Here is a 221,086-nt window from a genome sequence, read left to right on the forward strand (position 1 = left end):
CGCGACGAGCCGCCCATCGACCGCGTGGCGGATGTCGAACTACCGCTGTACTCCGTTGCAAACCAGAACGCCGAGAACGGGGGCGTCGAGACCTACACCGTCGCAGAGGCGGTCGACTCCGGCATCATCGAAAGCGAGTGGGTCGCCTACTACTTGGGGCGGTCGATGGACTTCTACGAACGCATCGGCATCGACATGGACCGGTTCCGCTACCGGCAGCACCTGCCGGGCGAGCGGGCCCACTACGCGGCCGACTGTTGGGACGCCGAGACGGAACTGGGCGGGAGTTGGGTCGAGGTAACCGGCTTCGCATACCGGTCGGACTACGACCTCTCGAAGCACGGCGACTACTCCAAAGAAGAGTTCACGCTCTTCCGACAGTACGACGAGCCGAAGACTGTAGAGCGGGCGACCGTCGACCCGGACATGAGCTACCTCGGTCCGGAGTTCGGCGGCGCTGCCGGCGACATCGCCGCGGCGCTGGAGTCGCTTGCCGGCCGCGACCGGTCGGCATTCGACGGCGACGAGGTCACCGTCGAGGTCGACGGCGACGAATACACGGTGCCCGTCGAAAGGACCGGCTTCGCCGTCGAAGAACAGACCGAGGCCGGCGAGCACATCACGCCCCACGTCGTCGAACCGTCATTCGGCGTCGGCCGGCTGGTATACAGTGTTTTGGTCCACTCGCATGGAACCGATACGGTCGACGACGAGGAACGTACCTACCTCGACCTGCCGGCGGAGCTGGCGCCGACGACCGTGGCGGTCTTCCCGCTGATGACCAAGGACGGCCTCGACGACCGCGCTCGGGAGGTGTCCGAGACGCTCCGTGAAGCCGGATTCGAAGTGGCCTACGACGATACGGGTAACATCGGCCGCCGGTACCGCCGTCAGGATGAGGTCGGCACGCCGTACTGCGTGACCGTCGACTACGAAACCCAGGAAGACGGGACAGTGACGATTCGGGAACGGGACTCGACAGACCAGACCCGCGTCCCGGTCGAGGGCCTTCCGGCGGCGATTGCAGAACTCGTCGACGGCGCAACGCTTGCGGAGTTGTAGCGGGACCGGTCGAAGCAGCATTCGCGGTCAGAGGCTCCGTTGAAACGGCTTGTACCGACAGCGTTAATTAGCAGCCACGGCTCGAAACGAGTACTTGAATGGTCGTCGAGACGACGCTCACCGTCGACCTAGCGATTATACTTCTCAGCGCCACGCTTCTCGGGTTCGTCGCCCGGCAGACGGGGCAGCCGACGATTATCGCTTACATCGTTGCTGGGGTACTCATCGGTCCGGTCGTGTTCGGCATCGTTGAGGTTACAGAACTCACCGATACGCTGTCCGACCTTGGACTGGCGTTTCTGCTGTTCCTGCTCGGCATCAAAATGCGCCTCGACGACGTGCGACACGTTCTCTCACCGATTGTCAAGATATCCATCCCGCAGATGGTGGCTGTTGCCGCCGTTGGTGGAGGAGCGGCCTACGCGCTCAATTTCGTTCCCATCGGGGCGCTCTCCGGGTTTACCGTGCTCGAGTCGGTCATCATCGGGCTGGCGGTGATGTACAGTTCAACGGCTGTCGTCATCAAGATGCTGACAGACAGAGACGAGGCGACATCCCTCCACGGGAAGATTGATGTCGGCGTCCTGCTGGTACAGGACATCGTCGTGGTCATTCTGCTGGCGGTGCTGGCCGCCGGCCGTCCCGAAAGCGCCGGTGAGGTCGCGAGAACGCTCGCGGTCGTTTTGGTGCTCGTTGCGGTCGTGACCGTCGCCGCGCTCGCGGCATCGAAGTATGCACTCCCGCGGGTGTTCCGCCGTATCGCGGACAACAAGGAGATATTCTTCCTCGTCGCCATCTCGTGGGCATTTCTCTTTGTCTTCGTGTCCGACAACGTCAACCTCTTTTTAGAGCCGCTTGGGCTGACGGCGTACCTCTCCATCGAGATGGGGGCCTTCCTCGCCGGACTTGCCATCGCGCAGTTGCCCTACAGCAAAGAGCTGCAAAACCGGGTGAACCCGCTTACTGACCTGTTTGTGATGATATTCTTTGCTTCCGTCGCGCTCGATATCCAGGCGCGAGAGCTACTGTTCTACTGGCGGGAAGCCATCGTCGTGGCGGTCGTGTTGATGGTGGCGAAGTTCCTCATCTTCTTCGTCCTCATCAACTGGCAGCGGTTCGACATCGAGACAAATTTCCTCGGAAGCCTCTACATGATTCAGGTCAGTGAATTCGGTATCGTCGTCGGCGTCGCGGCGCTGGCTGGTGATTTCATCGGTGTCGAAGTGCTCGGGTTCCTGACGCTTGTCGCGCTGATTACGATGGCCGTCTCGGTGTACTTCATTGAGTTCGGCGACCGACTCTTCGAGCGGTTCGAGCCGTGGCTGTCGCAGTTCGAACCGAAGGAGACGTTCAGCGAGGGAGGCAAGGCATACAACGGCCACGCCGTCGCAATCGGCTACGACGACGTGACGCGGAACGTGCTGCCGCTCCTCGACGAGTATTACGACGACGTCGTTGTTATCGACCGCCGCGTCGACCACATCGAGGCGCTACAGGCAGAGGGCTTCGACGCCATATATGGCGATGTCGCAAGTTCGACGATACGAAAGGACGCGGCGCTGAAGAAGGCCGACTTCGTGTTCTCGTCGTCGGACCAGCCCGCAGTGAATAAAACTATCATCGACGAGGTCGGCGAGGGGACGACCGTTTTCGTTGAAGCACGAAGCGATGCCGGGGCCGAAATCCTGTACGAGTACGGGGCCGATTATGTTGTAAACAGCTTCAACCTCGCCGCAGACCGACTCACGGCCTACTTAGAGGCATACCTCGACGGCCGCCCGACGTTCGACCGTGCCATCGAAACCGACACCGAGCTACTCCGGAACCCGGACCCGTTCCCGAAAACCCACGAGCAGATGGTAGGTGAACTCGATGACTGACAGCGACAGCCGACAGCTGGCCGAGGCTGCGGGCATACCGTCGACCAGCCTGAGAGGAGGCGTGGCCAATGAGTGACCTGTTGACCATCGTCTCGGTGATGTTCATCGTCGCCGGGCCGTTCCTGCTCCTTGCTAACCGGTATGATATCCCGGCGGTGCCGCTGCTCATCCTTGCTGGCATCGTCGCCGGCCGATTCTTCGAAGAGCAGGGACTCGTTCTCGAGCTGGCCCGCTACGGCGTTGCCCTCCTCGTGTTCTCGTTTGGTGTCGGCATCCAGTTGGATTCCCTCAGAACGGTCTTGGCCGACAGCGAACTCGCCGCGCTGGGTCAAATCGGGGTCGTCGGGGCGCTCGGTACGGGCTTCGGTGTGGTCGTCGGGCTGCCGCCCGTCGAGGCGGCCCTGTTCGGTATCGCTGCTGCGCTTTCGTCGACGATTGTCGCAACGGCGTTGCTACAGCGGGAGATATGGATGGACCTCGTCCACGGCCGGCTGGCGGAGTCTATCAACTTCGTGCAGGACCTGTTTGCGGTCGGCGTGCTTCTCATCATCAGCGCCGAGGCGTTTGCCGCTGACCCGATAGCGACGCAGTTGGGGTACGGACTGGTGTTGTTCGCGGCCGCGGTGGCTATCAATCGGTATCTCTTTGACGCGCTCGGACGGCTGGCCGGCGGCTCCGACGAACTGATGATAATCGGGGCCGTCTCGCTGCTCGTCGTCTTCATCGGCGCGGCCGAGGTCTTCGGCGTCTCGATTGCCGTCGGGGCCTTCGCTGCGGGGCTGGCTATCCGCCACGAACCGGGGACGCATCTCGGCCTGTTCAACGGTGTCGAGTCGCTGAAGGACTTCTTTGTCGCCATCTTCTTCGTCACCGTCGGGGCGCTCGTCGTCGTCCCGTTCGTCGATGCCGGAACCGCCGAATCGATAAACAAGCTGTTGCTGGCCGGGGGACTCGTCGTACTGGCCGGGCTCGTAAAGCCGGCCGTCACGATTGCCATACTCATGTACAAGGGGTACGAGGCGCGGACGGCGACGCTGACGGGGGCTACCTCGGACCAAGTGAGCGAGTTCGCGCTCATCATCGCCATCGAGGCGTTCCTGCTCGGGCTCTTGACGCAGATAACGCTCGACGCTGTCGTCCTCGCGGCTGTCGTGACGATGGTCACCTCGAGTCTCACCCAGCGACACGACGAAGCCATCTACCGCTGGCTCTCCAAGCGAGGGCTGTTGCCGAGCCGTCACGGGAAGGTCGATTCGATGAGTGATGTTCCGGACGACATCAGCGACCACATCGTTGTGGTTGGCTACGGCCACACCGGAAAGCCGGTGGTGGCCGCTTGTGAGGAACTCGACGTGCCGTACGTAGTCATCGAAAACGACCCGGCGAGACACGATGCGGTGCAAAGAGAGTGTGACGCGTATATCTTCGGCGACGCGATGGACCAGTACACGTGGGAGAAAGCAAACGTCACCGACGCAGCGCTTGTCATGTCGATGGTCGACTTCGAGCCCGTCTCGCAACGACTGCTGTCGTTCGACCTCGAGGCGGACCTCGTCCTCCGGGCCGGCGACGAGCAAACCGCGCTGCGGCTGCTTGATGCGGGGGCGACCTACGTCAGCGTCCCGGACCTGCTGGCCAGCGAGGAACTCATCGGCCGCGTTCGCGCGGTGCTCGAAGGCGAGACGACACCGGCGGAGCTACGGGCGGAGCAACGAGAACGGCTCAAGTAACGGGCCTGAACGCGGCGTATTACAAGACGTAACTACTTGATGTGGCCTTCGCGGCGCAGCTGGTTCGCGTCGGCTTCCTCGTACCGCCACTCGATGTCGGCCTTCTCGTCTTGCCAGTCCCACGGTTCGATGAGAACGACATCGTCCTTGTTGATCCACGTTCGGAAGCGCATCCGACCGGGAATCCGGCCCATGCGCTCTTTACCATCGTTACACTGGAGGCGAACGCGCTGGCCGCCGAGCATTTCGGTCACCGTCGCAAACATCTCGCTGTCGTCCGGCATGCGGAGATCCTTCCGCTGTGTTTCCTCTGTCACAAGATATATAGACAGCGTAGACGGTTAAGTGGTCGCTTTTTTCTCACCACTGGCCCGAGTCCAGACGGATATCACGTCCACCGTGCTGGCCGAACGCTTATCCCGAAACACGCCAAAAAGGCCATAGATGGCGACAGCCGCCGAGGATACGGAGTATATCGAGGGGCCACTGTTGGCGGAGGGGCTGCTCGAAAAACGACGCTACCAGCTCAAACTCGCCGAGACCGCCGCCGAAGACCACACGCTTGTCTGTCTGCCGACCGGACTCGGTAAGACCGCGGTGAGCCTGCTGGTAACCGCCGAACGGCTGGCCGACCGAGGCGGCAAGGCGCTCCTGTTAGCGCCGACAAAGCCGCTGGTCCAACAGCACGCCGCCTTTTATCGCGAGGCATTGACGCTTGCCGACGACGAGGTCGTTGTGTTCACCGGTGCTGTCCGCCCGGACGACCGTGCCGCGCTGTGGGAGGACGCCAGCGTCGTCTGTGCGACCCCGCAGGTCGTCGAAAACGACCTCGTCGGCAACCGGGTCTCGTTGCGACCGGTGACCCACCTCACCGTCGACGAATGTCACCGGGCGACCGGCGATTACGCATACAACTACATCGCCGAGCGGTACCACGAGGATGCCGCGAAGCCGCTGGTGACGGCGATGAGCGCCTCGCCCGGCGGCGACAAAGAAGAGATACTCACCGTCTGTGACAACCTCGGGCTCCGTGAGGTGGCGGTGATGACGGAGGCTGATGCCGATGTCGACGAGTACACCCACCACACCGATGTCGAGTGGGAGCGGGTCGAGCTTCCCGAGGCAGTCATCGACATCCGCGACAACCTCAACGAGGTCATCACGGAGCGCCTGACGAAGCTGAAAGAGCTGGGCGTCACCACATCGACGGACCCGAACATGTCCCAATCGCAGCTCAACGCCATCCGGGCGAAGCTGCAGGAACTCATCAATAACGACGACAGTAGCGGCTACAAGGGAATGAGCGCTCACGCCGAGATTATGAAACTCCGGCGGGCCGTCGAACTCGTCGAGACACAGAGCGTCGAGTCGGTTCGGCGGTATTTCGAGCGCCAGCGCGAGGACGCGAAATCCTCGGGCGCATCGAAGGCCAGCCAGCGGTTCGTCAGCGAGCCGCGGGTACAGGCTGCGATGCGAAAAGCCACGGCGTTCGATGACCTCCACCCGAAGTTCCGTCGAACGCGGATTCTGCTCGCCCAGACGCTCGGCATCGAGGGCGGCGAGCGAGTCATCGTCTTCACCGAATCGCGCGACACCGCCGAGAGTCTGACGGCGTTTCTCGGCGAACACTTCGAGACGCGGCGGTTCGTCGGCCAAGGCGACAAGGACGGCTCCGATGGGATGACACAGACCGAACAAAAAGAGACGCTCGATGCCTTCCGGAGCGGGGAGTTCGAGGTGCTCGTCTCGACATCGGTCGCCGAAGAGGGACTGGACGTTCCGGATGTCGACCTCGTGTTGTTCTACGAGCCGGTGCCGAAGGGCATCCGCTCCATCCAGCGGAAGGGCCGCACCGGGCGGGCCAGCGACGGTCGGGTGGTCGTTCTGCTGGCCGAAGACACCCGCGACGAGGCGTTCTTCTGGATGTCGCGAAACGAAGAAAAGCGGATGGAAGAAGAGCTCCGGAAGCTGAAATCCATCGAGGGTGAAATCGAAGCCGAAATCGCACAGGCCGACCTCGGGTCGTTCGCCGAAGCTCCACCGGAAGGAAGCGAGGAAAGCGAACACACAGCAGAGGACGAAGCCGAGTCCGGTGAGGCGGAGCCGCCTGACAGCGGGGGCGGAGAATCCAACGACGGAAACCAGGCGGAAACATCGGGCGATACGGCCGAAGTAGCTCCCGATACGGACAGCAACGGTGGCGACGCGGCAGAGCCCGCGGAAGACGCCGACAGACAGGTTGGGCTAACCGACTTCGCCGCCGAAGCGGACGGGACAGACACGGACGAAGCGGGCACGGTGGCAACGGCGGCCCCGGAGGGCGAAACGGTCGAAATCGTCGCCGACCAGCGGGAGCTTGACTCACACATCGCCCGGGACCTCTCGATGCGTGACGGAGTCGAGACGCGGCTGGAGACGCTCGCGGTCGGCGACTACGTCCTCTCCGATAGGGTCGTCGTCGAACGGAAGGCCGTCGAAGACTTTCTGGAGACGCTCGTCGGCGGTGACCGCTCGATGTTCGAGCAGGTGGGGGCAGCGGCCCGCCACTACGGCCGCCCCGTTGTCATCATCGAAGGCGAGGGACTCTACGAGCGACGAAACGTCCATCCCAACGCCATCCGGGGCGCGGTCGCCTCGCTTGCGGTCGACTTCGGTGCGAGCGTGCTGCGAACGACCGACACCGACGAGACGGCCGACCTGCTGGAGGTAATCGCAACCCGCGAACAGGAGACCGACGACCGAAGCGTCTCCGTCCACGGCGAGAAAGGCGGCAAGACGCTGGCCGAAAAACAGGAGTACGTCGTCAGCGCCGTCGCCGAGGTCGGTCCCGTGACGGCTCGGGCACTGCTCGAACACTTCGGCAGCGTTGAGGCGGTGATGAGCGCCGACGAGGAAGCATTACAAGCAGTCGACGGCGTCGGCGACGTGACCGCCGAGCGGATACGCGACGTGACCGGAACCACCTACGCCGACAGCAGCTAGAGTCGGCGAATCGTCTGTAGCGTCTCGGCGGCCTCGCGGGCGGCCGCAAGCAGGTCGCGTTTGCGGCCGATATCGCTGGTCTCTGCGGCCTGTTGGGTGAGCGCTGCGATTTCGTCGGCGAGCGTCGCCTCCGTGGAATCGAAGCCGCTACCGGTCGGCCGGCGGTCGCGGGGGGCTTTGCGTCGTCCGGTCGACTCGTGGGCATCAGGTGTCGACGGCTCCGAGGGCTCGCTCCGTGCCGGGGGGTCGACGCGGGCGGGCCGCCGTTCGTCGGTGGTTGCAGGGCGGCGGTCGACATCAGGTTCCGGCTCGGCTTCGGCCGGGGCGTCCGCGCCGGGGTCGCGGCCGCGCTCGGGAGCAGCCTCCGACGCCGATGGCTCGTGGGCGTCAGCCGATGGCGCAGGCTCGGCATCCGTGTCGGTTTGCGCGTCGGTGTCGGGTGAGGCGTTCGAGCCCGCCTCGCTGTCGGCCCCAGTGTCCGCGCCAGCACCGGCGTCTGCCGGGTCCACGAGGTCGCCGTCCTCGGTGACGACCTGCTGGCAGGTCGGGCAGAACTCCTGTCCCTCGTGGCGGAAAACCGGCGAGTGACACTCGGGGCAGTGTCGGTTCGTCATGGTCGCACCCTGCAAGAGCAGCTCGCTCATCCGCTCTGAGGCCTCCCGTTTTTGCTTGTCCTGCTCGTATTTCTCGCGGAGCTTTTCGCGTTCTTTCTCCCGGTCGAAGTCGCTCATATACGCACAAAGGCGGCTTTGCCGCAAAAGGACTGCGCTCGGCACCGCCACGGCGACCGGCGGTTTTTAACCGGTGAGGGACCCACACACCGGTATGCAGGTGAAATCACGTCACCACCTCCGGTCGGACGAAATCGACGCCCTCGAAGAGCGGCTCGCCGACCGGCTCGGTGTCACCCCGGACGGCGACAGCTACGAGCGCGTCGAGTTCGACGACGTTGACCGCGAGGTCGTCCTCGTCGACGGCGAACCGCTCGTTGCCTCTTTCGACGACGACCTCTTTTTGACCGTCCGCGGGGCCAACGAGTACGCCCCCGACAGCCACGTCGTGACAGTCGACTCGGGGGCAGTCTCGTTCGTCTCCGACGGCGCGAACGTGATGCGCCCCGGTATCACGGAAGCGACAGCCGACATCGAGCCCGGCGACCTCGTTGTCATCGTCGAAGAAGCCCACGGCAAGGCACTGGGTGTCGGCCGCGCCGAGGCCGACGGCGACGACATGGTCGGCGACTCCGGAAAGGTCGTCGAGACGCTCCACCACGTCGGCGACGACCTGTATGAATTCCACGTGTAGACATACCACAGGAATCGGGCCGGCCGTCGACTGCGTTGGGGATGCATTCCGGCCACAAAGTATACCAGACGGCTGGAAGCGGCTGTCACGTCTGACGTAAGACCTATGCCGCCCGCAGTCGGTTGCTCGTATATGGGACTCATGAGCAAGCTTCTCGGCGGAAACTCCCACAGCGCCGAGGACTACGTTGAGCTGGATGTCGACGACTTCGACGCCAGCGAGGCGGGCGCGGCCTCCGTACAGGTCCGCTTCACCGACATCAGCGAGAAAAACGACGTCATCGACATCAAAGACGCCGTCTACGACGGCGACATCGTCATCGCGGACATCATCCGGCATACGACGAGCGACCGGACGATGGAACACATTCTCGACGAACTCAAGCAGGTCGCAAACGAGGTCGGCGGCGATATCGTCCAAAAGGAAGACGACCAGCTCATTATTACGCCGGCAGGCGTCGGTATCTCGCGGTCGAAAATCGGCCGATAGCGTCAGTCGTCGGCGGGGCCATCGTCGCCATCGCTTCGGAACCGGTCCCACAGCCAAATCAGGATGAGAAACGGCGCCAGCGGCACCAATAGCAGCATCGCGCCGATGCCGATGACGGAGTCGAGTATCTTGTTGCCGAGCGAGGTCTTCTTCGGCGTCACCGGGGTTACGGTGTCGGGCATACGCGGCGGTAGCACCCGATGGGGCAAAACAGTATCGCGGCGTCGTCGACCCGTTCTTTTCAAGTGTCTCAACCGTCTACCGCAGACAACGAATGAGCGAGGACTTCTACTCGGTTTTGGGCGTCTCGCGGGACGCCGACGAGGACGAGATCAAACAGGCGTATCGGAAAAAGGCCTCCGAGTATCATCCGGACGTTTCGGACGACCCGAACGCCGAGGAGAAGTTCAAGCAGGTAAAGAAGGCAAAGGAGGTGCTCCTCGACGACGAGAAGCGGCGGATGTACGACCAGATGGGCCACGAGCGCTTCCAGGAGGCCGAAAAGCGCGGCGCGACCGACACCGACCGCGGCCGCGGCGGCATGGGCGGCATGGGCGGTGGCGGAATGGGAGGCATGAACGACATCTTCGAGCAGTTCTTCGGCGGTGGCGGGCGCTCCCAATCCCGCTCGGGCCCGAGGCAGGGGTCGGACCTCAAAACGCGGCTGAAAGTCGACCTCGAAGACGCCTACCACGGCGTCACAAAGCAATTGACCGTCACCCGGCCGGAGGAGTGCCCCGACTGTGACGGGGCGGGCCATCCGCCGGACGCCGACTCGCGGACCTGTTCGGCCTGCGACGGTCGCGGCCAGCAGACGACGGTTCGGCAGACCGCGCTCGGACGCGTCCAGCAGACCCGCGAGTGCCCACAGTGTGACGGTAAGGGGACCATCTACTCCGAGACGTGTTCGACCTGCCGCGGCGACGGGCAGGTCCGAAACGAGACCACCCTGCAGGTTGAGGTACCGGCCGGTATCCGCGACGGACAGACGCTCCGGATGGACGGCGAGGGCGCGCCCGGCGAGAACGGCGGCCGGAAGGGCGACCTGCTCGTCGAAATCCGCATCGACGACCACGAGACCTTCGAGCGGGACGGCGACGACCTCCGGTGTCGCCATCCGATTTCGTTCCCACAGGCGGTTTTCGGCGACACCGTCGAGGTGCCGACGCTCGACGGCGCTGTCGAGATGGACGTTCCGGCCGGCACCCAAAGCGGCGAGACGTTCCGGCTGCGGGGCAAGGGGATGCCGCGGCTCAAACGGCGCGGCCACGGCGACCTCTACGTACAGGTCCGAGTGGTCACTCCGGAGAGTCTCAACGAGGAACAGCGGGAAGCGCTTGAGGCCTTCGCCGAAGCCGGCGGCGAGGAAATCGACGTCGAGCAGGGCTTCTTCGAGAAGCTCAAAAGCAGTTTCTAGCGGGTTTCAGACCCGAAACCGGAACTCGCCTTCGGCGTCGACAAAGCGTCCGGCGAGGCCGGCACCGAAGGCGTAGGCGACGCGTTCTGCGCCACCCTGTAGTCTAGCGGCGAGGCCCTGCTGTGGTTCGAGTTCGGTCGTTTCGACCTCGGTGCCGAGCACCTCTTCGAGCCGCTCGCAGACCTCGTCTTTCGTTCCGAGGTCGTCGACCAGCCCGCGTTCGAAGGCCTCCTCTCCGAGGAAGACCTTCGCCTCCGTCTCCCGGACGGCTGACGGCTCCATCTCTCTGCCCTCGGCGACGGTTTCGACGAACTGGTCGTAGTAGTCGTCGACGATGCCCTGCAGGTACTGCCGCTCGTCGTCGCCGAGGTCGTCGAAGGGAACGCCAGCCTCCTTGTACTCGCCGGCGGTGAGCTGTTCGTACTCGACGCCGGCCCGGTCGAGCAGCTCGGCGGCCGTCATGCGGGAGCCACGGACGCCGATAGAGCCGACGACGCTGCCGCGGCGGGCCCACAGTTCGTCGCAGCCGCTGGCTATCCAGTAGCCGCCGCTAGCACAGGCGTCGGTCGTGTAGGCGACCGTTGGGCCGTCGAAGGCCTCCGCAGCCAGCCGGATGTCGTCGCTGGGGACGACCGCGCCGCCGGGCGTGTTGAGACGCAAAAGGAGCGCCTCGACGTTGTCATCAGCGTCGGCGTCCTCGATTTGCTCGACGATATCGTCGGCACCGGGTGACCCGGGGGGCGAAAGCGGCATTCCACCGCCGCCGTCGCGGGTTATCGGTCCCTCAACGGCGACCTCGGCGACGTTGTACCCCGGCGCGAGGCTGGTGGCGATGTTGCCACCGATGCGGAGTCCAACGGTGGCGGCGACGATGACGAAGACGACGCCAACGAGGTCGGCCATCGTCGTGGGCACCTCGATAAAGATGACCCAGCCGGCGACGGCGACGACGGCGGCAACAAAAACACCAAGTACGACTCGGCTTGCGGTTGCGATACGGCTCATCGTCTGCATGCAAGGACGGCCACCTGTTAAAACTGGGCGACCGCGGCTAGACGCCAGCGCCTTTCTCGGAGAGGCCGACAAGCAGCGAGCCGACGGCCATGAGCATCGCCGCGACCCCCGCCGCAGCACCCGGGACGGGCGTGTTGACGAAGCTCGTCGAGAGAATCAGCACGCTGCCGACGACGAGCGCGGCGAGCCCGGCTCCGAGCTTCTGTGTATCCGTTGCCATATGCGCTTTTCAGTGAGTCTCCAGCATAAAGCCAGCGGAACCGACCGGTTGGAACCGGCAACCGCTCGACTTCCGAAACGTGTATGCTCGGGACCGCCGAAGGCCGGGCGTGAGCGACGAACGCGACGTAGACGCCCTGCGGACCGTCGCCGACTACCAGTTCGGACGCGGGGCCGGCGAGGCGCTGTTCGACGGCGAGGTCGAAATCCAGCGGACGGGGTCGGGACGCCCACAGCAGGTGCTGGTCGATGGCGAGCGGGTCGTCTCCTACGGGACTGACGGACGGGTTACACTGAGTGCCGTCGGCGGAAAACGACTGCAGACAGCGCTGTCGCCGCCTGCCTACCGCGTCATCGTCGGCGACGACAGCGAGCCGTTCGTCCGCGATGAAAAGAACGTTTTCGCGAAGTTCGTCCGCGAGGTCGACCCCGCGATTCGCCCCGGCGACGAGGTACTCGTCGAACACTACGACGGCGACCTTCTGGCGGTCGGGCGAGCGGAGCTTTCCGCCGCCGCGATGGCCGACTTCGAAACCGGGATGGCGGTCGCGGTCCGCGACGGGAATCCGGAGTAAACAGCCGACCACGACGTGGCGGAACATCAGGCTTTTTGCACCGCCGTACCGTCTGTACACGTATGTTCGGAGGAGGCGGCGGACTGAACCCGCGCAAGATGAAGCAGATGATGAACCAGATGGGTATCGACCTCGAAGAAATCGACGCCGAGGAGGTCGTCATCCGTACAGCCGACGAGGAACTCGTCTTCGACGACGCTGAGGTCCAACTAATGGACGCTCAGGGCCAGCAGACCTATCAGGTCGTCGGCGAGCCCGAGAGTCGCGAGCGAGGCGACAGCGGCTCCGAAGACGACAGCGAGACCGAAAGCGGCGGCGAGTTCTCCGAGGACGATGTCGAAATCGTCGCCCAGCGGGCCGGCGTCAGCGAATCGACAGCCCGGGAGACGCTCGAGGAGACCGGCGACCTCGCGGCGGCCGTCCAGAAGCTGGAGTGACACGCGCCGACCGCCGCGTGCTCGTCGTACGCGGCAACCGCGAGTTCCTGCTTGAGCCGGGCGCGACACAGGAAACAGACCTCGGGGTGCTCGAACTCCCGGAGGACATCGAGCCCGGCACGACCGTCGAGACGCATCTGGACGAATCCTTCGAGGTCCGCCGGCTCCGCGGCCCGGACCTCTTCGACCATCTCGAACGAACCGGCGCGCCGATGATGCCCCGCGACATCGGCCTCGTCGTCGGTCACACCGGCGTCGCTGCGGGCGACCGAGCACTCGACGCCGGCACTGGAACGGGCGTGCTCGCGGCGTATCTCGGCCGGCTCGGCGTCGAGGTGACGACCTACGAGCGCGACCCCGAGTTCGCCGAGGTCGCACGCGAGAACATGGAGACGGCGGGCGTCGCCGACAATGTCACCGTCGAGACCGGCGATATCGCAGCCACCATCGACGACCTCAAGGGACCGTTCGACCTGATAACGCTTGATACCGGCGACGCCCCCGAGGTCGTCGCACAGGCCGACGACCTGCTCGCGTCCGGCGGCTTCATCGCCACGTACTCGCCGTTTGTCGAGACAGCGCGGGCGTGCGCCGAGGCGGCACGTGAGGCTGGCCTCGACGATGTCGAGACGCTGGAGACCATTCAGCGGGAGATGGACTTCGACGACCGCGGCTCTCGCCCCTCGACGGCCGGGGTCGGACACACCGGCTATCTCACGTTTGCGCGGTTTCTGCCGTCGCTCGAATGAGCGACAGGAGCTCCGTTTCGAAGGCGTCGGGCGCAACATCGACCCACCGTTCGACGCCGTCGCTTGGGTACGCACCACCTGCGACGAGGAACCCATCCTCGTACCACAGCGCCAACGCGCCGACAACATCGACTGTGGCTCCGTCAGCATCGACGGTCCCATAGAACGGTGTCAGCGCCGCCTCGGCGTCCGCAACGCGGACCGACCGGGTGTCGCCGGCGGAGACACCCTCGATGCCGCGGGCGCGGAGTTCGGCTGCGAAATCCTGTTTTGATTCTCTGACCGCGTGCGGTCTGCCAACCGTCTCGAGAAGCGGCGGCGACGGAGAGACGGCGAGCCGTGAACTGAAAAAGAACCGCCAGACACGGTCTGGGCCACCGGCAGCGGCGATGCGCTCCCGGAGGTCGGCGTCCTCGTAGATGACGGTCTCAGCACGGACTGAAACGCCGAACCCCTCGAAGACGGTCCGGCTGCGGTTCTTCGCGTGGGTCCAGCCGCCGTCCAGCGCCGACTCGGGAACGGGCACCGACATGCAGCCGTATTGGGCTGAGCCGGTCAAAAATGTGAGCAGAGAGGTCGCCAGAGTCAGTCGCCGCGCTGCTCGACGTACTGGCGGGTCCCGCCCAGAAGTACGTAGTCAGTCTCTTGGAGGTCGGCGACTGTCGGCGAACCGGTGACGAACATCGCCGTCCGGAGTTCAGTTTTCAAATCCTCGATGCGCTCGACGACGGCTTCGGTGCCCGATGCGGCCGGTTCGAGGAACGGCTTGGCGAGACCGCCGGCGCGGGCTCCCAAGGCGATGGCCTTCGCGACATCGAGGCCCGTTCGGACGCCGCCGCTGGCGACGACGCAGTCGTGTTCGGCGGCGCATTCGAGCGTGCTGACCGCGGTCGGGACGCCCCACTCGCGGAACAGTTCGCCGACGCGCTCCTGTCTGGAGGCCCCGACGGCGGCCGCGCGGTAGGCTTCGACGCCGGACCACGTCGTACCGCCCTTGCCGGCGACGTCGATTGCGTCAACGCCGGCATCGGCGAGCCGGCGTGCCGTTTCAGCGGCGAACCCGTTGCCGGTCTCCTTGACGACGACCGGCACTGAGAGACCGTCGACGACCCGTTCGATGGCCGGCAAGCATCCCCGAGCGTCGACATCGCCCTCCGGCTGGACCGCTTCCTGCAGGAAGTTCAAGTGGACGGCGAGCGCGTCGGCGTCTATCATCTCGACGGCGCGTTCGACGGTTTCGAGGTCGTACTCTTTGAGCTGTGCGGCCCCGAGGTTCCCGTAGAGAAACGCGTCCGGGGCGGCCTCGCGGACGACGGTGTAGGATTCGAGGACGCCCTCGTCGTCGAGTTCAAGCCCGGCCCGTTGGCTGCCGACGCCCATCGCGATACCTGTCTCGGCGGCGGCGGCCGCAAGCGCCCGGTTGATATCGGTCGTGTTGGCGTGGCCGCCGGTCATGCTCTCGATGACTATCGGCGCGTCGAGTTCAGCACCGAGGAAGGGGATGCTGGTGTCGATATCATCGTAGTGGACGTCGGGCAACGCCTCGTGAACCAGACGGACATCGCCGAGCCCGGTGCCGCCGGATTCGACATCTTCTTCGCGGATGATTCGCACGTGGTCGTCCTTGCGGTCCTCCGTCTCAGACGGCTCCGAGTCCGGCATTGTCGCCGGCTACAGGGTCAGGAACGAAAAGGTTTGCCGATGTAGTCGAAACCGGTGGTCAGAGCCCGGCGAAGACGGCGACTCGGCTAGCGAGACTGAACGTGACTAGCCCGCCGGCAGCTACCATTCCGAGGAAGCCAGTCAGCTGTCCGAAGCTGGTGACGAGGCTGCCACCGTAGTCCTGCTGTGTCTCCTCGGCTGCACCGGTCTCCTCGGATTCGTCGCCGGCATCACCGCTTTCCGACCCGTCTGCATCGAACTCGACGTCCAGTTCTAGTTCGAACCAGTTGGTTCCTGATTCGGTGACCGGAAGCTCAAGCTGGGAGTCGATAATCGTGTCACCGGTTGTATCATCGACGAGGAACTCATTGTCCACGAGCGTCGCGGAGCCAGAGTCGTCGCTGAAGGAGCCGTCACCGCTAAGAGCACCGCTGTCGCCAGTTGTCGTATCGATTTCGAAGCTGAACGTCGTGTCCGGGTCCCCACCGACGGCGACTTCGAGTTCACCGGTTGCCGTCATCTCACCGGTTTCTTCGTTGATTTCACCCGAAAGACCGTCGGGTGCGCTGACTTCGGCTTCAACGCCTGAATCAGTCACGAGCGTCGGGAACACCGTCTGCTCTGATTCCCACGTACCGTCGTCGATTGTGCCGACGATTCGGATGTGACTGTCGTCGTCACCCTGTACTGGGAAGGCAAGTCCCTCCTCAATGGCTTGGTCTTCGCCGTCCTCGGCAAAGGAGATGAACCCGCCTTGGCTGTGAGCGACAAAGGACTCACCGTCGACTTCGACCTCAGCGGGTTCCGCTGCCGACTCACCGCTGGTGGATTCGTCATCGTCAGACGCTTCGGCGGCCGACTGTTCCGGGTCGTCCTCTTTGTCGGCCTCGTCTTCGTCTTCCGCAGCCGCTGTGTCCGGTGTTTCACCTTCTTCGATATCGACGCTGAGTTCGAGTTCGAGCCAGTTTTCACCCGGAGAGGTCGCCGGAAGGTCAAGCACTGTATCGATCGTATCGTCGCCGCTCTCGTCGGAAACGAGGTACTCATTATCGACCACGGTAACGGACCCGCCGTCGGCATCGAGGTCTCCGCTTCCGTCGAGCGCACCGCTTCCGTCAGTGGTAAGTTCGACATCGAAACTGAAGCTCCCGGCGTCAGGGATAGTCACAGTCAGGGTTCCTTCCACGGTCATGTAATCGCTTTCGGGGTCGAGTTCACCCTCCAGACCGTCCGGAACAGACACCTCGGCTGTGATGCCGTCTGCATCGAGGTCCGGGAAGTCGACCGATGTCGAACGCCACGTGTCGCCGTTGTAGGTTCCTTCGACTTCGATTGCGCCGTCGTCATCGCCTTCCGCAGGGAGCTCAAGGCCCTCCTCGCGGGCAGTCTCGACGTCGTCGGGCTCAGAGAAGGAGATGAAACCGCCTTGGCTCGTTACGGAAACCGTATCGGCTCCCTCTGCATCTTCAGCCTCGTCGTCATCCGCCTCGACGACGACCTCGGCGCTTGCAGTATCGTCTTCCGTTTCTATTTCAGCGGTGTGTTCTCCAACGTCGTCTGTGCTGGTCTCCCAATCGAAGAAGACGGAAGCCTCTTCCTCAACGTCGAGGGTGACCGATTCTGTCATCGAGTCGTCGCCGACTGACAACACAACATCCTGTGTGCCCGCGCCGTCACCGACGTTTTCGATTGTGGCGACGATTTCGGCCGTTTCACCGGCGGTAACCTCATCCCCGACGAGGATGGCTTCTAACGCGGGGTCGCCAGCTTCGAGCGCGATATCGCGTTCGGTGGTCTCGTCTTCCTCAATTTCGACTTCAACTGTCGTCTCGTAGTAGCCATCCGCGTCGACCGCAAGGTCGTACGTACCAACAGGGAGGTCGAACGCATACGAGCCGTCCTCATCGGTTTGGGTTGCATCCAGCTCGTCGACAACGTTCACATCCGCGTTAGCTATCGGGTCGCCGGCTTCTGATTCGACAGTGCCTTCGACGGAGCCGGTCGGAACGTCAGTGTCGGTTATTTCGATATCAAGCGGCAGCTCAATCCAGTTTTCACCTTCCTCCGTCGAAGGGAGCCCCAGTCCGCTGTCGACGGTACTGTCGCCGGTCGTGTCCTCAACGAGGAACTCGTTGTCGACGACGGTCACTGCACCGCCGTCGTCGGCGATATCACCACTACCGGACAACGCATTGCTGTCGTCTGTCAGCGAGGCTATCTCAAACTCGAAGGACGTATCCTCGTCGTTGTCGATGACGACCCGGAACTCACCCTCGGCGGTCATGTGGTCAGCGTCCTCATCAATGTCGCCGTACAGTTTCTCGTCGACGTACACGTCAACATCCATGCCGCTGGCCTCAAGCGTGGGGAACGAAACTTCTGTCGACTGCCACGAGCCGTCGTCGAATATCTCGCCACGTATCTGGATCGGGGTTTCGTCGTCACTCCGAGCCGGGAACTCAACGCCCTCCTCGCGGGCGTCAGCCTCAGTCTCTTCGTTGAAGGCGACGAATCCACCCTGACTCACCGCAGTGAATTCACCGACCTGCGGTCCGTCCGGCCCGCTTGGCCCGTCGTCTTCGAGTTCGTCAACGATGTCGACTTTCCCGTGGCCCCACCAGACATCGTCGCCATCATACGACTCCAGTTCGGTCGTGCCGTGCCACATCTGTGAGTCGTCCGTGACATCTATTTCAGCAGTCTCGCCCGCGTAATCGCTGAGGGACGCAAACTCAAGCGTGACGAGCGTGACGTTCATATCGGGCGAGGCTTCGCCGTCCGCGACCTCAGCAATCATCTCGTCGTACGCGTTTTCGAAAGCGTTGGGATTCCATTCAACCGACACGGTACCATTGTCCTGCTCTACGTCGAGGTCTTCATCCTCCGCGAGGAACGACTCGGCGCTGTCGAAGACGAGTATTTCATCGTCGTAGTCAACTGTCAAGTCGTAGGCAGTCACATCGCCGTCGCCGTCTTCGGTGAAGTCGATAGCCTCGATGTCGACTGCAACCCGGTCGCCCGCCTCGCCTTCGGCATCCTCGGGAACAACAGCGTAGTCGACGACCTCCGACGCCGGGACATCGGTGCTTGCGTGTGTGTCCGCCGGCCCTGCATTCGTTTGTGGCGCCCCAGCCGCGGTTGCTGGGACCGCCGTAAGACAGAGCAAAGCGACGGCAAGAGCCACGACTCCCACCCCCGCCAGCGTCCTGCGATGTGTTCTCCGAAGAGCTCCGGCTTCGGTATCGGTGCTGTATCCCCCGTCGTCATTCGCCGATTCGGCCGGCGATAGATCGCTACGTGCTTGCATTAGTACTGCAAACCCCCCATCTACAACCGCATGTTAAAAACACACATATATAACAGGAATGGAATTATGAGTGAGTTTGTTTCCGTTTCCCAGAAGCGACCAAATAAAAGGAGACACCCGGAGTTGCTACGTCGCCGTTAAAACAGCTAGTGGTCGTCCTCGCGCCACTTGTGTTCGCACTCGGTACAGGTGAAAAAGCGCGTCTCCGATTCGTCGGCGGCACGAATCTGCTTCATCTCGTAGCGGGCGCGGTCGTTACCACACTCGGGGCAGTTGACCCGCGTCGTCGGACCGATTTCGGAGTCGTCGACCTCAGACATGTCGACCGGGCCGCTGTCGGTGTCTTGGCCCTCAGTCGTCGTCATCCGGTCGGCGTCGTCGTCTCCCTGCTGTTTCTCGAAGCCACAGGAGCGACAGACCCACAGCCCGTCCTCGCTGTGCATCATCGAACCGCATTCGTCGCAGAATTCCATACCGGCATATCGGTTGGGCCGTGTATTTAAACAGCCGGGTTCGGCGACTCCGGAGAAAACAACTGACCGAGTGTGCGCTTTCGGAAACATCTTAGGCGAACCGACCGTCCGTTCGATAGATGTTCGGGACGGACCGCCGAGTCGTCGTGCTGGCGCTTGCCCGCATGGCGGACGCGGTCGCGAACTCGTTTCTCATTATCGTGCTGCCGCTGTATATCGCCAGCGGCGAGCTCGCGTTGCCCGCCTTCGAGGGGGCAAGCGTCCTCGGTATCCCGCTGACTGTCGAGCTACTCATCGGCGTCGCGCTGTCGCTTTTCGGGTTCGTAAACAGCTTCGCACAGCCGTTCACGGGACGGCTCTCGGACCGCACCGCCAGGCGGAAAATATACATCCTCTTCGGGCTGGTCGTTTTGGCGGTTACAAGTGTCGCCTACGCGCTCGTCGAGAGCTATGAGGCGCTGCTTGTCGTTCGGGCGCTGCAGGGGCTTGGCGGCGCGTTCGTCATCCCAACGACGATTGCGCTTGTCAACGACCTCGCACGTTCGGATGCGGAACGCGGCGGCAACTTCGGCGTTTTCAACACGTTCCGGCTCATCGGCTTCGGTTTCGGTCCCATCGTTGCGGGCGTCGTCGTACAGGCCGGGCCGTACGCGTTGCCGCTCGGAACGGAGCTCTCGGGATTCAACGCCGCCTTCGGCGTCGCTGTCCTCGGAGCGCTCGTGAGCTTTACGCTCGTGACGGTGCTTATCGAGGAGCCGCCGATGGCGGCCGCCGACGCGACCGACGACCTCTCTATCGCCGTCTTCGGCGATAGTCGGCTGCTTGACCCCGTGTTCGTGCTCGGCGTGGCAACCTTCTTTATGGCAGTCAGCATCGCGCTGTTTGCCACGCTACAGGAACCGATTAACGACCGGCTCAGCCAAGGGCCGCTCTGGTTCGGGATCCAGTTTGCGGCCGTGGTTGTGGCGAACGTCATCCTCCAGATGCCCATCGGCCGGGCCGCCGACCGCATCGGCCGGCGGCCGTTTCTGGTCTGGGGTCTCGTGTTGCTGGTGCCGGCGGTGCTGGCACAGGGGCTCGTAACGTCATCGTGGACGATGCTCGTCGTCAGGCTCTTGCACGGTGTCTCGGTGGCGATGGTCTTTGCGCCGGCGCTCGCCGTCGCCGGTGACCTCGCCGAGGAGGGTGAGTCGGGGACGACTCTTTCGGTGCTGACGATGGCGTTCGGGCTTGGCACCGCCGTTGGGCCGCTTTCCTCCGGCGTCCTCTTCGGATACGCCTTCGTCGTGCCGTTTGCCGCCGGGGCTGTGCTTGCGTTCCTCGCGCTGGTGTTGGTCGCCACACAGGTCGAAGAAACGCTGGAGACGGCGACAGGCGGCCCGATCTTGGGCGGCCGCTAGCGGTTCCGTCCGAGCGACTCGTGGCTCGTCACCCAGTCGGACGCTGAAATAGCCGCCCCGAGCGATAGCTCGCCGGCGAGAACGACTGTGGCAGCGATTTCAGCGAGTTTGTTGACGTTGCCGGTGCCGTTGCAGTCGAGCATCGCAAGACACTCCTGCTGGGTTGCCATCCCTGTGCCGCCGCCGTACGTCGCGACGATGAGCGACGGAATGGTAACCGAGATGTGCAAGGAGTTGTCGGCAAGCAGCGTCGTGTTGAGAATCGCCGCCGACGACTCGGCGACGTTGGCCTCGTCTTGGCCGGTCGCGATAAACAGCGCCGCCAGCCCGTTTGCCGGATGGGCACCGTTGGTGTTGGCCCCCGACATAAATGAGCCGAGCGTGCCGATCTTGCTGTGGTGGTCGAGGCTCTCCGGTTCGGCCCCGAGGTGGTGGATGCAGGTTTCCTCGTCAAGCGTGACCTCCGCGGTGACACGCTTGCCGCGGGTCATCATGTCGTTTACTTTTGAGGCCTTCTTGTCGGTCGCGAAGTTCCCCTCGAGATAGAAGTTCTCGACGTAACCGGGATACTCCTGGAGCGCCCAGTTACAGGCCGCAAAGGTCGCCTTCCCAACCATATTCTGCCCGGCGGCATCGCCCGTCCGGAAACTAAACCGGAGGTGGGCGAGGTTGTTCGTCATGTAATCCTCGATTTCGACGAGTTCGGCGACGCTGGAGGTCTCCTCGGCCTTTTCTTTCATCGTGTCGTAGTGGTCGAAGACCCAGTCGCGGAAATCGCGCGCGTTGCGTGCGTCCTCGAAGACAAACACCGGAGCCCGATTCATCCGGTCGTCGACGACCGTCGCCGTCGCGCCGCCGGCCATATTGATGGCCTTCATACCGCGGCTGTAGGAAGCGACAAGCGTTCCCTCGGTCGTCGCCAGTGGAATCGGATAGTAGCCGTCGGCGTGCTCGCCGTTCACCTTGACCGGGCCGGCGAGACCGAGCGGCATCTGGGCGACGCCGATGAAGTTCTCAATGTTGCCTTCGCCACGCTGGGAGTCAAACGAGTACTCGGGGACGTGTTCGAGGTCGACGCCCGTTTCTTCTTCGAGGTATTCGTGGCGCATCTGTATGGCCTCTTGACTGTAGTTGTCCTCCTCGTCGCGGGGAATCGACGGGAGTTCACCCTCGTCGCGAATGGTGTCGCTGATGTCCAGCGACAGCTCGCCGAATGGCTCGGCCAGAAACTCCACGTGGATATCGTGGTCGCCCGTCGGAATCGACAGTTCCTCGACGACGACAACGACGGTCCGTCCGACCGGGAAGGATATTGGGTCGGATTCGGTGACCTCATCGAGGCGGAACGTCTCGCCGTCGGCGGTTTCGAGCCGCACCCTGTCGGGGTCAATTTCGTTGCCGTTTATAACTACCCGGGAGACGCCCGCGAACTTGGCGTCCTGGAGCCGGTTTTTTATCTCGAATTCGACACCCCTGTCCGTGTCCTGCAGGCTGCCATAGGTGTAGAGCCGCTTGAGTACCTTGTCGGGTATATCGAGAGAAACGAAGCCCCCCGACCCCACGAGGTTGGCGTACACCCGCTTCAGAATCCCGCTGTCTGGTGTTGGAATCACCATCGGTGTCATTCACACCTTCGCCGTATTCTAAAAAGCTTGGGTAGGGAGGATACTATTACCTAAATGACGTATATGGTACAAACTATAACGGATGTTTGTGGAACCTATAGAAACGTTACGATAGTTTATGGAGCGGCGTAGCGGATGGGTTCCATGCCGACCCTTTTTGTACCGGAGCAGCCGTAACCACCGGCAATGACACTCTCCGAGGAAGCCGAATCGCGGCTCGCCGACATCGTTTCGCTTCAGCCGACAAAAAACAGTGAGTTGCAGGAGCGGTGGGGGCTCGACGGCGGTAGCGAGGTACACCAGTATCTCGAATCCGAACTCAAGGAGTACTACTACCGCGACGAAAACAGCCTCATCCGAGCGACACCCGAAGCGGCCGAGCTCGTCGGCATCGATACCGACGAGGATATCGTTCGCGTACCCCCGCTGCAGTCGGATATCATCGACGTTCTCGCCGGTCCCGATGGGGAACCACAGAGTGTGGTTTCAGTGCTCCACGACCTCGAAGACGCCGGCATTGAGACGGATGTCGACGCCGTCCGGTCCGGGCTTCGAAGCCTCGAAGACAAGGGCATCGTTGCCGTTATAAAAAAGACCGTACCGACATTCAGGCTCGCCGTCGAGCGGGACGACATCGAGGTCGAAACCCTCGAAGAGCCGGCGCACGCTTAGCGCCGTCGCTGGCGCTTCCGGTCGAGCAACTGCGAAACGGCACGCCCCGGGCCGCCGGACAGCGGCCACTCCTTCGAGCGCCACGCGGGCGGTTCGGGTTCGAAGTCGACACAGCGGCCGGAACACTCCGTAGCGGTAGGTTCCCGTTCCTTTGCGGCACACCACGGAAACGGACCGGCGGGGTCGCGTAGCTCGAAGTGGCGGCAGTCGGGCCGCATTGTCTCGGCGTAGGAACGCCAGCCGCGTTCGTAGGCTCGTTCGGCGATTTCCAGCCGCTTCCGCTGCTTCCAGTCGGCGTCGGCGTATTCGAAGTCGATACGGCCGTCACACCGGTCGGTGGGACGGACACCGGGAGAAGACGCATCGAGCGTACGGGGGTTCCAGACACGCTCGGCGTGGATGCCGTCAGCATCGACGGCGAGGATACCGACATCGACCGGCATCGCTTCGAGCAACGCGGGTTCGATATCATCGCCCGTCGTGTTCGTTGCTAGCCACACCTCGTCGGCCAACCCAAGGGCGACATCGTGTTCGAGCTGTTCGGCCAGTCGTCGTGCCGCCGACGCATCAAGGTCGGGCTTGTTCTCGATGGCAACGATGCGGTCGACCCAGTCGGGATACCGATACCGTCGGCGGATTTCGATGCGGTTGCCGTCGCGACGAGTCTCGATGAACCCGCGGTCGGCCGCTCGGTGTATCGACTCACGGACATACCGCCACGGGTAGCCGGGGTCAGGAAGGCAGTCTCGGTAATAGTCCCACCCGGTCGGAGCGTGTTGGGCGACAAACAGCAGGTCCGAATCAAGGCGTTCGGGGCCGAAGGCTGCTCGCTGCGTCAGCGCCGTCTCGGTCGTCTCAATGATGACGGTGTCCCAGCGACGGCTTCTGGTTCCGAGCTGCCGGGCGACGAGGACGCGTCCGTCACCGGACGGCTGCCAGTGGCGCTCGGCCCACGCACAAACGCGTAGCTCGAAACCGAACTCTTTCACGAACGGCTGTGGGGGATACAATGAGGTAAGCGGTTCGGCATCGGCATCAAACGAAGTGGCGAGGAGGCGACCGGGAACGTCGGGCACCGGGCGGACCCGACGTACTGGCGGACGGGCGTGGTGCGGGCGTCGTTGTGTGTGCCGTCACGACGAGAAAAGCGTCGTTCTGGCATTCATTTGTTGGACTGGATAGCTTATAAACCCTCGCCTGGTGACGAAAAGCTCCTCGACCCGGTCACCGCAGGCCATCGCGGCGGTCATCAAGCGCCGGGAACTCCGACCGAACATCGGCGACACGGTCAGGCGGACAGTCGGCGACGACGAGCGTCGGCCCATCGTCGGCAGCGGCGACCGGGGTTCCCCACGGGTCGTAGATAGTCGACCGCCCGACGAGCGATGCGTCGTCGAACGTCGCAGAGCCATTGACGGCCCCGACATACAGCAGGTTCTCGACGGCGCGGGCGCGCGGCAGGAGCTTCCAGTGTTCGATGCGCGGGTACGGCCACGCGCTCGGGACAAGCACCATCGTAACGTCCTTTTCGGCGAGCTGGCGGTAGAGTTCCGGGAACCGGAGGTCATAACACGTCGTTACGGCGACGGTGTGTCCGCAGATGTTGGCCGTTGGGAGCCGTTCTCCGGGGACGAGCAGCTCTGCTTCGGCGGATTCGTACCCGAAGAGATGGTGCTTCCGATAGACGAGTTGTCGCTCGCCGTCGCTGTCGAACAGGACAGCGGTGTTGGCGAGCCCCTCCTCGGCCGGCACAGGCTGTGCCGCGTCGGCCGACGCCGCGAGGTCCTCAACGACTGTCCCCGCCAGCACGGCCACATCGAACTCGACGGCTGCCTCACGGAGCCGCTGGTGAGTCGCGCCGTCGAGCGGCTGTGCGTAGCGCTCGTAGCTATCGAAGGCGAAGTACCCGACGTCGAATATCTCCGGCAGCACAACACAGTCGGCCCCGGCGGCAGCGGCGTCCGCAATCGCGTCGACGGCTCTCGTAACGTTTTCTTCGACGTCTCGCGGCGTTATCTCCAGTTGGGCAAGCGCGAGTCTCATCCGTCGTCCGTCCCCTCGGTGTTGACCGACTCCAAGACGACGGCTTCGAGGTTCGCCAGTTCATCGTCGAGCTTTCGCTTGAAGTAGGTCTCGACGCCCGGGAGGCGGCCGTCAACGACGAAACGGTTCGTGAGGCGAGTCCCCTCGTCGGTCGGTTCGAGTTCGTGTTCACCCTGTACGTACATGGCTTTGGAGCGACCGGTGAACTTCACGTACTCCGGTTCGTCCCGCTCGATGTCCTCTGTCTCGATTCGTATCGTCCGGTCAACGCGTGGAATCGGCAGCGAGACGTGCCAGACAGCGGTTCTGTCGCCGGTCGTCTCGTACTCCTCGACGACGCTTATCGACTCGGCTCGCGTCTTCGGGTCGGCGATGACCGACCAAACCCCCTCCGGTGGCACCGGAATGTCGAAGACGCGCTCGACGCGTACAGTCATACAGCTACATTGGAGAGCGCGAGTAAAAGGCCGGCCTTTTCGGCGTCACTCAGGGGTAACTCGCCACGTCGTCGAGCGAGCGCGTGACCACTTCTCGATGTCGACGTCCTCAGACTGTTCTGCGAGCCGTGGCAGCCGGGCACCGACCTGCTTGGCAGTGAGGTCGATGGCGTCGGCGATATGCTTGGCACGGAAGTAGCGGTCACCACCTTTGGCGCGCTCTCTGAGGTGGGCGAGGATGCGCTCGTCTTCCTCGCTCAGTTCGCTCATACTGCCGTATTGGGCCGCGAGCGGCTTAAGGGCGTCCCTTCTAGCTGTACAGGTGGTACGCGGCGACGGAGAGGCCGCCAGCGGCGACCGCGACCGCGAAGGACCAGCCGGCGGCCAACTGGTCGCCCGTAACTCCGAAGACGGCGAGCCCGACCGCGCCGAGGACGGCGATGACGCCGAATAGCATCGAGAAGCCGACACCCTTGTCCGTCGAGTTAGCGGTTTCCATACCCGTACCTACGGGAGCGGTCTCATAAATCCCGCCGGTTGCGGTTCGACGACGGACGGGAGGCTGAACCTTTTTCTCTACCGGAGCGGAACGACGACACGTGAGTACGCTGGTCGTCTGTGTCGACCGGGACGGCGGCATCGACCACGAGACCCCGGTCGTTGGCTGGGAGACCATTCGGGGGCTGGTCACCGAAATCGGAATCGACGACCCGGAGGACAGCCGTGTTAACTGCCTGCTGGAGGCACTCCGGGTCGGACGGGACCTCCGCGATTCGGGAGAGACCGCTATCGTCGCCGTCGTTTCCGGGGGCGGTGAGGGGGTAAACAGCGACCGCGCCGTCGCCGAGCAGGTCGACGAGCTCGTCGATGCACACGACCCCTCGTCAGCAATCGTCGTCACCGACTCGGCGAACGACGAACGGCTGGTCCCCATCATTGAAAGCCGAGTGCAGGTCGACGCCGTCGACCGCGTCATTGTCCGGCAGTCCCACGACATTCAGTCGACCTACTACCTCCTAAAACAGTTCCTCGGTGACGAGGAGCTCCGCGGAACGGTGCTCGTACCTATCGGCGCAGGGATGCTCGCGTTTCCGCTCCTGCTGTTGCTCGCCGACAGCGTCGCGGTGGCGATGGCGTCGATTGCTGCCGTCATCGGGCTATTTCTTCTCTATAAGGGCCTCGGTATCGACGACCTCGTCTCGACGCTGCCGTCGCGGGCGCGGACGGCGTTCTACTCGGGACAGGTATCGCTCGTCACCTACGTTGTCGGAGCCGGGTTGGCACTCATCGGCGTCTTCGCTGGCGGCATCAACGCTGCAGGCATGAGCGCCGAAAGCGAGCTGCTTGTCGCGGTTCGGTTTCTCTTCGACAGCGTGCCATGGCTGGCCGCGGCAGCGCTGGCGGCGGCGACTGGCCGGCTCATCGACGAATTGCTGGCCGAGCAGCCGGTTTCGACGGCGCTGATGAATCTCCCGTTCGGCGTCGTCGCCATCGGACTTGTCGTCCGTGGGTTCAGCGGCTATCTGCTGGAGCGAGCCGGGGTCTTCGAGCCGTTCGTCGTTCCGTCGTTCGAAGCCGGACCCGTTGCAGTCGAGGGGTTCGCCGTCTCTATCTGGGGACGGCTCGCCATATACATCGTCGCCGGCGTGGTTGTCAGCCTGCTCGGCGTTGTGTTCACGTCACAAATGAACGACGCGGGCGAGCGCGGCTGAACGAACCGACGGCCATTTGCCCGTTGGGGAGAACGTCCGTGTATGAAGCCGTGGGTGAGCCTCTTTTCAGGAGGAAAGGACTCGTCGTGGGCGCTCTACCGCGCGCTCGAGGACGGCAAGCCGGTAGAGCGGCTGGTAACGGTCCACCCTGAGGGGGATTCGTTCATGTACCACGTCCCTGCGACGGAGCTTGCCTCGCTGGCAGCCGAAAGCATTGGGATACCGCTTGTGAATGTCCGCCCCGACGATTTCGACGATGGGGCGACAGCGGCGGAGGACTCCAGCCAGCGGGGCGACCGGGAGCTCGAGCCACTCGAAGCCGAACTTTCGGCACTCGCCGACGAACTGGGCGGCATCGACGGCGTGACAGCCGGGGCCGTCGAAAGCAGCTATCAGACCGACCGGCTCGAAGGGCTCTGTGACCGACTCGACGCGGAGCTTTTCGCGCCGCTGTGGCAGCAGAACCCCCGAGAACTGGCCGAAGCGATGTTTGCCGCCGGCTTCGAAATAACCATCGTCAGCGTGTCGGCCCGCGGACTCGACGAGTCGTGGCTTGGCCGGACACTCGACGCAGAGGCGCTCGCGGAGCTGGAGCGGCTCAACGACGAGTATGGCGTCCACGTGCTCGGCGAGGGGGGCGAGTTCGAAACGCTCGTGACGGACGCCCCACACATGGACCGACGCATCGAATTGGAGTACGAGACGACGTTTGACGGGCTTCGCGGGTCACTACAGATTACCGACGCGTGGCTGGCAGCGTAGCGAGCAGACGGCACGCGATACCGGCGGCCCGGACGCCGTACTCCCGCCTCGGCGGACCGCCGCAGTCTATCAGAGCACACCGTCGGTGGTTCCGTCATCGAATATAAATCCGCGGGCAGGGAGAGGAAAAAGCACTTACCCGCGGCTCGGGTCGAATACTGTATGAAGGCAGTCGTCCTCGCCGGCGGGTACGCGACGCGTCTGTGGCCGATAACGAAACATCGGCCGAAGATGCTGCTCCCGGTCGGCGAGACGACCGTCATCGACCGGATTTTCAGCGCGCTGGAGGCAGACGAGCGAATCGAGGAGGTGTACGTCTCGACGAACGAACGCTTTGCGGACGCCTTCGAGCAGCATCTGGCCGACCAGTCCTTCGAGAAGCCGGTGGTGTCGGTCGAAGAAACCACCGAGGAAGCCGAGAAGTTCGGCGTTGTCGGGGCACTCGGGCAGTTGGTCGAACGCGAGGGTATCGACGACGACCTCTTGGTCGTTGCGGGCGACAACCTCATCGGATTCGACCTCTCGGAGTTTATCGACTACTTCCAACAGAAGGAGACAGCGGTGCTGGCCGCATACGACGTCGGCGACCGTGAGAAAGCCAAATCATACGGGCTCGTCGAACTCGACGGCGACCGGGTTGTCGATTTTCAGGAAAAGCCAGCGGAGCCGAACAGCACGCTCGTCTCCATCGCATGTTATGCATTCCCCCAAGAGTCGATTCGCTTCGAGGAGTATCTCTCCGGCGGGAACAACCCCGACGAACCGGGATGGTTCATCCAGTGGCTCCAGAACCAAGAACCGGTGTCGGCGTTCGTCTTCGACGAGCCGTGGTTCGACATCGGGACGCCGGAGTCGTATCTCGAAGCAGTAGCGTGGACGCTTGGCGGCGACAGCGTTATCGCGGAGTCGGCCACCGTCGAGCGCTCGACAATCGGGGAAAACGTGCAGGTGATGGCCGGTGCGGAAATCGCCGATGCGACGCTTGACCGCTCGGTCGTCTTCGAGGACGCCGTCGTCGAAGGGTGTGAGATACACGAGACGATAATCGATGAGGGGACGCATCTGGAGGGTATCGACCTCGCCGGGGCGCTCATCGGTGCACACACACAGTTGACAAACGGAGTGGAGTGAGTATGAGCACGGACGACCGAACAACGAGAGAAAAGATTCGGGCACACCTTCGGAAAGAAGAGGCCGAGGCTGGAGCGCTGGCCGCGGAGTTCGGCGTGACAGTCGAGGAGGCGCTCTCGCACGTCGAGCATATTGCGCGTTCGCTGGAGTCCGCCGACGAAGAGCTACTCGTGGCACCACCGGCCTGCCGCAGTTGTGGCTTCGAGGACTTCGACGACCTCATCAATCGCCCGTCGCGGTGTCCGGAATGTAAAAGCGAGAACCTCTCCGAGCCAGTCTTTACCGTCCGATGAAGCTCTGTCGGAGCCGCAGCCGGCGACCGCCGAACGCGGTGTGGGCACCCGATAGTGTTTAATATGGCCGTTGTGTAACCCCGAACTGTAATGTCGGAAGTCTGCTCGACGTGCGGGCTCCCTGAGGAACTCTGCGTCTGTGAGGACGTCGCAAAGGAGTCTCAGGAGATTAACATCCGCATCGACGAGCGCCGATACGGTAAGGAGGTAACGGTCATCGAAGGGTTCGACCCACAGGATGTCGATTTGGACTCGCTGTCGTCGGACCTGAAATCGAAATTCGCCTGCGGTGGTACCGTCGAAGACGGCTCCATCGAGCTACAGGGCAACCACCTCGGGCGGGTCGAGGACTTCCTTCGGGAGAAGGGGTTCAACGTCGCATGACCGCACTCTAATACCGCGCGTCGAGCGCCACGGTTTTTTCAGACCTACTGGCGAGCCGCTGGCTTCTCAGAACGGCGCGTCGGACGCCTCCGTTTCTGAACCCTCGTCGGTTTCGAGGTCATAGGGCCACCCCTCAATACCGGGTTCCAGCGAATCAACGCGGCCGTCGAACCCCTCGAAGGAGGCGATGAGCCGTGCGGCCTGCTGGCTCGCTTGGCCGTGTGGGCAGACGGTCACCACCCGGTCGGCGTCGGCGACCTGCTCGATGTGCGTCGTTAGCTCTTGGAACGGGATGTTATCGCTGCCGGGAATATGGCCCCGGCCGAACTGGGCGGGCGAGCGGATGTCGACGATTCTGAGGTCGGTGTCCGAATCAAGCAGCTCCTGAAGCGTTTCGGCGCTGATTTCGCCGTCCATACCGTCCTGTAGGGCACCGAGGGCTTAAAATCACAGCAGGTCGGCCTCGTCGGCGAGCAACAGCCCCTCAATCGTCGCATCGTTCGCCGGCGGCCCGCGGGCGACATCGAGAGCCGCTTCGACGGGAACGGTCATGACATCGAGGAACTCGTTGCCGTCGAGCCGTCGCTCACCGACAGAGAGGTCGTCAGCATAGACAATGCCGCGAGAATGGCGGAGCACGCCGGTCGAACACCAAAACGACGACAGGAGGTCGACCGAATCGGCCACGAGTCCGGCCTCCTCTTCGAGTTCCCTGCGGCCGGCCTCGGCGAAATCCTCGCCCGACTCGACGATTCCGGCGGGGAGTTCCCGACAGAGCTTGCGGATAGTCGGTCGGAACTGTTCGACCATCACCACAGACCGCTCCTCGGAGTCGAACCCGAGGGCAGCGGGGTCATCAAGCACGGCAACGATGACCGTTGCTGGCGGGAGTTCCGCCCAATAGTAGCGTTTCGTGCGGCCGTCGGGCAGTTCGACGAGGTCGTAACCGCCGGTGTACCAGCCGGTCTCGTACTCGGTCTCGGATTCGATGACGGTCCAGTCGTGGTCGGCGGGGCTGTAGTCGTCTGTCACTGTTCGTCCCCCGTGAGACGGTCACGGTAGAGACGGTTAAAGGCCATCCGCCGGACGGTGCCGACCGCCGCATCCGGCTCATTCTGGAACGTGGCCGCCGTGGCGGCCTCGGCGGCCGGCGAGACGTGCCACGCGACGCGGTCGACGTTGTCGCTGCCGGCACGGCGGACATCGTAGGTCGATTCCTCGCGCCACACATTGAACGTCTCTCTGTCGGCAACGCGGACCGTGAGCTGTTCGGCAAAGAGCGTCTGTCGGGCGGTTTCGACGACCGCGGGTGTCACACGTTCGTCGTACTCCTCGCGGTCGAAGGACATCGCCCGAGCGACCTCGCGGACCATCGTCTGTGCCGTCGGTCCCAGCGCCTCATAACGGGCCTCGGCGTCGGCCCACGTCTCCGGCTGCAGAAAGCCCCGCGTCTGTTGTTCGTCCATACCCACAGATAGGGTGGCCGGGCTGTTACGCGTTTTCGTCGTCGTCGAGTAGTTCCTTGGTCATCTCGCGTGCCTCCTCAAGAATCTCGGCGGCTTCCGCATCGAGTTGGCCGCTGGTGTCGACAGTCGGCGTCGGAGAAGCGCTGTCGTGGTCGTGGTCGTGGTCGTGTCCGTGGCTGTGGCCGTGGTCGTGCTCGTCGTCGAAGAGCGCTCCGGACCGCTCCTCGGCGGGCTCTTCGTTTTCACCGAGCGCGCCGGCGGTATCCTCAAACACCTGTGGGAACGCCGCGCTTTCGGCGCCGTCTTCTATCACCGATGCGAGTTCGCTTTCGCCCATCGACGACCAGTTGGGGACGTTGTCATCGAGCCACGCCTCGTGGTCGTCGTCGCCGAGCATGGCGGTGAACGCGAGGTGGTTGGCGAGGTGGCTGGCGTCGGCCTGCGGGTCAGAACAAACCGGACAGACGTATCCCATGCCGACAACTGGGGTTCCAGCGCCAAAACGACTGCGTCCGCGACCCCCCGTGTTGTCACTCTCCTCATTTTGCTTCATTCCCGACAGTTCCGACACGCTTCGGTCATCCGTCGGTCCGCCATCATATGGTGATAAGAGCTAACTCACGGTATATCGTACGTTATTATACAGCATGGCTTGGATAAACCCACAGGACAGTAAACGCTCGGCGTGGGCAGGAAAAAGCGACGCTGGCAGTGATGCCGACCCGGCAACCCGGAGCGTATACCAGCGGGCCGTCGAAGCGAACACACCGTACCGGCGGCGCGAGCGGGTGCGGCTGTCGGGCGAGTCAGTCGCAGAGCAGTACCGGTCACGGGAGTACACCGACGCGGCCATCTCCTACGACACCGTCGTTAGCGCCGCGGGCGAGCGTCGGGTTGTAGCGCGCGGGCACCTCTGGGGCGGCGACGACGACGACCAGCGGTACCGGATACAGTATCGGCGAAAGGGACCTCCAACCGAAACCGTGCCGTTCGACGAATACGAGGTTTGGGTCCGATATCAGTTCGGAACGGTGACACACATTCAGAAAGGCGAGCCTGTCTTCAAGCCGTCCGCCAACCCCGAAGAGGAAAAGCGAACGCTCGCATGGGACAAACTGTACGCTTCCGACCGATTTCGGCTGATTGAAGCCGAGCTGGTCGGGAATCCTGAACTGGCCAGATATCGGCTCAAGGAACAGGAGGTATGGGAGGCGATTCGTGACGTGTTCCGGTATGACCCGAAAGCTTTCGGCGTTACGCCGTAGCGATAGCGGTTAGTGGACGCGAATCGAACGGGGGAGGCATGGACGCAATCCGGCCGCCGGAGCTTCAACGTCGGCTCGAAAGCAGCGACCCCCCAGTGATACTCGACATCCGCCCACGGGAAGCGTATCAGCAGAGCGCCATCGAGGGAAGCCACAACGTACCGGTCTACGACGACCTCCGGAGCGGGAACGAGGGATCGCTCCGGGACCGGCTCGACGAGGTTCCCGACGGGGAGGTAGTCGTCGTCTGCAAGCAGGGTATCGTCGCCAAGCGAGCCACCGAACTGCTCCGTGACGCCGGCCGTGAGGCCGAAACGCTCGCGGGCGGAATGGGCGGCTGGCGCGGCTACCGGAACGGGACATTCGGATACAAGCTTCGGTCGTTGCTCTGGCGGCTCCGCTAGGGGAGCGAAAGGACCATGACCTCGGCGTCCTCGCCGTCGGCGTAGTAGCCCGGTATCGTATGGTGACGCTCGAACCCGACCGAGCGATAGAGTGATTTTGCCGCGTTGTTTCCAGCACGCACTTCCAGTTTGACGCGGGCAGCACCAGCGACAGACAGCGTCGAAATCGCCCGTGAGAGCAGTCGGCGACCGATGCCGCGGCCACGGTGGGACGGCGCGACCGCGAGGTCCTTGATGTGACCAACGGTTGCGCCGTGGCGGTCAACGGTGTCAGCAACCACGTAACCGACGACCTCGCCGTCGCCGGCGACGAGAAACCCCGGTGTGCCGAGAAACCGCTCGAAGGCACCGTAGGGCCACGGCTGCTCGAAGGAGGCTTCCTCGATGCAGAGCACGTCAAGGAGGTCGGCACGGCTCGCCTGCCGGATGTGGACCTCGGAGGGACTGTCGACCGGACGCACACCCGACGTTGTGCCGAGGGGGGCATATGTTTACCGCCCGGGGGACGGCAACCCCCGTACCGAAGGCCGGTCCCGGAAGATTGATGTGCCGCGGGCTATGAGTTTTAGGTGCACCCATTTGGGTGCATCCCCACCCCCACCCCGCTTTCACACGCCCGGAGCGACCGCCCACTCTCTGCTCGCTGTCTCCCCCACAGGGCGGTCGTCCGGTCGTCTCCCGCTTTCGCTCATCGTTAGTCAGATACTGGGTAGACGCTGGTGTGGCTACGTATCGGATAGAGCGGCGGCTACCGGCTGTACCGCAAGAAAAAACAGAAGGTGTCGTCGGTGCCGTTAGTCGTCAGCGGGCGCGGCGCCGCTGCCGTCTTCGGCTTTCTTCTTCGTGTGCGAGAGCTTGCCGCCGTCGGCGAGGATTTGGCGCTCGCGCTCGGAGGCGTTCAGCTCGGCGGTGAGTTCCCAGTCGTCGTTGACACGAACCGTGAACTCTTCTTGACCGGAGCGGACGGCCTCGGCGACGTCGTCGACGATTTCGATGTCGTCGCCCTGCTCGATGTTCTCGTAGTCCTCCTCGTCGATTTCGAGCGGAATCAGCCCGAAGTTGAAGAGGTTCGCGCGGTGGATACGGGCGAAGCTCTGTGCCAGCACACCTTCGACGCCGAGATACATCGGACACAGCGCCGCGTGCTCGCGCGAGGAGCCCTGCCCGTAGTTCTCGCCGGCGACGAGGAAGCCGCCGTCGCTGTCGAGAGCGCGCTGGGCGAAGTCCTCATCGACACGCGAGAGCGTGAACTCGGAGAGCTTCGGGATGTTCGACCGGTACATCAGGATGTCCTGCGTGGCAGGGATGATGTGGTCGGTCGTGATGTTGTCCTCCATCTTCAGGAGGGCCGGGCCTTCGAGTTCCGCGTCGAGTTCGTCCTTCAGCGGCACGTCGCCGATGTTGGGGCCTTTGACGAGGCCGTCGTCGACGGCTTCGTCGGGAGCGATGATGTCCGGGTCGTCTTTGCCCATGCCTTCGCCGTACTTGTCGCCCATCTCGAGGCCGGGGGCCTCGACATCGTCGAGGTCGCGGGGGTCGACGATTTCGCCTTCGATGGCGGCGGCGGTGGCGACCTCCGGCGAACAGAGGTAGACGTTGTCGTCTTCGATGCCGGAGCGGCCCTCGAAGTTGCGGTTGAACGTCCGCAGCGAGACCGAATCGGAGGCCGGGACGTGACCGATGCCGATACAGGCACCACACGTCGCCTCGGAGAAGTTGACACCGGCGGCCATCATCTCGGCCGTCCAGCCCTCACGGGCGAGCATCTCGGAAGCCTGCTTGGAGCCGGGTGCGACAATCATCTCCGTCTTCTTGTCGACAGTCTGGCCTTTGACCATCTTCGCGGCCGGCAGGATGTCCTCGTAGGCACCGTTCGTACAGGAGCCGATCATAACCTGCTCGACGTCGGTGCCGGCGACCTCGCGGACGGGCACGACGTTGTCGGGCATCGACGGCTCGGCGATGAGCGGCTCGAGTTCCGAGAGGTCGACCGTGATCTGGTCGTCGTACTCGGCGTCCTCGTCGGGCGAGAGTTCGACGTATTCGTCCTCTCGGCTGACACGGGAGAGCCAGTCCTTGGTCTTTTCGTCGGTCGGGAAGATGGAGGAGGTCGCACCGAGCTCCGTACCCATGTTCGTGATGGTCGTCCGCTCGGGGACGGTCAGGCTCTCGACACCGGGGCCGGTGTATTCGAGGACCTTGCCGACGCCGCCCTTGACGGAGAGTCGGCGGAGCAGCTCAAGGATGACGTCCTTGGCTGTCGCCCACTCGGGGAGCTCGCCTTCGAGTCGAACGTTGACGACCTCGGGCATCTCGATGTAGTAGGCGCCGCCACCCATCGCGACGGCGACGTCGAGGCCACCGGACCCGATAGCCAGCTGACCGAGCCCGCCGGGGGTCGGCGTGTGGCTGTCGGAGCCGAGGAGCGTCTTGCCGGGCGCGGCGAAGTTCTCCTTGTGGACGTTGTGACAAATGCCGTTGCCGGGACGGCTGTAGTAGGCACCGAACGTCCCCGCTGCGCTGCGGAGGAAGCGGTGGTCGTCCGTGTTCTTAAAGTCGAACTGGTAGGTCTGGTGGTCACAGTACTGTGCGGCGAGTTCCGTCTGGACCTCGTCCAGACCGAGCGCCTCGAACTGCAGCCACACGAGCGTTCCCGTCGTGTCCTGTGTCAGTACCTGGTCGATTTCGATACCGATCTCTTCCCCCGTCTCGAGTTCCCCTTCGACGAGGTGGTCATCGAGAATCTTCTCGGTGAGCGTCTGTCCCATATCGTGTCTGAATGGATTGTCCATGATTATAAATCCGGCGTGTTATGACCCGACGCACCACCATCGGAGGTGTTTTCGAGAAACGTTCGTGCTATTGGTTCCGTACTATCCGCTTATCGGTGGACAAGCGTCAAGTAAAGAGATGTGAACAACAGCCAAGGATAGCCCGTGAAGTTCAGGCGATCCGCGAGAACGCCAGTGTCCCGCTGGTGTTCTCGATGTAGACATCAACGACATCGCCTTCGCTCGCGCCCGGAACGAAAATCGTGTAGTCACCACGGTGGGCGACACCGTCGCCTTTCCGGCCGGTGTCTGTCACCTTGACCGTGTAGGTGTTGCCAGCCTCCACGTCGTCGTCCTGTGTCTGCGTCGACGACGACCCGGTGTTTTTCGACACCGGTCGGAAGGCACCGCACGCGTCACAGCGGAGCATCAGCGTCTGGTCTTCCTGGACGAGTCGCGTATCCGGCAGCCCACACTCGCTGCAGCGGACGTACTCGTCGGCGTAGTCATCGACAGCCGCTTCGAAGTCTCGGTCGTCGAAGTCACCGTTGTATCGGCCGACACCTTCGGAGAGTTTCCCCGAGGTCGCAAGCGTCTGCTGGACGAACCGGTGGATGTGGTCGGCGTCGCGGTTGAGCGCGTCGGCGACGGCTGAAAGGTTGGTAAACCGCGTGAACGCACCGTCGGTCTGGGCGGCAGCGTCGGGGACGGACAGCCGCTCGCCCGACGAGGCGATGTCGGGAACGTCGGCGAGTGCCCGGTCGAGGCTAGCTTCGTACTCCATACTTGATTGAGGTCCGTCGCGCGTATACGTGTTCCGAGACCGAACCACTTTGGCCGCGGCCGCCGACGGGTGAGTATGAAGCCGACGACGCCACAGGAGGCGTGTTTCGAAGCCGGCATCAAGTTTGGGACGCTCTATCACCAGTTCGCCGGCACGCCTGTCGCGCCCGAAAGCAGCGACAGCCTCGCGGCGGCGATGGAAGACGCCATCGAGAATCAGCCGTTCTGTACCGCCGTCACCGTCGACATTCTCGATGAGAAGCTTCGGAAAACGCTCGCCGAGCAATCCGCCGACTACACGGAGCTAACGGGCGAATACATGGAAGTAGAACTCATAATCGAGTACGACGGCTGTACGGTTGCCGCTTCGATGGCGATGGACGGCGACTATCCGCGAATGCAGGTCGACGACGTCGACGGCTAACGGTCGCTGAATCCATACCGTTTTGTCCGGGCCGGGCACACGCGACGGTATGGCCCTCCACGCGCTCGAGGCGATCGACGACGCCCTCACGGCGACGTTGCGTTACAGACCGCAGGGACTCCGCGAGTGGGTCTGGGTTGGCATCGTCGCCACCGCTGTCGCCAGCCCCGGAATCGGGCTTTCAGTTGGCAGCAATCCAGACATTCCCGAAGAGAGCTCCGACCAACTCAACGAGTTGCTGGCCGTCGCCACCGGCGAAGCGGCTATCGCCGCAGTCGCCGCCCTAGCCGCGGTGTGGGCGCTGTTTGTCATCGCGGGCGCGTTCCTCGAGTTTCCCTTCATCCGGTGGCTCCGCGACGGCGAGGCTGCCATCGCCGAGGAGACGCGGCAGCGATGGCGCCAGGCGCTCGGGCTGGCGGTGTTTCGGCTGGTGCTGCAGGCTGTTCCCGTCGCCACCATTGGATGGCTCGTCGTCAGTGCTGTCGGCGACGGCGCCCAGCCGATTGCGTACGTGCTGGCTGTCAGCGACTACTGGCTGTGGCTGCTGGCCACCGGGACGCTCGTGGGCGTCGTCGGCGCGCTCACGACGGCCTTCGTTGTCCCGACGATGGCGCTTTCCGACCGTGGCGTCCTCGGCGCATGGCGTCGGTTCTGGCCGACGCTTACGGGGTCGCTGACCGAGTTTCTCGCCTACGCCGTCGCCGCAACGGTGTTTGCGTACATTGGCGGACTGATGGTCGTCGTCGCCGCCATCGTCACGTTCGTTGTTGTGGCAATTCCGGGGCTACTGCTCGCGATGGTCGCACCGATGCTCTCGGTTACTGTCCTCGCGGTCGGCGGCGGGGCACTAATGACTGTTGCCGTCATCGCGGTGTATGCAATCGTGCAGATGTACCTCCGGTATTACGCGCTGTTCGTGCTCGGGTACGTCGACGGGGACCTCGACTATGCAGCCGAGCGTCGGCAGGCCGTCCGAAACGGGGAGTCGTCGGCCGACGAGGCGTAGGCGTTTCACTTCCGATTTGTGCCGTGTTTTTAACCCCGGTGGGGTCGAAAGAGAGGGTATGAGCCAGGCAACACTCGACGACGACGACCTGTTCGACGAGGCGGCCACCGAGATGCGCGAGGATGTCGAAGCGAGCCTCGACGCCGCTCGCGAGGAGCTGCCGGCCGCAGCGGACATCTGGACGACGGACGCGGGCAACACCCTCGGCGTGCTCAATGGCCTCAAAGAGAGCCTCGACACGGGCGAGGCCGAAACCCACCTCCGGGACGCCAAGAAATGGTTCACCATGGGCCGAAAGGCCGACGCCTTCGAGGACGCCGACGACCTCGAAACGGACATCGCTGCCCTCGAAGCGCTGCTCGAAGACATCGAGACAGCCCACGAACAGGTCAGCGACCTCACTGCAACGATACCCGAACTGCGGAGCGCACTCGACGACAGCGACGACTAAGCGAGCGAGCGCCGCTCGACAGCGTCCAGCAGTTCTACGAGCGCCGCCGCCGCTTTTTCAAACAGTTCCTCGCCGAGGTCGGCGTCGCCCTCGCGAGGGTCGCCGACGGCCCCGCTTTCGGTGAACGACGACGAGTCGACCGCGAGGTTCGTTCCGCTTACCCACTCGCCCCACGAGTCGGCGGCCCCCTCGGCGGCGGTATCGGTCCGGTCTTCGCGGACCAGCTCGGGATGGAGATGCCGCATCACCGCCGTCTCTGCCGGCCCGCCGTGGCCGAGCGACGCAAAATCAACAGCGTCGAACCACGTGTATTGGACCGCGTAGGCGTCGCCGTCGCGTGTGAGTCGCGCACACACTTCATTGAGAGCATCAACGTTTCCGCCGTGGCCGTTGACGATGACGACCCGCTCGAAGCCGTGGCTGGCGAGGCTGGCGACCGTTTCGCCGACGTAGGACCGGAACGTATCGGGGCTGACCCACAGGGTGCCGTCGAAATCGCGGTGCTCTTCGGCGACCCCAACCGGTATCGTCGGCCCGACAAGCGGCTTCTCGCCGTGGGTGTCGGCATAGCGGTCAACGCCCGCCTCGGCGATGGCCTCGGCTGTCAACCAGTCGACGCCCAGCGGCGCGTGCGGGCCGTGTTGTTCAGTGCTACCGACCGGCAGCACCGCGAGGTCCGTCGTCGCATCACGAATATCGGTCCACGTCGCCTCGGAGAGGTGCATACCCGCAGATGACACTGGGCGTGCTTGTAAGAGTCGGTCCCAAAAGCGAACGCCCGAGAAGAACCGCGAAAAGCCCGCCTACGCGATGAGCAGTTCTTCGCCGCGCTCGACTTTGATGGTACACGGCGGCGAAATCTTGTTGTACGCACGACGGAAGGCGTCCTTGGCCGCGTCGGCGTCTTCGGGGTGACACCAGATGGTGAAGACGCGTTCGCCCTTGTTGATGCGGGCAGCCGTTCCGACGATCTTCCCGAATGCCTGTCGCATCCCGTCGGAGACACGGTCGGCACCCGCACCGGTCGCCTGCTTGTTCTCTCGGATGACCTGGTGGGGGAACTTCCGAAGAATCATCTTGTAGTCGCCGTCCTCGCCGAGCTCTTTCAGCATGCGGCGGTTGGCCGACAGGCGAGATGCCTCAAGCGAGCCGTGTCGGATCTGGACTTCCTCGTCGACGATGAGGCTGATCTGTACCTCGTAGTCCTCGGGGTCGGCCTCGAAGTTGCCCATCTTGTACTGGGCGACCTTCGAGCCCGGGATGCCCGTGATGTATTCGCGTCGCGTGTACGCGGGCTTGTCGATATCCCGGTACATCGAGGCGGGCTTGTCACTCATAGTACGTCAGATGTGGGTAAGTTCGAGTATAAAGGCTTCGAAGCACGGCGTTCGTGTGAACCAGTCACAGCGCCGAGTTGTCGTCCGCCCCGGACCGAATCGCGGGGACAGCCACTGTCTCATCGAGTCCTCCAGACACGGCGCGGCCGTAGGCGACAACAGCCAGACAGCCCACCGCCGCCGCGATGAATCCGAAGACGCCACCCTCGGGGCCGACACTCCCGCCGTGGAGAAGCGCCGAACCGACGCGCTCGGTCTCGACGACGCGGATACCAAGCTCAAGCCCGCTCACTGGAAGCCCATAGACGAAGTGGGCGGCGTTCCACGTGATATGGAACCCGACCGGCAGCGCTATGCGACCGGTGTAGCCGTAGCCCAGCCCGAGCAACAGCCCGGCGACTGCTATTGTAGCGACGCCGAGCGGTGTCATATTCGGGTTGCCCCCGTGGACGACGCCGAAGCCGGCACCAGAAAGGAGGATTGCAGCGATGACAGCCCGGCGGGGCGACAGGACAGCTGTCAGTCCCTCCGCGAGGTTGGTCAGCACATAGCCGCGGAAGAGCAGCTCCTCGTAGACACCGACCACGATGACAAACACCGCACACAGCCCGAACCACACCGCGAGAGAATAGCCGTCGGGACCAGCAGGCGCGAACGTGGGGCGATAGACACCTGCAACGACGCCCGCAGCGTACGCCCCTGTCATGAGTGCCGCACCGAGCACCCCGCCGATTGCGAGCTCTCGGAGCCAGCGCTGGCGGCCGAGCCCGAGGTCGGCCATCGTCCGCCGGTCGACATGGCGGGCGGCGATGACGACGGCCGCAGCGATGGCGACGCCGACGACGGCCTGGTAGCCGAGCACGAGCGCAAGCGCCTCGCCAGTCGCGGCGCGTGGGTCAAGCGGGACATCGACGATAGCGACCGGCAACGACGCGACAACCGTGGCGAATACGACGAGCAAGCCAGTCGCGAGGAACCGCCACGGGGTACGCAGTCGCCCGCGAACGAACCACACCGATGCCATCGGCTATCCGTTCCGGCGGCAGTACAATCAACGTGGCGCTCGCTGCGTTGTCATCGGATGCTGGCCCTTCGACACCTGTTTCTTCATCACCAACCCCCGGGGTTTCGTCGACAGCAGCGGCAGACGTACGTCATTTTCTCGTGGGGGCATCCCCTCGTCCGGGGTCGGCGTCCAGCGCTGTCAGCGCGGCCGCTTCGGCCGCGCGAGTCGAATGCGTCTACTGGCCCGGGGTTGTGCCCACATCGGTATAGGCCGGGGGGTGCGTTACGTTCTGCCTGTTCCGTACGCCGCCGGTGGGGCTCGTCGAGTGATGCCTCTCACAGCAGCGCTTGTGAACGTACGTTGAATTCGGTGTGATTACACGCGTCGTCGCTGCCGCTGGCGTCGACTCCAGTCGCGACGGGTATCACAGATACACCGTGGTGGTCTCCGCACAGCTGTCGGGCCGCTATGCCCCATCCGGGGGCGGGCCAACGGCTGCCTGTCGGATGTGTAAAACTGAAAAGCCAAGGGCCGGATTTGAACCGGCGTATAGTTGCTCTGCAGGCAACCGCGTAAGGCCAGACTCTGCCACCTTGGCGCAGATGTGACTAACGGAGACGATGATTTAAGCGTAGCGGTCCGGACGGCCGCCGTCCGGCGCTACAGCAATGAAAACAGCCCCACCCAGCGGGTGCTGAGTGGGGCTGAAATCGGAATGAATGGTAGGCGGCGAACCAGATTTCCCAGAGGCTCGCGCACTCAAGTACTCGCTGGAACGCTGGCGGGCTTATCTTCCGTGTTCGGGATGGGTACGGGAGTCGCCCCGCCGCTGTGGCCGCCTTAATGCCGGCTCGTGGAATCGAACCACGACATGGTCCAACGCCGGTGGTAGACACCGTATGTACGTGCGATCCAGTTTACGCCCGGACCCGTTTCATCAGGCAGAGCAATGATTGGTGGCTTCGGTCTGTTAGTACTCGCGGGCTGAACGTCTCGTTGCCTCGACGCGTACACCCCAAGTCTATCGAACTCGTCTTCTACGAGAGACCTCGGCGACGCTTCTTTTCCAGGTAGGTTTCCGGCTTAGATGCATTCAGCCGTTACCCTGTGGTGCGTAGCTGCCCGGCAGTGCCCTCTCGGACAACCGGTAAACCAGTGGCACCCAACCGTAGTTCCTCTCGTACTATACGGTTGTTCCTGTCAAGCGTCAGACACACCCAGTAGATAGCAGCCGACCTGTCTCACGACGGTCTAAACCCAGCTCACGACCTCCTTTAATAGGCGAACAACCTCACCCTTGCCCGCTTCTGCACGGGCAGGATGGAGGGAACCGACATCGAGGTAGCAAGCCACTCGGTCGATATGTGCTCTTGCGAGTGACGACTCTGTTATCCCTAGGGTAGCTTTTCTGTCATCAATGGCCCGCATCGGGCAGGCTCATCGGTTCGCTAGACCACGCTTTCGCGTCAGCGTTCCTCGTTGGGAAGAACACTGTCAATCCATCTTTTGCTCTTGCACTCTTCGTCGGGTCTCCGACCCGACTGAGATGGACTTAGGGCGCGCTCGATATTGTTTCGAGCGCGTACCGCCCCAGTCAAACTGCCCGGCTATCGGTGTCCTCCTCCCGGAGTGAGGGTCACAGTCACTGACGGGTAGTATTTCAGTGTTGACTCGGCGACGTGCTGGCGCACGCACCTGTGTAACGTCTCCTACCTATCCTGCACATCAGCGACCATGTCCCAGCGACAGCCTGCAGTAAAGCTCCATAGGGTCTTCGCTTCCCCCTGGGTGTCTCCAGACTCCGCACTGGAACGTATGGTTCACCGGGCCCAACGTTGGGACAGCGACGCTCTCGTTAATCCATTCATGCAAGCCGCTACTGAAGCGGCAAGGTACTACGCTACCTTAAGAGGGTCATAGTTACCCCCGCCGTTGACGGGTCCTTCGTCCTCTTGTACGAGGTGTTCAGATACCCGCACTGGGCAGGATTCAGTGACCGTACGAGTCCTTGCGGATTTGCGGTCACCTATGTTGTTACTAGACAGTCGGAGCGTCCGAGTCACTGCGACCTGCCTCTTTCCGAGGCAGGCACCCCTTATCGCGAACTTACGGGGCCAGATTGCCGAATTCCCTAACGTCGGTTGATCCCGACAGGCCTTGCCTTTCGCCGGCATGAGCACCTGTGTCGGATCTCGGTACGGACACTATGCTTGCCTTTTCACGGGCCCCAGGTTGAACCGACTTGCGCTATCCTGCCGTTCGTCCGCTTCGTGCCATTACGGCTTCCACGGATTTGGACAGTTCGACCGGGCGAAGGCCCGGTTCGGTCGACCCCAAGGCGTCGGCGTTCAATGCATAGTGGCACTGGAATATTAACCAGTTTCCCACTTCGACTCGCTCGAATTACGACGAGTCTTAGGACCGGCTAACCCTCGGCTGACAAACATTGCCGAGGAACCCTTGCTCATTAGGCCGTCAGGATTCACACCCGACTATCGCTGCTACTGCAACCAGGATTATCTTCACCAGTCGGTCCACACGAACTCTCGTCCGTGCTTCCACCCAACCGGAGTGCCGACCTACGGAACCACGCTGTAAGGCGTGCCGCTAGGTCTCGGTGGTGGACTTGAGCCCCGATCATTTTGGGCGCCCCGAACCTCGGCCGGTAAGCTGTTACGCTTTTCTTAGAGGGTAGCTGCTTCTAAGCTCACCTCCCGGCTGTCTAGGGCTCGGGACTACCTTCAATCGCACTTAGTCCACACTTGGGGACCTTAACCCAGCTCTGGGTTGTCTCCCTCATGCTGCACAGGCTTACCCCGCACAGCGGACTCCCTGCGTCCACGGCGTCCGTGAGTTCGGAGTTTGACAGGAGGTCCGACCCCTCTCGGGGGCGGGGCCTCCAATCAGTCTCTCTACCCCACGGACTACCTCGGCAGAGGTCATGCTTCGACATGTTTCGGTCGGAACCAGCTGTTTCCGGGTTCGATGGGCCTTTCACCCCTATACGTAGATCACGAGAGGGTATTGTAGGACACCAACTCTAACGGACCTCCACGTAGCTTTCGCCACGCTTCGTCCTGTCCACGCATAGATCACCCGGTTTCGGGTCGTATCCGTTTGACTCCCCGCGCTTGAACACGGCGGCCCTGGCAATGCTGCGGCCATGTCGGTTTCCCTACGCCTTCCCCGATGAACGGGTTAGACTCGCCAAACAAATACACTCCCTGGTTCGTTTTTCAAAACGTACGACGGAACACCGGCTTCACTTGGGTCCTACTGGAGGCTCGCGCCTCGGTCGTTTTCCAAGTGACCTTTTGTGCCCCGTCGCTCGATCGCCATCTGATTTCAAGCCCTATTGCACCTCCCTTCTCGGGGTGCTTTTCAGCGTTCGCTCACGCTACTTGTTCGCTATCGGTCTCAGGACGTATTTAGTCTTGGCAGACGATGTCTGCCGAATTCACGAGGAATTTCCAATCCCCGCTACTCTGGAGCTGACGCACAGCATACTTGCTTCCGATACGGGGCTGTCACCCTGTATCGCGCTCCGTTCCAGGAGACTTCTCGGAAACGTTCTGCTGATGGGAGTCAGTCCGAACACCACATTGCCCGAAGGCTTCGGTTTGGACTGTGTCGCGTTCACTCGCGGTTACTAACGACATCGCATTCGCTTTCTCTTCCTGCCCCTACTAAGATGTTTCAATCCGGGGCGTTCCCCATTGCGCGAAGCAATTGCGGTGGGGATTCCCATTAGGAGATCCTCAGTTCTTTGCCTTCGTGCGGCTCCCTGAGGCTTATCGCAGCTTGACACGTCCTTCGTCGGCGCCTGAGCCGAGCTATTCACCAGATGGCACAGTAGCCACGGTAATGATAGATCGCTCATAAACCCGATGAAACGGGTCCAGTGAGCGTCTGGATCGCACGTACACACGGTCTCATTCACACATCCGTCGACTGCGCATGTGTGTCCACCCTTCCCACTCGCGCTTGCACGGAGTGGTGCATCGGTTCTTCGTACCCGGATTGTACCACGTCTCCCACTTAAGGGACACGATTCGAATCGGGCACGTGAGATGGACCCACTGGGATTCGAACCCAGGGCATCCTCCTTGCAAAGGAGGCACTCTACCACTGAGCTATGGGCCCTACCAGCCTTGGCAGTTCAAAGGTGCTCGGTCGGTCACGCATCGAGGCCGATAGGCCAAAGGTGGGCTGAGGACAATGCCTCAGTCCCGGACGTTAGGAGGTGATCCAGCCGCAGATTCCCCTACGGCTACCTTGTTACGACTTAAGCCCCCTTGCGGAGCCCAGATTCGACCTGGTAGCCAGGCCTCATCCGGACCCCACTCGGGTGCTTTGACGGGCGGTGTGTGCAAGGAGCAGGGACGTATTCACCGCGCGCTTCTGACACGCGATTACTACCGAATCCAGCTTCATGCGGACGGGTTTCAGTCCGCAATCCGAACTACGACCAAGTTTAGGAGATTAGCTTCACCTCTCGGTGTCGCATCCCACTGTCTTGGCCATTGTAGCCCGCGTGTAGCCCAGCTCATTCGGGGCATACTGACCTACCGTTGCCCGTTCCTTCCTCCGTCTTAGCGACGGCAGTCCCCCTAGTGTACCCAGCCATCGCAAGATGCTGCTGGCAACTAGAGGTGCGGGTCTCGCTCGTTGCCTGACTTAACAGGACGCCTCACGGTACGAGCTGACGGCGGCCATGCACCTCCTCTCAGCAGCGTCGGGTAAGGTCATCAACCTGACCGTCATTACTGCTGTCGGAGCTGGTGAGATGTCCGGCGTTGAGTCCAATTAAACCGCAGGCTCCTCCGGTTGTAGTGCTCCCCCGCCAATTCCTTTAAGTTTCATCCTTGCAGACGTACTTCCCAGGCGGCTCGCTTCACGGCTTCCCTACGGCACAGCGCAGGCTCGTAGCCTGCGCCACACCTAGCGAGCATCGTTTACGGCTAGGACTACCCGGGTATCTAATCCGGTTCGAGACCCTAGCTTTCGTCCCTCACTGTCGGATCCGTCCTTCCAAGGTGCTTTCGCCATCGGTGGTCCGTCCAGGATTACGGGATTTCACTCCTACCCCGGACGTACCCCTTGGATCTTCCGGTCCCAAGCCGAGCAGTTTTCGCCGGACGCCCACTCGTTAAGCGAGTGGATTTCCCGACGAACTTGCACGGCCAGCTACGGACGCTTTAGGCCCAATAATATCGGCCATCACTTGGGCTGCCGGTGTTACCGCGGCGGCTGGCACCGGTCTTGCCCAGCCCTTGTTCCTGAACCTCCTTACGGTTCAGAAAAGCGAGGGCTCTATGCCCTCGCACTCGGTGTCCCCCTATCGCACTGTCGTGCAGTGTAAAGGTTTCGCGCCTGCTGCGCCCCGTAGGGCCCGGACTCGTGTCTCAGAGTCCGTCTCCGGGCTCTCACTCTCATGACCCGTACCGATTATCGGCACGGTGGGCCGTTACCCCACCGTCTACCTAATCGGCCGCAGCCACATCCTATGGCGCCGGAGCATTTCGCACATTCTCCAATTCCAGGATGAATGTGGTATCCGGAATTAGCCTCAGTTTCCCGAGGTTATTCCGGTCCATAGGGCAGTTTGGCCACGTGTTACTGAGCAGTTTGCTACGGTAAACGTACAACTCGCATGGCTAAATCGGACACCGATAGCAATGGCCTCCGGCAGGATCAACCGGAATGTATTCCCCGAGCTTGAATTCCCAGCTCGGGGAGGGTTGGCGGGACACACCTGAAACAGGTGTGTACCATACTATCGGCGTTCGATGACAATCGGACCGACCGAGTGTCACCGAACTGCCAAGGCTAACATCAGATCCCATCTATACGGCGGACCGCAGGTGTGGAATCCTCATCTTCTTCGGATTCGAACTTATTCCGCGGATGGGTATAAACCCATCGGATTCGGTTCGAATCCGCGAGAGAGGACAGGGTTGAACTGCCCCCAATCACTTCGTATCTTTCTCCAATCGCCCGTTACGTATAAGGGCGTCGGAGTCGGCCGAGCCGAACGGAGTTCGGCTCGCCCTTCGTACTTCAACCCAAGTGCCCTATTACACTTAAGGGCATCGGATTGAGGACGGCGCCGGAATGCGATTCCGCGCCGCCCTTCGTACTTCAACACCAACACCCTATCACACTTAAGGGCATCGGAGTCGAGTTCCGAGCGGACCGGGAAAACCCGGCCCGACCGTGTACTCGATTCCGAATGCCCTGACGTGTATAAGGGCGTCGGAACGAGACGGCCCGAAGGGCCATCCCGCCGGGGCATCGCGCCCCGCGTCGTTCGCATCTGATTCGATGGGAGTGAACGTATTAAGCCCGTCGAAGTAACCCGGCTTCGTCACGCGATTTCATGCCGCTTAGTGGGTGTGGACGACCCACACGGGAGCGAAGAACCAGTCGTCGACGAGAACCTACGACAGTATCGCGCGCGGAGCCCCCGATCTCCCCGAGGAACGAATGTCAATGAATGTCAATAGTCGTACATTTAACGCCGGGGCGAAAGGAAGATTGGAATATCGCGCGGCTGGAAGTCGGCTACGTCATCCCACGCGCGTGTACGCACGGTCAAGCCGCGTGAGGGCCGCGCACCTGCTGCTAACGGCGGCGGCGGCATATCGGTTCCGGTGAAGAATTCGGACGACAGCGTGTCTATATCTCTTCGAGGTGCTGGATACCTTCCTTCGAGACGTTTGCCTCGGTGATTTCTTCGGGCATCCAGTCGGGGCTGTCATTGGGGGCCGTTTCCTCCCACGCCCAGCCCTGATAGATGTGGACTTTCTTCGTCCCTTTCTCTCTGAGCCGGAGCTCCGTTTCGTCGGCGTTGTCTTCGCTTCCGGCAGGGTCGAGTCGACGTGCGGCTTTCAGCGCCGCCTGTCTCGGCGTTCGTCCCGAGAAGACGCTCGGTTCATCGCCGTTCTGCTCCCGCAACGCGAAGTTCCGCTTGTCGTCGTCGTCGTCAGGTGCCATGGTTTCTGCTCCTCCGTGTGAGTTCTGCACACACACCGACATAAATATATCCCCGAAAACGGCCGACGGAGCGGGTTTCGGCCATATATTTCATACCGTTGTGTGGAAATATACTTCCGGAGGGAGAGATAGCGGCTGTGGTCGGCGGTTATAGCGGTGCTCGCGCGTCCGACAGCGTGACTCGCACGGTACACTTATGTATCTCGTGTGGTGAACGGGCGTACATAGCGCGATGGTGCGAAAGAAGAAGCTCAGCCCGAGTGGCGCAAAAGACGAAGACGGCGAATACCACAACGTTCACGTAAATATCCACGAAGACGAACTCGCCGTCGCCGGCATGGAGATCGGGGACGAGGTGTTCGTCCGCGTGCGTGACGGGAAGATTATCATCCAGAAAGCAGACCCCGAAGACGTCGAACACGAGTTCTGATACCGGCACTCACACCGGTTGAACCCCACTGAAGCGTCAAGGAGTGTCTGGGTCTCCCGCCCCCCACAGAAGCATCCGATACCGCGACCGACTCGACCGACTGACCGTGGCACGGGGCCGCAGGCGTCCGGGTGTGCCAGCGGTAGAAGTGGCTCCGGCGACGAAAGCCGAGACCGCGTCGCTTATGCGGTTCGGCGGGGCCTACCCACGTATGGGCCTCTATCAGCTCCTCAAGCCGGCGCTGTTCCAGCTCGACGCCGAGACGGCGCACGGCCTCGGCCACCGCGTTCTCGACGGTATCCAAGGGACACCGCTGGAGCGGATTGTCGCCGACTACTGCACCGTCGTCGACCCCCGGCTACGGGTCGACGCCTTCGGCCAGACGTTCCCGAACCCGGTCGGCGTCGCTGCCGGCTTCGACAAGAACGCTGAGATACCGGACGCCTTGGGTGCGCTCGGGTTCGGCCACGTTGAGGTCGGCGGTGTCACGGCCGAGCCGCAGGCCGGCAACCCTCGTCCGCGGATGTTCCGGCTTGCCGAGGACCGGGCGCTGATAAACCGGATGGGCTTCAACAACGACGGTGCCGATATCGTCGGCGAACGGCTCGCGGCGACCGACTGCCGCGTTCCTGTCGGCGTCAACATTGGCAAGTCGAAATCGGCAGCCAACGACGACGCCGAGGCCGACTACCAGTACACCTACGAGCGCGTCGCCGATGGCGGCGACTACTTCGTCGTCAACGTCTCCTCGCCCAATACGCCCGGACTACGCGAACTGCAGTCTCGCGACCGACTGGAATCGATTCTCGGGACGCTTCAGGACGACGGCGCAAGCCCGCTTCTCGTCAAGCTCTCGCCGGACCTCACGGACGCCGCAATCGAAGACGCAATCGAGGTCGTCGAGGACCTCGGGCTGGACGGTATTATCGCGACCAACACCACGACCAAGCGTCCGGCATCCCTCCACAGTGATGCTGCCGACGAGGAGGGCGGGCTCTCCGGAGCGCCGATAACCGATGAATCGACCGACATCGTCCGGTTCATCGCCAAGCGGACCGACAAGCCGATCGTCGGGGTTGGCGGCATCGACGACGCCGAAAGCGCCTACGAGAAGATACGCAACGGCGCAAGCGTCGTCCAATTATACACGGGATTGGTCTACGAGGGGCCGACTATCGCCCGCGATATCAACCGCGGGTTGCTCAAGCTGCTCGAACGGGACGGGTTTGCGTCGGTAGAAGACGCAGTCGGCGTCGATATCTAGACGTTGTCCGGCGTCTCGGCGTCGTCTTCGACAGCGCGTTTCATCGATTCACGGCGGGCCTTGGCGTCCCGGCCCGTACACTCAAGCAGGAAGTCGTTCTTGGCGTTGTTGGCGTCGGCCGCCGCGTCAACATCGCCCGTCTCCATGAGTTCTTCGAGCTCCCGCTCGTCGAAGTCGACAGCGAGCTTGTCCTTCTTGCTCGAATAGCTCATTGTCCCCGCTACGACACGGTTGAATACAGGGTTGTCCGGGTCCGCAACCACGTGCAGGTCGTTGCCCTTGTACTCTTCAGTGCCAGTAATCGGCCCGAAGTACTCCTCAATCGTCGCCTCCATGTCGGGGACGCGCTCTTCGAGGTACTCCCCACGTCGCATCTTGTACTCTTCCATGGGCGGAGTATCGTAACGCGGAGGTTTACCGATTTCGCTCGCTCTCCAGCCACGCGCTGCAGTCGGGACAGGGGTCACCTTCGCGGTAGCCGGAATGTGCCTGAACGGAGAAATCGCAGTCGGGGCAGACGATACGGCCGTCGGGAACGGTGATACCGGACAACGACTGCTCGTCGACCGGCTCGGTATCCTCATCCGGGGCAGCCGCGATAGGTTCGGAGTCAGCGGTGTCGGTGCTTTCGTCGGCATCATCCGGCCACTGGCCCGGAGCGCGCTCTAGCTCGTCTGCGGCCTCGCCGTCAGTGTCGTCCGAGAGGATAACGGCGTCCTCACCATCCGGGTCCGGTTCAGGCGCGCCGTCGTCGGTCGGTGCCTCGGCGACGACATCGCGAGCCGTCTCCTCGTCGTCTTCGGCGGGGTCGACGGTTTCGTCGATAATCTCCGCACCGCCGTCGTCCGGGAGGTCTTCGTCGGCGTCAGACGCGACATCGATGTCGTCTGTCTCGGTGGTGGCGTCAACCGACGTCCCGCCGCTGGCAGACCCCTCGCCGCCTGTTCCCCCGGTGTTGGCGTCCTCCCCAGCAGGTTGCGGGCCGATCTGCCCCTCGGCGTCCCCGGTCGCTGCCTCGGCGCTCTCCTCGCCCGGCGCGTCAACGGATGCATCATCGTCAAGGTCAACCTCCTCAGCATCGACGACGGCGGTGACCTCCGTGCTTTCGGAGACGACCCGCTCCTTGCCGCAACGGGTACATCGCTCTATCTCCCGTTCGGTGGTGACGACTTCGCTGCCCTGCGTCTCGCGTTCCCGTTCGACCCCGTCAGGCTCGAAGGAGTGGCCGAGTATCGAACACTGTAGTCCCATTACCGACACGTGGCCGGGTGACAGGCATAAAACTTGACTCCCGAAGCCGCCGAACGGTTAAGATGCCACCGTGAGAAGGCACAGTCATGCAGGCGAAGCGAGAGTACCGCGACCGGGCGGAGACGGAAGTCGCGGTGCTCGATGCCCTCGTCGACCGGGCGGAGGAGGGGATGACCGTCTTCGAGCTCCGGTCCGGCACCGAGACCGACATCGATGACCTGGAGGCGGCGCTTTCGACCCTCAAAGAGGAGGGGCTCATCACCGTCGAGAACAGCGACGACGAGCCGATGCGTATCTACCCCGAACCGAAGGTAGTCCCCGAGCCGAGCGAGAACGGCGAGGAGCCGTCGCTGCTGTCGAGCCTCCGTGACCGCCTCGGCTTGTAGCCGTCTCGGACGGCCGCACAGTGGGCGACGGCAGGCGTATCGGAACGCCGAAATGTGGGATGCGCGGCTGTTTTACGCGTTCGGCACGTCTTACTGACAATGACAGTCGTCGCGGAACTACAGGAATCCTACGGGGCGACGTTCACCGAACGCGGCGGCCGGCAGGTTGTCGACCACTACGGGCGGCCGGAGCGAGTCCACAGAGCGGTTCGGAACGTCGTTGGGACCGTCGAGATGGGGTATGGAATCATCGACGTCGGCGGCGACGACCGCCTTGAGTTCGTCGACAACGCCGTCACCAACCGAGTTCCGGAGACGGACGGCGCAGGAAGCTATGCACTACTGTTGGACCCACAGGGCGGCATCGAAACTGAACTCTACATCTACAACGCCGGCGAGCGGCTGCTGTGCTTCGTTCCGCCGGGGCGGGCCGAGCCGGTCGCCGAGGAGTGGGCCGACAAGACGTTCATCCAGGATGTCGACATCAATGTCGCGACCGACGACTACGGGGTCTTCGGCGTCCACGGCCCGAAGGCGACCGAGAAGGTCGCCTCGGTGCTGACCGGCCCGACGACACCCGAGGAGCCGCTTGAGTTCGTCCGCGGGCGCGTCGGCGACTGGGGGACGACCGTCATCCGTACCGACGGCCTCACCGGCGAGGAGGGGTACGAAATCGTCTGTGCGGCCGACGACGCCGCGAACGTCTTCGATGCGCTCGTCAACCACGGGCTCAACGCGGCCCCGTTCGGCTACCGGACGCTGGAGTATCTGTGGCTCGAAGCGGGGACGCCGCTCTTCGAGACGGAACTGGAGGGGACGGTCCCCAACGTCCTCGGATTGCGGAACGCGCTCGACTTCGAGAAGGGCTGTTATGTCGGCCAAGAGGTCGTCTCCAAGATCGAAAACCAAGGGCGGCCGTCCAGAGAGCTCGTCGGCATCAAACTCGACGCGGAGCCGACGGCCGGGGCAGCAGTCTTCGACGGCGACAGCCACGTCGGCGAGGTGACCCGCGGCGACTACAGCCCGGCGCTTGACGGCGCAATCGCGCTCGCGCTCGTTGAGTACGGGCTCGAAAGCGACGACCTGACGGTCCGCATCGACAGTGACGATGTCGCCGCAGAGCGTGTCCAGCTCCCGTTCGTCGACGGGTCGGCACGGTCGGCACGACTCCCGAGCTACTGACGGCTGCAGGCGGGTGGGGGTTTTTAACCCAGCGCCGAGATACCCCGGCAAGGAATGTCCGGCGACGTACTCGTAGTGACAAGTGGCAAGGGCGGCGTCGGGAAGACGACGACAGTTGTCAATCTCGCCATCGCACTCCGCCAGCACGGCCACTCGGTGGCGGTCCTCGACGCCGACCTCGGCATGCCGGATGTCGGGGAGTTCCTCAGTATCGACGCGAAGCCGACGCTACACGACGTTCTGGCCGGCCGAGCGGATATTACTGAAGCAACCGTCGAAATCGGCGACGGGCTGGCGTTCGTCTTCGGCGATACCTCGCTTGAGGGATTCGCACAGGCGGACCCCGCAAAGCTGGAAGCCGTTATCAGCGACCTCACTGACGAGTACCAGTGTGTCCTCGTCGACACCGGTGGCGGCCTGACCTACGAGACAGTGTTCCCGATGGACCTTGGCGATGCCGTCCTGCTGGTGACATCGCCGGTGCCGGCCGCCATCGCAGACACAAAAAAGAGCAAGCAGGTCGCCGAACGGCTCGGTGTGCCAGTCTGCGGCGTCGTCGTGACACACGCTGATGGCGACGCACACCCCGAATCCGTCGCCAGTGAACTGGATGTCGACTTTCTCGGCAGTGTTCCGGACGACGAGGCCATCGTCGAAAGCGCCGCCAAGCGGCAGCCCGTCGTTGCGTACGCGCCCGAAAGCGCAGCCACAGTCGCCTACTACCGGCTGGCCGAGCGCATCGCCGACGAGGAGACTGCCGCGCTCGAACCGCTCGACACGGCCGCGAAGGCTCCCGAAGAGGTCTTCGAGTCCGCAACGGATATCACGGATGTCGACGACAGCGACGACGCCACGGAATCGGAAGCAGACGGCGAGTCGGACGCGGAACCGGACACCGAAGCGGAGAGAGACGAAAGCGGAGACGAAGCGGAACCCAGAGGCGCCGAGGACGATGATGCCAGCGAAGCCGATAGTGAAGCGGCGGTGGGCGAAAGCGAAAATGAAGTAGAAGACACAGGCGGCGACGGCCGGACGGAAGCGGACGACGGGAAGCGCCACGGTGTCGACGACACATCGGACGCGGACGACGAGAAGCCGGCCGCCGATGAACCGACGACAGAGGCAAAAACGCCGGCTGAAATGGCTGGCGGAATCGATGAACCGGAGCCGGGCCTACACACCGGAGGTACCGACGACGCGGATGCTAGCGAGGAAGGGGCCCGTGGTGGCCGTGATGATACAGAAACAGAAGACGGCTCAAAAGACGACGAGGGGTTCTTCGACCGGCTGTTCTCGCGGTTCCGGTAGCGCCGGTCAGGTGTCGCCGCCCTGGAACGCCCCCGACAGCTGTTCTTTGAACGATTCGAGTTCGTCGAGCCGGTCGTGTATCTCTTCGAGTTCGCCTTCGAGTCGGTCGAACTTCGACTCGAGGTCAGTCTGCGTGTCGGCAACAGCGTCGATGTTGGCCTCAAGGTCCGACTGGACGGCGCGTATCTCTTCGAGGTCCGTGCCGATAGTCGATTCGAGGTCCATGTAGCTGTCCCTGACCGATTCGATTTCCGACGCCAGTTCCGATTGGCCGTCCTTGACGGAGGTTAGTTCGGCCGTCAGTTCCGACTGCTCGTCGCTGACCGCGTTCACCTCCGATGCCAGCGCCGATTGCTCTTCGTCTATCGATTCAACGGTCGCATCAAGTGCGGACTGTCCGGCTTCGAGGGATTCGACTGTCGCCGACAACTCCGATTGCTCCGTAGCTACTGACTCTACCGTCTCCGACAACTCCGATTGCTCCGTAGCTACTGACTCTACCGTCTCTGACAGCTCTGATTGCTCCGAAGCTACTGATTCTACCGTCTCCGACAACTCCGATTGCTCCGAAGCTACTGAATCAACTGTCTCCGACAGCTCTGACTGCTCCGAAGCCACCGACTCGACTGTCTCCGACAACTCCGATTGTGCCGTCTCAACGGCGTCGACATCGTCAACGACGGCCTCGTGGTCCGCTTGGAGGTCATCGACGGTCGCTTCGATGGCGTTCTGGTTCGATGTGAGTGATTCGATGTCCTCTTCAACATCGGTAAGCGGCGCAACGGTCTCGGAGAGTTCGTCGACAGCCGAATCGAGCGCTTGGGTGCGGTCATCAAGCGACGACAGCTCCGAGTTGAGGTCTTCGACGACTGAATCGAGTGTGCCGTGCTGGTCGATGAACGCTTCGAGAGTGTCAGCATAGGCGGCAAAGTCGCTGACTTCGCTTTGGAGGTGGTCGATACGGACCTCCTGGCTGCGGCTCCCGCGTGCACCGAGCTTTGTCCGGAGCGCCGACAGCGTCTCGTCGGTGACGTATCCTTCCTGTAGCTCCTTCAACAGGACCCGGGCAATGCCACCGGAGGGGGCCGCAAGGCCGCCCGGCGCGCCAGCGGGGCTGCCAGCGGCGTCCGTCGCCGAGTCGTCGCTTCCCGCCGCTTCTGTGTCTGGCGAGTCGCCACCGCTGGCTGCCTCGCCAGCCTCGGGTGTATCCTGTCGGCCTGTATCGTCAGCTACGGCCGCTTCATCCAGTGCATCATCCAGTTCCGCCTCCGGCGTCGTGTCGGCAACTGGCGGGCTGGTATCGCTGGCTTCGTCGTCGACTTCGTCAGCCGGGGCGGCCGCGCTGTCGGCTGTCGACGACGACGTATCCGCCTCGTCAGCCGGCGAGTCGATGTCCGCAGCGGCCGCAGTCGGCTCGTCGGCGCCCGTGTCGGCATCAGCAGCCTCGTCGCCTGCCGTTTCGGCAGCCGGCTCAGTCGCTTCGGGGGCCGACGCTACATCCGCCGCAGCCGGCTCGTCGCCACCGGCTGTAGGCTCACTGGCGGCTTCGTCATCGCTTTCGGCGGCGTCGACCGCATCCGCGTCGGCCGACGGTGTCTCCGCTTCGAGTGTGGACGGCTCGTCGGCTGCTTCCTCGGCGGGTACGTCGTCCGTCGTCTCAAGCAGGTCCCGTTCAGCGGCTGCAAGACCGCTTGCCTCGTCGTCGACCGCATCCGCGTCGGTCGGCGGCTCCGGGCCGGCGTCGGCTTCCGCCCCGGCCGTTGGTGCTGGGTCGGCGGCCGTCGACTCCGTGTCAGAGGTGTCCTCTGAGGCAGGCTGTGCCGCTCCCATCTCATCGGGCGAGCCAGCGGTCGAGCCGTCGGCCGTGTCGTCAGCCGCTTCGGCCTCGTCGGCGGCCGGCAGCGAGTCGCGCTCACCACCGACGAACTCCCGGAGCGCATCGGAGCGGGCGCGGTCAACGAGGCTGTCGAGGTCCGGACCGTCCGCAACTGATAGCTCCGGCTCCGTCGTCAGCGACTCGGGGTCCGCGTCGGGGACCCGATAGAGGACCGTATACTGTTCGCCGGGCTCGAACTCCCGTTCGAACACCGGGGCGTCGCCGACGACCCAGTGTTCGGCCCCGTAGTCGGTGTGGAACTGGATGTCCGACTCGGGGCGTGAATCGAGCGCGGGGTCCGTCAGCCGGAGTGTTACGAGCGCGTCGCGCTCCGACGCGATTTCGAGCCGTACTCGGCCGTCGGCGGCGACCGCCTTCCGGACGGTGACGCCGTCTTCATCGACGTTCAGTGTGGCTTCTGTCCCCTCGTCCATACCGGGTTCTCGGCGCGACGATATTTATGCCCCGGGGTCGTTGAGCGGAAAAAGTCGGGCGGGCAGGTCAGCGGCGGCTGCTCTCCAGTTCGATATCGAGGTCCGCCAGCAGTTCCCGTGCCTCCTCGCGTTTCTCTTGGTGGTCGTCGAGGAACTCGGCCATCAGTTCGGCGGCCTGCTCCTTGCAGCCACCACAGAGGCGGTCGCCGCCGATGCACTCGTCGTAGACCTCGGTCGCGAGGCCGTCGTCGTCGCCGGCGAGCAGATAGGCGTATAGCTCATAGACGGGGCAGCCGTCGGGCTCGCCGCCCAGTTCACGCTGCTTTTCGGCGGTTTCGCGGCCGCCGGTCGCCGCGGCCTTGACCTTGTCGTAGCCGTCTTCCGGGTCGTCGAGCAGGCTGATGTGGCTGGCGGGGTCCGACGACGACATCTTGCCACCGGTAAGCCCGGTCATAAACCGGTGGTATATCGACGACGGCGGCCGGAAGCCGTAGCCACCGTGGTCGAGTTCGACCTCGCGGGCCAGCTCCGCCGCGGCTTCGCGGTCGAGCTCGAAGCTGTCGATGTGGCCTTCGTAGACCCGTTTTTCGCCGTCGATGGCTTCGATGAGCGCTTCAAAGGCGTCCGCGGTCGCGTTTCGGTCGAAGAAGCGAACACGTGGGCGTAGCGGCTCTTTGCCGCCGGCGTCGAGCTTTGCGACCGCACTCTCCAGCGCCGGGTCGTCCGGGGCTTCCGACTCCAACCATGCGGCGGCGTCCGAACACCGTACGTCGTCTTCGTTGTCGGCCAGCGCCTCGTAGGCGCGGGCGACGAGGTCGCGTTCGGCGTCTTCCAGCTCGAAGCTCGCGTAGGCCTTGGTCACCTTGAAATACCGCATCCGCGAGGCGAGGTCCCGCGCAAGTCGGACGTGGGGGTCTTGGTCGGGGCCAACGGGGATGACCGTCGGCTTCGGCTCGTCGAGTTGCGGATAGAGGATATCCGCCATCTGGGTGACGACCGACTGCATGTGCGAGACCGACGTTTCGCCGTCGAAGCCGTAGATGCCCTGAAACTCCGAGAAGTTGGCCTTTGCGCCGAGCTCAAAGGCCAGCTCCTGCAGTTCGTCGTTTTCGCTTTGCCGGTAGAGTTCGCCCTCATCGGGGTCGAAGCCGAGCGCCAAAAGCGAAAGCAGGTAGCTCTCGGCGTGCTCGTCGATTTCCGTCCACGACATCCCGCGTGCGGAGTTGGCTTCGAGGTCGGCAATGAGGGCGTAAACGTCGCCGCCCTGCTGTTGGTGCCAGATGAGTTCGTCGAAAACGAGCTTGTGGCCGATGTGTGGGTCGCCGGTCGGCATGAAGCCCGAAAGCGCCGCGAACGGCTCGTCGTTGGCCATCGCCTCGGCGACCGGCTCGTAGTCGCGGTGGCCAAAGATGACGCCGCGGCGCATCAGGTAGTGGGGGTTCGGTACGTCCGCAAGAAGCGCATCGAACGTCTCGATGCCGAACTCCTCGAAGAGCTTCCGGTAGTCGGCGACCGTCGACGAGCCCCACGGGTCGAGGGTAACGTCGTCGGCTCCCTTCGTCCCGCCGTCGGTCCGGGCGGGCGCGACCGGCTCCGTGTGGGGGTCGTCGTCCGTCATGGGAAACCGTCGGAGTGGTCGGCCCAAAAACCGTTCGTTTGCGTCGGCATCGACGCCACCTATGGGGTCAGCCGGGAGACCGACACCCACCGAATCTCGTCCCCGTCGTCGACGAGCGCGAACACCATCCGCTTGCGGACGCCGTGGGCCAGCCGCACATCGAGCGCCACGTCCCGCGGCGACAGGGTGGCGTCGGCCGGGAGCACCCGAACCAGCAGCTCGGAGTGGCCCAGCTCCGAGACGCTGTCGACATCGGCGTACGTCCGGAAGTCGGCCCCGAATTTGAACCCCGTCTTGGGGACGACGCCGCGCTCCCGGAGCGTCCGATAGACGGTTAGCCGTCGGTCGAACCGTTCGCCCTCGGCGTCGCGTCCGCGGGCCTCGACAGCCGCAGCGCCGCCCGCAACGGAGAGGACGCCCGTCGCCGCGAGATGGGCGGCTTCGAGCAGCGACAGTTGGAGCGGGCCGTCCTCGCGGTCCATTCGCTGGCCATAGAAGCCCTGCTCGTAGAGCGCCGGTGGCGCATCCCAGCAGAGCACCCGGTCTTCGAGCAACACGCCGTCTGCGGTCAGGTCCGCCTCAAGGCCGCTCGTGCCGTCGACCGCCGGGCGGTCGGTTTCGAGATACGTCAGTTCGCTTTCTTCGTCGACAACGGCGAGGACCACATCGCCGAGCGAGTCGAGCCGGACGGAGCCACGCTCGTCGACGACCCGGACCCGGTAGGCGACCGTTCCGTCCCACGGGCCATCACCGCGCGGGTGGACGACGAAGTCGATGCCCGCGTGGTCCGCAACCCAGCCCTCCAGCGCCGGTGAGACGTAGAAGCCACGCTCTCGGAGGTCCCGGTAAACCAGAAACGGGACCACAAGGTCGGGGGTGTCGGCCAGAAACGCCTCCAGCCCCATCCCGTCGACCGCATCGAGGTCGCCGCGGGCGAGCAGGTAGGCGGCCTCGACGGGCGCGAGTCGGACGCCCGCCCCGTCGGGGCGGCCGTAGCCGCTGGAGTCATAGTAACGTTCGCGGCCGTTCGGACCGACCTCGACGAGCCCGTCGGACAGGTGGCCTTCCATAGCAGTCAGTGGCGGACGCTCGGGTAAATCGCCTGCGGTCGGCGGGCGACGGGCTGTTGGCTGCGGCCAGCGTCGGTGTCAGCGGTCGCGCCCCACCGAACAGTCGGTGTCGAGACAGCGACGCCCGGTTGCCGTCTCGAAGACCGGCAGCCCGCAACCACAGCGGCCGTCGACGACACCGTCGGGTATCGAGAAGGCCGTCTCACAGTCCGGATACTGCTCACAGCCGGCGAGCAGTCCGCCGCGGCGGATGATGTCGAGGTCGCTGCCACACTCCGGACAGGCCCACTCGCCTTCGAAGGCCGCCCGCACCGCCTCCAATAGTGAGCCACAGTCGGGGTCGAGACACAACTCGAACGGCTCGCCGCGGTCGACGCGGACGGTCGGCAGCCCACACGAACAGTCGTCGCCGGTCGTTGTCGCACCGCTCGGCAGGCCGAACCGCTCGCCACAGTCGAGACAGGAGACTCCGCCGCCGGAGCGGACGAGGTCGCCGCCACAGCGGCAGTTCCCGACGGGCGTGCCGGCAACGGTCGCCTCGTGTTCGGTGACGGTCACGTCGCCGACGGCCTCGATACGGAGCGTTTCGTCGCCATCGACAGCGACGAGCCACAGCGGGTCACGGGTCAGCGATAGCTCCGATGCGCGGGTGAGCCACGCGGCCGGCTGATAGCCATCAATATCGTGGACGAGAACGGTGTTGTCGGGCTTGACGACCGCGAGTACGGTGCCACGGACAGTGCGGTCCCGCGGTCCCTCGAAGCGGACGAGACAATCCCCGGTGATGGTGCGTATCGGCATGGGGCTGTTGGCCCCCTCACGGTATTTGAATCTACGGCCCACAGTGGCGGTCGAGCAACCGCAGTCCGGACCGTTAAGTAGGCCTCGCGCAAGTGTTGCCGTATGGAGACGCTACTGCTGGACCCCGACGATGTCGACGCGGCCGCCGATATGGCCGAAGTCATCGTCGCCGTCGAGGAGGCCTTCGCGGCCTACGAACGCGGTGACGTACAGATGCCGGCCAAGTCCTACATCGACCTACCGGAGTACAACGGTGATTTCCGGTCGATGCCGGCGTACATGGAAGCCGACGACTGGGACGCCGCCGGCATCAAGTGGGTCAACGTCCACACCGACAACCCCGATGAGTACGACCTGCCGACAGTGATGGGGACGATGGTGTATTCGGACCCGAGAAACGCTTTCCCGCTGTCGATTATGGACGGGACGACGCTGACCCGGAAGCGGACGGGCGCGGCAGCAGCTGTCGCAACGGACCATCTCGCCATCGAGGACGCCAACTCGCTTGGCATCGTCGGGGCGGGCGTCCAGTCGTACACGCAACTGGAGGCCATCAGTGTTGTCCGAGACATCGACGAGGTCGTCGTCGCCGACAAGCGGGACGAGGCCGTCGAGGCGTTCATCGACCACTTCGGAGACGAGTTCGATGTCCGTCGTGGCTCCATCGCCGAGGCTGCGTCGTGTGACGTGCTCTCTACCGTTACGCCGGTTCGGTCACCAATCGTAAGCGCCGACGACCTCGCCGACCACACCCACATCAACGCCATGGGTGCCGACGCACCCGACAAGAACGAACTGGAGCAGGACGTCGTGACCGACGCCCGAATCGTCATCGACGACCACGAGCAGTGTACGCACTCCGGGGAAATCAACGTCCCATGGAGCGAGGGCGTTCTCGACGACGCGGATATCAGTGCTGAACTCGGCGAAATCGTCGTCGGCGACGAGCCGAGGCGGCGCGACAGCGATGGCGTTACCGTCTTCGACTCGACCGGGCTCGCCATTCAGGACGTCGCTGCCGCACGCGCGGTCTACGAGCGGGCTACTGCTGATGGTGCCGGCACGAGCTTCGGGCTAGTTGATACGAAGCTCCGATAGAAACGGGAACGGAACCGCCTACTCCCAGGAGACGCGCTTTCTGACGCCCCGGAGCGTTTTGGAAATCCGCCAGACGACGACGAAGAACGGAATCAGCGGCAGGAGTACGAGCAACAGCACTGCCGCTGCCGCGATTTTCGGGTTCCGAAGCTCGCCGTTCGACGCCGGCCGTCGAAGCGCCCCCAGTACGCCCTCGTTTTGCTGTGTTTCGTCGGCCATACCGATAATACGGCGTCTACACGTATGAGCGTTGGCCCCAGTTCCCGCAGTGTAGGACCGCCGGGCGGATGGAAAGCTTAAGGCCGAACCGCCGGAACGTTCCCGATAACTTCCTCTCTATGACCGACGACGGCTACGACCACGGCGCGGTCGAAGAACGCTGGCAGGAGGCGTGGAACGACGCCTCCGTGTATCGCACGCCCGACGACGTCGAGGACCCGACCTACGTTCTCGGGATGTATCCGTACCCGTCCGGACAGCTCCACATGGGCCACGTCCGGAACTACACGATTACGGACGCCTACGCACGCTACCGCCGGATGGACGGCGATGACGTGCTGCATCCGATGGGATGGGACGCGTTCGGGCTTCCGGCTGAAAACGCCGCCAAGGAGCGGGATACCAACCCCCGCGACTGGACGGTCGACTGCATCGACACGATGCGCGACCAGATGGAGTCGATGGGGTTCGGCTACGACTGGGAGCGAGAGGTGACGACCTGCGAGTCCGACTACTACCAGTGGAACCAGTGGCTTTTCCGCCGGTTCGTCGAAGAGGACCTCGCCGAGCGGCGCGACGCCGAGGTCAACTGGTGTCCGGACTGTGAGACGGTACTGGCCGACGAGCAGGTCGAGGGCGACGACGAGCTCTGTTGGCGCTGTGATACGCCGGTCGTGACCCGCGAACTCGAACAGTGGTTCCTGAAGATTACCGACTACGCCGACGAACTGGTCGACGACATCGACGAGCTGGAAGGGTGGCCCGACTCGGTCCGGCAGATGCAGCGCAACTGGATCGGCCGCCAGCACGGCACGGAACTTGAGTTCGAAATCGAAGACCACGGCCCCGTCGAGGCGTTTACCACCCGCGTCGACACCATTTACGGCGCGACGTTCTTCGCGCTGGCCCCGGACCACCCCATCAGCGAGACGCTGGCCGACGAAGACGAGGCGGTGCGGCGGTTCATCGAATCGGAGGCCGACCCCGACGGCGACGAGCCGAACGGCGTCGAAACCGGCCTGACGGCGACCAACCCGGCGACCGGCGAGGAGATTCCCGTCTTCGTGGCCGACTTCGTCCTCTCGGATGTCGGCACTGGCGCGCTGATGGGCGTCCCCGCCCACGACGACCGCGACCACGTCTTCGCCGAGAAGATGGGCGTCGACATCGTCCCGGTTGTCGCGCCCAGCGAAGACGAGATTCCGGACGTCGACGACAGCGCATACACCGAAGACGGCGTTCTCGTCGACTCCGGCGACTACAGCGGTCTCGACAGCGAGACCGCACGCGAGCGGCTCACCGAGGATATCGACAGCGCAAGCCCCCACACCCAGTACCGGCTCCGCGACTGGGGTATCTCGCGGCAGCGCTACTGGGGAACGCCGATTCCGGTCGTCCACTGTGAGGACTGCGGCCCCGAGCTGGTGCCCGAGGAGGACCTGCCGGTCGAGTTGCCGGAGTTTGTCAACACGACTGGCAACCCGCTCGATGCGGCCGACGACTGGAAAGAGACGACCTGTCCGGCGTGTGGCGACCCGGCCGTGCGGGAGACGGACACGATGGACACCTTCGTCGATTCCTCGTGGTATTTCCTCCGGTACGTCTCGCCGGGTCTCGAAACAGCAGCCTTCGACCGCGAGCGGGCCAACGACTGGATGCCCGTCGACCAGTACGTCGGCGGCATCGAACACGCCGTAATGCACCTGCTGTACAGCCGGTTCGTGACGAAGGTGCTGGCCGACCACGAGGACCTCGACCACCGCGAGCCCTTCGAGAACCTGCTCGCACAGGGGATGGTCCAACTGGAGGGCGAGAAGATGTCGAAATCGAAGGGCAACGTCGTCTCCCCGCAGGCCATCGTCGATGAGTACGGGGCCGACACGGCGCGGCTGTTCATGATGCAGGCCGCCCAGCCCGAGCGCGATTTCGACTGGACCGAAGAGGGCGTCCGTTCGGCGTATACCTTCCTGACACAGCTAAAGGAACTCGTTGCGGCCTACGCCGGCGGAGACATCGAAACCGCCGCCGAGGCTGACGCAGTCGCGGGCTACATCGAAAGCGAACGGGAGGCGACCGTGGCCGTCGCCACCGAGGAGTACGAGGAACTGGTGTTCAACACCGCCGTCCGACAGGCACAGTCGTTCGTCGGGACGCTCCGACAGTACCGCTCCCACACGGCGGTCCACGGGCCGACCTTCGAGCGCGGGCTCGAAACCGCGCTCAAACTGCTCGCGCCGGTCGCCCCGCACATCTGTGAGGAGTTGTGGGCGGAACTCGACGGCGACGGCTTCATCGCAGAGGCGGCGTGGCCGAGCGCCGATGTCGACCGCGAGACCGTCGAAAAGCGACGACGACTCGTCGAGAACACCCGCGAGGATGTTCGCCAAATCATCGATGTCGCGGGCATCGACGACCCCGAGCGAGTCGACATCGTCGTCACTCCCGAGTGGAAGCACCGGGCGCTGAACATTGCCATCGACAGCGACGCGCCGAACGTCATCTCCGAGTTGATGCAGGACGACGACATCAAGCGACACGGGGACGACGCGGCCGCCTACGGCCAAGACCTCCAAGAAGAGCGGGAGGCGCTCCAGCGGACGCTTGACCCCGAGACCGAGCGGGAAGCGCTGGAGTCGGCCGCGTGGCTCGTCGAACGGGAGTTCGACACCGAGGTCCGCGTGCTGACCGCCGCCGAAGCCGACGACGGCGTCGCCGGCGACGCCGAGCCGTCCCGACCCGCCATCGACATCCACGAAGGGTAGGTCGGCGACGACAGCGCAGCCAGCTTTTTTGTTGACGCCGCCGACGGCGAGCTCGTGGGCAGCCACGCCGACCGCGTCGCCGACGCGCTCCGGGAAGCACTCCGCGAGTGGCGACCGGACCGCGAGTGGACGACCGAACGGTACGTCGGCCGCACGCCGGTCGATGTCGCCGGTGAGGGCGAGCCGCTGGCGCTTGTCGAACTGGAATGGCGGCGCGCCGACCCGGCCAACAACACCGTCAAGCTGTTCCGGCGGCTGGATGCCGACGCCACTGAACGACCGGCCGTCGTCGTCCAGCTTTTCACCGGCTACTACGCGCTCGCCGACGGCGGCGTCTCCTCGAAACAACGGAACGCCGTCTTCGCGGGCGAGCGGCTGGCACAGACGGTCGATGCCGTCGACTACGAGCCGCTGCGGTTGGGTATCGACCCGCCGAAGCGCGGCGGGACGCTGCCGGACGGCTGGCGAGACGCCGTCGAGGAGGCTGCCGCCGAAGTAGACGACCGGCTGTAGCGGCTGCTACCGGCGCTTGCCCTCGCGCATCCCTTCGCTAAGGCTCAAAAGCGTCCGTCTGATGAAGAGATAGATGCCAAAGACGATGAGCAAAAGCACCGTGATAATGCCGACTAACACGGGGTCGACATCGACGAACAGCGCCGTCGACGGCGGGCGCGAGAGGCTCATATTCGGTCGTTGCGGCGGCGTCGCAAAGATGTTTCGGGCACGGTCGACGGAGGGCATAAAAGTTCATGCCGACGGGGATGAAACGCCCTGCCGATGAGCCTCCTGCCCTCCAGCCCCGACGTCTCGCCGGACGGCGACCCGCGGGTCGTCGGACTCGACAGCGAGGAGGCCGACGAGCTGATGGCCGCCCTCTCGTCGGAGACTGCCCGTCGCCTCCTCGCGGAGCTCCACGAGGACCCCGCTCCCCCCGGCGAGCTTGCCGAACGGGTCGACACCTCGCTGCAGAACACCCAGTACCACCTCGAAAAACTCGAAGACGCCGGCGCAATCGAAGTCGTCGGCACCGCCTACTCCGAAAAGGGCCGGGAGATGTCCGTCTACGGCCCGGCCGACAGTCCACTCGTCATCTTCGCCGGCGAGGAGGAGCGGGCCTCCGGCCTCAGAGCAGCCGTATCGCGGCTGTTCGGCGGCGTGCTGGCGCTTGCGGCCGGCGGCGCGGTCGTCCAGCAGCTCTTCGGCGAGCAGCTACTCGCCGGGACGGATGAGGCGGCGGAGCCGCCGGAGCCAACCCCGACGCCCGAACCGGAAGAACCGGAGGAAGACGACCCCGGTGCGTTCGATGTCGAGCCGGAGCCAACACCGGAAGCGACACCGGAACCAACACCCGAAGAAGTCGCGGACACGCCAGCGCCGGCCCCCGAGGAGGCACCTGATGCGGCCGATGGGCTTTCGGCCGCGATAGAAGGCCTCTTTGCCGCCGGACTACCGCCCGGACTGGCCTTCTTTCTCGGCGGGTTCGTTGTCCTGCTTGCGGTCGTCGGAACGACGTACCTCAGACAGCGGCGCACGCATAGGTGAACTACCCCTGCCTACTCACTCGCGGCGTAGCCGCTCGTTCCTTGAGGCAGGGGCTTCCTGCTTCCAAGACGCGCTTTGCAGGAACAACCGCAGTTCCCGCAGGGAGCGCAGTCTCCACAGGCGTTCCTTCGGAGTGACCCACTCCTAGGTCGGTAAGTCCGCGAGAAAGAATGTTCCACGCTGCGTTTGCGTCTCTGTCCGCTTCAAAGCCACAGGCAGGACAAGAATGTTCTCGTACCCACAGCGGTTTGTCGGTTTCGACGCCACACTGGGCGCACTCTTTTGTGGTGCCTTCCGGTTCAACTTCCACGAAGTGCGTGCCATCACGCTCACACTTCGTTTCGAGCATACCGGTGAAGGTATTCCATGCTGACGAGGCCGTGTTGCGGCTGTTACGCGGCGATTCCAGCATCCCTTTCACGTCGAGGTCTTCGACGGCCACCAGCTCGTACTCCTGAGCGTAGTAGTTCGAGAGTTTATGCAGGAAATCACGCCGCTTGCGCGGACTGCGATGCTCCTTGAGGGAGGGGCTTAGCGCCTGCATTTAGCTAAAATATCGGTTTGACTCTACGGTGTGTTCTTTACAAATGGGGGAGATTGTCTATCTGCGCTGAACGCTTCGGCCCTCCCCACCCACCTGCGACTGCCCCCCGCCGGCGTTCGGCGCGTCTTTCCTATGGCCGCCGTGGCTCGACAGTGAACCGTTCGAAAACCTCACCGGCGGGTTCGACAAGTTGCCCGCGAGCGACCTGCTCGTCGTCATCCCACTCTAGTTCGGCGTGGGCCGGGCGGTGCCAGCGCGGGTCGGCGTGGCTGCCGGGGTTGAGCATCGGCACGGTGCCGTCCTCGAAGGTCGGCTCGTGGGAGTGGCCGAAGACAACGAGGTCGGCGCTGGATTGTCGACCAAACATCGCAAGCGCCGTTTCGGTGTGTTCGTGGCCGTGGACAACGGCGATGCGCAGTCCCTCCCACACGACGATGCGCTCGGCCGGCAGCCGCTCGCGGACGGCTGCGGTGGCGTTGTTGCCGTAGACGGCCGCCAACGGTCCCCGTTCCTCGAACGCATCAAGCACCGCCTCAGTCATAAAGTCACCAGCGTGGACGACACGCGACGCCTCCGCGACGGCGTCGGCAGTCCGACCCGAGAGCCGTGGCGAGTCGCGGCCGTGGGTGTCCGAGAGTACAGCGAGCATGCGTCCGCGTAGTCCGTCACCCACCAAGACAGCGTCGGCTGCGAATCGCCGATTGAGCACGTCCAGTGGTTGACAGTTGGGTCCCAAACCGGCCGAATCGAGCCCTTTTTGATGCGAGCGGCAAAGGTACGGTATGCTCAAAGCCGGCGTCATCGCGGTACAGGGCGACGTGGCCGAACACGCCGATGCGATTCGACGGGCAGCCGACCGCCACGGCGAGGACTGTACGGTCGAGAGTATCCGGTCGGCCGGCGTCGTTCCGGAGTGTGACCTGCTGTTGTTGCCCGGCGGCGAATCGACGACCATCTCTCGGTTGCTCGCCGAGGAAGGCATCGACGAGGAAATCGAAGCCTTCGCCGCCGCCGGCAAACCGCTGTTGGCGACGTGTGCCGGGCTCATCGTTGCCAGCCGTGACGCAAAGGACGACCGCGTCTCGACGCTGGATATTCTCGATGTCTCCGTCGACCGGAACGCCTTCGGCCGGCAGAAGGACTCGTTTGAAGCCGCAATCGATGTCGAGGGACTGGATGAGCCGTTCCCGGCAGTCTTCATCCGCGCGCCGCTGATAGACGAGGTCGATGCGGCTGTCGAGACGCTGGCCGCTGTCGACGACCGCCCGGTCGCTGTCAGACAGGACAACGTCGTCGGAACCTCGTTTCATCCCGAGCTAACCGACGACAGCCGCATCCACGGGCTGGCGTTTTTCAGCTAGCGACGGCGGTTCGCCGCTGGGGCGAAAGCAGGTGGCCGGCGACCGCAAGCAGGGCAGCGACCGGCATTGCAGCGAGATACAGAATCGCGTATTCGAACTGCCCAGCGAAGGCGACCTCGGTGAGATAGAAGACGGCGAGGAAGCCGAAAGCGATGACGGCCGGGACGGGATTCCGGTCGACGAGATACGAGTAGGCGGCGGCAAAGCCCAACACGAAGACGGCGATTGGAATCACGAACGCAAGCAGCCACTCGCCGCCGGTGAAGAAGGCCACGACCCCTTCGAGGCCGCGGCCGAATGCCTCGGCGAGGCCGAGCGGCCATAGCCACAGCGCCTCGGTGGTGAACGGCATCACCAGAAACGCCACCTGGAACGCGAGCAGGTACACAACGCCGACGAGGGTGGCCCGGGCAGCGGCCGTCCTGTCGCGTAGGCTGATACTGGAGGGCATCGGCTATGGGTGTCGGCGCGGGCATAAAATAACGTTTCCCCGGAGCCGGCGGGTTTTTGCGTCGGCGTCGCCCACGACAGGTATGAACGCACACATCGAGGGCGTTCGCGTCGCCGAGACGCCGACGGGGCCGGTCGCCATCGTCACGCTCGGGGTCGACGACGCCGACGACGTGTTACCTATTTTTGTCGGCTTCGAGGAGGCCGCCAGCATCGCTCGGGGGCTCGATGCCGCCGACATCGGCCGACCGCTCACCCACGACCTCCTGTTGGACACCATCGAAGCGCTCGGCGCACGCGTCACCGGGGTCGTCGTCTCGGGGCTCGATGAGGGAACCTATCTCGCCGACATCCACATCGAAACGCCGCGCGGCGAGGAGGTCGTCGACGCCCGGCCGAGCGACGGGTTGGCGCTTGCGGCCCGGACGAACGCCGACATCGACCTCAACGGCAAGGTCTTCGAAGCGGGCCGAGAGCCGAAAGACGAATACGAGGATTTAGACGACATCCGAGAGATGATGGAGGTATGAGCGGCGACGGACACGACGGAGACGAGGTACTCGACGAGCTGTTCGAGGTCATCGAATCACGGAAAGAAGAACTGCCGGACGGCTCCTATACGGCGTCGCTTTTTACCCACGAGAAAGGCGAAAACGCAGTGTTGGAGAAGCTCGGCGAGGAGACGACGGAGCTACTGTTGGCGGCCAAAGATGACGACGACGAGGAGCTGGCACACGAGGCCGCTGATATCGTCTACCACCTGCTCGTGTTGCTCTCGATGAAGGACATGGAGCTTGCGGACCTGCGGGCGGAACTCAGAAAGCGGCGGTAAGGCGGACTCGGTTTGCTGGCACGCGGCGCGGCTGTCGAGACGCGACGACGGGCTCAGGCTGGCTCGAACCGGTAGGTGAGAATGTCACTTTCGTCGTCCCACTCGAAGCCACCGGGGTGGGCGCGTTGCATTCGCTCCCGGTAGGCCTCCAGCGAGGGCGAGCCCTCACGGCGGGCGTCGTCGTCGGTCAGGTCGCCGAGAGTCCGCTCTTCGACGGCGGTGACTTCGAAGGTCGTGCCCTCAAGCTCGAACGTATCGCCGGCCTCGGCGTAACGGTTCGACGCACCGCGGCTGAGTTGCGTGATGTCGCCGTCGAGAACAGCCGTTTTGACGTGGTCGTTCGGCAACAGCGCGTCCGCATCGATTTCGGCCATGGCCGCTCTACGGCTGCGGGGCGGTTAGAACTGGCGGCACCGGCACGCTCAAACCGCTGTTTGAGCCATCAGGGGGTTGATAGTCGCCCCGGCCGGAAACTGGGTATGGCCCTCCCGAACGCCGCCAACACATCGCCGACGACCACCCGACGCCGACTGCTTATTGGCACCGGCGCGGCCGCAGCGACGGCGACGGCCGGCTGTACGACCGTCGTCAACTGGCTCGCCGACATGGCGCTGGCCGATGTCAACCTGTTCAACGAAACGGACGGCGAACTCGCCGGGACGATAACCGTCACCGGCCCGGACGGTGGGACGCTACTGGACGAATCGTTCGAGCTGTTGCCGGGCGACGACGATGACAACAACGGTGACGGAGACGAAAACGGGGGCGAGGACGACGGCAGCAATCTCGCCGCCTACAGCGATGTCTGGACCGACCCAGGCGAGTACGAAGCGACCGTCACCGTCACCGACGGGCCGCTGGAGGGGAGTGAAGCAACGGAGACGGTCACTATCGACGATACGGAGGAGGAGATGCTGGCAGTGCCGCTCGGGGCTGAAGAGGAGACAGGTGACATCGTCTTCCGGGTCGGCACTGACCTGACGGACTTCGCCGATGAATAGCCGACAGCGCGTCTAGGCGGAAAGACACTCCGAAGCAAGCCCGAGGCAGCCTCACATGAAGTCCGCGATGCCGCTCTGTTTGTTCGTGTCGTCTTCGAATATCGACTCGACGGCGCGGTCGAGAATCCGCAGCCGCTGTTTGGTGTACTCCCGGCAGCCGTACTCCTCGGCGACCTGAATCGCGGTGTCGATGTACTTGTTGACAGACCCTTGATGGACGGTGAGGTTGACGCGGCCGCCGCATTCGCGGCAGTCGCCGGTCAGCGGGACACGGCGATACTTTTCGCCGCAGTCGAGACAGCGCGTTTCCTGTCTGGAGAAGGCCCGGAGATTGCCGATAATATCCGGCAGGAAGTGGTACTCGATGACCCGCTCGGCGACATCAGTCTCATCGACCGACCGGAGCTTCCGGGAAAGCTCGAGCTGGGCGTCCATCTTTTCCATCATGTCGCCGAGCGTCTTGTATGCCGACAGGTCCGGCCCGGCAGCGAGGTCGACGGTGTCGTGAGTGTGCTCAAAGCCGCGGTACTCGTCGGCGGTGCCGAGGGTGTCTTCGCCGAGTTGGATGAGCGATTCGACCTCGCCGGGGTCGGCCATCTCGCGGGTGGCCTCGAAGAACGCACGGGGATACGAGGAGACGATGTCCATGTTGTGGGCCTCGTCGTCGATTTCGGCGGGGTCGATGCGCGACGACATCACAAGCGGCGCGTCCATCCGGCCGCCGCGCTGGTCGGGGAGAAACGTCTTCGAGAAGTTGAGCAGGCCATCGAGGAGGAGCATGACACAGTCCTCGTCGCCGTCGCAGTTCCGCCGCTTTGCGGCGTGGAAATACGGATGTGCGTAGCCGACTGCGGCCGACGTAAAGCCGATGACCCGGCCGACAACGGCCGCCGAGGTGTGGGGAGCCATCCCGAAGACGAGTTCGCCGACGATGTCGTCGCGGTCCTCGGCGTCGTAGAACGGCTCCAAGCCGTAATACTGTTCGAGGAGGTCATCGACGAAGTCGGCGGTCCGCAGCATGTGCTCGGCTGCGCCGTTGGATAACACCACGTCCTGAACCCGGAGTTCGACGAGCTGGTCTTCGTGGGTCAGCGGCTCGCCGTGGATATCCGTCTCGTAGCCGAGCGACCGGAGCTGGTCGGCGGTCACGTCGAGTTCGGCCGCCCGGACCGACGTGACCGGCAGGTCGGTCATGTCGTAGCGAACAGTGCCGTCTTTGAACGCCGAGACGCCGTGTTTCGCTCTGAGAACGCCTTTTTCAATCGGCTCGGGGACCTTGTGCTCCGAGGACAGTCCTTTGACGCCTTTGAGCACGTCAAAGGCGTTTTCGCGTTCGCCGACGTTCGACAGCGCCGAGCGGTACTCCTCGTGGACGTTGACGGTCCGATTCTGGACGGCGTCGGCCTCCCGTTCGCAGTTCGGACAGATTGCCCGCCCCGACTCGTCCGGGTCGACATCGATGTTACAGTCGTAGCAGACGTACCGGGGGTCGGTCACCGATTCGCAGTCGGGACACCGCGCCCGGAACGTCTCGGTGTCACAGGCGGGGCACTGTCGGCGGCCGACCTGTACCTCGACCTCGCCCGGTGTGTCCTGCATCGACTCGGCGTGGGTGGCCGCTTCGGCGATATCCCGCTGGGAGCCGCCCGCCTCGCCGATGGGAAACAGCGTGTGGACGGCCGGCGAGAGGTCGCGCTTTTCGGATTTTTCGGGGCGGCCCATCCGACAGCCGATGCGGGTTGGCGCGCGCTCGCGGACCTCGAAGGGGGCGACCTCGTTGACCGCGCGGACGGCGTTGTCGCCATCGTCGTAGCTGCGGGCGGCCGTCGATAGCTCGTCCCAGGTCCGTTCGAGGCCCTCGGTGAGCCCGAGCGACCGGACCAGCGGCTCGGCGTCGGGGACCGTCAGTGTCTCCTCGCCCTGCGTGTGCTCGACGAGCAGCACCTCCAGCGCCTCCCGAACCGGTTCCGACCGTGGGACGACAAGCGTCGATTCGGCCGCACCGTCCGGCGGGCGGGTCTGCTGTGCCCCGTCGGTCTCCGCCCAGTGGCCCTCGCTTGCGGCGGCCGCAAGCGCCTCGAACCGCTCGACGTCGAGGTCGTGCCACAGGTAGGTGTACTCCGGATGTAACGGCGCGTCGTAACGCTCGGCCCATTCGAGCGCCTGTTCGGCGCTTGGGTGTTCGAGGTCGACCCGCGGCGAGTCGGCCAGCGCTTGTACATCCGCACCGGCCGCCGCGAGGTCCTGTGTCCACCACTCCGGGGCGTAGGCGGCCGGCGACAGCGGATGGTTGTTCTCGACGAACTCGCCGTAGTTGACCAGGTACTCGCCCAAATCGAGAATCGCCTCGACGCCGTTTCTGATTTCGAGCGCCTCTTCGGGGTCGTCGACCCGACGGACATCACCGTTTGCGAGTTTGACCGTCGGCCCCTCGATGGTGTCGACGGGGACGACGCCAGCGGCCTTGCCGGGGCGTTCGGTCTTGATTTGGGTGCCGGTCGCGAGGAAGTCGTCGATGAGATGCATCGCCGCTGGGTGGACGCCGGCCGTCGCGAAACCGTGGTTTCGCGCCCGGCCATACCGCAGGCGGAAGCCGCCGGGCTCTGAAGGGTGGCCGAAGACCGGGCGACCGGCAATGAGGTCACGGAGGAATTTCTTCTGCGGGTCGGGACGCGGCGGGCCGGACGGCGCGTCGGCCTCTTCGTCGCCAGCAGAACTGTCGTCGATATCACTGTCGTCGGCAGCGTCCTCGTCGGTCCCGTCGTCGCTGTCAGCGTCGGCCTCGTCAGTATCCTCGCCGGTCTTGTAGGTACCGTCGATGAGGTCCTGCAGCCACGGCCAGTCGACTTCGTCGAGCTGTGAGGTGTACCGCTGAATCTTTGGGGCCTTCTGTGCGATGCCCTCCCCGAGCACGAGGCACATGCCGCCGCGGGCGCTGTTGGTGTCGACGCGTTCGAGGTCCCGGAAGCCCGAAACCTCCTCGTCACCGGTGGCCTCCCCATCGAGCATGATGGGCATGTGCTCGGCGATGAATTTCGTCTCCTCGTCTTTCGGGGCGTACTGCAGCCCCGTCTCGTCGTCGTATAGGGACAGTTCCTCGGCGTACCGCTCGGTTTCGTCGTTTCTGGCTTTGTACTCGTCGATGCCGATGAGCGTCCGGGTGTAGTCGGCAACGAGCACCGAAAGCGCCTGTGCGGTCCCGCCGGCCGACCGGATGGGGCCGGCGTAGTAGATGTTGATGAACTCCGTGCCATCGTCGTTCTCCAGCAACTCGACCCGGTCGATGCCTTCGATGGGGGCCGCGACGACGCCCTCTGTCAGCAGCGCAACGGCGGTCCGGACCGCTCCCTCGACCTTGCCAGCGCGAGTCTCGTAGTCGCCGACCTCGTCGTTAGCGAAGTCGGCAGCCAGTTCGAGGGCCGCCTCCTCTCTGGAGAGGTCGGGGTCGGCCTCCATCTCCCGAACTCGCTCGGCGACCCCGTCGATGCCGAGGATGTTCTCGACCCGGTCGGCCATGTCCTTGGCGATGGGGATTTCGATGTCCTCTGTCGGGTCGCCGCCGCGTTTGCGGGCCTCGCGAGCGACAGACAGGGCCGTATCGAGGTCGGATTCGAGCCGCCGGAAGTACTGCTCGTCGTCCTCGCGCATCTAGCGCTCCCGCATCTACAGCGGCCAGAGGTCGAGGTCGGTTGTCTCGTCGTGTTCGCGTTCGAGGTGGGCGTCGAACGTTCGCACGTAGAGTTCGCCGGCGAAGGTCGTCGCCGAATCGAGATGGCCGCCGACCATCGAGCCGTCCTCGCGGGACAGCGTCACGTGCGTGTGGGCGAACCGTTCGCCGTCGAGGTGGGAGATGTTCCCAAGCGCCGTCGTCACCTCGAAGGGTTCGTCGAACTCGACGGGGTAGTACTCCTGTTCGACCTGGTCGTAGAAGTAGACCGTCGCATCCTGGACGGCACCCAAACCGAGGAAGAACGCGGCGTCAATGTCTTCCTCGGCCGCGAACGCCTCTATCTGCTCGCGCCAGTCACGTCCGTGTTCGAGCCGGGCGACGTACTCGCGGTCGCCCTCGACGCGCTGATAATCCATGTTGGAGCAATCGACGGCACCGCCCAAAAAGCGTTCGGGGATACCGTGCCGCCGCGGGCGTCCCGACCGAAACGCCGGCTACCGCCACTCGTCGACGGCGACCGTCGACGAGGTCGGCATCGTGAGATAGGCTCCGTCCCGGCAAAGCTCCGCGATGACGAGCTGCTCGCCGTCATCGCCGTCGTCGACCGAAGCCATAACCTCACAGTCCGAAACCGTCACCGGCGTGGCCGGGTTCTGTGACATACATGCTAATAGTTGACAGTGGGTATATAACGGTGACGATGTGACGCCGTGTCATACCGTCGTCTGACGGCAGCTACATATAAATCTTATAAACAAAAATGAGGATTCTGAACAAAAAGGCGAAAGAAAGCCGAAATCCGGCCTATGAGAACTTGTGGACCGTCATATCGAGGGAGCCGAGGTCGACGACCGGCGCGAAGCCGGCGTCGGGGTCGATGTTGACGCTCTTTTGGAAATCGGTCTGGGCCTGCCAGCAGCCGGAGTTGACCGCCAGCACGTTCCGGTACTGTCCCCAGCCGAGCTTGTGGACGTGGCCGGTATGGAAGATATCCGGCACCTCGTCCATAACGAGGTAGTCCTGCTGTTCGGGGGCGAGCCGTGTGTGGCCGCCGAACTGTGGGGCGACGTGGCGCTTTTTCAATAGCTGAAACATCGCCAGATGTGGGTCGTCGTAGCTGGCCTTCGCGTCGGGCATCTCGGCGATGACCTCATCGAGCGAGACGCCGTGGTACATCAGCACCGAAACGCCCTCCAGCGTGACGACAGCGGGGTTGGACGCAATCTGTGCGTCATGGGCGGTCATTATCGACCGGAGCTCCTCGTCGAAGCCAGGTTGGGGTTCGGCGAGCCTGACGGCGTCGTGGTTGCCGGGAATCATCACGATCTCGATGTCGCCCGGAACCGATTTCAGCCGCTCCGAGAACTGCTCGTACTGGTCGAAGATGTCGACGATGTCAAGTTCCTCGTCTTGGTCCGGGTAGACGCCGACTCCTTCGACCATGTCGCCGGCGATGAGCAGATACTCGATGTTCGCCGCTTCGTCGGTATGGAGCCACGCGGCGAACCGTTCCCATGCGTCGGCCATGAACTCCTGGCTACCGACGTGTACGTCGCTTATCAACGCTGCCTCGACATGGCGGTCGGCCGTCGACGGCTCGTGGGTCCGCGGCACGTCCGGGAAGTAGAGGTCGTCGACGAACATGATGGAACCGTCATCGGAGAGTGTCCCCTCAACCGCGACGACCTCATCGTAGAGGAGTTCATCGACGAGCCCGGCGATGTCCCGGTCTTTCAGTATCATGCAGGGGAAGACGCCGGTGGTGTCTTCGAGTTCGATAAGCCAGTGTCCGGACGCGGTAGAGCGGATATCCGAGACCATCCCGACCATCTCGGCTTCGCCGCCGCCCGGACTCGCCTCCAACGCAGAGGCGTTGCGGTGGTTGACCCGTCCTTTCAGCGTCTTCGAGAGGCGCTCGTAGCGGTCCCGGAAGGTCGCCACGAAGTCGTCGTACTCCCCGGTTCCGGTCGACCGACCGGTCATGTCGTTGCCGATGTCGAGGTCGCGGAGCGACTGGTCCGTGTTCCGTTCCCGTGTGGACGCCTCACTTGACCCCTCTGTTTCAACTGGAGGTTCTCCCCCAGATTCAGCGGCGGTGGCGGGTTCTGCAGCCGAAGAAGAGGGGTGTTCATTTCTACCAGACTGCCCGACTCCGCCACTACCATCCTCAGTTTCAACTGGAGACGGGTCGTCATCGGCAGCGTCGGGGACCGGCTCCGGCTGCGAGGCTTCCTGTGCCTGCTCGCCGGCATCGGAGCCGTCCGAAACAGCTCCGGATGAGGCACTCGAGGTGGTCGTTTCGGGGTCGTCCGGGCTGGCGCCGTCGTCCCCCTCCGAAATGGGGTCCCGGCGAGCGGTTGGCCCACCCTCGTCAAGGGCGGCGCGGACATCGTCGGCAGTGAGTTTCAGCGCGTCGTCCGGCGTTGCCTCGACAGCGACAAGCAGCGCCGTGGCAGTGTCGTCAGCACGGGCAAGCAGCGTTATCGCCTCGCGGTCGGCCGTGTAGCCGTGGCTGGCGAGTTCGCGGGCGATGCGGGCCGGCGCTTCCTGCGGCACAGTCGTTGGTTCGCTGCCGTGGGCAAAAGGTTGCCGTCACGGGGCGGCAACCACAACAAAAACATCGCGGACCCAGAACGTTCAAATTTCCTGGGGCGTTACGCAGCGCCAATGAGCGACAGGACGGACGGCGGTCGCGAGGGCGACCCGTCCGAGACGGAGCCGGAACCGGAGGGCGACCCCTTCGAGTACCCGGCTGCCGAAGACCGCGACGATGGGGATGGGGAAACGGGCGACAGCCCGGAGGGGCTGGTAGAGTGGGTCAGGTGGTTCCGAACGACCGACGACGGCGCTGTCGTCTACCTCCGTGACATCGTCACGAGCGTCGCCGCCGTCCTGCTGGTTGGGGCGGTGCTTTTCGGCATCAGCGGTATCTGGCCGCCGATGGTGGCCGTCGAGTCCGGCAGTATGGAGCCGAACATGGAGCGGGGAGACCTCATCTTCATCGTCGACAACGAGCGGTTCACGCCGGACGAGGCCATCAGCAACGACGGGTCCACGACCGGCGTTGTGCCAGCCGATGTCGCCGCCGAGCACGACCGGACGAAGTTCAGCGACCACGGCGATGTCATAATCTTCCTCCCGAACGGAGAACATCCGATTCAGGTCATCCACCGCGCGATGCTGTGGGTCGAAGACGGTGAAAACTGGTACGATAGAGCCGACCCCGACGCTATTGGCGGGGCCGAAAACTGCGATGAGCTCGAAGCCTGTCCCGCACCGAACGGCGGGTTCATCACCAAAGGCGACGACAACGGCGACTACGACCAAGTCAATCAACTCAGCGACCCGGTCAAACCGGAGTGGATTACCGGCACCGCGGAGGTCCGAATCCCGTATCTCGGCCACATCCGCCTGACGTTCGCCGGCCAGCCGGCCCCACCAGTGACTGAACCCGTCGGCGCAACGAACGCTACGAGCGCGGGACCGCAGGCAGTCTAGAACAGTTCTGTCGTCCGTTCGCTACGTGTCAGTCGTCGTCGCGCTTCCGCTTTACCGGCACGACGACGGCTTGGACGATATCGCCTTCCTCGATGTCCAGCGCCTCCCGCTCTGCGTCAGGTATCGACACCCGGCCGCCGCTTTGGACGCGGGTTTTGAACGTCGCCATCTGGCTCATCGTACCGATCTGGTCGGAGAGGTCGCCGAGGTCCGGCGTTGCCGTCCCGCCGCCGAGGAGGAGTTGTTGAAGCGCCTCCTGCTGCTTCTTTGTCGCCTGTTCGGAGGTTTCCTGTACCGTTTTCAGCAGATTCGGCGGCCACATGATGCCGTCTTGGCCGCTGTCGTCGTCGGACATCGTAGCCGTGCCTACCGCCGCCGCGCGAATAAGTGTTGTAGTACCCCGCGGGCCGGCACCGGGATTTAGGGACGCCCACCCCGATACGGGACGCATGACCGAAGAAGAGACCGGACCGGACGTACCGATTGCCGCCGGCGAGGACCGACCGGACTGGGAAACGGAAAGCGACATCGACGGCGAGCCGTCGGTTGGCGATACGCTCCGGTTCAGCAAACCGGTCTCGGAAGCCGATGTCGAGCGGTTCGCGCTCGCGTCGGGCGATACGAACCCCCTACATCTCGATGAGGCAAGCGCGGCCGGGACGCGCTTCGGGGGGCGAATCGTCCACGGCGGACTCATTGCTGGCATCATCAGCGCCGCGCTTGCCCGGCTCCCGGGGACCGTCGTATATCTTGAACAGGACCTGACGTTCCGTTCGCCGGTCCGTATTGGCGAAACGGTGACCGCTGAACTCGAAGTCGTCGACGACCTCAGCGAGGCGAAATACCGGCTCCGAACGGTCGCCCGGACGGACGGCGACGCCGCCGTCGAAGGGACCGCGACGGTTCTCATCGAGGACGCCTGAGCACACGAGGGCGGTGGGCCGAAAACGTATGGTGTCCGTTACCGCTCGACGACAAGCAGCGCGACCCGTTCGAGAACGAGCGCCTCCAGCGAAGCGGTGGTCGCTTCCAGCTCAGCCACACCGATGTCGTAAAACGAGCGGACGCGGTCGCGGTCGTAGTTCCCGAGCGTCTCGGCAGGCAGAAGCGAGTCGGCGACGGCGTCGGCGGCAGCCGCCTCGTCTCCGTCACCGGAGACAACGACAACCGTGGAGGTTTCACCCTCCGAGACGCCTATTTCGAGCGCGCGGTCGATCTGTCGCCGGCCGGCCGCATAGAGCATGATTTCAACGCCGCGGTCGCGGGCGATGGCTGCACCACGGCTCCGTTCGCGGTCAGCCAGTTCGACGGCGCGTTCGAGGTGGCGCCGGGAGACGATACATCGGGCGTCGAACGCCTGCACGGTCACGCCGTGGTCGGTACCGACCTCGTCGAGGAATTGGACGAACGAACCCACGTCGGGGGCCGTCTCGCCGCCGATGTCCGCGATGCCTTCGACCACCCGCATGGTTAGCGTCCCTCCATCAGAAATCACCGAGGTTGGCCTGTCCGTCGTCGGTACCGGCAGCCGCCGCGGACTCCTTGACATCCGCATCAGGCGTAACACCGTCCATCTCCGGCTGCTGGTGGCCCGCGGCTTCGAGGACGTTCTCGGCAGTTTGTTCGCGCCCCCGCAACGCCGCCAGCACAACCGATTTGTCGGCGTTTCTGAGGTCGGCCCGGGTCTCGATGCCGGCGTCGTAGAGCCGCCGGGCGCGCTTCCGACCGACGCCGCGGACGCCGGCGAGGTCGATGAGCTCCTCGCCGACGCCGTGTTCGACCCGTTTTCGGGCCTCCCGTATCGCCGAAACATCGGCGAGGTCCTGTTCGCTAGCGAGGGATTCGGCGGCTCCCAGCAACCATTCGGCGGTATCGACCTTGCCACGGATGTCGCCGGGGCCGACGCCATATCGTTCGGCAATGTCGTCCTCGTCGAGTTCGCTCGCCCAGTCTTCGAGCATCCGGGCAGTCTTCAGCGCCGACAGCCAGTCCTCGAAGCGGCCCTCCTCGAACTCACTCGGAAGCTCACCGAGCAGTTCGGCCTCCCGCTCGTAGGCCAACATCGTGTACTCCTCGCGGTCGCCGGAGCGCAGGTAGAGTTCGTACATGTCCGGCGTCCGTGCGACGAGTTGGTACAGCCCCATCGCCGTCGGGCTGGCCGCGTCGGCGAGCCCGTCGATGATTTCGGCGGCGCTCATCGGGTCGAGGTAGAGCCGCGAAACGGTGTGGCCGAGGTCGGTCGCCTCGATGGCGTCGCCGTCGCGGTCGATGAAGCCGTTCGTCTCCAGATACGAAAGCGTCGTGTCGACGACCCGTTCGAGGTTGTCTTCACCGTCCCCGTGGCGGTACTGGGTGGCATACAGCGTCCGGTCGAGGAACGAAAGCAGCGCCGACCGCGAGTCCGCGAAGCCGGATGCAACCGTCGCAAGCAGGTGGGTCCGCATCGACGGCTCGCGGGCGAGTTTCGATTCGACCGGCTCGGGGTCGGCCCAGACGTACCGGTCCAACAGTTCATCGAGTTCGTCGTGGCTGTCGGCCAACAGTACCGCCTCGCCGTAGGGGTCTCTGCCCGGGCGGCCCGCACGACCCATCATCTGGTGGACCTCCAACACCGAAAGCGGCTGCATGCCGCCGGCGTCGCCGGAGTAGCGCCGCCAGTCGCGGACGACGACCCGTCTGGCGGGCGTGTTGACGCCGGCCGCCAGCGTCGGCGTCGCACAGATGGTCTTGATAAGCCGGTCACGGAAGGCGTCCTCGACGAGGCTGCGGTGCTCGCTGGAACAGCCCGCGTGGTGGAACGCCGCGCCCTGTTCGACGCAGTCGGCGAGGTCGTCGCTGGTTTCGGTGTCGGAGACAGCCCGTATCTCCTCGGCCAGCGACGACAGCGCCGCCCGCTCGTCGGCATCGAGACCGTCGACGGTCGTCTTCGCCAGCCGCTTTGCCGCGCCCTCGGCGTTCCGCCGGGAGTTCACGAACACGAGCGTCGACCCGCCCTCGTCGAGGGTCTCTCTGACGACAGCCTCGGTCGGCTTCTCGGTCCGTTGTACTGGAAGTTCCTGCTGGGTGCCGTCGCCGAAATGAAGCGCCTGCCCGTAGTGGACCCCTTTCCGGAGTTCGATGGGCCGCCACGAGGAGTCGACGAGTTCGGCATCGAGCCACTCGGCCATCTCGCCGGCGTTGCCGACCGTCGCCGACAGCGCCACGACCTGCAGGTTGGGGTTGACGCGCCGGAGCTTCGCCAGCGTCACCTCAAGCGTCGGCCCCCGGTGCTCGTCGTCGACGAGGTGGACCTCGTCGGCGACGACACAGTCGAGGTCGTCTATCCACGGCGCGCCGTTGCGGACCAGCGAGTCGACCTTCTCGCTCGTGGCGACGATGATGTCCTTGTCGGCGAGCCACTCGCCGGTGTCCTCGTAGCTCCCCGTCGTGACTCCCACCGAGAGACCGTACTCTTCGAAGGCCGCAAACTCCTCGCGCTTCTCGCTGGCGAGGGCACGCAACGGAACGATGTACAGCGCCGTCCCGCCGCGGTCGATGGCCGAAAGCATCGCCAACTGGGCGACGAGCGTCTTGCCGCTGGCGGTCGGCACCGAGGCGACGAGGCTCTCGCCGTCGGCGACACCGGCGTCGACGGCCGCCGCCTGCGGCGGGTACAGCGATTCGATACCCTCCTCACGGAGGTGGTCGGCGAACCACGGCGGCACGCCGGAGACCTCGGAAACGTCCATTACGTCCCGTTTATGCGCCGTCCAATTTAAACGGAATGTTCGGGTCACAGCAAAGAGGGGAGCGAATCGGCACGCTGTCTGGACCCGTCATCCCTTTTATCGCGCGCGCCGAACGGCGGGCATGAAGGTTCGGTTCGACCGCGAGACGTGCATCGGGATGTTCCAGTGTGTCGCCGAGTGGGACGCTTTCGAGGAAGACGAAGACGAAGGCAAGGCCGACCTCGACGGTGCTGAGGAGGTAGCGCCGGGAATCTTCGAGCGCGAGGTGCCCGAAGACGCCGAGTTCGACGCGAAGTTCGCAGCCCGGAGCTGCCCGGTCGACGCCATCGAAATCTACGACGAGGACGGCGAACAGCTCGTCTAAGCGGGTCGGAGTCGGCGGAAAGCATATGTGGGTCGGCGTTGAGCCCCCACGTGAGGTGGTACCACGATGACGGCATCCGGACACGAGCGTGGTGACCGAAAACGGCTCCGCGAGTGGGCGTCGCTGACCGGTGATACGCTGCCGGCAGAAGAAGCGGGCGGAGAGGAAGCGTAACTGCCTTTTTTACGAAATCTTGTCGTACTGGTCGGAGAGCTTCTCGGCAGCGTCGTCCATCAGCTCCGACTCGTAGTCGTCGAGGTCCCACTCGACGACTTCCTCGATGCCGTTTGCGCCGAGTTTGACCGGGACACCGAAGGCGGTGTCTTCGTAGCCGTACTCGCCGTCAAGCACGAGCGACCCCGGCAGAACCTCGCCGGTGTCGTTGAGAACGGCCTCGACCATGTGGGCGACGCCAGTCGCCGGGCCCCACTGGGTCGCGCCCTTCCGGGAGATGACGTCCATCGCGGATTCCTGCAGGTCGCCGAGAATCTCTTCTTTTTCGTCGCCGTCGAACTCGGGGTCGGCACCGTCGACACGGACCTTCGAGAAGACCGGCACCTGCGCGTCGCCGTGCTCGCCGAGAATCGTCGCCTCGACGTTCTGGACGGGAACGTCGAACCGCTCGGAGAGAACGTAGCGGAACCGCGCCGAATCAAGGCGGCCACCGAAGCCGATGACCTTGTGTCGGTCGCGGTCGCCGGCCTCGTAGAGGTGGCGGTTGAGCAGGTCGACCGGGTTCGAGGTCGTAATCGAGACGTAGTCGTCGTTGTACTCGTCCAGCGAGGCACCGATATCCTCCATGATTGGCGCGTTGTCGCCCGCGAGGTCGATGCGGGTCTGGCCCTCTTTGCGCGGAATGCCGGCCGTGATGACGACGACATCGGAGCCTGCGGTGTCTTCGTATTCGCCCTGTACAACGGTCGTGTTGGAGTCGTAGGCGATGCCGTGGTTCGCGTCGGCGGCCTGTCCGATAGTCGTCTCCCGCTGGTCCGGGATGTCGACGAAGACCAGTTCGTCGGCGATGTCGCGGAGTGCGATGTTGTAGCCTGCAGCGGCACCGACGGTGCCGGCAGCGCCGATAATGCTAACCTTAGTCATAACCGTTCGGAAAAGGCGGTGGCACCCGATTAACTCTTGTCTTTCTCGGTCAGCGAAAACGCCGCTCAGAACGCGCCTCAGACGCGCTATCGACTGAATATTAGTATACTGTCGAACTCGAAAACGTCAACTCACGTATCGGGTGGAGCGGGCTGACTCGAAGCAGGGTGGTCGGTACGAATTTGTACGCCCCATCCCCACTGCCGTCAGTGGCAGCCAGTCGTCTCCGTCGGCTCTGGATGGACCCGCAGCGTCGCCGCTGGATAGCGTTCCTCGCGCTCGCCGGCACGTACGCGCTCGTGTCGGTGTACCGACTCTCGACGGCCGTACTGGCCGACGAGCTGACGCGGGCCTTCTCCGTGACGGGGACTCAGCTCGGCAACCTCCATGCGTCGTTCTTCTACGTCTACGCCGCGATGCAGCTCCCGACGGGCGTGCTCGCCGACAGGCTCGGCGCGCGCCGGACCGTCACGGCCGGCGCGTTGGTGATGAGCCTCGGCGGACTGGCGTTTGCTGGCGCTGAGTCTTACGCCGTCGCGTTCGTCGGCCGGGCGCTCATCGGCCTCGGCGGGAGCGTGCTGTTTATCGCCATTCTTCGGTTCTGTGCCAACTGGTTTCGTCCCTCTGAGTTCGCCCGCATGAGCGGTATTACCATCGCCGTTTCCGGCTTCGGTGGGATACTGGCGACGACGCCGCTGGCGGTCGCAGTCGCGGCCGCCGGCTGGCGGCGAACGCTGGCCGGGCTCTCGGTGCTCGGCATCGGCCTCGCCGTCGCCGCCTACATTGTCGCTCGTGACTCCCCTGTCGATGCGGGGCTGGAGCCGATGTCGGGTGTCGACACGCCCGGTGCGTCGTCGCTACGGGACGTACTCGCGAACGCCCGAACGGTTTTAGGCGAGGTTGAGACGTGGCTCTGTGGTGCGGTGCTTTTCGCCGGGACGGGTATCAACATCACTGTCGTCGGCCTGTGGGGGATTCCGTATCTGGTGCAGACGTACGGGTTTTCGGTGACGACCGCCTCGACGTACACGCTATTGGGAAGCGCGGGGCTGCTCGTGGGGCCGCCAGTCGTCGGGACCGTCTCCGACCGGCTCTCCCGACGGCGCGACACCGAGGCCGGCACCGGTGGTCGGACGCGGCTCATCGTCGTCGGGATGGCGCTGTATGCGGCCGCGTTCGCGCTGCTTGCGGTCACCGGTGCGCCGCCAACCGCAGTGGTTGCCGTGGTCTTTTTCGCCTCTGGCGGCCTCGCCGGCGCGTACGCGCTGACCTACGCGGTCGTCAAGGAGCGCCACGACGCGTCGGCTTCGGGCGTGTCGACGGGGACCATCAACATGATGGCGTTCAGCGGCGCGGCGGTGCTGCCGACGGCCATGGGGTATGCGCTCGATGCGTACTGGACCGGCGAGACAATCGGCGGGGCGCGCGTCTACACCGAGTTCGGCTATCAGGTCGCCTTCGGACTGACCGCGCTCGTGGCCTTCGGCGCGTTCCTGTCGGCTGTCTGGCTTCATTACCGCGTCTCCCGGTAGCAGCGGTCGGTACCCGCAGCTATATTCGACTGTCGGCCCCAGATGCAGTATGCTCAGTCCGGACTGTGCCGGCCGCACCGCGTTGGTCACCGGGAGCGCCCGCGGCGTCGGGCGCGCGTTCGCGCTGGCGCTTGCCGACGCCGGCGCTGACGTGGCCGTTCATTACAACACCAGCGAGGCCGCCGCCGAAGCCACCGCCGAGGAGGCCCGTGAACGGGATGTCGATGCCGTCGCTGTTTCGGCGGACATAACCAGCGAGGAGGCGGTCGACGGCTGTTTCGACACCATCGAAGAGACGCTCGGGCCGGTCGACATCCTCGTCAACAACGTCGGCGACTTCGCGCCGGAACATTGGGCGGATATCGACATCGAAACGTGGCGGCGAGTCATCGAGACGAACCTCACCGGGACGATGCTGTGTTCGAAGCGCGCGCTCGGGCCGATGCGTGGGTCGGAGTGGGGTCGCATCGTCAACGTCGGCTACGCCGCCGCCGAACGGGCGGCCGTCGCGCCGAAGAACTTCCCGTACTTCGTCGCCAAGACCGGCGTGCTCATGTTCACGCGCATGCTCGCCGCCGACACGACGGACGACGGCATCACCGTCAACGCCGTCTCGCCGTACGTCGTCGAGACGAGCGACGCCTTCCCCGAGACAGCCCCGCGCGGCCGCTGGGCGGCCCCCGATGACCTCGTGCAGGCGATGTTGTTTTTCGTCGACGAGGACTCGGGGTACATCAGCGGCGAGAACATCGAAGTCGACGGCGGCTGGTTGCCCGAATCGGTGTAGCAGGGATTGAGCGGCCGTCCCGAGCGGCGTCGTTGCCCGCAACCGACAGCGTTTCACAGCGCCGGACCGTCACTCCGCTAATGACCGACGACATCGTCGTTCGCGGTGCCTCCGAGCACAACCTCAAGGACATCGACGTGTCCATCCCCCGCGAGGAGTTCACCGTCGTCACGGGCCTTTCGGGGTCCGGCAAGTCGTCGCTCGCGTTCGAAACCGTCTATGCCGAGGGCCAGCGCCGGTATATCGAGTCGCTGTCGGCCTACGCCAGAAACTTCCTCGGCCAGATGGACAAACCACAGGTCGAGAACGTCGAGGGGCTGTCGCCGGCCATCTCCATCGACCAGAAGAACGCCGCCAACAACCCCCGGTCGACGGTCGGGACCGTCACCGAACTCCACGACTACCTCCGGTTGCTGTATGCGCGTGTCGGCACGCCGCACTGTCCCGAGTGTGGCCGCGAGGTCGGCGAACAGAGCGCCCAGCAGATGGTCCGTCGACTGTTGGAGCTTCCGGACGGGACGCGGGCGAAACTCTGTGCGCCGGTCGTCCGCGACCAGAAAGGCGCATTCGAAGATACCTTCTCCGAACTCGTCAGCGAGGGCTACACCCGAATTGAGGTCGACGGCGAGGAGTACGACCTCTCGATGGAGACGCCGGACCTCGATGAGAACTACGACCACACTATCGACGTTGTCGTCGACCGGGTGAAGCTACGAGCGTCGGACCGCTCCCGCATCACCGACTCCGTCGAGACGGCACTACAAGAGGCCGACGGCGTCCTGAAGGTCATTCTTCCGGACCCGCCGGCCGAGGCGGACATCGGCACCGAAGCGCGGTCGACCGGTGACCTCGCCGGCGACGACGACGAGCGATTGACCGCCGAGTTTTCCGAGGAACTGGCCTGTACCCACTGCGGTATCGACCTGCCGGAAATCGAGACACGGTCGTTCTCGTTTAATTCGCCGCACGGAGCCTGCCCCGACTGCGAAGGTATCGGGGAGACCAAGGAGGTCGACGAGGACCTCGTCGTTACCGACCCGACGAAGCCGATAAAAGACGTATTCGAGCCGTGGAGCTACAGCCGCTCCTACTACCGCACGCGGCTCGACAGCGTCGCTGCGCATTTCGGCGTCGATGTCGAGACGCCGTTTGAAGACCTCGACGAGGACGTTCAGCGCCAGTTCCTCTACGGCACCGACGAGGAAGTCGTCTTCGAGCGACAGACCAAAAACGGCACCAGGCGGAAGGAAAAGCGCTTCGAGGGCGTCATGCCGAACCTCGAACGCCGGTACGTCGAAACCGACTCCGACAGCACCCGCGAGCACATCGAGACGTACATGGCGACAACGACGTGTCCGTCCTGCGATGGAACCCGCCTCAAGCCGGAATCGCGGGCGGTGCTGGTCGCCGACACCGCCATCACCGAGGTCAACCGGATGTCAATCGGCGACGCGCTGGAGCACTTCGAGACGCTCGATGCCGACCTCGGTGAACGCGAGCGGACTATCGCCGAGGAGATTCTGAAAGAAATCCGCGCCCGCCTCGGGTTCATGGAGGAAGTCGGGCTCGAATACCTGACACTCGACAGGGAGGCCTCGACGCTGTCGGGCGGCGAGAGCCAGCGTATCCGGCTGGCAACACAGGTCGGGTCCGGGCTCGTCGGCGTTCTCTACGTGCTCGACGAGCCGTCCATTGGCCTCCACCAGCGGGACAACGACAAGCTGCTCGACACGCTTGAGGGGCTTCGGGACCTCGGCAACACACTCGTCGTCGTCGAACACGACGAGGAGACGATGTGGCGGGCGGACAACATCATCGACATGGGTCCCGGCCCCGGCAAACGCGGCGGCGACGTCGTCGCCAACGGCGATGTCGAGGACGTGATGGCGACCGAAGAATCGGTGACCGGCGATTATCTGGCCGGCCGGCGAGAGATTCCGGTTCCCGACGAGCGGCGGGAGGCAGACGGCTACCTCACCGTCCGTGGCGCACGCCAGCACAACCTCCGGGGCGTCGATGTCGACTTCCCGATGGGCTGTTTCACCGCGATTACCGGCGTGTCCGGCTCCGGCAAGTCGACGCTGCTGCACGAGATTCTTTATAAAGGACTGGTCCGGCGGATGAACGACACCGATGTCAACCCAGGTGAGCACGACGACATCGAAGGTATCGACGACATCGAGACGGTCCGTCTCATCGACCAATCGCCCATCGGCCGGACGCCGCGGTCCAACCCCGCGACCTACACCGGTGTCTTCGATTACATCCGCGAGCTGTTCGCCGAGACCAAGCTCGCCAAGCAGCGTGGCTACGCGAAGGGCCGCTTTTCGTTCAACGTCAAGGGCGGCCGCTGTGAGGCCTGTGGCGGACAGGGAACGGTCAAAATTGACATGAACTTCCTGTCGGACGTCTACGTTCCCTGCGAGGAGTGCGACGGCGCACGCTACAACGACGAGACGCTCGATGTGACCTACAAGGGAGCGACAATCTCCGATGTCCTCGACATGGAGGTCGACGAAGCCCACGAGTTCTTCGAGGGGCATTCGGGCATCCGCCGCCGCCTCAAGCTGCTGCAGGATGTCGGCCTCGGCTACATGCGGCTCGGCCAGCCGTCGACGACGCTGTCCGGTGGGGAGGCCCAGCGCATCAAACTCGCCGAGGAACTCGGCAAGCAGGATACGGGGAACACGCTGTATCTCCTCGACGAACCGACCACCGGCCTCCACAGCGCCGACGAACGGAAGCTCATCGACGTGCTTCACCGCCTGACTGACGACGGCAACACGGTCGTGGTCGTCGAACACGAACTCGACCTCGTCAAGAACGCCGACCACATCGTCGACCTCGGGCCGGAGGGCGGCGACGGCGGCGGCGACATCGTCGCCGAAGGGACTCCGGAGACGGTCGCCCGCACCGACGCCTCCCACACGGGTCGCTACCTCAGAGACCACCTCCCAGCGGTCGACATGGAGGGGCCACGCGGCGGCAAGCGCCGCGCTGCTGGCGACGACTGAGTGACGGTTGGAACGCGTTGCTGGCAAGCGGCGTTTCGGTCTTCCGGCCGCGATTCGGACCGAATCTTAATCTACGCTGCCCTGCAACGACGGCGTAGATGCCTGAGTGTCGGAACTGTGGGGCCACCCTCCGCGAGGAGTACCGCTTCTGTCCTATGTGTGCGACGCCCCAGACCGACGAAGCCTCTCGACGGCTCAACCAGTACATCGAACAGCGCGCCACGAAGCGACAGGCAAGCGGCGGGACAGCAAGCAGCAACGGGGCAGAGAACGACGGCACGCTCAGAGGGAGGCTCCAATATGCGGCCGGCTACGTCGCTATCGTCCTCGGACTGGCGACGGTGACGGCCGTCGCCGGTGTCTTCTTTTTGCTTGCCGGGCTGTTCTTGCTGCCGCCGATACACGGCCGTATCGAATCGGCAGTAGGGCGGCGGCTTGGACCGGCACCGACAGCAGGTGTTGCTGGTGTGCTTGCCGCTTTCGGCCTCGTCGTGTTCGTCTTCCTGTGACCGGACGCGCCCACAACAGGTCCCTTTTTTATCGCTCGCGGAGCGTTCTCCGGCATGGAAATCAAGGACCTCGACATCCTCGCGATGGCGCTGGGCGCGGTCGCGGTCATCTTTTCGGGGTTCGTCCTCGTCTACTCCGTCTGGGGCGGGCTGGCGCTGTTTTTCGGCGGTGTACTCGCCGCCTCTATCGCGTTTGTCCGGGACCGGTCGGTGCTGGCCGGTCGGACCGTCTGGGTACTCTTTGTCTTGCTCGCGGCGGCCGGTGTCGCCGGCTTCATCGTTGGCTTCGGCGTCTTCGACTCGCCGGACCCCCGATGGGAGGCCGAGGCGACCCTCCACGACGCCGATACGGCCGACGCGACAGTCATCGTCACCGGGACGGTCGGCAACCACGGTGACGCACCCGCAGAGCGCGTCACAGTTACCGTGACGCTGTACGATGCCGACGATGAGACACTGGCGACGGGGACGACGGAGTTGACGCAGTTAGCCCCGCGGTCGACACAGCAGTTCTACCTCCGGTTCGATGAAAACCCCGGGGAGCTGTCCGCTTTCGCCGATATCGAGGTAGAACTCGATGTCGAGCCGTAGCACCGTCGGGAGGAGAGCCGCCGATGTGTCGGCCTGCAAGCTTATTCCGCTTCGGGGTGAGTTGCAGGTATGGACCTCATCGCCGCCGGCGTCGTCGTCGCTGGAGTCGTGTTGCTGTTTGCCGGCGCGGCGCTTTCCGTGTATGCGACCGCGCTGCTCGGCGTCCTCATCGGGGGCGGTATCGGCTACGTCGCCGCCCCGCAGGTGCTCGGCGCTGTCGGGGCGGAGGGTATCGTCGGGCTCGTGGCCGTTATCGCCGTTGGTGGCGCGTTCGGAGCGCTGTCGGCGTATCTCGCGCTGTCGTTCGCAACGGCCATTCCCGGCTTCGTCGTTGGGGCGTACATCGGACTCTACGTCATCACGCCGCTATTCACCGAGGGTGGACTGGTCCGCTATCTCGTGTTGCTGCTCGGCGGCGTCGGCGGGGCGCTGGTTGCCTTCACTGCGACGAAGATAGCGTTGGTCTTTATCACCGCCTTCATCGGCGCAACGCTGGCATCGCGCGCTGTGACTGTCGAGGATGTCACGGCGGCACGGGAGGCGTTCTCGCTCGACCCGATTCTTTTCGACCCGCTGGGAACGACCGCACTCGTCGGTATCCAGGTGCCGCTGTTCGGCGTGCTGTTCGTGCTGGGCGTGCTGTCGCAGGTCGGGCTGTTCAAGCTCGGCTGGGTCGGACGGCTCGCCGGCGTACTGCCGGGCGTCGGCCGCGTCGTCGGCGATGAGTAGCCGGAGAATACTTGGCCGACGACGGGCGAACGCAAGTATGTACGATTTCATCGTCGTGGGAGCCGGCCCGGCCGGGTCGCGATTCGCCCGCGCGGCCGCCGAGCGGGACCACGGCGTGCTCGTGCTCGAATCCGGGGCCATCGGCGAGCCGCTGGCCTGTTCGGGCCATGTCAGTCTCGATGTCTGGGCGTTCGTTCCCGAGACGGCGCGCGAGCGGCTTCACCAGAACGACATCTACGGAGCCCGGTTCCACCTCGGCGGGGCCGACAGCCGCGCCTACCCGTTCTACAAAGAGACAGTCGTCTCGAACGCCATCGACCGCGTCGGATTAGACAGGACGCTCGCGGAGTGTGCACGGGATGCAGGGGCCGAAGTCCGCGAACAGCATACTGTCACCGCAGTAACTGAAGGCAGCGACCGAGCGACCGTGACCGCAAACGGCCCGGACGGCACCGAGCAGTTCGCGGCGAAGGTCGTCTGCGGGGCCGACGGCCCCCGCTCGAAGGTCCGCAGTCAGGTGGGGCTGCCCGAACCCGACGAGTTGCTACACGGCGTTCTCGGCTTCGAGCCGACGCCGGACAGCCAAGATTTCGTCGACGTGCATCTGACCGTCCCCGGGTTTTTCGCGTGGCGCATCCCCAGAGGCGAGGCAGGTGCCGAGTACGGCCTCGCAGTCTCGCCCGGCGACGACGCGCCGGCGCGGTTCGAGGCGCTGGTTGAGGACTACGGCGTCGACATCGAGCGGCGCTGCTCGGGGGCGATTCCCATCGGCCCGCCGGACCGGACTGTCAGCGAGCGGACCTTCCTGCTCGGCGACGCCGCCGGCCAGACCAAGCCGTTCACCGGCGGCGGTATCCTCTACGGGATGCGGGCCGCCGATGTCGCCGCGCGGGTGCTCGACCCCGACCGACGCTCGACGCTGTACCGCTACGAGCACGCATGGCGGGACGAACTCGCCCGCGACCAGCGGCTCGGTCGGCTCATCCGGGCCGGGTACTCGCTGCCGAAGCCGGTCCAGCGGGCGGGGATGGCTGCCTTCGCCGGGGAAATCGGCGTTCACATGGACCGGCCCTCGACGCTGTTTTCCGTCGACCAGCTCCGGGCGATGGCCCCGTGGCGGTAGCGGTCGTGACCGTCATATGCAGGGCGCGCCTACTGCGGCTGTGACCGACGACGAACGCGGCCGGTATCGGGTGCTACCGGGGCGAAACGACGACGAGCGGCAACTACTGGCCGTCGACGGCAGCGAGGTCGTCGCCGTGCCGGCGACAGCGGTGGCGACGGCCGATGTCGGCAACGTCGTCGCCGCCGGCCTCGGATGGGAGACAGAGCCGCCGGCGGTACGCGACGTGACCGTCGAGACGGCGACCCGGTTCCGGTTCGAGCGGACGACCGAGGCGATGTTCGAGGCCGCCAGAAACTGCTTCGAGCGGGCGCAGGCCGACGGCGAGGCGATGAACTCCCGTGTGACCCACGGCACCGACGGTGACCCAAACGGCGTGGTTTACACCTTCGCGGAACAGCCCGGCGAGCAGGACCTCTTTGCCGAGTTTCGCGACGGCACGAAACCGCTGGAGCCGCTTGTCGCCCGGGCGGCCGACGGCGAAACGCCACCGTTTTCGGTGTGGGTACTCGACCCGGAGCCGCCGTTTGTGGCCGTCTACATCGTCCTCGACCCGGACGGACTGTTAGAACAGACGATGCGGGAGACCTATCTCGGTGACGGCGGGCTTGCGGAAAACATCGAGCAAAAACAGTAACGCAGCGTCGACAGCGCTGTTAGGACCCGACGAGCGTCGTCGCCGTATCAAGCAGTTCGTCTTCGTCGAAAGGCTTCGTAACGTACTCGTCGGCCCCGGCGCGGACCGCCTCCTTCATTTTTTCGGCTTGCTCGACGCTTGTACACATCATCACCTTCGTGTCGTCGGTACGGTTTTTGATTTCGCCTGTGGCCTCGACACCGTCCATCTCGGGCATCATGATGTCCATCGTCACGAGGTCCGGTTCCTTCTCCTCGAAGAGTTCGACGGCTTCCTGCCCGTTTTCGGCCTCGCCGACGACCTCGAAACGGTCGCCGAGCGCGCCCGTGATGATGGTCCGCTGCAGCGAGGAGTCGTCGACCACGAGTACTCGTTGTGTCATAGTGGCTGTTCAGGTTACCAATAGTACGCGCGTCTCGCTACATAAGTCTCCGGCCGGTATCGGCATTCGAGCGTGGGGGCTTGAGGCGAGGCGCCGCACCGAGAACGGGGGCTGGCGTGGGTTTATGTTCCCAGCGCGCCCCGGTCGTGCTATGCACGACGTCTACGAGAATACGGTCCGGTTTGCGGAGACGGACAAGCAAGGTATCGTCTTCTACGGCAACTACGCGACGTATCAGGACGAGACGTTCACTGCGTTCATGGAGGTCGTCGGTTACCCCTACGAGGAACTCAAAGAACGGGGCTGGGATGTCCACGTCGTCAATCTGGAGTTGAGCTACCGGAAGCCGGCCGAGTTCCGCGAGCAGTTGACCAACGCGATGCGAGCCAGCGCGATACGGGACACCAGCATCGAGTTCGATTACGAGTGCCGCAACGCCGACGGTGACCTGCTCGTCGAGGGGACGGTCACACACGTCACCGTCGACGAGTCGGGAGAGCCGACGCGGGTCCCTGAATCGTTCCGGGACGCCATCGTTGAGTTCCAAGAGGAGCCTCCGGAGCCGGTCTGACGGCAACGACCGACCCGATTATTTATTACAGTCACGCAGCATCGACGGCGTGACCTGAGAGCCAACGGCGGTCCGCCGAGGCGGGTGGACGGCGCACGGGCCGCCGCAGCAAGCGCCGTCTGTTCGCCACACGCCATGGCCCGAGCGCCGGCAGTTTCTTTCGGCTGTAGACGCTCTGTCGAGTATGGCCGCATCCGACGACATCGGCGCGCGGCTCGAACGGCAACTGATGAGCCACGGCGTCTACGTCGAGCGGTACGTCCGCGAGGGGGAGACGCTCCACGTCGAGTACGAGACGGCAGCGGCGGGACTCACAAAAGGCGATATCGGCAACGTCTGTGCGGAGCTTCGGGAGGCCGTCAACGCCGGATGGGACCCCTCTGACTGCCGGTTTTGGGTCTTCGACACGAACGGCGGCTTCTGCGGTGACTGGCGCGTTCGAGCCGGCTGGTTTCGGGCGCTGGACCGCGGCGACATCTCCGAGACGGATTTTTCGACGCTGGTGCTTTCGACCCGGGAGCCGGCAGCGGAGCCGCCCGCCGAGCGGCCGGCGTTCGGTGGCGGGAAGACACACTGACGCACTCGGTGTCGTTTTCTCGCGGATATGGAACCAGTATCGTTAGGTGAAATTTATATAATATGCTACCATCGTACGACTATGAGGTTCGAGAACGATACGGTGTTTATCACCGGAGCCGGGTCGGGAATCGGTCGCGCGACCGCGCTGAAGGTCGCACGCGAAGGCGCGTTCGTCGTCGCAACGGACATCAACGAAGACGGCGGTCGTGAAACAGTCGATGCCGTCGAGGATGCGGGCGGTGACGCCGCCTTCCACGAACTCGACGTGACCGATGCCGACGAGTTCAAAGCGGTTGTGGAGACGGCCGCCGACGAGTACGGCCTCGACGCCATGATTAACAACGCCGGCGTCGGCCATCCGCCGGCCTACACCGAGGACGTGACCGAAACGACCTTCGAGTACGTACTGGACGTTAACCTCCGTGGCGTCTGGAACGGCTGTCAGGCGGCGCTCCCACATCTCAAGTCGCAAGGTGAGGGGGCTATCGTCAACGTCGGCTCGCTGGCGTCGTTCCTCGGGTTGCCGAAGCAGGCCGTGTACTCGCTGACGAAGGGTGCTGTCCTCAATCTGACGCGGGCGATAGCCTCCGAGGCCGGCCGCGATGGCGTCCGTGCCAACGCCGTCTGCCCGGGATTCATCGAAACGCCGCTCGGCGACCAGTTCTTCCAGTCGAAGCGGGACCCCGAGAAGGCAAAGGCCGAGACTGAAAAGCAGTATCCGCTCGGCAGACTCGGCGAACCGGAGGAGGTCGCCGACGCGATAGCCTTCCTCGCGTCCGACGAGGCGTCGTTCGTTTCCGGCCACGGGCTGGTCGTCGACGGCGGGTTCTCGGTCAGCTAACCCGCCACAGCACCCGGAGGTTGTTGCCGACGGCGACCAGACCGACGACAGCGATAGCGGCCGGCACTGCGGGCTGGTACGGCGGCGGGACAACCGTCCGTGTCACAGCGTAGAAAGCCCCGAGCAGACCGAGTTTGAAGAGCCCGAAGCGCCACGCCGACGGCGCGGGGCCGAACAGCCGCCGGGTCAGCGGGGCTGCCTCCCGAACGTGCTCGTGGCGGGTGCCCGCGACGGTCGTCACGAGGTCGCCGACGCCGTACAGAAGGACGGCAAGCGCCCACAGCAGCGCCGAGTACACGGGAAAGAAACGAACGGAGGCCCGCATACGCCTGTCGGTTTCGTCCGTCGAAGCGACCGAATTATGTTCTGCCACGTCCAACGGAAATCCGTATGCAGTTCAACCTACCCGTCGCGCTCGGCGCACTGCTCGTCATCGTCGCAATCGGTGCCGGCGGCCTCGTCGCGAGCGGAATGATGATACTGGAAACGACACTGATGATGGTCGTGCCGTCGATGGTCGTCTTTGGACTCATCGCGTTCGGGCTCGGGGTCAAGCACGGCGAGTACCGAGCGGCGTAGGCCACGCCGAGCGAGGTATCGGTCACTCAAATGTTCGCTTTACCTATCCCCGTGTTTAATGCGAAACGGCGGCGGAACAACAGGTATGCGACGACGAACGGTACTTGCGCTTGCCGGCGCGGCCGGAACGGCCGGGCTAGCAGGATGTCTCGACGACGTGCTCGGGTCCGAGAACGGTGACGAACCGGAGCCCGAAGACGACCCGGACGACGGCGACTCAAGCGGTGAGGGGAACCAACCTGAGGACGATGAAGAACAGACCGGAGACGAGTCGGAGGACGACCGGGACCGCTCTCCCGAGGAAACGGTCGTCGCCTTCTACGAAGCCATCGCCGACGACGATGTCGAGCGCGCCAACGAGCTTCGACACAGCGACGGTATCGGTCCGTTCGAAGAGGAAGACCTCGACGGCGAGCCGACCGTCGAGGAGACCGAACTCGTCGAATCCGACGACGAAACGGCGACTGTCGAGGCGCTCGTCGTGCCTGACGGTGCCGAAGGTTCAGTCGTGTCGCTCGTCACGCTCGAACGGGAAGACGGGCGCTGGCGAATCGTCGCCATCGGAAGCCCACAGGAGGGCGATAAAACGGAGCTGACACCGAACGCTGCTTTCGAGACCGAACGTGAAAACGGCAGCCGACAGATTATCCACACGGCCGGCGACCACATCAAGGCCGCGAACCTCCACATTCGTGGCGACGGCATCGAAGAAACCGGCTCGTGGACCGACCTCGGTGGGAGAGCAAGCGGCACGGTCGGCGACGAGCCGGCCGTAACCGCCGGCGATAGCGTCACGGTCGGCATCAGCGACGACTACAGCATCAGTGTCGTCTGGGAGGACGGCGACACCGCGGTCACGCTGATGGAGATGGCCGGCGCGTCCGATTCGGCGACGGAATCCGGCGACGACGGGGCCGAAAGCGGGAACGGAGGCGAGAGCGACAGCGATGAAGCCAATGGCGACGGCGAAACAGCCGAATCGGACACCGACTCGGACGAAGAGAGCGGAGCGTCCGACGACGAGTAAGCCACCCAACAGCTATCCGGCGACCGCCGCTTCGAACTCGCGGCCGAAGGCGAGAAACACTACCAGCCCGGCCAATCCGATGGCCGTCGCGGTCAGAAACGCTGTCTCCGGTGAGACAGCGTATATCGCCCCGCCGATGGCTGCAGAGGGGATGACGACGACGTTTCTGACGAGATAGTAGCTGCCGGTGACGCGGCCGCCACTACCTGATTCAGCGGGGCCGACGATGAGCGCCTTGTGCGCCGGGAGCCCAGCGAACCGGAGCCCGGAAACGGCAAACAAAAGCGCCAGCACGGCGGCGTTGTCCGGCGCGTAAATGAGCACCGCCGGAAAAATCGCGTAGACGGCGAAGCCGACAGCAACGACCGGTTTCAGGCCGACACGCCGGGAGAGCCGCGAGACAGGGAGCATGATGAGCAGCGCGACGAGCATTTCGATTGCCAGCAGGACCCCGAAATACGCGTCCGGCGAGAGGCGGCCGACGACCGGCAGCGACACACCTACTTCGAGGAACTCGGTGACGACGATGATAAAGAAGACGTAGACCATCCCGTTGCCGAACCGGACGAGCGTGTCGGCGACGAGCAGCGGCCGGAGTTCAGATGGCATCGACCGGAGGTCATCGACGACTGCGGAGACGCCCGCAAAAGATTTGCCGAGCGTGTCCTCGCTGGCGTCGTAGAGGAAGTGCTGTGCCAGTGTCGCAACGAGGCCGAACGCCGCCGCGACTGCCAAGACGATGCGGAAGCCGACCTCGAACGTGAAGACGGCGAGAATCCCGGCAGCAAGGAGCGGCCCGAGCAGAAACGCCGTCCGGCGGAAGGTCTCGGTGCTGGCAAATCCGGTCGCGAGTTGGTCGGGGGAGACGGACTGTTTGACGATGGCGAACGTCGCCCCCAAGCCGAACGATTTCCACGCCTGTGCGAAGACGAGGCCGAGGAAGATACCGACCGGCACCACCGCCGGTTCGAGCCAGCCGATGACGACCTCGCGGCCGAACACCTCACGCTCTGTTCCGACCGGCGGAACGACGACGGTGCCGAAGGCGTCGGCAAACAGCCATATCAGAAACCCGGCTGTCGACAGCAGCCCGAAAAGCGTCAGCGCGGTTCGGGAGCCGATGCGGTCGGAGACAGCACCGCCGGGGTAGGGATAGAGGGCGCTTATCAGGTTGCCGAACGCGCCGAACAGACCGATTGCGACCGCTCCCGCCCCGAGAACCGACATATACCGGGGGATGTATCGGCTCGTCATCTGGAAGCCGAGGCTGAAGGCGAACATCGCGACAGAGAGCACGAGTACGTCGCGTTCGAGCGCCAGTAGCTGTCTACCCGTCCCGCGGAGGCCGGTCGGACCGGAGCCCATAGAGAGGATTCAGCCGGCGATAGAATAAATCGGTCCACAATACAGGGTGTGACGGAAGCCCGTCGCGCACATACCGTAGTTGACGGCGATTTGCCGGCACGCGCCGGCTGTTTCACGTATGCTTACCGAGAAACAGGAATTCGGAGATTGGCCGCTGAAGCGACTGATGACAGAGGTCGTCGGAACCGGCATCAAATCAGCCGAGGACATGTCACGGGAACAGGCGACCGACGCCTTCCGGCGAATCGTCGCCGGCGAGCCCGATGAGACGACGCTCGGGGCCTTCTGGCTCGCCAACCGCTGGAAACGGAACACGCCAGAGGAACTGGCGGCGTTTCTGGACGTGATGCTCGAATCGGTCGAGCGGGCCGAGCCGAAGGCTGACCCTGTCGACTGCGGCGCGAACTACGACGGCAAGGCCGAGACGGCGATTCTCGGCGTCGCCGCCGGGGCTGTCGCAGCGGGGGCGGGAACGCCGGTCGTCGTTCACGGCGGCGACCGCATCCCGAGCCAGAAGTCGCCGGCCTACAAGGACGTCCTCGACGAACTCGGCGTCACGACCGAACTCGACCCCGAGGAATCGGCCGCGATGGTCGACGAAACCGGCTTCGGCTTCTATTTCCAGCCGGCGTTCAATCCCGCTATCGACGACCTCTATGACCGCCGCGACGAGATGGGTGTTCGGACCTTCGTCAACACCATCGAGACGCTCGCCAACCCCGCCGGCGCGTCGGTCCACCTCGGCAGCTTCTATCATCTCACCTTCGCCGAGAAGGTCATCGACACGATACGGGCCGCCGAGCGGAGCCGCTTTGACCGCGCCATTCTCTTTCAGGGGATGGAAGGATACGACGACATCCGTCCCGGCTACACCAAGGTCGCCGAGTGGGCCGACGACGGCGCACTCGACGACGTGATGAACGACTACGAGATAGAGACCGCAGAGCTCGGAATGGACTTCGAGTACGACGACCTCGCCGTCGACGACATTGCGGCTGACTCGGCAGCTATCACCGAGGCTGTCCTGACCGGCGAGCGAACAGACCAGTTCCGCGACGCCGTGCTTCTCAACGGCGCGTTCCGCATCTACGCGGGCGGCGACGCCGACAGCTTCGAAGCGGGGCTGGACGCCGCCGAGCGCGCGCTCGACGACGGGAGCGCAGCGGCCGTCCTCACCGACCTGCAATCGTTCTGAGCGGGGCCATCGGAGGGGCTTTTCGAACCCGAACCATTGAAGCCCCTAACTGACCACTCAGTCAGTAATGGTCGAGGAGACGCGGGAGCGCATCATGGAGGCAACCTACCGGGCGCTCTGTGACAACGGCTACGCCGCGCTGACGATGCAGGACATCGCCGACGAGGGCGACTGCAGCAAGTCGCTACTGCACTATCATTTCGATACGAAAGAGGAGCTACTCGCCTCGCTCTTGGCGTATCTTCTCGAACGCTTCGAGGAGCGCGTCTCCGCGGACCCGGAGACGCCGCGCGACCAACTTGCCGACCTCGTCGGCCTGTTTCTCTTCGGCGACGGCGAGCGAAGCCGCGAGGAACACCGCGCGTTCCACACCGCGCTGTTGGAACTCCGCGCGCAGGCCATCCACAACGAGACGTTCCGAGAGCAGTTGGCCGAAAACGACGAGCGAATCCATGCGACGGTTGCCGCCGTCGTCGAACGCGGCGTCGAAGAGGGGCAGTTCCGGCCAGTCGACGCTGAACGGCTGGCGGCGCACGTACTGGCTGCGATTCAGGGCGCGCGAATCAGGTGGGTCACGCTCGGAAACGAGGCGGGCCTCGAACTGGTCTACGGCGCGCTGGTTGAAGGACTCATCGACGGCTGGCTGGTCGTCGAGTAGCGTCGCCTACTCACGGCGGTCGCCGTGGCCCGGATAGTCACGCTCGAACCGTGTCTCGATTTCTTCGCGTGGGAGTTCGAGGACCGTCGGCCGGCCGTGCGGGCAGGCGTAGGGGTTTTCACAGTCGTCCAGCGCCGACAGCAGCCCCTCGACGGTGCCCTCACGGAGCGACGTATTGCCCTTGATTGACGGGTGGCACGCGAGGTCGCCGAGAAGGTCATCAACGACCGCCGCCACGGTGCCGTCCGGGTCGCCGCCGGTGAACTCTCCGAGCAGGTCCCGCGCCAACTCCGGCATCGCATCGCCGGCCGCCTCGACAAGCAGCGCCGGAGCCGTCGTCACCGTTAGCGTTCGGTCGTCATCAGTCCGAACGCGGAACCCGAGTCGCGAGAGCGCCTCGCCGTACTCCTCGACGAGGGCAGCCTCGCGGGCGGTCAGCGACACCGACACCGGCTCGGCCAGCGCCTGTGTCGTCAGGTCGCCGTCAACGGCGGCCTTGAGCCGCTCGTAGTTGATTCGCTCGTCGGCGGCGTGCTGGTCGATGAGCACCAACCCGTCGTCGGCCTCGGCGACGAGGTAGGTGTCGTCGAACTGTCCGAAGACGGTCATCGACGGCAGCCGGTCGAAGGTTTCGGGCGTCCCGGTCGTCGTCTCGCCGTCGAGGGTCCGCTGGGTCGTTGCCGCCCGGAACCGGTCGGTTCCATCGGACGCTGAGGCCGCGGCATCAGCCGTAGATTCCGAATCGGCATCGTCCCGGGCGACGGCCGGGGACTCGCCAGCCGTCGGCGGGGCGGCGTCTGCAGCAGCATGGCCGGGCGACTCGTCCGGAGAGGAAGTCGGAGACGGAGCCGGACCGTCGTTGGAGGCGTTGGCTGGCCCGGTGGCGTCTGACTCCGTCGTTCCGTCCGAGGAGGCAGTGACGTCCGGCTCCGTACCGCCGCCCGAAGCGGCTGGCGGGTCACTGCGCACGTCGTCGGCGGCGTTGGATTGCTCCGTCGAATCAGCGGCACGTCCCGACGTGGACGAGGAGCCGACGGCCGGGCGGCGACGATGCCCCGATTCGGTCCGGGGCGGCTCCTCGTCGGCGGGAATCTCGGTCTGCTCGGGGGCAGACTGGCCCCGTGGTGCGCGGGACCGCAGGAGGCCAGCGTCGAGAAGCGCCGATTCGACGGCGTTTTCGACCCGCTCGCGGACCGTTTTCTCGTCCGAAAAGAGGACTTCGAGCTTGCGCGGATGGACGTTGACATCGACGCCACCGGGCGGCAGGTCTATATCGATGACGGCGAAGGGATATCGGTCGGCAGCGAGCTGGCGGCCGTAGGCCTCGACGATAGCCTCTCGGACGGCGCTGGCGGTCACATAGCGGCCGTTGACCAGCGTCGTCATGTAGTCGCGGCCGGCGCGGTTCGTCTCGGGATGGCTCACAAGACCCGCAACGCCAGCAACGGGGCCGTCGTCCCACGACTGCTCGACGGAAACCATCGATGCGGCGACCTCGCGGCCGTAAACTTCGAGGACCGCGCTCTGTCTGTCGCCGTCGCCCGGTGTCGCAAACGTCTCCCGGCCGTCGTGGTCGAGGCGCACGGCCACGTCGGGGGCAGCGAGCGCGTAGCCGGCGACGACCTGCTGGACGTGGTCGAACTCGGTCGTGTCGGTCTTGAGGTATTTTCGGCGGGCAGGGACGTTCTCGAACAGTGCTGTCACTTCGACCGTCGTCCCTTCGGGGCAGCCGACCGGCCCACAATCGACGACATCGCCGCCTTCGACGACGAGTTCGGTGCCGCGGGTGCCGTCGCGGGGTTTCGTCCGGAGCCGGAGGCGGGCAACCGAGCCGATGGCGTGGAGCGCCTCACCCCGGAAGCCGAGCGTACCGATGGTGTCGAGGTCGCTGACGTCCCGGAGCTTGCTGGTGGTGTGTTCTTTGACCGCCGCGCGGGCGTCCGTCTCGGACATCCCGACGCCGTCGTCGGCGACGACGATGCGGTCCTTGCCGCCGGCCTCGACGGTCACGTCGACCCGCGAGGCGTCGGCGTCGAGAGCGTTCTCGACAAGTTCCTTGACGACCGAGGCCGGTCGCTCGACGACCTCCCCGGCGGCGATTCTATCCCGCGTCTCCGCGTCGAGTTCCCGTATCTCCGGTGCCATCGTCGAGGTTGTTGTCTCTCCTCGCGCCGTCCCCCTAACGCTGTCGGCGAGGAACCGCGTCACTCGCCATCGAGCCGCTGTTGCCACTCCTGTACCCGGGCCATCAGCTCTACCGGTGGCGTCTCGTCGACTTCGAGGTCGGCGAGTTCATCGACGACGGCCGCTGTTTCGGGGTCGAGTTCGCCGCCCTCGTCGCTGTCGGCGCTGTTGTCGCCGTTCTCGCGGAACTGGCCGTCCGAGAGGTCAAACACCGTCTGTACCGGCTCGCCGGAGTCACCGCCCTTCGCCTCGACGGCCCGGTCCTCCCGAAGCCGCGAGAGCACTGCGCCGGCGCGGTCGACGACCGGGTCGGGAACGCCCGCCAAGTCGGCGACGTGAACACCGTAGGAACGGTCGGTCGCGCCGGGCTCGACCGTCCGGAGGAAGGTAACGTCGCCGTCGCCGTCTTCAGGGTCGCCCGCGACGGCGACATGGACGTTTTCGACGCGCGGGAGCTCATCGGCCAACGTCGTCAGCTCGTGGTAGTGGGTCGCAAAGAGCGTGAACGCGCCAACCTCGTTGTGCAGGTACTCGGTAGCCGCCCACGCGATAGAAATGCCGTCGTAGGTGGCGGTGCCGCGGCCGACCTCATCAAGGATGACGAGCGAGTCCTCGGTGGCGCTGTGGAGGATGTTCGAGAGTTCCTCCATCTCGACCATAAACGTCGAGCGGCCCTGTGCGAGTTCATCGAGAGCGCCAACGCGGGTGAAAACGCCGTCCACGAGGCCGACGCGGGCGCTGTCGGCGGGGACAAAGGAGCCGACCTGCGCTAAAAGCGTAATCAGCGCCGCCTGCCGCATGTAGGTCGATTTGCCGGACATATTCGGCCCGGTGACGAGTAGGAAACGGCGCTCGCGGTCGAGATAGAGGTCGTTGGGAACGAACTGGACTTCGGTCTCGACGACCGGATGCCGACCGGCTTCGATATCAATAGCTCGTGTGTCGGTCAGTTCCGGCCGGGTCCAGCCGTGCTTTGCGGCGTGGGCCGCAAGCGAACAGTAGACATCGAGTTCCGCAAGCGTCCGGCCGACCCGCTGGAGGAGTTCGGCCGAGTCGGCGACCGACTCCCGGAGCCGGCAGAAGGCCTCGTACTCGCGGTCCCCGCGGACCTCTTCGAGACGGAGAATCTCCCGTTCCTTCTCGCGAAGCTCCTCGAAGACGTACCGCTCGGCGTTTTTCAGCGTCTTGATTCCCTCGTAGTGGTCCGGCACCGCATCGGTTTCGGATTTGCCGACCTGGATGTAGTAGCCGTCCGTCTTGTTCCGGTCGACGGTAACGTGGGTGAGACCGTGGGCCCGTTTTTCCCGCTCGGCGAGCGTCTCGAACCACTCGACTGCGGTCTCGTGGCGCTCGACGAGGTCGTCGAGTTCCTCGTCGTAGCCGCGTCGTATCAAACCGCCCTCGTGGAGCGTCTTCGGCGGGTCGTCGGCGAGCGCCTCCAGTTCCGACCGGAGTGTCTCGACGGCCTCGACATCGAGGTCAGCAAACAGGTCGGCGACCGGTGATGACGACAGCCGGGCGGCGTCGTCGATACGGGTCCGCAGGTCCTCGACCAGTCCCAGCGTCTCACGGGCCCGAAGCAACGCATCGGCATCGGCGTTGCCCGCAACGGCTCGCGAGGCGACCCGTTCGAGGTCGTAGGCCGACGATAGGGTCTCTCGAAGCGCCTCCCGTGCCAGCGCGTCGCCGACGAGCGCGGCGACAGCCTGCTGTCTGCGGTCGAGTTCGCCACGGCGCTTGAGCGGGCGCTTGAGCCACGCTTCGAGCAGCCGGCGACCGGCACTGGTCTCGGTGTGGTCGACGGTCGCAAACAGAGTCTGTCCGCCCTCGGTCATCGGCTCGGTCAGCTCAAGGTTCCGCTGTGTGGTGCCGTCCAGCGAGACGTGGTCGTCGGGGGCGTACGCCTGCAGCCGCGTTATCGACGCCAGCGCTCCGACGCCGGTCTCGTCGACGTAGTCGATGACCGCACCGGCGGCCGCGACGGCAGCATCGCTTTCGAGGCCGACGGCATCGACGGCGTCGCCGAACTGCTCGCCGAGGCGAGCGCGAGCGCGACCGGGCGCGAACGCGTCAGTATCGTGGAGCGTGAGCCGGCCGTCGAGCCGCTCGCGCAACTGTCCGAGGAAACTGTCGTCGGTCCTGACTGTGGGGCCGGGGAGCAGCTCGACCGGACCGAATCGGTAGAGTTCGGTCAGCGCACGGTCGGCTGCGTCAGGGCCGGAAACGGCCGTCGCCCGGAACTGACCGGTGGTGATATCACAGAGCGCCAACCCGTATTCGTTGTTCTCGTAGACAACGCTAGCGAGATACTTCGCGTCGGCATCGTCCGTCTCGACGAGCGTTCCGGGCGTGACGGTTCGGGTAACTTCCCTGACGATGCCGTCGTCGGTCTCCCGTTGGTCGGCGACGGCGACCCGATAGCCGCGCTCGGCCAGCGCCTTGAGGTACGGCGTCAGGTCGTCGACCGGGACGCCGGCCATCGCGTAGCTCTCGCCGCCCGACGAGCGCTCTGAGACCTTCAAATCGAGTTCGTCGCCGACGAGTTCGGCGTCCTCGCCGAAGAACTCGTAGAAATCGCCCATCTGCATCGCCAACAGGTCGGCCGACGCCGACGCTCGCAACTCGAAGTACTCACCGACGATGCCCGAAGCCATACCCGTATCGGGGCCGGCCGGCCGCTAAAACGTGACGGGTCGCGTCGGGAGGCCTATGACGCGGTCGGCGAGGCCGGCTCCGACGGCGATTCCTTCCGGCCCTCTCGGCGCCCCTTTTCGAGGAGCGTAATGAAGAGCGCGGCCCCGACGCCCCGGAGGAGCAGGTCGGCAGCAAGCGTCTCAAGCACGACCGAAACGCCGAGCAGCCCAAGCAGTGACTCGGTCGGCAGGAGTACGAGACCCGGAACCGAAAGCAGCAGCGCGGCGACGCCATACAGGACCCGCTGGACGCGGGAAACCGGCGCACGGAAGTAGCCGATGATGCAGATACCGAGCGCGTAGACGCCGGCGAACATCCCGAGTATCGGAACGACGACTTCGGGGACGAAGAACCCGAAGTCGGTCACGTCGGCCCACGAGAGCAGGTTCGTCTCCCCAGGGTCGCCGTCGGGGCGCAGCAGCATGATTCCGGGAGTAAAGACGAAGGCGAAGGGCACCAGTATCTTGTTCAGCGACAACAAGAAGGCCTGAATCGCCGTCTCGATGGGTTCGGACTTGGCGACACCGCTGGCGGCGAAGGCAGCCACCGCGACCGGCGGGGTCACGTCGGCCATCAGCCCGAGATAGAGGATGTAGAGGTGGACGGCGAGCAGCGGCACCCCGAACTCGGGGAAGGCCCGGCCCAACATCGCCACGAGGATAATGTACATCACTGTCGTCGGCATCCCCATTCCGACGATGATAGCGGAGACGCCGGCAAGCAGCAGCAAGACCACGAACGAACCGGCGCTGACGGTGACGATAAGCCGGGCGAGGTTCGGCCCCAGACCGGTGAGGCCGATAATACCGGGGATGATACCAGCCGCGGCGACGGCGACGACGACGACGGTTGCGGTGCGTGCGCCCGCCTCCATCGATTTGAGAATGAACGTCGCGAACCGCCCCGCCCGCGAGGCGGCGACAGGTCGCCCGAGGCGGTCGTCGATAGCGTCGGCGGTGTCGTCGACGGCCGAATCGAGGCTGAGCAGCGGTGCCGTGCCGGAGCGGTCGTACAACAGCACGGCAACGCCGAGGAGAATCGCAATCGCATCGAGGTCGCCGAGGCCCGCACGCAGCGCCGCAGCAACCGGAAGCGACTCGCCGCTACCGCCGAAGGCGAGCGTGATGAGCCCGACGCCGGCGGTCGCGTAGCTGGCGATGTTCGCGGCGAGGGCAACCGCGAGACCACCGGCGATGATGCCGCGGGTTCGCTCGTTGTAGGCGGCCACGAGCGCAACGATAGCAATCGTCGCGACAATGGTCAGCCACCCGGCACGACCGATAGAGAGGCGAGCACCGACGATGTAGTACAGCAACAGTACGATGGGGAAGAGATAGAACCAACCCCGCTTGATGTGTGGTTTCAAATCAAGCAGCTGTTCGCGGGCAAGCCCACCGATGTCGTGTTTTGCCGCCTCGAAGTGGACCATCACCCACATGCCGAAGAAGAAGGCAACGGCCGGAATCGTGGCCGCGACGATGACATCACGGAACGGTGTCCCGGTGTACTCGACGATGAGAAACGCCGCTGCGCCCATGACCGGCGGCAGAATCTGGCCACCTGATGAGGTCGAGGATTCGACGGCACCGGCGAACTCCGGCGAGTAGCCGGACCGCTTCATCAGCGGAATCGTGAACGCGCCGGTTGTGACCGTGTTGGCGACCGACGACCCCGAAAGCATCCCCATAAAGCCCGAGGAGACGACGCTCGCTTTCGCCGGGCCACCCTTTCGGGTGCCGGTCAGCGAGTACGCGAAGTCGATGAACCACTTGCCGGCACCGGACATCTCCAAGAACGCACCGAAGAGGATGAAGATGTAGATGAACCTGACGCTGACGCTTACGGGGATGCCGAAGATGCCTTCGCCGGTGTACCAGAGATACGAGATGACCTGGTCCCACCGGTTCTCGCGGACCGCGAGCTGACCGATTCCGGCCATGTCGGAGGGGATGAGATATCCGTACCGGCCGTAGAGGACAAAGATAGAGACGAGGCCGGTCAGCAGCAGTCCGAGTGCACGGCGGGTCGCCTCCAGTACCAACAGCACGCCGAGAATGCCGAGCAAGTAGGCGACCGAATAGGTGGCGAGCGGCCCGACCGCGAGCGGTTCAAGCGCTGGGAATATCTCGTCAATGGTCGCGGCGTTTTGCAGTCCCAGCACGCGGATGACGTTCTGGTACTCGTCGTACCGCCTGAAGAAGTACACTACCGGAAGCAGTGCACTGACGATGAGCAGCCCATCGAGCGGCGTGATTCGCTCCTTGTTCGGGTCGAAACAAAACCAGCGGACGGCCCGGCGAAGAAAAGCAATAGCGGCCGCGATAGAGCCGCCGACACGGTTCGAGACCACGTCGAGGAACCCGCCGATAGAGCGGGTAAGCCGTCCCGCGCCGGTCAATGGCGGATACAACAGGAATGCCATTATCAGCGCGAAGGTGACGTGGACCGAGCGTATCTGGAGCGTTTCAAACGAAGTAATGCGGTAGGTACCGGCCAACGGAACCGTGACCTCGACGATGAACCCGCGGGCCGAAAGCCACATCTGGAACGCCGAAAACAGAATGCCGACCACCGCGACGAGAACGACCGACCAGCCGCGGAGGGAGCGCTTCCGTTCGATTTCTTCGAGGATATTCTCCGGGTCCTCCTCGGCGTCGACGGTGTCTGTCGGGGAGCGCTCGTCGGAGCGGTCAGCGTCGGTCCCCGTGTTCGTGGGTCGGTCCTCTGGGTCGGAGCTAGCGTCAGTCATAGGCCATGAAAGAGTCGGTGTTCGAGGTCGAGCGTGATGCTTTCGCCGTCGGCCAGCGCCGCGAGGTCGTACCGCTCGCCGTCGACGACGAGGTCGTGGTCGGCGATGTGACCGGTGGCGACAGTGAGCTGTGCATATCGTTTCGGGGGCGGCTCGTAAACGAAGACGCCGTCTTCGAGCGCGACATCCGCTCGTGACGGTAGTCCGGCACCGAACGACTGGAACTCGCTTCTGGTCATCACGAGTTCGCCGTCGTCGACCGTGTAGACATCGACAACGGGCGTTCGCTCGACGCTGTGGGTGTATTCGATTGCGACCTCGGAGCCCGGCTCGACGGCGACGGCGAGTAGTTCCGTCCCGTCGGTGGCGTCCTCAACGACGAGGGTCTGAGTGCCTACGTCACGCTCCGAGACGACGATACCAGCGGCCGAAGCGACGACGAGAACGGACAGCGCGGCGATGGGAAGCCACGCGCGTCTCGGCATCGCTCAGTTGAAGTAGGCCGCTGCGCCGGGGTGAAGTTCAATCGGCATGCCGTCCTGTGCGGTGTCGCGGCTGACGAACTCACTTTGGATGGTAATCTGGTCTTCGTTGTCGAAGATTGCCGCGGTGACCTCCTCAACAATGTCCTCGTCGTACTCCTCGCGGGTGGCAATCATCGCCTGCACCGAGACGGTATCGGTGTCTTCGTCGATGCCGGGGTATGTGCCGCCGGGCACCGTGTCGTCGGTGAACCACTGGGCGTCTTCCTGAAGCGTCGCCCGCTCGTCGTCGCTAAGCTCCAGCAGGTCGACATCGGCCGTCGTCGCGAGCTCTTCGATGGCACCGACCGGCCAGCCGCCGACAATAAAGGCCGCATCAACGTCGCCGTCACGAATCTGGTCGGCCGCTTGGGCGAACTCGCTGTTCTGTTCGTCGAAGTCGTCGGGGGTCAGTCCGGCGGCCGATTCGAGAATCTGCAGGGCGTTGACCTGCGTGCCGCTGCCGGAGTCGCCGGTGTTGACACGCATGCCCTCAAGGTCGGAGACTGTCTCGATGTCCGCGGCCGGACGGGTGAGGATGTGAATCGTCTCCGGGTACAGGGTCGCAACGCCACGGAGGTTCTCTATCGGGTTGCCCTCGAAGGCGGCAATTCCACGGCCTTCAGTAGCGAACGTCGCGATGTCGTTCTGGATAAGCGCGAAGTCGGCGTCGCCGCTGGCGAGGCTGCCGACGTTCTCGACGGACGCACCGGTCGACTGGACCTGCAGCGTGTGGTTGGTCTCCGTCTCAACGATGTCCTTGAGTTCCTGCGAGAACGGGTAGTACGTGCCGCCAGTCCCACCAGCGTGCCAGCCGATTGCTTCGCCAGCGGCACCGTCGTCGCCGTTTCCATTGCCGTTGCCGTTTCCGTTGCCGTTTCCGTTGCCGTTTCCGTTGCCGTTTCCGTCGCCGTTCCCGGTACAACCAGCGAGGCCGGCGATACCAGCAACGCCTACACCCTTTAGTAGGCTCCGTCGGTCGAGGTTAGACGTATCAACCATAGGGCAACATTTGCCCCTACGGTCATAAAGCCTTCCAAAATAATACGGGTTTCCCTCGCGTATTCGGCGTTAATGTATGAATATTAGCAGGTATTAATTACATTGGTTGATTACCGGCGTGGGAAAAATGGACGTGTTTTATGTTGTTGCTTACCGTTCGCGGAGTTCGTCGGCAGCTTCAATGAGCTGTGATACGACAGTTTCAGGACTTGTGGCAACGATTTTCATCATCGGCTCCTTGCCGACGTCTCCGCGGTCGATGATTGCCACTGGGTCGGCACCGTCGGCGAACACCTCGGTGGCCGCCCACTGCATTGTACTTTCTGCCGATTCGGGTTCGGCGTCGCGGTCGTATTCGGCGACCGTCCAGTCGAGTCGTTCGAGCGCCGACTCGACGGTAGCATCAAACCGACAGTTGGCGGCGGCGGCGAGGTCCGGGCGGTGTTCGCGGGCCGCAAGCAGGAACCGCGCGACGTGGCTGGACGCTCCGAACCGGACGCCACGGCCACGGGCGACACCGGAAACAGCCCGGGTGAGCCGTCCTTCGACCGCCGCGATATCGGCTGTCGTCTCAGCGTACGGGGTCGCCGCGACGACGTTCATGCCGACCTGTGGAATCGCCGGGCTGACATCCTCGGCGACGAGACGGTCAACAGCGTCCTGTACGGACTCGGCGACCGTATCCCGAACAGCGTCATCACGAAGGTCCACAAGGTGGTGAACTGCGCCCGGGCCGGAGCCGACGGAGTGGTGGTAGCGAACAGCCCGCTCCATAAAGTCGACTCCCCGTTCGACGGCCGTCGACAGCGGAGCCCCCGAAGCGAGATGTGTGGCGATAGCCGCCGACAGCGTACAGCCGGAGCCGTGGGTCGCGTCGGTGTCGATTCGGGGATGTGAGAACACCTCCGTCCCGGAATCAGCGACGAGAACGTCAGTGACCGCATCGCCGGGCATGTGACCGCCCTTGACCAGCGCCGCGTCGGCCCCGAGTGCAATTATCTCCTGTCCGGCCGCCCGAGCCTCGGCTTCGTCTTCCGGCTCGGAACCGGTCAGTACCGCTGCCTCGTCGGCGTTTGGCGTCGCAAGTGTCGCCGCCGCGAGCAAGTCCTCGTAGGCCGACTCGGCAGCCTCCGTCAGCAACCGGTCGCCCGTGGCCGCGACCATCACCGGGTCAACAACGACGGGACACGAGAGGTCGGCGACTCGCTGGGTGACCGTCTCGACGACCTCGGTGGTCGCCAGCATACCGGTTTTGACCGCCCGCACATCGAAATCGTCGGTGACAGCCTCGATTTGTGCTGCAAGCTCCTCGACCGGGAGGACGTGGCTGGACGCGACACCCGTCGTATTCTGTGCGGTCACTGCGGTCACTGCGGAGGTGCCGAACCCGCCCGTCGCCTCGATGGTCTTGAGGTCGGCTTGGATACCGGCGCCGCCGCCGGAGTCGCTGCCCGCTATCGTCAGCACGACCGGCTTCTCCGTTGGGGCCGGGGTGCGTGTTCCGTCCATACGGATACGACAACCGACAGGTACTAAGCGGTGGTGGTGAGACGCTCCGGCCGTCGGCTGGGACTATGCGTCCGGCTGCCACTCATAGCGGGTCGTTCCGACGCCGTCGAAGCGGGGACCACGGCCGCACTCCTCGAAGCCAGCCTCGACGGCGGCATCAGCCGCATCAGTGTCGGTCTCAGGAACCAACAGTTCAACGTCCATCTCTTCGCACGCAGCGAACCGGGCAGGTTCCTCCAGCAGGCGCTCACAGAGTTCGCAGTCTCCCTCCAGTTGCGTGACGTGGACCGTCCCCGCCTGTACGTCGAAGCTGACGAAGCCTTCGACCGTCTCGTCGTCGTCGGCAACCCTGACCGTCCGGTCGTGAATCAGGTTCCGCATCACGTCGGTCGGAGCGTCGGTCAGCGCCGCCAGCCGCTCGGCGTCCGCCTCGACGGCGTCCCGTACGTTCATGTGGAAAGCTAACACGTTCGAGGGGATTAACCTTTGGCGGCCGAGGGCGGAGACCACAACCCGCCACAGATGAACACCGTTATTTCCCGGGACTGGCTACCGGGGGGTATGAGCTACCACACGGGAAGCGTCCGAACTGGAGCGCGGGTGAAAGTATGCGCGTAGTTGCGAAGTTCGGCGGGACCAGTCTCGGCAACGGCGACCGGGTCAATCGGGCCGCAGACTCTATCGCCGCCGCTGTCGAGGAAGGCCACGAAGTCGCCGTCGTCGCCTCGGCGATGGGGTCGACGACCGACTTCCTGCTTGACGCCATCGAGTTCGAGGCCGACGAAGCCGATGAGGCCGAAATCGTCTCGATGGGCGAACGGACCTCGGTGCGGATGCTGAAGGCCGCGCTCGGTGCCCGTGACATCAACGCGAAGTTCCTCGAACCCGGGACCGAGGAGTGGCCGGTCATCACCGACGAGCACGGGGAAGTCGACGTCGAGGCGACGCAGCGACGCGCCAAGCAACTCGCCGCTGATATGGCTGCCGAGGGGTACGTACCCGTCATCACCGGCTTCCTTGCACAGGACCACGCCGGCAACGTGACGACACTCGGTCGCGGCGGCTCCGATACGACGGCCGTGATGCTCGGCAACTACATGAACGCCGACGAGGTCGTCATCATCACCGACGTCGAGGGCGTCATGACCGGCGACCCGCGCGTCGTCGAAGGTGCCCGAAACGTCGGCGAAATCACCGTCGACGAACTCCGGAACCTCTCGTTCCGCGGTGCGGAGGTCGTCGCACCGTCGGCGCTTTCCTACAAGACTGCGGACATGATTGTCCGTGTTGCCCACTACCAGCACGGCGACCTACTGGACGGTGGCACGACCATCGAAGGCCAGTTCCAGAACCTCATCGATATGCGCGAGGAGCCGCTGGCGTGTCTGACCGCCGCCGGGCGGGCCATCCGCAACACGCCCGGGATTCTCTCCGACCTGTCGACGGAGCTATCGGAGGCAGACATCAACGTCGATGCCGTCGCCAGCGGAATGGACTCGGTGACCTTCTACGTCGATGCCGAAGTGGCCGAGGAAGCCGAAACCGTCCTCCATCAAGCAGTCATCGACCTCGACGAACTGTCGAGTGTCACCGTCGACGACGATATCGCCGTCATCCGCATCACCGGCGGCGAACTCCCGAACAACTCCGGCATTCTCGAAGACATCATCAACCCGCTCGCGGACGCGCACATCAACGTCCTCGATTTGGTCACCAGCGCGACCTCGGTAGCCGTCTTCCTCGAGTGGGACGACCGCGAGGACGCCCTCGAAATCATTCAGGACGCAGTCTGACGGATGCGCGTTTCGGTTATCGGCGGCTCCAGTGTCGGCGACGAGAGCGCGGCCATCGCCGAGTCGGTCGGACAAACCCTCGCCGAACACGGACACACGGTCGTCTGCGGCGGCCTCGGTGGTGTAATGGAAGCTGTCTGTCGCGGCGCGCACAACGCCGAGCCGCCGGCCGAGACCATCGGCATCCTCCCCGGACGCGACCGGACGGCAGCCAACGACTGGGTAACGACTCCGATAGCGACCGGGCTGGGGAACGCTCGGAACGTTGTCGTCGTCCGCAACGGCGATGCCGTCATCGCCGTCGACGGCGCGGCCGGAACGCTCTCGGAACTCGGCCACGCGCTTGACCTCGGGCGGCCGGTTGCCGGGCTGCGAACCCACGACATCGAGCTCGATGGCTTCCAGCCCGTCGAGACGCCAACGGAGGCCGTCGAGTACGTCGAACGCGCCGTTGGCAGCCGGTAGCCGGCAGTGTTCTGAGCAGTCAAAAATGGAAGCGGGCGGGACGCACGCTCGTTCGGTGGCGTCTCCGTAGAGACCACCGAGCGACCAGACAGGAGTGCGTTTGCTTCTCGGTCCGTAGAACGTTCGTGACGCGAGTCCGTATCAGTCGCTCTGGATGCGCGGTGCGAGCATGTAGGTGACGTGGCCGTCGCCCTCGGCGAAATCGAAGTGCATCTTGACGGGGAACTCCTCGCCGAGTTCCATGGTCACTTCGGCGTCTTTCGGAATCGCCTTGTTCATATCCTTGAGATAGTCGAGCGAGAACAGCGACCGCGCCTCACCGGGCGTGAGGTCGATGAGGTCCTCGCGGTCGAGTTCGAGGTGGACATCGTCGGTGTCGCCTTCGGCGTCGACGTAGAACTCCTCGGCGTCGGGGTCGACACCCAGCGCGATATGGTCCGAAACCATGTCGGCGGCGGTGACCGCACGGTCGATGTCAGCGCCTTCGATGACGATTTCGGAGGACAGATCGAGGTCAGGGAGGTCCGGCTCCTGGCGGATGGAGTCGGGGTCGATAAGCGCGAGCGTATACTCCAGTCCATCGAGCGAGATGTGGAGCTTGCGGGTCTCCTCGTCGAGGTCGAGATGAACGAGCTGGCCCGAGTCGGCCATCCCGACGATGTCTTCGAGGCGGTCGAGATTGACGCCGATGACGCCGCCGTCGGTCTCGTAGGACTCGAACGCCGACGCCGAAAGCTCGAGGTCGACCATGCCGACGTTCGCGGGGTCAACCGCACGAATCGTGAGGCCCTCCTCGTCGAGGCGGACCTTGCACTCGTCGACGAGGACGCTTACCGAATCCAGCGCCGCCCCGAGCGTGTCCGCGCTCACGATAGCCTTGAACATATACGTCTCCCTTCTGCCCGCCTCCCTAAAAAACCAATTGAGTCGCGGGCGCACGCGACGTGCGGCGGTCGCGACAGCGACGGGAGCTAGCTACTCCAAGAGCAGCAGCTCAGGGTCTTCGAGGTACGCCGAAACGGTGTTGACAAAGCTCGCGGCCTCCGCGCCGTCGATGACGCGATGGTCGATAGAAAGCGAGAGCGTCAGCACGTCGCGAGGGACGATTTCGTCGTCGACGACCCGAGGCTTGCGTTTGATTTCGCCGAGGCCGAGAATCGCCGCCTCCGGGTAGTTGATGATGGGCGTAGCGTATTCGCCGCCGACGGCTCCGAAGTTCGTGACGGTAAAGGTCCCGCCCTGCATCTCTTCGGGGGCGATAGAGCGCTCTCGGGCCTTCGAGACGAGGTCGCGCATCTCGTCAGCGATAGCAAGCAGCCCCTTCCGGTCGACATCGTCGACGACCGGCACCATCAGCCCGGCGTCGGTCGCGGTGGCGACGCCGACGTTGTAGTCGCTTCTGAGGACGATTTCCTCGGCGTCTTCGTCGAGTTGGGCGTTGAGCACCGGATGTTCCTGTAGGCCAGCGACGACGGCTTTCAGGACAAACGGCATGTAGGTCAGCTTCGTATCGCGGGCCTCGGCCCGGTCGCTGAGTCGGTCACGAATCTCGACCAGCCGCGTCACGTCGACCTCGTCGTGGTGGGTGGCATGCGGGACGGTGCGTTTCGACTCCGCCATCCGCTCGCCGATGGTCCGCCTAATGCCGCGGTAGGGGATGCGCTCGTCCCCGGCAGTGTCGGCAGTCGTATCGGCGACAGCGGCCGTATCGGCCGCCTGCGCCTCGGTTTGGGCCTCGGCGTACTGCTGGACCTGCTCGGGCGTGACGAAGGCTTCACCGTCGCGTGTTTCGTCCGTCGGAACCGCATCGAGGTCGACACCGCTCTCGTCAGCGAGCTTTCTGGTCGCCGGCGCAGCGAGCGTTCGGTCGCGGTCGGCCGCTTCGGCGGCAGTGGGCTTCTCGTCGGGTGTCGCGTCCGAGCCGCCGTCGTCTGCTTCCTCGTCGACGCGGCGAACCGCGGAGCGAACGTCATCGTCCGTGTCATCCGTATCTGCGTCGTCACCGGACGGCGGCGCATCGTCAGCCCCGCTTTCGACGGTGTCGGTCGCGTCGGCCGCCGCACGAACGTCAGCCTCCGTCACTCTGCCGCCGGGGCCGCTTCCGTCGACGGCAGCGATGTCGACGCCCAGTTCGCGGGCGAGCCGGCGTGTGGAAGGGGCAGCAAAGACGCGACCGTCGGCACCCGTCGGGGCGGCATCGGTGGTTGAGTCGTCGTCTTCCGTGGCGGCTTCATCCGTGGTGGCTTTGTCCGCGGGTTCACCCTCGTCGTCAGTAGCGTCGCTATCGCCGTCGACATCGAAGGTGATGATGACGGTCCCGACCGAAACCATCTCGCCCTCCTCGGCGCGGAGTTCCGCCACCGTGCCGTTGACGGGAGCGGGCACCTCGACGACCGCCTTGTCGGTCTCGACTTCGGCGACCGGCTGGTCTTCGGTGACCGTCTCGCCGGGTTCGACGAGCCAGCGGACGATTTCGGCCTCGGTCAGTCCCTCACCGACGTCGGGGAGTTCGAACTCGTGTGCCATGTTATGCCTCGTAGGTTTCCCGTATCGCGTCCTCGATTCGCGTGTCCTCGGGCATGTAGTAGTCCTCCAGCGCGTACAGCGGGTAGGGAACGTCAAAGCCAGTCACGCGGTTGACCGGGGCCTCTTGGTAGTAGAGGGCTTCCTCCTGAATCGTCGCAGTAATCTCACCCGCGAGCCCGCCGGTTTTGGGGGCCTCGTGGACGACCACCGCCCGCCCTGTCTTCTTGAATGACTCGACGATTGTCTCGCGGTCCATCGGCGACAGTGTTCGCATATCGACGACCTCGACGTCGATGCCGTCCTCGGCGACCGACTCGGCAGCCGAGAGCGTCGGCCGGACCATCGCTCCCCACGTGAACACCGACAGGTCGGTTCCATCACGCCGGACAGCCGCCTCCCCGAGCGGCACCGTATACGGCTCCTCGGGCACGTCCTCGCGGAACGCCCGGTAGATGAGCTTCGGTTCGAGGAAGACGACCGGGTCCGGGTCGCGAATCGCCGACGCCAGCAGTCCCTTGGTGTCGTACGGCGTCGAGGGAATCACGACTTTCAGTCCGGCCTCGTGGGTGTAGAATGCCTCCTTGGACTCGGAGTGGTGTTCCGGCGCACGGATGCCGCCGCCGTAGGGGGCACGGAGAACCATCGGGCAGGTGAAGTCCCCACGAGAGCGGGTCCGCAGCCGGGCAGCGTGGGAGACGAGCTGGTCGAAACCGGGGTACATGAAGCCCGAGAACTGAATCTCGGGGACGGGTCGGAGCCCGTAGGCCGCCATGCCGATGGCGGACCCGATGATGCCCGACTCGGCCAGCGGCGTGTCGATGACGCGGTCCTCGCCGAACTCGTCGTAGAGTCCTTCCGTCGCCCGGAAGACGCCGCCGTTTTTGCCGACGTCCTCGCCGAGGACGAGAACGTCCTCGTCGCGTTCCATTTCGCTTTTGAGTCCATCGCGGACGGCCTGTACCAGCGTGAGACTCTGTGTTTCCGTACTCATTCCAGTAGCTCCTCGTCGCCGTAGCGGTTGCGAAGTCGGTCCAGTTGCCGTTGCTGTGCGTCGAGTTCGGGCGGGCGGTCGGCGTAGACGTTGTCGAACATCGAGTCCGGGGCGGGCCGTTCGGTCGACTCGGCGGCCTCGACGGCGTCGGCGACCTCGTCGGTCACCGACTGCTCGATGGCGGCGACGCGTTCGTCATCGAGCAGCCCGCGGTCCCGAAGGAACAGTTCGAGCCGCGGTATCGGGTCTTTTTGTTTCCAGCGTTCGACCTCGTCGTCGTCACGGTAGACGGATGGGTCGTCGGCGGTCGTGTGCGCGCCGAAACGGTACTGGATGGCCTCAATGAGCGTGGGCCGACACGCCCGGCCGGGGGCGTCGTCACGGGACGGGTCGGCGGCGTGAGCCTTCTCGACGGCTTCTCGCGTCACCTTATACACCGCAAGCGGGTCCATCCCGTCGACGAGAACCCCCTCGAAGCCGTAGGCGTGGGCCTTCTGTGCCAGCGTCGCCGAGGCCGACTGCTGTTCGCGGGGGACGGAAATCGCCCACTGGTTGTTGTTGCAGAAAAACACCGCCGGCAGGTCGAAGACGCCGGCGAAATTCAACCCCTCGTGGAAGTCCCCCTCGCTCGTTGCACCGTCACCGAAGTAACACAGCGAGACGATGTCATCGCCCTTCAGGTCAGCGGCCCACGCGACCCCGGTCGCGTGAAGCACCTGGGTCGCGATTGGTACCGCGACCGGGAACACGTTGGCGGCAGCCGTCTGGCTGCCGCGCTCGTCGCCCATCCAGTACTGGAGCGTCTGGTCGAGGTCGATGCCACGGACGTAGGCGGCGGCATGCTCCCGGTAACTCGGGAACACCCAGTCGTCCGCATCCAGCGCGAGGGCGCTGCCGACTTGGGCGGCCTCTTGGCCGGACATCGGCGGGAAAGTCCCCATCCGCCCCTGTCGCTGGAGGCTGACCGCCCGTTCGTCGAAGTGGCGGGCCAGCCGCATCGTCCGATACATTTCGAGAAGCGTTTCGTCGTCGATATCGGGAACGCCGTCCTCGGCGACGACCTGCCCGTCTTCGTCGAGTACCTGCACGCGGTCGCGGGGGTCGCGCTGCAGCGTACTCATAGGTCCCTCCATCGCATAGCCTGAATATCAAAGGCCGGCGGCATAGTAGTTACGTACGTTGCGGTTCGTCCAATACTTTCCGACTACGGTTGTGAGACCCAAGGCGACCGGCACCGGGCAGCAACACGCGTCGAAGGCTGGCTGCGCTACTGCCTCTCAGCGGCTGCGCGGGCTGCCTCAATGTCGAGGCCGTCCCGTTCGAGCGCTTCGACGAAAAGTTCGCCCGCTTTGAACGACGAGCGGACCATCGGCCCGGACGCACAGTAGAGAAAGCCGAACTCGGTTTCGGCGACCCGCTTCCAGACATCGAAGGTGTCCGGCGTGACGTACTCAAAGACCTCCAGATGCGACCGCGAGGGTTGGAGATACTGGCCGAAGGTGACGATGTCGACGCCGACCTCGCTGAGGTCGCCGAGCGTCCGGTAGACCTCGTGGGCGTACTCGCCAACCCCGAGCATCAGGCTTGTCTTGGCGTAACAGCCGTCGGCCGCCGCAATCTGCCGGAGCACGTCGAGGGACTGCTCGTAGCCGGCGCGGCGGTCGCGGACAGGCCACTGGAGTCGCTCGACGGTTTCGACGTTGTGGGCGACGACGTCGGGGTCGGCATCGATGATTCGGTCAACGGCATCGGTATCACCTTGGAAGTCGGGGATGAGCGCCTCCACGAGCACCGAGGTGTCACGGCGTTTGATTTCCCGGATGGTCTCGGCGAAGTGACCGGCACCGCCGTCGTCGAGGTCGTCGCGGTCGACGGAAGTCAACACCACGTAGTCGAGGCCGATTTCCGCGACGGCCTCGGCGACGTTCGCCGGCTCGTCGGGGTCGAGCGGGTCCATCCCGCCGGTTGCGACGTCACAGAAGTTACAGCCGCGGGAACAGCGGTCGCCCAGTAGCATGAACGTCGCCGTTCCCGGTCCATCGCGGCCGCTCCAGCAGTCACCGAGATTCGGACAGTTGGCCTCCTCACAGACCGTGTTGAGGTCGCGGTCGCGGAGTGTCTCCTTGATTTCGGTGAATCGGCGGCCGCTCGGCGGACGGGTCCTGAGCCACTCGGGCTTCCGTCGGCGGCTGCTCATACATCGACGTTGGCTGCCGCGGACAAAAGCCTGCGGCCTCGAAAGCGGCGACGGAAACGCCTATGTCGCTTCCACCCCCGGCTTCGTTCGTGGCAAGCCGAACCGAATACGAGCCCGGGACCCCGGTCGAAGCGGTGTTCCCGTCGTTCGCCGAAGCCTTCCCGTTCGAGTCGTTCAACCGGATGCAGTCGGCGGCGCTGCCGGCCATCGCCGACCGCGATGACAACGTGGTCGTCAGCGCCCCGACAGCCAGCGGCAAGACGGCGCTGGCCGAGGCGGCCATCTGTCGGACACTGGACGCCGGCGGGACCGCGCTGTTTCTCGCGCCGTTGCGGGCGCTGACAAACGAAAAGGAGTCCGAGTGGGAGCGCTTCGAGTCGCTGGGCTATTCGGTCTACGTCGTCACCGGCGAGCGCGACCTCGACCCGCGGCGGGCCGAGCGGGCCGACATCCTCGTGATGACGCCCGAAAAGGCCGATTCGGCGACCAGAAAACACGATTCGCCGCGGTATGCGTTCATCACTGACATCGACTGTTGTGTCATCGATGAGGTGCATCTGCTCGATTCAGACCGGCGCGGAGCGGTGCTTGAAGTGACCGTCTCGCGGCTCCGCCGGCTCTGTGACCCCCGCGTGGTCGCGCTGTCGGCGACGATGCAGAACGTCGACGACGTTGCGGCGTGGCTCGATGCGCCGCCCGAATCGACCTTCGAGTTCGGCGACGACTACCGGCCGGTGCCGCTTTCGGCAACTGTCGAGACCTACGCCCACGGCGACAACGCCTTCGCCGACAAGTACCGGCGGCTCTACCGGGCGCTCGACCTCGCCGAGCCGCACATCAACGAGGGCGGACAGGCGCTCGTGTTCGTCGCGTCACGGCAGGACACCGTCAGGGCCGCCGAAAAGGCCAGAGACGAACTCGCAGAGCGGGATATCGACATCGGCGCACGCGGCGACTACGACTTCCATACTGACGCCGCCGAACTGGAAAACGACACGCTCCGGAAGTCGGTTGTCGACGGCGTCGGCTTCCACCACGCCGGCCTCTCGAAGGCCGACAAAGACCGGGTCGAGGAGTGGTTCAAGCAGGGCAAGATTCAGCTGCTGTTCTCGACGTCGACGCTGGCGTGGGGCGTCAACCTCCCGGCTCGGTGTGTGGTCATCCGTGATACAAAGCTTCACGACCCGCTGGAAGGCGAAGTCGACATCAGTCCGCTGGATATCCTCCAGATGCTCGGTCGCGCCGGGCGGCCGGGATACGACGACGCCGGCTACGCCCACATCGTCTGTGACGGGAGCGACGCCGACAAATACCGACAGCTCCTCCGGGACGGCAAACCTATCGAGTCGCGGCTGGCCGAGACGCTGGATTCGCATCTGAACGCCGAGATCGCGCTGGGGGTTGTCGACGACATCGACGACGTGCTCTCGTGGTTGGAGACGACGTTCTACTACGCACGCGCTCAAAGCGCCCCCGGGAAGTACGAGGCGGGCGACTCGCTTCGGGACCGGGTGTCGGCGACGCTCGAGCGGCTTGTCGACGGCGGCTTCGTCGACCAGTCCGGATTGAATATCGAGCCGACGGGGCTCGGCAGGCTCACCTCGCAGTTCTACCTCCAACTCAACACCGCAGAATCGTTCGACGCGCTGTGTCAGCGTGCGGCAAGCAACGAGAGCCCGCCCATCGACGAGTCGACAGTGTTGCGTGCTGTCGCCGACGCGGCGGCCTTCGACAGTGTCTCCGCACGGCGGGACGAGCGCGAGGCCTTCGAGGCCGTTCTCGGCCACGAGGGCGACGACCTCGACGACGGCAACCGAAAGGTGTTGGCGATTCTCCGAGCGGGGATGGACGGGACGACGCCCGGCGAACTGCAAAGCGACGCGTGGGTCATCAGGCGGAACGCCCGCCGGCTGCTCGCGGCGCTGCGGGCCTTCTGTGAGCGTTTTGCCGACCCGCGTGACGCCAACCTCGTCCGCCGCATCGAGGCGCGCATCGAGCACGGCGTCAGCGACGATACCGTCGGGCTGGTCGCCATCGAGGGCGTCGGTACGGGACGGGCTCAGACGCTCGCCGAGGCCGGCATCGACAGTCCGGCAGCGGTTCGGGCCGCCGGCGTCGACGGGCTTCGAAAAGCGGGCCTCAGCGAAAGCGTCGCCGAGCGGATACACGAGCAGGCCCGCGACCTGCCGGCCCTCGATTTCGACTGGAAAGATATCCCCGACCGTATCAGACACGGGGAGAACACGATGGGCGAGGTGACCATCAAAAACGCCGGCGGCGGGGAGCCCGCCGGGATTCGCGTGACCGTAAACGGCGTCGAGATGACCCAGCAAACCAGCTACCTCGGCGAGGCGACGGTTCCGGTCGGGGTTTTCGGCGGCGACGCGGAGACGCTCACCTACGAAGTCGAGGTCGCGTTTCCGAACCTGCCGCTGCGGCCGGTCGTCGACAGCCGGACCGTCGACGTTGCGTGAGTCCGGGCGGATATTTCGAACCCCCTCGTTTCGTGTGGATATGGGGCAAATACCGCTGGTTATGGGTTTCCCGGAGTACCGGCAATCGCCTCGAAATCCCCTTTTAGCGCCTCAGTTGTCTGTAATCGACCGCACGTGATTGTGTCACGAATGGGGTCGGCGGAGAGTGTCAGTCGGTTGGTTCCATCCGAAACGGTGGTCCGGTGGCGGATACCGAACCCCAGACGCGGTCAGTTTTTATTGTTTCCGTGCCGGTGTCCGTTCCGAGCGGCCCGTAACTTTCACCGCCCCGCCCGTCCAACCGCCGGGCATGAGCAAAGAGATCGTCTCTACGGACGAGGCACCGGCCGCCGCGGGCGCGTACAGTCAGGCCACGACCGACGGCAACCTGATTTTTACTGCCGGGCAAATCGCGATGACCCCGGACGGCGACTCGCTCGCCGACGAGCCAATCGAGGTCCAGACGGAACGGGCGCTCAAGAACCTCGAAGCCGTACTCGAAGCGGCGGGAGCGGGGCTCGACGACGTGCTCAAGACAACCGTCTATTTGGCCGACATCGACGACTTCGAGGCGATGAACGGAACCTACGCCGACTTCTTCGACGGAGAGCCGCCGGCCCGGTCGGCGGTCGAGGCTGGCGACCTGCCGCTCGGGATGGGCGTCGAAATCGAGGCCGTCGCAACTAAGCCGTGAAGCCGCGGCGGAAGTCGGCGCTGCTGTGGGGTGCGGTCGCGGCGCTTTCGTTTCTGGTGCTCCATCAGGGCTATCTGCTCGCCGGCGGGGCGTTTCTCGGCGTCGGGCCGGTCGCGGCCGTCACGGTCGCCGTCTTCGTCGGCGGTGCGGCCGTGAGCTACTACGCCGAAGGGCGGTTCGGCCTGTTCGGCTGGCGGCGCTGATTGGGCCATGGCACCCGACCGCAACGCGAAGCCTTTAAACGGCCGACTCCGGTACTGTAGACTGAGCCAGGATGGCCGAACGGTAAGGCGCACGCCTGGAAAGCGTGTTCCCTTCCGGGATTCTGGGTTCAAATCCCAGTCCTGGCGCTTCTTCCCGTTGCATTGACGACCAGCCCCGTGTCCGTCGGCAAGGGAGCGGTCCGACGGGCAACTGCGTGCTTATATACTGGCCGGTCGGGGCGCATCGGACGACTGTTCCAACCGGTTGGCTCTGTCCGCGCCATCGTTTGACACACCGGCGCTTTACACTGGTTTTCGGTGTTCTTGCCGGGGCTACCGCCGGAGCCGTCGCTGAGCCCCAACAGTCACTTTTATATAGAACCGTAGACAATCATTCGGACGACTATGAGCCAACAGCAGCAGATGGGAGGTCAGCCGATGATCATTCTCGGCGAAGACTCCCAACGGATGAAGGACCGCGACGCCCAGTCGCACAACATCGCGGCGGCGAAGGCGGTCGCAGAGTCGGTACGCTCGACGCTCGGCCCGAAGGGCATGGACAAGATGCTCGTTTCCTCGATGGGCGACATCACCGTCACCAACGACGGCGTCACCATCCTCGAAGAGATGGACATCGACAACCCGACGGCCTCGATGATTGTCGAGGTCGCCGAGACGCAGGAAGACGAAGCCGGCGACGGCACGACGACGGCCGTCTCCATCGCGGGCGAGCTTCTGAAGAACGCCGAGGACCTCCTCGAACAGGACATCCACCCGACGGCTATCATCAAGGGCTTCCACCTCGCAAGCGACCGAGCCCGCGAGGAAGTTGACAACGTCGCCACTGAGGTCGACCCCAAAGACACCGAGCTCCTGAAGAAGGTCGCCGAAACGTCGATGACCGGCAAGGGCGCGGAACTCGAAAAGGACGTTCTCGCCCAGCTCGTCGTCGACGCCGTACAGGCTGTCACCGTCGACACCGACGACGGCGAAACCGTCGTCGACCTCGAGTTCATCAACACCGAGACGCAAACCGGCCGCTCGGCCGGCGAGTCGGAGCTGCTGGAAGGGGCCGTCATCAGCAAAGAGCCCGTCCACGCCGACATGCCGACCGAAGCCGACGACGCCGACGTGCTCCTCATCGACGAGGCCATCGAGGTCGAGGACACCGACGCCGACGCCAGCCTCCAGCTCGACAGCCCCGACCAACTGCAGGAGTTCATCGACAAGGAAGAAGAGCAGCTCCGCGAGAAGGTCGACGCTATCGCTGCGACCGGCGCTGACGTCGTCTTCTGTCAGCGCGGCATCGACGACCTCGCCGAGCATTTCCTCGCCAAGGAAGGTATCATCGCTGCGTCCCGAGTGAAAAAGAGCGACCTCAGCTTCCTCAAGGAGGTCACCGAAGCCACCATCGTCTCCGACATCGACACGCTCGACGCCGAGGCGCTCGGCTCCGCCGATGTCCGCTTCGACAGCGACGAGGAGCTGTTCTACGTCGAAGGAACCGGCGACCAGCCCCACGGTGTCACGATGCTGCTGCGTGGCTCGACCGGGCACGTCGTCGACGAGCTCGAACGCGGTATCGGCGACGCGCTTGACGTTGTCGCCCAGACCGTCTCCGACGGCCGCGTCCTCGCCGGCGGCGGTGCCGTCGAGGTTGAGGTCGCCCGCCGCGTCCGCGACTACGCCGACAGCGTCTCCGGCCGCGAGCAGCTAGCCGTCGAGGCCTTCGCCGACGCGCTGGAGCTCGTCCCGCGCGTTCTTGCGGAAAACGCCGGTCTCGACTCCATCGACACGCTTGTCGACCTGCGCGCAGCCCACGAAGACGGCGACGAGGCCGCCGGCCTCGATGTCTTCAGCGGTGACGTCGTCGACACCTTCGACGCCGGTGTCGTTGAGTCGGCGCACGCGAAACAGCAGGCGCTGTCGTCCGCGACTGAGGCCGCAAACCTCGTCCTCAAGATCGACGACATCATCGCCGCCGACGAGCTGTCCACCGAGGGCGACGAGCCCGAGGGCGGTGCTGGCGGCATGGGCGGCGGCATGGGCGGCATGGGCGGTATGGGCGGCGGCATGGGCGGCATGATGTAAGCCCGGCCGCAGCCAACGTACTGTCATACGCATCCCCTCGACGTTCACACGCTCGTTTCCGACGACGCACTCACACCCCTATTTTTTGTGGCTGCATCGCCCATAGCGGTCCGTATGGAGACCGTTGACATTGACGACATCGATAGCTGGATGGGACCGGCAAGCGTCAAGCGACCGGTCGGGAAGGCACTCGGTGCGGAGGAACTGGCGCTGAACTACTACGAACTCGCGCCGGGAGAGAGTTTCGCGTTCGGCTATCACGCCCACGAGAAACAGGAGGAGGTGTTCTACGTTCTCGACGGGACGGTTACGTTCGAGACCGACGACGGCGAGGTCGTCGTCGAAGACGGGGAGGCAATCTATTTCGAAGCCGGCGAGTTCCAGCGCGGGGTCAACGAAAGCGACGAGCGAGTCCGGGCGCTCGCTGTCGGTGCACCCGCCGAGACCGAGGAGCTGACGCTGCTGCGGGCCTGTGAGAGCTGTGACGGGCGGACAGAACAGGAGATAGAGCCGACAGCAGACCGGGATGCGCTCATCACCCGGTGTGTCGACTGCGGGACCGAGACCGGTCGGTTCTCGTGACCGGCAGACGTGTCGGGGCACATATGCCTCGGGAGCCCGTAGCCAGCGTATGAGCGACGCCACGTTCGTCTACGACGACGACTGCGGCTTCTGCAAGTGGTGGGCCGATTTCTTCGCCCAACGGACCGACCTCGCGATGGTCGGCTTCGACGAGTTATCGGAGGCACAACTGGAGCGGCTCCCCGACGACTACGAGGACTGTTCACACCTGCTGACCGATGCGGCGGTGTACTCCTGTGGAGCCGCAATCGAGCAGGCGCTGGCCGAGGCCGATATCCCGCCGGGGTCGGAGGAGGTCTTCGGCTTCCTGCGGACATTTGAGGACTACGAGCGGTTCCGGGAGCGGGCCTACCGCGAGGTCGCCGACCGCCGGGGGTTGTGGGGACAGTTCGTCTCGAAAGACCGGGTCGACGGCTAGAAGAACTTAAAGAGGTCGTCGCGCTTCTGTTCGTGGAGGTGATGTCTGACCGCCTGGTTGAGCGGCTCGATGGAGCCGCGCTTTGCCGAAATCGGGGCCAGCATCTCGTCGAACTGTTGCCACGGCGGATACAGGCCGAGCCGTTCGGCCAGTTCGTCGAGCCGCTCGTCGCGGTCGTCGACTTTGTCCATCTTGTTGACGGCGACGACGGTCGGAATCCCGAGCTCCTGGAGGAACCCGAACATCTCGACGTCGTGTGGAATCTCGTCGGGGCCGGAGTGGCGGTCGATAATGTCGACGACTGCCTTGCCATCGACGACCAAAATGCCGGCGAGGATGTTGTCAGCGTGCGCCTCAATGTACTGGACGACATCACGCTTGATGGATTCGCGAACGTCTTCGGGAACGCCGGACATGAAGCCGAAGCCGGGAAGGTCGGTGATGACGAAGTCGTCGCCGGCCCAGTCGTAGTGGTTCGGCTTCGTCGTGACGCCGGGGCTGCCGCCAGTAGCAAAGCTATCGTGGCCCGTTATTTCACGCATCAGGGTCGACTTGCCGACGTTGGACCGCCCGACGAGGACGATTTCGTCAGCCCGGTTCGGGCGTGTCTCGAACATACTATCGGTTGACCGTTCGGCGGGATAAGCCGACCGGTCGGGGGCGACGGTATCAGCTACTGTTATACATTCGGGCATCGATTGGCCGACGTGCGACTCGTTCAGGTGACTATCCCGGCGGGCAAACGCGAGGCGGTGTTGCGGGTTCTTGACGAAGAGGGCATCGACTACGTCGTCACCGACGAGACGAGCGGCCGAGAATACACCGCGGTCGCGTACTTCCCGCTGCCGACAAGCGCTGTCGAGCCGATTCTCGAACAACTCCGGGATGTCGGGCTTGAGCGGGAAGCGTACACCGTCGTTGTAAGCGCCGAGACGGTCGTCTCCAAGCGGTTCGATGACCTCAAGGACAGCTACGCCGAGAAAGAAGAAAGCGAAGAGCGAATCGCTCGACAGGAAATCGAGGCCCGGGCCGAAGAGCTTGCCGCCTCGATTCCCACGTACGTCGTGATGACTATCGTCTCGGCGGTCATCGCTACTGCCGGCCTCCTGTTGGACTCGCCGGCGACGGTTGTCGGCTCGATGGTCATCGCGCCGCTCATTGGCCCGGCGATGACGACGGCGGTTGGCAGCGTCATCGACGACGCCGAACTCTTCCAGCGTGGGGTTAGCCTGCAGGTCGTCGGCATCGTGTTGGCGGTCGCGGCGGCGACGGTCTTTGCCGTCTTCGTGCAGGTGATGAACCTCGTTCCGCCCGGCTTGGACCCACTCTCGCTCGCGGAGGTCGAAGAGCGGCTCTCGCCGAACTTCCTCTCGCTTGCGGTCGCTATCGGGGCCGGTATCGCCGGCGCGGTCAGCCTGATGACCGGCATCTCGGCCGCGCTCGTCGGCGTCATGATAGCTGTGGCGCTCATTCCGCCGGCAGCGACCGTCGGTATCGGCATCGCCTACAGCGACCCTGCCCTTGCCGTCGGGTCGGCGGTGCTCGTGGCGGTCAACATGCTCTCGATAAACCTCGCGTCGCTCATCGTCCTGTGGTATGCTGGCTACCGCCCGGAGCACTTCTTCCGGCGCGATAAGGCCCGTATCGCGACGCTAAAGCGGGTTGCAGTGCTCGTTGTCGCGATTGCGGTGCTGTCGCTGTTCCTCGGCGGCGTCACATACGATTCCTACCAGAGCGCACAGACTGAGCAGGATATCCGGAATGCTATCGATACTGAATTGGAGGACCCGGTGTACGCTGGCTACACGCTCGTCGAACTCGAAGTCGAGACGACGGCGGAGAATCTGCTGTTCCAGCGACCGACGGCGGCGACAGTTACTGTCGGTGTCCCGCCGGATGCCGGCAGGCCGGGGCTGGCGACCGGTATCGAGACGCGGGTGGCCGCTGAGGCCGGCGTCGACATCGATATCGACGTGTTCTATCTCGAACGCGAGCGTGGTGCCGGTTAGTCAAGCGGCGGTTTGACATTACACCGTTTATAAGCCCTGTTCGCGAGTCGGCTCGTCTGTATGCAACGAGACACGCTTTCGATACTGATTGTCACCGCATCGCTGTTGGCGATGGCGCTTGTTGGAGCCGCTGTCGTCTCACCAATCGGGGCCGACGACCCGGCGTCCGACGCCGACCGAACCATCACCGTCGACGCGAGCGGCGGAGCCGACACCGAACCCGACCGCGGCGTCGTCAGCACAGCGGCGGTCGCTGAGGGTGACGACCCTGCCGCGGTCCGCGATGAACTCAACGAACGCGCCGACGCGCTCCGGACAAACCTCGAAGCAGCGGGGCTGACCGACGACGACTACGAGACGACCGAGTACCGAATCAACGAACCCCGCCGACCGCCACGCGAGGAGGGCACCGACGAACCCGACTACCGTGGCACCCACAGCTTCACGGTCGACCTCGACGACCCCGATAGAATCGGCACGGTCATCGATGCCGCCGCGGATGCCGACGCCGAGGTCGGCGACATTGAGTTCACGCTATCGGAGACCGTTCGCGACGAACTCCGCGAGGACGCCATCGACAACGCAATGGGTGATGCTCGGGTGCAGGCCGACAGCATCGCCGACAACGGCGCCCTGCAGGTGACCGGCGTCGCCCACGTCGACGCAACCCAGCGGAGCTTCAGCACAGTCAGCTACGAAGTCGCCGCGACGCCGGCACCCGAAGACGACGCTGCCACGGATGTCGATACCGGCGACGTATCGGTGACATACGACGTCGAGGTCACGTACAACGCCACGGCGAACTGACGGGAGAAGCTGGGCCAGGCGGCCGTTTTATCACTCTTGGCGACCTGAGACGTCGTATGGAGACGCCGACTGTCGACGACTGGGGGGAGGCGGTGACGCTCGCACGGTCGCTCGGCCACGACGGGCGGGTTAGAGTACCGAAAGCCGCCGAGCCGACGCTTCCGGAGTCGGTGTCACTCCGACACTCGAACTTTCCGTGGTCGATACACCGCGGGGCCGTCGCCGTCTACCGGGAGTCCGAGCGCGGCGACCACCTCCAGATACGGGAGTATCCGGCCTGTTGGGAGGTCTCGGTCGATAGTTACAACCCCCACTACCGGCCGGTCAGTCACGCGGCGGTGGACATTCCGGCCCAGATGCTACTCGCGATGGGCGCATTGACACCGCTGGACGGCTACCGATGGGTGTTCGGCGACCGACTGCCGCCGGTCTTTGCACCGGTGTCGTACTCGCTTTCGGCACTGGGGTCTGCCTCACGGCTCGGCAAGAAGTTGCTGCCGGGGGTCGGCTGACGGGACGAGCGCCGGGCGAACGGAGCAAAAACGGACTGGGCGCTACTCGTCGTCCTCGAAGGGCAGTTCGAGCTCGTAATCGACGGCGTCGATAGCGGCGTCGAGAACCTCGTCGACGTTTTCGCCGGTCTCGACGCTCATGTAGTGGTCAGCCTCGGTGTCCGTCGAGCGGTCTGCCTTGTTGCAGACGACGATAACGGGGACATCGAATGTCGATTCGATGTCATCGAGGAGGTCGCGCTGGCTGTCGAGCGGATAGCCGCACTCGCCGCTCGCATCGAGGACAAAGAGGACGGCGTCAGCCAGATGGGTCAGCGCCGAAACCGCCTGCGACTCGATGGGGTTTCGGTCCTCTGACGGTCGGTCGAGCAGCCCGGGGGTGTCGATGAGCTGATACCGGACGTGGTTGTCTTCGACGTGGCCGACGTTGATTTCGGTCGTCGTGAACGGGTAGGCGGCGGTCTCGTTTCGCGCGTTCGTGACCGTGTTGACAAACGACGACTTCCCGACGTTCGGGTAGCCGGCGACGACGATGGCCGGCTCGTCGGCCCGGATGTCGGGCAGCGTTTTCAGCGCCTCTCGAGCCGTTCCGATGGCGAGTAGGTCGTCTTCGACCTGTTCGGTGATATCGGCGAGCCTGGCGAAGGCCTGCTTCCGGAGCTTCCGGGCGGTGTCGGTGTCGGAATTGCGGATGCGGCCGTGGTATTCGTCTTTGATTTTGTCGGCCTGTCGGCCAGCCCACATCACTTCCGAGAGATGCTGTCGGAGCGGGTCGACGCCGCCGACATCGGTATCAGCGAGCGTCGCATCGGCGAATTCATAGTAGAACGTGTCGACGAGTTCGAAGTCGGGCCAGGAGGTGACGACGTTTTCGAGGTTGTCCGAGAGAATGTTCGACGCCGTCTGGAGCATCGACTCCTGGGCCTCCTTGCCCTGTTTCGCTCGCCCCGCGCGCGCTGCCCGCGAGAACGCCTTGTCGACCAGCTCCTCCGACCGGGGCGTCGTCGGAAGGTCTTCGAAGTGCATACCGCACCTTGTGTATCAGCCATCATAAGGGGCGTGTTCCGGCGGCGCGGGCAGTAGCGACCAGTGGGGCTGTCCGACGGATGCGAACGGAGGCCCGTGAGCGATGGGGTTTTTGGTACAGGGCGGCACAGTAGCGCGTAGATGGAGTTCGAGGAGCTGGAAGCGATTCCGGGCGTCGGCGAGAAAACGGCCGAGCGGCTGGCCGAGCTCGACGACCCGGAGGCGGCGCTTTCGGCCGGCGACGTGGCCACCATCGCACGCGCGCCGGGCATTAGCGACGGGCGCGCCGCCCGCATCGCTCGGGCGGCAATCCGCCATCGCCACGACGACGACGGGACGTTTCTGGCGAGCGAGCGGGCACAGGAGCTCTATGCGTCCGCGCTGTCGCTGCTGCAGGAGCGTGCAGTCACCGACTACGCCGAAAAGCGGCTGGAGACGTTCTATCCGAGCGCATCGGCGTCCCGCATCGAGGAAGTGCGGTCGTTCGCCCGGGAGGCCGTCAAGCAGGAGCCGACGCCGGAACTGCTCGACGCGCTGGAAGGCGTCGAGCCGCTGTCGCCGCCACGCGACGTGCGGGTCAGAGACCGGTGTGTAGCGACGAGCGACGCCGAAACCTTCGCCGAGGCACAAGAGGCCGTCCCCGAGGTGAGCGTCGAACTGGTCGAGGACGCCCGTGGCGTCGCTGACCTCGCGCGTGGGTACGCAACCGTCATCGTGCTCGACGAGAGCTTCTCCGGCATCGATGTCGAGGGCGATGTGCGTGTCGAGCCGACGGCACTGGAGTCGCCGGCCGAAATCGTCCCCGAGCGGACGCTCGCCTTCTTCGCCGAAAACAGAGACCGACTCCGGGCGGCGGCTGCGGTCAACCGGCTGGCGGGGACGGAACCGGACTGTGATGTCGAAACGCTCGATGCAGCGCTCGAACGGCTCGACGCCGACGGCTCCGTCTCCGGTGACAAGCGGGTCGCAGCGCTGAATGCGGCCATCGAAGACCTCGATGCCGCCGTCTCGATGGCCGAAGGCGTCGCGAACGACCGACTGCGAAGCGCTATTGAGGAGCGGGATGTGACAATCGAGGGGACCGACCTGCTCTCGCTCGTCGAACGCGGTGCCGGCGTCGATTCGCTTCTGGAGCGGGAACTAGCAGACGAGTTCGACGCGGCTGTCGAGGCCGCCCGCGAAGAATTTGTCGGGACGATCGGCCTCGACGACTACGAGTCGCTTGCCCGGCGGGCGTTCGGGGAGGAGCCGACGTTTCCGGTCGAACACGACGAGCGTGTTGTCGAGCGGCTTCGTGAGGAACTGACCGCCGACCGCGACCGGCGGGCCGCGCGGCTCAAGCGTGAGGTGGCTGCCGACCTCCGGGAGATGCGGGAGGCGGCGGCGGCGCTGGTCGAGACGGCACTCGAACTCGATGTGGAGCTTGCCGTTTCCCGATTCGCCCGTGATTTCGACTGCACGTTCCCCGAGTTCGACGGCAAGGGGTTCGAGATAACGGGTGGGCGGTCGCCGCTGCTCGATGTCGAGTTCGAGGCCGTCGAGCCGGTCGATTACGGCGTCGAGGGGGTCGCGCTGCTCTCCGGTGTCAACAGCGGCGGGAAGACATCGACGCTTGATTTAGTCGGGCTCGTCGTCGTTCTCGGCCAGATGGGCCTACCGGTGCCGGCCGAAAGCGCCCGTCTAGAACGGTTCGAGGCGCTACATTATCAGGCAAAAACGCAGGGAACGCTCGACGCCGGGGCCTTCGAGTCGACGCTACGGGAGTTCGGCTCGCTCGTTGCCGGCGACCGGACGCGACTGGTGTTGGTCGACGAGTTGGAGTCGATAACGGAACCGGGGGCGAGCGCTGTCATCATCGCCGGTATCCTCGAAGCCCTTGAGGAAAGCGACTCGACGGCGGTGTTCGTCTCACATCTGGCCGGCGAGATACGGGAGGCGACGGCCGTCGATGTCACTGTCGACGGCATCGAAGCGGTTGGGCTGAAAAACGGCGAGCTACAGGTCAACCGGTCGCCGGTGAAAGACCACCTCGCGCGGTCGACGCCGGAACTCATCGTCGAGAAACTCGCCGAGGAGGACGGCGATGAGCTCTACGGGGAGCTACTGGAGAAGTTCGAGGCGGAGAAGCCGGCCGAGGCGGATTGAAGCCCGCTACCCGTTGCTTGTGGGTTTTCCGGCTCGCCCGAAACCTTAACACGCGCGGCAGCGTGGTGAAAGTGAAGATGGCGGACGACGACATGCTCTCGTGGGACGAGTCCGTCTTCCGCGACGAGGGCGTCCTCGAGCTCGACTACCTCCCGGAGGCGTTTCTCCACCGCGACGAGCAGATGGAGACGCTCAAGTACGCGCTCCGACCGGCCGTCCGGGGCTCCCGTCCGCTAAACGTAATGGCACGGGGACCGCCCGGAACCGGGAAAACCACCGCCGTCCAGAAGCTCTTCGACGAGCTGGCCGGCGTCGGCGGTGTCGAAACCGTTCGCGTGAACTGTCAGGTCGACTCGACGCGGTATGCCGTCTTTTCACGGCTCTTCGAGAGCCTCTTCGAGTACGAGCCACCTGCTTCCGGCGTCTCATTCAACAAGCTGTTCGGACAGATTACCAACCGGCTCGTTGAGGACGACGACGTGCTCGTAGTTGCGCTCGACGACGTTAATTACCTATTTTACGAGAGCGAGGCCTCGGATACGCTGTACTCGCTGCTTCGCGCCCACGAGAGTCACTCGGGGGCGAAAATCGGCGTCATCGTCGTCTCCTCGGACCTCGATTTGAACGTCATCGAAGAACTCGACGGCCGCGTACAGTCGGTCTTCCGCCCGGAAGACGTCTACTTTTCGGCCTACGGCGAGCGAGCGATAGCCGACATCCTCTCCGAGCGGGTCGAGCGCGGCTTCCGGGAAGGGGCGGTCAGCGCACGCGTCCTCGACCGTGTCGCCGAGCACACCGCCGACAGCGGCGGCGACCTCCGGGTCGGCATCGACCTGCTGCGACGTGCCGGGCTGAACGCCGAGTTCCGTGGGTCGACAGAGGTCGCTGTTGCGGATGTGGATACGGCCTACGAGAAGGCGAAATACATCCATCTCTCGCGCCGCCTGCAGGGCCTTTCGGAATCCGAGGCCGCGCTGGTGCGAGTGCTGACAGACCACGATGGCGAGCGAGCGGGGGCGGTCTACGAGGCCTTCAGCGAAGAGACGGAACTCGGCTACACCCGATACTCCGAGATTGTCAACAAACTCGAACAGGTCGGCGTCGTCGACGCCGAGTACACGAACGTCGATGGGAGGGGCCGGTCCCGGGAGCTGTCGCTGGCCTACGACGCGGACGCGGTGCTGGAACGGTTAGAAGAGTAGGGCGGGAGCAAGTCGCCGCTCGGCGGCGGCAGCCGGATTTCGGCTACCGTTCGTCCGGGTCGTCGCCCATCCACTGTTCGGGGACCTGAATGACGTACCGGCCGTTCTCTTGGAGCGCAATGATATACTCCTCGCGGTCGTACAGCTCCATCAGATTCAGTTCGTACTGGCCCGGTTCGACGATTTTTATCGACTCGAACTGCTCGTTGAGTTGCTCACGGAGCGCCGCGAGGTCGGGTTGGTCGTCGTCCGGAGAGCTGGCCGACGTTGTATCGGCGTCTGCCTCCGGTGGTGTGTCGGAGGAAGCAGACGGTTCGTCGTGGGAGACAGGTTCTTCGGGGGGAGATGCCGTGGTATCAGTGTCCGTCGGCGACGGGTCAGAACGGGCCACCGCGTTGAGTTCATCGGGCGAGACAACGTCGCTCCGGGCGGTCGCCTGCGCGCTGTTTTCGCCAGCGCTGTCGTCGAGAATCTCGCTGTCGCGCGCATCGTCTCCACTGGAAGCGGAGGGGTCAGACGCCCCAGAGGGCGGCGACTCGCCGGCCTCCGAAGCGTCGGAATCGCTGCCCGACCAGTTGCCCGGCCACTCCGCCTCCGGGTCAGGACCGGAACCGGAATTAGAATCGGTGTCGGACCCGGCTGTTCCGGCGGCCGGTTCTGTCGAAGCGCTGGAAGAGGAAGGGGTTTCGAGGTCATCACCGGTAGGAGCCTCGGCGTCGGAGGCAGTGTTTGTCGTTCCGGCTGTCTCGTCGGGAGCCGGCTGTTCCGAAGAGGAAACCAAATCGCGGACTCGCGTCGTTGCGCGCCCGACAGTTTCGGCGACTGACGATGTCGTCGAATCAGCGGCCGGGGGTTCCGGCGGTTCCTCGTCGGGAGGACTGGAGTCACCGTCGGTGGGGTCGGAAAGCGCCTCCTCGCTGGGGCGGAACTGGAACTTGTTGCCGCCACACTCCGGACAGCCCGAGAGCATCTCCTTGGAGCCGTCTTCGAACGTGTGACCGCAGCCAGTACACTGGTGGGGCATTGTGGGAGTACCTTCGGGCTTATTTCCGCGTTATCAGCGTGCTGATGAGTGTTTCGTCCTTGTGGAGCGTCTCGATGCGGTTTGCGGGACCGATGACGGTGAGTTTGTTCGAGTCGTCTTTGCCCATGATGCGGCCGAGAAGGCCGCTGCCGCCGCTTTCCTCGCCAGGGTATGTCTCTATCTCGATGCCGGTGAACCCGTCGGGGTTGATTTCCGACATCGTGACCTCGATGAGTTTCGACTCCTCGTCGGGTTCGAGGCCCTGTTCGAGGATGACGATGTTGCCGTCGTGGACGCCGTCGAGGATGAGCCGTATCTTCTCCATGGTGCGCATCCCCTCCATCCGCTCGGCGCTTATCATGTCGATCTGAATGCCGTCGTCGTCCGGCCCATCGCCGTCGTCGGCTGTTATCTCAGGCATGGTATCACCCGAAGTACTCCGCGATCTTGTCGTAGACCTCGTCCATGTTGTCGCCTTCCAGCGCCGAAAGCGGGACGGTCTCGTGCTGCGGGAAGGCGTTGCTGATGCGCTGGACGTTCGCATCTTCGAGGTCAATCTTGTTGGCGAATATCAGCACGGGCAGGTCCTGACTTTCGATGATACCGATGAGCATCGTGTTGACCTGCGTGAACGGGTCTTCGGTGGCATCGAGGACGTAAATAACGCCGTCGACATCCTCTCGGAGCCAGTGCATCGCCTCGGCGACACCTTCGGTCGCCTCTCTGGAGCGGCGGACGGCGTCGTCCTTGTCGATGTCGTGGTCAAGGAACTCCTTGTAGTCGACTTTGGTCGTCACACCTGGTGTGTCGACGACATCGATGGTGACCGACTTGCCGTTGCGCTTGATTTCGACGTTTTCCTTCCTGCGCGCGCGCCGTGTCTCGTGTGGCACGTGGCTTTCTGGACCGACGGCGTCGCCAGTCCAGTCACGCGTGATACGGTTTGCGAGAGTCGTTTTGCCGGCGTTCGGCGGTCCATAGATGCCGATACGCTTGGTTTCGTCGCCCGCAAACAGACTCGATGTCGCCCGCGAGATGCTCGATTTGAGGTCTGTTAACAGTCCCATATCATCCTCCCACGCCCCCGATTTCGAGTCGAAATCGGAGTCGCTCTGCAGATACTACCATCCTGAACTCACTTAAACATATGTCAGACATCAGCCTACCGGTTCCGTAGCCGGTCGGCTTTGGGTCGAGCTGGGCCGGACCAGATGGGGCGGAGCCAAGCATGGGACCAAGGAGGGGCGGGCCACTCCGTTCGTCTTCGTCTGTCGGCAGGCCCACCTGTCTTTGTCTGCCGACAGGCCTCTGGGACAGCAGGACCGTATCCCTGCCGCACCCCCCCACCCCTTCGTTTCAACTGGAGCGGAGAAATGGAGGGGGAGGGGGAGCGCTGGAGTGGGTGAACTCATAGTAGAATAAATAGCGTTTAACGTAGCTACTACTGTACTCTCTGGAATAACCGAGGAAGAGTGTATCGGTAAGCTAGTTTAGATTGGAGACCTAGCCGGGATAGACTAGATATGCTGCTGTATCTAGTACTCACTAGTAATTTTCTACTACTACTAGCAACATAGCGAAACACAGCGAAACACAGCGATTACTAGCCTATAACAACCATAGAAATATAAACAGAATCGTATTTCTTTGTCGTACGGATTTGGTTACTTCCTACAGGTAATAAAGGTTTCTCAACTAGAACGCCTCTCGTCTACCCCTCCCCACCCCTTTCAACGGCTCCAGTCGAAACGAAGGGGTGTGGGGGTAACCACCCTTGTTTCGTCTGCATCAACTGGAGATGTGACTTTCCCGACTTTCCTGGCCCGCTGGATTCTCTCGACCCCACTCTCTCGTTCCCCGTGTTTCACGTCGCCGCCCCCTCGGCACTGGCCCAGCGTCTCGGCGTCCGGTCTCTCAGCATCCGACTTGTTTCTCGGCGTCCAATTCCGTCGGCGTCCAATTCCAGTGCCGATATCCGAGTTCAGTGTCCGTCAGAGTTCAGTGTCCGTCAGATATTATGGCGGAGCTCCCGCCCGGTGGGGGGCTTCGGTCGGCACGTCGGCGTCCGGGTGCTCGAAGTCGGGGCTCCCAATCTCTTTGCCGACCTCATCAAAAAACTTAATACCGAACTCGACCATCGGTTCGACTGCATCAAGTGGACATCCGTTTGCACGCCCTCCACCGAATCAGGGCCTCTACCCCCTGTATTCTTTCCATTCGCTCGATGCGGGGTGGTTTTCCAATTGAAACGGTGGGGTACAGCGGAGACACGCCGCAGGGGAACACAGAATGACAAACGACGACACGGCATCGGAACCCAGGACGCAAGATCGGCTCGAGCGAGGGAGTGGCGACACGGACGAAGACAGCGAAGACACTGTGGACATCGACACAGACACCGAGGGTAGCGATGACGTTGCTACCCCGTCGCAGTCGTCGGGTTCTCCAGTCGAAACTGGGGGGTTCTCCGAGGATGAATCCGACTCGGAGCGGACCGACTCCGTGCCGACGGGCTCCGAACACGCCCGAAACGTTGATGGCTTCTCCGGTGACATCGACCTCGAAGACCTCGACCTCGCTCCGGACGATGAAACCGAAGAAGACGGCGAGGCCGACGAAGCATCAAGAGGGCTCTTCGACGACCTTCTGGAAGGAGAGCCGATATTCGAGAACAAAGAAGTCCTCCGGCCGTCCTACACGCCGCACAAACTCCCCCACCGCGAAGAGCAGATAAACAACATGGCGACGATTCTGGTCACTGCCCTTCGCGGGGAGACGCCGTCCAACATCCTCATTTACGGAAAGACAGGGACCGGAAAGACCGCCAGCGCGAAGTTCGTCAGCGAGGAACTGGAGACGACCTCACAAAAGTACGAGGTCCCCTGTGAGGTGCAGTACATCAACTGCGAGGTGACAGATACGCAGTATCGCGTGCTCGCCCAACTCGCAAACAAGTTCATCGAAAAAAACGAGGCCTACATCGAGTCCCGACTCGATGAACTCGAAGCCCTCAGAGACCGGGCTGCAGAGGACCCTGCTGCCCTCGACGACACCGAGTTCGATAGCGTCGCCGCCGTCGAAGCCGAAATCGACACTCTCGAAACTGACCTCGAGGAGTTCGACCCTGTCCCGATGACCGGCTGGCCGACAGACCGCGTCTACTCGACGTTCTTCGACGCCGTCGACTACCACGAGCGGGTCGTCGTCATCATGCTCGACGAGATCGACAAGCTCGTCGAAAAATCCGGCGACGACACGCTGTATAACCTCTCGCGGATGAACTCCGAGCTTTCGAACTCCCGGGTCTCGATTATGGGCATCTCCAACGACCTCAAGTTCACCGACTTCCTCGACCCCCGAGTCAAATCGAGCCTCGGCGAGGAGGAAATCGTCTTCCCGCCGTACGACGCGACCCAGCTCCGCGATATCCTCCAACACCGCGCGGAAATCGCGTTCAAGCCGGACACCCTCTCCGATGATGTCATCCCGCTGTGTGCGGCCTTCGCCGCCCAGGAACACGGTGATGCCCGGCGGGCGCTCGATTTGCTCCGGACGGCCGGCGAACTCGCCGAACGGGACCGCACCGAGACTATCACTGAAAAGCATGTCCGCAAAGCACAGGAAAAAATCGAGCTGGACCGCGTCGTCGAGGTCGTCAGGACGCTGCCGACACAGTCGAAGCTCGTTCTCTATGCGACCATCCTGTTGGAGAAAAACGGCGTCCACAACATCAACACCGGCGAGGTGTTCAACATCTACAAGCGGCTCTGTGAGGAGATCGACGCCGACGTGCTCACCCAGCGACGGGTGACCGACCTCATAAGCGAACTCGACATGCTCGGCATCGTCAACGCCGTTGTCGTCTCGAAGGGTCGCTACGGCCGCACCAAGGAAATCAGCCTCTCGGTTCCGTTGGACGAAACCGAGGCCGTGCTACTGTCGGACTCCCGCGTCGGCGAGGTAGAGGACGCACAGCCGTTCGTGCAGGCGCGGTTCGACAACTGACGCTGCCTTGTGCCACCTTGCGGAATGTACGCTACTACTGCCAGCCGCGCCGGGAGAGAAAATTGAACCTTTAAACGAGGGCCGGGAGAAGACCCGCGTATGAGTCAGGCAACCAAAATCGTGCTCGGAACAATCGTGGTCTCGGCGGTCGTCGGCGGGCTGTTGCTCGCTGCCATCTCCGTCCTGTAATGTTCGAGCGGCGAGCGCTCACGGATGCACTGTCCGCCGTCCGCGACGAGTATGCCCCTTCGGCGCTCGTCGTCGACGCAGCGAACGACTTCGAGACGCTTCCGCCATCTGTCGCGGAAAACCTGCTTGCGGTCGTCGACGGCGTTGAGCCGTTGGCCTACGACGAAACGACCGTTCCACCGGATGCCCCCGACATTCTCCATCGGCTTGCCGACTCGGAGTTCACCGTCGGCGCTCCCGGTGACGGCGGCGTAACGTGGACGCGGCAGACGTCGCCGCCGACGGTCATTGTCAAACCCCGGCTGGAGGGCTCGCCGGAACCGTTTATCGACTTCCTCATCGCCGAAGCTCTCGTCGAACTCCATCTCGACTCTGCGGAACATTTCCTCGGCTTCTTTGGTGACGCCTACGAGGACCTCAACGACGCCGTGCCGTTGTCGCCGGTCGATACCTACCAGCTCGCGGCGGCGCTCCATACCGCTCATATCGGTCGCCGGAGCCGCCCCGTCTTCGACAGTTGGGCCGACCAGTTCCCGGACATCCACGCCGCGTGGGCCGACGCTGGCGAGCGGCTCGAACCACGGCTCGCCGACCTCTCGGCCGATGTCGCGACCGGCCGAACCGACTTCGCCGACGCGGCGGAGCTGGCCTGTAATGCCCTCAAGCACGATAGTGCGGTTCCCAAGCCGTTCGACGCGCTCGACACCGAAGCATACACCGACCACGGTGCGCCGTTTGCCGTCCGCTGGGCGGAAAAAACATTCGCCGAACTCGACACTGATTGATTCTGCCGCGCGACCGTGACAGCCCCTGTATCAGGGCATACGTCCCCGACCCCGGGCACACGTCCCCGAACTGTCCCGGCTCAGTTCCCGCCGAACCCGATACGCCCTGACGAAAGGTCCCGGTCGCTTTTGGGGCCGATGTGGTCGAACTCGTAGTCGTCGTCGGTGAGATAGACCTCGCCCCCCTCAACCGCAACATCGACGGCTTCGAGATAGGCACCCTCGCAGGGGCCGTGGCTACACTCCCCCGAGTCGGCTTCGAAAATCGCCCCGTGGCGGGTACAGACAAGCTCCTCGTCACGGAACTCCGCACCACTTCCTTTATCGAGCCGGACATCAGTCCAATGGGGACAGTAGTTGCGCCACGCCACGACATCGTCGTCCTGCCGGACCAACACGACTTCTTTCTCGTCGAACCCCTCCCGCAGCGTCACAAGCAGCGTCGAGTCCGTCGGCACCTCGTCGACGGCCACGATGTGCGAGGCGTCGTCCATAGTCGCTATTTGCAACCGCACCGTTCAAGGGTTGCGAATGCGGCCGGATTCAGTCCCATCACGGCTATGCTGCAACGCCGCCCGACGAACGCCGTACGCTACAGGAGCGTACCGACACCGAGCCACGAGCTACAGCAGCGCGTCCGTCTCGACATCGCTTCCCTCGCCGCCAACCTGAACGTCGCCTTCGGGGGCGGGGCCAACGGCGACGGTTCCGCCGGCAACGATGGGGGCGACGAGCCCGGCAGCGACCACCCCCGGCGAGCGGAAAGAGCCGCCGACGGCGACTGTCGTACCGTCGTCGATACCGTGGTCGTCGATAGCCGTTCGGGCTGCGGTGAGCACGTCACCGTGGCTGTAGCGTTCTTCGCCCGCGCGAAGTAGCGGGTCCGTCCCCGCGATGTGGTCCGGCGGTTCCGTCGGGTTCTCGCTCCACACGTCGCGCTCGAAGTACGCTACCGTCGGGTCCCCCGGGTCGTCACCGTAGGCGACCGGCTTCGTGCCCGGCTCGACCGCCTCGGCGTCGATATCCGCTGCGGGGGCAACGATGGCCCGTGGCGAATCAAGCTCCGAGGGCGGCCCGAAGGAGACGACGCCGCCGAGCAGCGCCGCGCCGTACAGCGTCAACACCGGCTCCGGAAGCGGGTCGTCGGCGACAGCAACGCCGGCACCGCCCCTGACGCCGAGATGTCGCAGGAAATTGCCGGTCTTCCAGGCGGTCGTACAGAACCGCCGGTAGTCGTAGTCCCGGCCGACTGCCGGGGCGACGAGCGCCGGGGCGTCGGTTCGCCGGTCGCGGCCGATGATGTCGCCGAGTACGTCCATAGGCCAACTACGGGTGGCGGTTAGTTAAACCGGTCGTGACCGCCTGCGGCCACGACAGTCGGTTCCGTCACGTACTTCCGCACACCGCTCCTACTCCGTGTATGGAGTATCTGGAGCGCCGACGGGCGCTCGTCGAATCGCGGCTGGAGGCCGTTCTCGACGCCACCGAGCCGGATGCCATGACCGACCGGCTCGAACACGTCTCGCTTTCGGGCGGCAAGCGTGTCCGGCCGATGGTCGCGTTGCTGGCGTTCGAGGCGGCCGGCGGCGAGCTCGTCGGCGAGGACGGCCGCGGCTCCGAGCCGTCCCGCAACGCCATCGATTTCGCGGTCGGCATCGAACTCGTCCACAACGCCTCGCTCGTCGTCGACGACATCATCGATGAGTCCGAACTCCGGCGCGGCGTCGACAGCGCGTGGGCCGCCTTCGGGTACGGCCCCGCGATTACCACCAGCGATGGCTTACTCGGGGAGGCGTTCTCGCTTTTTTCCGCCGACCCACGCGCGATGCGGACGGTCGCCGAAGCGATGGTCGAACTCGGCGAAGGCGAGGCGACCGAACTTGTCGAACGCCCGGACTCCGAGGCCGCCTACATGGAGCTTGCGCGCCGGAAGACGGGGGCGCTGTTCCGCGCGGCCGCCGAACTCGGAGCCATCGCCGCCGATGCTGACACCTACGCTGTCGACGCCTTCGGCCAGTACGCCGAGCGGGTCGGCATCGCCTTCCAGATACGCGACGATGTCCTTGATGCGACCGCCGATGCCGACGACCTCGGCAAGCCCACTGGACAGGACGCCGAGATGGAACGCCCCTCAGTCGTCCAAATAACCGACATGTCGCCCGACGAGGCCAACGAGCGCGCTCGGACCGAGTCCGATGCCGCTCTCTCGTCGCTTTCGGCCGCCGACACGGTTGATTCGGAGGCTGTCGGCTATCTTGAGGACCTCGCCGAGTTCGTCGTCGTTCGGGAGCGGTAGCCGCGCGGCCGACGAACGAAAACGCGTTTAGCCCCGGCGCTCGGACGCGAGCGTATGATAGTGCCGGGCTCAGACACGCAGGAACTCGCGGCCGCGCTTTCGGCCGCGCTCGACGAGCCGCTTGCGGCCGTCGAGTACGACCGCTTTGCCGACGGCGAGAGGCTCGTTCAGGTCCCGGAAACGGACGACCGGGCCGTCGTCGTGGCTTCGACTGTCTCCGACAGCGCACACGTCGAGTTGCTCCAGTTACAGGATGCCGCCCGCCAGCAGGCCGAGGAGGTCGTCACCGTCCTGCCGTATATGGGCTATGCCAGACAGGACGCCGCTTTCGAGGACGGACAACCGGTTTCGGCCCGGGCTATCGCCCGAGCTGTCGCTACGGGAACTGACCGTGTACTGACGGTCAATCCGCACGAGACGGCGGTCTGTGACTTCTTCGACGTGCCGGCCACCCCGGTCGACGCGGCCGGTCGGCTCGCGGAGCCGCTACCATCGCTTTCGGACCCGCTTTTCCTCTCGCCGGACGCGGGAGCGATCGGACTCGCCGAAACCGTCAGCGACGCCTACGGCGACGGCGAGGTCGACTACTTCGAGAAGACCCGCACCTCCGATACCGAGGTCGAAATCGAGCCGAGCGACGCAACGACAACCGGCCGCGATATCGTCCTCGTCGACGATATCGTCGCCACCGGCTCGACGATGAGCACTGCCGTCGCCCAGCTTACAGCACCGGCTCGGGTGTTTGTTACCTGCGTCCACCCGATGCTGGCTGCCAACGCGCGAACGAAACTCGAACGGGCCGGTGTCGACGCCGTCTACGGAACTGATACCATCGAACGCCCGGTCTCGGCGGTCAGCGTCGCCCCCGCAATCGCCGAACATCTGTAGCGCCCCCGGCTACCGCCGTCGTGCCGAAACCACTCCCGCGAGAAGCGCCAACACCGCCGCGACGACGCCAAACCCGGACTGTGACTCAGGCATCGGGAGGCTGCCGTCGTCGGTTGTGCCCGGCGTAGGTGTCGCTTCGTCGGGCGCTGCCGTTGTCTCGGGAGTCACGGTCCCATCGTCAGAAGCCGCGCCCTCGCCGTTGGCTGGCTCGTCGGTGACCGTGACGGTCGTCGAGATGTCGTCGGCACCGACCGTGTACTCGCCCGGTTCGTCGAACTCAATGACGCCGGTGGCGTTCGTTGCACCGTCGACAGTGACCGTTTCGGTGCCGGCCGGCTCGCCGTCGACAGTGAACGTAACCGTGTGCTCGACGCCGTTCGCCGTTGATTCGACGGTCGCCGAGACGGTTATCGGCTCGCCTACTTCGGCCGTCTCCGGCGTGACCGAAACCGCCGAGACGTACGCCGGCGTATCACTGAACGCCGCAGCGTGCTCACCACGGTCCCACACCGATGGCGCTGCGGTCGTCTCGGTGTACCGCTCAGCGTCGGCGCGAATATCGCTCCCGCCTGCCTCTTCGACGGCATCGAGGAACGCCTCGTGTGTGAGCGGGTCGGCGTCGTTCATCGACGCGACGACCGCGTTCAGCGTCGTGTCCGACTCCGCTCGGAGCCGGCGGTCGATGTGTCCGAATACGAGCGCCCCGCGGTCGTAGTCGGCGTTCGTGCCCTCCCACGTGTCGGGGTCGACAAGCTGGACATCGGTGTACTCATCGCCCGCCCCGTGTTCGAGCCGGTCGCGGAACGTCTCGGCGTCGATGTCGCCGGCCTCGTAGCTCAGGAGGGCCGCATAGTAGTCGGCCATCCCCTCGACCGTCCATCGCGTCGCGTCGGTGTGGCGGTCCGGCGCGTCGTTGAACGCCTGTCTGGTGTGGACGTACTCATGCACCCACGCGCTGCGGGCCGTATCGAGCGGCTCGCGGTCCCGAACCCACATGTCGCCGGCCGGCCCGCGCTGTAGTCCCGCCGGCCCCCACTCGTGGAACTCGGTCGGCGCGGCGATGGCGAAGACGTTCTCGTTCCGGGAGCCGATATCGAGCCGCCCGGACGCGGCGGTCAGCGAGTCGAGGATGGCCTCCGGCGATTCTCGGAGGTCGGCGGCCGCCGGAACGACGAGGCTGAACTGCTGGCCGGCAGCGGTCCGGGTATGCTGTTCATACGGGCCGAGATACGCCATGTGGCTGCTCGCGACGCCGGGGCCGTCGACCCGGCTTTCTCTGACAACTTCAGCGTCGGGGCCACGCCAAGAGAGGCCGATAAGCGGCGTTCTGACGATGGCCCACTCATCAGCATCGACATAAAAGAGCCCCTCGTGGCCGCCGCGCTGCTCTCTGACGGTCGCCTCGTAGGCATACTCGACGGTTGGCTCTGTCGTCTCGCCCGTCCACTCGAAGGTCCGGTCGTCAGTCTGGCTGAAGCCGACAGCCCGCTCCGGAACGGCCCCTTCCGGTAGCGTCACTTCGAGTTCGGCGGTGTTTTCAGGAACCGACACCGCTGTCTCGACCGCGATATAATCGTCGCGGTCGTCCTGTGCGAGCGTGTTCTCAACGTCGATACTCGCGGCTGCGGCGGGTGTGGTGAACGCTGCGAGGACGAACAGCAATACCACGGCCGAAAGCAGCGGCACGACGACGTGCCGACGTTCCATTACCGCTCGGATACTGGGTCGATGGTAATGGTTATGTCGGTCGACTCAACGTCCCATACGCGTTCGTGGCCGGCGTTGAGGTCGGCGAACTCGGCCGCCCGGACCTCGTCGGCGATGAGGCCCTCGTGTTCGTCGACGAGGGTAGCCACCCGCTCGTCGGCGATGTCGAGGTCGACGCGGATTTCGGCCTCGATGTCCAAATCGAGGTCTTTGCGCATCTCTTGGACCCGCCGGATAACCTCGCGGGCGTAGCCCTCGCTTTCGATGTCTTCGGTCAGTGCCGTGTCGACGTAGACGACACCGCGGTCGTCGCCGTCGACGGTGAAGGCTGTCCCCTCGACGCCCTCCGGCGTCTCGGTGTTAAACGAGACCATCTCGTCTGTCAGCTCGATATCCCGGCCCAGCTCCGTCTCGACGGCGGCTTCGAGCGCTTCGACGGCGGTGTCGGTCACCGAGACGGCGTTGATGGCGTTCATCACCTCACCGGCTTCGTCGCCGAACGTCGGCCCGAGTACCGACATGTCTGCGCGGGCGGTGTAGGACAGTTCCTCCCAGTCGGAGCCGGGCTCGACGAGTTCGATTTCGCGGGCGTTGAGCCGGTCCCGGAGGAGGTCCCGATGCCGGTCGACGGCCTCGGCGGCCCGGTCGTCGTCGGCGGCGACGACGACGCGGGTAACCGGCCAGCGGAGCTTTCGCTCGGCCTGCTGGCGAGCGTTGGAGCCGGCTTCCTCGACCGCGGCGACGATGTCGACGTCGGTTTCGAGCTGTGGGTCGCGGAACCGCTCGTCGGGGTCGGGCCAATCGGCCATGTGGACCGTCTCGTGGCCGCCGTCGCCGGTCAGCGTGCCGTATATCTCCTCGGCGACGAAGGGCGCATACGGCGCGAGCAGCTTCGTCGTCTCGACGAGCACGTGATGCAGCGTCGCGTAGGCCGCCAGCTTGCTCTCGGAGGTCTCTTCTTCCCACATCCGCTCGCGGACGACTTGGATGTAGAACCGCGAGACATCCTCAACGATGAACGCGAGCAGTTCATCGAGGGCCTTGTCCTGTCGGAAGTTCTCCCAGTGGTCGGTCATCTCGGCGGTGACCGTCGACAGCCGCGAGAGGACCCACTCGTCGACCGTCTCCAGCGCTGCCTCATCGAGGGCGACGGCGTCGGGGTCGAAGTCATCGAGCCGCATGTACGGCAGCGGGAACCGGAAGACGTTCCAGAGGATGTTGAGGTCCCGCTGGCGGTTCTCCATCTCGTCCCACGAAAAGCGCATGTCGTCGCCCTGCGGGTTCTGTGTCAGCAGGAACAGCCGCATCGGGTCCGCGCCGTGGCGGTCGATGGCCTCCTGTGGGGCGACGATATTGCCGATGGATTTCGACATCTTGCGGCCGTCCTCTGCGAGCGCCCAGCCATGCATCAACACCGTCTCATAGGGGGCTTCACCGAGGGCGGCACTTCCCATCCCGAGTTGCGACCAGAACCACCCACGGGTCTGGTCGTGGGCCTCCATGATGAGGTCGGCCGGCCACAGCTCCTCGAAGTCGTCTTCGTTTCCGGGGTAGCCGAGCGTCCCCCACGAGGCGACCGACGAATCGAGCCACACGTCGAAGACGTCCGGCACGCGGGTGTAGGTGGTGCCGTCTGCGGTGATGGTCAGGTCATCGACGGTGTCCTTGTGGAGGTCGACGCTCTCGGGGTCGATGTCCTGGTCGACGCGTTCTGCGAGTTCCTCGCGGGTCGAGACGACGATGGCCTCCTCGACGTCGCCGCTCCAGTCGTCGGGCGTCCAGATGGGGATGGGGATGCCCCAGTAGCGCTGCCGGGAGACGTTCCAGTCGGGCGATTCCTCGATGAACGACCGGAAGCGGTTGTCACGGGCTTCCTGTGGGAACCACTCGCTTTCCTCCATGTTCGCGAGCAGTTCGTCTTTGATGTCGGTCACCGTGATGAACCACTGGTCTGTGACCATCTGGATGATGGGCGTGTCACAGCGCCAGCAGTGGCCGTAGTCGTGGTTGACGGTGCCGCGCGACAGGAGCAGCCCCTTCGCTTCGAGGTCATCCATGATGGCCGCGTCGGCGTCCTTGACGAACTGACCGGCGTAGTCGCCGGCTGCGTCCTCGTAGACGCCGTCAGGACCGACCGGACAGAAGACTGAAAGTCCGAGTTCCTGTCCGCGCTCGAAGTCGACCTCACCGTGGCCGGGCGCGGAGTGGACCAGCCCGGTGCGGTCGGCTTCGACGTAGTCGGCCCCGTAGACTTCGAGTGCGCCCTCGAAGGCGGGCGCTTCGGGAACCTCCTCTCGGAGCGGGTGTTCGTAGCGCCAGCCGACGAGGTCGCTACCCTCGTGCTCGCCGACGACTTCGTAGTCCTCGTAGCCGCCGTGGTCGACGACATCCTCGACACAGGGCTCGCCGACGTAGAGCGTCTCGGTTCCGTCGCCGGTGTCGACCTCGATGGCCTGATAGGTCATCTCCTCGTCGACGGCGACGAAGGTGTTGGCCGGGACTGTCCACGGCGTGGTGGTCCAGATGACGAGGTGCCCCTCGCGCTCTGCCAGCGGGAACTTCACGTAAATCGAGGGGTCCTCGACGTGGTCGTACTCGACTTCGTTGTTGGCGATAGCCGTCTCACACCGGGGACACTGACTGATCGAGCGCTGTCCCTGCTCGACGAGGTCCCGGTCGTGTGCCTTGGAGAATCCCCACCACGCCGCTTCCATGTATTCGGGGTCGACCGTCTTGTAGGGGTCGTCCCAGTCCATCCAGACACCGAAGGATTTGAAATCCTCTTGGAGGCCTTCGAGCTGCTCTTCGGCGAAGGATTTGCATTCGTCGATGAAGTTCTGCTCGCCGAACTCCTCGATGTCCTTTTTGTTGTCGAAGCCAAGCCGTTCTTCGACCTTCGTCTCGATGGGTAGCCCGTGCATGTCGTAGCCGGGCCGGTCGGTAACGTTGTAGCCACGCATCCGGTGATAGCGGATGTAGGCGTCCTTTAGCGTCTTGTTCCACGTCGTCCCCATGTGGGCCGACCCGGAGGTGTAGGGCGGGCCGTCGACGAAGAAAAAGTCCTCGCCGTCGGCGCGGTGCTCGACCGTCCTCTCGTAGGCGTCGACCTCGTCCCAGTAGTCGAAGACGCGGTCCTCGACCGCGTCGGGGTCGTACTGGTCGTCGACCTCGGCGAACCTGCTCATACGGAGTACATCCGGCCCCGCCGTTAAATGGGAATCGGTACCGCGCGCGGGAACGGCAAGACGGACACACCGGTATCAACAGACGGACACACCGGTATCGACAGGCGGACGTACCGTCGTCGACAGCACGAACGGCCGACGAGGACCAAACCCGCGGTCGCGGCGAAAGTGCGGGGTTTTTCCGTCCCGAAACCGAGGATGGAGGTATGCAGGGTAACCTTCCGCCTGAAGCCCAAGAGAAAATCGAGGAGCTTCAGGACCTTCAGGAGACCGCACAGCAGGTCGCACAGCAGAAACAGCAGGCCGAAACCCAACTGCGGGAGTCCGAGACGGCACTGGAGACCCTCGACGACATCGAGGGTGACACCCAGATGTATCAGGAAGTCGGCGAGCTGCTCATCGAGACCGACTACGACGAGGCCTACGAGAACCTCGAAGAGAAGGTCGACAGCCTCGAAGTCCGCGTCGAGACGCTCACAAAGCAAGAAGAGCGTGTCCAAGACCAGTTCGAGGGTCTCCAGGAAGAGCTCCAGGAGATGCTGCAGGGCGGCGCAGGCGGCGGCCCGATGGGTCCCGGCGGCCCCGGCGCAGGCGGCGCGTAATCGGCCGTGACTGCCGACGACAGCGACGAACCGACGGCCGACGAGATAGTCGAAGTCGCCTCGGACGCCGCCGAGGGGCTCATCCTCTCGCGGTACAAGCAGTCCGAAGTGACTGACATGGACGTGACGGTGCGATTCGAGGACGGCACCCTCGATGTCGATATCTACCTGAACGCGCCCGACGACCCCGACCCCGGGGCGGTCGCACAGGAAGCCGTCGAAGCGGCCGAGTCGGCCGTCGACGAACTCTTCGAGTAACGGCCGCTTGTCGGCCGGCTACTGCCTCTCTGTAGCAACGCGACAGCCTCGGCGCTTCTGGCTGTATCTCCCCTGAAGATAATTTATCCTACACATATATTTGCAATAATGTATATGTATGAGCTACGCGAAGCAGGACACAGCACCGCCGACTACGAGATACGCGAAGTCGACGACAGCGGTGGTCGTCGGCTGGTTGGCCGCCTACGCCGCCTACCGCCTCGCACCGACGTGGTCGCGGCTCGATATCGACGAACTCGTTCCCGCGTTTTTGACGTTCGGCCTCGTCATCGGCTTCGGATTCGCGCTTGGCGTCTACGGGCTTTTCCGCGGCATCGAGACGGCAGTCGCCGCCGGTCGCGTCCGGACGGCTGACGATGTCGATTGACCGACGACGACTTCGCCAGTGTCGACTGCGAGTCACCCGGCAAGAAGAACGACGAGCAGGCTCACGGTGAGCACAGCACCAACGACCACCAAGAGCAGTACGCCGCCGAGCTGGACCATCGCGTTCGCCGTCGACGCGAGCGTCTCGGTTCGGTCGGTCCCGAAGACGGTCGTCTCGGCCTCGGCGCTTCCGACCCCTGCGACGACCGGTTCGAGGTCGGCCGTGGCGTCGGCTTCGAGCGACTGCACGAGCGCGACCAGTTCGTCGCCGTCGAGGGCGTCGCCCACCCGGTTTGTCGCTTCGACGGTGTTGACGACGTGGGTGTCGGTCGTCGCGACTTCGACGGTGTCGGCCGCAAGCGCGTCCTGTATTCGCTCGCGGAGTCCGGGAACCATGTTGTTTCCGTCGACCAGCACGTAGGCGGTCCGGTCGCCGTCGGTATCGAAGACGGCCACGCGGACCCCCAGCGGGCCGATGCCGTCGGTCGGCTTCCAGTCGGTCTCGCTGGCAGCGACACCGACCGAGAGCGGCCCACTGTCGGCCGCCGATAGCGCTGCGCCGAGTTCCCCGGCAGCACTCTGGATGTCGCCCGCCCGCCGGGAGCCGGGGGTAACCTGCCCCGGGCCGTCCCCGACCTGCCCGTTGCAGTTGTGTGCGTCGGCAACAAGCGCCGTCTCGAACCCTGCCGCCCGGAGTTCACCGGTCGCCGCCAGCCCGACCCCGAAGGCGATATCGTCGGCCGGCTCGGGGGCGTGCGTAATGACGGCGAACGCCCCGTCGCCGACGGCCTGTCCCACGAGCGTCGAGTCGCCCACAGTAGTCCGTCGGGCTCCCGTCGCCGCTTCGTGTTCGCCGGCGGCTTCGACTGCGTCATCGACAGCGTCGACAACCGGCTCAACCGCCCGCTCCGTGACGAGGTTGAAATCGTGGCCGGCAGTGCCGTGCAGCGGAAACGAAAGCCCCGACGCGCGCTCGTCGAGACGAGCGGGGAGATTCCCACCGCCGATGTCGCCCATCGGTCCCGGGTGGACCATCGGCGCGACGAACCGTGCCTTCTCTGTGCCATCCGGTTGCCGGACGACCAGCGCCGACACCGGGACGACAGCGGTCTCGCCGAGTTCCTCGAAGAACGACTCTAGCTCCGTCGAGCCGTCGGCGATGTGGCCGATGAACCCCCGCACGAAATCCAGCACGGAGACGCCGAGGCTCCGCCGCCACGGCCGGTCGATAGCGATGAGAAACCCATAGACAGCAACCGCATAGACGGCACAAAGCGCGAGCAAAAGCGCGAAATCGACGGGGCGGACCGCATCGAGAACGGGTGCGGCGAAGGTCCCGACAAACGGGATGTCGGCGGCGGGGGCAAAGCCCAGATGCCGCGCGGCGTCGCTGTGGAGGAACACCAGCACGGCCGCGGCGACCGGCTGGATACTCGCCGGGATTGCGGCGACCGGCAGCGACTGCCGAGAGACCGCGAGGACGACAAACAGCCGAACGGCGAACATCGACGCCAGCGAGACGACGAGCGCGCCGACGATTGCGCCCGCGCCGAGACCGGTGACGGCGACAGCAGCGGCGGCAACGACGATGGCGACGACGACGAGCAGTTCACAGAGAAAGGCGAGCAACGCCGAGCGGTTGTACGTGAGCCGCCCACCGAGCGGGCGGTCGACCCACGGCGTGAGAAACGCGGCGATGACCGTCGGAACGCCGACATAGACCATCCCGAGATAGGCGTCGTCGAGGACAAAGCCCGAATCGAAGGCGGCGACACCGGCGACAGCCGCCACCAGAAGCGTCAGAAAGAGGCTTGCCGACCAGTCCGGGGCGCGAAAGACGAACCGGGAGAGGGCGGCCAAGTCACGCTGGCTGTTGCTCATCGGCGGGCGGCTGACGGGCTGGTACAGCCGTCAATCGCCGGCACAGATGTCCCGGAAGTTCTCGAAGACCTCCTCGCCGGCTTCGGTGTGGGCGACTTCAGGGTGCCACTGGACACCGTAGCGGTTCCGGTCGGTGTCGCTCATGGCTTCGATGTTACAGACCTCGCTGGTGGCGGTCCGCTCGAAGCCGTCGGGGAGTTCCTTGACCTCGTCGGCGTGGCTGGCCCACACGCGGGTTTCAGGGGCCAGCGAGCCGATGAGCGGGTCGGATTCGTCTTCGATGGAGACTGTCACGTCCGCGTAGCCGCCGTAGTCGCCAGCACCGACGCGGCCGCCGAGTTCGGCCGCCATCAGCTGCATCCCGAGGCAGATGCCCAGTACGGGTATGTCGAGGTCGAGGTATGCCGGCGAGTGGCCGATACGGTCCATGTCGGGACCACCGGAGAGGACGATGCCGTCGGCGTCGATTTCCTCCGGCGGCGTGTCGTTGTCGATGAGTTCGGTGTCGACTCCGAGGTCACGAAGCGCGCGATGTTCCAGATGCGTAAACTGCCCGTGGTTGTCCACCACGACGATTCGGGTCATTTGGTGTCTGTACCGTCCCGACGATTAAAAAGCGTCTGAAACGGCCACGCGTGCGGTTCCGGGGCCGTCGCTGGCAACTGCCGGCGTCTCAGGTTCGTATCTCGAAGCGTGCGCCGCCGTCGTCGCTCTCGGTGAGCCGAAGCTCCCAGCCGTGGGCATCGATAATCTCGCGGACGATAGTCAGCCCGAAGCCGGTCCCCTCGTCGCTCGTCGAGTAGCCGGTCTCGAAAACCTGCTCGCGGTCCTCACGGTCGATGCCGGGACCGTCGTCTTCGATATAGAACCCGTCGTCGTTGAGGTCGCCAACGGTGACAGCCACACCGTCGCCACCGTGTTCGACGGCGTTGTGAAAGAGATTCTCGACGAGTTGGCGGAGCCGCGATTCGTCGGCGACGATATCCGTGTCTGACTCGATTTCGATGGTCGCACCGTTCGTCTCAACGGTCTCGCGGGCGGCTTTCGCGACCGTCTGCAGCGACAGCTGTTCGGTCTCTGTCGCTGGCTCTCCCTGTCGCGCCAGACTGAGTAGGTCGTCGATGAGCCGCTCCATGCGGTCGTGGGCGTTCTCGATATCATCGATGTGGTCGCTGTCGCAATCCTCGGCGAGTAGCTCCAGCCGCCCCGCAGCAACCCGCAACGGATTCCGGAGGTCGTGGCTCACGACGCTGGCGAACTCTTCGAGCCGCTCGTTTTTCCGTTCGAGCCGTTGCTGGCGTGTCTTGTGGTCAGTGATGTCGGCCGCGACGGCACAGACAGCCTGCGGCGTGCCGTCATCGCCGGCAATCGGCACTTTGTGCGTCAAAAAGACTCGAGGACCATCCTCGGTCGGCACCTGTTCTTCGAGTTGAACCGGTTCGTCTGTCTCCAGAACCTGCCGGTCGTCGCCCCGAAGTTCGGTCGCCACTTCGGCCGGGAAGATATCGTAATCTGTCAGCCCGACAACCGACTCAGCATCGACATCGAACGTCTCTCTGAAATACTGATTCATCAGCAGATATCGGCCATCCGCGTCCTTCAAGAAGAGTGCGACCGGAACGTTCTCGATAACAGACTGGAGCCGGTTGTTTTCGCCCGCAAGGCGGACTTCACGGCGCTTTTGACTCGTGATGTCCCGGACCGTGCCGTGAATTCTGACGACACCGCTTTCGCCCCATTGTGGCTCACCGCGGGCGCGTAGCCAGACGGTCCCGCCGTCGTCGGACTCTCCGGTGAGCCGCAGCTCGATATCGTACGGTCGCCCCTCGTCGATGGCCGACCGCATGACGTCCCGGAGCTTCGCCCGGTCGTCGGGATGGTACAGCTCGATAGCATCGGACAGCGTCGGGTCGTATTCGGGAGAGACACCGTGTAGGACCGCTGTCTGGTCTGTCCAGTACAACACGTCACGCCGAACGTCGTACTCCCATGCGCCAATGCCGGCTATCTCCTGTGTCTTCTGCAGCAGGTCGTCACGGCGGCGGGTGTGGCCTTCGCGTTGTGGCTCATGCTCGTCGTCAGGCTGGTACTCTCGTGCCGCCTTGAGCACGCGGTTTGCCAGCAGCTCGTAGCGGTCTGCACTCTCACGTTTCGGAATGTATTCTGTGACCCCGGCCGCGACGGCACGGCTCGCGATGTCCTCGCTTCCCTCTCCGGTAAACAGCACGAACGGCAGGTCCGGATAGCGGTTTCGGACAGCGCGGAGAAGTTCGATGCCGTCCCATCCGCCCATCGCATAATCCGCGATGACGCAGTCGAACGTCGATTCGGCGAGTCGGTCGAGAGCGACGGCGGGGTCGGTTGTCGTCTCGGCCTCGATAGCAGCGTGTTCCCGTTCGAGAAACTCGGCCGTAAGCGGCGCGAACCCGGGCTCGTCGTCGACGTGCAGCACGCGAACCGGGTCGGTCATTTACCAGATGTAACATTGACCGACCAATAATTCCGCTGGCCGTTTCTAGAGGCGATTCGAGCGGTGAGCCGCTCCGATGCGTTGTGAAAGACGACAACAGTTAGTCGTCGGCCAAGACCGGTTCGCTCTCGTCGGCGAGTAGCCGGTCGAGGGCGTCGACCATCGCCCGAACGGACGCCGTCGTGATGTCGGAGTCGGAGGCCGCAACGGTGACCGTCCGGTCGTTGCGGGACATCTCGACTTCGACGGTGACGACGGCGTCGGTGCCGCCGGTGATGGCGTCGACGTGGTAGGACTCAAGCTGTGCGTCGGCGGCGGAGCCAAGCGCCGACCGAACGGCGGCGATGGCGGCGTCGACGGGGCCGCTGCCGGTTCCGGATGCGACGCGTTCGGTGCCGTCGACTTCCAGTCGTACCGACGCAGTCGGTGTTCCACTGCCGGAGGCAGCGGTCAGGTCGACGAGTTCGACCCGGCGGTCGTGCTCGCGGCCCTGTACTTCCTCGGCAATGGTGAGAAGGTCGGCGTCGGTGACGCGCTTGCCGCGGTCGCCGAGCCGCTTGACGCGGTCGACGACTTCGCTGAGTTCATCGTCGGTAACTTCGATGTCGTGTTCGGCCAGCGCCGCTTCGACGCCCGCGCGACCGGCGTGCTTGCCGAGGACGAGCCGGCGCTCTCGGCCGACCTTCTCCGGCGGGTACGGCTCGTACATCGCATCGTCTTTGAGTGTTCCATCGGTGTGAATGCCAGATTCGTGGGTGAACGCGTTTTCACCGACGACGGCCTTGTTCGGGGCCAGCGGGACGCCGGTCTTGGTCGAAACCAGCTGGCCGAGGTCGTACAGCCGCTCGGTCTCCAGCGTTTCGACGCCGTAGCCGTGGTCCAACGCGATAGCGACCTCCTCGATGGCGACGTTGCCGGCCCGTTCGCCGATGCCGTTGATGGTGCCGTGGACGAGGTCGGCACCGGCGGCGACGCCGACGAGGGCGTTTGTGACCGCCAATCCGAGGTCATCGTGGGTGTGCGTCGAGGTCGGCCCGAGCTCCGAGAGCCGTGCGTAGATATCGAGCATCCGGTCCGGCGTAGCGTGGCCGACGGTATCGGGCGCACAGATGCGGTCCGCGCCGGCATCGATAGCCGCGCCCATCAGCTCCTCGAGGAAGTCGAGGTCAGCGCGGGAGCCATCCTCGCCGAGTACTTCGACCCACAGGCCGTGGTCCGTGGCGTACTCGACGAGTTCCACCGTCTTCTCGACGACGGCGTCGTGGGTCGTATCGACCTTCTGTTCGACGTGGCGGTCGCTGGCTGGTACCACGAGATTGACACCGTCGACACCGCAGTCGACCGCGAGGTCGATGTCGTTTTTGACACCGCGGGCGAAGCTCGTTACCCGTGCGTCAAGCCCGAGGTCGGCCACGCGGGCAATCGTCTCCCGTTCGCCGGGGCCCGTACAGGCGCTGCCGGCCTCGATGACGGAGACGTTCGCCGCGTCGAGCTCACGGGCAATGTCGGCCTTCTCCTCCGGTGTCAGAGAAATACCGGGTGCCTGCTCGCCGTCACGGAGCGTCGTATCTAGGAACTGTACGTCTTGGTCTTCGAGGGGAGCAGTCGCTGGGTGGTCCCCGAATAGTGTCGTCACGGTAGAAACTCCTGTATTAGACGAGCGGTCGAATTTCTCGACCAGCCGCCTTGCGGCGACTTACTCTATCCTCTGCCGTGTTGGGGTTCGGCATGGCTGTACATTGGTAATTGGTGTCCCCCTTGATTAACTTGCTGGTTGCGTGCCTGCTGAGGGTGTGCGCCAACTCGCGGTCTCCAAAGTAGGTGGTGATTGGGACGCGTGTGCGGGTTTTTTACAGCCGGAGCGTGGTACTGAAACACAACGCAGGAGCGATGGATGGAACTGGCCCGCCGACCGAGATAGCGTGTCTCTACGTCGACGACGACGCCGCACTCGCCGAACTGACACAGGAGTTCTTGGAGCGAGAACGAGAGACGATTACTGTCGAAACGGTATCGAGTGCGTCCGAGGCGCTCGATAGGATAGACGACACCGAGTACGATGTCGTCGTCTCCGACTATCAGATGCCCGAAATGGACGGGCTGGAGTTTCTCGAAACATTGCGGGAGGACCGTGGCAACGACGTCCCGTTTATCATTTTTACCGGACAGGGACGTGAGGAAGTCGCCATGGAGGCGCTGAACCTCGGTGCCGACCGCTATCTCCAGAAGGGTGGCGACCCGACAGCCCAGTACGGCGTTCTCGCACGGGCAATCGAACAGGCCGTTGCCCACCGACAGGCCAGCGAGCGCCTCGAAGAGCAGAACCGCCGACTCGACATCACGCTCGAATCGATAGGCGATGCGGTCATCGCAACTGACGCCGACGGTCGCGTTGAGCGGCTCAACGACGTTGCGGAATCGCTGACCGGCTGGGACCGCGCGGATGCCGCCGGTCGGCCCCTGGAGGAAGTCTTCGATATTATCTCCGAGGAGACCCGACAGCCCGCCGAAAATCCCGTCGAGCAGGTCCTCGACAGCGGTGAGTCTGTCGACCTAGCTAACGGCACGGTGCTCATCTCGAAGACGGGCGAGGAACGCTATATCGCCGACAGCGCTGCGCCGATAACCGACAACGGCGACGAGATACGCGGCGTCGTTCTCGTCTTTCGCGACGTAACAGACGAGTATGAGGCCCAACGGCGAAAAGAGCGACAGCGGGAGACGGTTGTCGACCTTTCGACGGCCCCATCGGTCGTCGACGGGGAGTTCGAGGCCGCCTGTCGACAAATCACCGAACGGGCGGCTGCCGTCCTCGGTGTTGAGCGGGCGAGCGTCTGGTTGCTGGACGGCGACGAACTCGTCTGCCGGGACTGTTATCGTCGGCCTGACGATGCGCATACGAGCGGTCGGCGGCTGGACGCTGATTGCCACGGGGCGTACGTCGAGGCCATCGAGGCGAGACGGTCGCTGGCAATCGAGGATGTCGACGCCGACGAACGGCTATCGAGTCTTCGTGACCAGTATCTACAGCCGAACGGCGTCGAATCGCTGCTCGATGGGACTATCCGCTCCCGCGGAGAGGTCGTCGGCATCGTCAGCTGTGAGTCGACCACAGAGCAGCGCGACTGGCGTGACGACGAGGTGCGGTTCGTCGCCGAACTCGCAGACCGGGTGCGGCAGGCGCTGTTGAACGATGCGGAAAGCGGAGACGAACTGACGCGGAAAGACGAGCGGCTCCGCCACCTCTTCGAGCAGTCCCCGCTGGCGGTCATCGAGTGGACACGCGATTTCTGTGTCGACCGCTGGAACAGCCGCGCCGAGGAGCTTTTCGGCTACACGACCGCCGAAGCGGTCGGCCGGCACGCCTCGTTCATTATTCCGGGCGGCATCGAGCCGGAGGTGCAGGCCCACTGGGAGACGCTACTCGACGAAGGTGAAAACCGTTCCCGAGTCAACGAAAACAGCAGGAAAGACGGTGGGACGGTCGTCTGCGAGTGGCACAACCGCCCGATAACGGATGACGGCGAAGTCGTTGGTGTGCTCTCGTTGGTCCGGGACGTGACCGAAGAGCGCGAACAGAGCCGGCAGTTCCGGGCGCTGGTCGAGAACACGAACGAGGCTGTCTTCATCAAAGACACTGAGGGCCGCTATGAGTTCATCAACGAGGCGGGGGCGGACTACTTCGACGCCGACCCCTCGGATATCGTCGGCACGCACGACGGCGACCTCTTCGACCTCGACGACGACCGGCGGCTCTTGGAGGCCGACCGTGAGGTATTGTCGAGCGAAGAGCCGGTTGCGGAAGAACAGACCTATCGTATCGACGGCGAGGAATACGTCTTCCTCAGTGAGCGGCGGCCGCATTACGACGAGTACGGTAACCTTCGGGGACTGGTCGGCATCAGCCGCGATGTCACAGACAGAAAGCGGACCGAAACGGTCCTTGCGGCTGTCCATGCCGTAGCCACCGACACCGACCGCCCGTTCGACGAACGCGCAACCGAGCTTATCGACACACTCCGGGAGGCGCTTGGACTTTCCGGCGGTCGACTTATACGCGTCCAAGAAAACGAGCCGTGCAACGAGGCTGTGGTCGCGGCCGGAACGGCTGCTACGGTGGTCCATGCTGACGTGCCGTTCGAGGAGACACTCTGTGGCCGCGTCGTCGCTGACGAGGAGCCGCTGGCGACTGATGACCTCGCCGGAGCGGGGGGCAAAGCGGAGACGGCCGGCTGCCATCTCGGCACGCCGGTTTACGCCGACGGCTCGCTGTGGGGCGTCCTCTGCTTGACCGCCCCGGAGCCGCGGCCGACGCCGTTTTCAAGCACCGAACGGCGGCTCGTCGAACTCGTCGCGGAGTGGCTCGGCCAGGAACTGAGCGAACGGGAAAAGCGCCGGGAGCTCCGACGGCGGAACGAGGCGCTCGAAGACATCATCGATGTCCTCTCACACGACATCCAGTCGCCGCTGTCTGCCGCCCGCGGCCGCCTCGACCTCGCGGGTGACAGCGAGCACGTCGACCGCGCCGCGAGGTTGCTCGAAGACATCGACGTGCTCGTCGAGGACGCGCTAACGCTTGCCCAGCAAGGCTGGGAGATATCGGCGACGGAACCGCAGAACCTCGCCGCCGTCACCCGGCGCGTCTGGCAGCGACTCGACGCGGACGAGGCGACGCTTGTCGTTGCCGACGACGAACCGCTGGAGGTGGCCGCTGATGAGAGTGCGCTCGAACTCCTGCTGCAGAACCTGCTGGGAAACGCCACCGAGCACGGCGGCGAGGGCGTGACCGTTACCGTCGGCTGTGTGAACGACTGCGATACCTTCTACGTTGAAGACGATGGCCCCGGTATCGACCGTGCGGACCGCGAGCAGGTCTTCGAACACGGCTATACGACCGCCGGCGACGGCACGGGGCTCGGGCTGACGATTGTACAGCGAATCGCTGACGCCCATGGCTGGTCTGTGACGGTGACAGAAAGCGATGCGGGCGGCGCACGCTTCGAAATCAGCGGTTGTGACTCGCTCAGCCTGTGAGTCCGTCGATGCGGACGCGGTCACCGACCGAAACCGCATCGGCCGCCCCCGCCGGCAGCTCGATGACCGTGTCTGCGACGGCACGGCCGTAGCCGGTCCAGCCCCCGAGCCGCTCGACAGCCCGCACGTCGCCGGCTTCGAGCCAGATGGCGTCGATGTCGAATGGCACAAAGACCATATGTAGCGTTCGTGGGGCCGCCTCATCGAACGGAAACACGAGCGCGTAATCGTCGGGTATCGACCGCCGAAACATCAGGCCGAGGCCCTGACTGACGAGACTGTCAGCGACATCGACCTTAGTCGCCAGCGGCCGCCCCCCGCCGTCGGTTTCGTGAACAACGCGCACGGTCCCGTGTGGGCTGCCGGCCGGTAAAAACCTCCCGGCGTTGTCTGCCAATACACTCCAGCATCGCTCCGGAACGCTGACGTATTGCGGCCGTATCAGTGTCGACATGGAGGAGACGCCGCAGGGGACACCGGTCGGCGTTGAGGACCCCTACGCCGTCGTCGAGCGGTGTGATTTTCTGACCGACGACGGCCGTTGCCGTGCTGCCGTCGACGGTGATGCGGCCGCGGCGGCGTTCGTCGGCGGCGAGCGCGATGACGGGCGGTGTCCGGCCGCCGACCCGGAGGGTGGTCACTCGTGGAGCGACTGCCCGTCCTTTCGGGCCAGACAGCGGTCCCGAACCTGCCGACGCTGTGGGCTGGCCGAGCGGCGGCTCGCTCACGACGACGAGCGGCCGCTGCTGGAGGAACATCATCTCCGATACCCCGACGACAAACGCCGCGAACACAGCCACGAAATAACGGTCTATCTCTGCCGGTGGTGTCACTCGAAGGTCCATGCCGGGAGCCGTATTGACGACGACGCCGACCCGGACCCCGAAGCGCTCGCCGAAGCGGCGCGCAGGCGCAAGCGAGAGCAGACTGAACTGGGATTCGAGTCGGCCGCGGACCGCTACGGGGAGGACGGCTGACCGCACGCTGTACACCATCTGCCGGTGAACGCGTGGATTGTTATATCGGATTGAAGATTCAATATAGACAGTAATACCGATATTAGCAGCAATTTGTCGATGGAAGACCGTGGGGTAGACAACGGATTCGTAACGCTATTAACCCTCCTGCCGGTCGGTTCTGGTATGCGGGACATCCACGATGTCGCGGCGGTGGGCCGGACCGAGAGCATCCAGGAGTCCTACGACTACTGCGAGGGGGAGTCGGCCTTCATCATTGCCGATACCGCGACCGACGACGCATGGGTGGCGATTTCGCGCGGCGACGAGGCTGCCGTCGAGGAGTGGCGGTAGCTATCGGACCTCAAACGTATCCTGTGGCTGTCCGGCCTCGTCGAGGACCTCATCGCCGATAAGAATCGGACAGTCGACCCGGAGGGCGACGGCGATAGCATCGCTTGGCCGGGCGTCGAAGGTCACCGTCGTACGCTCGCCGTCCGAATACCGTTCGCCGTCGATTTTCGCGAGGAATGTACTGTCCGCGAGGTCGTCGATGCGGACGCGGTCGATTGCGCCGCCGAACTCGGTGAGCATCTCGATGAACAGGTCGTGTGTGAGCGGCCGCTGGAACGGTTCGTCATCGAGTGCGTGCGATATCGATTTCGCTTGGTCTTCGCTGATGAAGATGGGAAGCGCCTCGTCTCTGGCATGTAGGACGACGACCGGTGGCCCCTCCTCGCTGTCGTCGTCTTCGTCGACGCTGACGCCGAGCCCGTGAACGGTCGCTTTGTGTGCCATCACCAAGCAGTGTGTCGACCGCGACCAAAGGTTTTCGCATCGTGGCCCCCCACGACCGGTATGGAAGACGGCTACGTCGTCGTTATCAAGCCGTCGGCACGGCGGGTGAGCCGAGCGGTCGGCGAGTGGGTCGCCGAGTCCGGCCGCTCCCGCGAGTTCGATTCGAAGGCGCTGGCGCGCCGGTGGGCGAAGGCGGCCGCTCCGCAAGGGAAGACGCTGTGGGTGCAGGATGCCCATCCGCTTGACCCGTCGCCGGCTGACGGATATCTGTTGGCCCGTCGTAGTCGGCTTCGGGGCAACGAACCGGAACGCCCCGGCGAACAGGCCCCGTTGTCGACGGCGGCCGAGGACGCCTGACTGGCGAACCGGCGGCCTTTTTTGCCTCTCACTCCAATCCGGTGCATGACCGAGGCTGCCGATGCCGCCGACGAGAGTCCGAGCCGGGCGAAGACGGCGACGGTGGTTATACTGCCGTTTCTGCTTCTCGGGCTCGGCAACGTCGTCCTAATCCTGCAGTGGGGGCTCAATCTCGTCTGGGGGCTGTTGCTGGTGCCGCCGGTGCTTTTTGTCAGCGCGCTCGGCTGGCTCGCGGTCCGTGGCGGCATCGGCGAGGAGCACTAGCCGACCGGGGCTGGCGCATACGACTGGTCGCGGGCGACCACCGTTTCTGGCTCTACCCGGACCAAAAGCGCCGTCTCTGTCGGGTCGGCGATGTAGTCCGCAAAGCGGCGGTCCCAGCCGCTCCGGTCGGCACCGAGATACCGCGCCAGCAGCCGCTCGGCCCGGTCTCGGTTGAAGGCTTCGACGGAGCCGCGGCCGCGGATGCCGACGTGCTGGACGAGCCCGCGCTCGGCGTCGAAGTCGACGACGCCGAGCGCGCAGGCAGGCTCCTGCTCGATGCGCGCTGGGAACGTATCAGTCGCGCTGTCGCCGAGCACCCAGGCAGTGTCGTCCTCCCAGAGATACCAGACAGGAGACTCACGGGGACCGTCGGGGTGGTGGGTAGCGAGGTGGCCGAACAGCGGCCGCGAAAGAAAGGCGTCGATGCTCGCACCGAGCGTGTTCTCGACGACATCCATACGGAAACGGCGACGGCAGCGCGCAAAAAGACGACGAAAGCAGCGAGCGCCGAGGGTGAGATTTGAACTCACGAGTCCTCTCGGACAGTTGCTCTCGAAGCAACCGCCTTGGCCGGGCTAGGCTACCTCGGCTCACGAGTACGTCGGTGGCTGTCGACTTTATGGGTTTCGGTCCGTGTCGGCACGCGACCGGCAAGAAAGGAAAACGGCGGAGCGGACGGGTCAGTCGTCAGCGGGAGCGCCCGACGCGGACGGCACGTCGAGTATCGAGCCGGAGACGACGCCCTCGTTCGACGTGAGGTAGTTGAGCAGCAGGAACGCGAAGATGTACTTCGCGACGATGTCGAGTGCGCTGTAGGCCCACGAGGTGTAGCCGACCGGAAGGACAGCAACGCCTTCGACACCCAGCGCCCACACGATGGGGTAGCCGAGCCACATGACGACAGTCAGCAGCTTCAGCGTGCTGAAGATATCCGCAGTACCGGCAGCCTTGGCGTCCTGTGCCCACTCAACGAGCAGGATGTAGAGGACGACGATGAAACACGCACAGCTGATAGCGTACCAGAACCACCGCATCAGGTGCGAAGAGGTCGTCAGCGCGGCTGCGAGGCCGGTGACACACATCGCGATGTCGAAGGTGATGGCGGTAAAGAGCTTCGTGGCGTTAGAGCCAGCGAGCAGCCCAAGCGCCAGCAGTATCATCGGTGTCGACAGGGCCCACGTCAGATAGCGGCCCCACATCGTCACGACGCCGTCTACCTCTTCGCCGCCGAGCATCACCGAGGACCCCTCGGCGAAGTGGCCGGCTGGCATCTCAAGGACGCTGATGGTGAGCCCCGATGCAAGGCCGGTGTAACTCGCGATAGAGACCACCGGCACCAAAATCGTCGAAACGGCGATGAGCTTCGCCCGTGGGTCGTCGAGTCCGCGCGTCATGAACACGAAAAGCAGTATCGACAGCCCTGCCAGTGCGATATTAATATACAGCGAACTGGCGAGGAGGGGGTCGTTGAGAACGAACTCGAACAGCTCCCTCTGGGTCACCTCCGCCTGTAGCGCAACAGCCGATTCCGTTACCGGTGGCAATGTCTCAGTCATGGCTCCATCATATACTACGTAGAGGAATGAAATCAAACGGATACCCGACTAGTTCGGCATTGCCGGCCAACCGGGCGCAGTATGGCGGGTCGAACCCCTCAGCCAGCCCGAAAAGCGGCATACGGTCCGCAGCAAAGTGACATGCTCCTCAATATTCCGATACGTAAAGAAATAAAATATGTATATAACGCTTTTCACCCGGAAGGTGTGTACGAGTACCAAACTTGTTTGGTCGTACGGTTATGCTTGTGACGGCCTAACGCAAAACCGTGAAGAATATCCTGCGGCTGCCATCCTCCGACGCGTTGAGCCGTCGATGCGGTCAACCGCAGCCGTTGACATCGGCGCGGTACGGCCGGACAAACAGCCCCGTACCGACGTCTACCGTCTGATATGCCGACGGATTTGAAACGTGACCTCGGACTGCCGGAGACGACCGCCATCGCTATCGGCGCGATGGTCGGCAGCGGCATCTTCATCCTCCCCGGCATCGCATATCTCGAAGCCGGCGGCCCGTCCGTCGTCGCCGCGTTTCTGGTTGCCGCCGTTCTCATCGTTCCGGCGGCGCTTTCGGCCTCGGAGATGGCGACGGCGATGCCCGAAGACGGCGGCTCGTACGTCTACGTCGAGCGCGGGATGGGGCCGCTCTTGGGCACTATCGCCGGCCTCGGAAACTGGTTCATGCTGTCGTTCAAGGGCGCACTCGCGCTCGTTGGCGGGGTGCCGTATCTCGTCTATGTCGCTCCCGCGATAGCCGACGCAACGGTCCCGATTGTTGGCGACCCGGTAATCGCACTCGCGCTGGCGATTGCGACCGGGTTCATCGTGCTGAATCTCGTCAGCACGTCGAGTACCGGACGGCTGCAGTTCTTCATCGTCGGCGTGATGGTCGTGGTGATGGGTGCGTTCGTTCTTCTCGGCGGTCGCCACGTCGACCCGGCACAGACGGACGGACTGACGGCAGTCGGTGAAGGGAACTTCCTCGCGGCGACAGCGCTCGTCTTCATCTCGTATGCTGGCGTTATCAAGATAGCCGCCGTCGCCGAGGAAGTCAAAGACCCCGGCCGAGTCATCCCGCAGGCGATGCTCGGGTCGCTGCTTGTTACTACCCTTCTCTATGTGCTGGTGGTCTACGTCGCTATCGGTATCGTCGATGTCGATGCCGCCATCGGACAGGGACTGCTCGCAGCCGACGGGGAAGGCGCTATCATGGCCATCGCCGCCGACCAGGCAATCGGGACCGTCGGCGTCATCGCCGTCACCGTGGCTGCGCTTTTGGCGTTGGCCTCGACGGCGAACGCCGGCCTGCTTTCGGCCTCGCGGTTTCCCTTCGCGATGGCTCGCGATGACCTCGCCCCCTCGGCGTTTGCGACGGTTAGCGAACGGTTCGGGACACCGGTGTTGGCCGTTGCGACGACCGGCGCGGTGATGCTGGTTATGATTGCGTATCTCCCAATCGACCAGGTGGCGAAGCTGGGCAGTGCCTTCCAGATTCTCGTCTTCATACTCGTCAATCTCGCCTTAGTCGGGTTTCGCGAAGGCGCTCTCGAAGAGTACAACCCGGAGTTCGTCTCCCCGTTGTACCCGTGGATGCAGCTTTTCGGCATGGCCAGCGGCTTCGTCGTGCTCACACAGATCGGATTGTTTCCCTTCGCCGCCGCGGTGGCTGTGACTGGCGTTTCGGTCGTCTACTACTACGCCTATGCCCGGCACCGAGTCGACCGTGAGGGGGCCGCCCGGACCGGCGTCCGAAAGGAGGTCGGCGACCGCGCCATCGAGCGGACCGAGGAACTCTTCGCCGACGACCGAACATACGACGCGCTCGTGGCTATCACCGACGAAACAAGCGAGCCCGGTGCGCGTGATATGCTCCGGGTCGCGGCCGACCTCTCCCGGCTCGGCTCGACGCACGTTTCGGCGGTCCGGTTCAGCGAAACCCCACAGCACGTTTTCGGCGGTCACGCCCCCGATGTCGCACAAGCCGACGACCCTGACTGGCTCCCCTTCGATGAGCGCCCCGAATGGCTCGCCGCGGCGACTCGGGCCGGCGGCGGCCCCGAACAGAGCAGTATCACGGCCGGGAGCCTCCCACAGACTGACACGGCTACCGAAGCAACGCTCGAAGCGGCGGCCGGCACGGCGGTCGACTACCGTGAGGTGACCGCTGAGAATGTCAGGCAGGCAGTCGTCGATTTCGCCACGTTCGAGGGCTACGACCTGCTGCTCTTGGAACGACGCCGCGAGGATTTCCACCGGCGGCTGTTCGGCGTCGGCGACACCGAGTGGTTCCTCAGAAACGCACCCTGTGGGGTGTTGCTCGTCGAGGACCGTGGCTTCGACGGCGCAGATGAAATTGCCGTCGTCGCTTCCCGTGGGGCGTACGACCCGCTGAAGCTGCTCGTCGCCGACGCCATCGCTGAGGAAACCGGCGCGCGGATAACGCTGCTGCAGGCCGTACCCGAAGCCGCCCCCGAACAGCGGCGGGAGGCAATCGAGGATTACCACGCCGCGCTCATCTCGATACTGACAGTGCCAGCCCAGTCCCGAGTTATCGAGGCCGACGACCGGGTTGCGGGGCTGGCACGGTTCGCCGAGCCGGCTGACCTGCTCGTGACGGGGACGGAGGCCCGCGGCTTTGGTGGGGAGCTACTCGGCCGACCGGACGACCGGTTGGTCGATAGCGTCGACTGTACGGCCGTGATGGTTCAGCCGGAAAGCGAGCGACGGGTCGGGTTCCTCAAGCGGGCGGTGCTCGACAGGCTGTTTTAAACCTGTTTGCGGAGCGAATCGAGCGTCGCCTCGACCTCGCGCTGGTTGAAGCGCCGCACGAGCGGCGAACAGAGCGCTTCAACGACGGCTGGCAACCCGAGGTCGTACTCCGCGCTGTAGGTGACGCGCGTGCCGTCCTCGGCCGGCTCGAAGGTCCATTCGATAGTGCCTTCGATGTCACCGCGCATCTCGAATCGGATGCGTTCGGGCGGTTCGTGGACGACGCCACGAACCTCGCCGGTGAATCGGCTCCCGAAGAGCCGGTAGGTGTAGCTCGCGCGCTTGCCGCCGTTGTCCAGCGTCCCCAGCGTCTCGACGCGTGTCAGCCGCGGCGAGATGCGTGCTTGGTTCTCCGGCACGTCCATAAACTCGAAAACGGCCGGGCGCGGGCGGTCGACGATGGTGGTCGCTTCCGCCTTCATATGGTATCGTTCGTCACGGAGCGACATAACTATGCTCCGGGTCGCCAGAGCCGCTGTTCGTGGTCCATCCACGCCACGACGACCACGTGCGGGAGCGTGAGCACGGCTATCAACACGAGGTAGGTCCCGACAAGCGAAAGCGGCGAGTCGACGCTGCCGGGCACGGCTAGATACAACAGCCCGAGCAACACGAGCGACGCCGCTGACAGCGGGGCTGCATCCCGAGCAAAGCGCGCAAGCGCCGCGCCGTATCGGCGACCATCGAGCGCCGGTGCTGCCCGGTTATCGACAGCGAGCAACCGGACGATGTGGCGAAGCGAGTGCCAGAAACAAAAGTAGAGGCCGATGGCGAAAATCGGCGGCACCGCCGCAAAGAACAGAATCAGAAGCCCTGTTTCGCCGGCATCAAGCAGCCACGGCCCCCAGCCGGTCTCGCTGGCAGCGACAGCTCCAATACCGAGGGTGACCGCCACCAACCCCCCGACGGTGACCGCGACTGCGAGCCGTGCGGTCGGCGTGAACGCGGCCGCCGCCGTCGCCGCTGCATCGGCGTCGAAGAGCCCGACGAGGGTTGTCACGACGAGCTCGTACTGGTCGGGAAAGGCGACAAACGGGACGAGCATCGGCAATGCGCCGCGGATGGCGGCTGTCAGTCCGCGTTCGAGCCGCCCATCGAGGTGGTCGGCGTCAGCGAGCGCAACAAGCGGATAGATTTCTCCTTGGCCCCAGTGAACCCACGTCATAAAAATGAACGCGGCGACGGCACCGACGGGCGCGAGAAACCAGACTGCCGCATAGAGCCCGCCGACAACGGCATAGAGGACACCGATGGCCGCAAGCCATCGAACCGTGACCCGCTCGTTTCGGGTCCGCGGGAGCGCCAAATGGTCGACAGCGCCGTGTGGGAGCCCGAGCAGGACCACGCTAGCGGCGAGCGGGATGAGTTGGTAGGTAAGGGGTAGTGAGGCTCCCACGAGGAACGCACCCGTCGTCGCCGCGATGACAGCCCAGCCCGGGAGGAACGCCAGCCGGAACAGTGTCGCACTGGCCGTCCCGGAGGGCCGGAGCGACGCGTTACTCACACTCGGCGGCGACATCGCGGTCGTCGGTCCCCGAGAGTGCCGGGTCGTTGGGCATCAGCTCAGCAAGCGCTGGCGGTAGTGCCGCCCGGACATCGGCTGCGACCGTCGGCCACTGGTCGACGAGCCAGAGATACAACACGAGCCCCTGGACGACGAAGACGTTCGTCACGAGGAAGAAGACAGCTTCCTCAAGCGGCAGTCCGAACGGGGCGATACCGGTGGTATACGTCTCGGAGATAATCCAGAGCCCGTGGGAGATGGCATACCAGTCGGCGACCCACAGATAGAGCGTCGGGACGCTGATACCCACGACGACGGCCTTCCACGCCCGTACGAGATGGGTCCAGCCGAACCCCCATTGGATGGCGAGTATCGGGCCGGCCCAGGCGAGTATCGCACCGAGATACAGCATCGACGGGCCGGCCGCCAGCATGGCGATACCGACGGCAGAGACCGCGACTCCGGCCGCGACACCGGCGAGCCGAGCCCGCGCTGACAGTCGAAGGTCGCCGTGCGTTGGGATGTCGAGATTAAAAAGCCACAGCGCCGTCAGTATCGGCTGTAGGACAAAGAACAGATACTCGCCGATGGGGGCGGCCCAGATATGTGCGAACGTGACGCCGTCGCCGTACCCCCAGACGCCGACCTCGATGAGCAGGTTGTCCCACGGGGTCGTGTAGACGACCGCCAAGGCGAGAATAATGCCCAGCCCGATGGCAGGCGTTCGTCCCCACTGGGTGTCCGGCCGAAGATACGTGACGACGGCGAGGACAGCTATCGGCGGAAGGATAGCCAGCACGTGGAATCCGAGATACGTCTCCGGTGGTATCATCGGCTCAGGGTGTGCTCAGGCGCCGTCGGTTGCGGTGTCGGCCGTGGTGTCCGGACCCGCTGTAGAACGTGCATGGTTGGTATTTCTCGCCGAGCACCTAAAGCGGTCGCACCAAACTAGTTGGGGCCACGGTCTTGGTCACCGACATCGTCCAGCTCTGTCAGCAGCGCACCGACGAGCTTCGACTCCGCCGCCCGCAGGTGCTGGTGAAGCGTCGAGCGCGAGATATCCATCGATTCAGCGATATCGTCCCCGGAAACAGGGCGTGGCCACTCGAAGTAGTCGCTGAGGTACGCCCGGCGGAGCGTCTCAAGCTGTCTGTCGGTGAGCGACTCACGGAGCGACCCGATGAGGCCATCGCCGTGGGCGTCCGTCTGGGTGTGTCGCTGTGACCGCAGCGAAAGCCCGCTACATCGCTCCTGCAGTGACTCGACGAGCGGGTTGGGCGCGGCATCGGGGGGTAGCTCCACGCGGAGTTCGAGCCGGTCGCTGTTGGCCGTGTACGCCTGCACAGCCCCGTTGTGGTCGAGTACCAGTCGAACCAACGAGTCGTCACAGAGCAGTGCCTCGACGAGACAGCCGTCGTCGTGGCTGGCGATTTCGCGAACCTGCTCGACGCCGTCGACGCTGTCGGCCGCTGCCGAGAGCGCTTCCGCATCGCTGTCGCCGATCAGCGCCGAGACGACGAGTTCACCGTCGTTGGCGATTATTCCCCGGTAGGTGATGTCGGCTTCCGCCTCGGCAGCCAGTTCGGCCAATCCCGGCCCGGGTGGCTCGCCGGCGAACGCAAGCTCAAGCCGCTCGTCGGTCGTCAGAAGCCGGTGGTTCTGGAGCGCGTTGAGTCCCGTAGCGGCGACGCGGCCGAGCGCCTCCAAAACTGCCTGCTCGTGTTCGTCGACGGTCTGTGACTCCGCGGCATAAACGACCAACACACCGTAGTTCGCTTCGCGGTACTGGAGCGGGACCGCTGCTACGGCCCCGTTTGGACCCACGAACCGCCGATGTACTGATGTCGACTCCAGCGACGTCGCTTCGGCGACGGCGACGCCCCCGGAGTCGAGCGCCGTCGCCGCCGGCCCCTCTTGAGCGAGGTCAACGGCGACCGCATCGGCCGCGCCACATCCGGCTCGGCAGTCGGCGACAAGCCGGCCGCTTGTCGCTTCCTTGGACCCAATCCATGCGGCGTCGTAGTCGCCGGTATCGACGACGGCCTGGCACACTCGCTGCCGCAGTGCCGTGGCGTCGGTGCTCTCGACTGTCGCCTCCGTGACTCGACGGACGAGTCCGTCGATGCGGGCGAGCAAGCGCTGTCGCTTTCGTCTGTCGGCCCGAAGCTGCTCGGCCTGCCGTTGGGCCCGAAGTTCGACCTCTTTGCGCTCTGTAATATCTGTTTGGAACCCCACGAGATGGGTGACGCGTCCGTCGTCGTCCCGTATCGGTGCGATGTTGAGCTGATTCCAGAACGGCTCGCCGTCCTTCCGGTAGTTGAGCAACTCGACCGAGACCGGCCGACGGTCGTCGACGGCTTGCCGGATAGTAGCGACCGCCTCGGGGTTGGTGTCTTCGCCCTGCAGGAACCGACAGTTCCGCCCCAGCACCTCGTGTCTCTCGTAGCCGGTCAGTCGCTCGAACGCCTCATTGATGTAGACGAGCGGCTCGTCTTCTTCGTGTGGGTCGGCGACGACGACGCCGACCGGCGCTTCATCGAGCGTTCGCTTCGAGAGCTGCAGGTCAGCGGCCATCGGGTCGTCGGTATCCATCGTCGCCGCGACGTGGTTCCGTCGCGCCTCCTCGACGACCCGTTCTGCGAGCCGTTCCGTGTCGTCACCGGTTCGAGGGATGTACGCCGCCGCACCAGCGTCGATGGCGGCGCTGGCGACTGCCTCGTCGCCGGCCGCCGTGTAGACGATGCCCGGCGGCCGGTCAGTCCGCTCACCGAGTTGTTCGAGCAGTTCGATTGCGTCACCGTCGGGCAGGTCGTGGTCGGTGACAACACAATCAATGCCGCCCTCCGCAACGCGTGACAGTGCTGCCGCCATCCCGCTAACGGCCGTCGGCTCGACGAGCGGTTCGGGAAGCGCCGCCCGCACGTCCCCAGCGGCTGGCGCGTCCCCGACGAGCAGCACGTCGAACGAGAGCGTTACGTCGCTTTCGCGGGTCATTCGTCTGCGACGACGACGACCGGAGCCGTCCCGGACGACTCGAGCAACTGCTCTGCGGTACTGCCGAGAACGAGCCGCTTGAATCCCGAGCGGCCGGTCGCGCCGACGACGACAAGGTCGGCTCCGACGCGCTCGGCAACCTCCAGAACCTGCTCCGGCGGCACCCCCTCCTCGACGGTTGTCTCACAGGAGACGTCCTCGGCCGCGGCGACCGCTGCCGCCGCCTCGACGGCCTCGACGGCGTCGGCACGGAGGTTTTCCTTGACCTCCTCGGGGTCGATAATCGCGTTGTCGTATGCCGTTCGGGTTTCGACGACGGAGACCACGTGGAGGCTTGCACCGGTCGCCGCGGCCACCTCGACGGCGTGGTCGAGCGCGGCTCGTGAGTCCTCGCTGCCGTCGGTCGCGAGGAGGATAGTGCTATACATGTACTCGCCGTACGCACGGCGGGAAAATAAAGGCGGGCGTCGGTTCAGCCGTCCCGCCGACTCCGGGACGGTCAGCCGCTGCGGGCGACCGTCACCGGTACCGGCGAGCGACGGACGACTGTCTCGGCGACGCTACCAAGCAGCATCCGTGAGACGCCGCTTCGGCCGTGACTACCGACAACGATGTGGTCGATATCGTTGTCTTCGGCGTAATCAACAATAGCCCGGGCCGGCCGACCGACGACCGACGCCGTCGTCACCGCCGTATCGGCAGCCGTGGCCTGCTCTCGGGCGGATTCCAGTACCTCCTCGGCGCGACTTTCGGCCGCCGAGAGCCAGTCATCGCCGCTTCCCGGCCCCCACGTCGTGGCCCCATCGACCGGGTCCATCACGTAGACGGCGGTGATTTCGGCGCTACCGAACTGGTCGAGCGCATACGCCAGCGCGTCGTCGGACGGACCGGACCCGTCGACGGGAACGAGAACGTGCATATGTCGAACGTTCACATGCAACGGTATAAAAGATGCCCGACAAGCGTCGGGTCACGTCCGGAACAGAAACGACGGCCGGGGGAGACCGTCAGAACGGGGGATGGTGGGGAATGGCTTTCCAGCCGGTTCGGCGTACTCCCCGATGGGTATTAAAATACCGTCGCCTTTCAGACGGGTAAAACCAGAGAAAACTTGTTTACGGTTCTGGTCGGGACCCGATCGGCACGTCGATAGTCTGTCGCTCCCCGTCGCGGATGACAGTCGCCGTTGTTCTATCGCCGGGCGACAGTTCCAGCGCGAGGATAGTCCCGAGGTCGGCGTTCGAGTCGACCTGGGAGCCGGCCAGCCCAACAATGACATCGCCGCCCGTCGGGACGAGTTGGTCGCCGACGACAGTTTCGCCATCGGCCCCCCGAAGCGTCTGGTCCGGTGGTCCGTCGGGTGCCGTCTCGACGACGAGCACGCCGCGGGCCTCATCGAGGTCGTTGGCCTCGGCAACCGTCGGCGTGACCTCGATGAGCTGAATACCGAGGTAGGGGTGCTCGTAGTTTCCGGTCTGGATGAGTTCCGTCAGTACCCGGCGAGCCAAGAGTGGTGAAATGGCGAAGCCGACGTTCGCGCCCGCCCCCGCGACGGCAATGCCGGTCACATCCCCGTCCATCGTGACGACCGGCCCACCGCTGTTTCCCGGTTCTAGGCCTGCGTCGGTCTGTACGGTGTTCGGAATCGAGAAATCGGTAACCGGGTGGTTCGGCGACCGGTTTTTGCCGCTGATGATGCCCGCCGACACCGATGACTCCAGTCCGAAGGGACTCCCGAGCGCGAGCACCTCGGTCCCGACCGGTGGAACGGTCTCGACGAGCGGCAGCGACATCGCGTAATCGGGGATATCCGTCGACAGCACCGCAAGGTCGGCGTAGACGTCGGTAGCGATGACGCCCGCATCCCGCCACTCCCCCCGCCTGAAGCGGACGTTCACGTCTTCGAGGTCCGCGATGACGTGCTGGTTCGTGACGACGAAGCCGTCATAGACGAACCCGGAACCGCCCCCGCCCTGCTCGTCGCCGACAAACGCGACCGACTCGATAGTTGCCTCGTAGACATCGGTGTATCGCGACTGGCTCTCCGGATTCGGGTCGGCCGGTGTCGCCGGCGGCGGCGACTCACGTGACCCCGCGGCACACCCTGCGAGTCCGGCAATCCCCCCGGCGGCCGCCGCTAGCAACCGACGGCGCGTGAGTTCTGGCATACCCCGACTACGGTCGCGGGCAGAAAAGTGGCTTGGGATGCGGCAGCGTGCCTACTCGTCGATGTCCTGCTGTCGCCAGGTCGTCCGGTCGTACATCCGCTCGACTTCGCCTTCCTGCTGACGGATGGCGACGGCAGTGTTGAACAGGAACGCCGCGACCAACACCGTGCCGACGAGCCAGACAGCCTCGACGGCTGACTGGTCGACGGCTGCGACCGTCGTTGCGAGGTCGGTCATCGTCACGGCGACGATACAGAGGATGGCGGGCAGGAGATGCCGCGTTAGCGCCGAGAACGTCGTGCCCTCGTGGGCCTGTGTGGTCCGGACGCTGTAGAAAACTGCCCAGATAGAGGCACCGATCCAGCCGACCGCAACGACCGGCCGCGTCCACTCGCCGCCGGCGAGGTAGCCGACCCACCACGCCGCGATGAAGCCGACGATGACGAGCGCGTCGACCCACTTCGGAAGCAGCCGACTGGACCCCGTCGGATGGTCGGCGTGGTACATCGCCCGAATGCCGAGAGCGATAAAGAGGATGAAAAACAGCACGGCCCCCTCGGCGAAGACAGCCAGCCATGCGGAGCCGGTGAGGTCCGCCGCCAGCCCCGCGATTCCGTAGACGATGGCCGCGGCAATGCCGACGGCGAGAAAGCCCCACTCGTATTCGAAGCCCTCGGCGAGCACTCGGCGGACGTAGACGCCGAGAAACACCAGCAGTATCGCGGCGGCGACAGCGATAGAGGCGTGGGCGAGCACCCGCGCGGCGAAAACCGTACTCGCGGGGTCGCCACCGCCGACGAGCGGCGAGTTCGCGTTCATATCTGCCCTTGGCTCGGGGGCTTGATAGGTGTTCATCTTTTTCCCCCGCGCCACGCATCGGCCGACGAGCGTCCGGTGACGACGATGTTAGCTTCTGAACAACCGGTATGCGCCCTGTCCGACGACGACTGGCTTTTCTTCACCGTCGGGGGTTTCGCTGACCACCTCGATGGTCGAGACGCCGACGCTACCGCCGGCCCGGACGACCTCCGCGGTCGCCGTCAGGTCGCCGGCGGCCGGTCGGAGGTAGTTGACGTTGAGATTGATTGTCGAGAGGTCGTCGTTTATGGGGTCGGTCAGATAGGGCCGCAAGACGATGCCTCCAACCACGTCGACAAGCGTTGACGCGACGCCGCCCTGTATCGTCGGCGGGTCGGTCGGGTTGGTCAGCTTCTCGTCGAACGGTATCGTCGCAACCATTCGCCCCGTCTCAAGCGCGTCGACGGTAAAGCCAAGCCACGAGAGAAACTCGTGTTCGGCTTCGAGATACTCCTGTAGCAGCGCGGCCGCCTCATCGGGGATGTCGCTCGGCTCGGCATCAGCCATACCCGCCGTTGTGGGCGACGGGGTTTTGTAGCCTCGGGTACCGGCCGTACGCCGACGCTGTCCCGCTGGCCGCCCCGAGCCTCAAGGCCCTCGACGGCGTAGTGCCGGCGTGGCGTACGAACACGACTACTTCGATACGGCGGCGCTTGTCGCCGGACTGGAGACGTTCGGTGGCAGCGAAACAGAGCGCCGGGCCGTCGCCCGCCACGCCCGCGACCTCGCCGACAGCGGCCAGTACGCCGCCGACGCCGATGTCAAACTGACGCCCGAACACGTCGTCGTCCAGTTGGCTGACGCCCCCGACGGCGGGCCGGCCGACCGGTGGAACTGGTGGGTCGGGTCGTTGGCGGTCGCCTACGGCGACACGTATGCGACGTTCCAGATACGGCAGTTCGGCGACTGATGGCGCTTTCTGTTTGCTGCACCGCTGGGCAATCGGTCTGAACCGACGTTGTGTATGCGCCTTCGGCACAGCGGACAGCAGGCGGCCCAACCACGTGCCGTGTTCCCGCAGATACGGCGACTCCGAACATCCCGGGATTTTTCCCTCGGGCTGGCCTTTACCAGTGTGTATGGGCTTCGGCAGCTACGATGAATCCGAACAGCAGGACCAGAACGTCGAAACCGACGAGGACGCCGCAGTTAACGTCCACGAAAACGACCACGAGGGAGAGGTCGAATTCGAATTCGACGAAAACGAGGACGCGCTCATCGACCGGCTGCAGGACATGAAGGACGACGACGACGACGGCGACTGACCGGGGCAAACCGACGGCGGCAAGACGGCGACTGACCGGGGCAAACCGACGGCGGCAAGACGGCGACGACGAACAGACTGATAATGGAGCTTCAGTTTCTCGGCGGCGCGGGCGAAATCGGCCGTAGTGCCGTCCTTGTCAACGGCTCGCTGCTGCTCGACTACGGCATCCAGACAGCGACCCCGCCGCAGTACCCGGTGGGCGATGTCGAGCCCGATGCCGTCGTCGTCTCCCACGGCCACCTCGACCATGCCGGAGCCGTTCCCTCGCTGCTGTCGGGCGACCGGCGGCCGCCGATTCACTGGACGCCCCCGACGCGGGAACTGGCGCTGACGCTGGCCCGCGATACGCTGAAACTACACGGCGGCAGCTACCGCTGTCCGTTCACCGAGACAGCGGTCAAGCGGGTCACCCAGGTCTCCGAGTCCCACGGGTATCGGGAGTCATTCGAAGCGGCCGGCCACGAGGTAACGCTGTTCGACGCCGGCCACATTCCCGGCAGCGCCCACGTTCTCGTCGACGATGGCGAGACGCGCCTGCTGTACACTGGCGACTTCCACACCGACGACCAGCGGCTGGTCGCGGGCACCTCAGCCCGGCCCGACGCCGATGTCGTGGTCTGTGAGAGCACCTACGCGGACGTCGACCACGACCCCCGTGCCGACGTAGAAGACCGGTTCGCCCAAAGCGTCAAAACCACGCTGTGGGAGGGTGGTACGGTCGTCGTCCCGGCCTTTGCCATCGGCCGGACCCAGGAGATGCTACTCGTCTGTGAGGCACACGACATCCCATGCTACGTCGACGGAATGGGCAAGCAGGTCACCGAGATGCTTCGTGGATATCCCGGGTTCGTCCGCGACGACGAGGCGTTTCGGCGGGCGAAGTCCCACGCGCGCTTTGTCACCGGCCGCGATGGCCAGCGGAAACGCATCGCCGAGGAGAACGCCGCCATCGTCACCACGAGCGGGATGCTCTCCGGCGGCCCGGCGATGACGTATATCCCCGAAATCCGGGCACACCCCACGAACATGGTTGCCCTGACCGGCTATCAGGTCGAGGGAACGCCGGGACGGCGGCTCGTCGAGACCGGCCGCGCTGAAATCGACGGGCGCGTGATGCCGGTCAGCGCACAGATCGAACAGTACGATTTCTCGGCGCACGCCGACCGCGAGGGGCTGGTGTCGTTTTTGGACCCCTATCGCGGCGGCGACACCGAGGCGCTTGTGGTCCACGGCGACCGCTGTGCCGACTTTGCGGCGACGCTTTCGGAACGCGGGCTGCCGGCGTCGGCCCCCGAAGTCGGCGAGACGGTCCACATCTAGCGCCGTGAACGCGTAGGTTCTTGTCGCTGCGGCTCCAACCGCCAGCCGGTGGCGGTGACGACAGTTACCCCCTCCGAGCCCCTTGTGACGAGGCACTCATTCCGAGCCACCGTTTCTCCGAACCGCGAGTGCCGACGGCGGCTTTGATATCCCGAGCGTCCGTAGCCGTCGGCATGGTCGACTGGGACGAGCGGTTCGAGAGCGGGTCGTATCCACAGCACCCGGACCCGGCACCGGTACTGAAACGATACGTCGACGGGTCCGGCGACGGCCGCGCGCTCGATGTAGCGACCGGCACCGGCCGAAACGCGGTGTTTCTGGCCGAACACGGCTATGCGGTCGACGCGCTCGACAAATCGCGGGCGGGGCTGGAGACGACCCGGCGGAACGCTGCCGAGCGTGGCGTTGCGGGGAACCTCAACTGCATCCAAACGGACATACCGAGCCACACCTTCCCCGAGGGGACCTACGACATCGTGACCGTGAGCTTCTACCGGGCGGTCGACCGTTTTCCGGACCTCAAGGCGGCACTGGCTCCCGGTGGACTATTCTTCGTCGAACACCACCTCCGGACGGCCGACCCGGTCGAAGGCGGGCCGAGCGGCGACCGCTACCGGTTCGCTGCCAACGAGCTCTTGAACAGTTGTCTGGATTTGACGGTGCTTTCCTACGAGGAAGGTATCGAAGTACGCGATGATGGGCGCGAAAGCGCCATCGCCAGAATCGTCGCCCGGAACGCTTCGGGGCGACAGTCGTATCCGCGGATACGGGAGTGGCAGCGACAGGAAAGCGGCGGCGGGCGGCCTTAGTCGTCGCAGGCGGCGGGGTCGGCTGCGCCGTCGGTTACGGCCTCGGCCTCGTCGGTGAGTTCATAGAGGTTCTGGCGCGCGTCGGCGAAGTAGACGTCTTCGGAGACGATGTCGATGTCTTCGAGCCGTTCGAGCGCGTACCGGACGGTACGGGCCGACAGCATCGACTCCTCGACGATATCCTTCTGGGTCATCGCGCCGTTGTATTCGAGCACTTTGTAAACGAGCTTCGCGCTGGGCGGAAGGTCAGCCAAGGCTTCCCCGTCAGAATCAGCCATTTCTACCTAAACAGAGGGTTGCCATCCGTATAAAGATTGAGGCAAATATGGAAGGTACAGTTACGAAACGCCGTGCTGAGCGTCGACCGGCGGCCGAAACAGGAACGAACGGCTTTTGACGGCGGACGCTCCAATCCCAGACATGGCAACCGACACGGCCGAGCGTCGCATCGCCCACGTCCGGGGCGTGACGGTCACGGCCATCGCGTGTCTCGCCGGCGTTGCGGCCGCTGTCGTCTCGGCGGCCGTCGCCGACGGCGCTGGCGACACGCTCGGGCTCTACGTCCTCGTGGGCGGTATCATCGTCCAGTTCCCGCTGTTGCGGGTCCTGGAGATGGCGGGGCTACAACTCGATGTTGACGACTTCGGCGCGAAGGATTACCTGTACATCGCCTTCATGACCTTCGCGATGTGGTTCGTCTGCTGGACAGTGCTTCTGACAACCGGAGCGAGCGTCTGATGTCCGACGACAGCATCGCCGTCGTCGACCTTGACCGCTGCCAGCCCGACCGGTGCAACTACGAGTGTGTGAACTTCTGTCCCCCCAACCGGACGGGCGAGGAGTGTATCATCACGCGCGAGGAGCGCTACGAGGACGACGACCACTACGCCGGCGGCGCCGACCAGGTCTCTATCTCCGAGGAACTGTGTCTCGGCGAGAGCTGTGGCATCTGCGTCGAAAAGTGTCCGTTCGACGCCATCGAGATTATCAACCTGCCACAGGAACTCGACGAGAACCCGACCCACCGCTACGGCGCAAACAGCTTCGCCCTCTACGGGCTGCCGGCCCCACAGGAAGGGCGGGTCACCGGAATTCTCGGGCCGAACGGCATCGGGAAGACGACCGCCGTCCACATCCTCGCCGACGAAATCACGCCGAACCTCGGCCGCTTCGACGACGAACCCGACTGGGAGGCGGTCCTGGAGGCGTATCGCGGAACCGCCCTTCAGGGGTATCTGGATGACCTCGTCGACGGCGACATGACCGTCGCGCGCAAGCCACAGTACGTCGACCGTATCCCCGAAAGCTTCGACGGGAAGACCCGAGAGCTTCTTGACGGCGTCGACGAGCGCGGTGTCGCCGACGAACTCGTCGAGCGGCTCGAAATCGAGGCCGTCATCGACCAGCCCATCGACACCCTCTCGGGCGGTGAACTCCAACGGGTCGCGCTGGCGGCGACGTTGGTCCGGGATGCGGATTTTTACTTCCTCGACGAGATTACACCGTATCTCGACATCGGCCAGCGGGTGACCGCCGCCAGGCTGATTCAGGAACTCTCCGAGGACGACCGCTCGATGCTCGTCGTCGAACACGACCTCGCGGTGCTCGATTTGCTTGCCGACGCCCTGCACGTCGCGTACGGTGAACCGGGGGTTTTCGGCGTCGTGACGCCGCCCAAATCCACGAAGTCGGGTATCAACGAGTATCTCAAAGGCTACCTCGAAAACGAGAATATGCGTATCCGCCCGGAGGCCATCGAGTTCGAGGAACACGCACCCCGAACCGAGTCCTTCGGCGAGACGCTCGTCGAGTACCCCGACCTGACGAAATCCTACGGCGACGGCGAGTTTACCCTCGATGTCGAGGGGGGCCAAATCCAGAACAACGAGGTGCTCGGTATCGTCGGCCCCAACGGCATCGGTAAATCGACGTTCGCGAAACTGCTCGCCGGTCGCCTCGACCCCGACAGCGGGAGTTTCGATGCCGACCTCGACATCTCGTATAAGCCACAGTACGTCGAAATCGACCAGCCGATGCGGGTCGATGCCTTCCTGCGGTCGATTACTGACGACTTCGGCAGCTCCTACTGGAACACCGAAATCGCCCAGCCGCTCCAGCTCGACCGCATCATGGAGCAGGACCTCACCGACCTCTCCGGCGGCGAGCGCCAGCGGGTTGCTATCGCGGCCTGTCTCTCCAAGGAGGCCGACATCTATCTGCTCGATGAGCCGTCGGCCCACCTCGACGTCGAACAGCGGGTGCTGGCGACGCGGGCCATCCGCCGCTACACCGAGACACACGACAAGACGGCGATGGTCATCGACCACGACATCTACATGATTGACCTGCTCGCCGACCGACTGCAGGTCTTCGAGGGCACGCCCGCCGAGCACGGCCGTGCCGGCTCGCCGGTCGGCATGCGCGAGGGAATGAACACGTTCCTCTCGAATCTCGATGTCACCTTCCGCCGCGACGAACGAACCGGGCGGCCCCGCATCAACAAGCCCGGCTCGCAGAAGGACCGCGAGCAAAAAAAGCAGGGCGAATACTACTACGCGCCGGCCGAAAACCAGTAGCGCCGACGTTCGGTCCACCAGTCGGACTGTTTAACTCGATTGCTCCCCGACCGTACGACGATGGCGAACTCCAACGCCAAGGGCGACCGCAGAGAGCGGGAACTCGTCACGAAACTCGACGAGGCCGGGTTCGCGGTCATGCGAGCGCCCGCTTCCGGCAGCGCGACCGACCGCGAACTGCCGGACGTGCTCGCCGGCGACGGCGAGACGTTCTACGCTGTCGAGGCGAAATCCTCCGCCGGCGACCCGATTTATCTCTCCGGCGAAGAAATCGAGGCGCTGGTGTACTTCGCCCGGAACTTCGGAGCGAAACCCCGTGTCGGCGTCCGATTCGACCGCGAGGACTGGTACTTCTTCCATCCTGGCGACCTCTATGAGACCGACGGCGGTAACTACCGGGTCAAAAAAGAGACGGCGCTGGCGGATGGCACTGATTTCGCGGAGTTCACCGGCCAGTCGGAGAAGGTGACGCTCGACGAAATCGCCGTCGGCTCCGATGTCGACGAGACGACCCGCGAGGTGCTCGGTGCGGTCGAGCGAGGAGACCTGTCGGCTGACGACGCCGCTGAAATGCTGTAGCGCGGCACTGTGGCGCGCGCTGTGTGTCCGTTTCGAGCGGTGAGTTACTGATACCCACCAAGACAGCGGCCGTCGTCAGCACCGGTATGAGCGGGCCAGCGGTACTCCTCGTCGAGGACAGCGGCTTCATGGCGAGCCACGTCTCGGGGACGCTCGAAGCCGCCCACGGCATGGATGTTCGTGTCGCCGAGACGGCGGCGGAGGCGCGTCAACGACTCCGGGACAACGATATCGACTGCCTCGTCGTCAACACACAGTTGCCCGACGAGAACGGCGTCGAATTCGTCAGGTCGATACAGCAAAGCGCCGACCTCCCGTCGATGCCATCGTTGCTCTTTACCGGCGAGTTTCTCGAAGACGTCGCGGCGGAGGCGTTCGACGCCGGCGTCGTCGATGTCGTCAGCAAAGAACACCATGCCGGCGACTCGATGGTCGTCTTTGCGAACCGAATCAAGGTTGCAATCGACGCCTTCGAACAGCGGCTGGAATGAGCTCCTGACGGCGCGCCTTCGAAGCGCTTTTGGCCGCCACCGACACATCCCACGGTATGGACCGTGATGCCGTCGCCGAAGCCATCGTCGCGTTCGTCGGTGCCGGAACGCTTGCCGGTCTCATCATCTGGGTCGGCACCGCCTACACTGACGGGGTGCTCACGGAGGACGGCGGCCTCGCGCTTGTCGGCGCTATCGCGTTCTTCATCGTCTTCATGTCGCTCCTCGGCGTTGGGCTCTCCCGGCGCTACTGAGCCCGCCAGTCGGTGAGCTCCTCGGCCGGCTGCTGGTCGAGTTGCCGTTCATAATACGATAGCGGGTGCTGAATCCGATTGCAGGTCTCATCGGGGTCGACGCAGTCGCCGTACTCGTCTATGACCGTACACGACGGCGGCGTGGCGACGACCCCATCGTCGGTTTCGAGCCGCTGTATCCGGTCTCGGACGCGTGCTGCCCGCTCGCCGTCGAAGCTACAGAGCTCGATGACGGCATCCCTGTCGAGGCCGACGCCGAGCAAAAACGACACGAGTGAAAACGCCGACTCGTCGGGCAGCGACTCGCCGTCGCGCGCCCGCGACAGCAGCGCCCGCATGCACGGTGGGAATAGGCCGGGCGTCACCGTCTCGAAGCCGGTCGGCGGGTCGAGGTCCTCGATTTGTCGCCGTATCGCCGCCAGTTCACCGTCCAGCGGCTCGGCGATAACATCCGGCACCGAAAGCGGGAGCCCTTCGGCGACACGCCGGGCGACCGCTTCCCGGAGTAGCGTGTATAGCTCGGGCCGCGAGACGGGGAGCGTTCCCGCCGAAAGCGGCCGCGTCGCGAGCCGCCACTGCGGGTCATCGAGTCCGGCGGCGAGTTCGAGGTATGCGGTGGCAGCCACGGAAAAACGGCCATCGCCCAGCGGCTCGACGCGCCCGGCCATATCGAAATCAGCCAGTAGGCGGTCAAGCGTGAGCCGCTGGTCGGCGCTGCTTTTCAGTTCGAGGTCGGCCTCGAAGTCGTCGACGAACCGCTCTCTGGCGGTCGCGGCCTCGGCGGCGGCGTATTTTTCGACCGCGCCGGGGACATCGAGCAGCGACACGAGCACGCGAGCGACCGGATAGGAGAGCAGTTCGGCGCGGTCGCTCCAGATACGCGGCTCCTCGGCGGCGACTGTGCCGGAAAGCAGCGCCCGCTCGACGCGCTCGCGACCCCGCTCGACGGCCGGCCCGCCGTCTGCGACAAGCGCTGCGAGGTCGACATCGGCTGCCTCGACGGCGTCGCGCGCGGCGTCGAGAAACGGATACCGGGCGTGGAGCCGCTCCATACCCACCGGTATCGTGCCGCTGCCGATAAACGCACCGACCTGTCGGGTCCCCAGCGGGACGGATAGCGCCCGGGAGCGACACCCCTTTGAGCCGCGGCCCCGAGCCAACGAACAACCGTGCGTCTCAGGTACCGCTGTCCCGGTTGCCGAACCACGAGCAACCTCCATGACCCCAGCTGTGAGTTTGAGGGCACCGACCGGACGCACATCGAACGGGCCTACACGGACCTGCTTGCGCCGCTTTCGGCCCGAACCTACGCCGACGAGGACGCGCTCCGCGACGACGTGCCGACCGACCGCTGGAGTGGTCTCCACACTGCGGTGCTCCGTCGGCTCAAAAGCGACCAACGAATCGTCGAAGACGACGACGGACGGCTCCGGCTGCTGCCGCCCGACGAGTACAAGGACCGCGTCTCGCGGCCGACCTTCGAGCCGCTGCAGACCATCTACGAGCAGGGCAGCGTTCCCGGCGCACACGACCACTCCGTGTTTGCGATAATCGCCTTCTACGAGATGGTCGGCCTCTCGTGGGAGGAAGCCCGCGAGCAGACCATCGAGTGGCTCCACGACTCGGGGACGTGGAACCGCGGCGGCTTCGAGGAGGACACCCCCGAGGAGCTCGTCGACTCGAAAAAACACGTCTACGAGGAAGGCTACGGCTGGAAACAAGCGGCTACGGAGGCCAAGGCGGTCATCGACCGCCGGCTCCAGTAGCGCAGCCGCCAAGAGGTGGGAACCGGAGGGAAATATTTGTATCCGTCGGGAGTACCCCCGGGTGATGTACGACCGAATCCTGCTGCCGACAGACATGAGCGCTGGTGTCGACCGTGCCATCGAACACGCCATCGACGCGGCACAGCGGTACGACGCCGAACTGCACGTCCTCTATGTCGTCGACACCGATGCCTACAGTTCGTATCCCGGCGACGAGTACGTCCACGAGTTCGAGGGCCTCGAACAGGCGCTCGAACAGGCCGGCGGCGACGCTGTCGAGGACATCGCCGAGGCGGCCGCCGACGCGGACGTCGCCGCCGAGACGACCATCCAGCACGGCGTCCCCCACGAAGAGATTCTCGATTATATCGACGAGAAGGCCATCGACCTGACCGTCGTCGGCTCGAAAAACCGTTCCGAGGAGTACCGACGGCTCCTCGGAAGCGTCGCCGAACGCGTCGTCCACATGAGCGAAAAGCCGGTCACCGTCGTGAAGACGCCTGTCGAGGCCGACGACTGAGACAGTCTGCCACATCGGCTCTGGTCGCCACGACCGCTCTGAGGACAGCAGTGTCGGTCACAACACGACTCATTCGCTGTTTTTGAGTCGCTGACGGCGTGTCTCGAACTCCTCGTCGGTCAGGTCACCACGCGCGTATGCTGTCCGAAGCTCCTGCATCGCGCTGTCGTCGCTGCCGTCAGCGACGAGCAGTCGGTAGCCGCCGTAGCCGAGCGCGATGAGGACGGCGAGGGGAAGAAGCGACCAGAGCCACCACAGCCCGCCCATACCGGTGCCGTTGCCCCACATACCGCCGTGCATCACTCCGGCCATCGGCATTGCGACCGTCATCATAACGAGTGGGACGGCCAGCACTGCGACGATGACGACCAACACAGCGCGGAGCAAGGTATCATTTGTTGCCATACATAGCTGTTCGCGCGGGTTATTTAACCATTTTTTCGCTTCGATACTGAAGTAAATCGAGCCGAAACACTCGGATTCGAAACTCCCCGGCTGGCGCTCCGCGTCAGTCAGCCAGCGCGTCCAGCCGGAACTCGAAGCCGGCGACAGGCACTTCGAGGTCGTGCTCGACGAGCACGCGGGGGTGGAGTTCGCCGATAACGCCGGCCGGTTCGCCGTCGATGACGACGGCGGCGGTCCGACCGTCAATAAATGACGGATGGTCGGTCGGTGGCGTCTTGATGTCGACGCCGAACGCCGAACCGATAGCCTGTAGCCGCGCCTTCGCGTCTTCGTACGAGGCGTCGGTGCGCGCGACGACGCCGGCTACCGAGCGGTGTTCGGCGACGTTGGTCGGTTTGGACTCGTCGACGCCCGCGACGAGACCGATTTCCGCGAGGTCCTGTGGATAGGCGCGGTGGGTGTTGTTCTCCAGTACCATCAGCAGCGACGGCAGCGCCCACGTCCTGACGACGGTGTAGTCCTCGCTGTACGGCTCGGTAATCGTCGGCGGCTCGCGTGCGCCGACGGCGTTGTCGTCGGGCGACAGCGACATCCGGTCGAACAGCTCCGTCTCGCTTGTCATATAGAAGTTCAGGAGGTCCTCGAAGCCCAGCCCGACGAGCGTGTTCCGGACGGCGTCTTCGAGTCGCGAGCGGTCGTGGCGGCCGCCGACCGTCGACACATCTGGATACTGCGGTTCGAGTTCGTTGAATCCGAACGCTCGGCCGACGTCATCCACGATGTCGGCCGGGTGGAGCACGTCCACGCGATAGGCGGGAATCTCCACTTCGTAGGTGAGTTCGCCCTCCGTGTCGGCTTCGGCATCAAGCCCCGACCGTTCGAGGAGGTCGACGACATCCGTGCCGGCGAGGTCGACACCGAGTGTCGTCTCGATTCGGTCGTGGCTCACCGTCTTCGTCGTCGTCGAGAGGTCCGGCCGCGTCAGTGTTCGGTCGCCGTAGTCGACCGCGACGGATTCGATGCGGCCACCACGGGCCGAGAGCGCATAGCAGATGATGGCGAGCATCCGGTCGATGGTCCACTGGTCGGTCCCGGTCAGTTCGATGAACAGGTCGCGGGTCCCGGTATCGACCTCGGTTCGGCTGCCGTTGATGACTGGCGGGAAGGAGAACAGGCCGATATCGTCGTAGATGGCCGGGAAGCGGTCGAGTCCGTCGACGAGGTGCCCATAGGTCTCGCCGGTCGGGTGGGCATCGAGCACCTCGGCGGGCGTCCGCTCCGCATCGTCGTCAAGCGGGACGAACCGGTCGCCGTCGGGGTCGACGCCGCGGTAGGTGATGGATTTGGACGGCTTGCCGTCGCTCCGAGCGCCGCCGCCTTTGAGCATCGTGAGGTCGTGGACGCCGATGGCACCCTTCGCCCGGTTGCGGCCCATCGTCGCGTGGAGCTTCTCCTGTAGCTGGATGAGCGAGTCCAACTGCGTGTCATCGAGGTCGAGTCCACGAACGACCGCACCGGTCACGTAGGGCCGCGCTTCCGGCACCGACTCGTCGACGGTGATTGTCCATTCGGCATCGTTGGTCTTCGGCACATCGATGCCCCGGTCGTGGCCGTACTGGTAGCGCAGCGAGCGGGCGATGCCCTCCACAGAGAGCCGGTCCAGCCGGTCGGGGGCGAACTCGAGTTCGAAGTCGCCGTCGTCGCTTTCGCCCTCGAACTCCAGGCCGAGCGCAAAGAGGTCGTCCTTTAGTTCGTCGTCGGACTTGTCCTCGATGGCCGCAAGCGAGCGCAGTTCGTCGGGGTCGACTTCGACGACGGGCATTATTGGACCACCTCCACGTCCCGCAGCAGCTCAAGGTCACAGAGCGTCCCGTGTACGTCTCTGATATCCTCGAAGCCGTACATAAGCATCAGGAGTCGCTCCAGTGCCAGCCCCCACGCCATCACGTCACAGTCGACGCCGAGCGGCGACAGCACCTCCTCGCGGAAGATACCGGAGTTCCCGATTTCGATGAGCTCGCCGGTCTCGGGGTGTTCGCCGAACAGCTCGAAGCTCGGCTCGGTGTAGGGGTTGTAGTGCGGCTTGAACTGCAGGTCGGTGATGCCGAACTGCTCGTAGAACTCGGTGAACGTCCCCATCAGGTCCCGGACCGAGAGGTCTTCGGCCATTACCCACCCTTCAATCTGGTAGAACTCCAGCAGGTGCGTCGGGTCGAGCGTGTCGTTGCGGTAGACCTTCTCGACGCTGAAATACCGCTGTGGAGGCTCGAGGTCGCCGACGGCGTGGCCCGAGAGATACCGCATCGAGAGCGAGGTGGTGTGGCCCCGGAGCGCGACCGCGCGGGCGAAGTCCTCGTCCCACGGCGAGTGATAGCCGTCGCCTTCGGAGCCGACGCCGTTTCGGTGGGCGTCCTCGACCCGCTCGACGAGGTCCGCTGGTAGTTCGTCCATCCCCGGCACGTCCAGCGCAAAGCGGTCCCAGTGGGTCCGGGCCGGATGGTCCTGCGGCATGAAGAGACAGTCGTTAATCCAGAAGTCGGCGTCGGCGTGGGGGCCTTCCATCTCCTGAAAGCCCATCCCCACCAACACGTCCTTGACGCGGTTTGCCGTCTGGCGCAGGATATGCTCCTTGCCGCCGTTGACCGGCTCGGCGTCGGCCTCGACGTTGTATTCTGCGAACTCCACGTCTTCCCACTCCCCGGAGGCGAGCAACTCCGGCGTGACCGCGCCGACCGTCTCGGCGGTTTCGATGCCTTCCATCAGTGCCGTCACGCCGTCGTCGGTGAGCGTAACGCTGCGGACGGTCGTCTCTGTCCGCTCGATGAGGCCGCGGGATTCGAGCCGGTCGAGCACCTCGGCGTCGAGGTAGCCGGCGTTGTCGTTGGCGATGGCGTCCAGCGCCTCGGCCTCGGGGTCGGCGTTCGGGTCGTGGGTCGGGTCAGGGGCGGCGTCGACCTTGCCGGAGTCGATGTGTCCGTACCCCTTGCGCGCGAAGTTGGAGAGGGCGATATCAACCTCGGGACCATCGAGGGCGGCCGACCCGAGCAGCCGGCCGAGCTCAACCGGTTCTTCGTCCGCACCGGCGTCGACGGCCGCCCGGTAGAGGCGGACCTCGGGCAGCCCGTCATCGCGGTAGCGGTCGCCCTCTTCGGTGACCGCCACCTCTTCGGCGACGTGTTCCTCGACGGCGACGAGGCCCTCCGTTTCGAGTTCGAAGGCGGCCCGCGTCACCGCCGCCGGGTCCTCGCCGAGCGCCTCGGCGAGCTGTGCGACCGTCTTCGTCTCCGTCGCGCTGGCGGCTTCAAGCAGCGCGAGTTGTGTCTCGGGCAGTCTCATTGTGTCGGTGTGTGTAACCGTGGCTGTTAGCGGTTCCGACTCGGCGGCGCACGGATGCGGCAAATATTGATTCTCAGGCGGTCGACAGCGCACCGTCGAGGTCGAACGGGAGGGTCCCGTGCCGATAGCCTTCGATGTGACCGCTCGGCCGAGCGCGGAACACAACAGTCGGCTCGTGGCCGACGGTCGGGCGCTCGGCGGCGACGGCCGACCATTCAGCATCGGTAAACGAGGTACAGTCGACGAAAAGCGCCGCCTCGGGGTGTGCCGCAAGCTGCTCAGAGCGCTTTGCACGCCCTGTCTCTTCGACAGCGGCGACCGGATGGTCGGCGTGCGTCCGACGGGCCGGCGGCTCGGGGCGAGTGACCTCCACGAGTCGGCCGTCGACGGCGAAATCGAGGGCGTGACCGCTCTCCTGTTCGACCTCGGGGTCGAAATCGAGGCCGGCGTCGACAAACAGCTTTGCGACGGTGAACTCACTCATCGTCGCGCGCATCCGGGTCACATCGTAGCCGGCTGAGGTGCCGAGTTTCGCGGCCATCGTGTAGCGGTCGTCGTCGAGGCGGCCGCTTTCGAGCAGTGATTCGTAGAACGACAGCCCCGCATCGGCGTCCGCATCGGGGAAGCCGGCGGCGTCCTCGGCGAAGAACCGTCGGGTTGTCTCCCGGCCGTCCTTCGAACAAAAGACCGGGAGGAAAAACCACGTGAGATGCTCGTAGTCGGCCAGCCACGGGTCCGTGACTTCGATGCGGGCGGTAAGCTCGCGCTGTGCCCATCGTGAGACGGGGTCCGGGGCCTCGCTGAACGTTTCCTTGTTCGTTCGCCACAGCGGCTCGGGTGTCTCGGTGTTCCCGAGCCAGTAGGCCCGTCCCGGTCGAAAGCAAAACAGCGCGATGTCGCCGTTGTCCATCTCTAACCGGACGGCGTCGTACCGGTCGTCGCCGACGGCGAACCACGGCTCCGAGAGGCGTGCGCCGAAGCGGTCCTCCAGCGGTGCGAGTAGCGCCTCTCGGACGCGGTTGCGCGTCCAGTCGGCGTTCGAGCGGCGAAAGCGGAGGGGACCTGCCACGTCTTCCCTTCGTCGTGTGTGCGTTTACCGATTTCGCTTCGGACGGTTTCGGTTTCAGCTGGGGCCGTTCCCCTCGGCCACCGGCTGCTCGACCGCCGTGTGGCCGGCAGCCGACGCCGGTGAGCCACCCGACACATTCATAGTCAACAACCCACAAGGTTCTGGTACACTATGTCAATGGGTGCCTATGACGAGGACGAACACGAGCGTCGCGAAAAGAAGGCGGCAACCGTCGACGCCGCGTTCGACGACGAGCGGACCAACTACGAAGGGGAAATCGAATACGAGGCTGGCGACTCCGCGGAGGAACTTCTCGACCAGTTCAAGCAGATGCAGTAACGTGTTCTCGGCGCCACAACAGCAGTATCGAACTTCCTGAGACCACTGTCACTGCCAGCACGTGGCCGACGAGCGCAGCGACCAACAGCGGGTACTCGGTGACAAACGGAACCAGCAGTAGCTGTGCAAACCCAAAGAGGATGGTCTCGGCGTCGATACGCCGGAACTGCCCTGCAGCAGCCGGGCTGAAGCGATACCGTGCCGACCGCCACAGTCCGACGAGCGACGCCCACCAACCGGTCCCGATGCGGTAACAGAGGTCCCACAGCACGAGCAGCGTCAGATAGACGACCGGCAGCGGCGCTTCGGGACCGAAAACGGTCGCAAGCGACGACCCCGGCGATAGCCGGACCAGATACGTGACAAGCGCAACGAAGGCGAGCACCGAAAGCACGACCTCGATGCTGGTGCCGAACAGGAGCCGTCGGTAGGCGGCCGGCGGGTCGGTCCGGCGCACGGCAGCGCCGATTCGGAGCATCTCAGCGCTGCCGAGAGCGGCGACCGCGACCGCAACGGTACCGGCGACGGCGGCGCTCCAGAGGCCGTAGTACCACGCGAGCAGCAGCACCGCCCCCTCGAAGACGGCGATTTGAATGGCTATCGCTGCTCGGGGCGGCACATCGATGCCGGGAACCGCGCCGACGATGCTCTCGTAGGTCCATGTTTCGCCGTACTCGGGCATCAGGCGCCCCCGGACTCGCCGTCGGCCAGCGCCCGCTGTACGGCTTCGTCGAACGGCGTCAACTCTACCTCGACGTGCTCGTCGATACGACGCTCCGAGACTGTCACCGCGTTGCGGAGTCCAGCCACGAGCGGCCGGGCAACCCCGGCCGGCACGTCGGTAAAGAGTCTGAGCCAGTGGGCCGACAGCCACGGCGACAGAACCGGTACTGGGACGATTCTGAGCCGGTGGCCCTGCTGTGCGGCGACCGTCCGAAGCATATCCTCGTAGGTCAACACCTTCGGTCCGCCGATTTCGAACGTCTCGCCGGCCGTCGCTGGCGCTTCGAGTACGCCGACCAGATAGGCGACGACATCGTCGATGTATATCGGCTGACAGTCGGTTCGCACCCACCGCGGTGTCACCATCACCGGGAGCCGGTCGGCCAACTGGCGGATGAGTTCAAAGCTTGCCGACCCGCTGCCCACGATGACTGCCGCCCGGAGCGTCGTCAGCTCGAACGCCCGTTCGCCGAGCACCTGCTCTACCTCGCGGCGAGAGCGGAGATGCTCCGAGAGGTCGTCCCCCTCGTCACCCAACCCCCCGAGATATATTACCCGGCCGATACCCGCTTGTTCGGCCGCCTCGGCGAAGCTTGTGGCCGCCCGACGGTCGCGGGCCGCGAAATCACCGCCGGCACCCATCGAGTGAACGAGGTAGTAGGCGGCATCGGCCGAGGGGAGCTCCAGCGGCGGGTCCAGCAGGTCCCCCTCGACAACGTCGACACCTTCCGGTTTGTCGTAGCGTTCGGCATCGCGGGTCAACGCAACGACATCGTGGCCGTGGTCGACAAGCGACGCAACCAGCCGGCTGCCGACGAACCCGGTCGCTCCCGCAACGAGCACGCGCATACCCTACGCTACGTCCCCTAGCCTCAAGTACGTACCCCGAAACCTCGCCCTGCTTTGGCCCCCCGGATTGCGACGGTGTCGCTGACAAACCCTCACTAACGTCACACTAACGCTTTCATTTACCATTGAATATCCAACGCATAAGTTACAAATATAATTAAAATACCTAACGACGAAAAATTTTAGTCGCACTCAACCGTTTGTTTCGACTGGAGGTGGTGAATCGTGTCGGAGCGACAGCCCAGCAGTAAACCACCCTACCCTACTTCGCTCGGGGGCTATGGCCCCGCTCGCTCGTTGAGGGTGGGGCTTTCGCGTGGACTCCCGTTCTACGCCTCGGAAGAGGCGGGAAGATCGTACTCTCCACTCACGTTCAGTGTCCCGCGATTCAAGCGCACGTCTACGGGTGCGCCTCCGTCGTCTGCGTTTTGCCGACGCCGGAGATACTGCAAGCCGATGTTCTTGGAAGCGTTGTAGTCGGCGTGGTTCTGGTAGCCACAATCCTGACATTCGAAGTCTTCGCCGTGGCGGTTATCATCGTGGGTAAACCCACAGGTCGAACACCGTTTTGACGTGTTCCGTGGGTCCACTTGCACGACTTTGACGCCCTGCTCTCTGGCTTTGTATTCGACGTACTCGTAGAGGCGACGGAACGCCCACAGATGGTGCCACGATGCTTCTGGGACGTTCTCACGAATGTCGGTCAGATCCTCGAACACGATATGCGAACAGTCGTGTTCGACTGCTTCTGCGACGATCTCGTTGGCAACACGATGCAGGAATATCTCGAAGCGTCCGTCCTCCTTGCGCTCGACGCCTGCTATCGCGTCGTGTGCCGCTCGCGTTCCGCACTGTTGGAGGTCGCCACGCCGTTTCTCGTACTCTCGCTTCCAGTGGTTGAACTCGTCTGCCGACCAGAACCGTCCGGTCGAAGCCACCGCGAGTTGGTTCACACCGAGGTCCACACCGAGGACTGTGCTGTGCCCGGTAGTGGGTTCGGTGTCGTCGTCCTCTTTGAGCATCGACGCATGGAGATACCAGTCGCTGTCACGCCGATGGAGTGTCGCCCGCCGAAACTCGTAGTCTTCGTCTGTGACGTACTTTGTCGGCGGTGTATCGGCATCGTCAGGTAGAATGTAGTCGCACTCAATCCGTCCGTCCGGTGTTGAGAGCGAAGCGTGGTCACGATGGAACGTTGCGCTTCGCTTGTCGTAGACGGCAGTATCCGCCGTGAACGTCGGACGAGACGTATCTGGGTCGTTTTTGAGACGTTCGACGCCGCTTTTGACGGATTCGACGGCTTGGCGAATCCCCTTCTGGACAAGATTTGCGGTCAGCTCCGTGTCCTCACGTAGCTGGTCGTAGAGGGCGCGTTCGGCCTTCGCTTTCGAAGTGACGTGGTAGCCGTCATCGCCGTGCCAGCACCACTCACTCGCGGTGTTGGCGCAGTATTTGAATTGCTCGACAGTCTCTCGAAGGTGCGTATCTGCGCCTTCGGGTGTGTCGAGCTTGATAACGGCGGTACGACGGTATTCCACTGTCTTTTCACATATGCGCTTGTAGTTACTTAATGATTGGGAGTTGGCAGGCGACAATCTGGTGGCTGGTCAGTACCGTGTCGGCTTCTGCTCACGGGCCTGCGGCCCGTTCGCACGGCCCGAGGGATCTTCGATCCCTCGCTGTCCTCCCCACCCTACTCGCTTGTGCTTCCGCCGAGGCCGGAAGCCCGGCGCTCCTTGAGGGTGGAGCCTCCACCTCGTATTCGGTGACATCCCTCGCATCGCCCGTCCGAAACATCCGGACGAACTGCGGCTAATCGACCCGGCGGAGCTCTCACGGTATGACCTCCTGCTTGCGACGATTCCGCTGGTCCTGCTTGCGGCGTGGGCTGTCGGCCAGTACGCCGACGCTCCCGCCTGGCTTGCGCTCGGGGCTGGTTCGCTCGCGGCGCTGCTTGCCGTCGCGGATGGGCTGGCGGTGAACCCGCCCGTCTAGTCCGGCGGCTTTTGTCCGTGCGGTCTGTACTATCGCCGCATGGCAAGCGACCCCTGTGAAGCCTGCGGCGAGGATGTCCAGATAGGCGGCGGTATTTCCGGTATCTGGTCGTCCGACCCATCCGGGACCGGCGGGATGACGCTGGAGTTCGCCGACGGGTCGGCGTTCTTCCTGTGTTTCGACTGCATCGAGTCGCTCCCTGAGGAGCCGACAGTCGACGATGTCCGTGACCTGACCGACGACGGGTAGCCGAACCTGTCTCCTATGGCCCGCAGAGCGCTGCTCTGTGCTGTCTCTCGGAATTCGGGCCACTCGAAAACCCTTTAGCCAGTCACGGGCCAAACGGGGTGTAATGAGCGACCTCGACGAGGAGTACCAGCTCGACTATTTCCACGAGGAGGGATTCGAACGGAAAGAGTGTCCCTCCTGTGGGGCGCACTTCTGGACGCGCGACAGCGAGCGGGACATCTGTGGGGAGCCGCCGTGTGCCGACTACGATTTCATCGGCGACCCGGGCTTCGACACCGAGTACAGCCTCGAAGAGATGCGAGAGGCGTTTCTCTCGTTTTTCGAAGACCACGACCACGAGCGCATCGAGCCGTATCCGGTCGCGGCCAACCGCTGGCGTGACGATGTCCTGCTGACGCAGGCGTCGATTTATGACTTCCAGCCGCTTGTCACCTCCGGGGAGACGCCGCCGCCGGCCAACCCGCTGACGATCTCTCAGCCCTGCATCCGGATGCAGGACATCGACAACGTGGGCAAGACCGGCCGACACACGATGGCCTTCGAGATGATGGCCCACCACGCGTTCAACGCCCGTGAGGACATCGACGACCCGGACCAGTATGCCTACGAGGGCGAGGTCTACTGGAAGAGCGAGACGGTCGCCTACTGCGACCAACTGCTCGATGAACTCGGCGCCGACATCGAGGACGTCACCTACATTGAGGACCCGTGGGTCGGCGGCGGCAACGCCGGCCCGGCAATCGAGGTCATCTACCGGGGGCTGGAGCTGGCGACGCTGGTCTTCATGTGCATGGAGCAAGACCCCGACGGCGACTACGAACTCAAGGACGGCAACCGGTATTCGTATATGGATACCTACGTCGTCGACACCGGCTACGGGCTCGAACGCTGGACGTGGATGTCACAGGGGACACCGACCGTCTACGAGGCGGTCTACCCCGAGATGATATCCTTCCTGAAAGACAACGCCGGCCTCGACTACAGCGACCGCGAGGAGTCGCTTGTCAACCGGGCCGCGCGGCTCTCCGGCAAGCTCGACATCGACGATGTCGACGACGTGGAGGCCGCCCGCGACGACATCGCCGACGAACTCGGCGTCGAAACCGACGAACTCCGTGCGCTCGTCGAGCCGCTCGAAGACATCTACGCCATCGCGGACCACTGCCGAACGCTGGCGTACATGCTCGGCGACGGCATCGTCCCCTCCAACGTCGGCACTGGCTATCTCGCCCGGATGGTCCTGCGGCGGACCAAGCGGCTTGCCGACGGCGTCGGCGTCGATGCGCCGCTCGACGAACTCGTCGACATGCAGGCCGAGCGGCTCGACTACGAGAACCGCGATACCGTCCGCGATATCGTCCGCACCGAGGTCGAAAAGTACCGCGAAACGCTCGAACGGGGCCGGCGACACGTCGAACGGCTCGCCGAGGAGTACGCCCAAAAGGGCGACCCGATTCCGCTTGATGAGGTCATCGAACTCTACGACAGCCGCGGCATCCAGCCCGAGACCGTCGAGGAAATCGCCGCCGACCACGGTGCCGATGTCGAGATTCCGGACGACTTCTACTCGCTTGTGGCCGAGCGGCACGGCGAGGCTGACGCCGACGCCGACGACGGCACGCTCGCCGGCGACGACGACCGCATTGCCGACCTTCCGGAGACGGAGAAACTCTACTACGAGGAGCCGGAGCGGACCGACTTCGAGGCGGTCGTCCTCGATGTCATCGAACGCGACGCCGACGGCGAGACGGTCTACGATGTCGCGCTCGACCAGACGATGTTTTACCCCGAGGGCGGCGGTCAGCCGGCCGACACCGGAACGCTATCGACCGACGACGTGGCCGCGGAGGTCACCGATGTCCAAGAGACCAACGGCGTCGTTCTCCACCGGACCGACGAGGCCCCCGGTAAAGGCGAGTTCGTCCGCGGCCAGATAGACGGCGTTCGCCGCCGCCGGCTGATGCAACACCACACCGCGACCCATATCGTTGGCCACGCCGCACGGCAGGTGCTCGGCGACCACGTCCGGCAGGCCGGCGCACAGAAAGGCGTCGAATCGGCGCGGTTCGACATCCGCCACTACGAGCGCATCTCCCGTGAGGAGGTAAAACGCATTGAACGGGTCGCGAACAACATCGTAACCGACAACCTGCCGGTCAAACAGGAGTGGCCAAAGCGAAATGAAGCCGAAGCCGACTACGGCTTCGATATCTATCAGGGCGGTATCCCGCCGGGGGAGACACTCCGGCTGATTCAGGTCGGCGAGGACGTACAAGCCTGTGCCGGCACACACGTCCTGCAGACGGGAGATATCGGTACCATCAAGATTCTCTCGACAGAGCGCGTCCAAGACGGCGTCGAGCGCTTGGTGTTTGCGGCCGGCGACGCCGCCATTGAGGCGACCCAGCGGACCGAGGATGCCCTCTATGACACCGCTGAGGTACTCGATGTCTCACCACAGGAGGTCCCCGCCACGGCCGAGCGGTTCTTCGAGGAGTGGAAGGACCGTGGCAAGCGCATCGAGGAGCTGAAAGAACAGCTTGCGGAGGCCAGAGCCCACGGCGGCGACGGCGGCGAGGAGGTCGACCTCGGCGGGACGACAGCGGTCGTCCAGCGGGTCGACGGCGACATGGACGACCTGCGGGCGACTGCGAACGCGCTCGTCGAAGACGGCACTGTCGCCGTCCTCGGCAGTGGCGACGACAGCGCGACGTTCGTTGTCGCTGTTCCGGACAATGTCGATATCAACGCCGGCGCAGTCGTCGGCGAACTCGCAGACCGCGTCGGCGGCGGTGGCGGCGGCCCGCCGGACTTCGCACAGGGCGGTGGCCCCGATGTCGACAGCCTCGACGAGGCGCTCGATGCGGCTCCCGAGATACTCCGCTCGATGCTCGAAGCATAGCGGCCGACGGATATAGGTTGCTCACGGGCGAACGCCATCGCATGGGTATCATTGGCTCGCTCGTCGCGTTCGTTGTCGCGCTGCTTGTCGGCGGGCTGGCGATTTTCGTCAGCGCCAGCCTCACCGTCGACGTACAGGACTACAGCCACGCCGTCGTGACGGCGTTTATCGGCGCAGTCGGGTGGGCGCTTTTCGCGTGGATACCGCTCATCGGGACGCTCTTGGCGCTCATCGTGTGGGTCGGCGTCATCAACTGGCGCTATCCGGGCGGCTGGAAAGCCGCCGCGCTCATCGGTATCGTCGCGTGGCTTTCGGCGCTCGTCATCCTTGCCGTGCTGAACGGCGTGTTGAACCTCGGCATCGGTGCGTTCGGCGTGCCCGGGGCCTGACGGAGGCGACGCCGTCTTCGTAACATAGCAATCCGGGTCGATTAACCACCAAGTAGAGAGCGCGGCCTACTCTTCGTCGTCGTCTTCGAGACTGACATCCTCGATTCTATCCTCCAGCTCCTCGAAGCGCTCGGCTTGCGCCTCGAACTGGTCGGCGAGCCCGTCGAGCTGGGCTTCGAGTTGGTCGAGGGCGGCCTCGGTGCTCTCCGAGAGCTGCTCGCGTGCCTCCTCGGCGCTGGCGTCGAACTGTGATTGGAGTTCGTCGACCTGGTCGAGCAGCTCGTCGAGCGTTTCGCCGAGCTGGTCTTCGACGCCCTCGTTGAGCTCGACGAGCGTATCCAGCTGCGCCGAAAGGTTCTCGATGGCCTCCTCGCTGAATTCGTCGTAGCTTTCGCCGAATTCGTCGTATTCCTCGTCGACGGCGTCGAGCGCCTCCGCCTGCTGTTCTTTGAGGGTGTCGAACGTCTCGTCGACGGCGTCCCGAAGGTCGGCAACCGGGTCGGTGTTGCCGGTGACTGATTCTGCGGCGTCAAGGGAGGTGTGGACCGACTGACGAACGGCGTCGAGCGCCCGCTCGTTGACCTTCCGCTGAACGTCCGTGCCGCTTTTGAGCGCGTCGCCGACATCCCGGGGAATCGACGCCGCTTCTTCTAGTGCCGCTTCGGTCTGCTGAATCGTTTCACGCTGCAGTTCGAAAACCGCCGTGAACGGGGAGCTGTCGTCGCTCATATGAGAACCATGAACGCCCGGTTATAAATAGCTTTCCGAGATAACCATAGAATGGGATAGAATGGTCCGAAATGTCTTTCTTATCTTTTGAATGGACTCAAATGACTACCGAGAGCGTCACCCGCTCGGTGCGTGCGGTCGGGGAGGAACGGAATTTATTACAACAGGCGAAGGAACACGAACCGTGAGCGGAACGGCGACGGCCCCTATCGGCCCGACAGCCACGCGTTGTCGCTTTCTCCCGGCAGCGTGCGTCCCACGTCGGACGCGGGGGCGGCGATGAGCCCGCTCGCCGATACCGCGGCGACAGCCGCCGACACCGTGGCGACGGCCGCCGATGCCTTCGAGTGGCGGCTCCTTCTCATCCCGCTTATCACGGGGCTTATCGGCTACGTGACCAACTGGGTCGCCATCCGGCTGCTGTTTCAGCCCGTCTCTTTCATCGGCGTTCGAGTGCCGGGCGTGAAATCTCTCGCGCCGATACTGCCGCGGAAGCTACGGCAGATTCCCGGCGTCGTCGAGGGGCGGCTCGGCTGGCAAGGAATTATCCCCTCGCGGTCGGCGCGGATGGGCAGCATCGCCGCCGAGAAGGGCGTTGCCAAGATAGCGAGCGAACGCGAATTCTACGAGACGTTCGACCCCGAACGCATCACCAACCACATCGTCGCCCACTCCGACGACGAGATTCGGCAGTTGACTGACGACATACTCCGAGAGGAGTACCCACAGCTGTGGGCCTCGGCCCCGCAACCGGCACGGGAACTGGTGTATGCTCGGGTCAGAGAGCGGCTCCCGGGCGTTGCCGACGAGATAACCGACCGCATCGGCGAGCATATCGACGAACTCCTCGACATCAATGCGATGATAACGAATCACCTCGAAGAGCGGCCGGAACTGCTAAACCGGCTGTTCTTAGAGGTCGGCGACCGGGAGCTGAAGTTCATCGTCAATTCGGGGTTTCTCATCGGGGGGTTCCTCGGGGTTTTTACCGTGCCGCTGTTTGTCTACATCGATAGATGGTGGGTGTTGCCGGCCTGTGGCGTCGCGGTGGGATATATGACGAACTGGATAGCGCTGAAAATCATCTTCCTGCCGAAGCGGGAGCGGCGACTCGGCCCGTTCAGCCTGCAAGGGCTGTTCATCAAGCGACAATCGGAGGTCGCCGAAACCTACGCCAGCATCGTCGCCGACGAAATCGTCACTATCGGCAATGTGGCCGAAAACCTCCTGCACGGCAGCCAGTCGGACCGCACCAGACAGATGATACGTGAGGCTATCCGCCCCGAGGTCGACCGAACGGTAAGCGTCGCCGCACCTATTATTCGGGTAACCTCCGAGAGCCAGCAGTACGAACGCCTCCGGGAGACGTTCGCCGATGCGGGCATCGACCGGACGATACAGCCGCTGCAGGACCCCCAATTCAACGAGGAACGGAGCGAGGCCATCCGCGAGCTGATGACAGCACGCATTCGCGAGCTGTCGCCGCCCGACTTCGTCGAGTTGCTTCGGCCGGCTTTTGTCGAAGACGAGTGGATGCTCATCCTGCTGGGGGCGGTTCTCGGGTTCGTCGCCGGCTGGCTGCAACTGATGGTGGTGACGGCCGTATGACCGACGACCAGCCATCCGACGACGACCCGAGCAGTAGCCCGCCCCCTGACGACCACCCGAATAGCGGCCCGCCGGCCGACGACGGCCGAGATAGCGACCTGCCGTCCGGTGACGGCCCGAGCGCGACCCCAACTGCCTCGCCGTCGGACCTCGAACGCGCCCTTTCGGTGCTTGAGACGGCCGTCGAGAGCGAACGAGTCGGCGAGAGCCGGCTGGAGCGGCTGCTTGCCGCCCTCGAACGCGTCGTGGCAACGCCGGCTGGGGCGGACCCGGAAACCGTCGCGGAATTCCTTTCGCTGCTCGAAGGCGCACTCGCCGACGCTGGCCGGCTCAACGAGGTCGACTTCGATGGGTTGCTGTCGGTGTTAGAGACCGCTGCTGCGGCTGTCCCGTCAGTTGACGAAACCGCCGCCGAGGAGGTCCTCGGCGTGCTCGAACGCGGCCTTCGAGACCCGAACTCGCTGGAGCAGACGGACATTGAGACGCTCAACGAACAGATAGAGCGACTCGTCGCCGGGGCCACAGACCCCACGACGGGCGGCATCGACCGGCTGTTTCCTGAATCGGGGCCGACTGAGGGGGTGACGAACGCCTTCCGTATCGCACACATCGTAACGGCGATGACACAGCGGGCGACCGGCCACGCGGTCGAGTCGGGGCTTCGGACCGGCACCCGAATGGGATATGCCGCCGCGACGGCAGAATCCCCGGCTGCGCTCCTCACTGAGGCCCGCGCCGTCGCTCTCGACGAGCTTCGCCGCTCTGGGGTCGATATCGGCGACGAGCGGCAGGCGTGGCTGGAAGCCCACGAAGACGCGCTCATCGCCGACCGGCCGGTGACCGAAGAACAGCTGCGCGCCCGCGGCGAACGCCTGCTCTCGAAATCCGCGACGCTCGGCCGTCCGGAAGGCCCTCATCCGGCGTTCGGGGCCATCATCGACCAGCTTGCGGAAGACGAGGCGAGAATCCTCCGCCTGTTAGCAACCGACGGCGCACAGCCGACCGTCGATATCTACGAGCGCGGCTACATCCCGTTCAACGCGCGGCTCGTTGCCGCGGCGCTCACGAAACTCGGGAGCGACGCCGGCTGCAGAACCCCCAAACGGGTGCCGCTGTACGTCCAGAACCTCGACCGGCTCGGCCTCGTGACGCTCTCGGAGGAGCCGGTGGAAAACCTCAAAATCTATCAGGTGCTCGAAGCGCAGCCACACGTCGAACAGGCGCGACAGGGGGTGACGCGGCCGAAAACCGACTACGGCAGCATCCGACTCACCGAACTCGGCGCTGCATTCTGTGAAGCGTGTTTCCCCGTCGACGTCGCCGACAGCCCGCCGGCGACCGAACTCCGGCGGGACGGAGCGGAGTAGCCGCGGTTAGAAGGAAACCTGTTCGGGGCCGTTCTCGCCGATGGATGGCGCGTCGCGGTCCGAGTAGTTCTGCCGTCCGATGGCGTTGCTCGAGACGGCCGAGTACGCCGCCAGCCGGGCGTCCTCGGCGTCCTCGAAGGTCGTCTCCCCGAGACGACCGAGCGCGTCCCCGAACGTCTCCTCGCCGTTCGGCAGTTCCAGCTCAAGGTCGCCGTACTCCTCGACGAGCTCCTCGGTCGTGGCTGGATACGAGTGGGCGTCAATCCGCTCTTCGACGTTCGCCAGTAGTCGCATACCTACACGAATGTACAGTATCCTTAATGAACTTTTCGTATGATACATCCGATGTCAAACAGTGTGATACTATACCGTGACAACTGTTGTGACTCTCCGATAGCGACCCACGGAGGCTTTGCGTGTCGGCCCCGTAGTCGTCGTATGGTCGTTGCCGACCTGCACGTCCACACACAGAACTCCGATGGGAGCCTGACACTCGGTGCGATTCCCGAGGCAGCGAAGGCTGCCGGCCTCTCGACGGTCGCTGTCACCGACCACGACCGGCTCCACCCAGAGATGCGGACACCGGTCGCAGAGCTAGACGGCATCACGGTCGTCCACGGCATCGAACTCCGCGTCGAGGCCGACGACCAGCGGGTCGACCTGCTCGGCTACGGCGTTCGCCGAACCGAGGCGCTGTCTGCGCTCGTCGACCGGCTCCAGACCGACCGGAAGGAACGCGGCGCAGCCATTATCGACCGCGTCGAGGCGGAACTCGGCACCGAGCTGCCCGTCGAACCGCGGGCGGGACTCGGTCGTCCGCATATCGCCGCGGCAATCGAACAGGTTTCCGACTACAGCTACGGGGCGGCATTCGAGGAACTCATCGGCGATGGCCGCCCCTGTTATGTCGCGCGCGATGTCCCCGACTTCGAGACGGGGGTTTCGGTACTCGATGCAGCCTGTGGTGTCGTCTCGCTGGCTCATCCACACCGGTATGCGGACACTGAAGCGGCGCTGTCGCTGTGTGCGGACCTCGATGCCGTCGAACGACACTACCCGTACGACCGCGCGGTCGACCATCGACCGGTCGAACGCGCCATCGAGCGATACGACCTGCTCGTGACGGGCGGCACCGACGCCCACGGTGAGACGCTGGGTGTGGCTGGCCTCGACGGCCGCGACTACCGAACATTCCGAACGGCGCTGTGAGCGCCGACACCGCCGGCTCCGTTCGCCTGATGTCTGCCATTTGTCTGACGCAAACGCTGGGTTCAAACGGCTTGGGCACGTACACCGGAGTATGCAGTGTCACTACTGTGACGAGGAGGCTGCGGTCGCCGTCGAGAAAGACCACGTCAAGGTCGGTCTCTGCAAGCCGCACCTCCGAGAGCGAATGGATGAACTCTCCGACTCCGAGTGGGTCGAAGAGTTCCAGTCTCAGATAGACGACGCTCTTGAGTGAGTCCGGTCAGCAATTCTTTTGCCGCTCCCACCGACAGGGTGGATATGCTCGAAGACCAGACCTGCCTCGTCACCGGGGGTTCGCGGGGAATCGGCCGCGCCGTCGCCGAAGAGCTCGGCCGCAACGGGGCCGATGTCGCTATCAACTATCGCTCCTCCGAGGCGGCCGCCGAGGCAACTGCTGAAGCGGTACGCGAGGAGGGCGGCAACGCGATTACCGTTCAGGCGGATATCTCCGACTACGAGCAGGTCGAAGCGATGCGGGAGACGGTCACCGCGGAGTTCGGTCCGCTCGACGTGCTCGTCAACAACGCCGGCATCACCATCGACAAGAAGTTCGAGAACATGACGAAAAACGATTGGGACCGGGTTATCGATGTCAACCTCGGCGGGGCGTTCAACTGCACCCACTGCTTTTTCGAGGACATCAAATCCGCCGAGAACGGCCGGCTCATCAACATCTCGTCGGTCGTCGGCCAGCAGGGCAACTACGGACAGGCCAACTACGCCACCACGAAGTCCGGGCTGTTCGGCTTCACCCGGACGCTGGCGCTGGAGCTGGCTTCCGAAGGGTCGACGGCCAACTGTATCGCGCCCGGATTCGTCGAAACCGATATGCTCGAAACCGTCCCCGAACGGGTTCAGGAAAAGATTCTCCGACGGATTCCGCTGAACCGCTTTGCGCGCCCGGAGGACGTTTCGGGCATCGTCCGCTTTGTTGCCAGCCCCGACTCCAGCTACATGACCGGTCAGGTCATCGCCGTCAACGGCGGCATGGAGTGGTAATCGCCGCTAGCGGCCCTTTCGGAGACGCGTTCCAGTCCCCTCCGGGAGCCCGGCTTCCTCGACAGCTTCGATAACGGCCTCGATATCGTACTCGACCCGACGCCGCTCTGCGGTCATCGAATCGAGGTCGACAAGCGCGTAGGCCGCCCGCGGGTCGCCGTCACGCGGTTGGCCAACGCTGCCCGGGTTGAGAACGATACCCTCGTCGTACTGTTCGATAGCCTGCACGTGGGTGTGACCCATGACAAGGACGTCTTCATCGCCGAGTAGCTCCGGGGAAAAAAGCCCCGGATACGTATAGCGGTCGGGGTCGTCAGGGTGGCCGTGGACGAGTTTCAGTCGCCCGTCGAAACAGCGGCGCGTCTCCGGGAGCCCCCGAAGCCACTCGATGTGGCTATCGTCGAGCGCGCCGCGGGCATACTTGACCCCGGCGTCGGCCATCCCGTTGCCGCCGAACCCCGTCCCGGTCACGACCGCGCGGTCGTGGTTTCCCTGCACCGTCGGCACCGACCGCTCGCGCAATCGGACGACACAGTCGGCCGGCCATGGATTGTAGCCGACGACATCGCCTGCACAGACGAGCCCGTCGACCGGCGGCATGTCGTCTAATACCGCCTCCAGCGCGATTCGGTTGGCGTGGATGTCCGAGACGACCCCGACAAGCATAGCCGCGGGTAGGGCCGCCGCCGGCAAAACCGCCTAGGGTTCGTGGAAGTCGACGTCGGTGACCTCAAAGCGTGCGCCGCCGTCCTCGGCGTCGGTCGCCGTAACCGACCACCCATGGGCCTCGACGACTGTCCGAACGATAGAGAGGCCAAGCCCGGTTCCGTCCCCATCGGTGTGGCCCTCCTCGAAGACGGCCTCGCGCTTGTCCGGGTGGATTCCCGGTCCGTCGTCCTCGACAGCGAATCCGCCGTTGATGGGCACGACGCGAACCGTGACGTCCGGTCCGGCGTGTTCGACGGCGTTTCGGAGGAGATTCTCGAAGGCCTGTCGGAGACGCCCGGGGTCAGCCTCAGCGACGCCGATTTCCTCGATGTCGACGGTGGCCTTGGGCATTGCGACCGACGAACGGGCGCGCTCGACCACTGTCGAAATGGCGACCGGCTCCGTCTCCCCGAGCGCTCGCGACTCTTGGACCAGCGTCTGTAGCTCCTCGAGAATCGTCTCCATCCGCTCTGCAGCGGTCGCTATCCGCTCGATATCGTCCGGGTCACGGGACTCCATCGCGAGGTCGGCGTATCCGAGGATGACGTTGAGCGGATTCTGGAGGTCGTGGCTGATGACCGAGGCAAACCGTTCGAGCCGTTCGTTTTTCCGCTCGATTTCGTTCCGGCGGCGGTGCCGTCGGAGGGTGTGACCGACCAACTCGCCTGCGGTCCGGAGTTGGCGCTGGACCGACGCCGGCCACGGCTCGGTTCCGGACCGGCAGGCAGCAAGGACGTATTCGAGCTCCCAGTCGATGACCACCGGCACAGCGACGAACGTACCGATGTCGTGGCGGCTTCGATACTCGGCAGCCGGCGGCTCCGATGGCGGCGCAGCCACAGAGACCGTAGAGAACTGTAGCAGGGTGTCCGCGTCCGGGAACTGTTCAACCGGCACCGCATCCGGCGGTGACGCGGCACCGGTGCGTTGCCAGCCCGAGACGCGGCTGAACCTATCGTCTTCGCCGTACGCATAGAGCACACACCGGTCGGCGTCGAGTGCCTCCCCGAGCGATTCAAGCCCCCATTCGATTCGGGTATCGACCTCGTCGGGGGCGGCGCTCATCAGCAGTCTGGCGACTTCCAGAACGGTATCACCGATATCCTCGGTAGACCCCTGAAACATCGTTTCGAGGCGCTCGTGGAGCCGGTCGACCTCCGTCCCGGGCGTCTCGACTGGCGCGGCGTCGCGATAGACGACATCCCACCCGGAGCGCCGGGCGGCAGCCTGTGACAGCCGCGGCGCGACCGACCCGCTGAAAACGATGACGTGCCCCACGTGCTCGCTGATGGCCTCGATATTTGACAGCACATGCTCATCGGCGACTAAACAGTCGATATCGCCGCCATCAAGCACATCAAGCACGTCGCTGTCCGGCCCCAGCGTTCGGACCCGAAACCCATCGTCGAGCGCCGAGGCAACGGGCTCTGCGCCGTCGGCGACCGCACAGAGGACGGTCGCCGAAGCAGCCGACGACTGCATCCCCTGACCGTCTCGGGACTGCATCTACAGGCGGTTGGTACGGGGGACATATATACACCCCACTCCGCTCACGGTTCGAAGCGGCTGCCGTTTCCTCGACGACGACTTCGGCGGCCGCTACTCACCATTGTAGTAGCCGACCTCGAAGCTGTCACCATCCGCGACGACCCCGGCGGCACAGACCGGGTGTTCGAGGTCACGGTCGTACAGCTCCGCCGCCAGCTCCGATGGGTCGTCCGCTCCAAGCGAGGTCGGCTCCGGCTCGCTCTTCTCGTAGGTCGCCACGAGCGTCGGCTCCTCGACGGCTTCGACGATGAGCGCATCCCGTCGGACCGTGCCGATGTAGCTTTCGTCGCCGACGACGCCCGCGATGCGGGGTGTGTCGTAGTCGTCCTTTTCGTAGTCGAGCGCCAGAAGCGACTCCGCGAGCGCGTCCCGCGGCGGGTAGCCCAGCGAGAGCTTTTCGGCTATCGGGTCGACCTGCGTGCCGTTGCCGACGACAGCGTAGTCGTCGCCGACGGTCCGCAGACAGTTATACGAGATGTAGGGGTTGTCCGTCTCGGGGGCGTCCTCGGTCGGGCCGACGGTGAGCGTCCCGTCGCGGTCGACGATGCGGCGGTTTGGGAACGACCGCGAGGAGACACGGTAGGCTGCCCGGTCCGGTGCGACGACGATGAACCGTCCGACGTACATACGTAGGGGTCAGCCGCCGTCAAAAAAGCGGTGTCGGTTCCGCGCCGCAGCCGCCGACGGACCCGTTCTGACTGCTCGGGCTGGGTAGCAACCGCCGACGGTATCATAGCGATTATTGCGAGTCTTTACCGCCGTGGCTGAACAGGATGCTGGTTACGCGGCGTGATATCCTGATACTTTGACGGTATCACGAAAATAACCGCAATAATCACTATCAGGGACCGCGGCCGTCGGTGGCGACCGGGCTGACCGCGGCGGTGCTGGAGCCGGCCGCCCGTGCGCGTTCGAACTCGGCTTCGATGGCGTCGGTAACCGCTTTGTGGTCCCCGAGGGGGTCCGCGTAGGCGAGCCCGCCGCGGTCGAGGTCGAGCTTCGCCGGCAGCGCCCGGTCGGTCTCCTCGCAGGCGGCGACGAAGAACGGGACCGCGACCCCACGCTCGCCGGTGAGGTTGTACCGAACGCATTCAGCGGCCGGGTTCTGCAACAGGTAGGCCGTCCGTACTTCGCCGTAGGCTGTCGCCGACCGGAGCCGTTCGGCGTGTGCCTCGGCCGTCTGCCGGGCGTCAGTCCCCGAGGCATCGCCAAACGCCACGAGCGCGACGGAGGCATCCGCACCGGGCGACAGTGCCTCCCGAGCGCGGTCGGCCAGCGCCCGCGTGACGGCCGGGTTCGTCCCGACCGGCGCGCAGTGACGGGCCGCCGGGAGCGCTCCCGGAATCGACTGCATCGTATCGCGTCCCGGGGCTGCCGCAAGCGGGACGACGTAGGGCGTTCCCTCGACTGCCGGCGCTAGCTCTGCAGGGTCCTCGTCGTACGTTGCGACCGCGACCGCGTCGGCGACACCCCGCTCGCGAAGCCGTGCCGCGTGTCGCTGTGCAACCGCAGAGACGTGTGCCCGCCCGACGAGCAGTAGTGTGTCCGTCATGGATGTGTAATCAAGTATAGTTGTATTACAGCAATTCGGCTTGTACAGTCGTGTGGCGGCATCGAGTAAATAGGTTTCGGCGCGACCCGGGGGTTCAAGTACACTTGTCCACGAGACAAGCACAATGACGAGACTCGTCCTCTGTGCCGGAACATCACGGACGGCCGAAATCGACGGCATCAGCGCCGCCGGCGCAACCACTGACCTGATGGTACACACACCGAGCGCCGACGCGGAGATACTGACCTACGGCCGCCCGGTCAGGGCACCGGTCGTGCCGGTCTCGCCGAGCGGCTGTCCGACGCCGGCCGCTGTCACCCGCGCTGTCGCCGCCGAGTTGGGCGTCGAGACAACGGTCGTTGATGCCGGTCTCGCCGAGCCGACCGGTGCGCCAACCGTGACCGTCGGCGCACGCCCCGGCGACGACATTCGTGAGCCGGACCCGGTACCCTCAGCGCCGGGCGCGTTCGCCGCCGCCCGCCAGTTCGGTCGCTCACTGCCGGACGACGAGATTTTTCTTGCCGAGACGGTTCCGGGGGGAACGACGACGGCACTGGGCGTGCTGACCGCCCTCGGTGAGGCGGATGTCCTCGGCGACCGAACCGTCTCCTCGTCGCTGCCGGAGAACCCGCTGTCGCTCAAGCGGGAGGTCGTCGCAGCCGGGCTCTCAGCGTCGTCGCTGTCGCCGGGCGCGGCCGCTGACGAACCGCAGGTCGCGCTCCGACGGATGGGCGACCCCGCGCTTGCGGTTGTTGCTGGCCTCGCTGCCGGCGCGCTTGAGACCGACACCGCGGTGACGCTGGCCGGCGGCACCCAACTGGTCGCGGCGGCGGCGTGCCTGCGCCACGACGGGTACGAGGGGCCGCTTTCGCTTGCGACGACGGCGTTCATCGATGCCGACCCGACAGTCGACCTCGACAGAGCAGCCGGTGACCTCGACCTCGATGTCACCGTCACCGACCCCGGATTCTCAGATGACCATCCGGGCATGGCCGCCTACAATGCCGGCGAAGCAAAGGAGGGTGTCGGGATGGGCGGCGCGCTGGCGCTTGCCGACAGGGCCGAACTGCCGATGGAGACGGTTCGGTCGCGCTTCCGGACGGTCTACGACCGCCTGCTCGATGCGGCCCCCGAACAGGCCGTCCCTGAACAGTGAGGGGCGTCGTTCTCGCCGGCACTTCGTCAGGTGTCGGCAAAACCGTCGCAACGCTCGCCGTGCTGCAGGGGCTCAAAGAAGCGGGCTACGAGCCCCAGCCGGCCAAGGCCGGCCCGGACTTCATCGACCCGAGCCATCATACCGCCGTCTGTTCGCGGCCCTCGCGCAGCCTTGACCCGTGGCTCTCCGGCGAAGAGGGCTGCCGTCGCAACTACTGGCGCGGCACGGGCGATGTCTGCGTCGTCGAGGGCATGATGGGCCTCTACGACGGGACGAACTCGACGGCCGCCGTCGCCGAGACGCTCTCGCTGCCGGTCGTGCTCGTCGTCGACGCGAAAGCGGGGATGGAAAGCGTCGCCGCAACCGCGCTCGGATTCAGCGCCTACGCCGACCGCGCCGGCCGCGACATCGAGGTCGCCGGCGTCCTCGCCCAGCGCGCCCATGGCGGCCGACACGAGGACGGCATCCGCGAGGCACTCCCCGACGAGTTGGCGTATCTCGGCCGCGTCCCCCCGCTTTCCGGGCTGGAAATTCCGGACCGACATCTCGGCCTTCAGATGGGCACTGAAGCGCCGATAGCCGACGAGACACTGGCCGACGCCGCCGCCCACATCGACATCGAGCGACTCGTCGATATCGCGGCCGAGCCGCCACGGCCGGAGCCGTCACCCGAGCGGCCGGCAACCGATGTGACTGTCGCCGTCGCCGACGATAGCGCCTTCTGTTTCCGCTATCCGGCGACAATCGAGCGACTCCGCGAGCGCGCCGCGGTAACTACCTTCGCTCCGGTTGCCGGCGACCCGGTGCCCGATTGTGATGGCGTCTATCTCCCAGGCGGCTACCCCGAACTCCATGCCGAGGCGCTTGCCGACGGCGACACCCTCGACGAACTCGGCCGGCGGGCCGCTGACGGTCTGCCCGTCTTCGGCGAGTGCGGCGGGCTGATGGCGCTTTCGGAGACGCTGACAGACACGGACGACCGGACGTACGCGATGGCCGGCGTTCTCCCCGCCGACGTGCGGATGTGCGAGCGGTATCAGGCCCTCGACCACGTTGAACTGCGGGCAACCGACGAATCAGCCATCGCTTCCACGGACGAGCACCTGCGCGGCCACGAGTTCCACTACTCGACGGCCGACGTCGCCGCCGATGGGACCTTCGCCTTCGAACTTGAGCGCGGGGACGGTATCGCGGACGGCCGCGAGGGGCTGGTTGAACACCGGACGCTCGGCACGTACGCTCACTTCCACGCCGACTCGGGGGTCTTCGACCGGTTCGTCGAGTCGCTTTGAATTTTGTTTGAGTCTCCGCAAACGGTAATACGGACCCACGCGTGCCGTCTCAAGATGGCAACAAACGTGTCAACGAACACGCGATTGGGCTTTTTTGACCGCCTGAAGACCGGCTGGACCCTGACGAAAGACAGCCTCGGCGTCATCTCCGACCACCCGAAACTGCTCGTCTTCCCGCTTTTGGCCGGCATCTCGGCGGTCGTCTTCTTCGTATTGCTCTTTTTCCCGCTCCTCTTTGCCGAGGTTCTCGGTGGTGGCACGGAGTTTGTCGTTCTCTTCGTCCTGTATTTCCTGACTACGTTTGTCTCGACGTACTTTTCGGCGGCGCTCGTCTACGCGTCGAACGAGGCTTTCCACGGCCGCGAGCCCGGCATCAAAAAGAGCATGCGCGCTATCAACGACCGGCTCGGGCCGATTGCCGTCTGGGCGATTATCTCCGCGACGGTTAGTGTCGTTCTCCGTGCCCTGGAGGATTCTGACAACCCGCTCGCATCGATTCTCGGGGCGCTTTTCGCCCTCGGCTGGTCGATTATGACCTTCTTTATCGTTCCCGTCATCGTCTTCGAGGACGTGTCGACGACCTCGATGTTCAAAGAGAGCGGTCGGACGTTCAAGGAGACGTGGGGCGAGACGCTCGGTGCCGGCTTCGGTATCTCGGCTATCGTCCTCGCTATCGGCCTCGTGTTTGTCGCCGCCGCGGTTGCGCTGGCCGCACCGGTCGCGGCGGCGTTCCCCGGCGCTGGCATCGCTCTCGGTGTCGTCCTCGTCCTCCTTGCGGTCGTTTTTACCTATCTGCTCAGTCAGACCATCTGGGGCGTCGCAAAGACCGCCCTCTACGTTTACGCGAAGGAAGGCGTCGAGCCGTCGCAGTTCGACAACTTCGATTTCGAGACGCTCGGCGGCCGGACAGAACAGCAAGCCACACCCGGCAGCGGAACCGACACACCGACGACGGTTCGGGAGTAGTGCCGCGTTTCAGCCGACAAACCCGTCTTCGGTCGCCGCTTGCGCGTACGTCGATGCCCGCCATGCGGCGTCCAGCGCGGCGGTGACAACCGCGCCGACCACGGCCACAGCGAGCACTGCGCCGCCGACAAATTCGTCGACACCACCTCGGACGACGACGCCGGGGATGGCAACGACGGCCGCGGCGGCGAATGTCGCTGCCGTTCCTCTGTAGAGAAGCCGCTGGCGTCCGGGGTTCGGAACGACACGGTTCGCACGCTCGACCGCCGCCGGCAGCCGCGGCGCATCGAGCAGCAGCGCCGGAACAACGTAGGGACCACAGCCCGCCGCCACCTCCGTTCTCGATACGTCGGCCTCGTCGAGCAGCCGTTCGGCGAGCCGGTCGACGACAGCGACGCGCGTCTTGCACCACCGATAGATATCGACTCGGTGGCGGCGCAGGGCCGCGTTCGTCGCCCCGGCCGAGACGGAGCGTCCGCGCGCCCGGTGACCGACGATGTAGGCGATTGCGGCACCGGCTGGCACCCACAGCACCGCCGCGAGGGCGACGGCAACCACACCGATGCCAAGCGAAAGCAGCCCGCCAAGCAGTTCGGACCCGGCCGCAGCCGCCGGGGTGAGCGCCGCCGCGAGCAGCCAGCCGCCGAGAACGACCGCTCCAACGAGCACCACCGCGAGTAGCGTCCACGCCAGCGCCAGCGGCGACCGGAGGTACAGACGGACGCTCATTGCTCCGACAGACGCCCGACAGCGTAAAAAATCCCCGCCGACACGGCCGGTCAGAACTCCTCGTCGGGGGAGGGAACGCCCTCGTTCGGGTCCTCGAGGCCGTCGAAGGTCTCTCGTAGCTCCCGTATCCGGTCGCGGATGTCGGCCGCTAGCTCGAATTCGAGGTTGTCAGCGGCCTCCTGCATCCGGGTTTCGAGCCGTTCGATGAGCTGTTCGGCCTCGTCGACCGTATCCGGCGCTACGTCTGCGACCCCGTCGGTGTCTGTCGACGAACCGGGCAGGTTCGTCTCGCTGACGGGCTTTTCGATGGTGCGTGGCTCGTGGCCGTGCTCGGCGTTGAACTCGCGTTGAATCTCCCGGCGACGTCTGGTCTCTTCGATTGCCGCCGCCATCGAGTCGGTCGTCTCGTCGGCATAGAGGACGACGCTGCCCTCGACGTTCCGTGCCGCCCGGCCCATCGTCTGGACGAGCGTCGTCTCCGAGCGGAGAAAGCCCTCCTGGTCGGCATCGAGGATAGCGACGAGGCTGACCTCGGGGATGTCGAGCCCTTCGCGCAGGAGGTTGATGCCGACGAGCACCTGAATCTCGCCGAGTCGGAGCGAACGGACGAGCTCGTGGCGTTCGAGGGTGTCGGTCTCGTCGTGCATATACGCGACATCGACGCCGGCGTTCTCCAGATACTCTGTGAGGTCTTCGGCCATCCGCTTTGTCAGCGTCGTCACGAGTACGCGTTCGTCCTCGGGTGTCGCCTGAATGCGCTCGATGAGGTCTTCGACCTGCTTTTCGGCCGGCTCGACCTCGATGTCCGGGTCGACGAGGTATGTCGGCCGGACAATCTGCTCGACGACCTGCTCGGAGTGGTCCCGCTCGTAGTCGCCGGGCGTCGCCGAAACGTAGAGCGTACGGTCGGTTTTTGCCTCGAACTCCTCGAATTTCAGCGGCCGGTTGTCGTAGGCGGTCGGCAGACGGAAGCCGTTCTCGACGAGCGACTCCTTGCGGGAGCGGTCGCCCTCGAATTGGCCCTTTATTTGGGGAATTGTCTGGTGTGACTCGTCGATGACGGTCAGAAAGCCGTCCGGGAAGTAATCAAGCAGCGTGTAGGGCGGCTCTCCCGTCTCCCGGTCGGACATGTGGACCGAGTAGTTCTCGATGCCAGAACAGTGGCCGGTTTCCTGCAGCATCTCGATGTCGAACGTCGTCCGTTCTTCGATGCGCTGGGCGGCGACGAGGTCGCCCTGCCGTTCGAAGTAGTCGATGCGGTCTTCGAGGAGCCCCTCGATTTCTTCGATAGCGGTTTCGAGCCGCCTGTCGGGAACCGAGTAGTGCTCTGCGGGGTGAATCAGTGTCGCAGGCTCTTCGGAGACAACCTCGCCGTCGACGATATCGACCTTCAGCAGCCGGTCGATTTCGTCGCCCCAAAACTCCACGCGGACGGCGTGGCGACCGTACATCGGATAGATTTCGACCGTGTCGCCGCGAACACGGAACGTACCCTGCTGGAAGTCGACGTCGTTGCGCTCGTAGTTCAGTTCAACGAGCGCCGAAAGCAGGTCCTCGCGGCTCCGCTCGTCGCCGGCTTCGAGCCGTAGGGCCATCTCCTCGTAGTTGGCCGGGTCACCGAGGCCGTAGATGGCTGACACCGACGCGACGACGATGACGTCGTCGCGGGTCAGAAGCGACCGTGTCGCCGAGTGTCGCAGCCGCTCTATCTCCTCGTTTATCGACATGTCCTTGTCGATGTAGGTGTCGGTCTGTTCGACGTAGGCCTCGGGCTGGTAGTAGTCGTAGTAGGATACAAAATATTCTACTGCATTATCCGGGAACAGCTCCCGGAACTCCTCGTACAACTGCGCCGCAAGCGTCTTGTTGTGTGCCAACACGAGTGTCGGCTGCTGAAGCTCTTCGAGCACCCACGAGACGGTGTTCGTCTTCCCGGAGCCGGTGACGCCGAGGAGGGTCTGCTTTTCGGCCCCCGACTCGAAGCCGGCGACCAACGTCTCGATGGCGTCGGGCTGGTCGCCGGCCGGCTCGAACGGCGCGTCGACGGAAAGCGGGCGGTCGAGGTCCGGCCGGTCCGGTTGGAGCGGCCCGGTGTCGGTCATGGTTGTGACTAGTGGCTCGAACACTTGAGACGTGTGCTTGCGGCGGATGCACGGGGCCTGCGGTGAACGCGCGGTACCGAGCTAGTCAATGAGCCCGTAGCCGCGCTTGAACAGGTAGATATCGAGGACGATGACCGCAGCGGTCAGCCCGCTCAGGACCGCAAGCGATGCCAGTGGGTCGACTTCCTGATACCCGAGGAAGCCGTATCGGACGCCATTCACCATGTACACCATCGGATTCAAAAGCGAAAGCGTCCGGTACAGCGGCGGCAGTATCTCCAGCGAGTAGAAGACGGCCCCGAAAAACACCAGCGGCCGCAGGATGAACTGGTTCATGACGGTCAAATCGTCGAAGTCCTCGGCGACGAGGCCGCCGATGACGCCGAGCGAGGCAAAAAGCAACGGCACGACGACCATGAACGCCGCGAGATACAGCGGCTCATTGACCGGCACAGTGGTGAACACGAGGCCGACAGCGACGATGATGAGGCCGACGATGATGCCACGGAGCGCGGCGGCGAAGACGTACGCGAGCACCATCGACGAGTAGGAAAGCGGCGCGGTCAGCGTTTCGTGGATATACTCGTTCCAGCGACCGTGGAAAATCGAGAAGGAAGCGTTTTCGAAGGCGTTTGAGATGGCTCCGAGCACAACGAGCCCCGGAAGCAAGAAAACGATGTAATCGAACCCGGCGATGTCGTCGATACGCTGGCCGAGGATGACACCGAAGACGGCGAAGTACAGCACGTTGGTGATAGCCGGCGGTGCGAAGGTGTTCCGCGGCCGACGGACGAACCGGAGGATTTCCCGCCGCAGCAGCGACCGGAAGCCGACGCCGAAGACACCGCCAGGGCCGGCTCGTCCGGCGTCGGCGTCTGTCGCGGCGTCGCCGCTCACTGGACCACCCCCAGCTCCTCGGCCTCCTCGCCCGGACGGGTCATGTCGACGAAGACCTCCTCCAGCGAGGCGCGCCGGATGTCGAGGTCGAGGACCTCGTGGCCCTGCCGTTCGAGCGTCCGCAGCAGCGCCGGTGCGGCGCTGCTGCCGCCCTGTGCGGTGACGACGAGCGTGTCGCCGTCGAGGCGTGCTTCGACGAGCCCGTCGATATCGATCTCCGGGACCGTCGTCGGTGTGTCCGCAAGCCGAATGTATAGCTGGTCGGTCCCACGGTCCCGGAGGTCGTCGGGGGTGGCGACCTCGACGATGCTGCCTGAGTCGACGATGGCGACCCGGTCACAGAGCCGTTCGGCCTCCTCGATGTAGTGGGTGGTCAGCAGGATTGTCGTCCCACCGGCGTTGAGCTGTTCGATGACGCGCCACAGCTCCCGGCGGAGCTGGACATCGACGCCCGCGGTCGGCTCATCAAGGATGAGCAGGTCGGGGTCGGTGACGAGCGCCCGGGCCAAGAGGAACCGCCGCTTCATCCCGCCGGAGAGCCAGTCGAACCGCGTCTCCCGCTTGTCCCAGATGCCGACCGTCTGCAGCGCTTCTGCGGCCCGCTCTTCGGCTTCCCCCCGAGGAACGCCGTGATAGCCGGCTTTGTGCTCTAAGACCTCGTGAATCGGGAAGAAGCGGTCGACGTTGAACTCCTGTGGGGCGAGGCCGATGCGGTCTCTGGCCTCCTGGTAGTCGTCTTCGACATCGAAACCGAACACTTCCGCTGTCCCGCCGTCTCTGCGGACGAGCCCGACGAGAATATTGATGAACGTCGTCTTCCCTGCACCGTTCGGCCCGAGCAGCCCGAAAAACTCCCCACGGTCGACCTCGAAAGAGAGCCCATCGAGCGCGTCGACATCGCCGTACGACTTGCGGAGCTCGTCGGCGCGTATCGCAGGTTCCATACGAAACAGAGGGGTTCGGACGCGGTTAAGAACACGGAAACGGACGGCAGCAACGCCGACGAGCGGCCGGCGGCTATAGCGCCTTTTTGATTGCGGCGGCGACCTCGCGGGCCCGCTCGGCAAGCGGCTCGGAGATCTCGCCGGCCTCGACGGCCGCATCGAGTTCGTCGTCGTCGACGCGGCGAACGTCGCCGTCCGGCCCCTTGACGACATCGACGTGGAGGTCGACATACCGGACCGTATCGGGAAACACCTCCAGCGGCGTACAGATGTTGACGTAGGTGCCGCGGCGCTCGCCGTCGGCGCTGCAGTAGACCGTCGGATACCACCACCGCCCCTCGACGAACGTCGTCGTCGCGATGTCGCCGGCCTCCCGCTTGACGCCGATGGCATCGTATGTGCCGCCGCCTGACATCTCCCGCTCGACCGTAATCGACTCCGCTTCGGGGTCGCGGTCAGTGACCTCGCCGCGGCCAAGCGAGATGGTCCGGCCGTCGGGCTTGCCGTGGCTGATGGTCACGTCGTCGCCTTCGGTGGGGCCGAACTGCCGAGTGACGACATCGAAGGGGAACGCCCCGTCCGGCTCACACAGCGCCTCGGCGAAGTCGACGGCGGCGCTGGCGGCCGTTGTCGCCGCTTTGGTCCGGTGGTGGCCGGGCATCGTTGTCTCAATTTGTCGTCGATACTCGTCGAGTTCGAAGCGGCTCTCGCGGCCGAAAAGCAGCCACGCGCCGGCTTGCGGGGCGACGATTCGCCCCGGCTCGTCGCGGTCGGCATCGACGACGGCCTCCATTACCGTCTCGGCCCGGTCCGAGGCTCGGCGCAGCGCTGCCTCCATCGCCTCAAGCGAGGCGTCGTCAGCGGCCCGCGACCAGTTCGGTGTCCATCCCTCCGGCGGGTCGACGGGAAGGAGGTCGGCCATGCGGGCGGTTTCGCTCAGTCCGCCCTCGCTGCCGCGTCGGAGTTCGACGAGCCCGCCGGGAATTCGCAGGGCTGTCGCAAGCGACGGACGGGCGTCGCCCCACGGCGGCTCCGGGCTGGCAACCTGTACCCGGTAGCTGTCGCCTTCGTCGACGTAGCCCTCGACACGATTGTACGGGAGGAACCCCTCCACGGAGTCGCCGTCGACGGTTCCGAGGTCGACCACTGCGCCGGACCCGAGCGTCTCGGTGACCTCGCCGTAGAAGACGGCTCCACGGGGGGCCGGGTCGGTCCAGCGGAAGGTATCGCGGCCGAGCGCCGAGAGGGTCTCACCGACAGCGTCGACGGCGTCGGCCGTCCCCGCGATGCCGGCACCGAGCCGGTCGTCGCTCGTCCGGACGGTCGCGTCGGCGACCGCGACCGGAAACGACGCCTCGAAGCGCCGCTGAATCGGCGGCGAGGCCTGGACGATGTCGTACTCCCCGCCGAGCAGTTCGGTGAGCGCCGTCGTGTAGATGCCGCGGACCCGGACGTTCATAGCTCGTCGCGGTCGGCGGCAAACCGGACGCGGTCGTGGACGGTCGGCCCGAGCGTCAACTCGACCACCGACTCCGAGAGCACCCGCCCGTCTTCGACGTACGCACCCCAGCCGTCGAACTTGATGTATCCACGGAGCTCGTCGGCGTGGGTGTAGAGGTCGACGTATTCGAGCCCGTGTTCGGGGGAGTCAGCCGACGAGTGAGCCATGTCCATATCCGAGTAGACGGTATCGAGGCCCTCGAAGAACGCCTCGATGTCATCGGCGGCCTCGGCAGTCGACTCGGTGACTGCCGTCGAGATATCGGCTATCTCGTCGGTGTCGAGGCCGGCGTCTCGCAGCGCCGCCTGCGTTCGCTGGTCGAAGTGCATACGCCGGCTTCGGCGCGGACGGTTGAAAGCGTCCCGGCTTCGAGCCGGCTGGCAGACCGACCTCCGAGCCGGTGGCTGAGCCAAAAGATTACCAGCATGCCGGCCGACGCATTCAGCATGAAGGACCCGGTAGAAGCACGGGCCGACACCGACGAGGACCTCTACGATGTCGCCGACTGGGAGCCCCGGACCGCCCTCGACCGGCTGGCGATTCGGACCTATCAGGGTGCCATCCGGGCGAGCCGGCGACTGCTCGTTTTCCTCGGGTTCGTCGTCCTTTTTGTCATCATAGCCCTCAGCGGCGCTGGCGGGCTCATCCTTGAGGACCCGTTCGTGCTCGGACTCGCCGCCCTCTCGGTCGTCCCGGCGGCGCTTCTGGCTGCATACATCTACCGCGCCGACATCACGACCAGAGAGCCGCTGTCGCTGCTGTTGGCGACGTTCATCCTCGCAGTGCTCTTTGCCGGCTTTGCGGCCATCATTAACACCGCGTTCATCTTCCTCCAACTGCTCCCGTTTTTCGGACTCGTGCTGTTTTTCTATCTGGTCGTCGGCCCCGTCGAGGAGTCGGTGAAGCTGCTGGCGGTGTGGCTGTATCCCTATCGGGACGCGCGGTTTGATTCGGTCGTCGACGGGGCCGTCTACGGGGCCGTCGCCGGCCTTGGCTTTGCGGCCATCGAGAACGTCCTCTACATCACACAGAACCTCCAGACACCGGCGATGGTGCTGGCGACGGCGTCGGCGAACCTGCTGGCCGATTTTACCGAAACGCTGGCAGCCGGCGGCGAGATTACGGCCATCCGTGGGCTTGCGGGGCCGGGGCACGTCATCTATTCGGCCTTCGCAGGCTACTATCTCGGGTTGGCGAAGTTCAACCGTGAGAACGCCGGCCCTATCGTCGCAAAGGGGTTGTTGATTGCGGCGTTCATCCACGCGACATACAACACGCTTGTCGGCATCATTCCGGGGGTGGCGAGTCTGCTCGTTCCCGGGGTCCCGGTGCTCGTGCTGTTTTTCGGCTTTGTCGTTATTTACCAAGGTCTCTTCCTGTATCTGCTCTACCGGAAGCTCAAGCGCTACGAGGGGGCCTACCGACGCGGCCACGACGGACAGCACCGGGCGGTCGCATTCGAGTCTGAACTAACGGAGTTCGACCCGGACTCGGGACAAAAATAGCGGCGCTGAGACGGCGGCAGGCTACTGAAACCGCACGCCGAGGTCGTGGAGGTCGTCGTTTTCCATCGCGACGTTGATGAGAAGCGGTGTCACCGCTTCGACCTCCGGGGCGTTCGCCAGTCCGCCGACATCGAGCGGACGGAGCCCGTCGATTCCCGCCGCGAGTTCGGTAACAATCGCCTTGGCGTCGTCGTCGTCACCGAAGACGAGCGTGTCCCACTCGAAGTCGGCATCGAGGTCCGACAGCCCGCCCGCCGGGAGGTTGTGGAACGCGCCGACAAGTGGTACGCCGTCCGGCTTTGCGTCGGCCGCAAGCGCCGCAACGCTACCAGCCCCCGGCCGGTTGTAGTGGAAGCCGTCCTCGTCGCGCTGCATGCCGACCGCCGGCGTCACCAGTACCGTATCGTCGTCGAGCCGGTCGGCGACGGCCTCGACGGTGTCGACGAGGTGGTAGGCCGGTACGGCGAGTACGACCACATCGGCCCGGTCGGCCGCCATCGCGTTTTCGAAGCCCTTGATTTCGGCGTCCGCGCCGTAGGAATCGAGCTTCTCGATATACGCTTCGGCCGCCTCGCGCGCTTTCTCGGGGTCGCGGGAGCCGACGAGCAGTTCGTGGTCCGTATCGCGGCCCCACCGGAGTGCGAGGCCGCGTCCGATGTCGCCGGTACCGCCGAGTAATGCGATTCGCATACCGGATGGACACAGAGCGTGCCGTTAATCATTGCGTGACCGGAGAAGGTTGCCCACAACGGCCCGTGGGAACGCTCCCGTCCATCGGCTGCCGTCCGATGGACAGACCTGTCGAGAGATGTGCGACATTGTTACGTACAGGCTTCGATACAGACAAAGGTATATGTAACCGTTCGTGTAAAACGGTTGTATGTCCGACGAAGGCGTAGACAGACGTACGTTCCTCCAGTACGGTGGCACCGCCGCGGCGGCCGCCGCAAGTGTCAGCGTCGCCGGCTGCAACGGCAATGGCGACGGCAACGGCAACGGAAACGGCACCGGCAACGGCGACGGCGAGCCGGCGACCGGCGAACCTCGAACCTTCGACGAGGAGCTGCCGGACGACCCGACACGCGAGGAGCTGCTCGAACACGCCAACGGGATGGCGAACGCCCTCGCGCCCTTCATTTATCTCCACCAGCAGTACAGTATCTACGGCGTCAGCGAGGACCTCGATTGGGACGCTCGCGGCGACGAGGACATTCTCGTCCGCGAAATCGACACCGACCGCGAGGAAATAACCATCACGCAGGGGACGTTCCCCGGCGCGATGGACCCGCTCGACCACAACGACACGCCGACACACAACGTCCTCAACCAGGCCTACGAGCCGGTTTTGTACCGTGACCGCGAGGGCCGGACCGTCGCGCGCATCGCGACTGACTGGGAGCGGCGCGACGAGACGACCGTCGCCTTTGAAGTCCGCGACGGCGTGACCTTCCACAGCGGCAACGAGATGACGGCCGACGACGTGGCGTTCAGCATCAACCGTGCAAACGACCCCGAGGTCAGCGACCAGGCGGGCGTCATCGGCGCTATCGATGAAGCTCGCGCTGAGGACGGCGAGGTCGTCGTCGACCTCGAGGCCGTCGTGCCGACCATCTTCTTCAACCTGACCGCCTTCGGCCGCGTCATGGAGCGGGAATGGACCGAAGCCCGCGACCAGGGCGACCTCAACGACGGCGAGGTAAACGGAACCGGTCCCTACGAACTCGAAAACTTCGCCGACGACGTCGAAGTCGCCTACGAGCGGTTCGACGACTACTGGGACGAAAACCCCGGTCCGGACCGTGTGGTCTTCAACGCTGTCTCGGACGAAGGAACCCGCGTCGACCGGCTCATCGCCGACGAGAGCGACCTCGTGACCAACGTCAACCCCCGCGATGTCGGCGAGCTGCAGGGCGCTGACGGCGTCGAGCCACAGGGCGTCCCCAGCATCCGCAACATCTTCATCGTGATGAACGATGCCAAGGAGCCCTTCGACAGCCTCGAGTTCCGACAGGCGATGAACTATGCGGTCGACGTTGAGGCCATCATCGACGGCATCCTCGACGAGTTCGGCGAGCTAACGAGCCAACCGACGCTGGAGGGACACTTCGGCCACAACCCGCGAGTCGACCCGTATCCGTACGACCCTGACCAGGCTGAGGCACTGGTCGAGGAAAGCGGCCACGCGGACGTCGAAATAGAGGTTCATACGACGACCGGCCGCTATCTCCGCGACACCGATATCGCCGAGACGGTCGCCGGCCAGATAGACGACCTCGACAACGTGTCGGCGACTGCCGAACTGCGCGACACGCAGTCGCTGTTCAACGAATCCCAGACCGGCAATCAGGATGACTCACCGGCCATCTTCCTCATGGGCTGGAGCAACCCGACTCTCGATGCCGACTACGCGATGACGCCGTGGTTCGACCCCGAAGACGCCTTCGGCATCGCCCACTTCAGCGACGACGACCTGCTTGAACTGCTCCACCGTGCGCAGGAGACGCCCTTAGAGGAAGAGTAACACGCCGCTATCGGCTGAATCCGACAGACGTTTTTGTCACGGGTAAATATTACGCGCCAGCATACAACTAATGTCGCTCGCAAAGTTCTTGGCGAAGCGCACCCTCCAGGGGTTGTTCGTCATCTGGGGAGTCGTGACTGTCGTCTTCTTCCTGCGGTTTCTGACCCCAGGCGACCCCACTATCGCGCTGACCCCGCCCGATGTCAGCGACGAGCGCCGCGCGGAACTCGCGGCCGAACTCGGGCTTAACGACCCGCTACACGTACAGTACACCGATTACCTCTTCCAACTCGCGCGCGGCGACCTCGGTGAGGCGATGGCGTCGGGACGGAACGCAAACACCGTCCTGCTTGAGCGGCTGCCCGCAACCATCGAACTCGCCGTCGCAGCGACAGTCGTCGCTGTCATCATCGCCATCCCGCTCGGCGTCATCAGCGCCCGGCGGCGACACGAGCCGGCTGACTACGGCGCGACGCTGTTTTCGCTTGTCGGCATCTCCACGCCGAACTTCTGGCTCGGCATCATGCTCATCATCTTCGTTGCCGTGAGCGTCGACTTCCTGCCGACCGGCGGTCGACATATCACCTTTACCGCCGCGTGGGGCGGGTTACTCTTCGAAGGCGATATCTCCGGTGTCGGCACGTGGTTTGCACAGCTGATACTGCCGGCTATCGCCTTGGGAACCTACTTCACGGCGCTGATTACCCGCTTGACACGGAGCGGGATGCTCGAAGAACTCGGCAAGGCCTACGTGAAAGCCTGTCGAGCGAAGGGGCTACCGGAGACGCTGACGATGTACAAACACGTCCTCCGGAACACGCTGATCCCGATACTCACCGTGCTCGGGCTCCAACTGGGGACGCTCATCGGCGGCGCTATCATCACTGAGGAGGTGTTCGCGTGGCCGGGGCTCGGGACGCTGCTCATCGACGCCATCGGCGAGCGTGACTGGACGCTGATTCAGGGTTCGATTATCATCATCGGCATCGGCTTTGTCGTCATCAACATCGCCGTCGACGCGCTGTATGCGTATCTCGACCCACGGGTGAGCGCAGAATGATATCCGACCGCGCGAAACAGAGCCTCTCGTTGGAGCTCAAGCGCAGCCGGCTGGCCCAGATCGGCGTCGCCATCATGGCCGTGATGTTCGTGGTGACGATGTTTGCCCCGCTTTTTGCCCCGCACGACCCCGAGCAGCAACGGGTCGGCACCGGTGACACCGAGGACATGACCGACCTGCCGCCGGTCGGGTTCAGCACGACGGCAAACGAGACCCGGCTCGTTGATGGGGAGTTCCAGACACAGCAGGTCGAAATCAACGCCAACAGCTCCCACGTCCTCGGCACGAACACCCGGGGGCAGGATGTCCTTTCGAGAGTCATCTATGGCGGCCGAGTATCGCTGCTTGTCGGGCTGCTCGGTGCGGCTATCGCCGCGCTCGTCGGCGTTCCGTACGGACTGGCCGCCGGCTACTTCAGCGGTCGCGTCGACGATGCGCTGATGCGCGGCGCCGACATCATGCTGGCGTTTCCCTCCCTGGTGTTGGCTATCGCGCTCGTCGGCGTCTTCCGGGAGACGGATTTCCACACCATGGAGCTGACAGACCCCTTCGTTGTGGCCGCACAATCGGAGACGATACCCAACTGGCTCATCCCACGGGCCGGCCACGTCGCCAGTATGCCGGAGTCGGTGACGTTCCCCGTGACGGTCACGCTCGTCGTTGCGCTTGTCAACTGGGTGTGGTTCGCCCGGGTGGCCCGTGGTGAGGCGATGAGCATCCGCAGCGAGGAGTATGTCACCGCCGCAAAGAGTCTCGGTGCGAGCAACTGGACCATCATCCGCAAGCACGTCCTGCCGAACAGCATCACGCCGATTATCGTGCTGGCGACGATTCAGGTCGCTTTCATCATCCTGCTGGAGAGTGCGCTTTCGTTCCTCGGCTTCTCGGGGACGACGCTGACGTGGGGCCAAGACATCGCCCGCGGCCAGTCGGACCAGCGTGCCCAGTGGTGGATTGCGACCGTGCCGGGACTCGCCATCGTGTTGGCGGTTATCGGCGTCAACCTCATCGGCGACTGGCTCCGGGATGCCCTCGACCCGGATATCGAAGGCGAGGGCGGTGGTGTCTGAAATGAGTGAAACGAAACTCGACGTTCGTGACCTACAGACCCGGTTTTACACTGATGACGGTCAGGTAAACGCCGTCGACGGCGTCTCCTTTACCGTCGAATCCGGCGAGGTGTTCGGCATCGTCGGCGAGTCCGGCTCCGGCAAGAGCGTGACCGCCCTCTCGCTTATCGACCTCGTCGAGTCACCCGGACGTATCGACGGCGGCGAAATCTGGTTCCGGTCGCCAGAGATGGCCGACCGGCTCGCGGACGACTCGCCCGCGGCCGTCGACGGCGAGATGGTCGATATCCGGCAACTCGACGACCGAGAGCGGCGGTCGCTCCGCGGCGCGGAGTTTGCGACCATCTTCCAGGACCCGATGAGCAGCTTCAATCCCTCGCTGACCGTCGGCGAACAGATCGCCGAGGCCGTCGAGGCCCAAAAGCGGGCGCAAGCGAACCCACGCTCGACACGCTCGCGAACGCAGGGATACGGATTTGCGAGCTTCGTCGCTGACAGCCTGCTGCCGCGTCGCGACTACGTCAGCGAGGACGCCACGACCCGCGCGGTCGAACTGCTTGAGCTTGTGGGTATCCCCGACCCGGCCGACCGGGCCGACGAGTATCCGCATCAGTTCTCCGGCGGTATGCTCCAGCGGGCGATGATTGCGCAGGCGCTCGCCAGCGAGCCGTCGGTGCTCGTTGCCGACGAGCCGACGACCGCCCTCGACGTGACGATTCAGGCGCAGGTGCTCGACCTGCTGGCCGACCTGCAGGCGGAAACCGGGATGACGACCGTGCTCATCACGCATAACCTCGGTGTCGTCGCCCGGATGTGTGACCGCGTCGGCGTGATGTACGCCGGTGAACTCGTCGAGCGGGGCACGCTCGGCGAGGTGTTCGACGAGTCCGTCCACCCCTACACCGAGGGCCTGCTCGGCTCTATCCCCGACCTCGATGGCGAGAGCGGGCGACTGAGCCCCATCGAGGGGAACGTCCCCAGCCTCATCGACTCGGAGATGGAAAGCCGGTGTTACTTCGCCGACCGCTGTCCGAAGGCAATGGAGGAGTGTCTGGACAAACCGCCCGAATACGAGGTGACAGACGACCATACGGCGATGTGTTATCTCGCCGACCACGACTACGACCCCGGCAATGCGCTCCCGGAGGGATACTTCGATGCAGAATAAGCCACGCGCCGACGAACCGGACCGCAAGCCGGCCGAAGCGGCAGCCGGCGACATCGACGGACAGCCGCTTGTCCGCGTTCGGGACCTGCAGAAACATTTCGACGCCGAGGACTCACTGCTGGACCGACTGTTCGGCGAAACGACGAACCCCGTCCGGGCCGTCGACGGCCTCAGCTTCGACATCCGTGAGGGCGAAACGCTGGGTCTGGTCGGCGAGTCCGGCTGTGGGAAATCGACCACCGGCGAGACGATACTCCAGTTGTTGGAGCCGACCGGTGGAACCGTCGAGTTCGACGGCGAGAACATTGTCGAAAGCGACGACCTGTTCCGGTTCCGTCGGCGGGCCGGCGTCGTCTTTCAGGACCCGTTCTCCAGCCTCGACCCCCGGATGACCATCGGGGAGTCGATTCGCCAGCCGCTCGACATCCACGGGTGGCCGTGGCCCGAGGACGGCGTCGAGACGACCGCCGAGGCCCCTGCTACCGGCGTCGACACCGCCGTTACCGTCGCCGACGACATCCACCGGGTGCCCGGCGTCGAGCCGGTCGACGGCGTCGTCTCGGTGTCGCTGTCGGTCGAGCGCGGGCCGGCCGACGCCCCCAACGACGTGTCCCCCGAGACGACCGTCGACCCGGACGCTGCCGAGGGGTACGTGACGGTCAACGACGAACCGGTCGCCGTCGGCGTCGACGAGCGGCTCGAACTGTCCCTTTCCGGCGGTGACGCCCTCGACATCGAGGTGCGTGTCGGCCGCTCGGATACACAGCTCCGCCGGGAACGGGTCGCCGACCTGATGGAGCGGGTCGGACTCTCGGCCGACCAGTTGAACCGCTATCCGTCGGAGTTCTCCGGCGGCCAGCGCCAGCGGGTCGGTATTGCCCGTGCGCTCGCGCTCGACCCGGAGTTCATCGTCCTCGACGAGCCGACAAGCGCCCTCGATGTCAGCGTTCAGGCCCAGATTCTCAACCTGTTGGAGGAGCTACAGGACGACTTCGACCTGACGTATCTGTTCATCAGCCACGACCTGAGCGTTATCCGGCATATCTGCGACCGGGTTGCGGTGATGTATCTCGGCGAAATCGTCGAGCTCGCGCCGACGGAAGCGCTGTTTGCCGACCCACAGCATCCCTACACCGAGGCGCTGTTAGAGAGCGTTCCGCGAGCCTCGACCGAAGAAAAGGAACGCGATGTCGACCCGCTGGCTGGGGACGTTCCGTCGCCACGGAACCCGCCGTCCGGCTGTCGGTTCCGCACTCGCTGTCCCAAAATCATCCCGCCGGATGATGTCGAGCTATCGCAGGCGGCCTACCGCGCTGTCGTCGACCTCCGCGAGCGCGTCGAGAGCCGCGACATCACCGTCGAGGGTGTCGGCGAGGAGCTCTCGGGCACCGACGATGTCGTCGATGAACTCGAATCACGGCTGCTTGGCGACAGCTCGATACCCGAACAGGAACGGTCCCACATCCGAGCAGCGCTCGAACGGGTCGCCGATGAGGAATGGGAAGCGGCCGCCGAAGCGCTTCGGGACCGCTATGAGAGTATCTGTGAGACGCACGCCCCCGACGGCGACCGGGCGGCGTGTCACCTCAACGGGCTGCCGGACGACATCGACGCCAGTGCTGTCGACCGGGACGAACGGCGGTAGCCGGCTATCTCCCGACCCCGGCAGTTCTCGGGGCGAGACAGACCCCTGTGCTTTTGCCGCTCGGCGACCCCGTTAGCGATATGCAACAGGGACCGCCGCCGGCTGTCACCGACCGCTGGGAAACGCTCCGCGAAGACGCCACAGCGACCGCCGCCGAATACGATGCGGACGGCTGGACGGTACACCGCGTCGAGACGGGCGAGGTGACGCCGCTTTCCGGAACCCCGTTCGGGCTTGACGTACTGGTCCCCGGCGACGACTTCGAGCGGGCTTCGGAACTCGTCGAAGCGGCATCGTTCGACACCTCACACGTCTACCGGGCCGAAGAACGCGGCGTCAGGTTTCTCATTATCGTCGTCGAGGCCAGCGACGACGAGGTTGCGGTCGTCGTCCCGGCGTACCTCTCTGCCTCGGATACCGAGGCGCTCGCCGAGCGAGCCCGCGAGGAGGGTGTGATGTACACGCATCTGCGGCCACTGTCGGACGAGGCTCGGGTGACCTTCTCCCACGAGGACCCGGAACTGTTCTTTTAACCTAGCAGTCCCGGCAGGTCGTTTATCGTCTCGATAATGATGTCTGCGCCGGCGTTGCGGAACTTCCGCCGCCCCTCGTCGCCGCTGAGGCCGCCGGTAAGCACGCCGACGCCGTAGAACTCTCTGTCGGGGTCGTCCTCGGCGGCGTTTCTTGCCGTCCGGATGTCGTCGAGCGTGTCGCCGGCGAAAACCGCGCTTTCGGCATCGAACCGCTTTGTAAGTTCGACCAGCCCGTGCGGATGGGGCTTGCCTTCCTCCCAGTCGTCCATCGTGAACCGGTGGGTCTCGGGAATATCGAGCCCAACGCGGTCGAGGGCGATTTCGGCCTCCGCGGCCGGTCGACCGGTGAGCACGCCCAGCGACCACTCTTCGAGCGCCTCGCGCGTGTCCGGCGCGAGCAACACCGGCTCGTCGTGGATGAACCCCTCCGTATCGAGGTCCGGCTCTCCACTCTCCAGCTCGCGGTAGAGCTCGGAGCCGAGATAGAGCTGCTGAAAGACGTCTCGGAGCCGCTTGCGGTCCCATTCGGCGAGTACCTTCTCGCGGGCGGCCGGCGGGAGTTCGTCGGCGATGGCCGTCTCGGCGGCTTGGAGCCCACCGCCGGAGGCGGCGATGAGACCGGTGTAGGTTTCGATGCTCAGTGCCGGCTTCTCGCGACGGGCGAGCACGTACAGCGCGGCGGCGTAGGTCAGCTCCCAGTCGTTGTTGAAACCGCCGGCGTCCTTGAACAACTGAATGTCGGCCTTGTCGATGGTGTCGCCGTAGACGTGGGCTATCGATTCGACGATTGCTCGGCGATAGGAGTCCTCAACATCGACCAATACGCCGTCGATATCGAGAATGACCGAATCTACGTTCATGGGTAGTGGTAGAGTGTTTGCGTCGGGAGGGTTTCGGGGGTCGCGTCGACGAGCGTCGGGTCACCACCGAGGGTGGTAAACAGGCAGTCGGCGTCGACGCGGGAAGCAAGGGAGACGAGCGGGCGCTGCAACTCCGGCGGGCAGTTCAACGCGTACACCGCGCCAGCCCCGCTGTACACCGATACATCGGGGTCGGTCACGTCGTCGCGGACGAACCGGACCGTTCCGGGGACGGC

220 protein-coding genes, 4 tRNA genes, 3 rRNA genes and 2 pseudogenes (2 of these 229 running past the window's edge) are annotated in these 221,086 nt (G+C 64.5%); 111 read left to right on the forward strand and 118 right to left on the reverse strand.

Annotation, left to right across the window (positions count from 1 at the left end; all coding sequences use genetic code 11):
- The 3 genes from glyS to NP_RS00850 all read left to right on the forward strand — a co-directional run.
- On the forward strand, positions 1 to 1,062 hold the 3' portion of the coding sequence (gene glyS / locus NP_RS00840; RefSeq protein WP_011321893.1) for a glycine--tRNA ligase. 675 nt of this gene lie to the left of the window's left edge; 1,062 of the gene's 1,737 nt are visible here — the last part of the coding sequence; the start codon falls outside the window, past its left edge; its stop codon occupies positions 1,060 to 1,062.
- 98 nt (positions 1,063 to 1,160) lie between these two features.
- Complete coding sequence (locus NP_RS00845; RefSeq protein ID WP_011321894.1) at positions 1,161 to 2,942, forward strand: cation:proton antiporter; 1,782 nt, start codon at positions 1,161 to 1,163, stop codon at positions 2,940 to 2,942.
- 68 nt (positions 2,943 to 3,010) lie between these two features.
- Positions 3,011 to 4,672, forward strand: coding sequence for a cation:proton antiporter domain-containing protein (locus NP_RS00850; protein ID WP_011321895.1), 1,662 nt, complete (start codon positions 3,011 to 3,013; stop codon positions 4,670 to 4,672).
- A gap of 32 nt (positions 4,673 to 4,704) precedes the next feature.
- Here NP_RS00850 and eif1A read toward each other — a convergent pair whose 3' ends face one another.
- Positions 4,705 to 4,989 carry a translation initiation factor eIF-1A gene (eif1A, locus tag NP_RS00855; protein WP_049939401.1) on the reverse strand — a complete coding sequence of 95 codons (285 nt, stop codon included), beginning with the start codon at positions 4,987 to 4,989 and terminating at the stop codon, positions 4,705 to 4,707.
- 127 nt (positions 4,990 to 5,116) lie between these two features.
- On the opposite strand from eif1A, the gene NP_RS00860 reads away from it, so the two are divergent.
- Positions 5,117 to 7,654 carry a DEAD/DEAH box helicase gene (locus NP_RS00860; protein WP_011321897.1) on the forward strand — a complete coding sequence of 846 codons (2,538 nt, stop codon included), beginning with the start codon at positions 5,117 to 5,119 and terminating at the stop codon, positions 7,652 to 7,654.
- Here NP_RS00860 and NP_RS00865 read toward each other — a convergent pair.
- The gene (locus tag NP_RS00865) at positions 7,651 to 8,385 is read right to left on the reverse strand and encodes an Sjogren's syndrome/scleroderma autoantigen 1 family protein (protein WP_011321898.1); all 735 of its coding nucleotides are present in this window, start codon (positions 8,383 to 8,385) and stop codon (positions 7,651 to 7,653) included. The genes NP_RS00860 and NP_RS00865 overlap by 4 nt on opposite strands.
- Positions 8,386 to 8,479: 94 nt before the next feature.
- Here NP_RS00865 and NP_RS00870 point away from each other — a divergent pair, with 94 nt between their 5' ends.
- Entirely contained in the window at positions 8,480 to 8,959 is a 480-nt protein-coding gene (locus NP_RS00870; RefSeq protein WP_011321899.1) for an RNA-binding protein, read from the forward strand.
- A 132-nt stretch (positions 8,960 to 9,091) separates the two neighbouring features.
- Positions 9,092 to 9,448, forward strand: coding sequence for a cell division protein SepF (locus NP_RS00875; RefSeq protein ID WP_011321900.1), 357 nt, complete (start codon positions 9,092 to 9,094; stop codon positions 9,446 to 9,448).
- A gap of 2 nt (positions 9,449 to 9,450) precedes the next feature.
- Here NP_RS00875 and NP_RS00880 read toward each other — a convergent pair whose 3' ends face one another.
- Positions 9,451 to 9,630, reverse strand: a complete 180-nt coding sequence (locus NP_RS00880; protein ID WP_049939404.1) for a hypothetical protein — start codon at positions 9,628 to 9,630, stop codon at positions 9,451 to 9,453.
- A gap of 92 nt (positions 9,631 to 9,722) precedes the next feature.
- Here NP_RS00880 and dnaJ point away from each other — a divergent pair, with 92 nt between their 5' ends.
- Positions 9,723 to 10,865 (forward strand): molecular chaperone DnaJ, encoded by a 1,143-nt coding sequence (gene dnaJ, locus NP_RS00885; protein WP_011321902.1) that lies wholly within the window; start codon positions 9,723 to 9,725, stop codon positions 10,863 to 10,865.
- A 6-nt stretch (positions 10,866 to 10,871) separates the two neighbouring features.
- Here the strand turns inward: dnaJ and sppA are convergent, their stop codons facing one another.
- Both sppA and NP_RS00895 read right to left on the reverse strand, forming a co-directional pair.
- Positions 10,872 to 11,879: a signal peptide peptidase SppA gene (gene sppA / locus NP_RS00890; RefSeq protein ID WP_011321903.1), complete on the reverse strand. Its 1,008-nt coding sequence runs from the start codon at positions 11,877 to 11,879 to the stop codon at positions 10,872 to 10,874.
- 37 nt (positions 11,880 to 11,916) lie between these two features.
- Positions 11,917 to 12,099 carry a hypothetical protein gene (locus NP_RS00895; protein ID WP_011321904.1) on the reverse strand — a complete coding sequence of 61 codons (183 nt, stop codon included), beginning with the start codon at positions 12,097 to 12,099 and terminating at the stop codon, positions 11,917 to 11,919.
- A gap of 109 nt (positions 12,100 to 12,208) precedes the next feature.
- Here NP_RS00895 and NP_RS00900 point away from each other — a divergent pair, with 109 nt between their 5' ends.
- The 3 genes from NP_RS00900 (at position 12,209) to NP_RS00910 (ending at position 13,859) form a co-directional block, all read left to right on the forward strand.
- Positions 12,209 to 12,673: a PUA domain-containing protein gene (locus tag NP_RS00900; RefSeq protein WP_011321905.1), complete on the forward strand. Its 465-nt coding sequence runs from the start codon at positions 12,209 to 12,211 to the stop codon at positions 12,671 to 12,673.
- Between the two features lie 62 nt (positions 12,674 to 12,735).
- Positions 12,736 to 13,110, forward strand: a complete 375-nt coding sequence (locus NP_RS00905) for a nascent polypeptide-associated complex protein (protein ID WP_011321906.1) — start codon at positions 12,736 to 12,738, stop codon at positions 13,108 to 13,110.
- Positions 13,107 to 13,859, forward strand: coding sequence for a methyltransferase domain-containing protein (locus NP_RS00910; RefSeq protein ID WP_011321907.1), 753 nt, complete (start codon positions 13,107 to 13,109; stop codon positions 13,857 to 13,859). The genes NP_RS00905 and NP_RS00910 overlap by 4 nt, the downstream gene beginning before the upstream one ends.
- Here NP_RS00910 and NP_RS00915 read toward each other — a convergent pair.
- From NP_RS00915 to NP_RS00930, 4 genes are all read right to left on the reverse strand, one after another.
- Entirely contained in the window at positions 13,825 to 14,391 is a 567-nt protein-coding gene (locus NP_RS00915) for a DUF6517 family protein (RefSeq protein WP_011321908.1), read from the reverse strand. The two genes, NP_RS00910 and NP_RS00915, sit on opposite strands and share 35 nt — an antisense overlap.
- A 53-nt stretch (positions 14,392 to 14,444) precedes the next feature.
- Positions 14,445 to 15,521: a type 2 isopentenyl-diphosphate Delta-isomerase gene (fni, locus tag NP_RS00920; protein ID WP_011321909.1), complete on the reverse strand. Its 1,077-nt coding sequence runs from the start codon at positions 15,519 to 15,521 to the stop codon at positions 14,445 to 14,447.
- A 58-nt stretch (positions 15,522 to 15,579) separates the two neighbouring features.
- Positions 15,580 to 18,705: a carboxypeptidase-like regulatory domain-containing protein gene (locus NP_RS00925; protein ID WP_232503978.1), complete on the reverse strand. Its 3,126-nt coding sequence runs from the start codon at positions 18,703 to 18,705 to the stop codon at positions 15,580 to 15,582.
- 269 nt (positions 18,706 to 18,974) lie between these two features.
- A complete protein-coding gene (locus tag NP_RS00930) occupies positions 18,975 to 19,301 on the reverse strand; it encodes a transcription factor S (RefSeq protein ID WP_011321911.1) in 327 nt (108 codons plus the stop codon).
- Positions 19,302 to 19,420: 119 nt separating this feature from the next.
- Here NP_RS00930 and NP_RS00935 point away from each other — a divergent pair, with 119 nt between their 5' ends.
- Complete coding sequence (locus tag NP_RS00935; RefSeq protein WP_011321912.1) at positions 19,421 to 20,701, forward strand: MFS transporter; 1,281 nt, start codon at positions 19,421 to 19,423, stop codon at positions 20,699 to 20,701.
- Here the strand turns inward: NP_RS00935 and NP_RS00940 are convergent.
- Positions 20,698 to 22,317 (reverse strand): hydroxymethylglutaryl-CoA reductase, encoded by a 1,620-nt coding sequence (locus tag NP_RS00940; RefSeq protein ID WP_011321913.1) that lies wholly within the window; start codon positions 22,315 to 22,317, stop codon positions 20,698 to 20,700. The two genes, NP_RS00935 and NP_RS00940, sit on opposite strands and share 4 nt — an antisense overlap.
- A 195-nt stretch (positions 22,318 to 22,512) precedes the next feature.
- Here NP_RS00940 and NP_RS00945 point away from each other — a divergent pair, with 195 nt between their 5' ends.
- The gene (locus tag NP_RS00945) at positions 22,513 to 22,998 is read left to right on the forward strand and encodes a DUF5797 family protein (protein WP_011321914.1); all 486 of its coding nucleotides are present in this window, start codon (positions 22,513 to 22,515) and stop codon (positions 22,996 to 22,998) included.
- On the opposite strand, the gene NP_RS00950 is transcribed toward NP_RS00945, so the two are convergent.
- The 5 genes from NP_RS00950 to NP_RS00970 form a co-directional block, all read right to left on the reverse strand.
- The gene (locus NP_RS00950) at positions 22,995 to 23,987 is read right to left on the reverse strand and encodes a DUF5787 family protein (protein WP_011321915.1); all 993 of its coding nucleotides are present in this window, start codon (positions 23,985 to 23,987) and stop codon (positions 22,995 to 22,997) included. The two genes, NP_RS00945 and NP_RS00950, sit on opposite strands and share 4 nt — an antisense overlap.
- Before the next feature lie 235 nt (positions 23,988 to 24,222).
- Positions 24,223 to 25,041: a nitrilase-related carbon-nitrogen hydrolase gene (locus NP_RS00955; protein ID WP_011321916.1), complete on the reverse strand. Its 819-nt coding sequence runs from the start codon at positions 25,039 to 25,041 to the stop codon at positions 24,223 to 24,225.
- Positions 25,038 to 25,478, reverse strand: a complete 441-nt coding sequence (locus tag NP_RS00960; protein WP_011321917.1) for an SRPBCC family protein — start codon at positions 25,476 to 25,478, stop codon at positions 25,038 to 25,040. The genes NP_RS00955 and NP_RS00960 overlap by 4 nt, the downstream gene beginning before the upstream one ends.
- A 45-nt stretch (positions 25,479 to 25,523) precedes the next feature.
- On the reverse strand, positions 25,524 to 25,748 hold the full coding sequence (locus NP_RS00965) for a DUF7123 family protein (RefSeq protein WP_011321918.1): 225 nt from the start codon (positions 25,746 to 25,748) through the stop codon (positions 25,524 to 25,526).
- 40 nt (positions 25,749 to 25,788) lie between these two features.
- On the reverse strand, positions 25,789 to 25,977 hold the full coding sequence (locus NP_RS00970) for a DUF7525 family protein (protein ID WP_049939410.1): 189 nt from the start codon (positions 25,975 to 25,977) through the stop codon (positions 25,789 to 25,791).
- 100 nt (positions 25,978 to 26,077) lie between these two features.
- Between NP_RS00970 and NP_RS00975 the strand changes: the two genes are divergently transcribed.
- The 5 genes from NP_RS00975 to yciH all read left to right on the forward strand — a co-directional run bounded on the left by NP_RS00975 (position 26,078) and on the right by yciH (position 29,760).
- Positions 26,078 to 27,190, forward strand: a complete 1,113-nt coding sequence (locus NP_RS00975; protein WP_011321919.1) for a DUF373 family protein — start codon at positions 26,078 to 26,080, stop codon at positions 27,188 to 27,190.
- A 42-nt stretch (positions 27,191 to 27,232) separates the two neighbouring features.
- Positions 27,233 to 27,952, forward strand: coding sequence for a diphthine--ammonia ligase (locus NP_RS00980; protein ID WP_011321920.1), 720 nt, complete (start codon positions 27,233 to 27,235; stop codon positions 27,950 to 27,952).
- A gap of 162 nt (positions 27,953 to 28,114) precedes the next feature.
- The gene (locus NP_RS00985) at positions 28,115 to 29,083 is read left to right on the forward strand and encodes a sugar phosphate nucleotidyltransferase (protein ID WP_011321921.1); all 969 of its coding nucleotides are present in this window, start codon (positions 28,115 to 28,117) and stop codon (positions 29,081 to 29,083) included.
- 2 nt (positions 29,084 to 29,085) lie between these two features.
- Positions 29,086 to 29,376 carry a transcriptional regulator gene (locus NP_RS00990; protein ID WP_011321922.1) on the forward strand — a complete coding sequence of 97 codons (291 nt, stop codon included), beginning with the start codon at positions 29,086 to 29,088 and terminating at the stop codon, positions 29,374 to 29,376.
- A gap of 90 nt (positions 29,377 to 29,466) precedes the next feature.
- A complete protein-coding gene (gene yciH / locus NP_RS00995) occupies positions 29,467 to 29,760 on the forward strand; it encodes a stress response translation initiation inhibitor YciH (protein WP_011321923.1) in 294 nt (97 codons plus the stop codon).
- Between the two features lie 66 nt (positions 29,761 to 29,826).
- On the opposite strand, the gene NP_RS01000 is transcribed toward yciH, so the two are convergent.
- From NP_RS01000 to NP_RS01015, 4 genes are read right to left on the reverse strand one after another with little or no spacing between them, the layout of a single operon-like run.
- Positions 29,827 to 30,177, reverse strand: a complete 351-nt coding sequence (locus NP_RS01000; protein ID WP_011321924.1) for a rhodanese-like domain-containing protein — start codon at positions 30,175 to 30,177, stop codon at positions 29,827 to 29,829.
- Positions 30,178 to 30,207: 30 nt separating this feature from the next.
- On the reverse strand, positions 30,208 to 30,792 hold the full coding sequence (locus NP_RS01005; protein ID WP_011321925.1) for an NUDIX hydrolase: 585 nt from the start codon (positions 30,790 to 30,792) through the stop codon (positions 30,208 to 30,210).
- Positions 30,789 to 31,226, reverse strand: coding sequence for a DUF5809 family protein (locus NP_RS01010; protein WP_011321926.1), 438 nt, complete (start codon positions 31,224 to 31,226; stop codon positions 30,789 to 30,791). The genes NP_RS01005 and NP_RS01010 overlap by 4 nt, the downstream gene beginning before the upstream one ends.
- 25 nt (positions 31,227 to 31,251) lie before the next feature.
- Positions 31,252 to 31,701: a DUF5810 domain-containing protein gene (locus tag NP_RS01015; RefSeq protein WP_011321927.1), complete on the reverse strand. Its 450-nt coding sequence runs from the start codon at positions 31,699 to 31,701 to the stop codon at positions 31,252 to 31,254.
- Positions 31,702 to 31,873: 172 nt separating this feature from the next.
- Here NP_RS01015 and NP_RS01020 point away from each other — a divergent pair, with 172 nt between their 5' ends.
- Both NP_RS01020 and NP_RS01025 read left to right on the forward strand, forming a co-directional pair.
- Positions 31,874 to 32,491 (forward strand): hypothetical protein, encoded by a 618-nt coding sequence (locus NP_RS01020; RefSeq protein WP_011321928.1) that lies wholly within the window; start codon positions 31,874 to 31,876, stop codon positions 32,489 to 32,491.
- Between the two features lie 38 nt (positions 32,492 to 32,529).
- The gene (locus NP_RS01025; RefSeq protein ID WP_011321929.1) at positions 32,530 to 32,895 is read left to right on the forward strand and encodes a rhodanese-like domain-containing protein; all 366 of its coding nucleotides are present in this window, start codon (positions 32,530 to 32,532) and stop codon (positions 32,893 to 32,895) included.
- Here the strand turns inward: NP_RS01025 and rimI are convergent.
- The 3 genes from rimI to NP_RS01040 all read right to left on the reverse strand — a co-directional run bounded on the left by rimI (position 32,892) and on the right by NP_RS01040 (position 36,450).
- A complete protein-coding gene (rimI, locus tag NP_RS01030; protein ID WP_011321930.1) occupies positions 32,892 to 33,356 on the reverse strand; it encodes a ribosomal protein S18-alanine N-acetyltransferase in 465 nt (154 codons plus the stop codon). The two genes, NP_RS01025 and rimI, sit on opposite strands and share 4 nt — an antisense overlap.
- 333 nt (positions 33,357 to 33,689) lie before the next feature.
- Positions 33,690 to 35,663, reverse strand: coding sequence for an aconitate hydratase (locus tag NP_RS01035; protein ID WP_011321931.1), 1,974 nt, complete (start codon positions 35,661 to 35,663; stop codon positions 33,690 to 33,692).
- Between the two features lie 175 nt (positions 35,664 to 35,838).
- Positions 35,839 to 36,450 carry a translation initiation factor IF-2 subunit beta gene (locus tag NP_RS01040; RefSeq protein WP_011321932.1) on the reverse strand — a complete coding sequence of 204 codons (612 nt, stop codon included), beginning with the start codon at positions 36,448 to 36,450 and terminating at the stop codon, positions 35,839 to 35,841.
- Between the two features lie 75 nt (positions 36,451 to 36,525).
- Here NP_RS01040 and NP_RS01045 point away from each other — a divergent pair, with 75 nt between their 5' ends.
- From NP_RS01045 to NP_RS01055, 3 genes are read left to right on the forward strand one after another with little or no spacing between them, the layout of a single operon-like run.
- Complete coding sequence (locus NP_RS01045; RefSeq protein WP_011321933.1) at positions 36,526 to 36,873, forward strand: dihydroneopterin aldolase family protein; 348 nt, start codon at positions 36,526 to 36,528, stop codon at positions 36,871 to 36,873.
- 49 nt (positions 36,874 to 36,922) lie between these two features.
- Entirely contained in the window at positions 36,923 to 37,879 is a 957-nt protein-coding gene (locus NP_RS01050) for a DUF7544 domain-containing protein (RefSeq protein ID WP_011321934.1), read from the forward strand.
- A gap of 58 nt (positions 37,880 to 37,937) precedes the next feature.
- Entirely contained in the window at positions 37,938 to 38,330 is a 393-nt protein-coding gene (locus NP_RS01055; protein ID WP_011321935.1) for a DUF5790 family protein, read from the forward strand.
- Here NP_RS01055 and NP_RS01060 read toward each other — a convergent pair.
- The 9 genes from NP_RS01060 to NP_RS01100 all read right to left on the reverse strand — a co-directional run bounded on the left by NP_RS01060 (position 38,327) and on the right by NP_RS01100 (position 47,669).
- Positions 38,327 to 39,055 carry a creatininase family protein gene (locus NP_RS01060; protein WP_011321936.1) on the reverse strand — a complete coding sequence of 243 codons (729 nt, stop codon included), beginning with the start codon at positions 39,053 to 39,055 and terminating at the stop codon, positions 38,327 to 38,329. The genes NP_RS01055 and NP_RS01060 overlap by 4 nt on opposite strands.
- A 78-nt stretch (positions 39,056 to 39,133) precedes the next feature.
- Positions 39,134 to 39,667: a 50S ribosomal protein L16 gene (locus NP_RS01065; protein WP_011321937.1), complete on the reverse strand. Its 534-nt coding sequence runs from the start codon at positions 39,665 to 39,667 to the stop codon at positions 39,134 to 39,136.
- Between the two features lie 64 nt (positions 39,668 to 39,731).
- Positions 39,732 to 40,691, reverse strand: coding sequence for a CPBP family intramembrane glutamic endopeptidase (locus NP_RS01070; protein ID WP_011321938.1), 960 nt, complete (start codon positions 40,689 to 40,691; stop codon positions 39,732 to 39,734).
- A 504-nt stretch (positions 40,692 to 41,195) separates the two neighbouring features.
- Positions 41,196 to 41,271, reverse strand: a tRNA-Cys gene (locus NP_RS01075).
- A gap of 123 nt (positions 41,272 to 41,394) precedes the next feature.
- A 5S ribosomal RNA gene (gene rrf / locus NP_RS01080) occupies positions 41,395 to 41,516 on the reverse strand.
- Between the two features lie 108 nt (positions 41,517 to 41,624).
- Positions 41,625 to 44,538 (reverse strand): 23S ribosomal RNA (locus NP_RS01085).
- 206 nt (positions 44,539 to 44,744) lie between these two features.
- A tRNA-Ala gene (locus NP_RS01090) sits at positions 44,745 to 44,816 on the reverse strand.
- 95 nt (positions 44,817 to 44,911) lie between these two features.
- Positions 44,912 to 46,378 (reverse strand): 16S ribosomal RNA (locus NP_RS01095).
- The 16S, 23S and 5S rRNA genes sit together here with 2 tRNA genes alongside, the layout of an rRNA operon.
- Positions 46,379 to 47,351: 973 nt before the next feature.
- Entirely contained in the window at positions 47,352 to 47,669 is a 318-nt protein-coding gene (locus tag NP_RS01100) for a non-histone chromosomal MC1 family protein (RefSeq protein WP_011321939.1), read from the reverse strand.
- Positions 47,670 to 47,901: 232 nt separating this feature from the next.
- Between NP_RS01100 and NP_RS01105 the strand changes: the two genes are divergently transcribed.
- Both NP_RS01105 and NP_RS01110 read left to right on the forward strand, forming a co-directional pair.
- On the forward strand, positions 47,902 to 48,099 hold the full coding sequence (locus tag NP_RS01105) for a hypothetical protein (RefSeq protein WP_011321940.1): 198 nt from the start codon (positions 47,902 to 47,904) through the stop codon (positions 48,097 to 48,099).
- Positions 48,100 to 48,310: 211 nt separating this feature from the next.
- Positions 48,311 to 49,363 (forward strand): quinone-dependent dihydroorotate dehydrogenase, encoded by a 1,053-nt coding sequence (locus NP_RS01110; RefSeq protein WP_011321941.1) that lies wholly within the window; start codon positions 48,311 to 48,313, stop codon positions 49,361 to 49,363.
- Here the strand turns inward: NP_RS01110 and NP_RS01115 are convergent.
- Both NP_RS01115 and NP_RS01120 read right to left on the reverse strand, forming a co-directional pair.
- A complete protein-coding gene (locus NP_RS01115; protein WP_011321942.1) occupies positions 49,360 to 49,752 on the reverse strand; it encodes a DUF5611 family protein in 393 nt (130 codons plus the stop codon). The two genes, NP_RS01110 and NP_RS01115, sit on opposite strands and share 4 nt — an antisense overlap.
- A 25-nt stretch (positions 49,753 to 49,777) precedes the next feature.
- Positions 49,778 to 50,614, reverse strand: a complete 837-nt coding sequence (locus NP_RS01120) for a DUF7093 family protein (RefSeq protein WP_011321943.1) — start codon at positions 50,612 to 50,614, stop codon at positions 49,778 to 49,780.
- Between the two features lie 86 nt (positions 50,615 to 50,700).
- Between NP_RS01120 and NP_RS01125 the strand changes: the two genes are divergently transcribed.
- From NP_RS01125 to NP_RS01135, 3 genes are all read left to right on the forward strand, one after another.
- Positions 50,701 to 51,000, forward strand: a complete 300-nt coding sequence (locus NP_RS01125) for a DUF6432 family protein (RefSeq protein ID WP_011321944.1) — start codon at positions 50,701 to 50,703, stop codon at positions 50,998 to 51,000.
- Positions 51,001 to 51,099: 99 nt separating this feature from the next.
- A complete protein-coding gene (gene ygfZ / locus NP_RS01130) occupies positions 51,100 to 52,182 on the forward strand; it encodes a CAF17-like 4Fe-4S cluster assembly/insertion protein YgfZ (protein WP_011321945.1) in 1,083 nt (360 codons plus the stop codon).
- A gap of 54 nt (positions 52,183 to 52,236) precedes the next feature.
- Positions 52,237 to 53,490 carry a MinD/ParA family ATP-binding protein gene (locus tag NP_RS01135; protein ID WP_011321946.1) on the forward strand — a complete coding sequence of 418 codons (1,254 nt, stop codon included), beginning with the start codon at positions 52,237 to 52,239 and terminating at the stop codon, positions 53,488 to 53,490.
- A 6-nt stretch (positions 53,491 to 53,496) separates the two neighbouring features.
- On the opposite strand, the gene NP_RS01140 is transcribed toward NP_RS01135, so the two are convergent.
- From NP_RS01140 to NP_RS01155, 4 genes are all read right to left on the reverse strand, one after another.
- The gene (locus NP_RS01140) at positions 53,497 to 55,800 is read right to left on the reverse strand and encodes a rad50 ATPase (protein ID WP_011321947.1); all 2,304 of its coding nucleotides are present in this window, start codon (positions 55,798 to 55,800) and stop codon (positions 53,497 to 53,499) included.
- Positions 55,801 to 55,867: 67 nt separating this feature from the next.
- A complete protein-coding gene (locus NP_RS01145) occupies positions 55,868 to 57,418 on the reverse strand; it encodes a tryptophan--tRNA ligase (protein WP_011321948.1) in 1,551 nt (516 codons plus the stop codon).
- 59 nt (positions 57,419 to 57,477) lie between these two features.
- On the reverse strand, positions 57,478 to 58,488 hold the full coding sequence (gene endA / locus NP_RS01150; RefSeq protein WP_011321949.1) for a tRNA-intron lyase: 1,011 nt from the start codon (positions 58,486 to 58,488) through the stop codon (positions 57,478 to 57,480).
- A 78-nt stretch (positions 58,489 to 58,566) separates the two neighbouring features.
- Positions 58,567 to 59,289, reverse strand: a complete 723-nt coding sequence (locus tag NP_RS01155) for an endonuclease NucS domain-containing protein (RefSeq protein WP_011321950.1) — start codon at positions 59,287 to 59,289, stop codon at positions 58,567 to 58,569.
- Between the two features lie 102 nt (positions 59,290 to 59,391).
- Here NP_RS01155 and NP_RS01160 point away from each other — a divergent pair, with 102 nt between their 5' ends.
- Positions 59,392 to 60,387 carry an alanine dehydrogenase gene (locus NP_RS01160; RefSeq protein ID WP_011321951.1) on the forward strand — a complete coding sequence of 332 codons (996 nt, stop codon included), beginning with the start codon at positions 59,392 to 59,394 and terminating at the stop codon, positions 60,385 to 60,387.
- Positions 60,388 to 60,405: 18 nt separating this feature from the next.
- Here the strand turns inward: NP_RS01160 and NP_RS01165 are convergent, their stop codons facing one another.
- Complete coding sequence (locus NP_RS01165; protein WP_011321952.1) at positions 60,406 to 60,606, reverse strand: DUF7535 family protein; 201 nt, start codon at positions 60,604 to 60,606, stop codon at positions 60,406 to 60,408.
- A gap of 119 nt (positions 60,607 to 60,725) precedes the next feature.
- Here NP_RS01165 and leuS point away from each other — a divergent pair, with 119 nt between their 5' ends.
- Both leuS and NP_RS01175 read left to right on the forward strand, forming a co-directional pair.
- On the forward strand, positions 60,726 to 63,368 hold the full coding sequence (gene leuS, locus NP_RS01170; RefSeq protein WP_011321953.1) for a leucine--tRNA ligase: 2,643 nt from the start codon (positions 60,726 to 60,728) through the stop codon (positions 63,366 to 63,368).
- A gap of 54 nt (positions 63,369 to 63,422) precedes the next feature.
- On the forward strand, positions 63,423 to 63,881 hold the full coding sequence (locus tag NP_RS01175; protein WP_011321954.1) for a hypothetical protein: 459 nt from the start codon (positions 63,423 to 63,425) through the stop codon (positions 63,879 to 63,881).
- A 6-nt stretch (positions 63,882 to 63,887) separates the two neighbouring features.
- On the opposite strand, the gene NP_RS14695 is transcribed toward NP_RS01175, so the two are convergent.
- A complete protein-coding gene (locus tag NP_RS14695; protein ID WP_011321955.1) occupies positions 63,888 to 64,052 on the reverse strand; it encodes a DUF7859 family protein in 165 nt (54 codons plus the stop codon).
- Between the two features lie 93 nt (positions 64,053 to 64,145).
- On the opposite strand from NP_RS14695, the gene NP_RS01185 reads away from it, so the two are divergent.
- Positions 64,146 to 64,910, forward strand: a complete 765-nt coding sequence (locus NP_RS01185; RefSeq protein WP_011321956.1) for an ArsR/SmtB family transcription factor — start codon at positions 64,146 to 64,148, stop codon at positions 64,908 to 64,910.
- A gap of 1 nt (position 64,911) precedes the next feature.
- On the opposite strand, the pseudogene NP_RS01190 reads toward NP_RS01185, so the two are convergent.
- Positions 64,912 to 65,412, reverse strand: a pseudogene (locus NP_RS01190) (RNA-guided endonuclease InsQ/TnpB family protein); the annotation flags it as partial.
- 172 nt (positions 65,413 to 65,584) lie between these two features.
- Positions 65,585 to 66,103 (reverse strand): metallophosphoesterase, encoded by a 519-nt coding sequence (locus NP_RS01195; protein ID WP_011321958.1) that lies wholly within the window; start codon positions 66,101 to 66,103, stop codon positions 65,585 to 65,587.
- A gap of 133 nt (positions 66,104 to 66,236) precedes the next feature.
- On the opposite strand from NP_RS01195, the gene pdxT reads away from it, so the two are divergent.
- Positions 66,237 to 66,815, forward strand: coding sequence for a pyridoxal 5'-phosphate synthase glutaminase subunit PdxT (gene pdxT, locus NP_RS01200; RefSeq protein ID WP_011321959.1), 579 nt, complete (start codon positions 66,237 to 66,239; stop codon positions 66,813 to 66,815).
- On the opposite strand, the gene NP_RS01205 is transcribed toward pdxT, so the two are convergent.
- On the reverse strand, positions 66,808 to 67,266 hold the full coding sequence (locus NP_RS01205) for a hypothetical protein (protein WP_011321960.1): 459 nt from the start codon (positions 67,264 to 67,266) through the stop codon (positions 66,808 to 66,810). The genes pdxT and NP_RS01205 overlap by 8 nt on opposite strands.
- A gap of 82 nt (positions 67,267 to 67,348) precedes the next feature.
- Between NP_RS01205 and NP_RS01210 the strand changes: the two genes are divergently transcribed.
- Together NP_RS01210 and hisE are read left to right on the forward strand one after the other, a co-directional pair.
- Positions 67,349 to 67,795 (forward strand): bifunctional nuclease family protein, encoded by a 447-nt coding sequence (locus NP_RS01210; protein ID WP_011321961.1) that lies wholly within the window; start codon positions 67,349 to 67,351, stop codon positions 67,793 to 67,795.
- A complete protein-coding gene (hisE, locus tag NP_RS01215; protein ID WP_011321962.1) occupies positions 67,792 to 68,097 on the forward strand; it encodes a phosphoribosyl-ATP diphosphatase in 306 nt (101 codons plus the stop codon). Before NP_RS01210 ends, hisE begins: the two co-directional genes overlap by 4 nt.
- A gap of 53 nt (positions 68,098 to 68,150) precedes the next feature.
- Here hisE and NP_RS01220 read toward each other — a convergent pair whose 3' ends face one another.
- On the reverse strand, positions 68,151 to 68,471 hold the full coding sequence (locus NP_RS01220) for an ASCH domain-containing protein (RefSeq protein ID WP_011321963.1): 321 nt from the start codon (positions 68,469 to 68,471) through the stop codon (positions 68,151 to 68,153).
- A 105-nt stretch (positions 68,472 to 68,576) separates the two neighbouring features.
- On the opposite strand from NP_RS01220, the gene NP_RS01225 reads away from it, so the two are divergent.
- Positions 68,577 to 69,098, forward strand: a complete 522-nt coding sequence (locus NP_RS01225) for a hypothetical protein (protein WP_011321964.1) — start codon at positions 68,577 to 68,579, stop codon at positions 69,096 to 69,098.
- Between the two features lie 51 nt (positions 69,099 to 69,149).
- On the opposite strand, the gene NP_RS01230 is transcribed toward NP_RS01225, so the two are convergent.
- The 4 genes from NP_RS01230 to NP_RS01240 all read right to left on the reverse strand — a co-directional run bounded on the left by NP_RS01230 (position 69,150) and on the right by NP_RS01240 (position 75,324).
- Complete coding sequence (locus NP_RS01230) at positions 69,150 to 72,746, reverse strand: DNA polymerase II large subunit (RefSeq protein ID WP_011321965.1); 3,597 nt, start codon at positions 72,744 to 72,746, stop codon at positions 69,150 to 69,152.
- Between the two features lie 15 nt (positions 72,747 to 72,761).
- Complete coding sequence (locus NP_RS01235; RefSeq protein ID WP_011321966.1) at positions 72,762 to 73,184, reverse strand: PPC domain-containing DNA-binding protein; 423 nt, start codon at positions 73,182 to 73,184, stop codon at positions 72,762 to 72,764.
- Between the two features lie 78 nt (positions 73,185 to 73,262).
- Entirely contained in the window at positions 73,263 to 73,430 is a 168-nt protein-coding gene (locus NP_RS14545; protein WP_011321967.1) for a DUF7556 family protein, read from the reverse strand.
- A gap of 142 nt (positions 73,431 to 73,572) precedes the next feature.
- Complete coding sequence (locus NP_RS01240) at positions 73,573 to 75,324, reverse strand: DNA-directed DNA polymerase II small subunit (RefSeq protein ID WP_011321968.1); 1,752 nt, start codon at positions 75,322 to 75,324, stop codon at positions 73,573 to 73,575.
- A gap of 111 nt (positions 75,325 to 75,435) precedes the next feature.
- Between NP_RS01240 and NP_RS01245 the strand changes: the two genes are divergently transcribed.
- Positions 75,436 to 76,266 carry a S24/S26 family peptidase gene (locus NP_RS01245; protein ID WP_011321969.1) on the forward strand — a complete coding sequence of 277 codons (831 nt, stop codon included), beginning with the start codon at positions 75,436 to 75,438 and terminating at the stop codon, positions 76,264 to 76,266.
- Positions 76,267 to 76,294: 28 nt separating this feature from the next.
- On the opposite strand, the gene NP_RS01250 is transcribed toward NP_RS01245, so the two are convergent.
- Positions 76,295 to 76,621, reverse strand: coding sequence for an AbrB/MazE/SpoVT family DNA-binding domain-containing protein (locus tag NP_RS01250; protein WP_049939418.1), 327 nt, complete (start codon positions 76,619 to 76,621; stop codon positions 76,295 to 76,297).
- Between the two features lie 94 nt (positions 76,622 to 76,715).
- On the opposite strand from NP_RS01250, the gene NP_RS01255 reads away from it, so the two are divergent.
- On the forward strand, positions 76,716 to 77,189 hold the full coding sequence (locus NP_RS01255; protein WP_011321971.1) for a MaoC family dehydratase: 474 nt from the start codon (positions 76,716 to 76,718) through the stop codon (positions 77,187 to 77,189).
- Positions 77,190 to 77,227: 38 nt separating this feature from the next.
- On the opposite strand, the gene cgi121 is transcribed toward NP_RS01255, so the two are convergent.
- The gene (gene cgi121, locus NP_RS01260; RefSeq protein ID WP_011321972.1) at positions 77,228 to 77,734 is read right to left on the reverse strand and encodes a KEOPS complex subunit Cgi121; all 507 of its coding nucleotides are present in this window, start codon (positions 77,732 to 77,734) and stop codon (positions 77,228 to 77,230) included.
- Between the two features lie 16 nt (positions 77,735 to 77,750).
- Positions 77,751 to 79,994 (reverse strand): ATP-dependent DNA helicase, encoded by a 2,244-nt coding sequence (locus NP_RS01265; RefSeq protein ID WP_011321973.1) that lies wholly within the window; start codon positions 79,992 to 79,994, stop codon positions 77,751 to 77,753.
- Between the two features lie 121 nt (positions 79,995 to 80,115).
- Here NP_RS01265 and NP_RS01270 point away from each other — a divergent pair, with 121 nt between their 5' ends.
- Positions 80,116 to 80,358 (forward strand): ferredoxin, encoded by a 243-nt coding sequence (locus NP_RS01270; RefSeq protein ID WP_011321974.1) that lies wholly within the window; start codon positions 80,116 to 80,118, stop codon positions 80,356 to 80,358.
- 183 nt (positions 80,359 to 80,541) lie between these two features.
- Here the strand turns inward: NP_RS01270 and mdh are convergent, their stop codons facing one another.
- Positions 80,542 to 81,456 carry a malate dehydrogenase gene (gene mdh / locus NP_RS01275; RefSeq protein ID WP_011321976.1) on the reverse strand — a complete coding sequence of 305 codons (915 nt, stop codon included), beginning with the start codon at positions 81,454 to 81,456 and terminating at the stop codon, positions 80,542 to 80,544.
- 209 nt (positions 81,457 to 81,665) lie between these two features.
- Between mdh and NP_RS01280 the strand changes: the two genes are divergently transcribed.
- The 8 genes from NP_RS01280 to NP_RS01315 all read left to right on the forward strand — a co-directional run bounded on the left by NP_RS01280 (position 81,666) and on the right by NP_RS01315 (position 90,378).
- A complete protein-coding gene (locus tag NP_RS01280; RefSeq protein ID WP_198408093.1) occupies positions 81,666 to 82,988 on the forward strand; it encodes an MFS transporter in 1,323 nt (440 codons plus the stop codon).
- 49 nt (positions 82,989 to 83,037) lie between these two features.
- Positions 83,038 to 83,775 (forward strand): SDR family NAD(P)-dependent oxidoreductase, encoded by a 738-nt coding sequence (locus NP_RS01285; protein WP_011321978.1) that lies wholly within the window; start codon positions 83,038 to 83,040, stop codon positions 83,773 to 83,775.
- Between the two features lie 80 nt (positions 83,776 to 83,855).
- Positions 83,856 to 86,789, forward strand: a complete 2,934-nt coding sequence (uvrA, locus tag NP_RS01290) for an excinuclease ABC subunit UvrA (protein WP_011321979.1) — start codon at positions 83,856 to 83,858, stop codon at positions 86,787 to 86,789.
- A 98-nt stretch (positions 86,790 to 86,887) separates the two neighbouring features.
- On the forward strand, positions 86,888 to 87,298 hold the full coding sequence (locus tag NP_RS01295; RefSeq protein ID WP_011321980.1) for a zinc-ribbon domain-containing protein: 411 nt from the start codon (positions 86,888 to 86,890) through the stop codon (positions 87,296 to 87,298).
- A gap of 54 nt (positions 87,299 to 87,352) precedes the next feature.
- Positions 87,353 to 87,889: an FxLYD domain-containing protein gene (locus tag NP_RS01300; RefSeq protein ID WP_011321981.1), complete on the forward strand. Its 537-nt coding sequence runs from the start codon at positions 87,353 to 87,355 to the stop codon at positions 87,887 to 87,889.
- A 69-nt stretch (positions 87,890 to 87,958) separates the two neighbouring features.
- A complete protein-coding gene (locus NP_RS01305; RefSeq protein ID WP_011321982.1) occupies positions 87,959 to 88,618 on the forward strand; it encodes a hypothetical protein in 660 nt (219 codons plus the stop codon).
- Between the two features lie 37 nt (positions 88,619 to 88,655).
- Positions 88,656 to 89,741 carry a geranylgeranyl reductase family protein gene (locus tag NP_RS01310; protein ID WP_011321983.1) on the forward strand — a complete coding sequence of 362 codons (1,086 nt, stop codon included), beginning with the start codon at positions 88,656 to 88,658 and terminating at the stop codon, positions 89,739 to 89,741.
- A gap of 16 nt (positions 89,742 to 89,757) precedes the next feature.
- A complete protein-coding gene (locus NP_RS01315; protein ID WP_011321984.1) occupies positions 89,758 to 90,378 on the forward strand; it encodes a DUF6663 family protein in 621 nt (206 codons plus the stop codon).
- A gap of 19 nt (positions 90,379 to 90,397) precedes the next feature.
- Here NP_RS01315 and NP_RS01320 read toward each other — a convergent pair whose 3' ends face one another.
- Positions 90,398 to 90,760 carry a response regulator gene (locus tag NP_RS01320; RefSeq protein ID WP_011321985.1) on the reverse strand — a complete coding sequence of 121 codons (363 nt, stop codon included), beginning with the start codon at positions 90,758 to 90,760 and terminating at the stop codon, positions 90,398 to 90,400.
- Between the two features lie 151 nt (positions 90,761 to 90,911).
- Between NP_RS01320 and NP_RS01325 the strand changes: the two genes are divergently transcribed.
- From NP_RS01325 to NP_RS01335, 3 genes are all read left to right on the forward strand, one after another.
- Positions 90,912 to 91,331 (forward strand): acyl-CoA thioesterase, encoded by a 420-nt coding sequence (locus NP_RS01325; RefSeq protein WP_198408094.1) that lies wholly within the window; start codon positions 90,912 to 90,914, stop codon positions 91,329 to 91,331.
- A 184-nt stretch (positions 91,332 to 91,515) separates the two neighbouring features.
- Entirely contained in the window at positions 91,516 to 91,908 is a 393-nt protein-coding gene (locus NP_RS01330; RefSeq protein ID WP_011321987.1) for a hypothetical protein, read from the forward strand.
- Positions 91,909 to 91,989: 81 nt separating this feature from the next.
- Positions 91,990 to 92,751 carry an SDR family NAD(P)-dependent oxidoreductase gene (locus tag NP_RS01335; RefSeq protein ID WP_011321988.1) on the forward strand — a complete coding sequence of 254 codons (762 nt, stop codon included), beginning with the start codon at positions 91,990 to 91,992 and terminating at the stop codon, positions 92,749 to 92,751.
- Here the strand turns inward: NP_RS01335 and NP_RS01340 are convergent.
- Positions 92,744 to 93,049 carry a hypothetical protein gene (locus NP_RS01340; protein ID WP_198408095.1) on the reverse strand — a complete coding sequence of 102 codons (306 nt, stop codon included), beginning with the start codon at positions 93,047 to 93,049 and terminating at the stop codon, positions 92,744 to 92,746. The two genes, NP_RS01335 and NP_RS01340, sit on opposite strands and share 8 nt — an antisense overlap.
- Before the next feature lie 92 nt (positions 93,050 to 93,141).
- Between NP_RS01340 and NP_RS01345 the strand changes: the two genes are divergently transcribed.
- Both NP_RS01345 and NP_RS01350 read left to right on the forward strand, forming a co-directional pair.
- Positions 93,142 to 93,330, forward strand: coding sequence for a DUF7333 family protein (locus tag NP_RS01345; protein WP_011321990.1), 189 nt, complete (start codon positions 93,142 to 93,144; stop codon positions 93,328 to 93,330).
- An 85-nt stretch (positions 93,331 to 93,415) separates the two neighbouring features.
- Complete coding sequence (locus NP_RS01350; protein WP_011321991.1) at positions 93,416 to 94,357, forward strand: putative sodium/potassium/calcium exchanger; 942 nt, start codon at positions 93,416 to 93,418, stop codon at positions 94,355 to 94,357.
- A gap of 12 nt (positions 94,358 to 94,369) precedes the next feature.
- Here NP_RS01350 and NP_RS01355 read toward each other — a convergent pair whose 3' ends face one another.
- Positions 94,370 to 95,722 (reverse strand): MFS transporter, encoded by a 1,353-nt coding sequence (locus NP_RS01355; protein ID WP_011321992.1) that lies wholly within the window; start codon positions 95,720 to 95,722, stop codon positions 94,370 to 94,372.
- A 118-nt stretch (positions 95,723 to 95,840) separates the two neighbouring features.
- Here NP_RS01355 and NP_RS01360 point away from each other — a divergent pair, with 118 nt between their 5' ends.
- Both NP_RS01360 and NP_RS01365 read left to right on the forward strand, forming a co-directional pair.
- Entirely contained in the window at positions 95,841 to 96,917 is a 1,077-nt protein-coding gene (locus NP_RS01360) for an anthranilate phosphoribosyltransferase (protein WP_011321993.1), read from the forward strand.
- Positions 96,918 to 96,984: 67 nt separating this feature from the next.
- Entirely contained in the window at positions 96,985 to 97,575 is a 591-nt protein-coding gene (locus NP_RS01365) for a TetR/AcrR family transcriptional regulator (RefSeq protein WP_011321994.1), read from the forward strand.
- 6 nt (positions 97,576 to 97,581) lie between these two features.
- Here the strand turns inward: NP_RS01365 and mutL are convergent, their stop codons facing one another.
- The 7 genes from mutL to NP_RS01400 form a co-directional block, all read right to left on the reverse strand.
- Positions 97,582 to 99,720, reverse strand: coding sequence for a DNA mismatch repair endonuclease MutL (mutL, locus tag NP_RS01370; protein ID WP_011321995.1), 2,139 nt, complete (start codon positions 99,718 to 99,720; stop codon positions 97,582 to 97,584).
- A 59-nt stretch (positions 99,721 to 99,779) separates the two neighbouring features.
- A complete protein-coding gene (gene mutS / locus NP_RS01375) occupies positions 99,780 to 102,413 on the reverse strand; it encodes a DNA mismatch repair protein MutS (RefSeq protein WP_011321996.1) in 2,634 nt (877 codons plus the stop codon).
- A gap of 53 nt (positions 102,414 to 102,466) precedes the next feature.
- Positions 102,467 to 105,202, reverse strand: a complete 2,736-nt coding sequence (locus NP_RS01380; RefSeq protein WP_011321997.1) for a TRAP transporter permease — start codon at positions 105,200 to 105,202, stop codon at positions 102,467 to 102,469.
- Positions 105,199 to 105,687: a DUF1850 domain-containing protein gene (locus NP_RS01385; protein ID WP_011321998.1), complete on the reverse strand. Its 489-nt coding sequence runs from the start codon at positions 105,685 to 105,687 to the stop codon at positions 105,199 to 105,201. The genes NP_RS01380 and NP_RS01385 overlap by 4 nt, the downstream gene beginning before the upstream one ends.
- 3 nt (positions 105,688 to 105,690) lie before the next feature.
- Positions 105,691 to 106,725 carry a TAXI family TRAP transporter solute-binding subunit gene (locus NP_RS01390; protein ID WP_011321999.1) on the reverse strand — a complete coding sequence of 345 codons (1,035 nt, stop codon included), beginning with the start codon at positions 106,723 to 106,725 and terminating at the stop codon, positions 105,691 to 105,693.
- 150 nt (positions 106,726 to 106,875) lie between these two features.
- Entirely contained in the window at positions 106,876 to 108,234 is a 1,359-nt protein-coding gene (gene thiD, locus NP_RS01395; protein ID WP_011322000.1) for a bifunctional hydroxymethylpyrimidine kinase/phosphomethylpyrimidine kinase, read from the reverse strand.
- A gap of 63 nt (positions 108,235 to 108,297) precedes the next feature.
- Entirely contained in the window at positions 108,298 to 108,687 is a 390-nt protein-coding gene (locus tag NP_RS01400) for a hypothetical protein (RefSeq protein WP_011322001.1), read from the reverse strand.
- A gap of 155 nt (positions 108,688 to 108,842) precedes the next feature.
- Between NP_RS01400 and NP_RS01405 the strand changes: the two genes are divergently transcribed.
- Positions 108,843 to 110,027 (forward strand): aspartate kinase, encoded by a 1,185-nt coding sequence (locus tag NP_RS01405; RefSeq protein WP_011322002.1) that lies wholly within the window; start codon positions 108,843 to 108,845, stop codon positions 110,025 to 110,027.
- 3 nt (positions 110,028 to 110,030) lie between these two features.
- On the forward strand, positions 110,031 to 110,492 hold the full coding sequence (locus NP_RS01410; RefSeq protein WP_011322003.1) for a TIGR00725 family protein: 462 nt from the start codon (positions 110,031 to 110,033) through the stop codon (positions 110,490 to 110,492).
- A 141-nt stretch (positions 110,493 to 110,633) separates the two neighbouring features.
- On the opposite strand, the gene NP_RS01415 is transcribed toward NP_RS01410, so the two are convergent.
- The 5 genes and pseudogenes from NP_RS01415 to lipA all read right to left on the reverse strand — a co-directional run.
- On the reverse strand, positions 110,634 to 111,377 hold the full coding sequence (locus NP_RS01415; RefSeq protein WP_011322004.1) for a DNA polymerase sliding clamp: 744 nt from the start codon (positions 111,375 to 111,377) through the stop codon (positions 110,634 to 110,636).
- A gap of 90 nt (positions 111,378 to 111,467) precedes the next feature.
- Positions 111,468 to 113,018 carry a dihydrolipoamide acetyltransferase family protein gene (locus NP_RS01420; RefSeq protein WP_011322005.1) on the reverse strand — a complete coding sequence of 517 codons (1,551 nt, stop codon included), beginning with the start codon at positions 113,016 to 113,018 and terminating at the stop codon, positions 111,468 to 111,470.
- Between the two features lies 1 nt (position 113,019).
- Positions 113,020 to 114,009 (reverse strand): alpha-ketoacid dehydrogenase subunit beta, encoded by a 990-nt coding sequence (locus tag NP_RS01425; RefSeq protein WP_011322006.1) that lies wholly within the window; start codon positions 114,007 to 114,009, stop codon positions 113,020 to 113,022.
- Positions 114,006 to 115,130 carry a pyruvate dehydrogenase (acetyl-transferring) E1 component subunit alpha gene (gene pdhA / locus NP_RS01430; RefSeq protein WP_011322007.1) on the reverse strand — a complete coding sequence of 375 codons (1,125 nt, stop codon included), beginning with the start codon at positions 115,128 to 115,130 and terminating at the stop codon, positions 114,006 to 114,008. The genes NP_RS01425 and pdhA overlap by 4 nt, the downstream gene beginning before the upstream one ends.
- Positions 115,131 to 115,276: 146 nt before the next feature.
- Positions 115,277 to 116,215, reverse strand: a pseudogene (gene lipA, locus NP_RS01435) (lipoyl synthase); the annotation flags it as partial.
- A gap of 80 nt (positions 116,216 to 116,295) precedes the next feature.
- Here lipA and NP_RS01440 point away from each other — a divergent pair.
- The 7 genes from NP_RS01440 to NP_RS01470 all read left to right on the forward strand — a co-directional run bounded on the left by NP_RS01440 (position 116,296) and on the right by NP_RS01470 (position 122,668).
- Positions 116,296 to 118,680, forward strand: coding sequence for a DEAD/DEAH box helicase (locus tag NP_RS01440; RefSeq protein WP_332370224.1), 2,385 nt, complete (start codon positions 116,296 to 116,298; stop codon positions 118,678 to 118,680).
- A gap of 310 nt (positions 118,681 to 118,990) precedes the next feature.
- Entirely contained in the window at positions 118,991 to 119,374 is a 384-nt protein-coding gene (locus NP_RS01445) for a Rid family detoxifying hydrolase (RefSeq protein ID WP_011322010.1), read from the forward strand.
- Positions 119,371 to 119,577, forward strand: coding sequence for a hypothetical protein (locus NP_RS01450; RefSeq protein WP_011322011.1), 207 nt, complete (start codon positions 119,371 to 119,373; stop codon positions 119,575 to 119,577). The genes NP_RS01445 and NP_RS01450 overlap by 4 nt, the downstream gene beginning before the upstream one ends.
- Before the next feature lie 65 nt (positions 119,578 to 119,642).
- Positions 119,643 to 119,724: transfer RNA gene (locus tag NP_RS01455), tRNA-Ser, on the forward strand.
- A gap of 258 nt (positions 119,725 to 119,982) precedes the next feature.
- Positions 119,983 to 121,668 (forward strand): thermosome subunit beta, encoded by a 1,686-nt coding sequence (gene thsB, locus NP_RS01460; protein WP_011322012.1) that lies wholly within the window; start codon positions 119,983 to 119,985, stop codon positions 121,666 to 121,668.
- 114 nt (positions 121,669 to 121,782) lie between these two features.
- The gene (locus tag NP_RS01465) at positions 121,783 to 122,250 is read left to right on the forward strand and encodes a cupin domain-containing protein (RefSeq protein WP_011322013.1); all 468 of its coding nucleotides are present in this window, start codon (positions 121,783 to 121,785) and stop codon (positions 122,248 to 122,250) included.
- A gap of 49 nt (positions 122,251 to 122,299) precedes the next feature.
- Entirely contained in the window at positions 122,300 to 122,668 is a 369-nt protein-coding gene (locus tag NP_RS01470) for a thiol-disulfide oxidoreductase DCC family protein (RefSeq protein WP_011322014.1), read from the forward strand.
- Here NP_RS01470 and engB read toward each other — a convergent pair.
- The gene (engB, locus tag NP_RS01475) at positions 122,665 to 123,285 is read right to left on the reverse strand and encodes a GTP-binding protein EngB (RefSeq protein ID WP_011322015.1); all 621 of its coding nucleotides are present in this window, start codon (positions 123,283 to 123,285) and stop codon (positions 122,665 to 122,667) included. The two genes, NP_RS01470 and engB, sit on opposite strands and share 4 nt — an antisense overlap.
- Positions 123,286 to 123,375: 90 nt before the next feature.
- Here engB and NP_RS01480 point away from each other — a divergent pair, with 90 nt between their 5' ends.
- From NP_RS01480 to NP_RS01490, 3 genes are read left to right on the forward strand one after another with little or no spacing between them, the layout of a single operon-like run.
- Positions 123,376 to 124,677, forward strand: coding sequence for a TIGR00341 family protein (locus tag NP_RS01480; protein ID WP_011322016.1), 1,302 nt, complete (start codon positions 123,376 to 123,378; stop codon positions 124,675 to 124,677).
- 60 nt (positions 124,678 to 124,737) lie between these two features.
- Complete coding sequence (locus NP_RS01485) at positions 124,738 to 125,484, forward strand: SIMPL domain-containing protein (protein WP_011322017.1); 747 nt, start codon at positions 124,738 to 124,740, stop codon at positions 125,482 to 125,484.
- Between the two features lie 56 nt (positions 125,485 to 125,540).
- Positions 125,541 to 125,996 carry a hypothetical protein gene (locus NP_RS01490; RefSeq protein WP_011322018.1) on the forward strand — a complete coding sequence of 152 codons (456 nt, stop codon included), beginning with the start codon at positions 125,541 to 125,543 and terminating at the stop codon, positions 125,994 to 125,996.
- A gap of 42 nt (positions 125,997 to 126,038) precedes the next feature.
- Here NP_RS01490 and NP_RS01495 read toward each other — a convergent pair whose 3' ends face one another.
- Positions 126,039 to 127,022 (reverse strand): NOG1 family protein, encoded by a 984-nt coding sequence (locus NP_RS01495; protein ID WP_011322019.1) that lies wholly within the window; start codon positions 127,020 to 127,022, stop codon positions 126,039 to 126,041.
- Positions 127,023 to 127,163: 141 nt separating this feature from the next.
- Here NP_RS01495 and NP_RS01500 point away from each other — a divergent pair, with 141 nt between their 5' ends.
- Complete coding sequence (locus NP_RS01500) at positions 127,164 to 129,167, forward strand: helix-hairpin-helix domain-containing protein (RefSeq protein WP_011322020.1); 2,004 nt, start codon at positions 127,164 to 127,166, stop codon at positions 129,165 to 129,167.
- A gap of 77 nt (positions 129,168 to 129,244) precedes the next feature.
- Positions 129,245 to 130,369, forward strand: a complete 1,125-nt coding sequence (locus NP_RS01505) for an ORC1-type DNA replication protein (protein ID WP_011322021.1) — start codon at positions 129,245 to 129,247, stop codon at positions 130,367 to 130,369.
- Positions 130,370 to 130,412: 43 nt separating this feature from the next.
- Here NP_RS01505 and NP_RS01510 read toward each other — a convergent pair whose 3' ends face one another.
- From NP_RS01510 to NP_RS15050, 4 genes are all read right to left on the reverse strand, one after another.
- Positions 130,413 to 131,393: a Zn-ribbon domain-containing protein gene (locus NP_RS01510; RefSeq protein WP_011322022.1), complete on the reverse strand. Its 981-nt coding sequence runs from the start codon at positions 131,391 to 131,393 to the stop codon at positions 130,413 to 130,415.
- Positions 131,394 to 131,412: 19 nt separating this feature from the next.
- A complete protein-coding gene (locus NP_RS01515; RefSeq protein WP_011322023.1) occupies positions 131,413 to 131,814 on the reverse strand; it encodes a DUF2073 domain-containing protein in 402 nt (133 codons plus the stop codon).
- Between the two features lie 4 nt (positions 131,815 to 131,818).
- Positions 131,819 to 132,460 carry an Era-like GTP-binding protein gene (locus NP_RS01520; protein ID WP_011322024.1) on the reverse strand — a complete coding sequence of 214 codons (642 nt, stop codon included), beginning with the start codon at positions 132,458 to 132,460 and terminating at the stop codon, positions 131,819 to 131,821.
- 948 nt (positions 132,461 to 133,408) lie between these two features.
- Positions 133,409 to 133,531, reverse strand: coding sequence for a hypothetical protein (locus NP_RS15050; protein WP_269764015.1), 123 nt, complete (start codon positions 133,529 to 133,531; stop codon positions 133,409 to 133,411).
- A 151-nt stretch (positions 133,532 to 133,682) separates the two neighbouring features.
- Between NP_RS15050 and NP_RS01525 the strand changes: the two genes are divergently transcribed.
- The 3 genes from NP_RS01525 (at position 133,683) to NP_RS01530 (ending at position 136,372) form a co-directional block, all read left to right on the forward strand.
- Positions 133,683 to 135,398 (forward strand): Cdc6/Cdc18 family protein, encoded by a 1,716-nt coding sequence (locus NP_RS01525; protein ID WP_011322025.1) that lies wholly within the window; start codon positions 133,683 to 133,685, stop codon positions 135,396 to 135,398.
- 99 nt (positions 135,399 to 135,497) lie between these two features.
- Positions 135,498 to 135,587 carry a hypothetical protein gene (locus tag NP_RS15200; protein ID WP_455429675.1) on the forward strand — a complete coding sequence of 30 codons (90 nt, stop codon included), beginning with the start codon at positions 135,498 to 135,500 and terminating at the stop codon, positions 135,585 to 135,587.
- Positions 135,587 to 136,372, forward strand: coding sequence for a DUF7089 family protein (locus tag NP_RS01530; RefSeq protein ID WP_011322026.1), 786 nt, complete (start codon positions 135,587 to 135,589; stop codon positions 136,370 to 136,372). Before NP_RS15200 ends, NP_RS01530 begins: the two co-directional genes overlap by 1 nt.
- An 80-nt stretch (positions 136,373 to 136,452) precedes the next feature.
- Here NP_RS01530 and NP_RS01535 read toward each other — a convergent pair whose 3' ends face one another.
- A complete protein-coding gene (locus NP_RS01535; RefSeq protein ID WP_011322027.1) occupies positions 136,453 to 136,866 on the reverse strand; it encodes a Rieske (2Fe-2S) protein in 414 nt (137 codons plus the stop codon).
- A gap of 129 nt (positions 136,867 to 136,995) precedes the next feature.
- Positions 136,996 to 137,691, reverse strand: coding sequence for a class I adenylate-forming enzyme family protein (locus NP_RS01540; RefSeq protein ID WP_011322028.1), 696 nt, complete (start codon positions 137,689 to 137,691; stop codon positions 136,996 to 136,998).
- 101 nt (positions 137,692 to 137,792) lie between these two features.
- On the opposite strand from NP_RS01540, the gene NP_RS01545 reads away from it, so the two are divergent.
- Positions 137,793 to 138,668, forward strand: a complete 876-nt coding sequence (locus NP_RS01545) for a polyprenyl synthetase family protein (protein ID WP_011322029.1) — start codon at positions 137,793 to 137,795, stop codon at positions 138,666 to 138,668.
- 54 nt (positions 138,669 to 138,722) lie between these two features.
- On the forward strand, positions 138,723 to 139,556 hold the full coding sequence (gene prs, locus NP_RS01550) for a ribose-phosphate diphosphokinase (protein WP_011322030.1): 834 nt from the start codon (positions 138,723 to 138,725) through the stop codon (positions 139,554 to 139,556).
- Between the two features lie 9 nt (positions 139,557 to 139,565).
- Here prs and NP_RS01555 read toward each other — a convergent pair whose 3' ends face one another.
- Both NP_RS01555 and ileS read right to left on the reverse strand, forming a co-directional pair.
- Positions 139,566 to 141,263, reverse strand: coding sequence for a 5'-nucleotidase (locus tag NP_RS01555; RefSeq protein ID WP_011322031.1), 1,698 nt, complete (start codon positions 141,261 to 141,263; stop codon positions 139,566 to 139,568).
- Complete coding sequence (gene ileS / locus NP_RS01560) at positions 141,263 to 144,448, reverse strand: isoleucine--tRNA ligase (RefSeq protein WP_011322032.1); 3,186 nt, start codon at positions 144,446 to 144,448, stop codon at positions 141,263 to 141,265. The genes NP_RS01555 and ileS overlap by 1 nt, the downstream gene beginning before the upstream one ends.
- A gap of 206 nt (positions 144,449 to 144,654) precedes the next feature.
- Here ileS and NP_RS01565 point away from each other — a divergent pair, with 206 nt between their 5' ends.
- The 3 genes from NP_RS01565 to NP_RS01575 all read left to right on the forward strand — a co-directional run bounded on the left by NP_RS01565 (position 144,655) and on the right by NP_RS01575 (position 145,696).
- Positions 144,655 to 145,050 (forward strand): prefoldin subunit beta, encoded by a 396-nt coding sequence (locus NP_RS01565; protein WP_011322033.1) that lies wholly within the window; start codon positions 144,655 to 144,657, stop codon positions 145,048 to 145,050.
- 6 nt (positions 145,051 to 145,056) lie between these two features.
- Positions 145,057 to 145,308 carry a DUF3194 domain-containing protein gene (locus NP_RS01570; RefSeq protein WP_011322034.1) on the forward strand — a complete coding sequence of 84 codons (252 nt, stop codon included), beginning with the start codon at positions 145,057 to 145,059 and terminating at the stop codon, positions 145,306 to 145,308.
- Between the two features lie 118 nt (positions 145,309 to 145,426).
- Entirely contained in the window at positions 145,427 to 145,696 is a 270-nt protein-coding gene (locus NP_RS01575) for a hypothetical protein (RefSeq protein ID WP_011322035.1), read from the forward strand.
- Positions 145,697 to 145,728: 32 nt separating this feature from the next.
- Here the strand turns inward: NP_RS01575 and NP_RS01580 are convergent, their stop codons facing one another.
- From NP_RS01580 to NP_RS01595, 4 genes are all read right to left on the reverse strand, one after another.
- Positions 145,729 to 147,576 (reverse strand): DUF2070 family protein, encoded by a 1,848-nt coding sequence (locus NP_RS01580; RefSeq protein WP_011322036.1) that lies wholly within the window; start codon positions 147,574 to 147,576, stop codon positions 145,729 to 145,731.
- Positions 147,577 to 147,606: 30 nt separating this feature from the next.
- The gene (locus NP_RS01585; protein WP_011322037.1) at positions 147,607 to 148,161 is read right to left on the reverse strand and encodes a GMP synthase subunit A; all 555 of its coding nucleotides are present in this window, start codon (positions 148,159 to 148,161) and stop codon (positions 147,607 to 147,609) included.
- Between the two features lie 88 nt (positions 148,162 to 148,249).
- Complete coding sequence (locus tag NP_RS01590) at positions 148,250 to 150,046, reverse strand: hybrid sensor histidine kinase/response regulator (RefSeq protein WP_011322038.1); 1,797 nt, start codon at positions 150,044 to 150,046, stop codon at positions 148,250 to 148,252.
- Positions 150,047 to 150,146: 100 nt separating this feature from the next.
- On the reverse strand, positions 150,147 to 151,682 hold the full coding sequence (locus tag NP_RS01595) for a (R)-citramalate synthase (protein WP_011322039.1): 1,536 nt from the start codon (positions 151,680 to 151,682) through the stop codon (positions 150,147 to 150,149).
- 254 nt (positions 151,683 to 151,936) lie between these two features.
- On the opposite strand from NP_RS01595, the gene NP_RS01600 reads away from it, so the two are divergent.
- Positions 151,937 to 155,080, forward strand: a complete 3,144-nt coding sequence (locus NP_RS01600) for a PAS domain-containing protein (protein WP_011322040.1) — start codon at positions 151,937 to 151,939, stop codon at positions 155,078 to 155,080.
- Here the strand turns inward: NP_RS01600 and NP_RS01605 are convergent.
- Positions 155,070 to 155,426 carry a DUF192 domain-containing protein gene (locus NP_RS01605; protein WP_049939430.1) on the reverse strand — a complete coding sequence of 119 codons (357 nt, stop codon included), beginning with the start codon at positions 155,424 to 155,426 and terminating at the stop codon, positions 155,070 to 155,072. The genes NP_RS01600 and NP_RS01605 overlap by 11 nt on opposite strands.
- A gap of 106 nt (positions 155,427 to 155,532) precedes the next feature.
- On the opposite strand from NP_RS01605, the gene NP_RS01610 reads away from it, so the two are divergent.
- Positions 155,533 to 156,057, forward strand: coding sequence for a DUF7097 family protein (locus NP_RS01610; protein ID WP_011322042.1), 525 nt, complete (start codon positions 155,533 to 155,535; stop codon positions 156,055 to 156,057).
- Between the two features lie 165 nt (positions 156,058 to 156,222).
- The gene (locus NP_RS14550; RefSeq protein WP_158303751.1) at positions 156,223 to 156,390 is read left to right on the forward strand and encodes a DUF7556 family protein; all 168 of its coding nucleotides are present in this window, start codon (positions 156,223 to 156,225) and stop codon (positions 156,388 to 156,390) included.
- Here the strand turns inward: NP_RS14550 and NP_RS01615 are convergent, their stop codons facing one another.
- Complete coding sequence (locus NP_RS01615; protein WP_011322044.1) at positions 156,391 to 156,834, reverse strand: bifunctional nuclease family protein; 444 nt, start codon at positions 156,832 to 156,834, stop codon at positions 156,391 to 156,393. It abuts the gene before it with no gap.
- A 60-nt stretch (positions 156,835 to 156,894) separates the two neighbouring features.
- Here NP_RS01615 and NP_RS01620 point away from each other — a divergent pair, with 60 nt between their 5' ends.
- Positions 156,895 to 157,191 carry a hypothetical protein gene (locus tag NP_RS01620; protein WP_049939432.1) on the forward strand — a complete coding sequence of 99 codons (297 nt, stop codon included), beginning with the start codon at positions 156,895 to 156,897 and terminating at the stop codon, positions 157,189 to 157,191.
- A 45-nt stretch (positions 157,192 to 157,236) separates the two neighbouring features.
- Positions 157,237 to 157,455 (forward strand): hypothetical protein, encoded by a 219-nt coding sequence (locus NP_RS01625; protein ID WP_011322046.1) that lies wholly within the window; start codon positions 157,237 to 157,239, stop codon positions 157,453 to 157,455.
- Here the strand turns inward: NP_RS01625 and NP_RS01630 are convergent.
- From NP_RS01630 to NP_RS01640, 3 genes are all read right to left on the reverse strand, one after another.
- A complete protein-coding gene (locus tag NP_RS01630; protein ID WP_011322047.1) occupies positions 157,452 to 157,913 on the reverse strand; it encodes a pyridoxamine 5'-phosphate oxidase family protein in 462 nt (153 codons plus the stop codon). The two genes, NP_RS01625 and NP_RS01630, sit on opposite strands and share 4 nt — an antisense overlap.
- Before the next feature lie 47 nt (positions 157,914 to 157,960).
- Positions 157,961 to 158,045 (reverse strand) — tRNA-Ser (locus NP_RS01635).
- 90 nt (positions 158,046 to 158,135) lie between these two features.
- A complete protein-coding gene (locus NP_RS01640) occupies positions 158,136 to 159,011 on the reverse strand; it encodes a bacteriorhodopsin (protein WP_011322048.1) in 876 nt (291 codons plus the stop codon).
- A gap of 393 nt (positions 159,012 to 159,404) precedes the next feature.
- Here NP_RS01640 and NP_RS01645 point away from each other — a divergent pair, with 393 nt between their 5' ends.
- Positions 159,405 to 161,780 (forward strand): APC family permease, encoded by a 2,376-nt coding sequence (locus NP_RS01645; RefSeq protein WP_011322050.1) that lies wholly within the window; start codon positions 159,405 to 159,407, stop codon positions 161,778 to 161,780.
- Here NP_RS01645 and NP_RS01650 read toward each other — a convergent pair.
- The 9 genes from NP_RS01650 to NP_RS01690 form a co-directional block, all read right to left on the reverse strand.
- Positions 161,777 to 162,202, reverse strand: a complete 426-nt coding sequence (locus tag NP_RS01650) for an SRPBCC family protein (protein ID WP_011322051.1) — start codon at positions 162,200 to 162,202, stop codon at positions 161,777 to 161,779. The two genes, NP_RS01645 and NP_RS01650, sit on opposite strands and share 4 nt — an antisense overlap.
- Before the next feature lie 29 nt (positions 162,203 to 162,231).
- Entirely contained in the window at positions 162,232 to 163,284 is a 1,053-nt protein-coding gene (locus NP_RS01655) for a Brp/Blh family beta-carotene 15,15'-dioxygenase (protein WP_011322052.1), read from the reverse strand.
- Complete coding sequence (locus tag NP_RS01660) at positions 163,277 to 164,116, reverse strand: lycopene cyclase domain-containing protein (protein ID WP_011322053.1); 840 nt, start codon at positions 164,114 to 164,116, stop codon at positions 163,277 to 163,279. The genes NP_RS01655 and NP_RS01660 overlap by 8 nt, the downstream gene beginning before the upstream one ends.
- Before the next feature lie 116 nt (positions 164,117 to 164,232).
- Positions 164,233 to 166,278 carry a bacterio-opsin activator domain-containing protein gene (locus tag NP_RS01665; protein WP_011322054.1) on the reverse strand — a complete coding sequence of 682 codons (2,046 nt, stop codon included), beginning with the start codon at positions 166,276 to 166,278 and terminating at the stop codon, positions 164,233 to 164,235.
- Entirely contained in the window at positions 166,275 to 166,706 is a 432-nt protein-coding gene (locus tag NP_RS01670) for a universal stress protein (RefSeq protein WP_011322055.1), read from the reverse strand. The genes NP_RS01665 and NP_RS01670 overlap by 4 nt, the downstream gene beginning before the upstream one ends.
- A 71-nt stretch (positions 166,707 to 166,777) precedes the next feature.
- Positions 166,778 to 167,197, reverse strand: coding sequence for a universal stress protein (locus NP_RS01675; protein WP_011322056.1), 420 nt, complete (start codon positions 167,195 to 167,197; stop codon positions 166,778 to 166,780).
- A gap of 196 nt (positions 167,198 to 167,393) precedes the next feature.
- Entirely contained in the window at positions 167,394 to 168,446 is a 1,053-nt protein-coding gene (locus NP_RS01680; RefSeq protein WP_011322057.1) for a S1C family serine protease, read from the reverse strand.
- A 51-nt stretch (positions 168,447 to 168,497) separates the two neighbouring features.
- Positions 168,498 to 169,265: a hypothetical protein gene (locus NP_RS01685; protein ID WP_049939433.1), complete on the reverse strand. Its 768-nt coding sequence runs from the start codon at positions 169,263 to 169,265 to the stop codon at positions 168,498 to 168,500.
- An 87-nt stretch (positions 169,266 to 169,352) separates the two neighbouring features.
- A complete protein-coding gene (locus NP_RS01690; protein WP_011322059.1) occupies positions 169,353 to 169,811 on the reverse strand; it encodes a PaaI family thioesterase in 459 nt (152 codons plus the stop codon).
- Between the two features lie 109 nt (positions 169,812 to 169,920).
- On the opposite strand from NP_RS01690, the gene NP_RS01695 reads away from it, so the two are divergent.
- The 4 genes from NP_RS01695 (at position 169,921) to NP_RS01710 (ending at position 172,700) form a co-directional block, all read left to right on the forward strand.
- Positions 169,921 to 170,214 (forward strand): hypothetical protein, encoded by a 294-nt coding sequence (locus NP_RS01695; protein ID WP_011322060.1) that lies wholly within the window; start codon positions 169,921 to 169,923, stop codon positions 170,212 to 170,214.
- Positions 170,215 to 170,383: 169 nt separating this feature from the next.
- Positions 170,384 to 170,569 carry a DUF5786 family protein gene (locus NP_RS01700; RefSeq protein WP_011322061.1) on the forward strand — a complete coding sequence of 62 codons (186 nt, stop codon included), beginning with the start codon at positions 170,384 to 170,386 and terminating at the stop codon, positions 170,567 to 170,569.
- A gap of 83 nt (positions 170,570 to 170,652) precedes the next feature.
- The gene (locus tag NP_RS01705; protein WP_011322062.1) at positions 170,653 to 171,891 is read left to right on the forward strand and encodes an MBL fold metallo-hydrolase; all 1,239 of its coding nucleotides are present in this window, start codon (positions 170,653 to 170,655) and stop codon (positions 171,889 to 171,891) included.
- A 173-nt stretch (positions 171,892 to 172,064) separates the two neighbouring features.
- A complete protein-coding gene (locus tag NP_RS01710) occupies positions 172,065 to 172,700 on the forward strand; it encodes a class I SAM-dependent methyltransferase (RefSeq protein ID WP_011322063.1) in 636 nt (211 codons plus the stop codon).
- Here NP_RS01710 and NP_RS01715 read toward each other — a convergent pair.
- Positions 172,697 to 172,978, reverse strand: a complete 282-nt coding sequence (locus NP_RS01715; protein WP_011322064.1) for a helix-turn-helix transcriptional regulator — start codon at positions 172,976 to 172,978, stop codon at positions 172,697 to 172,699. The two genes, NP_RS01710 and NP_RS01715, sit on opposite strands and share 4 nt — an antisense overlap.
- A gap of 142 nt (positions 172,979 to 173,120) precedes the next feature.
- On the opposite strand from NP_RS01715, the gene NP_RS01720 reads away from it, so the two are divergent.
- From NP_RS01720 to NP_RS01740, 5 genes are all read left to right on the forward strand, one after another.
- Positions 173,121 to 173,438, forward strand: a complete 318-nt coding sequence (locus NP_RS01720) for an EMC6-like membrane protein (RefSeq protein WP_011322065.1) — start codon at positions 173,121 to 173,123, stop codon at positions 173,436 to 173,438.
- Positions 173,438 to 175,276, forward strand: a complete 1,839-nt coding sequence (locus tag NP_RS01725) for a ribosome biogenesis/translation initiation ATPase RLI (protein ID WP_011322066.1) — start codon at positions 173,438 to 173,440, stop codon at positions 175,274 to 175,276. Before NP_RS01720 ends, NP_RS01725 begins: the two co-directional genes overlap by 1 nt.
- 60 nt (positions 175,277 to 175,336) lie before the next feature.
- Positions 175,337 to 175,855: a Holliday junction resolvase Hjc gene (gene hjc / locus NP_RS01730; protein WP_011322067.1), complete on the forward strand. Its 519-nt coding sequence runs from the start codon at positions 175,337 to 175,339 to the stop codon at positions 175,853 to 175,855.
- A gap of 86 nt (positions 175,856 to 175,941) precedes the next feature.
- On the forward strand, positions 175,942 to 176,346 hold the full coding sequence (locus NP_RS01735; protein ID WP_011322068.1) for a response regulator: 405 nt from the start codon (positions 175,942 to 175,944) through the stop codon (positions 176,344 to 176,346).
- Positions 176,347 to 176,402: 56 nt separating this feature from the next.
- Positions 176,403 to 176,600: a DUF7472 family protein gene (locus tag NP_RS01740; protein WP_011322069.1), complete on the forward strand. Its 198-nt coding sequence runs from the start codon at positions 176,403 to 176,405 to the stop codon at positions 176,598 to 176,600.
- On the opposite strand, the gene priL is transcribed toward NP_RS01740, so the two are convergent.
- A complete protein-coding gene (priL, locus tag NP_RS01745) occupies positions 176,594 to 177,652 on the reverse strand; it encodes a DNA primase regulatory subunit PriL (RefSeq protein ID WP_011322070.1) in 1,059 nt (352 codons plus the stop codon). The genes NP_RS01740 and priL overlap by 7 nt on opposite strands.
- Positions 177,653 to 177,769: 117 nt before the next feature.
- Between priL and NP_RS01750 the strand changes: the two genes are divergently transcribed.
- The gene (locus tag NP_RS01750) at positions 177,770 to 178,366 is read left to right on the forward strand and encodes a DUF7474 family protein (protein WP_011322071.1); all 597 of its coding nucleotides are present in this window, start codon (positions 177,770 to 177,772) and stop codon (positions 178,364 to 178,366) included.
- 64 nt (positions 178,367 to 178,430) lie between these two features.
- Complete coding sequence (locus NP_RS01755; RefSeq protein WP_011322072.1) at positions 178,431 to 178,886, forward strand: universal stress protein; 456 nt, start codon at positions 178,431 to 178,433, stop codon at positions 178,884 to 178,886.
- A gap of 69 nt (positions 178,887 to 178,955) precedes the next feature.
- Here NP_RS01755 and NP_RS01760 read toward each other — a convergent pair whose 3' ends face one another.
- The 4 genes from NP_RS01760 to NP_RS01775 form a co-directional block, all read right to left on the reverse strand.
- On the reverse strand, positions 178,956 to 179,291 hold the full coding sequence (locus tag NP_RS01760; protein WP_011322073.1) for an SHOCT domain-containing protein: 336 nt from the start codon (positions 179,289 to 179,291) through the stop codon (positions 178,956 to 178,958).
- A 103-nt stretch (positions 179,292 to 179,394) separates the two neighbouring features.
- Positions 179,395 to 181,113, reverse strand: coding sequence for a phenylalanine--tRNA ligase subunit beta (pheT, locus tag NP_RS01765; RefSeq protein WP_011322074.1), 1,719 nt, complete (start codon positions 181,111 to 181,113; stop codon positions 179,395 to 179,397).
- The gene (gene pheS, locus NP_RS01770) at positions 181,113 to 182,627 is read right to left on the reverse strand and encodes a phenylalanine--tRNA ligase subunit alpha (RefSeq protein ID WP_011322075.1); all 1,515 of its coding nucleotides are present in this window, start codon (positions 182,625 to 182,627) and stop codon (positions 181,113 to 181,115) included. Before pheS ends, pheT begins: the two co-directional genes overlap by 1 nt.
- Positions 182,628 to 182,700: 73 nt before the next feature.
- Positions 182,701 to 183,696, reverse strand: coding sequence for a DUF5784 family protein (locus NP_RS01775; protein ID WP_011322076.1), 996 nt, complete (start codon positions 183,694 to 183,696; stop codon positions 182,701 to 182,703).
- A gap of 171 nt (positions 183,697 to 183,867) precedes the next feature.
- On the opposite strand from NP_RS01775, the gene NP_RS14700 reads away from it, so the two are divergent.
- Positions 183,868 to 184,035 carry a DUF5786 family protein gene (locus NP_RS14700; protein ID WP_011322077.1) on the forward strand — a complete coding sequence of 56 codons (168 nt, stop codon included), beginning with the start codon at positions 183,868 to 183,870 and terminating at the stop codon, positions 184,033 to 184,035.
- Here NP_RS14700 and NP_RS01780 read toward each other — a convergent pair.
- From NP_RS01780 to NP_RS01790, 3 genes are all read right to left on the reverse strand, one after another.
- Positions 184,019 to 184,717 carry a DUF7530 family protein gene (locus NP_RS01780; protein ID WP_011322078.1) on the reverse strand — a complete coding sequence of 233 codons (699 nt, stop codon included), beginning with the start codon at positions 184,715 to 184,717 and terminating at the stop codon, positions 184,019 to 184,021. The genes NP_RS14700 and NP_RS01780 overlap by 17 nt on opposite strands.
- A complete protein-coding gene (locus NP_RS01785; protein ID WP_011322079.1) occupies positions 184,717 to 185,607 on the reverse strand; it encodes an NAD(P)H-binding protein in 891 nt (296 codons plus the stop codon). The genes NP_RS01780 and NP_RS01785 overlap by 1 nt, the downstream gene beginning before the upstream one ends.
- Positions 185,608 to 185,936: 329 nt before the next feature.
- Positions 185,937 to 187,145: an RNA-guided endonuclease InsQ/TnpB family protein gene (locus tag NP_RS01790; protein WP_011322080.1), complete on the reverse strand. Its 1,209-nt coding sequence runs from the start codon at positions 187,143 to 187,145 to the stop codon at positions 185,937 to 185,939.
- 496 nt (positions 187,146 to 187,641) lie between these two features.
- On the opposite strand from NP_RS01790, the gene NP_RS01795 reads away from it, so the two are divergent.
- The 3 genes from NP_RS01795 (at position 187,642) to NP_RS01805 (ending at position 191,142) form a co-directional block, all read left to right on the forward strand.
- On the forward strand, positions 187,642 to 187,851 hold the full coding sequence (locus NP_RS01795; protein WP_011322081.1) for a DUF7561 family protein: 210 nt from the start codon (positions 187,642 to 187,644) through the stop codon (positions 187,849 to 187,851).
- Positions 187,852 to 187,954: 103 nt separating this feature from the next.
- On the forward strand, positions 187,955 to 190,753 hold the full coding sequence (gene alaS, locus NP_RS01800) for an alanine--tRNA ligase (protein ID WP_011322082.1): 2,799 nt from the start codon (positions 187,955 to 187,957) through the stop codon (positions 190,751 to 190,753).
- Between the two features lie 41 nt (positions 190,754 to 190,794).
- A complete protein-coding gene (locus NP_RS01805) occupies positions 190,795 to 191,142 on the forward strand; it encodes a hypothetical protein (protein ID WP_011322083.1) in 348 nt (115 codons plus the stop codon).
- Between the two features lie 66 nt (positions 191,143 to 191,208).
- Here NP_RS01805 and NP_RS01810 read toward each other — a convergent pair whose 3' ends face one another.
- On the reverse strand, positions 191,209 to 191,871 hold the full coding sequence (locus NP_RS01810) for a transducer protein (protein WP_011322084.1): 663 nt from the start codon (positions 191,869 to 191,871) through the stop codon (positions 191,209 to 191,211).
- A gap of 279 nt (positions 191,872 to 192,150) precedes the next feature.
- Here NP_RS01810 and NP_RS01815 point away from each other — a divergent pair, with 279 nt between their 5' ends.
- Positions 192,151 to 193,479, forward strand: a complete 1,329-nt coding sequence (locus NP_RS01815) for a DUF445 domain-containing protein (RefSeq protein ID WP_011322085.1) — start codon at positions 192,151 to 192,153, stop codon at positions 193,477 to 193,479.
- Positions 193,476 to 194,846 (forward strand): DUF4393 domain-containing protein, encoded by a 1,371-nt coding sequence (locus NP_RS01820; protein WP_011322086.1) that lies wholly within the window; start codon positions 193,476 to 193,478, stop codon positions 194,844 to 194,846. Before NP_RS01815 ends, NP_RS01820 begins: the two co-directional genes overlap by 4 nt.
- 6 nt (positions 194,847 to 194,852) lie before the next feature.
- Here NP_RS01820 and NP_RS01825 read toward each other — a convergent pair whose 3' ends face one another.
- Positions 194,853 to 195,140, reverse strand: a complete 288-nt coding sequence (locus NP_RS01825) for a DUF5789 family protein (RefSeq protein ID WP_049939436.1) — start codon at positions 195,138 to 195,140, stop codon at positions 194,853 to 194,855.
- 144 nt (positions 195,141 to 195,284) lie between these two features.
- Here NP_RS01825 and NP_RS01830 point away from each other — a divergent pair, with 144 nt between their 5' ends.
- The 3 genes from NP_RS01830 (at position 195,285) to fabG (ending at position 197,093) form a co-directional block, all read left to right on the forward strand.
- On the forward strand, positions 195,285 to 196,055 hold the full coding sequence (locus NP_RS01830; protein WP_011322088.1) for a PHP domain-containing protein: 771 nt from the start codon (positions 195,285 to 195,287) through the stop codon (positions 196,053 to 196,055).
- Positions 196,056 to 196,146: 91 nt separating this feature from the next.
- A complete protein-coding gene (locus NP_RS14705) occupies positions 196,147 to 196,308 on the forward strand; it encodes a DUF6757 family protein (RefSeq protein WP_011322089.1) in 162 nt (53 codons plus the stop codon).
- A 44-nt stretch (positions 196,309 to 196,352) separates the two neighbouring features.
- Positions 196,353 to 197,093, forward strand: a complete 741-nt coding sequence (fabG, locus tag NP_RS01835; protein WP_011322090.1) for a 3-oxoacyl-[acyl-carrier-protein] reductase — start codon at positions 196,353 to 196,355, stop codon at positions 197,091 to 197,093.
- 6 nt (positions 197,094 to 197,099) lie between these two features.
- On the opposite strand, the gene NP_RS01840 is transcribed toward fabG, so the two are convergent.
- The 4 genes from NP_RS01840 to NP_RS01855 form a co-directional block, all read right to left on the reverse strand.
- Positions 197,100 to 197,759 carry a metallophosphoesterase family protein gene (locus NP_RS01840; RefSeq protein ID WP_011322091.1) on the reverse strand — a complete coding sequence of 220 codons (660 nt, stop codon included), beginning with the start codon at positions 197,757 to 197,759 and terminating at the stop codon, positions 197,100 to 197,102.
- 33 nt (positions 197,760 to 197,792) lie between these two features.
- Positions 197,793 to 199,307: a sensor histidine kinase gene (locus tag NP_RS01845; protein WP_011322092.1), complete on the reverse strand. Its 1,515-nt coding sequence runs from the start codon at positions 199,305 to 199,307 to the stop codon at positions 197,793 to 197,795.
- A 93-nt stretch (positions 199,308 to 199,400) separates the two neighbouring features.
- A complete protein-coding gene (locus NP_RS01850) occupies positions 199,401 to 199,976 on the reverse strand; it encodes an IMP cyclohydrolase (protein WP_011322093.1) in 576 nt (191 codons plus the stop codon).
- A gap of 214 nt (positions 199,977 to 200,190) precedes the next feature.
- Positions 200,191 to 200,901: a hypothetical protein gene (locus tag NP_RS01855; protein WP_011322094.1), complete on the reverse strand. Its 711-nt coding sequence runs from the start codon at positions 200,899 to 200,901 to the stop codon at positions 200,191 to 200,193.
- Positions 200,902 to 201,025: 124 nt separating this feature from the next.
- Here NP_RS01855 and NP_RS01860 point away from each other — a divergent pair, with 124 nt between their 5' ends.
- From NP_RS01860 to NP_RS01870, 3 genes are read left to right on the forward strand one after another with little or no spacing between them, the layout of a single operon-like run.
- Positions 201,026 to 202,057, forward strand: coding sequence for a nicotinate-nucleotide--dimethylbenzimidazole phosphoribosyltransferase (locus NP_RS01860; protein ID WP_011322095.1), 1,032 nt, complete (start codon positions 201,026 to 201,028; stop codon positions 202,055 to 202,057).
- Positions 202,054 to 203,349: a cobyrinic acid a,c-diamide synthase gene (locus NP_RS01865; RefSeq protein ID WP_011322096.1), complete on the forward strand. Its 1,296-nt coding sequence runs from the start codon at positions 202,054 to 202,056 to the stop codon at positions 203,347 to 203,349. Before NP_RS01860 ends, NP_RS01865 begins: the two co-directional genes overlap by 4 nt.
- 54 nt (positions 203,350 to 203,403) lie before the next feature.
- The gene (locus NP_RS01870) at positions 203,404 to 204,315 is read left to right on the forward strand and encodes a DUF6159 family protein (RefSeq protein WP_011322097.1); all 912 of its coding nucleotides are present in this window, start codon (positions 203,404 to 203,406) and stop codon (positions 204,313 to 204,315) included.
- Between the two features lie 9 nt (positions 204,316 to 204,324).
- Here the strand turns inward: NP_RS01870 and NP_RS01875 are convergent, their stop codons facing one another.
- The 6 genes from NP_RS01875 to NP_RS01900 all read right to left on the reverse strand — a co-directional run bounded on the left by NP_RS01875 (position 204,325) and on the right by NP_RS01900 (position 210,817).
- The gene (locus NP_RS01875; protein WP_011322098.1) at positions 204,325 to 205,044 is read right to left on the reverse strand and encodes a hypothetical protein; all 720 of its coding nucleotides are present in this window, start codon (positions 205,042 to 205,044) and stop codon (positions 204,325 to 204,327) included.
- 50 nt (positions 205,045 to 205,094) lie between these two features.
- A complete protein-coding gene (uvrB, locus tag NP_RS01880) occupies positions 205,095 to 207,146 on the reverse strand; it encodes an excinuclease ABC subunit UvrB (protein ID WP_011322099.1) in 2,052 nt (683 codons plus the stop codon).
- A gap of 81 nt (positions 207,147 to 207,227) precedes the next feature.
- Positions 207,228 to 208,043, reverse strand: coding sequence for an ABC transporter permease (locus NP_RS01885; RefSeq protein WP_011322100.1), 816 nt, complete (start codon positions 208,041 to 208,043; stop codon positions 207,228 to 207,230).
- A complete protein-coding gene (locus NP_RS01890; RefSeq protein ID WP_011322101.1) occupies positions 208,040 to 208,987 on the reverse strand; it encodes an ABC transporter ATP-binding protein in 948 nt (315 codons plus the stop codon). The genes NP_RS01885 and NP_RS01890 overlap by 4 nt, the downstream gene beginning before the upstream one ends.
- 73 nt (positions 208,988 to 209,060) lie before the next feature.
- Positions 209,061 to 210,446 (reverse strand): DUF402 domain-containing protein, encoded by a 1,386-nt coding sequence (locus tag NP_RS01895; protein WP_011322102.1) that lies wholly within the window; start codon positions 210,444 to 210,446, stop codon positions 209,061 to 209,063.
- Positions 210,443 to 210,817, reverse strand: coding sequence for a DUF7532 family protein (locus NP_RS01900; RefSeq protein ID WP_011322103.1), 375 nt, complete (start codon positions 210,815 to 210,817; stop codon positions 210,443 to 210,445). The genes NP_RS01895 and NP_RS01900 overlap by 4 nt, the downstream gene beginning before the upstream one ends.
- Positions 210,818 to 210,913: 96 nt before the next feature.
- Here NP_RS01900 and NP_RS01905 point away from each other — a divergent pair, with 96 nt between their 5' ends.
- Positions 210,914 to 211,993 (forward strand): PrsW family intramembrane metalloprotease, encoded by a 1,080-nt coding sequence (locus NP_RS01905; RefSeq protein ID WP_011322104.1) that lies wholly within the window; start codon positions 210,914 to 210,916, stop codon positions 211,991 to 211,993.
- A gap of 21 nt (positions 211,994 to 212,014) precedes the next feature.
- Here the strand turns inward: NP_RS01905 and npdG are convergent, their stop codons facing one another.
- Positions 212,015 to 212,683 (reverse strand): NADPH-dependent F420 reductase, encoded by a 669-nt coding sequence (gene npdG, locus NP_RS01910; RefSeq protein ID WP_011322105.1) that lies wholly within the window; start codon positions 212,681 to 212,683, stop codon positions 212,015 to 212,017.
- A gap of 190 nt (positions 212,684 to 212,873) precedes the next feature.
- Here npdG and NP_RS01915 point away from each other — a divergent pair, with 190 nt between their 5' ends.
- The 6 genes from NP_RS01915 (at position 212,874) to NP_RS01940 (ending at position 219,990) form a co-directional block, all read left to right on the forward strand.
- A complete protein-coding gene (locus tag NP_RS01915; protein ID WP_011322106.1) occupies positions 212,874 to 214,514 on the forward strand; it encodes an ABC transporter substrate-binding protein in 1,641 nt (546 codons plus the stop codon).
- 70 nt (positions 214,515 to 214,584) lie between these two features.
- Complete coding sequence (locus tag NP_RS01920; protein WP_011322107.1) at positions 214,585 to 215,574, forward strand: ABC transporter permease; 990 nt, start codon at positions 214,585 to 214,587, stop codon at positions 215,572 to 215,574.
- A complete protein-coding gene (locus NP_RS01925; protein ID WP_011322108.1) occupies positions 215,571 to 216,644 on the forward strand; it encodes an ABC transporter permease in 1,074 nt (357 codons plus the stop codon). The genes NP_RS01920 and NP_RS01925 overlap by 4 nt, the downstream gene beginning before the upstream one ends.
- A gap of 1 nt (position 216,645) precedes the next feature.
- Positions 216,646 to 217,812 (forward strand): ABC transporter ATP-binding protein, encoded by a 1,167-nt coding sequence (locus tag NP_RS01930; protein WP_011322109.1) that lies wholly within the window; start codon positions 216,646 to 216,648, stop codon positions 217,810 to 217,812.
- Positions 217,802 to 219,457: an ABC transporter ATP-binding protein gene (locus NP_RS01935; RefSeq protein WP_011322110.1), complete on the forward strand. Its 1,656-nt coding sequence runs from the start codon at positions 217,802 to 217,804 to the stop codon at positions 219,455 to 219,457. Before NP_RS01930 ends, NP_RS01935 begins: the two co-directional genes overlap by 11 nt.
- 80 nt (positions 219,458 to 219,537) lie before the next feature.
- Entirely contained in the window at positions 219,538 to 219,990 is a 453-nt protein-coding gene (locus NP_RS01940; RefSeq protein ID WP_049939438.1) for a DUF7529 family protein, read from the forward strand.
- Here the strand turns inward: NP_RS01940 and NP_RS01945 are convergent.
- Positions 219,987 to 220,850 carry a TIGR01548 family HAD-type hydrolase gene (locus tag NP_RS01945; protein WP_011322112.1) on the reverse strand — a complete coding sequence of 288 codons (864 nt, stop codon included), beginning with the start codon at positions 220,848 to 220,850 and terminating at the stop codon, positions 219,987 to 219,989. The genes NP_RS01940 and NP_RS01945 overlap by 4 nt on opposite strands.
- Positions 220,847 to 221,086 carry the 3' portion of a UPF0146 family protein gene (locus tag NP_RS01950; RefSeq protein WP_011322113.1) on the reverse strand. 147 nt of this gene lie beyond the right edge of the window, so the window shows 240 of its 387 coding nt (coding positions 148-387); the start codon falls outside the window, past its right edge; its stop codon occupies positions 220,847 to 220,849. The genes NP_RS01945 and NP_RS01950 overlap by 4 nt, the downstream gene beginning before the upstream one ends.

It is taken from the genome of Natronomonas pharaonis DSM 2160 (genome assembly GCF_000026045.1).
Taxonomy (GTDB): Archaea; Halobacteriota; Halobacteria; order Halobacteriales; family Haloarculaceae; genus Natronomonas; species Natronomonas pharaonis.

What these genes read in the sequence shown, in the direction of transcription:
- NP_RS01705 (WP_011322062.1), top strand. Translation starts at nt 170,653, where the DNA reads ATGGAGCTTCAGTTTCTCGGCGGCGCGGGCGAAATCGGCCGTAGTGCC.
- NP_RS00985 (WP_011321921.1), top strand. Translation starts at nt 28,115, where the DNA reads ATGAAGGCAGTCGTCCTCGCCGGCGGGTACGCGACGCGTCTGTGGCCG.
- NP_RS01785 (WP_011322079.1), bottom strand. Translation starts at nt 185,607, where the DNA reads ATGCGCGTGCTCGTTGCGGGAGCGACCGGGTTCGTCGGCAGCCGGCTG.
- mdh (WP_011321976.1), bottom strand. Translation starts at nt 81,456, where the DNA reads ATGACTAAGGTTAGCATTATCGGCGCTGCCGGCACCGTCGGTGCCGCT.
- NP_RS01045 (WP_011321933.1), top strand. Translation starts at nt 36,526, where the DNA reads ATGAAGCCGACGACGCCACAGGAGGCGTGTTTCGAAGCCGGCATCAAG.
- NP_RS01485 (WP_011322017.1), top strand. Translation starts at nt 124,738, where the DNA reads ATGCAACGAGACACGCTTTCGATACTGATTGTCACCGCATCGCTGTTG.
- NP_RS01755 (WP_011322072.1), top strand. Translation starts at nt 178,431, where the DNA reads ATGTACGACCGAATCCTGCTGCCGACAGACATGAGCGCTGGTGTCGAC.
- NP_RS01390 (WP_011321999.1), bottom strand. Translation starts at nt 106,725, where the DNA reads ATGGTTGATACGTCTAACCTCGACCGACGGAGCCTACTAAAGGGTGTA.
- NP_RS01230 (WP_011321965.1), bottom strand. Translation starts at nt 72,746, where the DNA reads ATGCGCGAGGACGACGAGCAGTACTTCCGGCGGCTCGAATCCGACCTC.
- NP_RS01140 (WP_011321947.1), bottom strand. Translation starts at nt 55,800, where the DNA reads ATGGACGAGGGGACAGAAGCCACACTGAACGTCGATGAAGACGGCGTC.
- NP_RS01305 (WP_011321982.1), top strand. Translation starts at nt 87,959, where the DNA reads ATGGACCTCATCGCCGCCGGCGTCGTCGTCGCTGGAGTCGTGTTGCTG.
- NP_RS00940 (WP_011321913.1), bottom strand. Translation starts at nt 22,317, where the DNA reads ATGGTGATTCCAACACCAGACAGCGGGATTCTGAAGCGGGTGTACGCC.
- NP_RS01935 (WP_011322110.1), top strand. Translation starts at nt 217,802, where the DNA reads ATGCAGAATAAGCCACGCGCCGACGAACCGGACCGCAAGCCGGCCGAA.
- NP_RS01105 (WP_011321940.1), top strand. Translation starts at nt 47,902, where the DNA reads ATGGTGCGAAAGAAGAAGCTCAGCCCGAGTGGCGCAAAAGACGAAGAC.
- NP_RS00980 (WP_011321920.1), top strand. Translation starts at nt 27,233, where the DNA reads ATGAAGCCGTGGGTGAGCCTCTTTTCAGGAGGAAAGGACTCGTCGTGG.
- NP_RS01675 (WP_011322056.1), bottom strand. Translation starts at nt 167,197, where the DNA reads ATGCACGTTCTCGTTCCCGTCGACGGGTCCGGTCCGTCCGACGACGCG.
- NP_RS01735 (WP_011322068.1), top strand. Translation starts at nt 175,942, where the DNA reads ATGAGCGGGCCAGCGGTACTCCTCGTCGAGGACAGCGGCTTCATGGCG.
- thiD (WP_011322000.1), bottom strand. Translation starts at nt 108,234, where the DNA reads ATGGACGGAACACGCACCCCGGCCCCAACGGAGAAGCCGGTCGTGCTG.
- NP_RS01380 (WP_011321997.1), bottom strand. Translation starts at nt 105,202, where the DNA reads ATGACTGACGCTAGCTCCGACCCAGAGGACCGACCCACGAACACGGGG.
- NP_RS00895 (WP_011321904.1), bottom strand. Translation starts at nt 12,099, where the DNA reads ATGGCAACGGATACACAGAAGCTCGGAGCCGGGCTCGCCGCGCTCGTC.
- NP_RS01855 (WP_011322094.1), bottom strand. Translation starts at nt 200,901, where the DNA reads ATGACGGACACACTACTGCTCGTCGGGCGGGCACACGTCTCTGCGGTT.
- NP_RS01720 (WP_011322065.1), top strand. Translation starts at nt 173,121, where the DNA reads ATGGCAACCGACACGGCCGAGCGTCGCATCGCCCACGTCCGGGGCGTG.
- thsB (WP_011322012.1), top strand. Translation starts at nt 119,983, where the DNA reads ATGAGCCAACAGCAGCAGATGGGAGGTCAGCCGATGATCATTCTCGGC.
- NP_RS01845 (WP_011322092.1), bottom strand. Translation starts at nt 199,307, where the DNA reads ATGCAGTCCCGAGACGGTCAGGGGATGCAGTCGTCGGCTGCTTCGGCG.
- NP_RS01870 (WP_011322097.1), top strand. Translation starts at nt 203,404, where the DNA reads ATGGCAACAAACGTGTCAACGAACACGCGATTGGGCTTTTTTGACCGC.
- NP_RS01155 (WP_011321950.1), bottom strand. Translation starts at nt 59,289, where the DNA reads ATGCCGATACGCACCATCACCGGGGATTGTCTCGTCCGCTTCGAGGGA.
- NP_RS14545 (WP_011321967.1), bottom strand. Translation starts at nt 73,430, where the DNA reads ATGTCACAGAACCCGGCCACGCCGGTGACGGTTTCGGACTGTGAGGTT.
- NP_RS01945 (WP_011322112.1), bottom strand. Translation starts at nt 220,850, where the DNA reads ATGAACGTAGATTCGGTCATTCTCGATATCGACGGCGTATTGGTCGAT.
- NP_RS01055 (WP_011321935.1), top strand. Translation starts at nt 37,938, where the DNA reads ATGAGCCAGGCAACACTCGACGACGACGACCTGTTCGACGAGGCGGCC.
- hisE (WP_011321962.1), top strand. Translation starts at nt 67,792, where the DNA reads ATGAGCGGCGACGGACACGACGGAGACGAGGTACTCGACGAGCTGTTC.
- NP_RS01820 (WP_011322086.1), top strand. Translation starts at nt 193,476, where the DNA reads ATGACCGACGACCAGCCATCCGACGACGACCCGAGCAGTAGCCCGCCC.
- NP_RS01015 (WP_011321927.1), bottom strand. Translation starts at nt 31,701, where the DNA reads ATGGGATACGTCTGTCCGGTTTGTTCTGACCCGCAGGCCGACGCCAGC.
- NP_RS01645 (WP_011322050.1), top strand. Translation starts at nt 159,405, where the DNA reads ATGCCGACGGATTTGAAACGTGACCTCGGACTGCCGGAGACGACCGCC.
- NP_RS01270 (WP_011321974.1), top strand. Translation starts at nt 80,116, where the DNA reads ATGAAGGTTCGGTTCGACCGCGAGACGTGCATCGGGATGTTCCAGTGT.
- NP_RS01065 (WP_011321937.1), bottom strand. Translation starts at nt 39,667, where the DNA reads ATGAGTGACAAGCCCGCCTCGATGTACCGGGATATCGACAAGCCCGCG.
- NP_RS01780 (WP_011322078.1), bottom strand. Translation starts at nt 184,717, where the DNA reads ATGCCCGAGTACGGCGAAACATGGACCTACGAGAGCATCGTCGGCGCG.
- NP_RS01555 (WP_011322031.1), bottom strand. Translation starts at nt 141,263, where the DNA reads ATGGAACGTCGGCACGTCGTCGTGCCGCTGCTTTCGGCCGTGGTATTG.
- dnaJ (WP_011321902.1), top strand. Translation starts at nt 9,723, where the DNA reads ATGAGCGAGGACTTCTACTCGGTTTTGGGCGTCTCGCGGGACGCCGAC.
- NP_RS01895 (WP_011322102.1), bottom strand. Translation starts at nt 210,446, where the DNA reads ATGAACGTCCGGGTCCGCGGCATCTACACGACGGCGCTCACCGAACTG.
- endA (WP_011321949.1), bottom strand. Translation starts at nt 58,488, where the DNA reads ATGGAAGGCCACCTGTCCGACGGGCTCGTCGAGGTCGGTCCGAACGGC.
- NP_RS00965 (WP_011321918.1), bottom strand. Translation starts at nt 25,748, where the DNA reads ATGAGCGAACTGAGCGAGGAAGACGAGCGCATCCTCGCCCACCTCAGA.
- NP_RS01510 (WP_011322022.1), bottom strand. Translation starts at nt 131,393, where the DNA reads ATGCCCCACCAGTGTACTGGCTGCGGTCACACGTTCGAAGACGGCTCC.
- NP_RS01810 (WP_011322084.1), bottom strand. Translation starts at nt 191,871, where the DNA reads ATGAGCGACGACAGCTCCCCGTTCACGGCGGTTTTCGAACTGCAGCGT.
- NP_RS01160 (WP_011321951.1), top strand. Translation starts at nt 59,392, where the DNA reads ATGGAGACGCTACTGCTGGACCCCGACGATGTCGACGCGGCCGCCGAT.
- NP_RS01815 (WP_011322085.1), top strand. Translation starts at nt 192,151, where the DNA reads ATGAGCCCGCTCGCCGATACCGCGGCGACAGCCGCCGACACCGTGGCG.
- pdxT (WP_011321959.1), top strand. Translation starts at nt 66,237, where the DNA reads ATGCTCAAAGCCGGCGTCATCGCGGTACAGGGCGACGTGGCCGAACAC.
- NP_RS01520 (WP_011322024.1), bottom strand. Translation starts at nt 132,460, where the DNA reads ATGGGACTGTTAACAGACCTCAAATCGAGCATCTCGCGGGCGACATCG.
- NP_RS01505 (WP_011322021.1), top strand. Translation starts at nt 129,245, where the DNA reads ATGGCGGACGACGACATGCTCTCGTGGGACGAGTCCGTCTTCCGCGAC.
- prs (WP_011322030.1), top strand. Translation starts at nt 138,723, where the DNA reads ATGATAGTGCCGGGCTCAGACACGCAGGAACTCGCGGCCGCGCTTTCG.
- NP_RS01000 (WP_011321924.1), bottom strand. Translation starts at nt 30,177, where the DNA reads ATGGACGGCGAAATCAGCGCCGAAACGCTTCAGGAGCTGCTTGATTCG.
- NP_RS01890 (WP_011322101.1), bottom strand. Translation starts at nt 208,987, where the DNA reads ATGGAACCTGCGATACGCGCCGACGAGCTCCGCAAGTCGTACGGCGAT.
- NP_RS01925 (WP_011322108.1), top strand. Translation starts at nt 215,571, where the DNA reads ATGATATCCGACCGCGCGAAACAGAGCCTCTCGTTGGAGCTCAAGCGC.
- NP_RS01565 (WP_011322033.1), top strand. Translation starts at nt 144,655, where the DNA reads ATGCAGGGTAACCTTCCGCCTGAAGCCCAAGAGAAAATCGAGGAGCTT.
- pheT (WP_011322074.1), bottom strand. Translation starts at nt 181,113, where the DNA reads ATGCCCGTCGTCGAAGTCGACCCCGACGAACTGCGCTCGCTTGCGGCC.
- uvrA (WP_011321979.1), top strand. Translation starts at nt 83,856, where the DNA reads ATGACCGACGACATCGTCGTTCGCGGTGCCTCCGAGCACAACCTCAAG.
- NP_RS01630 (WP_011322047.1), bottom strand. Translation starts at nt 157,913, where the DNA reads ATGGATGTCGTCGAGAACACGCTCGGTGCGAGCATCGACGCCTTTCTT.
- uvrB (WP_011322099.1), bottom strand. Translation starts at nt 207,146, where the DNA reads ATGACCGACACCGGGCCGCTCCAACCGGACCGGCCGGACCTCGACCGC.
- NP_RS01740 (WP_011322069.1), top strand. Translation starts at nt 176,403, where the DNA reads ATGGACCGTGATGCCGTCGCCGAAGCCATCGTCGCGTTCGTCGGTGCC.
- NP_RS01625 (WP_011322046.1), top strand. Translation starts at nt 157,237, where the DNA reads ATGACCGAGGCTGCCGATGCCGCCGACGAGAGTCCGAGCCGGGCGAAG.
- NP_RS01320 (WP_011321985.1), bottom strand. Translation starts at nt 90,760, where the DNA reads ATGACACAACGAGTACTCGTGGTCGACGACTCCTCGCTGCAGCGGACC.
- NP_RS01545 (WP_011322029.1), top strand. Translation starts at nt 137,793, where the DNA reads ATGGAGTATCTGGAGCGCCGACGGGCGCTCGTCGAATCGCGGCTGGAG.
- NP_RS01020 (WP_011321928.1), top strand. Translation starts at nt 31,874, where the DNA reads ATGGCTTGGATAAACCCACAGGACAGTAAACGCTCGGCGTGGGCAGGA.
- npdG (WP_011322105.1), bottom strand. Translation starts at nt 212,683, where the DNA reads ATGCGAATCGCATTACTCGGCGGTACCGGCGACATCGGACGCGGCCTC.
- NP_RS01920 (WP_011322107.1), top strand. Translation starts at nt 214,585, where the DNA reads ATGTCGCTCGCAAAGTTCTTGGCGAAGCGCACCCTCCAGGGGTTGTTC.
- NP_RS00845 (WP_011321894.1), top strand. Translation starts at nt 1,161, where the DNA reads ATGGTCGTCGAGACGACGCTCACCGTCGACCTAGCGATTATACTTCTC.
- NP_RS01110 (WP_011321941.1), top strand. Translation starts at nt 48,311, where the DNA reads ATGGGCCTCTATCAGCTCCTCAAGCCGGCGCTGTTCCAGCTCGACGCC.
- NP_RS01185 (WP_011321956.1), top strand. Translation starts at nt 64,146, where the DNA reads ATGAGCCTCCTGCCCTCCAGCCCCGACGTCTCGCCGGACGGCGACCCG.
- NP_RS01535 (WP_011322027.1), bottom strand. Translation starts at nt 136,866, where the DNA reads ATGGACGACGCCTCGCACATCGTGGCCGTCGACGAGGTGCCGACGGAC.
- NP_RS01710 (WP_011322063.1), top strand. Translation starts at nt 172,065, where the DNA reads ATGGTCGACTGGGACGAGCGGTTCGAGAGCGGGTCGTATCCACAGCAC.
- NP_RS01040 (WP_011321932.1), bottom strand. Translation starts at nt 36,450, where the DNA reads ATGGAGTACGAAGCTAGCCTCGACCGGGCACTCGCCGACGTTCCCGAC.
- NP_RS01660 (WP_011322053.1), bottom strand. Translation starts at nt 164,116, where the DNA reads ATGATACCACCGGAGACGTATCTCGGATTCCACGTGCTGGCTATCCTT.
- NP_RS01590 (WP_011322038.1), bottom strand. Translation starts at nt 150,046, where the DNA reads ATGACCGACCCGGTTCGCGTGCTGCACGTCGACGACGAGCCCGGGTTC.
- NP_RS01135 (WP_011321946.1), top strand. Translation starts at nt 52,237, where the DNA reads ATGTCCGGCGACGTACTCGTAGTGACAAGTGGCAAGGGCGGCGTCGGG.
- mutS (WP_011321996.1), bottom strand. Translation starts at nt 102,413, where the DNA reads ATGGCTTCGGGCATCGTCGGTGAGTACTTCGAGTTGCGAGCGTCGGCG.
- NP_RS01295 (WP_011321980.1), top strand. Translation starts at nt 86,888, where the DNA reads ATGCCTGAGTGTCGGAACTGTGGGGCCACCCTCCGCGAGGAGTACCGC.
- NP_RS01285 (WP_011321978.1), top strand. Translation starts at nt 83,038, where the DNA reads ATGCTCAGTCCGGACTGTGCCGGCCGCACCGCGTTGGTCACCGGGAGC.
- NP_RS01035 (WP_011321931.1), bottom strand. Translation starts at nt 35,663, where the DNA reads ATGGGACAGACGCTCACCGAGAAGATTCTCGATGACCACCTCGTCGAA.
- NP_RS01700 (WP_011322061.1), top strand. Translation starts at nt 170,384, where the DNA reads ATGGGCTTCGGCAGCTACGATGAATCCGAACAGCAGGACCAGAACGTC.
- NP_RS00865 (WP_011321898.1), bottom strand. Translation starts at nt 8,385, where the DNA reads ATGAGCGACTTCGACCGGGAGAAAGAACGCGAAAAGCTCCGCGAGAAA.
- NP_RS01680 (WP_011322057.1), bottom strand. Translation starts at nt 168,446, where the DNA reads ATGCCAGAACTCACGCGCCGTCGGTTGCTAGCGGCGGCCGCCGGGGGG.
- NP_RS01195 (WP_011321958.1), bottom strand. Translation starts at nt 66,103, where the DNA reads ATGCTCGCTGTACTCTCGGACACCCACGGCCGCGACTCGCCACGGCTC.
- NP_RS01825 (WP_049939436.1), bottom strand. Translation starts at nt 195,140, where the DNA reads ATGCGACTACTGGCGAACGTCGAAGAGCGGATTGACGCCCACTCGTAT.
- NP_RS01255 (WP_011321971.1), top strand. Translation starts at nt 76,716, where the DNA reads ATGACCGAAGAAGAGACCGGACCGGACGTACCGATTGCCGCCGGCGAG.
- NP_RS01640 (WP_011322048.1), bottom strand. Translation starts at nt 159,011, where the DNA reads ATGACTGAGACATTGCCACCGGTAACGGAATCGGCTGTTGCGCTACAG.
- NP_RS01410 (WP_011322003.1), top strand. Translation starts at nt 110,031, where the DNA reads ATGCGCGTTTCGGTTATCGGCGGCTCCAGTGTCGGCGACGAGAGCGCG.
- NP_RS00990 (WP_011321922.1), top strand. Translation starts at nt 29,086, where the DNA reads ATGAGCACGGACGACCGAACAACGAGAGAAAAGATTCGGGCACACCTT.
- NP_RS01525 (WP_011322025.1), top strand. Translation starts at nt 133,683, where the DNA reads ATGACAAACGACGACACGGCATCGGAACCCAGGACGCAAGATCGGCTC.
- NP_RS01445 (WP_011322010.1), top strand. Translation starts at nt 118,991, where the DNA reads ATGAGCAAAGAGATCGTCTCTACGGACGAGGCACCGGCCGCCGCGGGC.
- NP_RS00970 (WP_049939410.1), bottom strand. Translation starts at nt 25,977, where the DNA reads ATGGAAACCGCTAACTCGACGGACAAGGGTGTCGGCTTCTCGATGCTA.
- pheS (WP_011322075.1), bottom strand. Translation starts at nt 182,627, where the DNA reads ATGAGACTGCCCGAGACACAACTCGCGCTGCTTGAAGCCGCCAGCGCG.
- NP_RS14695 (WP_011321955.1), bottom strand. Translation starts at nt 64,052, where the DNA reads ATGAGCCTCTCGCGCCCGCCGTCGACGGCGCTGTTCGTCGATGTCGAC.
- fabG (WP_011322090.1), top strand. Translation starts at nt 196,353, where the DNA reads ATGCTCGAAGACCAGACCTGCCTCGTCACCGGGGGTTCGCGGGGAATC.
- NP_RS01465 (WP_011322013.1), top strand. Translation starts at nt 121,783, where the DNA reads ATGGAGACCGTTGACATTGACGACATCGATAGCTGGATGGGACCGGCA.
- NP_RS15200 (WP_455429675.1), top strand. Translation starts at nt 135,498, where the DNA reads ATGAGTCAGGCAACCAAAATCGTGCTCGGAACAATCGTGGTCTCGGCG.
- NP_RS01165 (WP_011321952.1), bottom strand. Translation starts at nt 60,606, where the DNA reads ATGGCCGACGAAACACAGCAAAACGAGGGCGTACTGGGGGCGCTTCGA.
- NP_RS01265 (WP_011321973.1), bottom strand. Translation starts at nt 79,994, where the DNA reads ATGGACGTTTCCGAGGTCTCCGGCGTGCCGCCGTGGTTCGCCGACCAC.
- ileS (WP_011322032.1), bottom strand. Translation starts at nt 144,448, where the DNA reads ATGAGCAGGTTCGCCGAGGTCGACGACCAGTACGACCCCGACGCGGTC.
- NP_RS01245 (WP_011321969.1), top strand. Translation starts at nt 75,436, where the DNA reads ATGAGCGACAGGACGGACGGCGGTCGCGAGGGCGACCCGTCCGAGACG.
- NP_RS01600 (WP_011322040.1), top strand. Translation starts at nt 151,937, where the DNA reads ATGGATGGAACTGGCCCGCCGACCGAGATAGCGTGTCTCTACGTCGAC.
- NP_RS01405 (WP_011322002.1), top strand. Translation starts at nt 108,843, where the DNA reads ATGCGCGTAGTTGCGAAGTTCGGCGGGACCAGTCTCGGCAACGGCGAC.
- NP_RS01840 (WP_011322091.1), bottom strand. Translation starts at nt 197,759, where the DNA reads ATGCTTGTCGGGGTCGTCTCGGACATCCACGCCAACCGAATCGCGCTG.
- NP_RS01420 (WP_011322005.1), bottom strand. Translation starts at nt 113,018, where the DNA reads ATGGCACACGAGTTCGAACTCCCCGACGTCGGTGAGGGACTGACCGAG.
- NP_RS01050 (WP_011321934.1), top strand. Translation starts at nt 36,923, where the DNA reads ATGGCCCTCCACGCGCTCGAGGCGATCGACGACGCCCTCACGGCGACG.
- NP_RS01010 (WP_011321926.1), bottom strand. Translation starts at nt 31,226, where the DNA reads ATGGACGAACAACAGACGCGGGGCTTTCTGCAGCCGGAGACGTGGGCC.
- NP_RS01115 (WP_011321942.1), bottom strand. Translation starts at nt 49,752, where the DNA reads ATGGAAGAGTACAAGATGCGACGTGGGGAGTACCTCGAAGAGCGCGTC.
- priL (WP_011322070.1), bottom strand. Translation starts at nt 177,652, where the DNA reads ATGGAGCGGCTCCACGCCCGGTATCCGTTTCTCGACGCCGCGCGCGAC.
- NP_RS01210 (WP_011321961.1), top strand. Translation starts at nt 67,349, where the DNA reads ATGAACGCACACATCGAGGGCGTTCGCGTCGCCGAGACGCCGACGGGG.
- NP_RS01025 (WP_011321929.1), top strand. Translation starts at nt 32,530, where the DNA reads ATGGACGCAATCCGGCCGCCGGAGCTTCAACGTCGGCTCGAAAGCAGC.
- NP_RS00850 (WP_011321895.1), top strand. Translation starts at nt 3,011, where the DNA reads ATGAGTGACCTGTTGACCATCGTCTCGGTGATGTTCATCGTCGCCGGG.
- NP_RS01690 (WP_011322059.1), bottom strand. Translation starts at nt 169,811, where the DNA reads ATGGCTGATGCCGAGCCGAGCGACATCCCCGATGAGGCGGCCGCGCTG.
- NP_RS00935 (WP_011321912.1), top strand. Translation starts at nt 19,421, where the DNA reads ATGTTCGGGACGGACCGCCGAGTCGTCGTGCTGGCGCTTGCCCGCATG.
- NP_RS01425 (WP_011322006.1), bottom strand. Translation starts at nt 114,009, where the DNA reads ATGAGTACGGAAACACAGAGTCTCACGCTGGTACAGGCCGTCCGCGAT.
- sppA (WP_011321903.1), bottom strand. Translation starts at nt 11,879, where the DNA reads ATGCAGACGATGAGCCGTATCGCAACCGCAAGCCGAGTCGTACTTGGT.
- mutL (WP_011321995.1), bottom strand. Translation starts at nt 99,720, where the DNA reads ATGGCACCGGAGATACGGGAACTCGACGCGGAGACGCGGGATAGAATC.
- NP_RS01875 (WP_011322098.1), bottom strand. Translation starts at nt 205,044, where the DNA reads ATGAGCGTCCGTCTGTACCTCCGGTCGCCGCTGGCGCTGGCGTGGACG.
- NP_RS00880 (WP_049939404.1), bottom strand. Translation starts at nt 9,630, where the DNA reads ATGCCCGACACCGTAACCCCGGTGACGCCGAAGAAGACCTCGCTCGGC.
- NP_RS01315 (WP_011321984.1), top strand. Translation starts at nt 89,758, where the DNA reads ATGCAGGGCGCGCCTACTGCGGCTGTGACCGACGACGAACGCGGCCGG.
- NP_RS01665 (WP_011322054.1), bottom strand. Translation starts at nt 166,278, where the DNA reads ATGACCCGCGAAAGCGACGTAACGCTCTCGTTCGACGTGCTGCTCGTC.
- NP_RS01515 (WP_011322023.1), bottom strand. Translation starts at nt 131,814, where the DNA reads ATGCCTGAGATAACAGCCGACGACGGCGATGGGCCGGACGACGACGGC.
- NP_RS01575 (WP_011322035.1), top strand. Translation starts at nt 145,427, where the DNA reads ATGAGCTACGCGAAGCAGGACACAGCACCGCCGACTACGAGATACGCG.
- NP_RS01490 (WP_011322018.1), top strand. Translation starts at nt 125,541, where the DNA reads ATGGAGACGCCGACTGTCGACGACTGGGGGGAGGCGGTGACGCTCGCA.
- NP_RS01310 (WP_011321983.1), top strand. Translation starts at nt 88,656, where the DNA reads ATGTACGATTTCATCGTCGTGGGAGCCGGCCCGGCCGGGTCGCGATTC.
- NP_RS00930 (WP_011321911.1), bottom strand. Translation starts at nt 19,301, where the DNA reads ATGGAATTCTGCGACGAATGCGGTTCGATGATGCACAGCGAGGACGGG.
- NP_RS01365 (WP_011321994.1), top strand. Translation starts at nt 96,985, where the DNA reads ATGGTCGAGGAGACGCGGGAGCGCATCATGGAGGCAACCTACCGGGCG.
- NP_RS01915 (WP_011322106.1), top strand. Translation starts at nt 212,874, where the DNA reads ATGTCCGACGAAGGCGTAGACAGACGTACGTTCCTCCAGTACGGTGGC.
- NP_RS00870 (WP_011321899.1), top strand. Translation starts at nt 8,480, where the DNA reads ATGCAGGTGAAATCACGTCACCACCTCCGGTCGGACGAAATCGACGCC.
- NP_RS01470 (WP_011322014.1), top strand. Translation starts at nt 122,300, where the DNA reads ATGAGCGACGCCACGTTCGTCTACGACGACGACTGCGGCTTCTGCAAG.
- NP_RS01355 (WP_011321992.1), bottom strand. Translation starts at nt 95,722, where the DNA reads ATGGGCTCCGGTCCGACCGGCCTCCGCGGGACGGGTAGACAGCTACTG.
- NP_RS01220 (WP_011321963.1), bottom strand. Translation starts at nt 68,471, where the DNA reads ATGGCCGAAATCGATGCGGACGCGCTGTTGCCGAACGACCACGTCAAA.
- NP_RS00955 (WP_011321916.1), bottom strand. Translation starts at nt 25,041, where the DNA reads ATGAGACTCGCGCTTGCCCAACTGGAGATAACGCCGCGAGACGTCGAA.
- NP_RS00905 (WP_011321906.1), top strand. Translation starts at nt 12,736, where the DNA reads ATGTTCGGAGGAGGCGGCGGACTGAACCCGCGCAAGATGAAGCAGATG.
- NP_RS01585 (WP_011322037.1), bottom strand. Translation starts at nt 148,161, where the DNA reads ATGACCCGAATCGTCGTGGTGGACAACCACGGGCAGTTTACGCATCTG.
- NP_RS01670 (WP_011322055.1), bottom strand. Translation starts at nt 166,706, where the DNA reads ATGTATAGCACTATCCTCCTCGCGACCGACGGCAGCGAGGACTCACGA.
- NP_RS01345 (WP_011321990.1), top strand. Translation starts at nt 93,142, where the DNA reads ATGCAGTTCAACCTACCCGTCGCGCTCGGCGCACTGCTCGTCATCGTC.
- NP_RS01900 (WP_011322103.1), bottom strand. Translation starts at nt 210,817, where the DNA reads ATGCACTTCGACCAGCGAACGCAGGCGGCGCTGCGAGACGCCGGCCTC.
- NP_RS01850 (WP_011322093.1), bottom strand. Translation starts at nt 199,976, where the DNA reads ATGTACGTCGGACGGTTCATCGTCGTCGCACCGGACCGGGCAGCCTAC.
- NP_RS01530 (WP_011322026.1), top strand. Translation starts at nt 135,587, where the DNA reads ATGTTCGAGCGGCGAGCGCTCACGGATGCACTGTCCGCCGTCCGCGAC.
- NP_RS01540 (WP_011322028.1), bottom strand. Translation starts at nt 137,691, where the DNA reads ATGGACGTACTCGGCGACATCATCGGCCGCGACCGGCGAACCGACGCC.
- NP_RS14550 (WP_158303751.1), top strand. Translation starts at nt 156,223, where the DNA reads ATGCGGGACATCCACGATGTCGCGGCGGTGGGCCGGACCGAGAGCATC.
- NP_RS01250 (WP_049939418.1), bottom strand. Translation starts at nt 76,621, where the DNA reads ATGTCCGACGACGACAGCGGCCAAGACGGCATCATGTGGCCGCCGAAT.
- cgi121 (WP_011321972.1), bottom strand. Translation starts at nt 77,734, where the DNA reads ATGCGGGTGGTCGAAGGCATCGCGGACATCGGCGGCGAGACGGCCCCC.
- NP_RS01610 (WP_011322042.1), top strand. Translation starts at nt 155,533, where the DNA reads ATGGAGGAGACGCCGCAGGGGACACCGGTCGGCGTTGAGGACCCCTAC.
- NP_RS01400 (WP_011322001.1), bottom strand. Translation starts at nt 108,687, where the DNA reads ATGAACGTACGGGACGCCGTCGAGGCGGACGCCGAGCGGCTGGCGGCG.
- NP_RS01100 (WP_011321939.1), bottom strand. Translation starts at nt 47,669, where the DNA reads ATGGCACCTGACGACGACGACGACAAGCGGAACTTCGCGTTGCGGGAG.
- NP_RS01070 (WP_011321938.1), bottom strand. Translation starts at nt 40,691, where the DNA reads ATGGCATCGGTGTGGTTCGTTCGCGGGCGACTGCGTACCCCGTGGCGG.
- NP_RS01350 (WP_011321991.1), top strand. Translation starts at nt 93,416, where the DNA reads ATGCGACGACGAACGGTACTTGCGCTTGCCGGCGCGGCCGGAACGGCC.
- NP_RS01620 (WP_049939432.1), top strand. Translation starts at nt 156,895, where the DNA reads ATGGAAGACGGCTACGTCGTCGTTATCAAGCCGTCGGCACGGCGGGTG.
- NP_RS14705 (WP_011322089.1), top strand. Translation starts at nt 196,147, where the DNA reads ATGCAGTGTCACTACTGTGACGAGGAGGCTGCGGTCGCCGTCGAGAAA.
- NP_RS01725 (WP_011322066.1), top strand. Translation starts at nt 173,438, where the DNA reads ATGTCCGACGACAGCATCGCCGTCGTCGACCTTGACCGCTGCCAGCCC.
- NP_RS01685 (WP_049939433.1), bottom strand. Translation starts at nt 169,265, where the DNA reads ATGAACGCGAACTCGCCGCTCGTCGGCGGTGGCGACCCCGCGAGTACG.
- NP_RS01235 (WP_011321966.1), bottom strand. Translation starts at nt 73,184, where the DNA reads ATGGATTATCAGCGCGTCGAGGGCGACCGCGAGTACGTCGCCCGGCTC.
- NP_RS01860 (WP_011322095.1), top strand. Translation starts at nt 201,026, where the DNA reads ATGACGAGACTCGTCCTCTGTGCCGGAACATCACGGACGGCCGAAATC.
- NP_RS01205 (WP_011321960.1), bottom strand. Translation starts at nt 67,266, where the DNA reads ATGCCCTCCAGTATCAGCCTACGCGACAGGACGGCCGCTGCCCGGGCC.
- pdhA (WP_011322007.1), bottom strand. Translation starts at nt 115,130, where the DNA reads ATGAGTACGCTGCAGCGCGACCCCCGCGACCGCGTGCAGGTACTCGAC.
- NP_RS00960 (WP_011321917.1), bottom strand. Translation starts at nt 25,478, where the DNA reads ATGACTGTACGCGTCGAGCGCGTCTTCGACATTCCGGTGCCACCGGAG.
- NP_RS01060 (WP_011321936.1), bottom strand. Translation starts at nt 39,055, where the DNA reads ATGCACCTCTCCGAGGCGACGTGGACCGATATTCGTGATGCGACGACG.
- NP_RS01930 (WP_011322109.1), top strand. Translation starts at nt 216,646, where the DNA reads ATGAGTGAAACGAAACTCGACGTTCGTGACCTACAGACCCGGTTTTAC.
- ygfZ (WP_011321945.1), top strand. Translation starts at nt 51,100, where the DNA reads ATGACAGTCGTCGCGGAACTACAGGAATCCTACGGGGCGACGTTCACC.
- fni (WP_011321909.1), bottom strand. Translation starts at nt 15,521, where the DNA reads ATGCCGGACTCGGAGCCGTCTGAGACGGAGGACCGCAAGGACGACCAC.
- NP_RS01615 (WP_011322044.1), bottom strand. Translation starts at nt 156,834, where the DNA reads ATGGCACACAAAGCGACCGTTCACGGGCTCGGCGTCAGCGTCGACGAA.
- NP_RS01795 (WP_011322081.1), top strand. Translation starts at nt 187,642, where the DNA reads ATGGCAAGCGACCCCTGTGAAGCCTGCGGCGAGGATGTCCAGATAGGC.
- NP_RS00860 (WP_011321897.1), top strand. Translation starts at nt 5,117, where the DNA reads ATGGCGACAGCCGCCGAGGATACGGAGTATATCGAGGGGCCACTGTTG.
- NP_RS00875 (WP_011321900.1), top strand. Translation starts at nt 9,092, where the DNA reads ATGGGACTCATGAGCAAGCTTCTCGGCGGAAACTCCCACAGCGCCGAG.
- engB (WP_011322015.1), bottom strand. Translation starts at nt 123,285, where the DNA reads ATGTTCGAGACACGCCCGAACCGGGCTGACGAAATCGTCCTCGTCGGG.
- NP_RS01330 (WP_011321987.1), top strand. Translation starts at nt 91,516, where the DNA reads ATGGCCGCATCCGACGACATCGGCGCGCGGCTCGAACGGCAACTGATG.
- NP_RS01335 (WP_011321988.1), top strand. Translation starts at nt 91,990, where the DNA reads ATGAGGTTCGAGAACGATACGGTGTTTATCACCGGAGCCGGGTCGGGA.
- NP_RS01500 (WP_011322020.1), top strand. Translation starts at nt 127,164, where the DNA reads ATGGAGTTCGAGGAGCTGGAAGCGATTCCGGGCGTCGGCGAGAAAACG.
- NP_RS15050 (WP_269764015.1), bottom strand. Translation starts at nt 133,531, where the DNA reads ATGGTCGAGTTCGGTATTAAGTTTTTTGATGAGGTCGGCAAAGAGATT.
- NP_RS01580 (WP_011322036.1), bottom strand. Translation starts at nt 147,576, where the DNA reads ATGAGCAACAGCCAGCGTGACTTGGCCGCCCTCTCCCGGTTCGTCTTT.
- yciH (WP_011321923.1), top strand. Translation starts at nt 29,467, where the DNA reads ATGTCGGAAGTCTGCTCGACGTGCGGGCTCCCTGAGGAACTCTGCGTC.
- NP_RS01415 (WP_011322004.1), bottom strand. Translation starts at nt 111,377, where the DNA reads ATGTTCAAGGCTATCGTGAGCGCGGACACGCTCGGGGCGGCGCTGGAT.
- NP_RS01650 (WP_011322051.1), bottom strand. Translation starts at nt 162,202, where the DNA reads ATGAAGGCGGAAGCGACCACCATCGTCGACCGCCCGCGCCCGGCCGTT.
- NP_RS14700 (WP_011322077.1), top strand. Translation starts at nt 183,868, where the DNA reads ATGTCAATGGGTGCCTATGACGAGGACGAACACGAGCGTCGCGAAAAG.
- hjc (WP_011322067.1), top strand. Translation starts at nt 175,337, where the DNA reads ATGGCGAACTCCAACGCCAAGGGCGACCGCAGAGAGCGGGAACTCGTC.
- NP_RS01940 (WP_049939438.1), top strand. Translation starts at nt 219,538, where the DNA reads ATGCAACAGGGACCGCCGCCGGCTGTCACCGACCGCTGGGAAACGCTC.
- NP_RS01905 (WP_011322104.1), top strand. Translation starts at nt 210,914, where the DNA reads ATGCCGGCCGACGCATTCAGCATGAAGGACCCGGTAGAAGCACGGGCC.
- NP_RS01715 (WP_011322064.1), bottom strand. Translation starts at nt 172,978, where the DNA reads ATGGCTGATTCTGACGGGGAAGCCTTGGCTGACCTTCCGCCCAGCGCG.
- NP_RS01125 (WP_011321944.1), top strand. Translation starts at nt 50,701, where the DNA reads ATGCAGGCGAAGCGAGAGTACCGCGACCGGGCGGAGACGGAAGTCGCG.
- NP_RS01805 (WP_011322083.1), top strand. Translation starts at nt 190,795, where the DNA reads ATGGGTATCATTGGCTCGCTCGTCGCGTTCGTTGTCGCGCTGCTTGTC.
- NP_RS01360 (WP_011321993.1), top strand. Translation starts at nt 95,841, where the DNA reads ATGCTTACCGAGAAACAGGAATTCGGAGATTGGCCGCTGAAGCGACTG.
- NP_RS01385 (WP_011321998.1), bottom strand. Translation starts at nt 105,687, where the DNA reads ATGCCGAGACGCGCGTGGCTTCCCATCGCCGCGCTGTCCGTTCTCGTC.
- alaS (WP_011322082.1), top strand. Translation starts at nt 187,955, where the DNA reads ATGAGCGACCTCGACGAGGAGTACCAGCTCGACTATTTCCACGAGGAG.
- NP_RS01830 (WP_011322088.1), top strand. Translation starts at nt 195,285, where the DNA reads ATGGTCGTTGCCGACCTGCACGTCCACACACAGAACTCCGATGGGAGC.
- NP_RS01495 (WP_011322019.1), bottom strand. Translation starts at nt 127,022, where the DNA reads ATGCACTTCGAAGACCTTCCGACGACGCCCCGGTCGGAGGAGCTGGTC.
- NP_RS01120 (WP_011321943.1), bottom strand. Translation starts at nt 50,614, where the DNA reads ATGGGACTACAGTGTTCGATACTCGGCCACTCCTTCGAGCCTGACGGG.
- NP_RS00915 (WP_011321908.1), bottom strand. Translation starts at nt 14,391, where the DNA reads ATGTCGGTGCCCGTTCCCGAGTCGGCGCTGGACGGCGGCTGGACCCAC.
- NP_RS01760 (WP_011322073.1), bottom strand. Translation starts at nt 179,291, where the DNA reads ATGGCAACAAATGATACCTTGCTCCGCGCTGTGTTGGTCGTCATCGTC.
- NP_RS00945 (WP_011321914.1), top strand. Translation starts at nt 22,513, where the DNA reads ATGACACTCTCCGAGGAAGCCGAATCGCGGCTCGCCGACATCGTTTCG.
- leuS (WP_011321953.1), top strand. Translation starts at nt 60,726, where the DNA reads ATGACCGACGACGGCTACGACCACGGCGCGGTCGAAGAACGCTGGCAG.
- NP_RS01225 (WP_011321964.1), top strand. Translation starts at nt 68,577, where the DNA reads ATGGCCCTCCCGAACGCCGCCAACACATCGCCGACGACCACCCGACGC.
- NP_RS01325 (WP_198408094.1), top strand. Translation starts at nt 90,912, where the DNA reads ATGCACGACGTCTACGAGAATACGGTCCGGTTTGCGGAGACGGACAAG.
- NP_RS01300 (WP_011321981.1), top strand. Translation starts at nt 87,353, where the DNA reads ATGGAAATCAAGGACCTCGACATCCTCGCGATGGCGCTGGGCGCGGTC.
- NP_RS01145 (WP_011321948.1), bottom strand. Translation starts at nt 57,418, where the DNA reads ATGACGGACGACGACCCCCACACGGAGCCGGTCGCGCCCGCCCGGACC.